Genomic DNA, 230,686 nt, shown 5'->3' with positions numbered 1-230,686 from the left:
CAGCACGCTATATCTTGCGGCTTTGCCTAAAAATATAAGAACTAAACACGGCAGAAACTTCATCCTTAACCATCCTGCCGCTAAACATAGTGGGTCGCCAATAACAGGCAACCAACTAAAGAATAATCCCCAGTAACCGTATTTTGACAGCCACTTCAATGCGGTGTGACCGTGCTTTTCATCTTGAGTTTTATTAGGAATCCACAACCCAAGCCAATAGTTAGTCAAACCACCAAGCGTATTACCGATCGTGGCGACAATAATAATGGAAGAAACGGAGTACTGGTTTAACGATAAAGTGGCTATCAACCCCGCTTCAGAGCCACCCGGTAACAAAGTGGCACTGAGAAAACCGGTAATGAATAGCACCCACAATGCAGAGTCAGAAAACCACAGAGCTAGGTTTTCGAAAGCCGCATTAAAGGCTTCTAACATGACATATCAAGCAAGATCTTGCCTCGCGTCCGTCCGGATTCGACTTGTTTGTGTGCTTCCACAACCTCATTCATCAGATAGACGTGTTGTATTTCTGTTTTCAACAATCCAACCCCAACCATGTAAAGTAAGGTGTCGAGTTGTTCGCGATCGGGTTCCACCAACATACCGCTCGCCTCAAAGCCAAGCAGCTTCGCCTTTTCGCAGATCAGTTCGGCGGTAATGGTTGGAACGGTGATGACTCGAGCATCATCAGTCAGGCATTTGAGAGCATCAAGTGCAGCATCGCCACCAACAAGATCAATCAAAACATCCACATCTTCAACACGTTCTGACACTGGCGCAAATTGATAGTTCACTGCATGCGCCCCCAATGTGGCGAGGTAGTCTAAATTTCGTTCACTGCAGGTGGTAAAGACTTCGGCTTTGGTTGCCACGGCGATTTGTACCGCTATGTGGCCAACACCACCAGCACCAGCAAGAATCAATACTCGGTCGCCTTCGGTAACATTGGCCTTGCTTAATGCTTGAGCCGCCGTTTGACCCGCAAGAGGTAGCACCGCAGCCGCTTCTAAAGTGACAGTATTTGGAACATGGCTGAGTTCAGATTCGGGAACACAAACGTATTGGCTGTAACCACCGCCTCGGATAGGGAAGCCGATAAACCCTGCTACCTCGTCGCCTTCATTAAAACGCGACGTTCCCTCTCCACAGGAAACAACTTTTCCTGAGATGTCATACCCCGGAACCCAAGGTAAGTTATCTTTATTTTGTGCGGCAGCCCATCCAAGCCCTGCTCGAGTTTTAACATCAATTGGATTTATGCCTGAGTAGGCAACTTTAATGAGGATTTCACCCGCTTGTGGTGCCGGTGTTGTGGTCGTTTGCAGTGCAAGAACGTCTGCGTCGCCAAATTCGGTAATCGCTATCTGTTTGTGTTCCATAACCCATTCCCTGCGAGAAAACAAAAAGGGATGCAAGAGCATCCCTTTGACTATAAACCATTTTGTTTGTCGAAGTTAATCGCCAATTTGTAAATTGATAGCTAATTCCATTTCATAGAATATCCACCAACTTTCAAGCTCTACTTACGGTGACACACTAGCCTACAAGTGCGAGCAAAATACCAGCCGCTACCGCTGAACCGAGTACCCCAGCAACGTTTGGTCCCATTGCATGCATCAACAAGAAGTTTTGTGGGTTTGCTTCTAGGCCAACCTTATTCACAACACGTGCCGCCATTGGTACTGCAGAAACGCCTGCAGCGCCAATAAGTGGGTTGATGTCTTCTTTCGAGAACTTGTTAAGCAGTTTCGCCATCAGAACACCGGCGCCAGTACCAATACTGAATGCTACCGCGCCAAGTCCCAAGATACCTAGCGTTTCTAGGTTCAGGAACTGCTCAGCTTGCAACTTAGAACCAACACCAAGCCCCAAGAAAATGGTCACAATGTTGATCAGTTCGTTTTGAGCGGTTTTCGATAAACGATCCACCACACCAGCTTCACGCATCAAGTTACCCAAACAGAACATACCAACTAGCGGCGTTGCCGAAGGTAAGAACAGAATCGTCATCAATAGTACAGCAAGTGGGAAGATCACTTTCTCCCACTTACCAACATGACGAAGCTGAGCCATCTTGATCTGGCGCTCTTCTTTGGTTGTCAGAGCTTTCATGATTGGTGGCTGAATGATCGGTACTAAAGCCATGTAGCTGTATGCTGCCACGGCAATCGCACCTAACAGATCTGGAGAGAGTTTACTCGCCAAGAAAATAGCCGTTGGGCCATCCGCACCACCGATGATCGCGATAGACGATGCATCTGCCATGGAGAACTCCATACCCGGAACGTAGTTAAGCAGAATCGCACCAAATAATGTTGCGAAGATACCAAACTGCGCCGCAGCACCTAACCACAAGGTTTTCGGATTCGCAATCAAAGCACCAAAGTCGGTCATCGCACCTACGCCCATGAAAATCAGCAGTGGGAACACGCCCGACTCGATCCCAATGTAGTAGACGTAGTACAACAAGCCGCCCGGCTCGGTAAAGCCAGCATTTGGAATGTTCGCTAAGATAGCGCCAAAACCAATTGGCAATAACAGTAAGGGCTCAAAGCCTTTTTTGATCGCCAAAAACAGCAAGGTACAACCAACCAACATCATACAGATTTGGCCGAACTCAAAATTCGCGATCCCTGTTTCTGACCATAAGGTCATCAATCCGTCCATGATACTCCCTTACGCCAAGCTAAGAAGAGGTGAGCCAACGGTAACAGCATCCCCTTCTTTCACGTTCAACTCTTGAACCACACCACCACGTGCAGCGCGTACTTCTGTTTCCATCTTCATCGCTTCAAGAATCAAAAGTACATCACCTTCTGCCACTTCAACACCCGGCTGAACATTGACTTTAAAGATGTTGCCCGCAAGTGGTGCTGGAACTGCTTCCGCTGCACTATTAGCAGCAACTGGCGCTGCAGGTTGAGCAGGTACTGCTGCCGCATTTGGCGTCACAGAAGTTAATTGACCTTGCGGCCCCACTTCTACTTCATACACTTGACCATCAACACGCACGCTGTAGGTCTCTACACCGCCAGCAGCAGGTTGCACTACAGGTGCAGCAGCTGGTTTCGCAGCTTCTAAGGCTGGTGCTGGTTCAAAGGCATCTGGATTGCCACGGTTTTTCAGGAATTTCAGACCGACTTGAGGGAACAACGCGTAAGTTAGGACATCGTCGACACGTTCGCTTGCTAGCTTAATGCCTTCAGATTGCGCTTTCTCCATCAAATCAACGGTTAGGGTTTCCATTTCTGCTTCAAGTAAATCGGCAGGACGACAAGTAATGGCTTCTTTGCCATCCAGCACTTTTGCTTGTAGCTCGGCGTTTACTGCTGCTGGAGCTGCACCGTATTCGCCTTTTAGAACACCCGCTGTTTCTTTGGTGATGCTCTTGTAGCGCTCGCCTGTTAGTACGTTGATCACCGCTTGAGTGCCGACGATCTGAGACGTCGGTGTTACTAGTGGGATAAAGCCAAGATCTTCACGTACACGTGGGATCTCTTCCAATACTTCATCGATACGATCTGCAGCGCCTTGTTCTTTAAGCTGACCTTCCATGTTGGTCAACATGCCACCTGGTACTTGAGCGATCAAAATGCGCGAATCCACACCTTTCAATTGACCTTCCCATTTTGCGTATTTCTTACGTACTTCACGGAAGTAAGCCGCAATAGGCTCAATTTGGTCTAGTTTTAGATTCGTGTCGCGCTCTGTACCTTGCAGCATCGCAACCACTGTCTCTGTAGGCGTGTGACCGTATGTGCAGCTCATCGAAGAAATCGCGGTATCAAGAATATCAATGCCTGCTTCTACCGCTTTCACAGCAGTCGCAGTAGATAAACCGGTTGTTGCGTGACAATGAAGCGCTAATGGCACATCACAAGACGCTTTGATGCGAGTGATCAGCTCTTCGGCTTCATATGGCTTGAGTAGGCCGGACATGTCCTTGATACATAGAGAGTGACAGCCTAAGTCTTCAAGACGTTTAGCCAAATCCACCCAAGTATCTGCGTTATGTACAGGGCTGGTAGTGTAAGACAAGGTCCCTTGAGCGTGTGCACCAACATCTACCGTTGCTTTCACTGCTTTTTGGAAGTTACGTACATCGTTCATTGCATCAAAGATACGGAACACATCCATACCATTTGCGTGCGCGCGTTCAACAAACTTCTCTACTACGTCATCGGCATAGTGGCGGTATCCTAAAAGGTTTTGACCACGCAGTAGCATTTGCATTGGTGTATTTGGCATGGCCTTTTTCAGTTCGCGTAATCGCTCCCATGGGTCTTCACCCAAGAAGCGGATACACGCATCAAAGGTTGCGCCACCCCAAGTCTCTAGCGACCAGTAACCAACTTTATCTAACTCAGCTGCGATAGGCAGCATATCTTCGATACGCATACGCGTTGCGAATAGAGACTGATGGGCGTCACGAAGGACCACATCTGTAATAGCGAGTGGTTTAGACATGTTCTTAAACTCCTTTTTAATCCTATCTTTCGGCTACTTCGCGACAGAGGCGCGATGTTTATGAATCGCAGCCGAGATCGCCGCCACTACTTGTGGACTAACAGCTGAAGAGGTTGATTGAACGTTGGTATTTGTTTTCGGTGCTGCGATCGGCGCTGGTACTTCTTCCGGTACCAATTTGGACATCAGCCGAACGAGATAAACTAGAATGGTGAGGAAAATAAATACGACCGCCATCCCTGTTAACATCAGGGTGGCCGCATCTACTAGCAGGCTTCCTATATTCGTCATGTTGCTTCCTTTCTTTGTCATCCTGACAATGTGCAGGACTTTAATAGCGTCAAATCCCGACCAATGGATTATCTCGATTGGTTAAATTTTGTCAATTTTGTTTAAGGAAGCTTTTAAATAATCCTTAATATTGATTATTTATTCACTACCCAGATCACAAATTATACGAAAATCCACTTTTCTCATGAGATTGTTTAATCTATAACCACACTAAATGAAAGTGATTGTAAAAACTGCGATTGGGATTTCAAAACGAAAACAGCATATGGAATGAAAACTAAAATAAAAACATAAACCTAGCTTAAATTAACTAAATTTAAACATTTCATTTACACAAAACTAATGTGGTAGTGGAGTGACAAGAAATAAGTAGGACAATGATTCTAGGAATTGCAGGCAAAGGTTTGCCCCTCGGGTATTTTAACTAGCCGTTCTTAGAAGAACTTATGATTATTTAAGCACTTATTGATTTTTCTCATTCTTTATTTTACAGGCCATCACTGTGCCGTTAACCCTCCATTCATTCGAACCATTTTTATCGCGTCATGACGGCAATGCACATCGAGTTTCTTGTACAACTTGTAGATATGACTTTTCACCGTGCTCTCAGATAAGAACAATTGAGAGGCAATTTGCTGATTCGATATCCCATAGGCGAGCAGCTCAAGTATCTGCCTCTCCCGGCTGGTTAATGAGTCATGCTGACAATCCATGGAAAGATTTGAGTGGCGATAATTGCTGATCAGTTTCTCTAAGTACACTCTTGGCAGCCATAGTCCTCCTTGAAATATGTATTCCACACTTTCACTGATGTGTGTGACCGAAGCGTTTCGCAATAAAATACCTTTGAGCAATTTCCATCGAAGCAACTCATTATCCACCCTTTCATTAGGCACATTGTGAATCATAAGAGACCAACCAAATAGGTCGAAATCGGGCAACAATGCTCTCGCTTCAAGTAGCCTCATGAAGTCATAGTCAATAAACACCAGATCAACGTGCATGGTATGACTGCGAAACACTGCTTCTTCTGGTAAACATGTTTTGACGTAGATGTCAGGTAAAGTTGATAGTTGTCCTTCTATTAAACTGGTTTGAAGATTGTTCTCCGCTAGCAGGAGAAGATGCTTGGTTCCCATAGTATCCACCACTGTTTGCTGGCACTTATACCACTTACCTCCGTGTGCCAGAGTTTTCTCACGACAAATTCAAAGTCGATAAATTTATCAATAGAAAAAATATAGCAGTTCAGGCTGACTTTACCGTCGCGACAAAGAGACAGAAATAATGAAAAGGTTTGAGCGGTAATAAACAATTTCGCACTACCTCTTCAGCCTATCAAAGCTAAGTCACTGTTCTTACGACACCCTTTTAAAACAAAGGCTCCCAATCAATTTGTCGTTTTTATTTTAGGGTGACTCGTCGGAGGAGAAAAAGCCTACTTTTTAAGCCTATTTCTGTGTGGAATTTCATACTTGAAGCACCCTAATGAGATCCACTCTCACTAAATAAATGATTCAACTCCGATTTTGTAATCGCTCAATAAACAACCGAGAGATTCACTTATCTGCTACTGGTAATTTTCTCAATAGTAAGAAACTCGTCCTAAAACCCTTACCTATACTTCCTTCGCTTCCGCAACAATGGAGCCAGCAAGAAGTAAACATGCAGTCATTTTTAATCAGGAAAATCAGGAAATGGAGTAATCAACATGACTCTTAACAAAACAGGGCTTGCTATCGCTATGTCGGCGATTCTATTTAGTGGTTCAGTGTTAGCTTTCCCTTCAGTTAATGAAGTGGATGACGGGAATGGAAATAGCCAGTGGTCTGAAAGCGCGAACACAAACAATAGTTCAAATGATGCAACTGCGAATAACAGTTTCAATCATGCTGATAGTTCGAATTCGAGCACTAACAACGCTAACGACAGTTCAGATTCAAGCATGAACACTACGCGTAGTAACAACGACAACAGTGATCATAACGCAAGTACTAACGGTAGCTACAACAACAGCAGTACCAATAACGCGAATGACAACTCAGATTCAAGCATGAACACCACGCGTAGTAATAACGACAATAGTGATCACAACGCGAGTACCAATAACAGCAACAATGACAACAGCAGTAGCTATGCGAACGATAACTCCAACTCAAGCACCAATGGCAGTTACAACGACAATAGCGACAACCGTGATCAAGCTGACTACCGAAATCAATCAGACAATCGTGACCAAAGTGACAGCAGTGACAACAGCAGTAGCTATGCAAACGACAACTCTGATTCAAGCATGAATACGACACGTAGCAATAACGACAACAGTGACTCAAGTACCACCACTCGTCGTAGTAACAACGATAACAGTAACTCAAGCACCAACGATAGCTACAACGACAACAGTGACAACCGTAGTTATGCCGATAACAACTCTGATAACCGAGATCAAAGCGACAATCGTGATCAAAGTGACAACCGTAGTTTCGCTAATGACAACAGCGACAACAGCACTAAAGACAGCTACAACGACAACAGCGACTCAAGCTCTACCAATACTGACAGCTTCAACCAAGTCAATATGGATGTCGATATGGTGGTGGCTGATTCCAAAGTGATGGGTGGTGTTCACTCCGCGTCTGTGACTTACAAAGCGGATGCAAAAGATGCCAAAGTGAAAGTTGAAAACGTGAATAACCTAGGTGGTCTAGGTGGTGCGGCAGGTATTACTACCGTGGCACAAAACGCCGGCTCTAACTCACTTATTCAACAATCTGTTGCTACCAATGCGAGTGTATTTACAGGTGGCGAGTAACTAGGAACCTAGGAGAAAGCGATGCGTTTGGCACTGTGTACCTTGGGTATGGTAGTGGCCGTTTCTGTAAACGCAGAGGACATAGCGTTATCTGATGAAACCGTCAGCTTAGAAGCAATGAATGAAGCCAGAGGTGGGCAAAACGTTGAGTTAGACCTCTTCTATGCGGAATCAGATGTGGACGGCATTTCGTCAGATAACGTTGCGACCAATACGGTAAGCGGAAACAACATACTATCACCAGGTGCGTTCGCAGACAGTTCAGGGATATCGAGCGTGATTCAAAATACAGGGAATAACGTGCTTATCCAGAACTCAACCGTCGTTAACCTGACACTCAAGTAACTATCAATATGAAAGTTTGGCATAACTTAACTTGGCTGTTGCTGGCAATGTCAGCTTCAGCCAACTCGTTGGAGTTTCTTCCCCATCGAGGGCATTTTTCTGTGCCGGTAAAAAGCTACAAGGAAATCGTGTTTGGTGATGTCTTCCGTCAGCAATACGATTTTAGTTGTGGCTCTGCCGCACTAGCTTCATTACTCACCTATCACTATGGCACGCCTTCGACGGAACAAGACATCTTCAAAATCATGTACGACAAGGGGGATAAGGCGCAGATAAAAGAGAAAGGGTTTTCTTTGCTGGACATGAAGCTCTACCTTGATTCTATCGGACTAAATTCCGACGGCTTTCAAGTCGGGTTAGAAAAGATACGAAAAGTTGGAGTGCCGGGGATAACATTAGTGAATTTCGATGGATACATGCACTTTGTCGTGATCAGAGGTATGAATACCGATTCGGTGATCTTAGGCGATCCCTCCCGAGGCACCATGATCATGAAATATGAAGAGTTTGAGAAATATTATCAGGGGATCGTACTGCTAATTCGAAACGAAGCTGAGATGGGACGCTCGGGATTTATTACCGATGACAAATTTGCTATCTATCACGCTTCGCCTGTTGAGAGTGGCGTACCAAGAGACTCACTCGGAGTATTCAGTATTACCTTGCCCGTTGCTGGTGAGAACTAATGGAGGCGTGGTTATGAGAAGATCAAAAGTATTGCTCGCGCTTTGTCTTAGCATGCCTTCTGTCGCGCTGGCAAATGTGATTGAACTAGGTGCTTTAAAACCAGTCCCAGATGAATCCCTTGCCGAGATGCGAGGTGGGTTTCAAGTGACTGATGATTACGTGATAAACATTGGTCTGAGCATTACTACGACAATTAATGGGCAAGATATCCTCAACACGACGATAGCAAACCTCGTAATCGAAAACGGCTCTCTTACCAATATCAGTGGCAGTAATAACCCTAACGGTGGTGGCGCTCTCGATCAGGGTATCGTCAACATCATTCAATTTGGTGAAGGGAACTTTATTGGTGACAATACGGCCAATACACCTGATATGCCCAGCTCTAACCAACCTAACATCATCAGTTCTGATTTCATTAACTCCAGTATCATCAATATCATTCAGAACACGACTGACAACAGCGTGATTGGCTTGAGTACATTAGTCGATATCGATGCGCAAGTCAGTGGTGTCATGCAGCAGATACGCGCAAACCAGCAACTTGAGGATGCACTCCTTAATCACCTTCAGTGAAATTCCTTAATAGAGCATCAAAAAAGGATTACCGTTTTAGTAATCCTTTGAGCATGTCTTTGGTGCATTGAGTAAATGGAGTTGCGCTATAAATTAAACGGCACTCGAATCGTCAATTGGAAATCCGGAGTATCTTCCGTTAAGCCAGCTTGCGCGCTGACATTGATCGACGCTCGTGGGCTAAACGCATAATTGACCCCAAGTGTTAACGCGTCGAGTTGAAGTAGCTTCGCATCATCGGCCGAGCTGCCATTAACTTTACTTTTCATGATCGTTTTATGACTGAGTCCGAGCGAGAAAGACAGATCCGGGTTCACCGCAAAGCCCATACCACCCGCTAAGGAAATGGTGTCGCCAAGGTCAACATCGGCTTTGGTATCCCCTACTGTGACATTGTCTTCCAAGTTGTAGATATAGCTGAGGTTGGCATACAAGACCGCAGGGTCAGTTGGATAAATCATCGAGATACTCGGTTCAAAACTCCAAAAACCTGAGCCTGTTGGTACATCACTAAAAGAGTTGCTACCTTCGTCGATCGATACATCATAAGGAGAGCGGCCAGTGTCTGATTTTACCCGTAGGCCACCAACCCAATAAGGCGCACTGTCAAAATTAAACTGGTGACGAATAGCGAGTTCCACATCTCCCATCCCACCACCATCGATTGTGGTATTCACCACGTCAGCATTCGAGCCGTCCTGGATAGGTCGAGTTGCAATCTGGTCATTGCGATAAACGTAGGGTAGCCGAACTTCCAATTCCGTTGCATTGGTTAAGCCATATCGAGCCGTTAAGCCAACCGTTACTGTAGTTCGATCTGCATCACTGACTTCAATTCGACCGACAATCAGTGTCGGTAACACGGTATAACCGACGACAGAGACCTTATTTGAAGAGTTTTGTGTGTAGCTAAGTGATGTATCGAATGACCACTGTCCTCGTGGCGTGAGCACGCCAGGGCGGTCTATGACATCACTTACCGTTTGTGCCCGTTGAGGAATCTCATCTCCTTCAGCACCGTAAGCAGTTTGAGCTACACATACCAACCCAAGAGTGCAGCCAATCAGTGTCTTCCCTAACATCGAATTATCCTTTCTTGTAGCGGTTATAAACGATTAGGTTAGATTTTGAGGTTTCGCAATTTGTTGATAGCAAGAAGTTGCGCAGTCTTAAAACAGAAACGCTTGGATGGCTTATGGGAGTTTAGCTTAAGGAAGAGGTCAGATCTCAGATACAAAAAAGCCCCGCATAAGCGAGGCTTTTTCTAAAGAGTGGCGCGTCCTGGAGGATTCGAACCTCCGACCGCCTGGTTCGTAGCCAGGTACTCTATCCAGCTGAGCTAAGGACGCACGGTTTTCGATATCAGTATTACCAATATCAGGAGTTCACAAGGAAACCCTAAAGAGTGGCGCGTCCTGGAGGATTCGAACCTCCGACCGCCTGGTTCGTAGCCAGGTACTCTATCCAGCTGAGCTAAGGACGCGCAGTTTTCGATATCGGTATTACCAATATCAGGAATTCACAAGGAAACCCTAAAGAGTGGCGCGTCCTGGAGGATTCGAACCTCCGACCGCCTGGTTCGTAGCCAGGTACTCTATCCAGCTGAGCTAAGGACGCGCAGTTTTCGATATCAGTGTTACCAATATCAGGAGTTCACTAAGAAACCCTAAAGAGTGGCGCGTCCTGGAGGATTCGAACCTCCGACCGCCTGGTTCGTAGCCAGGTACTCTATCCAGCTGAGCTAAGGACGCGCAGTTTTCGATATCAGTATTACCAATATCAGGAGTTCACTAGGAAACCCTAAAGAGTGGCGCGTCCTGGAGGATTCGAACCTCCGACCGCCTGGTTCGTAGCCAGGTACTCTATCCAGCTGAGCTAAGGACGCGCAGTTTTCGATATCGGTATTACCAATATCAGGAGTTCACTAGGAAACCCTAAAGAGTGGCGCGTCCTGGAGGATTCGAACCTCCGACCGCCTGGTTCGTAGCCAGGTACTCTATCCAGCTGAGCTAAGGACGCGCAATAATCTTTATTTTACTTTGTATAACCCGTTTATCAAACGAATTATTAAATAGTGGCGCGTCCTGGAGGATTCGAACCTCCGACCGCCTGGTTCGTAGCCAGGTACTCTATCCAGCTGAGCTAAGGACGCGCAGATCTTCTTGCTAGGAAGTTGTGAAGTAAATCACATTCATTTCTTACGAAACAAAAAAAAGGCCGTCGGGCCAGTCAATGAATGGCGGTGAAGGAGGGATTCGAACCCTCGATACGGGATAAACCGTATACTCCCTTAGCAGGGGAGCGCCTTCAGCCTCTCGGCCACCTCACCGTCTTCATTGTTATATCTCAGAAGAGATATGGCGCGTCCTGGAGGATTCGAACCTCCGACCGCCTGGTTCGTAGCCAGGTACTCTATCCAGCTGAGCTAAGGACGCACTTTTTGTTGATAAATCAACGTTGCAAGAATGGCGGTGAAGGAGGGATTCGAACCCTCGATACGGGATAAACCGTATACTCCCTTAGCAGGGGAGCGCCTTCAGCCTCTCGGCCACCTCACCGTCTTGCGGAGGCACATATTACGTTTTACCGAAAATATGTCAAACACTTTCTTTGAAAAAAAACGCAAAAATCGCTTAACCGATGCGGATTTAATCAAAGTGATTATTAAACAAACTTTATCACTCTATTATGATGAAAAAAAGAGAGTCTTCCCTTAAAAAATGACATTTTTTCGAAACTAAAAAGGCTAGCCATTCGGCTAGCCTTTTTCATTCAAACTAAGCTCTGTAAACAGGAGCGGCTTAGTAGTTACCTGAAGCAACGTTACCGTTGCCTTTTTCAGCTTGAATGCGCATGTAGATTTCTTCACGGTGAACAGAAACCTCTTTCGGAGCGTTAACGCCGATACGTACTTGGTTACCTTTAACACCTAGTACAGTTACAGTCACTTCATCACCAATCATAAGTGTTTCGCCTACGCGGCGAGTCAAAATTAGCATTCTTTGCTCCTTGAGTAATCTCTAAATTTTCTTGCTACAAAGCTATTATCCAACAAAAGTTATATTTTCGTAAACTACCTTGTTACCGAAAATTAGCCCAAAAAGGCATGTTTTTGCTGAATGTTTAATACTTCACTAGATGTAACGTAAGCATTATGAAGAATGTTTGCTGCTGCATCCACACTCTCAGGTGGTAAGACTAGCATCATAGTGAGTGCATTCGTTGAGCAGAAATTGATCGCAATATCTTGCTGTGCCAACAATTCACAGGCATGGTCAACCATTCCATTGGCTTCTAGCCCCACAGCGGTCAACAGGCTTACTACTTCACTATTACGGATTTTATCGCTGAACACCAGATCCAACTTGGCACATGCATCTTGTTTTATCATGATACCTGTTCGTTCTGTTTCCTCGATCACATTCCAAATGTCGATACCTAACATCTGACATTGCTTTGTAACGCTAGGCAAATGTTCGCCGTCAACTTCAATAATGGCAAGGTCACGTTGAATGGCTAGACCAGAGACGGCTTTTGAGCCTGCCTCCCCTTTCACTAAACTGCCTTCATTCAGTTCAAATGTCGAAAGCACGCGCAGTGGAACATTATTCTTCCATGCATACTGCACAGAAGGGAGATGTAACACTTTCGCTCCACGGCTCGCCATCGCTTCCATTGAAGGAAAATCGATAACCGCCATCTTTTGAGCGTTTTTCACTACACGTGGATCACAAGTATATATACCATCAACGTCGGTAAAGATTTGACACTCATCCGCGCATAATGCGCCAGCCAGTGTCACTGCGCTCGTATCTGAGCCACCTCGACCTAATGTGGTGATATCCCCATTTTCATTCACACCTTGGAAGCCAGCTACGATGACGATTTGGTCTTGTTCAAGCAAATCCATAATCGTAGAAGTATCAATGTGTTTAATCGTCGCGTCATTGTGTTGATTGTCCGTCACAATGTTCGCTTGTGCTCCGGTAAGTGAGCGCGCTGCATAACCCAATTTATTCAGAGTCATCGCCAGCAGTGCCATCGACACTTGCTCACCAGCAGAGAGCAAAACATCAAGTTCTCGAGCCGTTGGAACGCTATCTACCTGCTTAGCGAGATCCATTAGTCGATTTGTTTCGCCTGACATTGCAGACACAACAACGACAACTTGATTACCATCATTTTTCGCCTTAATGATGTGTTCAGCTACCTGGTGGATTCTTTCAATTGAACCCACTGAGGTTCCGCCAAACTTTTGCACGATAAGGGGCTTTTTCACCAGTCTTCACCTTCCCAAGACCAAAGTCTCATTAGGACCACTCATACTCCATTGAGATAAATTATATAAGCGGTAGTTACAACAAAAACCAAGCAGCGTAAATGACCTGGTTAAAATACGGTCAATTAAACCACTTGGTTACCATAAAAAAATTACGCTCAATCAAAGAAGCTTGATTGAGCGTAATTCATTATTTTAAAAGCTTATAGGCGTTCTTCTAGCCAAGGCTGTACTGACTGAATCGCCGCAGGCAGCGCGGCAACATCAGTACCACCCGCTTGCGCCATGTCAGGACGACCACCGCCTTTACCGCCAACTTGCTCAGCAACCATCTTAACTAGGTCACCTGCTTTCACTTTACCGATAAGGTCTTTGGTTACGCCTGCAATCAGACCGATCTTGTCATCGTTCACGTTAGCAAGAAGGATTACACCGCTACCTACTTGGTTCTTGATGTCATCAACCATAGTACGTAGGTTCTTGTTATCTGCGCCTTCTAGAGCAGCGATCAGTACTTTAGTACCGTTGATGTCCTGAACTTTACCCATGATGTTTGCGCTTTCTGCCGCAGCCATCTTGTCTTTCAGTTTCTGGATTTCTTTCTCTAGAGATTTTGCTTTCTGCGCTGATTCAGCCAGTTTCTCTTCGTACTTAGCCGCTTGAGCTTCGATTGCGTCTAGCGCACCTTCACCCGTTACCGCTTCGATACGACGGATACCTGCTGCGATACCACCTTCAGATGTGATCTTGAATAGACCGATGTCACCTGTGTTTGAAGCGTGGATACCACCACAAAGCTCAGTAGAGAAGTCGCCCATAGACAGTACGCGTACTTCGTCGTCGTACTTCTCGCCAAATAGAGCCATTGCGCCTTTCTTCTTAGCAGACTCAATGTCCATCACGTTGGTTTCAATCGTATGGTTACGACGAATTTGCGCGTTAACTAGACGCTCAACTTCTTTCAGTTCAGCTGCAGTTACTGCTTCTAGGTGTGAGAAGTCGAAACGTAGGCTGTCAGCTTTCACTAGAGAGCCTTTCTGCGTTACGTGCTCACCAAGAACTTGGCGAAGAGCTGCGTGTAGTAAGTGCGTTGCTGAGTGGTTTAGAGAGATAGCAGCGCGACGCTCTGCGTCAACGATAGTTGCTACTTCGTCGCCTTTCGCTAGAACGCCTTCTGCCATTACACCGTGGTGTGCGATTGCGTTACCTAGCTTTTGAGTATCTTCAACACGGAATACACCAGCTTCAGTACGGATTTCACCAGCGTCACCACATTGACCACCTGACTCTGCGTAGAATGGTGTCTCACCAAGCACGATGATTGCTTTGTCGCCTGCAGATAGAGATTCTACTTCGTTGCCTTCAACGAACATCGCCGCTACAGAGCTAGAACCTTTAGTACCTGTGTAACCACAGAATTCTGTTTGCGTATCAACTTTGATTGCTGCGTTGTAGTCAGTACCGAAGTTACCAGCTTCACGCGCACGTTGACGCTGCTCTTCCATCGCTTTCTCGAAACCTTCTTCGTCGATTGCGAACTCACGCTCACGTGCAACGTCGTTAGTTAAGTCAGCTGGGAAACCGTAAGTATCGTAAAGTTTAAATACGGTTTCGCCGTCTAGTACTTTACCGTCTAGGTTATCTAGTGCTTCGTTTAGAATCGCCATACCGCGCTCAAGTGTACGACCGAAGTTTTCTTCTTCGATACGCAGTACTTTTTCAACCACAGCTTGTTGACGCTTCAGCTCTTCACCAGCCGTACCCATGATTTCCGCTAGTACACCAACCAGTTTGTGGAAGAATGCACCTTGTGCGCCCAGCTTGTTACCGTGACGAACTGCACGACGGATGATACGACGTAGAACGTAACCACGACCTTCGTTTGAAGGCATAACGCCATCAACGATCAGGAATGAACATGAACGGATGTGGTCAGCGATAACGCGTAGCGATTGGTTTGATAGATCTTCGTAGCCGATCACTTCAGCAGCAGCTTTGATAAGAGCTTGGAATACATCGATTTCGTAGTTTGAGTGAACGCCTTGCATGATTGCAGAGATACGCTCAATACCCATACCAGTATCTACCGATGGCTTTGGTAGCGGTTCCATAGTGCCGTCTGCGTGACGGTTGAACTGCATGAATACGTTGTTCCAGATCTCGATGAAACGGTCACCATCTTCTTCAGGTGTGCCAGGACGGCCACCCCAGATGTGCTCACCGTGATCGTAGAAGATTTCAGTACATGGACCACAAGGACCGGTGTCACCCATTTGCCAGAAGTTATCTGACTCGTATGGTTTACCACCTTTCTTGTCGCCGATGCGAATAATGCGGTCTGCTGGAACACCTACTTTTTGGTTCCAGATATCGAATGCTTCGTCGTCTGTCTCGTAAACTGTAACAAGTAGACGGTCTGCTGGCAGCTTAAGGGTTACTGTTAGGAATTCCCAAGCGAATGCGATAGCGTCTTCTTTGAAGTAATCGCCAAAGCTGAAGTTACCTAGCATTTCAAAGAATGTGTGGTGACGAGCAGTGAAGCCAACGTTTTCCAGGTCGTTGTGTTTACCACCAGCACGTACACAACGTTGAGCCGTAGTCGCTCGAGTGTAGGCTCGTTTTTCTAAGCCTAAGAAACAATCTTTAAATTGGTTCATACCCGCGTTTGTGAACAGCAGGGTTGGGTCGTTATGTGGAACTAACGATGAACTTTCTACGATTTGGTGTCCTTTGCTCTCAAAGAACTTGAGGAACGCGTTACGAACCTCATCAGTGCTCATGTACATGCAGCTCTTCCTGAAAATAGTCGAGTTAGAATTTTGCCGTATTGTAGATCATGCAATCAGCTACGACTAGTTTTCTTGCGGAAAAGAGGCATTAGAAGAAAAAATTTGAAGCAAAACAAAAAACAGTGCGAACAACTGACCGTTAATCTTCGTCCTCAAAGCTCAGCGCATAGCTAATTTGGTCAAAACTGTAGCCACGATATTGTAGAAATCGCACCTGTTTAGCGTACTCTTTCTGGTCTTTGGCTTTTATTCCTTTGAATTTCTTCTCAGCAGCCATTCTTGCCAGTTCAAACCAATCTTGGGGCTCTTCTGCCATCGCCATATCAATGATGGATTCTGCGACACGTTTTTGGTTCAGTTCTTGACGAATGCGGCGCTCACCATGACCTTTGTAAACATGCTGGCGCACTTGGCTTTTGGCATAACGCAGGTCATCCAAATAGTTGTGGTCGAGACAAAAATTAATGGCCGCTTCGATGTCTGCCTCTTCATACCCTTTTAGAGCCAGCTTTTGGTATAACTCGTATTGCCCATGGTCTCGACGGCTCAATAATTGGATAGCCGCTTCTTTGCTAGATAGAGTCGGTGCTTGACGCTTTTGGTACATGATGATCCTAAAACTGTTTTTGCTGTACAGGCTTTATAACAATCGCAGTAAATAACCGCTCACTCTAGCTTACCAATGCGCTAGTTCTGATCGCTTGCCTACCCTAATTGATATTAACCTAGCCTTTGTTTTTTGATTTTGATTTCAGCAGATACAACAAAGCCCCGCATAGCAGGGCTTTGTTCAATATGATTCAATCAGAAGCTTAAAACTCTTCTTCTTGCTCTGATTTTTCACCTGATTCTGGTGCTTCAGGTAGTGCTGGTGAAAGTAGCATTTCACGCAGTTTAGTATCGATAGTTTTACCGATTTCTGGGTTTTCGCGTAGGTAGTTACAAGCGTTTGCTTTACCTTGGCCAATCTTGTCGCCTTGGTAGCTGTACCATGCACCCGCTTTTTCAACTAGCTTGTGCTTCACGCCTAGGTCAATCAGTTCACCTTCACGGTTAAAGCCTTGACCGTACATGATTTGCGTATTTGCTTCTTTAAACGGTGCAGCAATCTTGTTCTTAACAACTTTGATGCGCGTTTCGTTACCTACTACTTCGTCACCTTCTTTGATTGCGCCAGTACGACGAATATCTAGACGAACAGAAGCGTAAAACTTAAGTGCGTTACCACCTGTTGTTGTTTCTGGGTTACCGAACATCACACCAATCTTCATACGGATTTGGTTGATGAAAATACACATACAGTTAGATTGCTTTAGGTTACCCGTTAGCTTACGCATCGCTTGAGAAAGCATACGTGCTTGAAGACCCATGTGGCTGTCGCCCATTTCGCCTTCGATTTCTGCTTTTGGTGTTAGTGCTGCAACTGAGTCGACAACCATAACGTCAATCGCACCAGAGCGTGCAAGTGCGTCACAGATTTCTAGCGCTTGCTCACCAGTGTCTGGCTGAGAAACCAATAGTGCATCGATATCAACGCCAAGTTTCTTTGCGTATACAGGATCTAGAGCGTGCTCTGCATCGATAAACGCACAAGTTTTGCCTTCGCGTTGCGCTGCAGCAATAAGTTCAAGAGTTAGCGTTGTTTTACCTGAAGATTCTGGACCGTAGATTTCTACGATACGACCCATTGGTAGACCACCAGCACCCAAAGCGATATCAAGAGAAAGAGAACCCGTTGAGATGGTTTCTACGTCCATTGCGCGGTTATCACCAAGGCGCATGATAGAGCCTTTACCGAATTGCTTTTCAATTTGACCTAGCGCAGCGGCGAGCGCTTTCTGTTTGTTCTCGTCCATTACTTTCTCCGATTTATTCATCTTCTTTGGGCGACGAATAGTAATTCATTTTTCTTAAGCAGAAGAACTGCTCAGCAATGAAAGCTATTATACTGTTGATTCATACAGTGTCTATACCTGTATGAAAAAAATTTGGCTGACCTAAAGCTGTGATTTGCTCTAGCCCTTATCAACGCTGGGCTAAGACAATTTCACAAATTCTAAATCAGATGTTGATGCAATTGAGTCAGTGCATGCTCGACCGCTTTTTTGCGAACTTCTGCACGGTCACCAGTGAAATGCATGGTTTCGACTTGCTGCCAATTTTGATTATCAGCAAAAGCAAAACAGACCGTTCCGACAGGTTTCTCTTCACTGCCTCCTCCCGGACCAGCGATACCACTGATAGATACGCCGATGGTGGCATTGGAGTTTTTAATTGCACCTTGCACCATTTCAATCACAACAGGCTCACTCACTGCACCGTGCGCTTCTAACGTTGAAGCTTGTACACCAAGCATCTCCATTTTGGCTTCATTACTATAAGTAACGAACGCGCGATCAAGCCACGCAGAACTACCAGCAATGTCAGTAATAGCGGTTGCGACACCGCCACCCGTGCATGATTCTGCGGTGGTTAAAACATGTCCATGCTTAGCCAATAATGCGCCTAGATCGGCACTCAATTTTGTTGCTCTTTCCATAGCCAAAAATGCCCTTTGTCTCTTTTTACTTGATAGGGATTCACGTATCCTAAGCCGCTACGGAAATAAACAAAAGTACTTACCTGTGAAAGCTGAACAAAAACATACTCCGATGATGCAGCAATATCTCAAGCTAAAGGCTGAGAACCCAGAAATCTTGCTGTTCTATCGCATGGGCGACTTCTACGAACTCTTCTACGACGATGCAAAACGTGCATCTCAATTGTTAGATATCTCGTTGACCAAACGCGGCGCATCGGCAGGTGAACCAATTCCTATGGCTGGCGTCCCATTCCACGCTGTTGAAGGTTATCTGGCTAAACTTGTTCAACTAGGTGAGTCTGTTGCGATCTGTGAACAGATTGGCGACCCAGCGACAAGCAAAGGTCCGGTTGAGCGTAAAGTAGTGCGTATCGTTACGCCAGGTACGGTGACCGACGAAGCACTGTTGTCTGAGCGTATCGACAACCTGATTGCAGCGATTTACCAACACAATGGTAAGTTCGGTTACGCGACATTGGATGTGACTTCGGGTCGTTTCCAGTTGGTTGAGCCTGAAACCGAAGAAGCAATGGCTGCTGAGTTGCAGCGCACGGCACCCCGCGAATTACTCTTCCCTGAAGATTTTGAAGCAGTTCATCTCATGTCTAGTCGCAACGGCAACCGTCGTCGCCCAGTCTGGGAATTTGAACTAGATACCGCTAAGCAGCAGTTGAACCAACAATTTGGTACGCGCGATTTAGTTGGCTTTGGTGTTGAGCACGCTTCATTGGGCCTGTGTGCTGCGGGTTGTTTGATCCAGTACGTAAAAGATACGCAGCGTACTGCCCTACCGCACATTCGCTCATTGACGTTTGATCGCCAAGATCACTCAGTCATTCTTGATGCCGCTACACGTCGCAACTTAGAGCTGACGCAAAACCTGTCAGGCGGCACTGATAACACGCTAGTTGAAGTGCTCGATCACTGTGCGACCCCAATGGGCAGCCGTATGCTGAAACGTTGGTTGCATCAGCCGATGCGCTGTGTCGATACTCTCAACAACCGTCTTGATGCGATTGGTGAAATCAAAGACCAAAGCTTGTTTACCGACATTCAACCGATCTTCAAACAGATTGGTGATATTGAACGTATCCTTGCCCGTTTGGCGCTTCGCTCGGCACGTCCGCGCGATATGGCTCGTCTACGCCATGCAATGCAGCAGTTGCCAGAGTTGGAAGCCGTCACTTCTTCTCTAGCTCACCCATACCTTAAAAAGCTGGCTCAATTTGCGGCACCAATGGACGAGGTATGTGACTTACTTGAGCGCGCAATCAAAGAAAACCCACCAGTGGTGATTCGCGAGGGCGGCGTGATTGCAGAGGGCTACAATGCTGAGCTGGACGAATGGCGAAAGCTTGCAGACGGCGCAACCGAGTATCTTGAAAAGCTCGAAGCAGACGAACGTGAACGCCATGGTATCGACACTCTAAAAGTTGGCTACAACGCTGTACACGGTTTCTTCATTCAGGTTAGTCGTGGTCAAAGCCATTTGGTTCCACCACACTATGTACGCCGCCAAACGCTGAAAAACGCAGAACGCTACATCATTCCTGAGTTGAAAGAGCACGAAGACAAGGTACTAAACTCTAAGTCAAAAGCGCTAGCAGTTGAGAAAAAACTGTGGGAAGAGCTGTTTGATTTGTTGATGCCAAACCTTGAGAAGATGCAAAACCTTGCTTCGGCGATTTCTCAGTTAGACGTACTACAAAACCTAGCCGAGCGTGCAGATTCACTTGATTACTGTCGTCCAACGTTGGACAAAGAAGCGGGCATTAGCATTCAAGCTGGTCGTCACCCTGTCGTTGAACAAGTGACGAGCGAACCGTTTATTGCCAACCCAATTGAACTCAGCTCAGCTCGTAAGATGCTGATCATCACTGGTCCAAACATGGGTGGTAAATCGACCTACATGCGCCAAACTGCATTGATTGCTTTGATGGCTCACATTGGTTCATACGTACCTGCAGAATCAGCTCATATTGGCTCTCTAGACCGTATCTTTACTCGTATCGGAGCATCTGATGATTTGGCATCTGGCCGTTCAACCTTCATGGTAGAAATGACTGAAACAGCCAACATTCTTCACAACGCTACCAAGAACAGTTTGGTACTAATGGATGAGATCGGTCGCGGTACCAGTACTTACGATGGCCTGTCTTTGGCATGGGCAAGTGCAGAATGGCTTGCAACTCAGATTGGAGCAATGACGCTGTTCGCAACGCACTACTTCGAACTGACTGAACTGCCAAACTTACTGCCAAATCTAGCCAATGTTCACCTTGATGCGGTAGAGCACGGTGACAGCATTGCCTTTATGCACGCGGTACAAGAAGGCGCGGCAAGCAAGTCTTATGGTTTAGCGGTTGCTGGTTTAGCGGGCGTTCCAAAACCAGTCATCAAGAATGCGCGTCACAAACTGTCGCAGCTTGAACAATTAGGTCAAGGAACTGACTCACCTCGTCCGAGTACCGTTGATGTGGCAAACCAACTTAGCCTGATCCCTGAACCTAGTGATGTTGAACAAGCATTGTCGAATATCGATCCTGATGATCTAACACCGCGTCAGGCACTGGAAGAGCTATATCGCTTGAAGAAGATGCTCTAGTTTCTGTACTGACACAGTAAAAAGCAAAAAGGCTATGGTCACCCATAGCCTTTTGTTTATTCTGAACTTGCTTCTGCAACAGACTTGTTTAGTCGTCTTCAACGTTAAACAGGTTTTCCATGTTTAAACCTTGCTTAATCAAGATCTCGCGTAGTCGACGTAAACCTTCAACTTGGATCTGACGAACACGTTCACGCGTTAGTCCGATTTCACGTCCCACTTCTTCAAGCGTCGATGGCTCATAACCAAGCAGACCAAAACGACGTGCCAGCACTTCTTTCTGTTTTGGATTCAGCTCTTCTAGCCAATGGATCAATGAAGATTTGATGTCATCGTCCTGAGTGGAAACTTCAGGATCCGAGTTGTTTGCATCAGGAATGATATCCAATAGCGCTTTCTCGCCGTCACCACCGATTGGTGTGTCAACAGAACTGATGCGCTCGTTGAGGCGAAGCATTTTACTTACGTCTTCTACTGGGATATCTAACTGTGCAGCGATCTCTTCCGCTGTTGGTTCATGGTCGAGCTTCTGAGAAAGTTCACGCGCTGTACGCAGATAAATGTTCAGCTCTTTAACCACATGAATTGGCAGACGGATCGTACGAGTTTGGTTCATCAACGCACGTTCGATCGTTTGGCGAATCCACCACGTCGCGTAAGTTGAAAAACGGAAACCGCGTTCTGGATCGAACTTCTCGACCGCACGGATCAAACCTAGGTTACCTTCTTCGATGAGATCAAGAAGTGCAAGACCACGGTTACTGTATCGACGAGAGATCTTCACTACAAGACGCAAGTTACTTTCGATCATACGTTTGCGAGCAGCTTCATCGCCACGCAGCGCACGTCGAGCATAAAGTACTTCTTCTTCTGCAGTGAGTAGTGGTGAGAAACCAATTTCGCCCAAGTAGAGCTGTGTTGCATCTAAGCTCTTACTGCTCGCGTCAAATTCTTCGCGCGCCGCTGATTTGGTTCCAGTAGATGTTTTTGCAGGTTCGTTTGAAATGCCTTCCGATTGTGCATTATCGTAGTCGAACTCTTCAACTTTGGTTACTGTGTTGCTGATACTCATAACGCCTCCCCCTGGCGAGTTAGCAAGACATGACAACTCAATATGCCGCTAAATGATGTCGCAAGTTGTTATTCAAAGTTTTACGGTAAATAGCGCTTTGGATTCACTGATTTACCTTGATAACGAATTTCAAAATGTAGTTTGACGGATTTAGCACCTGAACTACCCATGGTTGCTATTTTTTGTCCGCTCTTAACACTTTGTCCTTCTGATACCAGCAGTCTGTCGTTGTGTGCGTATGCGCTTAAATAATTGTCGTTATGCTTCACTATAATTAGGTTGCCATAACCTCGTAGCGCATTACCCGAATAAACGACGGTGCCAGCTGCGGTTGAAACGATAGGTTGACCACGCTGTCCTGCGATGTCGATCCCTTTATTTCCTTGTTCTCCCGCTGAGAAGTTACTGATTACTCTCCCTTTTGTCGGCCATAACCACTTCGAGACTTTTTCATTTTTCGCGGTGGTTGTTGGCGGTTTCGGTTTAACATTCTGATTACCTTTTGACCCAACATACTCCTTTGGTTTGGATTGTTCAACCTTCTTTGGCGGCTGTTTTTGTGCAACCTGAGTCGTAGTTGTCTTAGGTTTCTGAGTAGAGCTTTTACTTGAATTTGACGCCTTTGACGTTGTTGATGTTTTAGTCACCGGAGCAGGTTTTGCTGCAACAACAGGAGCGACAACGGGTTCCACTTTGTGGCCATATTTAGGGGCCACATATTTCGGAGCCCAAAGTTTCAACCTCTGGCCCGGAAAAATCGTGTAAGGAGCAGACAATTCATTGTAACGAACTAGATCATTTACATTCTTATCTGTGACGTAGGCTATAAAATAAAGGGTATCACCTTTCTTTACTTCGTAATAACTCCCTCTATAACTGCCACGCTCAACCGTCGAGTAATCTTTATTTAGGCTTGAAACAGGTGCAGGTGAATGAGCCGCGCAACCAACAAGTCCCGCAGCTAACAAACAGCTAATAACAAAACGATGTAATAACTTCTTCACCTAGTCTTTAACCTTTAAGCTAAATCACCTGCAACTAATGGCACAAATCTTACCATTTCTACCACGGTTGACAGATATTGTTCACCCTGACGTTCAATTTTTAATAGTTGTTGCTCATCGTCACCCACTGGAATGACCATCTTACCGCCTTCTTTTAGCTGCGATAAAAGTGCTTGGGGAACACTCTCCGCGGCGGCAGTGACGATAATCGCATCGAAAGGACCTTTGCCTTCCCAACCAAGCCAACCATCACCATGTTTAGTCGATACATTATAAATATCGAGTTGCTTCAGACGGCGCTTCGCATCCCATTGCAAGGATTTGATGCGTTCAACGGAATAAACATGATCGACAATTTGAGCGAGGACAGCGGTTTGGTAACCTGAGCCGGTACCAATTTCTAATACATTGCTGTTCGACTTTAGATCCAACAGTTCTGTCATTTTCGCGACGATGTAAGGTTGAGAAATAGTTTGTCCCTGACCAATCGGCAACGCATTGTTGTCGTATGCTTGGTGCATCATCGCTTGTGAGACAAAACTCTCACGTGGCAAACGATAAATTGCATCCAACACGCGTTGATCACTGATGCCACTGGAGATAAGAAACGCTATCAACCTGTCAGCATGTGGGTTACTCATTAATTCTCTTCCTTTAACCAACTATCCATTGCACGTAATGACTCATGAGCTGTTAAGTCGACTTGTAGCGGCGTGATTGAAACAAAGCCATGTTCAATCGCATAAAAGTCCGTACCAATACCAGCATCTTGCTCTTTACCCGGAGGGCCGAGCCAATAAATATCATGTCCGCGCGGATCTTTCTGCTTGATCATATTCTCAGCGTGATGACGAGCACCTAAGCGAGTCACTTCAATCTCACCAAGCTCTTCAAATGGAAGATCGGGCACGTTTACATTCAATAAACGGTTAGTTGGGATCGGACGAACCAAGTGTTGCTCAACCAGCTGACGCGCAACTTTCGCAGCAGATTCAAAATGCTGTTTGCCGACGAGGGAGAAAGCAATGGCCTGCACACCAAGGAAGTGCCCTTCCATCGCCGCAGCGACTGTACCAGAGTACAGCACGTCGTCACCTAAGTTGGCACCATGATTGATGCCTGACAGCACGAGGTCTGGCAGGTCATCTTTCATCAACTCATTCAGCGCGAAGTGGACACAGTCAGTTGGCGTCCCCTGCACAGAGAAGGTTTTCGGCGCAATCTCAGTAACGCGTAGTGGCTGCTCCAACGTGAGAGAGTTAGAAGCACCTGAGCGGTTTCTGTCTGGTGCTACGATTGTCACTTCAGCAATGCTTCTTAGCTCATCAGCAAGCGCGTGAATTCCCTGAGCATGAACACCGTCATCATTACTGAGCAGTATTCTTAATGGCTTCGCGTTGTGTGAATCCATTTCCATTAATATTCTCTTTCTACCTTTTCTTCGATAACCAATTCGCGCACGATCGAAGTCGCAAAGGAGCCCGCATCCAGCGAGAACGTCATTGTGATGTTGTTACCATCGACAGTCCAAGCTAAGTCTTGTGGCTTGAGTGCGATGTCACGACGGTCATGACGCATACGATTACCACGAATCAATGCCATCAAATCTGGTTCTTCATCTAAGAACGGTTGCTCTAAGGTTAGCGCATCCGCTTGAGTCGGTAGTGCGTTATCGCCCGCCAGTGCAGCAGTGATCGCCACTTCACCTTGAGCAAACTGTGCTTGCAGATCTGCCATGTTACTTGCATCAACCAACTGAGTGCCAGAAGCTGTCTGCGCCACATCACCGTCGATAAACTTATCAAACACACCATTCTCTAGGCGAGCTGAAACAATACGGTTGAAAATCCATGAACGAGCCGCTGACAAGTACATGCTGCGCTTGTTTTGGTTGCGGGTACGAACGTTCTCGCGTCCCCATCGACGTGCTTCTTCAAGGTTGTTGCCATCGTTACCAAAACGCTGACTACCAAAGTAGTTTGGCACACCTACTTGTTTCACTTTTTCAAGACGTTGCTCAACATCCGCTACATCTGTCACTTCAGACAAAGTAACCACGAACTCGTTCCCTACTAAGTCACCAGGACGCAGTTTTTTGTTGTGACGATCCGTTGCAAGGATTTCGATGCTCGGGTATTGCGCCAAAAATGCTGAAAAGTCTGGTGCTTCACCTTTTGGTAAATGCACGCTTAGCCATTGTTCAGTCACAGCATGACGGTCTTTAAGACCTGCCCAGCTGACGTCTTTCGACTTAACACCACAGGCTTTAGCTAACTCGTTAGCAACAAAGCTGGTGTTCTCACCGGTTTTACGGATACGAACCATTAAGTGCTCGCCTTCACCCGTAAAGGCAAAACCTAAATCTTCGCGAACCTGAAAGTGCTCTGGTTGCGCTTTGATTTTTGCAGATGCAACTGGCTTACCTGTTAGGTAAGCCAATGAAGATAAAATGTCTGACATGATGTGTTTCCGCTGATATCACAGCTTAGAGGAGCAAATTGCTAGTTATTGCTTAAACAGAAGTACAACTGCTTCCGTTGCAATGCCTTCTTTGCGTCCAGTAAAACCAAGACGTTCTGTCGTCGTCGCTTTTACGTTAATGTTGTTAATGTCGGTTTCCAAGTCTTCGGCAATCGCTGCGCACATAGCTTCAATGTACGGAGCCATCTTAGGTGCTTGTGCAATGATAGTGATGTCAGCATTACCAAGTCGGTAGCCTTGTTCTTTGACCCGACGGTATACGTCTTTCAATAATTCACGGCTATTCGCGCCTTTCCATTTATCGTCGGTATCAGGGAAGTGGCGACCAATGTCACCCGCTGCGATCGCTCCTAACAAAGCATCGCTCAACGCATGCAGTGCGACATCACCATCAGAATGTGCGATCAAACCTTGTTCGTAAGGAATCGCTACACCACCGATGATTACCGGACCTTCACCGCCGAATTTATGTACGTCGAAACCATGACCAATTCGAATCATTTTCTATCCTTTCTTTATTCGCCGCGCTCACGGCTTAGATAAAACTCGGCTAACGCAAGATCTTCTGGCTGAGTAATTTTTATATTATTCGCATTCCCTTGAACAAGTGCCGGCTTTTCGCCTAACCATTCCAAAGCCGAGGCTTCATCAGTGATGGTTGCACCTTGCTCTAATGCGTCAGCCAGTGCTTGAGTAAGCTGCTGAGTTTTAAACATTTGTGGAGTTAATGCATGCCACAATGCTTCTCTATCTACCGTATGATCGATATCTTGTGCTGCGTTTGCTCGCTTCATTGTGTCTCTCACTGGAGAGGCAAGGATTCCACCAGTTGGGTGTGCGCTACAAACGTCGATCAAATGGTCAATGTCGGATGTTAATACACACGGTCTTGCAGCGTCGTGGACTAATACCCACTCGCTCTCAAGATGTGTTCTTACATAGTTTAGCCCTGATAACACAGAGTCTGCCCTTTCTTTACCACCAGCCACACGAATCACATCAGGATGCTGAGCAATGGAGAGTTCAGGGTAGTATGGGTCACCGTCGGTAATAGCCACGACAACCTTAGAAATTTTTGGGTGAGAAAGCAGTTTTTCCACGGTATGTTCCAATACCGCTTTGCCGTCAATCAACAGGTACTGTTTTGGACGGTCTGCCTTCATTCGACTACCAACGCCAGCAGCTGGCACGATAGCAATATGAGATGGTGAAGTATCCAACATCTTATTGTTCATCCTCACCTACGATTCGGTAGAAGGTTTCGCCATCTTTGACCAAACCAAGTTCGTGACGCGCACGTTCTTCGATCGCATCAAGACCTTGTCGTAAGTCATCAATCTCAGCGAACATCTCGTTATTACGAGCTTGCAGCTTGCTGTTTACTTGCTGCTGCACTTCAATTTCATCTTCTACTGTGTAGTAGTCAGACACCCCGTTTTTGCCAAACCAGAGGGTATATTGAAGCCAGCCAAACAGTAACGTAAGGGCTATAACAAAGATTCGCATATCGTTGCTAACATTCTGTACCGGAAGGGATTAGATAAGGTGACATATATAGCATAAATGCGTGGTTGGCTCTAGGGCAGAAAAAGAGACTCACACGCTCCTTACAGGAAAAAAGCAGCAAAATGAAACAAAGAGACTTCCCTACTCTCTTATTCCTCGTTCTATGGAATCACAAATGAACGTGAGCAAAAGACATCAAAAAGCAAAGTCAGTCCTCATATCGCCAAGTGAAGTGCTCTCGAAGAGCCAAGCCCGCTCCTACCTTTCGAAGAGAAGCGCTCCCGAAGGGCGAAGTCCGTTCCTGTCTCTCGAAGCATAGCGTTCCCATATGTCAGATACAAAAACGCCCCACAAGTGCGAGGCGTTCTTAAAAGCTTTAAGATAAGCCGTTAACTCAGTTAAGAATTAAGCTTGACCTTTAACTTCTTTGAGACCGCTTCCTTGAAACATGGAGGAGCGCGCTCACTTAGAGCTTCCGTCATATAAAAAAACGCCCCGCAGTGCGAGGCGTTTTCAAAAGCTTTAAGTTAAGCGGTTAATTAAATTAAGAATTAAGCTTGACCTTTAACTTCTTTAAGGCCGCTTCCTTGAAACATGGAGGAGCGCGCTCACCTAGAGCTTCCGTCGTATAAAAAAACGCCCCGCAAGTGCGAGGCGTTTTCAAAAGCTTTAAGTTAAGCGGTTAATTCAATTAAGAATTAAGCTTGACCTTTAACTTCTTTAAGACCGTTGAAAGGAGCGCGCTCACCTAGAGCTTCCTCGATACGGATTAGTTGGTTGTACTTAGCAACACGGTCAGAACGGCTCATAGAACCAGTTTTGATTTGACCTGCAGCTGTACCTACCGCTAGGTCAGCGATAGTTGCATCTTCAGTTTCGCCAGAACGGTGAGAGATTACTGCTGTGTAACCTGCGTCTTTAGCCATCTTGATTGCAGCTAGAGTCTCAGTTAGAGAACCGATTTGGTTGAACTTGATAAGGATAGAGTTAGCTACGCCTTTCTCGATACCTTCAGCAAGGATCTTAGTGTTAGTAACGAATAGGTCGTCACCTACTAGTTGAAGCTTGTCACCTAGTAGTTCAGTTTGGTGCTTGAAGCCAGTCCAATCAGACTCGTCTAGACCGTCTTCGATAGAAACGATTGGGAATTGGTTAGCTAGCTCAGCTAGGTAGTGGTTGAACTCTTCAGAAGTGAAAGTTTTACCTTCGCCTTTCATGTTGTAGATGCCAGCTTCTTTGTCGAAGAACTCAGATGCAGCACAGTCCATAGCTAGAGTAACGTCTTTACCTAGTTCGTAACCAGCAGCTGCAACAGCTTCTGCGATAACTTCTAGAGCTTCAGCGTTAGACTTAAGGTTAGGAGCGAAACCACCTTCGTCACCAACTGCAGTGCTGTAGCCTTTAGACTTAAGAACTTTAGCTAGGTTGTGGAATACTTCAGCACCGATACGTAGACCTTCTTTAAGAGTCTTAGCACCAACTGGTTGGATCATGAACTCTTGGATGTCAACGTTGTTGTCTGCGTGCTCACCACCGTTGATGATGTTCATCATTGGTAGAGGCATAGAGAACTGACCAGCTGTGCCGTTTAGCTCAGCGATGTGCTCGTATAGAGGCATGCCTTTAGCTGCTGCTGCAGCCTTAGCGTTTGCTAGAGAAACAGCTAGGATAGCGTTCGCACCGAACTTAGATTTGTTTTCAGTGCCGTCTAGTTCGATCATTACTGCGTCGATTGCAGCTTGGTCTTTAGCGTCTTTGCCAACTAGAGCTTCAGCGATTGCGCCGTTTACAGCTTCAACAGCTTTAAGAACACCTTTACCTAGGAAACGTGCTTTGTCACCGTCACGTAGCTCAAGAGCTTCGCGAGAACCAGTAGATGCGCCAGATGGAGCTGCTGCCATACCTACGAAACCGCCTTCTAGGTGTACTTCAGCTTCTACAGTTGGGTTACCACGTGAGTCGATGATTTCACGACCTAGAACTTTAACGATCTTAGACATTAATGTTTCCTCTCGTTTCAAATATAAATGTCAATTTTAAAGGGCAGCAGTACAACCTTTGCCGCTGCCCGTATCCTTTTACTTCTCGAATTCGCCGCGAGCGTTTTGGCCAGCAGCTTTAACGAAACCTGCGAATAGTGGGTGACCATCGCGAGGCGTCGAGGTGAATTCTGGGTGGAATTGAGCCGCTACAAACCATGGGTGAGCTGGGTTCTCAATCATTTCCACTAGTTTCTTGTCCGCTGATAGGCCAGATACTTTCAGACCCGCTTTTTCGATTTGCGGACGAAGATTGTTGTTTACTTCGTAACGGTGACGGTGACGCTCATGAATTGTCGCGTTGCCGTATAGTTCACGAGCTTTCGTACCTTTCTCTAGGTGACATAGCTGTGAACCAAGACGCATCGTACCACCTAGGTCAGACGTTTCAGTACGTTCTTCAACTTTACCTTCGCCGTCTACCCATTCAGTGATCAAACCTACCACAGGGTACTTAGTGTCTTTGTTAAATTCTGTTGAATGTGCACCTTCCATACCCGCTACGTTACGCGCGTATTCGATAAGTGCTACTTGCATGCCTAGACAGATACCTAGGTAAGGTACTTTGTTTTCACGAGCGTATTGTGCTGCGCGAATCTTACCTTCGATACCACGGTCACCGAAGCCACCAGGTACTAGAATTGCATCTAGACCTTCAAGCACTTCTACGCCTTTCGTCTCAACATCTTGAGAGTCTACGTATTTAATTGTGACGTTTAGACGGTTTTTCAAGCCTGCGTGTTTAAGTGCTTCGTTTACTGACTTGTAAGCATCTGGTAGTTCGATGTATTTACCGACCATACCGATAGTTACTTCGCCAGTTGGGTTCGCTTCTTCATAGATAACCTGTTCCCATTCAGACAGGTCAGCTTCTGGTGCGTTGATACCAAAGCGAGCACAAACTAGGTCATCTAGACCTTGAGACTTAACAAGTTGAGGGATCTTGTAGATTGAATCTACGTCCTTCATTGAGATTACCGCTTTCTCAGGAACGTTACAGAATAGCGCAATTTTCTTACGCTCGTTCGCTGGGATCATACGATCTGAGCGGCAAACAAGAATATCTGGTTGGATACCGATAGATAGCAGCTCTTTAACAGAGTGCTGAGTTGGCTTAGTTTTCACTTCACCTGCAGCTGCTAGGTAAGGAACTAGCGTTAGGTGCATGAACATTGCGCGTTCACGGCCTAGTTCTACAGCAAGCTGACGGATAGCTTCCATAAATGGTAGTGATTCGATATCACCTACCGTACCACCGACTTCAACGATAGCAACATCATGGCCTTCAGAACCTGCAATTACGCGGTCTTTAATAGCGTTAGTGATGTGAGGGATAACCTGAATGGTTGCACCTAGGTAATCGCCGCGACGTTCTTTACGTAGTACGTCTGCATAAACACGACCAGCAGTGAAGTTGTTACGCTTAGTCATCTTGGTGCGGATGAAACGCTCGTAGTGACCAAGGTCAAGGTCAGTCTCTGCGCCATCTTCCGTAACGAACACTTCACCGTGTTGAGTTGGGCTCATTGTGCCTGGATCAACGTTGATGTAAGGGTCAAGCTTCATCATAGTCACTTTTAGACCACGAGCTTCTAGAATAGCTGCAAGAGATGCTGCTGCAATACCTTTACCTAGAGAGGATACAACCCCGCCAGTAACAAAAATGTAATTTGTCGTCATGTTTAACCTGAAATTGGTTGAATGAGGGAAATGGAGTGCTTCTGGACGGGACGTAAATATACCAGAAGCTCCTAACCGCCACAACGTGAAATCTATCACACCGTAATTTTTTATTTTTTGCTTCAAATCAAAGTCGAGTATTCATGCAATTTCAGCTTTGCTCTTCTCGTTTCACTTCATCCCACATTGAATCGAGTTCATCTAGAGTAAAGTCTGTGAGCTGCTTACCGTGCGTTGCAACTTTAGTTTCCACGCCTTTAAAGCGTTTCGAGAACTTTAAGTTGGCTTTTGCCAGTGCCACTTCAGGGTCTTTCCCTAGGTGACGAGACAGGTTCACAGTAGCAAATAAAAGATCGCCTAATTCAAGTTCGACTTTTTCCTCATCCGGAGTAATTTGAAGCGCTTCTTCCATCACCTCTTCAATTTCTTCCTGCACTTTTCCGACGACAGGGCCAAGCGAGTCCCAATCGAAACCAAATTTCGCGCACTTTTTCTGGATCTTTGTAGCACGCGAAAGCGCAGGTAGAGAGTTTGGTATTGAGTCTAGAATACTTTCTTCAGCTTTGCCTACTTGCGCTTTCTCTTTGGCTTTTTCTGCTTCCCAGTTTGCGTTAATCGCTTCTTCAGAATCGAATTCTACTTCTGAAAAAACATGCGGGTGGCGACGCGTCAGTTTCTCATTAACGGTTTCCACCACATCAGAAAAGTCGAATAGTCCCTGCTCTTTCGCCATTTGGCTGTAGAAAATAACTTGGAACAATAAGTCACCCAACTCTTCTTGCAAGTTCGGCCAATCGCGGTTTTGAATTGCATCCACCACTTCGTAGGTTTCTTCGATAGTGTGCGGAACAATGGTGTCGAAGGTCTGCTTTAAATCCCAAGGGCAACCGCTTTCTGGGTCACGCAACTTCGCCATGATTTGTTCTAACTGTTCAATTGGATGACTCATTTTCTGTTCCTTTAAACCTTTCTATCTAAAGAAAAAGGTGAGCAGCCAAAACCACTCACCTTTAATTTGTTTTCTAACTGTTTTTACTAAGTAGTTGGTTCTTCTGGCAAGGCAGCAAACTTATGAGACCCATGAGCATAGCTTGTCTATGAGATGGGGCTGGGCCGGCATTCCGGATATAAGTGCAGCTAACGCCGCTAGAAAGCCAAATACGACGTAAAAATTAGCCTAAGCGTTTCACCGACATTACATCCTTAATCTGCTCAACACGTTTCGAGACGCGTGAGAACACTTCAAGGTTGGTCACTTCAAGGTCAAAGTCCATGATCGACATTTGCGTGCGGTAATCGACGCGGCTCTTCATACTGGTGACTTTGATTTTCTCGTTCGCAAATAGCGTTGTGATGTCTTTAAGTAGACCGCCACGCTCCATTGCTTCAACACGAACCGTCAAGATGTAAGAACCGACAAAGCCGCTGCCCCAGACGGTATCGATGATACGTTCTGGTGCGTGATGACGAAGCTCTTCAAGTTGCTCACAGTCACTGCGGTGGACCGAAATACCACGACCTTGGGTGATGTAACCTGCGATTTCATCACCTGGGATAGGCTGACAACAGCGCGCTAGATGCGTCATTAAGTTATCAACGCCTTCCACTACGACCGCATCTTTCTTCGGACGACTCTGTGCTGGCGCGCGACTTTCTGCTTCTTGCAGTTTTTCTAGCGCTTGCTGGTCTTCTTCTTCCGCGGTTGGCTTATTCACTAACGCGTTGATGTGGTTGATGATCTGGTTGATACGTAAGTCACCACTACCAATACCAACATACAACTCATCGGCACTATTAACGTTAAAGCGTTTCAGTGCGTAGTTATCAGCGTCTTTCAGTGTGGCGCCGATTTTCGCCAGTTCGTGTTCTAGAATTTCACGACCCGCTTCTAGGTTCTTCTCACGGCTTTGCTTGCGGAACCATGCGTTGATCTTCGCACGCGCTCGGCTTGAAGTCACAAAGCCTAGCGACGGGTTTAACCAGTCTCGCGAAGGGTTTGGTTCTTTCTGGGTGATGATTTCAACCTGATCGCCCATTTGCAGTTTATGAGTGAACGGTACGATACGACCCGCTACTTTGGCACCGATACAACGATGCCCCACTTCTGAGTGAATGTGGTAAGCGAAGTCTAATGGGGTTGCGCCCATCGGTAGGTCGACAACATCACCACGTGGGGTAAAGGCATACACGCGGTCATCAAATACCTGACTACGCAGTTCATCCAACATCTCGCCAGAGTCGGACATCTCTTCTTGCCAATCCAGAAGCTTACGTAGCCACGTGATCTTCTCATCGTAACCGCTGCGGCTGCTTGCGCCTTCTTTGTACTTCCAGTGCGCTGCAACACCTAGCTCCGAGTCTTCGTGCATCTCTTTAGTACGAATCTGGATCTCGATGGTCTTGCCTTCAGGGCCAAGAATCACGGTATGGATGGACTGGTAACCGTTTGGTTTTGGGTTCGCAACGTAATCGTCGAACTCACTTGGTAAGTGTTTGTATTTGGTGTGAACCACACCTAGAGCGGCATAACAGTCTTGAAGTTTGTCAGCGATGATACGTACCGCACGTACGTCAAACAATTCATCAAACGCCAGACTCTTCTTCTGCATTTTGCGCCAGATACTGTAGATGTGCTTTGGACGACCACTGACTTCTGCATTGATGCCGCATACGGTCATTTCTTGAGTAAGGTCATCGACAAAGTCTTTGATGTACTGTTCACGGACAATGCGACGCTCAGCCAATTGCTTCGCGATTTGCTTGTAGGTTTCTGGTTGTTGGTAGCGGAAGGCGTAATCTTCGATTTCCCACTTCAACTGACCAATACCAAGGCGGTTTGCCAGAGGCGCATAGATGTTTGCACACTCTTTTGCCGCTGCACGACGAACTTCGTCCGGCGCTTTTTTTACTTCAATCAGGTTACAGATACGTTCTGCCAGCTTGATGACCACGCAGCGGAAATCATCCACCATGGCCAACAACATACGACGAACGTTATCTACTTGAGACGAGGCAGCACCACCATCCATTGTTACATTCAACTGGCCGATTGCCGCCATTTCGTCGACGCCATCGATCAGCTTAATGATTTCTTTGCTGTATTTTTCCTCAAGGAGTTCTCTATCAAAAGCACCGCTTGAGACCAAAGGGAACAGTTGCGCAGCGACGAGTGTCGCTTTATCCATCGACAAGGTGATCAAGATTTCGATCATCTCTCGTCCACGCCACAACAAAAGCTCCGCCTGCTCGTGCTTCGCCAAAATCGATTGGCAATCACGATACACTTCGGTTAAGCGTTTCGCTGTGTTCTTCTCTTGACCTAGGCTAGCCACCCAGTTTTCAAGTTCAAACTGTTCATCTTGGTTTAAATGCGCGCTTCTTACCGCAACCATCTCATCATCCTAATTATTATATTTGTGTGGTTTGACTAACACCATCCAGGTTAGTTCTTGTGCCAAGCTTTAAGCGTTGGCTTATTGACCACCCACCACGTGTAAGTGATCAACAAAGTCCCAATTATCAGGACTTTTCAAACAGTGCCATCGATTCTAGATGGCTGGTATGAGGGAACATGTCCAGCATACCTAATTTGGTTAATTGGTAGCCTTGCTCCAGCAAGCTCTGACTATCCCTTGCAAGGGTAGCAGGATTACACGAAACATAAACTACACGCTGTGCGCCAAGCGCAGAAACTTGATCGATGATCCCACTCGCGCCAGCGCGTGCAGGATCAAGCAGCACTTTGTCGAATTGTTCAGCCGCCCAAACTTGCCCTTCAAAATCCTGCTCAAGGTTAGCGTGATAAAATTGCGCGTTATTGATTTGGTTCAAAGATGCATTATTTGCCGCCTTTTCCACCATTTCTGCCACGCCTTCTACGCCCACTACGTGTTTTGCACGTTTCGCGATAGGCAAACTAAAGTTACCCAAGCCACAGAACAAATCTAACACTCGTTCATCACTTTGTGGGTCTAACCACTCCACAGCCTGAGCGACCATTTTCTGGTTTACTGCTTGGTTCACTTGAATAAAGTTATTTGGCGTAAATGGCACGGTGACACCCGCTTCTTGATAGAAAGGCACTTCACCTTCAATCAAATCAAGCTGATCCGTTTCTGGCATTAAGTAGAGCGATGCATTGTGACGCTTCGCCAATTCCACCAACGAGTTAGTTTCTTTTTCCGTCAGCTTGCTTAGATGACGCAATGTGATGCATGGACCATTATCGCCTAGCACCAACTCTACGTGACCAAGTTGCTCTGGCTTCTTAAACGCTTTTAACGTCGAGTAGATTTCTGGCAATAGCACATTCAACTCAGGTGCGAGCACTGGACAATCCGTCACTTGCGCGATTTGCTTACTCTGTTTCTTGCGGAAACCAAAGTGCAACTGACGAGTCTTTTTATCTACGAACAAGCTCACTCGAGCACGGCGACGGTAGCCAAAAGACTCACCCAATACAGGCGCATCCAACTCGATATCACTGCCGGCAAATTTTCTCATCAACTGGCGAAGCGTTTGCTGCTTGTGCGTCAATTGTTGGTCATAGTTCAGATGCTGCAGGTCACAGCCACCGCATTCATGGTAGTGCGGACAAAATGGCTCCACGCGAGCGTCACTCGGTTTAAGGATTTTAATCAACTTACCGCGAGCGAATTTGCTCTTTTCTTCCACCAATTGGGTTACCACTTCCTCACCCGGTAGCGCACCATCAATAAACAATGGTTTCTTCTTAAGGTAAGCAATGCCTGCGCCGTGGTGATCCAAACGCTCCACTTGTACCGCTTGGTGGCGGGTATTCAGTTGCGTTTTCTTTTTAGGTTGAAAGATACGTGCCATGCTCTGTGCCTGATTTGTGTCTAATTGCTCTACTGCTTCACTATTCTTGATTGCAGCCGTTGTGTGATTCGAGTGACTTGATTATGCTTACCGTTTATCCGGTGACGTCACTTCTTTGCTCAAGGCTTTATCGTGCGCTTGAGAAATAATGCGTTATTTTCCCATATCCAGACTCCGATGTAATTAGATAACATGACCAGATATGGCTTAAGAGCACGTGTAATTACACTAACTCTCGCTCCCACTCTCATTATTGGTTTATTACTGAGCGGCTTTTTCTCATTTAACCGCTACCAAGACCTCGAGAAACAAGTTATCACCACAGGCAATAGCATCATCGAACCGCTTGCCATTGCCAGTGAAACTCACCTACTTTCCGAAAGTCGCGAAGCCGTTCGTCGCCTTATCAGTTACGCCCACCGCAAAAACTCGAAGCTGGTTCGTAGTATCGCGGTGTTCGACGAAAATCATGAGCTTTTCGTCACTTCTAACTTCCATCCCAATTTTGAAGCTCTGATGTTCCCGAAGGATAAGCCTATCCCTCAATTAGGCAATTCGGAAATCTTCGATAACTCGCTTATTCTGCGCGTGCCGATTCTATCTGAAGGTCACTATCTTTCGGAGCTCTCAAATGAGAATCAGGGCACAAAAGCCATCGGCTACATCGCAGTAGAAATGGACCTTTCGTCACTTCGATTGCAGCAATACCAAGAAGTGTTCTCTGCGTTCTTAGTATTGATCCTCGGTCTTGGTCTCGCGAGTGTGTTCGCCTCTCGCCTCATGCATGACGTTACTCAGCCGATCACGCACATGAAGAACGTTGTTGACCGTATTCGTCGTGGTCACCTTGATGTGCGTATCGAAGGCAAAATGCACGGTGAATTAGACCAACTGAAAAACGGTATCAACGCCATGGCGGTTTCGCTGTCGGAATATCACGTTGAGATGCAGCACAGTATAGACCAAGCGACATCAGACTTACGTGAGACTCTGGAACAGCTAGAGATTCAGAACGTGGAGTTAGACATCGCGAAGAAGCGTGCCCAAGAAGCTGCACGTGTGAAGTCAGAATTCTTAGCGAATATGTCTCACGAACTTCGTACTCCATTGAATGGCGTGATTGGCTTTACCCGCCAAATGCTGAAAACACAGCTTTCAAACAGCCAAACGGATTACTTGCAGACTATTGAGAAGTCCGCAAACAACCTACTGAACATCATCAACGACATCCTCGACTTCTCGAAACTGGAAGCCGGTAAGCTAGCACTGGAAAACATTCCGTTTGAATTCAGAGAAAGCTTAGAAGAAGTAATCAACCTACAAGCCACCAGCGCGCACGAAAAAGGATTGGAAATCACCTTGAAAGTGGATCCGAAGATCCCGCAAGGCTTGGTGGGTGACCCACTTCGTATCCAACAAATCCTCACCAACTTAGTCGGCAACTCCATCAAGTTTACTGAGCGCGGTAATATCGACATCAGCGTTGAGATGCGCTCACAATCCGGTGATTCGGTCGAACTGCAATTCATGGTGCGCGATACTGGTATTGGTATCTCCGAACGTCAGCAAGCGCAGTTGTTCCAAGCGTTTAGCCAAGCGGATGCGAGTATTTCACGTCGCTATGGTGGTACTGGTCTGGGTCTGGTTATCACTCAGAAACTGGTAAGCCAGATGGGCGGCGAAATCAGCCTAACCAGTCGCCTACACCAAGGTTCCACCTTCTGGTTTACGGTTCGCTTGCACTCAACTGAAATGCCAATGAGCGATCTGATTGAAGTAGAGCTATTGACCGGTAAGCAATTGTTGTTGGTTGAACCAAACATGCAAGCGGCGTCAGTGACACAGCAGATCCTAAGCCAAGAAGGCATTCTGGTGACCTACCGCTCTTCGTTGCCAGAAAACGACGAGAACTACGATTACGTCTTGTTGAACTTGGCTGCCAACCAAACCTACGACGAACAGTCGGTAGCAGCTTGGATTGAACAAGCCAAACGCATGGCGCCGAGTGTGATCATGGGTACACCAAGTACCGAATTGGCCCTGGCAGATCAAGTGATGAACGATCATCAGATCCAATGTCTGACCAAGCCATTATCACGCCGTAAGCTTTTACAAAGCCTGATCACAGATCATGTTGAAACACCACAAGCGGTAATTGCACCAATTGAGCCAGTGATGAATGAGCGCTTACCACTTACGGTGCTTGCGGTTGATGATAACCCTGCAAACTTGAAACTGATCTCTGCGCTACTAAAAGAGCGTGTAGAAACGGTAACGGCGTGCAGCAATGGTCAGCAAGCAGTGAATCTCGCGACTGAGAAGAAATACGACCTGATCTTCATGGACATTCAAATGCCATTGATGGACGGAGTGACCGCTTGTCAGCACATTAAAGAGCTAGAGCTGAACAAAGACACCCCAGTGATTGCGGTAACCGCACATGCCATGGCGGGCGAACGTGACCGACTACTGGCAGCGGGTATGGATGACTACCTAACCAAGCCAATTGAAGAACATGTACTGCAACAGGTTTTGGTTCATTGGAACCCAAATACTTGTACTGAAAGTGTCGACAAAATCGCGCCTTCTTATGTCGAGCCTGTTGTGGAGACTGCGCCACCAGCACCAGAAAAACCACAGCAAGATGTCATCATCGACTGGCAAGCAGCGTTAAAGCAGAGTGCCAACAAAGAAGACCTAGCCAAAGACATGCTGCGCATGCTGATTGATTTTATCCCTGAGGTGGAAGAGGTGGTCGATCAAGCATTAGAGCAAGAAGACTTCTCGCGTGATGACCTTATCCATGTAGTGCATAAACTTCACGGCAGCAGCTCTTACTGCGGTGTGCCGAGATTGAAGTCATTGTGTGCAACCTTGGAACAAGCGCTGCGCTCAGGGGCTAGTATTGAAGACATCGAGCCAGAAATGTTTGAACTGCAAGATGAGATGATAAAGGTCACTAGCACCGCGAAACTCTATCTTGAGCAGTAGAGAATGACGGCATAAATCAGAGCAATAAAAAAAGCCAGAGCATCGACTCTGGCTTTTTCGTGTTCGGTTGTTAATCCGTAATCAGGCTAAGTTAGGATTCAAAAATCACCGTCGCAACGGCGTAATGACGCTCATCCGAAATGGACAGATGAACATGATTGACACCCATCGACTCGGCGATTTGCTTCGCCACACCGGATAAGGACAATACTGGTTTACCAAACTCATCATTCGAAACTGTAAAATCATGAAAGGTCACGCCTTTCGCGATGCCGGTTCCTAACGCTTTTGAGGCAGCCTCTTTTGCAGCGAAACGCTTCGCAAGGTAGCGTCCTTGTTGCTTCAATTCGGCAAACTTTATCATTTCATCTTGCGACAAAATGCGCTTTGCGAATGGTTCACCCGTACGACCGAGCGCTTTTTCAATGCGTTCAATCTCTGCGATGTCAGTGCCTAATCCTAAAATTGCCATGCTTAAATCTGATTACTTACGAGCCGCAACCATGATGGCTTTCATTTCTGCCACAGATTTTTCTAGACCATCGAAAACGGCACGGCCAATGATCGAGTGACCGATGTTTAGCTCGTAGATTTCTGGCAGTGCTGCGATTGGTGCAACGTTGTGGTAAGTCAGACCGTGACCTGCGTTTACAATGATACCTAGGTCATCAGCGTAGCTAGCGCCAGCTGCGATCTTCTTCAGTTCATCTTGCTGATCTTCTTCTGTTGTCGCGTCTGCGTAGTGACCAGTGTGAAGCTCAATGTAAGGTGCGCCACAAGCTTTTGCCGCATCGATCTGTTGACGGTCAGCATCGATGAATAGAGAGACTTTGATGCCTGCTTCGGTTAGCTTTTGCGTTGCCGCTTTCACTTTCTCAAGTTGACCGACAACATCCAGACCACCTTCTGTTGTCAACTCTTCACGTTTTTCAGGAACCAGACAAACGAACTCAGGCTTAGTTTGTAGCGCAATCTCAACCATCTCGTCCGTTACTGCCATTTCAAGGTTCATACGAGTTTGAATGGTTTCACGTAGGATGCGAACGTCACGATCTAGAATGTGGCGACGGTCTTCACGTAGGTGGATGGTAATACCGTCAGCACCTGCACGCTCTGCGATCTCAGCAGCATGAACTGGATCTGGGTATTTAGTACCACGTGCATTACGTAGAGTGGCAATATGATCGATATTAACGCCTAAGTAGATTGAGCTCATTTTCCGTTACTCCGTGCTCGATATGTCTGAATGAATAATTCGCGACTTTTTAAAGGTTTGCCGCCAAGATACGGCTTTAATGCCATACGTGTAAAGCGTTTCGCCGCTTTTAATTGCTCTTTAGTGACGAATCGCCGTTCGCTAATCGCAATCAATTCATTCCCTAAAAATGTCAGGTTGTCGCGCCTTACTGAAGCTATGAATCCCTTTTGCTCCCGATAACGGTAAGTCATCTCAGGATCGACTGGCTCGCCTGTCCCGGCGCAATGTAAGAAATCGACGCCATAGCCCATTGAAGACAGCAGGGCCAATTCAAAACGACGCAACCCCGGTTCAGGGTTGTCACTCTGAGCCAATTCCGTTAGTGCATGCAGGTAATCATGAAACAGCGCAGGCATCGGCACTTCCGCCATTAACACGCGTCCGACTAATTCATTTACGTACATCGCGGAATAAAGGTTTATCCCGAACAACGGTAAGCCCAAACTGATTGGCTCAGCCTGACGTAAGGTTTTCATCGAACCTTTTCCGGACCATTTCAGCAATAGCGGTGTGAAGGGCTGCAATGCCCCTTTTAGATTGGAGCGTTTGCTGCGCGCACCTTTCGCCATCAACGTGATACGACCATACTCCTCGCTGAATACATCAAGGATTAAGCTCGATTCACTGTAAGGGCGTCGGTGCAATACAAAGCAGCGCTGGAAGCCTTCTGAAGACTGGTTGCTCATTTCAATCAGTGTGCCTAAGTCGGTAATAAAAAATAAGGAGCCAAGTGGCTCCTTATTTTAATCGATATTATATTTTAGTCGATGTTGGAACGAAGTGTCTTCGTTACCAAACGTACAAGCAACCAAACTTATAGGTCGTCGATGTAACCTAGTGAGCGCAGCGCACGTTCGTCGTCTGCCCAACCAGATTTCACTTTTACCCAAGTCTCTAGGTAAACCTTACGACCGAATAGCTCTTCCATATCTAGGCGCGCTTCACGACCAATTGTCTTGATCTTCTCGCCGCCTTTACCAATCACCATTTTCTTCTGACCATTGCGTTCAACAAGAATCAGGGCGTTGATATGGAAACCGTCAGTTTCTGGGTTGTAATCGAAACGCTCAATCTCAACCGTTACCGAGTATGGCAGCTCTTCACCAGTAAAACGCATCAGCTTTTCACGCACGATTTCAGACGCCATGAAACGCTGAGAACGGTCGGTTACGTATTCTTCTGGGAAGTGGTGCGTTGCTTCTGGCAAGTGATCGCGAACGTGCTTGCGCAGTACGTCGATGTTCTTACCTTGCTTTGCAGAGATTGGCACAACGTCAACGAAGTCCATCTTCTTAGACATGTCGGCCATGTGCATCATCACTTCGTTACGATCTTGCACGTTGTCTACTTTGTTCACACAAAGTACAACTGGGAAGTTCGACTTTTGAAGCTTAGTCAGCACCATCTCGTCGTCTTTTGTCCAATGTGTACCGTCGACCAAGAAGAATACTAGGTTCACATCACTTAGAGATGAGTTTGCTGCACGGTTCATCAAGCGGTTAATCGCGCGCTTTTCTTCAATGTGAAGTCCTGGCGTATCTACGTAGATCGCTTGGTAATCGCCGTCTGTGTCCACACCCATGATGCGGTGACGAGTCGTTTGCGGCTTACGAGATGTAATCGAAATCTTCTGACCAAGAATTTTGTTTAGAAGCGTCGATTTACCAACGTTTGGGCGACCAACAATCGCAATAAAGCCACAGTGCTGGTTTTCTGGTGAACTTACTTCACCATTGGATGCAAAAAATGCATCGATATCGAATTCGTTATCAGCCATTTGTTAATTGCTCAAGTGCTGTTTCAGCAGCCGCTTGTTCTGCCTTGCGGCGGCTGGTGCCTTTACCAATGACAGGCTTATCCACACCTGCTACGTCACACTCAACCGTGAACTCTTGGTTGTGCGCTTCACCTTTAATATTAGTCACTGTGTAGACAGGCAGTGGTTTTCTTCTGCCTTGCAGGAACTCTTGTAGGCGAGTTTTTGGATCTTTTTGTGATACGCCAGGCTTGATGGCTTCAAGACGCGAGTTGTACCAGCTCAGTACAATACCGCGCACGGCTTCAATATCACTATCAAGGTAAATCGCACCAATAATGGCTTCTACCGCATCGGCTAGAATAGAGTCTCGGCGGAATCCGCCACTCTTCAATTCACCTGGACCTAATTTTAAATAATCTCCTAGATCGAATTCACGACCCAGTTCCGCCAATGTGTGCCCACGTACCAAAGTAGCGCGCATACGGCTCATGTCACCTTCGTTCACTTTCGGGAAACGATGGTACAGATCATCAGCGATGACAAAACTTAAAATTGAATCGCCCAGAAACTCAAGACGTTCATTATGCTTGCTGTTGGCGCTGCGGTGAGTCAGCGCCAAGTTGATAAGCCCAGCATCCTTAAATTGGTAGCCGAGCTTTCTCTCTAGTTTATCAATTGGAGAATTCATACTCTCTCGATATGTAATGGTTAGTGAATACCACCGACGCGGTTAAAACGCACACCAGTTGGAATCCATGAAGGTAGAACGCTGTCCGCGCCACGATCAAACTCGAAGCTGATCCAGATCGCGACAGCTTTACCGACTAAGTTTGCTTCTGGAACAAAGCCCCAGTAACGGCTATCAGCACTATTATCACGGTTATCACCCATAACAAAGTACTGACCTTGTGGTACAACCCATTCGTTAACTCCTGGACGTGGCTGGTAGTTCTGCACACGGTCACGAGCGAGCGGGTTCACCAAAACTTGGTGTTCCACTTCACCCAATTTTTCATTCATCTGAATCAGAGGAATGCCATTTTGGATGAATTGGCTCTCTTCAACATTGCTCAATTTGACTGGCTTACAAGATGATTCACCTTTCGATTGAATGCATACTTGTTTATCCGCAGAGTAACGCACGGTATCACCAGGCAAACCAACCACACGTTTAATGTAGTCAATGTTTGGCTGTGGTGGGTATTTGAATACCACGATGTCGCCACGCTCAGGCTTGCCAGTTTCCACTAGCTGCGTGCGCCATACTGGGTCTTTCAAGCCGTATGCGTATTTCTCAACCAAAATGAAGTCACCCACTAGTAGGGTTGGCATCATTGAGCCTGAAGGGATTTGGAACGGTTCATAGATAAAAGAACGTAATACCAGTACGAATGCAATCACTGGAAAGATAGAGACGCTGTTCTCTACCCACCAAGGTTGGCTTTCTACTTTTTGTAGCGTCACCGCATCCAGACCATTTGCTGTTTGCGCTTGGATCTCCGCTACCTTTGCTTGACGTTTTTTTGCAAACACCAGCTTTTCTAGTAGCCAAACTACGCCAGTTACCAAAGTCACGATAACTAGAATCAGTGAGAATGTATTCGCCATTAAATTCCCTTATCTAAAAATACGAAAGTGAAAGAGCCGAAACCCTTTCACTTATTTTACTATCTAACGTCTTATGACAGACAAGAATACGAGATAGTTCAACTCTAGTCTTTACCAACGTGAAGAATTGCTAGGAACGCTTCTTGAGGCAGTTCTACGTTACCGATCTGCTTCATACGTTTCTTACCTTCTTTCTGTTTCTTCAGAAGTTTCTTCTTACGGCTTACGTCACCACCGTAACATTTCGCGATTACGTTCTTACGTAGCTGTTTCACGGTAGAACGCGCGATGATGTGGTTACCGATAGCCGCTTGGATCGCAATGTCGAACATCTGACGAGGGATGAATTCTTTCATCTTCTCTACAAGCTGACGACCACGAGTCTGAGACTGATCTTTGTGCGTAATCAACGCTAGTGCATCCACTTTGTCGCCGTTCAATAGTACGTCTACGCGTACCATGTTCGATGCTTCAAAGCGTTGGAAGTTGTAATCCAGAGACGCATAACCACGTGATGTAGACTTCAGACGGTCAAAGAAATCCAGTACTACTTCTGCCATTGGAATATCGTAAGTAACGGCTACTTGGTTACCGTGGTAAACCATATCTACCTGAGTACCACGTTTCTCAACACAAAGTGTGATTACGTTACCTAGGTAATCCGCAGGTACTAGGATGTTACAACGCGCGATAGGCTCACGGATCTCTTCAATGTCGTTAACCGCTGGCAGTTTTGCCGGGCTATCAACATACAAAGTCTCGCCGTTTGTTTGCTCAACTTCGTAAACTACGGTTGGTGCCGTTGTAATCAGGTCTAGGTCGTATTCACGTTCTAGACGCTCTTGGATGATTTCCATGTGCAACATGCCAAGGAAACCACAACGGAAACCAAAGCCTAGTGCTGCTGAGTTTTCTGGCTCGTAGAATAGCGATGCGTCGTTAAGGCTCAGTTTACCTAGTGCGTCACGGAAGTTTTCGTAATCATCAGAAGATACTGGGAACAGACCCGCGTATACCTGAGGTTTTACTTTCTTAAAGCCTGGTAGTGGCTTCTCGCTACCGTTTTTCGCTAGTGTTAGCGTATCACCTACTGGCGCGCCTAGGATGTCTTTGATACCACAAACTACCCAACCTACTTCGCCAGTACGCAGAACATCAGTATCCACTTGCTTAGGTGTGAAGATACCTAGACGGTCTACACCCCAAGTTTGGCCTGTGCTCATTACTTTGATCTTGTCGTTTTTCTTCAGTGAGCCGTTTTTAATACGGACCAAAGAAACAACGCCAAGGTAGTTATCGAACCATGAGTCGATGATCAGCGCTTGAAGTGGCGCGTCTGGATCACCTTCTGGTGCTGGAATTGCTGATACGATGTTTTCTAGAACGTCATCTACACCGATACCTGTCTTTGCAGAACAGCGAGTAGCTTCCATTGCATCAATACCAACGATTTCTTCAATTTCTTCCGCTACACGCTCAGGATCGGCTGCTGGTAGGTCAATCTTGTTCAGGATTGGCACAACCTCTAGATCCATTTCGATCGCGGTGTAACAGTTAGCTAGCGTTTGAGCCTCTACACCCTGACCTGCGTCAACCACCAGTAGCGCACCTTCACAAGCGGCTAGAGAACGTGATACTTCGTACGCAAAGTCAACGTGTCCCGGAGTATCGATGAAGTTCAACTGGTACGTTTCGCCGTCTTTAGCGGTGTAGTTCAGCGTCACACTCTGAGATTTGATGGTGATACCACGCTCACGTTCAAGATCCATAGAATCCAGAACCTGTGCGGCCATTTCACGATCGCTTAATCCACCACAAACTTGGATTAGACGGTCAGATAGGGTCGACTTACCATGGTCGATGTGGGCGATAATCGAAAAGTTACGAATGTGCTTCATAGATTTAGGGTGACTAACTCTTTACAAATAGGGACAGTAAGAAAGCCGTCAGTTGACGGCATTTCAATCAAGTTGGCAGATTCTACCCAATTTCGTTAACGGGCGCACCTTATTTAAAGTTTAGAACTTATTGAATAGGTTCACCGAGAACTCGAATGAGGGTGACTTGACGTTTGGACTCATCTTCTAGCGGGCGTGACACACGTTTTGCGAGCCACATACCACCAGCGGCAAACAATACCGAAGCGAGGATGGTAATACCCTCACCGCCAGCGGTTAAAGGCGCAAGCAGGAAGCTGCCAATCACGGCACCGAGAATCAAACCAAATAGAGGAAGAAGGTAGACCGCCATGGCTGATTTGATCAGGCTTGCTTCAGGGAAGCCAATTTCCACCACCTGGCCAACTTTGACGGATTTTGGGGTACGCAAATGCCACGACAGCGTTTTGTTACCGATGGCTTTGGTAACCACGCCAGTGCCGCAGCTTTTTTGCGATGAACAGCTGCTGCAACTGGTCTGTTGCTCGCAGCTGAGATCGACATCATATTGCTGACCGTGACGGTGAACGCCCGTCACGGTAGCCAATGCAGTCATCATTGCACTTCACTCTTTGTTACATTAAAAGTGACCGATTGTGCGATGCGCTGAGCCGTTGTTGGTGGGATATCACCTACAACAGAGATTTCGTGGTTGCCGTTAATAAAGCTATGTAGAGTGCGACGACCTTGACGAACAAGCTGACCTTTCAGCGAATGCTCATCTTTGTTCGCCACATACACAGAGAAACTAAACAGCCCATCTGAGTACAATTGGCTTTCTACCATTTGGTCGGTCACCGCCATACGGTAGCGATTCAGTTCATTTGGTTGGAAACCTTCTGGTATCCAACCCACAGTCCAATCGCTGGTGCCGATATCGCCTTTCGGCATAGTCAAAACACCAGGTAACTGAACCTCTTCCAAACCACTCATCAGCTCGCCAATTTTAGGGTTCACTGAGTAAGAGATAGTTCGGTACTGTTCAAGCATTTCACCATCGCGATCGACAAGATCAGCACGCAGTGGCAACTTACTCTTCTCATCAATCCACAACACATAAGAATAACGCAAGCCATCTTTTGGCACGATACGTAGCACTTGTGTTGGTACGCCGGCTTCACGGGCACGACCTACTTTTACATAGTCATAGTACAAGTTTAGCTCGTCGATGTTCGCGTTCAGCATCGGCATGATTGGAGCAACCATTTTACCCGATTCGATGGTAAATGGTTCCGCGCCGGTTTCGATGTAGCTTACTTCAGTGCCGCGACGAATAACCTCACGCACAGGACCGCTTAGATACACAAGATGTGCGTACTGGTCTTTGTCGTGAGTCGCATGACGATACAGCAAAGGTTCAATGCTGTTCTTTTTGATAAGGATATAAGAGAGTTCGTAGCTTAAATTCTTGCTCGCCTCGCTCATTTGATGTAATAAAGCCTCCGCTGGCTTATCACCAGCAAAGGCTTGCGAAGACATCAGACTGAACAGAGCGCAAGCGCTGATCAGAAATTTTTTCATTCAATATCCGGAGTCAGATGTGCATCTTGCTGAGACGCATCACTGTTAATTCTTAGCTGCAGTTCGTAGTCACGAAGCATAGCATGAACGCGTTTGCGTTGCTCTTGCATATTTGCTTCACCAACCGAACGCTCTACGGATTCACGCGTCAAGCTTACTGGTTCAGCGCTGCCAGCGAATGGCACGGTTTGAAGCACAGGAAGTTGATCGGCTTGTGGCGACATTGGGTCACTACCACCGTATTGTTGCACACCTAAAATCACAACGAGTGACACACACGCAGCGACCGCAACTTGACCAAACTGGGTCAACCAAGCTGGCAATTGGCGTTTCGCTTTTTGTGGCTCTGGTTGCGACTCTTTTGGCGCGTCGTTAATTGAAATCACGTTTGCACTGCGCGAATCGATAGCACGATGCACAGGCTCGTCTTCTAACGCTAACGCTACGCTTTCAGCAATATTCCACTCAGGCTTTGCTGGCGCTTCGCCTCGCATCACATCACCAATCAGGTGATAGTTCTGCCAAGCATCACGGCTCTCTTGGTCTTGCTCTAATTCTTGAATTAAAGCCTTATCGACCAATTCTCCATCCATGAGAGCTGAAAGTTTTTCTTTGTCAGCCATTGTTTTCACCATAGTTATCACTTGTACTAGCGCTGCAAAAGAGGTTTGATTTTCTTTTCCACCGCCTCACGAGCACGGAAGATACGTGATCGTACCGTTCCCACCGGGCAATCCATTACTTCAGCAATTTCCTCATAGCTTAAGCCGTCAAGCTCACGCAGAGTCATTGCCGTTTTCAAATCTTCAGGTAAGGCTTCGATTGCGCTGAACACTACCCGTTGCAATTCTTTGGACAACGTTAAGTTCTCAGGGTTCGAAATTTCTTTCAGTGCATTACCTGTTTCGTAAAATTCAGCATCTTCAGCATCAACATCCGTCGCAGGCGGTCTACGACCCTGAGCAACGATATGATTCTTCGCAGTATTCACCGCAATGCGATACAGCCAAGTGTAAAACGCACTCTCCCCGCGAAAGCTAGGGATAGCTCGGTAAGCCTTGATAAACGCTTCTTGTGCTACATCTGGAACATCGCCAGGATTACTTACGTATCTGGAAATAAGATTACATACCTTGTTCTGATACTTTGTTACCAGCAGGTTGAATGCTTGCTTATCTCCATTCTGAACTCGCTCAATCAATACTTGATCGGTCAGCTGCTCGTTCATTCGAGCGGATACTCCTATTTGTTATGCCCCTACTCTTCTCAGATATGGGTACTAATTATGCAAAACGTAGTATTGACACCACTGCTTACTTGAGCACTATTGTGACTCCGACGTGAATGAGAAAGTTCCATAGTTTCTCAAATTTTTTGTCATTGTTTTTTCACAGTGTGATGTCACTAGCCAAATCCCTCGCCACGTCTGAATTACGTCTCGTTTTGACAAGCGAGCATAGTGTTGGGGAAATGGGTATAATGGATGATCTCTGTCCCAGATTGTGCTGGGTAGAGCCTAGAAAAGCAATGGCATTGACAAACTATTACTTTTTGTTGGCACGGCTAATGGCTATCTGAACAACGCGTTTAAAATAAAACTCAGGAAGCATTCGCATGTCATCGACATGCAAAAATAAGAGTGGCACAAGTCACCAGAGTTGCGGTGATTTAGATACCTCCCAACTTAGCCCTTAGCGACGGATGTCGCGTTAATGGATGCACATGGTGTGCAAAATATACACAAGGTAGCCTTGTTACCTTAGCTTGGGATTGTAAAAGTAATATGAACACAAATCGTGAACATGAATGTGATGTGTTAGTGGTAGGGAGTGGCGCCGCGGGCTTGTCGTTGGCTTTGCGTGTCGCAAACCACTGTAAGGTGATGGTTCTAAGTAAAGGGCCACGTAGCGAAGGCGCGACGTTTTACGCGCAAGGTGGTATCGCTGCGGTATTTGATGAGTCGGACACCATTGAGTCTCACGTTGAAGATACACAAATTGCTGGAGATGGTATCTGTGACGAAGAGACGGTTAAATTCATCGCGGAAAACTCAAAAGAGTGCGTACAGTGGTTGATTGATGGTGGTGTGCCATTTGACCGTGAAGACGATGATTCTGACGAAGAACCACGTTATCACCTAACTCGCGAAGGCGGACACAGTCGTCGCCGTATTTTGCACGCAGCCGATGCCACTGGTATGGCAATGCAAACTTCTCTGCAAGACAACGCACACAGCCACCCAAACATTCATGTTCTTGAACGTCACAATGCTCTGGATTTGATCACCGAAGATAAAATTGGCGGCGACAAAAACAAGATCATTGGTGCTTATATTTGGAACCGCAACGAAGAGCAAGTTGAAACTGTTCGCGCAAAATTTGTTGTTCTCGCAACGGGCGGCGCTTCCAAAGTTTACCAATACACGTCTAACCCAGACGTCTCATCTGGTGATGGTATTGCAATCGCGTGGCGCGCAGGTTGTCGCGTTGCGAACATGGAATTCAACCAATTCCACCCGACCTGTCTGTTCCACCCAGAAGCGCGCAACTTCTTACTAACAGAAGCATTGCGTGGTGAAGGCGCGTATTTACGTCGTCCTGATGGCTCACGATTTATGCCGGATTTTGATGAGCGTAAAGAGCTTGCTCCGCGTGATGTCGTGGCTCGCGCTATCGACTTCGAAATGAAGCGCTTAGGTGCTGACTGCATGTATCTCGACATCAGCCATAAGCCAGCGGATTTCATTACTAAGCATTTCCCAACCATCTACTCTCGTTTGATGGATTTGGGTATCGACATGACTAAAGAGCCAATCCCAATCGTACCTGCGGCGCACTACACGTGCGGTGGCGTCATGGTCGATCAAAACGGCCATACCGATCTGAAGAACCTCTACGCGATTGGTGAAGTGAGCTACACGGGCTTACACGGCGCGAACCGTATGGCATCGAACTCACTACTTGAGTGTGTGGTTTACGCATGGTCGGCAGCCAAAGACATTCTTAAACATCACAACGAAGTAGAACTCGCACCGCAGGTTCCATGTTGGGATGAAAGCCAAGTGACCAACAGTGATGAAGAAGTGATCATCCAACACAACTGGCATGAGCTGCGCCTATTTATGTGGGATTACATGGGCATCGTTCGTACCGATAAACGTCTTGAACGCGCACTGCGCCGTATCCAGATGCTGCAACAAGAAACGCACGAGTACTACAGTCACTTCCGCGTATCAAACAACTTGCTAGAGCTACGTAACCTGCTGCAAGTCGCAGAGCTGATGGTACGTTGTGCGATGCAGCGTAAAGAGAGCCGTGGTCTGCACTACACCTTGGATTATCCAAACCAGCTAGAAAACAGCGGCCCAACGATTCTTACGCCAAACAAATAGCTCTGACACTAAAAAGTAACCGTCAGATACAAGATCAAATGGGAGCTTCGGCTCCCATTTTCCATTGTCGTAATATCAAACACAGTTGACGATATTCCACGTCTTCACAACTGTCTCGCCAAATCGTGACTTTCTCACCCGACGCTAATTCAAACGTGACTTTGAACGCTGCCGCCGACACATCAACACTCGATATTGTCGAAGTTTGTTTGTCATTGCGTACTGTGCCATCACGATGCAAATACCAACCACCACAGGCTGAAGGTACGACAAAGCCACCTTGCATTTGGCAACGAATAATCAGTAGTAACAGATAAGTTGATAAGACGAGTGGGATATCAGAACAGATAACCGCCCAAACGCAACCTAGGAGAAGAAGTTGGTTGGCAATTTGGGCGTATAGAGAAGTGTTAACCTTGAGATTAACGAACCTTGCTGAGGTTGTGTGCGACAATTTTATCGACCATCGATGCATGACCTAGATTTTCGCTACGACCGTGGCCCATCACCCAAGTAAACAGATCGGGATCATCGCATTCTAGTAGTGAGACGAAATCACGCTGCTCTTGCTCATTTAGTGCATCAAAGCACTCTTCAAAAAACGGCATAATCACCACGTCAAGCTCAAGCATGCCACGACGACAAGCCCATTTAATACGCGCCTTTTCTTCCGCAGTGTACATTCAGTATTCCTTCATAGATGTCTTGTTCTTAGTGCGGAGTGTAACAAGGGATGTGCAACGTCACTAGTGTGCGGGTCACAATATGTAGCCAAGTCGCTGCAAATCCTGAACGCATTTAATAAACAAACGTTCAGCAAAGCCAAACACCTTAAAATTGAGTGGATATATTGAGTGCTGACAAATGCCGATTCTGCATTTAACATAGCTGAAAAATATCTTCAAAAGGCATTGTAATCATGGAATGGCAAACTCGCTTTTCACCGCTGAACCTATCGACACAAGACGCACTACCTGAGCTGTCTATCTCGCTATTGGATAACCTGGGCATGATCACCATGGTTGGAGACGACAAAAAGTCGTACCTACACGGTCAAGTTACCTGCGATGTGGTTTCTCTTGAGAAAGACCAATCAATGTTGGGTGCCCATTGTGATGCGAAAGGTAAAGTGTGGAGTGTCTTCCGCCTATTCCACCATAACGATGGCTATGCAATGGTTCAGCCGAAATCTGCGATTGAAGTGGAACTAAACGAAATCAAAAAGTACGCGGTGTTCTCGAAAGTGACCATCGAAGAGTCTAGCGACGTTGTGCTGGGTGTCGCTGGTGAGAATGCAGATGCGTTCATCTCAACACTAAATGCTGATTCTGGCGACGTGCGTACAGTTGAAGGAGGCACTGCAGTCAAAGTGGCTTCAAACCGCTGGTTACTTGCGCTTACAGCAGAAGCAGCACAATCGTTAGTGGAAGATAGCCAAGCAACACTGACAACCCATGAGCTTTGGACCCGTTTCGATATTGAAGCAGCACTACCATACGTGGCAGCAGACGCGCAAAACGAGCACATTCCACAAGCACTAAACGTACAAGCGCTTGGGGGCATCAGCTTTACGAAAGGCTGCTACACAGGTCAAGAAACCGTAGCGCGCGCGAAATACCGCGGCACCAACAAACGTGCAATGTACATTGTTAAAGGTGCAACTGCAGAAGCCTTAGGTGAGAGTGCGATTGAATTGGAGCGTAGCGTTGGTGAAAACTGGCGTTCAGTAGGCGCGTTGCTCACGCATTACCAATTCAGCGACAACCAAGCGATGGGACTCATTGTACTGCCAAACAACCTAGACGATGACACTCTTTTGCGCTTGGTTGCTCAACCTGAGTGTGAATGGGAAATCGCAGCATTGCCGTACAACCTTGACGATGAGTAATACCATTCATACCCCTTTGATGCAGTTTTTGGCGGACCAAAACATCGAGTACCGCCTTCTTCCTCATCAAAGGCCAGCAACAACCATTGAAGATGCCGCGCAACAACGCGGCATTCGCCCCTCTCAAATGGTCAAAGCGATTCTTTTGCGTGATATGGGAAATCAATATGCGCTTGCTTGTGCACCAGGTGATCGTAGCGTTGATCCAAAGAAGGTGCGCGCATTACTGCAGTGCCGTCGCATGACCTGTGTTGATCAAGCGGACGTAGAAGCGATTACCGGATACAAGATTGGTACCGTCACACCACTCCTCCTAAAGCGCTACATGCCGATCGTATTTGACCCAAGTTTGCTTGAAGAAAAAGAAATCACCATTAGCAGCGGAGATCGTATGGCTGGCTTAGCGCTATCCATCGATGATCTAATCCAATTATGCCAACCGACCATGGCTGATATCTGTCGCTAACATGTAATCAAACGCAGGATTCTCACTCCTGCGTGATCTCACTCATATCTATCCTATTAGACCTAAGAATTTTTAATCATTTTTAAAACATAAATAGTCACACACAAAAAACTCGTATATGCTGAATTCGTTGGTTAAGTTTTCAACAACGACTTAGCCAACGTAAAGTGAATCTGCTGACTTGTATGACAGCGTTCATTAAGTCAGTCGTCCACTTTTGTGTAATGCATCTGTGACTATTCGCCCGCCGAAGCGGGCTTTTTTTTGCGTGGAACTTTTTCCCTTTTCCTTCCTCTAACTCAATGAAAGCAATGCATTTGAGGTTTCAACCTCGTCAAAACGAACAAAATGCAACCCATTGAGTAAAAACATTTAGCAAACAATCATTTTCCTTCTATTCTTATTTCTGTAACAAAACTGTTGCTTAATGCACCACGTAAGAACAGGAGGACTCAAGGACTGGTTCCTTCGATAATGATTTTTTGAGGTAATCCTCACGCTATTTGAGATATGACTCTGTCAATTTGTCTAAGGCAGCACAAATCTCTAAAGCCAAGTACCTCAACTGCACTTAATACTATTGCTGTCACAATAATTTTTACGCGAAAAACGTAGAATAACTGGGCTAGGTAAGAGATAAGGAAGAGTAAATATGAGACTGTTTAAGCGCTATACACCAGGTATGATTGCTAAACACATAAGTCGTCTTTTTAAAGGAAGAATTTATATTTACGGAGTCGGTAAGTTCGAGTTTGATAACGGAAAATTGATGTTGCCAGAGAAAGCTGAGAAACGTCACTTTCAGGCAGTAAAAGAGATTAACCAAGAGATTATGAAGCTCAGATGCGCATACGCTTAGCTTAAACATCGATGTAATAAGAAAGGCTGGATTAACCAGCCTTTTTTGTGTCTTCTATTCGTGAATCGAGAAACGCATTTATTGACGCGCTAGTTCCGGCAAATTGCCTTTCAAACCTAGTGCGCGCTTCATGATTTCATCTTTCGCACCCGGCAGTTGTCCTGCTAGGCTCAAACCAATACCACGAACCAACTTCTTGGCAGGGTTCTCACCGGAGAACAGATCACGGAAACCTTGCATTGCCGCTATCATCTTCGCCGCCTCAGTTTTGCGCCAACGTTCATAACCACGTAGGTTACGTTTGGTGCCAATGTCTTGCCCTTGTTTCCACAGCGCCAACACTTCTTGCGCTAAGCTCGCAGCATCCAATAACCCAAGGTTCACACCCTGCCCTGCTAGTGGATGAATTGTGTGTGCTGCATCGCCAACTAACGCCACGCGTTCAACCACAAAGTCACGCGCATAACGCATCTTAAGTGGGAATGCTGCACGTTCACCAACCACTTCACACAAACCTAAACGCGCATCAAATTCGCTAGTCAGTGCTTTATTGAACTCTTGCTCATTCATCGCCAGTAATTGCTCAGCACGGTTTGGCTCGGTAGACCACACAATCGAACACATGTGCGGTTCAGACATTGGAAGGAACGCCAGCGGACCTTGCGGTGTAAAGATCTGACGCGCAACACTGTTGTGTGGATCAGCGGTTTTTACATTCGCGACAAGCGCACTATGACCGTAATCCCAATGCGTTAGTGGGATATCCATTTGGTTACGCAGCCAAGAGTTTGCACCATCTGCGCCAACAACCAACTTAGCAGTCATAGCCTGACCGTTGTCGAGCGTTAGCCAGCTTTCTTGCTCACCCACTGCAAGCGTTGCACAACGAGCAGGCATAAACAGGGTTACGTTATCCAGCTTTTGAACTTGTTCTAGCAGCGCCAATTGAATCACGCGGTTTTCAACGATATGACCAAGGTCTGGTTGAGCCATGCTTTGTGCATCAAATGCGATGTTAGCGAAACTGTCTTGCTCCCAGACCTCCATCGCATGGTACGGAGAAGCACGACGCTGCTCGATACCCTGCCAAGCACCAAGGTTACGAAGGATAGTTTCACTTGAACGACTCAACGCCGATACGCGTACATCTGGCAGTTCATTTAGGGTGTCGTTTGGTACTGCGCCTTCGATAACGGCTACTCGCAGGTCACTGTCCTTAAAAGCGGCAGCTAATGCCAAACCTACCATTCCACCGCCGATGATGGCGATATCTACACTTTGCATCATTGCTTTTGTTACCTAATTCGTTGCCGTTTATCGTTTCACTAGACCAAGCGTATGGCGTAGCAGCGGCTGCTTAAAAGTAGAAAGGTTATCCATCGTTGCGAGAGCGAGGTTACGCCCAATTCGCATCGCCGGTAAATCATTTGAAAAAATATGCACGAGAGAGCTAGTTAGCCAAATTGTTTCGCTGCGATCATCTTCACGGCGCTGGCTAAATCGCATTAAGCCTTGGTAACGACCCGCGTCTTCAGTTTGCTTAACAACCTCTTCCGCTAACGATGCCACATCACGAATACCAAGGTTGAAGCCTTGCCCTGCAATCGGGTGAAGCGTTTGTGCAGCATTGCCGACAATAGCAAAGCGGTGCGAAATGTTCTGCTTACGGTGACGCAGAAGAAGCGGATAGCTCGCGCGTTGTCCGACTTTCTGCATCGCACCTAGCCGCCAACCAAAATCATTCTGCAAGCGCTCAAGGAACTCCGCGTCAGATAAGCTCACTACGGTTTGCGCTTCTTCAGGACGCAGACACCACACTAACGACATGCGGTTATCACTCATCGGCAGCAGTGCGACTGGGCCATTCTCGGTAAAGCGTTCAAAAGCGCGACCTTGATGAGGCTCTTGCGTCACGATATTCGCAATCACTGCCACTTGGTCAAAATCATGTTCAGACAACTCTAAGCCGATTTGCTGACAACATTGCGATACTGCCCCATCGGCAGCCACCAGTAGCTTAGCTTCCAGCTTCTCACCACTGCTCAACTCAATGTGTGCTTTGTCTTGCTCACGTTCGATATTCGCAACCGAATCAGGGCAAAACAGAGTGATCGCCTCACTCTTATCCAAGAGATCTTGGTAGACGCGGCCAACATCGGCGAGTTCCACTACGTAGCCAAGCGCTTCAACGCCAACTTCGTGCTTGGTAATCTCAGTCATGCCCGCATGAGAGCGGTCAGAAACATGAATATGTTCAATTGGGGTTGCACAAGGCTCGATAGCAGACCACAACTGCAAGTGACGCAGGATGTTGACCGTACCATAGGACAGAGCAATCGAGCGCGAATCAAACCCCGGATGTTGATCCGATTGGGCTTTAAAAGGCTCAACAACCGCAATTTTCAGCGCGCCTTTAGATAAACGGTCGATTGCTAACGCAAGTGTGGCACCAGCCATGGCACCACCAGCAATTACAACGTCATATTGCCTCATGCTAACCTCTAGAAACTATTCGATAATGGGGAACGAGTGATTAATGAATCGTTGGTTTGTTTTCGTTGCTTTCAGGACGAGCACCAAACTCTGCATGAATAGTTAATACGCAGGCTTTAACGTGTTCGATTACTTGCTCTAGTAATAGTGCTTGCTCGCCTAGGTCATCGTCTTCATCAATACCAAGCTTGGCGATTTCTTCTAGATCAGCCAAAGCTTCTTTTGCATCGTCTGATGCCTTATCAATCGCAATGCCCGCTAAGCCCATACCTGAGATAAAGTGGTTAACAAAGTCAGACACACCGTCTGCTAGCGCAAACAAACCTTCTTCGCCCGCTTCATCTGGAAGCAGCAGAGACACCTCCATCGAAGTGCCCGTTAGCTCGTTAACAGTTACTTGGAACACGCTTTGTGCCAATGCTAATGCGCTTGATGGCCAGCCCATGCCTTCGTTGGTGTAATCAAACAGAATCGGTTGCCAGGTTTGGTCGTTAATCGCCAATCCACCACTTAGCATGCCAACAAGTAGACCGTGCAATTCTGCTGGGGTCACAGCAAGGCTTGCAGATTTCAGTTCAGCAGCAATAGATTGGTATTCAGGAAGGGTGATTTCACTCATAATCTTGGCTCATTCTTGCGTAATAATGTATCGACATATCCTACCATCAAGCCTAGTCGGCTGAAACGGCTATCAAATTCAATTTTGGACAGCATTTAATCAATTTGCCCAATTCCTGTGTGATCACTTCACCATTTTTCTTTCTGTGATGGGAAATGCTTGAATCTTAATAGCGGTTTTCCTATAGTTTCCTCCTCGGTAGTTGTATAACGCAACGCCTTAGATAGCGCGAATATAGAGTTTATTCATCATGAGCAATCAAGCGATCGACGTTGAAATCCTTGGCAAAATGACACGAGTCAATTGTCCTGCGGGGCAAGAAGAGTCACTAATTACAGCGGCTAAAGATCTTGATCGTCGATTGAAAGAGATGAGTGAGCGTACTAAGGTAACCAATGAAATTCAGCTACTGACCTTTGCTGCGTTGAACATTTGTTATGAATTGCATACAAAATCATACGAATCTAACGGTCAGCAACAAGAAATTACTGAGCGAATGGAAAAGCTCACCGCGTCTTTAGAAAGTGTGCTTAGTAAGGTAAAGCAAGGACAGCAGTAGATACAAAATTTACCCTGGGGTGTGCGTCAGTTGGATTTAAGTCCCTGAGCCGATAAGCAATACCAAAGGGTTAGTACTTGATAGCTATTGAGCAAGCTTGGCATGCACCGAGAAGCCTACGGTTATCATTGCTGATCCGCCTTGAACCAGCTGGTTCAAGGGCCACAATCCTCAACGGCACCCTGGGGTATCCTCTCTATGTCAGACCTATCTCGACAAGAATTCCGCAAACTCATCCGTGAAAAGCGCAACGCCCTTTGTAGCGATACTCAGTTCCAAGCTGGGCTCGATCTCGTTCAGCAGTTTTCACAGTTAGCAGAAATCAAAACCGCGCAGCACATTGCCATCTATTTGTCTGCCGATGGTGAGTTAGACACCAAACCTCTGATTGAATCACTATGGCAGCAAGGTAAGTCGATTTACCTGCCCGTCATTCATCCTTTCTCTAAAGGTCAATTACTGTTCTTGCACTACGTCAATGATGAACAGTTGGTTTATAACAAATACGGAATCTTAGAACCTGCGCTTGATATCCGTTTCCTGAAACCGGTTCGTGAACTTGATGTCATTTGTACGCCGTTAGTCGGGTTTGACAGTGTCGGCCATCGCTTAGGTATGGGCGGAGGCTACTACGACCGGACTCTCTCACGCTGGTTTAGCACTGGCGAAGGTGCCAAACCGATCGGTATCGCCCACGACTGCCAGCATGTAGAGCGCCTACCCGTTGAAAGTTGGGATATTCCATTACCTAAGATCGTGACTCCAAGCCAAATCTGGCAATGGGAAAAGTAACACTTACCCGCTATAATCACGCCGCAAACGTTAACGAACATCTATTCAGGAGATTGGCATGACTCAAGATGAAATGAAGAAAGCGGCTGGTTGGGCAGCACTTAAGTATGTTGAGAAAGGCAGCATTGTCGGTGTTGGTACTGGCTCTACCGTGAATCACTTCATCGATGCCCTAGGCAGTATCAAAGATGATATCAAAGGCGCAGTGTCTAGCTCTGTTGCTTCTACTGAGCGTCTAAAAGAGCTTGGTATTGAAGTTTACGAGTGTAACGACGTAGCAATGCTGGATATCTACGTTGATGGTGCAGATGAAATCAACGCAGCGCGTGAAATGATCAAAGGCGGCGGTGCTGCTCTGACTCGTGAAAAGATCGTTGCGGCTATTTCAGAAAAATTCGTATGTATCGTTGACGGCACAAAAGCAGTTGACGTACTTGGTCAGTTCCCACTTCCTGTCGAAGTTATCCCAATGGCGCGCTCATACGTTGCTCGTGAATTGGTAAAACTAGGTGGTGACCCTGCATACCGTGAAGGTGTGACGACGGACAACGGCAACGTAATCCTAGACGTGCACAACATGCAAATCACTAACCCGAAAGAGCTTGAAGACAAGATCAACGGCATCGCAGGTGTGGTAACGGTAGGTCTATTCGCTCACCGTGGTGCAGACGTGGTTATCACTGGCACACCAGAAGGTGCGAAAATAGAAGAATAAATCATTAGATGATTTAAATTTTCTGTTATTTCATTACAGACGGCGCCCTAGGGCGCCGTTTTTTCTTCCTTTTTCTAAGAAAAGCATGCCTTATTCCGTAATTTTCTTACCCAAAGCAAAAATTTTTTGTTACTTTATTGAACAGAAGACGCACAGGGAAACGTTTGTCTTCCGACAAAACTGTTAATTATCCCCTTTTTAATGGTTTTGCTTTATGTGCGCCACATTAGCCCACCTTTCCATTTTAAGGACGAGAAAAATGGCCAAAGTTTCACTGGAAAAAGAAAAGATTAAGATCCTCTTGCTAGAGGGACTCCACCCTTCTTCAGTTGAAGTTCTTCAAGCAGCTGGCTACAGCAACATTGAATATCACAAAGGTTCCCTTTCAGAAGAAGAGCTGATTGAAGCAGTAAAAGACGTGCACTTCATCGGTATCCGTTCCCGAACAAACCTATCGGAAGAAGTGATCAATGCGGCGAACAAGCTAGTTGCGATTGGCTGTTTTTGTATCGGTACCAACCAAGTTGACCTAAGTGCTGCCGCTCGACGCGGTGTCCCTGTATTTAATGCGCCATTCTCAAACACGCGCAGTGTTGCCGAGTTGGTGTTAGGCCAAGTACTACTGCTTCTTCGTGGTATCCCTGAGAAAAATGCACTCGCACACCGTGGTATTTGGAAGAAGAGTGCAGACAGCTCTTACGAAGCTCGTGGTAAGCGTCTGGGTATCATCGGTTACGGCCACATCGGTACTCAGCTAGGTATCATCGCAGAAAACTTAGGCATGCGCGTTTACTACTACGACATTGAAAACAAACTGTCGCTAGGCAACGCAACGCAAGTGTTCACCATGAGCGAACTACTGAACAAGTGTGACGTCATTTCTTTGCACGTTCCTGAAACGCCAGAGACCAAGAACATGATGGGTGCGGAAGAGTTCGCACGCATGAAGCCAGGCGCAATCTTTATCAACGCTGCGCGTGGTACCGTCGTAGATATCCCTGCTCTATGCCACAGTCTAGAGTCTGGTCATATCTCGGGCGCTGCGGTTGACGTATTCCCAGTAGAACCAAAAACCAATGCTGATGCATTTGAGTCTCCACTGCAGAAGTTCGACAACGTCATCCTAACGCCACACGTTGGTGGTTCAACGCAAGAAGCGCAAGAAAACATTGGTGTTGAAGTTGCTGGTAAACTGGCGAAATACTCTGACAACGGTTCAACGCTATCAAGTGTGAACTTCCCAGAGGTATCACTGCCTGAGCATCGTGAATGTTCACGTTTGTTGCACATCCACAAAAACCGCCCTGGTATCCTAACGCAAATCAACACCATCTTTGCGGAAGACGGCATCAACATCGCAGGTCAGTACCTACAAACGGCAGCTGAGATCGGTTACGTAGTTATCGACGTAGAGACTTCTCGCGCAGAAGAAGCACTAGTGAAACTAAAAGGCATCGAAGGTACAATCCGTGCTCGTATCCTTCATTAATCGCTGATTACTCGACAAAAAAAAGGCAGGGACTCCCCTGCCTTTTCTGTTTCTATTCGTCGTAATATTCTTATTACTATTTCAGCTTGTAAACCACATCCACTTGGTCACGAATCACAAGCGTAGAGTCTTGGTAGCTATTCGAACTCTCTCTTGCATCCATAGCCATTGAACGTAAAAGCACTGGACGAGCGTGCATTTGGTTGTAATTAATCTGCCAAACATCACCCAACTTTTTGTCAAAACCCGTCGCTAAAGATGCCGCCTTGCTTTGCGCATCTTTGATTGCTTCCATACGCGCTTTTTGCTGATACTCAGACTGATTACTCACTTTAAGCTGAATATTATCGACTTGATTAATGCCGGCTTTTAACGCCATGTCCAAGTATTCATTCAAGTTAGCAAGATCGTTTACCGTCACATCAATACTACGTGATGCGCGATAGCCAACTAGCTCTGCTTTGCCCGATTTCGGATAGTGATACTGCGGTGCTAAGTATAAGTTTGAACTGGTGATGTTATCTTTTGACAACCCTGCATCCGCTAAGCTTTTTAGAAACGCATCAACGGTATTATCGACCGATTGCTTCGCTTGCTCCGCAGTCATTGTCGTATCAACTACCTTCACAGAGAAAGTGGCCATATCTGGAGTTGCAACAACTTCACCGTATCCAGTCGTACTCACATGAGCAAAATCAGGTGCCTCATTCGCAAGTACAGAAACGCTAGTAAGGCTTAGTGCCGAAGCCAGAAAAATTGAAGACAGTTTCATTCGATAAATCCATCCGTATTGAAATAGAAAAGTCACTCCAAATGCCGGAGTTCAAGACGAGATACTCGATGAATGCCATGGCGGATTAAGTTGATGCCTCATCAAAACCAGAAAGATAAGAGGCACCAATGAACTGGAGTGTATATAGCTTCATCATAGAAACTTCTGCCAATTATCCAAGCGCCCTAAGCGACTTCTAACACAACTTTGACTGTGTTACTTCGCCGTGATTTCAGCTTAAAACGCGAGGCAAGCGGGAACTTATTGTGGCAAATGCTGTTGCGCGTAGCCAACAATCGCTTGTGAGATCTCTTGAAGCACACCCGTTTCTAACTGCCAGTGATGCCAGTAAATTCGATAGGACATCAAAAAGCCCGGCGTAATATCAATCAACTCACCTTTCTCCAGTTCGTCAGTGATCTGCAATCGGGGAATCAAACAATAAGCCACGCCTGCTAACGCCATCTTAAGGAAAGCTTCTGAGCTACTGATGTTGTGATGAATCACGCTATCTGGCCTCACGTTGAAGTGTTCCGTTAAGAACTTCTTATGCAGATCATCATATTGGTCATAAGACACCGCCGGCGCTTTGGCCAAAGTCTGGTTGTTGACTCCTTCCGAGAAGTAACGTTGATAAAACTCTGGGTTGGCGACGCAAACATAATCGATGCGACCAAGATAGTCTGCTCGACAGCCCGGGATGGCTTGAGACTCTAAACTGATCGCCCCTGCAACCTCACCGCTTCTTAGCTTCTCAATCGAGCGCGACTCGCCATAAATGGTCAGTTTTAGTTCCACTTGGCGATGCTTCATTACGTCTTGCAACGCAGGTAAGAGCCAGGTCGCGAGGCTGTCTGCATTGGTTGCCAATGAAAGCTGTACAGGACGTGTTGTCGTATCATTTTTTAGTTCAGGGAGGATTTCATGCTCAAGCAATCTTACTCGGCGATAAAGCCCAAGTAACTTCTTACCAATCGGGGTTGGCTTGGGTGGTTGCTCGCGAATAAGAACCGGTTGGGCAAGGTACTTCTCTAGCTGCTTGATACGCTGGGAAATAGCGGATTGTGAGACAAAAAGGTGTTCAGCAGCCCGGTCAAAGCTGCCTTGATGCACTACCGCATCTAACGCTTCAATCCATTTATAGTCCAATCCTCGCACGTGTTTTTCCTCCTTAATAAACGCCCAAAACACCAGATAAGTGTTACTAATAATATATTAAAATCATTAATTATACTTATTTCAATAAAAGCTTTATCTTCCATTCCTCTGTTGTTCTATTGCTAATTTTTTGAGGTGTGTTGTGAGCTTTTGGGTGTTATTACAAGGATTCGGTTTAGGTGCGACGATGATCATTCCAATCGGTGCGCAGAATGCGTACGTCCTTAACCAAGGTATTAAGCGCCAACATCACCTGACGACCGCGACTATCTGTAGCATCCTAGATATGATCTTCATATCGCTTGGTATTTTTGGTGGTGGTGCGATCCTATCGCAAAATGAAATCCTGCTGACCTCAGTCACTTTAGGTGGCATTGCCTTCTTAAGTGTTTACGGTTTACTGTCGCTAAAAAGCGCATTCAAGCCAGCAAACGCCTCTGAATCGAAAGGTGAAGTCGTCGCTCGAGGCCGTCGTACCGTGATTCTTGGCGCACTTGCCGTCACAGTGTTGAACCCACATCTTTACCTAGATACCGTGGTAATCTTGGGTTCAATTGGTGGTCAATTCGAAGGCAACGATCGCATCGCATTTGCTATGGGCACCATCATGGCTTCATTTGTGTGGTTCTACACACTCTCATTAGGTGCTGCGAAATTAGGTCCGACGCTCTCAAAACCGAAAGTGAAGAAAGGCATTGATATTGCGGTTGCCGCTATGATGTTTACTATCGCTTTTGTACTTGCGAATGAGTTAGTCACCAAATACTGGTAAAGACAAATAGGAAAGAAACACGACATGGAGTCACTGGAAAAAATCCATCAAATCAACCGAGAGCGATTCAATGCGCTCTCCATCCCCTTTAGAGAATGGCAACACGAAGCCATTCTCGACTTCGAAACCGACGTCAAAGTCGCCGCACAACTCGGTTGGACAGGCACGCATACTAAGAGTCTTTTTCTCAAGCTGAAAGGGCAAGGTTATGCAGTATACCTAACCGACAAGGACTCGCGTCTAGACTCCAAGCAAATCAAAGCCATCACTGGTAAACGACCTTCAATTTGCAGTGACGATGAAATGATTGAGCAGCTAGGCTGTGTGCCCGGCGCAGTTTGTCCTATTGGCTTACCTGAGCATGTCACCATTATCGTTGATACAGCACTCTACCAACATGATGAGTTGCTCTATACACCAGGTTTACCCGAGTTAACCTTTGGCTTTGCAGGTAGCGAGCTTAAACGCCTGCTCCTTGCTGGCAGTAACACTCTGTTAGAACTTTAGAACATTGGAATATAAAAAAAGCGAGGCCATTGCCTCGCTTTTTCATGTTCTCAATCGAAGGGATTAAGCTTCTACTTTGTTCAAGTGAACGTCCATTTGTGGGAATGGAATTTCGATGCCTGCTTCATCCAACGCTTCTTTGATTGCTTGAGTAGAATCGAAGTAAACGTCCCAGTAATCAGCAGTTTTACACCATGGACGAACCACGAAGTTTACTGAAGAATCTGCTAGAGCCAGTACACCAATTTGGATTGCTGGATCTTTAAGGATACGCTCATCTTTTTCTAGCACGTCACGGATAACTTGCTTAGTTTGTTTAAGGTCAGCGCTGTAAGAAACACCGATAACTAGGTCTACACGACGCGTAGCGTGGCGAGAGTAGTTCGTGATTGCACCGCCGATAACTGATGAGTTCGGTACAACAACCATTTTGTTGTCAGGTGTTTTTAGTACAGTTTGGAAGATTTGAATTGCTTCAACACTACCTGCTACACCGCCGATTTCTACGTAGTCACCAGACTTGAATGGACGGAATGCAACAATTAGTACGCCCGCTGCAAAGTTAGAAAGTGAGCCTTGCAGAGCAAGACCAACAGCAAGACCTGCCGCACCGATTACCGCAACTACAGATGCAGTTTGAACACCTACACGACCTAGTGCCGCGATAAGTACGATAACAAATAGAAGGTAACGAACTAAACCATTGACGAATTCAACAACAGCTTTGTCCATCTTTTTCTTTTCAAGCACTTTTGAAACGCTGTTTGCTACCGCTTTAACGATAATGTTACCGATAAATAGGATCAGCAGTGCAGAAATGATGTTCACACCGTACTGAATAAGAAGATCTGAGTTGTTATTTAGCCATGTTTCAGCTTTGCTCAAACCATCCGTTAAAGAGGTATCGATACCCATCGATTCACCTGCCATAATTCGTATCCTCAAAATAAAGATATTAAATCTAATTGCCGTTAATTTATGAACCTTGTTTTTTATAGGTTCTTATTCACAACAACATCCCTATTGTTTTCCTGAACAGTGTCAGATTTTTGGCACAATATCTCAAAACTGAAATTTTGCAAAGTCAGAGTTTAGCAAAGACCTACAAAACAAAGCTTTATCAGATTTTTCTGATACTGGCATGTTACAGAGTACGCAATGGATTTACATTTCGCCACACTTTTTACTTGGTTTTATGCCACTTGGTGCGGAAATGCGCTGAGTTTCGAAATTTGCGCCAAAAACAGAAGGGATATGAAGTGCGGTGATCATATAGCAGTTGATTTAGTTATCAATTGCTACAGGAAGGAGAATCTAGGCTGTCTCATTGTTTAGACATAAAAAAACCCGCTCTAAGAGCGGGTTTTTAGAAACTCAGTTGAGACGAATTATAGTACGTCTACTGCGTTTAGGTCAGCAAATGCTTTCTCTAGGCGAGCTACCATTGAAGCTTGACCAGCACGTAGCCATACGCGTGGATCGTAGTACTTCTTGTTTGGAGCGTCTTCGCCAGTTGGGTTACCGATTTGACCTTGTAGGTAATCGCGGTTTTCCGCTTCGTATGCACGGATACCGTCCCATGTAGCCCACTGTGTATCAGTATCGATGTTCATTTTGATAACACCGTAGCCGATAGACTCTTGGATTTCTGCTTCAGTAGAACCAGAACCACCGTGGAATACGAAGTTTAGAGCGTTTGGTGCGATACCGAACTTCTCTGCACAGTATGCTTGAGAGTCACGTAGGATAGTTGGAGTTAGAACAACGTTACCTGGCTTGTATACACCGTGTACGTTACCGAAAGATGCTGCGATAGTGAAACGTGGGCTAACAGCGCTTAGTTTCTCGTATGCGTATGCAACGTCTTCTGGAGAAGTGTAAAGCTCAGATGCGTCCATATCAGAGTTATCAACGCCGTCTTCTTCACCACCAGTACAACCAAGTTCGATCTCGATTGTCATGTTCATTTTAGCCATGCGCTCTAGGTACTTAGCACATGTTTCGATGTTCTCTTCTAGAGACTCTTCAGAAAGGTCTAGCATGTGAGAAGAGAATAGAGGCTTACCAGTTTGAGCGAAGAACTCTTCACCAGCGTCTAGTAGACCGTCGATCCATGGTAGAAGTTTCTTAGCAGCGTGGTCAGTGTGTAGGATTACTGGCACACCGTAAGCTTCAGCTACAGCGTGAACGTATTTAGCACCAGCTACTGCGCCAAGGATTTGTGCACCTTGACCTTCAAGTTTAACGCCTTTACCAGCGAAGAAAGCTGCGCCGCCGTTAGAGAACTGAACAACAACTGGAGCTTTAACTTTTGCAGCTGCTTCAAGTACTGCGTTTACAGAATCAGTACCAACAACGTTTACTGCTGGAAGTGCAAAGTTGTTCTCTTTTGCTACTTCAAATACTTTCTGAACGTCATCGCCAGAGATAACACCTGGTTTTACGAAGTCGAAGATCTTAGACATGGATGTAATCCTATTTATCTGTCGTTTTATAAACAAAACTTGTTAAATTGAAAATCTTGCAAACGTTTGCTCACAACTGAGGCTATTTTAGCAGAGTTCCACTCTCGTTGCAGCAAACAAGAAAGCGGGAGAGGACTCCCGCTTTACTAATATTACTTAGCGCGTGCTTCTAGCATTTCAACTGCTGGAAGTACTTTACCTTCTACGAACTCAAGGAAAGCGCCGCCGCCAGTAGAGATGTAAGATACGTCAGCTTTGATACCGAACTTGTCGATAGCTGCTAGCGTGTCACCACCACCTGCAACAGAGAAACCTTCAGAAGCTGCGATAGCTTCAGAGATACCTTTAGTACCTGCTTCGAAGTTCTTGAATTCGAATACGCCTACTGGACCGTTCCATAGGATAGTCTTAGCGTTCTTAAGGATTTCTGCTAGTTCAGCAGTTGAATCTGGACCAAGGTCGAAGATCATGTCGTCGTCTTGTACTTCAGAAACGTGCTTGATTTCAGCTTCTGCGTTCTCGTCGAATGCTTTCGCACATGCAACGTCAGTTGCTACTGGAATTGCACACTCGTCCATTAGCTTTTTAGCTGTTTCAACTAGGTCTGCTTCGTATAGAGACTTACCAACGTTGTGGCCAGCAGCTGCGATGAATGTGTTAGCAATACCACCACCAACAACTAGTTGGTCAGCGATTTTAGATAGAGACTCAAGAACAGTTAGCTTAGTAGAAACTTTTGAACCACCTACGATAGCAACCATTGGACGAGCAGGCTTGTCCATTGCTTTACCTAGAGCTTCTAGTTCGTTCGCTAGTAGAGGACCAGCACATGCTACGTCTGCGTGCATACCAACACCGTGAGTAGATGCTTGTGCACGGTGAGCTGTACCGAATGCGTCCATTACGAAGATGTCACATAGAGAAGCGTACTGCTTAGACAGTTCTTCTTCGTTTTTCTTCTCGCCTTTGTTGAAGCGAACGTTTTCTAGAACAACTAGTTCACCAGCGTTTAGTTCTAGACCGTTTAGGTAGTCTTTCGCTAGTTTAACTTCGCAGTCTAGTGCGTCGTTTAGGTAGTTAACTACTGGTTGTAGAGAGAACTCTTCAGCGTATTCACCTTCAGTTGGGCGACCTAGGTGAGAAGTAACCATAACTTTAGCGCCTGCTTCTAGACAGTGCTTGATAGTTGGAAGAGATGCGATGATACGTGCATCTGAAGTTACTTTACCGTCTTTTACTGGCACGTTTAGGTCAGCACGGATAAATACACGTTTACCTGCAAGATCCAGGTCAGTCATCTTGATTACAGACATGATGTGTCCTCTCAAATATTAAATAATTAAAGTTTTTAAAAACTCGGCAATCCTGCCAAGCCCGTTAATTCTTCAAACTGGTTACTGATATGGAGATACGTCAGATTTATTTCAAGGCTTAAAATAAAAAATTTCTCCATCGCCTCTTCACCATTATTGCTCCACTTGTGAAGAAGCTTGCATTGCTAAGGCGGTATCCAGCATCCGGTTAGCAAAGCCCCATTCGTTATCGCACCAAACAAGCATTTTAACGAGTTGCCCGTTACTCACTCTTGTCTGAGTTCCATCCACAATTGCACTATGGGGATCGTGGTTAAAGTCGATGGAAACGAGCGGCGATTCAGTATAGTCAACAATGTCACGTAATGTACACTGAGATGCGTTAACAATGGTTTGATTTACGTCATTAACTTTCACATTTGTACTAATTGTGACACTTAAATCCATCGCAGTGACGTTAACTGTCGGAACTCGAACCGAAATTGCTTCGAATTTGTTGGAAAATTTCGGGAAGATTCTTTCAATCCCCTTATGCAACTTAGTATCGACTGGAATGATGGATTGACTGGCCGCACGCGTACGGCGTAAATCATTGTGGTAAGCGTCGATAACTTGCTGATCGTTCATTGAAGAGTGAATCGTGGTGATAGTGCCAGACTCAATGCCAAAGGCCTCATCTAATACTTTGATGATAGGAACGATACAGTTGGTGGTACATGAACCATTGGACACCACGCGGTGCTCATCTTTGAGGGTTTCGTGGTTCACACCGTAGATAATGGTGTTATCGAGATCGCTTGCACCAGGGTGTGAAAACAGAACTTTTTGCGCACCCGCTTCAATATGAGCTTGGCCATCGGCTTGTGAGCCGAAAGCACCAGTACAATCGAGCACGATGTCGACTTCTAAGTCACGCCATGGCAAGAGTTCAATTTCAGCAAGGTGAAGGATTCTAATGGGATCGAATTCGCCACTGTCGTGGTGAACATAGAGGTGTTCTTGGTCGTGCGAGATTTTCTTTCCGAAGCGGCCATGACTGGTGTCATATTGAAGAAGATGTGCCATCGCTTCGGGTTGCGCGAGTTCATTAACCGCCACAACTTTTATCTGCTGATGCTTACCGCTCTCATATACTGCTCGCAGTACATTACGACCGATACGTCCAAATCCATTGATCGCAACTTTTAGCATTTATCCTTCGCCTCACCAAAAATTCGTGTCACAGATAGTACCTGATACGGAGGCTGAGCGCATTAAGTAAGTGATCTCACTCGCGGTAAACTATCTTTTCACTTCCCGGAATATTCATATCACCAATATATTGAGTTCTGACGTTACGTGTTTCGCTTGGCACTTTAGCTCCTTGTTTGACCACCAAAGGAAATGCGTATGTCAGGTTTTCCCGCTGCTCACTTTTGCAAGCGATGCAATAGAGAAACACCACACTCTGAAGTGCTGGTCCGTAAACCAAGTCGTTATGATACGGATAAATCAATTCTTGGAACGTTAAAGCTTTGGGCTCATACCCTGCTGAACGGCGGTCACTATTACGATATGGATCGCTATGTCACCTGTAAGGAATGTGGACACAAAGAGAAGGACAACTGGGGAAAAGAATTTGAGTAGGCACAAAAAAACCGAGCATTAACGCTCGGTTTTTCTTTTATCTTCGTAAGCTTACGCTAGCAGTTCTTTTGCTGTGTTCACTACGTTTTCTACAGTGAAACCAAACATCTCGAACAGTTGGTCAGCTGGCGCAGATTCACCGAATGTTGTCATACCGATGATGCGACCGTCGAAGCCAACGTACTTGTACCAGAAGTCAGCAATGCCCGCTTCTACAGCGATACGTGCAGTTACGTCTGATGGCAGTACTGATTCACGGTAAGCCGCGTCTTGCTTGTCGAATGCATCTGTTGATGGCATTGAAACAACGCGTACTTTCTTACCTTCAGCCGTTAGTTGCTCAGCTGCTTTCACTGCTAGTTCAACTTCAGAACCTGTCGCGATTAGGATTAGCTCAGGCTTACCATCGCTGTCTTTCAAGATGTAAGCACCTTTCGCGATGTCCGCTACTTGCTCAGCAGTACGTTCTTGTTGCGCTAGGTTTTGACGAGAGAAGATCAGTGCCGATGGGCCATCTTTACGTTCAATCGCTAGTTTCCATGCTACTGCAGACTCAACTTGGTCACATGGACGCCATGTGCTCATGTTTGGAGTCAGGCGTAGAGATGCCATTTGCTCAACTGGTTGGTGAGTTGGGCCATCTTCGCCAAGACCGATAGAGTCGTGCGTGTAAACTTGGATGTTCTGAACTTTCATCAGAGCAGCCATACGCATCGCGTTACGTGCGTATTCCATGAACATTAGGAATGTTGCACCGTAAGGAACGAAACCGCCGTGTAGTGCGATACCGTTCATGATCGCAGTCATACCGAATTCACGAACACCGTAGTGGATGTAGTTACCAGAGAAGTCGTTCGCTTCTAGAGACTTAGAACCAGACCACATAGTTAGGTTAGAAGGCGCTAGGTCAGCAGAGCCGCCCATGAATTCTGGAAGCATTTGACCAAACGCTTCTAGTGCGTTTTGAGATGCTTTACGTGATGCGATGTTTGCTGGGTTAGCTTGAAGGTCAGCAATGATCTGGCTTGTCTTCTCTTCCCATTGTGCAGGAAGTTCGCCGTTTAGACGACGCTTAAGCTCTGCTGCTTCTGCTGGGTAAGCTGCTGCGTACGCTTCGAACTTCGCGTTCCAAGCCGCTTCTTTCTCAGTGCCTGCCGCTTTCGCATCCCACTCAGCGTATACGTCTGCAGGGATTTCAAATGCTGGGTGTTCCCAACCTAGGAATTCACGTGCTGCTGCGATTTCTTCCGCACCTAGTGGCGCACCGTGACAGTCGTGAGAACCTGATTTGTTTGGAGAACCAAAACCGATGATGGTTTTAGTACAGATAAGTGTTGGACGAGGGTCTGCTTTTGCCGCTTCGATTGCTGCGTTGATAGCTTCAGAATCGTGGCCATCTACAGCAGGGATTACGTGCCAGCCGTAAGATTCAAAACGCTTAGGCGTGTCATCAGAGAACCAACCTTCAACGTGACCATCGATAGAGATGCCGTTGTCATCCCAGAATGCGATCAGTTTGCCAAGGCCTAGTGTACCTGCAAGAGAACATGCCTCGTGCGAAATACCTTCCATTAGACAGCCGTCACCCATGAACACGTAAGTGAAGTGGTCAACGATGTCGTGGCCTTCTTTGTTGAACTGAGCCGCCAACGCTTTCTCAGCCATTGCCATACCAACAGCGTTAGTGATGCCTTGACCTAGAGGACCTGTTGTTGTCTCGATACCAGGTGCGTAGCCGTACTCTGGGTGACCAGGAGTCTTAGAGTGAAGCTGACGGAAGTTCTTAAGATCGTCGATAGACAGCTCGTAACCGCTCAGGTGCAGTAGAGAGTAAATCAGCATAGAGCCGTGGCCGTTAGACAGTACGAAACGGTCGCGGTCAGCCCACTCTGGGTTAGCTGGGTTGTGGTTTAGGTGAGAACGCCAAAGAACTTCAGCGATATCAGCCATACCCATAGGTGCGCCTGGGTGGCCAGAGTTAGCTTGTTGAACACCATCCATGCTAAGAGCGCGGATTGCATTTGCCAGATGTTTACGAGAAGACATGTCTGCTCCTGAGTGCATTAAGCGAATTGATAAAGGAATGTGGGCACTTTCACTGGGTGAGCCAAGTACAAAAGTGCGGGCAATATTCTCTCAGAGCCAAAATCTGACTGCAAACGTTTTACTCACCATTTTTGAGGTTTTAACTCAATCTTTTCGCAGTTAATAGGCAATTTATGAAAAATTCACCCCATCAAAAGCAAACGATTGGGTAATAAGCTAGACGAATTCAAATCGAAAAAGAGCTTGTAATTCGACTGTGGGAAATTAAAATAGACGTCTAGATGTAGAAACACCTACAAACTGTATTGTATTTTTCGTGGCAAGCTTGCGTTAGTTAGCCATGAGTAAACCTTAAGATTGGAGCTATCATGGCTAAGCACCTGTTCACTTCTGAGTCGGTATCAGAAGGTCATCCAGATAAAATCGCAGACCAAATCTCTGACGCAGTTCTTGATGCAATTCTTGAGCAAGACCCAAAAGCACGCGTGGCTTGTGAAACTTACGTTAAAACCGGCATGGTTATGGTTGGCGGTGAAGTAACGACTTCTGCATGGGTTGATATCGAAGAAATCACTCGTGAAACAGTTCGTGAAATCGGCTACGTTCACTCTGACATGGGCTTTGATGCGAACTCGTGTGCGGTTCTAAACACCATCGGTAAGCAGTCTCCAGACATCAACCAAGGTGTTGATAAAGCGGACCCTAAAGAGCAAGGCGCAGGCGACCAAGGCATCATGTTTGGTTACGCAACGAACGAAACTGACATTCTAATGCCAGCTCCAATTACTTACTCTCACCTACTTGTTAAAAAACAAGCTGAAGTTCGTAAGAGCGGTAAACTAGACTTCCTTCGCCCAGATGCGAAATCTCAAGTAACGTTCCAATACGACCAAGGTAAGATTGTTGGTATCGATGCTGTTGTTCTTTCAACTCAGCACTGTGATTCAGTAACAACACCTGACCTACGTGAAGCAGTAATGGAAGAGATCATCAAGCCAGTACTACCTTCAGAGTGGATCACTAAAGACACTAACTTCTTCATCAACCCAACCGGTCGTTTCGTTATCGGTGGTCCAATGGGTGACTGTGGTCTAACTGGTCGTAAAATCATCGTAGATACATACGGCGGCGCAGCTCGTCACGGTGGTGGTGCATTCTCTGGTAAAGATCCATCGAAAGTAGACCGCAGCGCGGCTTACGCAGCACGTTACGTAGCGAAGAACATCGTAGCAGCTGGCATGGCTGACCGTTGTGAAATCCAACTTTCATACGCTATCGGTGTTGCTGATCCAACGTCTATCATGGTTGAAACGTTCGGTACTGAGAAAGTATCACACGAAATCATCATTGAAGCGGTTCGTCAAAACTTCGACCTACGTCCATACGGCCTACAAGAAATGCTTAACCTGCTTCAACCTATCTACAAGCAGACAGCAGCCTACGGTCACTTCGGTCGCGAAGAGTTCCCATGGGAAGCTACGGATAAAGCAGCTATCCTACGCGATTTCGCTGGCATCAAGTAATCGAGCCACACAAGAATCGATAAAGCCCTCGCCTCTGGCGGGGGCTTTTTGTTTCTGCCCCCTTCTCTGCCTTCTCACTCTTTCCTTGAACAAAAATTCAGCAATTATTTGTAAATTGCCCCATCTCCGCCAATAGTTAACATAATGTTAAATGCACTTTTCGATGTATATAACGTAAAGAACTATGATGCAGGCTCACGTGGCTAAAAGAGTCATGAAAAACGTCAGCCAAACATCTTTATATGGCCTAGGTGCCACCGTGGGAATAAATCAAGGAGGAGTTATGCCTCGTACCGTAAACCCATCTGACTTCCAAGGAAAACGAAAGGAAGTGCCAGATAATGAATACGCCAGAACCATTCCATGCAATACCGTTAGCTTATCGGCACCATTCCATTGGCTCGCGTTGGGCCTGCATGACTTTGTACGCATGCCGCTCATCAGTGCCTTTTACGGCATCTGCTTTATGGCTGCTGCGATTGGTATCGTGCTTCTGGTTCAGTGGCAAGGCACGCATCTCGTCGTAATGCCTAGTCTTATTGTTTACATGTTAATCGGTCCGTTCTTAGCGCTCGGCTTATATGATGCGAGTTGGGAGAGAGAACGCGGACACAAACCAAGTTTGTTCCATTCAATGAAAGCCATCGGGCGAAACTCCAGCTCTCAATGGGCATTTGCTGTGATGCTCGCGGTATGTATGATTTTCTGGATGCGAATTGCTGCCCTGCTCCATGCGCTATACCCTTCTGTACAAGGCGCGCCGCTGACTGAGTTCTTGCCTTTCTTGGTTATAGGCTCAATTGTTGGTTTTGTCTTAGCTTGCGTAGTATTCAGCATTTCTGCTTTCTCAATACCGCTGATGATGGAGCGTCGTGTCGATATGATGACCGCAGTGTTCACCAGCTTTAACGCAGTGAAATCCAACATCCCAGCAATGATTGTTTGGGCTGCGATTATTTGTGGCGGTATCTTAATCGGCTTTGCGACGTACGGTATTGGTATGCTCTTCACCATGCCAATCCTCGGGTACGGTACATGGCATGCTTACCATGCAACGATTAAGAAAAAACACACGCCTTAGAAAACAGATGGTATGATCCGGCCCTCGCAAACGCGGGGGCTTTTTTATTGAGTAAATGGGGTGAGTTGTGGATATAGAACTGAGCTACAGAGCCAAGCAAGTGATGGCAGATTGCATCGCGATGGCAGAGCAAGCTTTCAAGCGTTCTTTTCCTATTCCTTCTCTGACTTTCAATGTACGTGGCAAAGCGGCGGGTAAAGCGTATTTGCAATTGAACGAAGTCCGTTTGAATCCAAAACTGTTCAGCGAAAATCCACAAGCGTTTATCCAAGAGGTTATTCCTCACGAAGTCGCCCACTTGATTACCTACCAAGTTTACGGTCGCGTTCGCCCACATGGGAAAGAGTGGCAAGGTGTTATGGAGGCGGTATTCAAAGTACCAGCTAAAACCACTCACAGCTTTGACGTGGCCTCTGTTCAAGGTAAAACCTTTGAATACCGATGTGGTTGCATGACCTACCCACTTTCAATTCGTCGTCACAACAAAGTGCAGCGTAAAGAAGCGGTATACTCATGCCAAAAATGCCGCCAACCGCTGAACTTCACGGGAACTCAGCTCTCCTAACAGCACAAATTTCCTACTTTTCTATTCCAGAAAGAGAGACATTCGCTCTCAAAGTGTCCCTTTTTGCCTGTTATTGTTTGTTTGCTCATCACTAAAGCTAATTTGTGCGTGTTAGAATAAATAAAGTCATACTTTATAAAGACTTTAATCATGAAATATCTTTTCTCTTTATTACTGCTTGCACTTTCTAGTGCAGCGATTGCTGCACCTCCAAGCTCTTTTTCCGCGGCCAAGCGCGAAGCGGTAAAAATCTACGCCGATCACCCAACCAGCTTCTACTGTGGCTGTGATATAAAATGGCAAGGCAAAAAGGGCGTGCCGGATCTCTCTTCTTGTGGCTATCAAGTTCGCAAGCAAGAAAAACGCGCATCACGCATCGAGTGGGAGCACGTGGTTCCTGCATGGCAGTTCGGCCACCAGCGTCAGTGTTGGCAAAATGGTGGACGCAAAAACTGCACAAGAAACGACAAAGTCTTCAAATCTATGGAAGCCGATCTCCACAACCTGACTCCAGCTATCGGAGAGGTAAACGGTGACCGCTCTAACTACAACTTCAGTCAGTGGAATGGCATGGATGGCGTCAGCTACGGCCGATGTGAAATGCAAGTGAACTTTAAGCAACGTAAAGTAATGCCGCCCGATCGTGCACGTGGTTCGATTGCCCGCACTTACTTGTACATGAGCAAAGAGTACGGGTTTAAACTTTCGAAGCAGCAAACTCAATTGATGAGTGCTTGGAACAAAACCTACCCTGTAGACAAGTGGGAATGTGAGCGCGATGAACGCATTGCTAAGATTCAAGGCAACCACAACCCATTCGTTCAAGAGGCTTGTCGCGCGCTGTAATTCTTCCCGCAATTACCGCAGTACACCTCCGCTATTCGAGGCGTTGTCATTTACTGTAATGGAAACGCCTCTTGCCCCTTGTTTTTTCGGTGGAAAGCATCCATGTTAGTGTCTAAACACTCGCGTATGCAGGAAATCGAAACACAATGCGTATCCCTCGAATTTATCATCCAGAAACCATTCAACAACTTGGCGCTATTGCTCTTAGCGACGATGCAGCTGGCCATATTGGTCGCGTACTTCGCATGAAAGAAGGTCAAGAAGTCCTGCTCTTTGACGGCAGCGGCGCAGAATTCCCAGCGGTCATCAGCGAAGTCAGCAAAAAGAATGTGATGGTTGAGATCTCTGAACGCGTAGAAAGCAGCATTGAATCACCCCTTGATCTTCACCTTGGTCAGGTGATTTCGCGTGGCGACAAGATGGAATTCACCATCCAAAAATCCGTAGAGCTTGGCGTAAATACGATTACACCGCTTATCTCTGAGCGTTGCGGCGTAAAACTGGATCAAAAACGTTTCGAGAAGAAACTCGCTCAGTGGCAAAAAATCGCGGTCAGTGCCTGTGAGCAATGTGGCCGTAATGTAGTACCAGAAATTCGCCCTATCATGAGCTTAGAAGAGTGGTGTCAGGAAGAATACGATGGCTTGAAGCTTAACCTACATCCACGAGCGAAATACTCGATCAACACCCTGCCAACACCGGTTGAAAAAGTTCGTCTATTGATTGGCCCTGAAGGCGGCCTATCTTCTGACGAAATCAACATGACTCGCGAATACCAATTTGAAGAGACGCTACTCGGCCCTCGCGTTCTGCGCACCGAAACTGCGGCTCTGACAGCAATTACAGCCTTACAAGTTCGTTTCGGCGATCTTGGTTAAAACGGAGAAAAATAATGATCAAACTCGGTATTGTAATGGACCCAATCTCGTCCATTAACATTAAGAAAGACTCTAGCTTTGCCATGATGCTTGAAGCGCAACGCCGCGGCTACGAAATCCACTACATGGAAATGAACGATCTGCACCTAGACCAAGGTAAAGCAATCGCAGACACCAAAGTAGTTGAGCTTAAAGAAGATCCAAACGGCTGGTATGAATTCAAATCAGAGCAGACTATCGAACTGTCTGAGCTTGATGCTGTGCTAATGCGTAAAGATCCTCCGTTCGACACAGAGTACATCTACGCAACTTACATCCTTGAGCGCGCTGAAGAGCAAGGCGCACTGATCGTGAACAAGCCACAAAGCCTACGTGACTGTAACGAAAAACTGTTCACCGCTTGGTTCCCAGAGCTAACGCCAACCACCATCGTGACGCGTAAAGCAGAGAAGATTAAAGCTTTCCGTGAAGAACACGGTGATGTGATCCTTAAACCACTTGATGGGATGGGCGGCGCATCTATCTTCCGCGTGAAAGAGAACGATCCAAACGTATCGGTAATCATCGAGACACTAACAAACCACGGCCAGAACTACGCAATGGCGCAAACCTTCGTGCCAGACATCAGCAACGGTGATAAGCGTATCCTAGTGGTTGACGGTGAGCCAATGCCTTACTGCCTTGCTCGTATCCCTGCAAAAGGCGAAACGCGCGGTAACCTAGCGGCAGGCGGTACAGGTGAAGCTCGCCCACTGAGCGAAACTGATATGAAGATAGCTCAAGCAGTCGCACCAACACTGAAAGAAAAAGGGCTTATCTTTGTTGGTCTTGACGTGATTGGCGACAAGCTAACAGAAATCAACGTAACTAGCCCAACTTGTATTCGCGAAATCGAAGCAGCTTTTGATATTTCCATCACTGGCAAGCTAATGGACGCAATTGAGCGCCGCGTAAAAGGCGAATAACTCAAACTGTATTACAGTTAATAGAGAGCGTTGTGCATTAACTTAAGCAAACTCATGCACATACCCTAGGGTTGCAAGCATGGTGTTTGCTTAAGTGTTTCTAATAGCCTTATAAGGTCGAGATGAGAATGAACCTCACAAACCATTTCTTAGTTGCGATGCCGGGAATGAAAGATCCCTACTTCCAGAATAGCGTTATCTACGTCTGTGAACACAACGAAGAGGGCGCGATGGGGTTAATGATCAATGCACCCGTCGATATCACGGTTGGTAACATGCTCAAGCAAGTCGAAGTGCAACCAGTGCACCCTAGATTGTTCGAAGCAAGTTTAGATAGACCCGTCTACAATGGTGGTCCTGTCTCTGAAGATCGCGGGTTCATCCTGCACAAGCCAAAAGACTACTACGAATCAAGCATTCAAATGACTGATGAGCTCACGGTTACCACGTCTAAAGACATCTTGTCGGTACTTGGTACTGAAGCGGAACCAAGTGACTATCTCGTAGCGCTGGGTTACTCCGGTTGGAGTGCAGGACAATTAGAAGCCGAGTTAGTAGAGAATTCTTGGTTAACCATTGAAGCGACACCAGAGATCATCTTTGAGACACCTATCATCGACCGTTGGAAAAAAGCCGTTGAGAAATTGGGTATCGATCCAAGCCAGTTATCTTCCGATGCTGGACACGCGTAGCGCGCTCTCCCGCGACAACTTATTTTTATTGATTTAGATTCGAGACACCTTATGTCACGCACTATTATGGCTTTCGATTTCGGTACCAAGAGCATTGGTAGCGCCATCGGACAAGAAATCACGGGAACCGCTTCCCCGCTCAAAGCGTTCAAAGCGAATGACGGCATTCCAAACTGGGATGATATAGAGAAGCAAATTAAAGAGTGGCAACCGGATTTATTGGTCGTTGGTTTACCTACCGATTTGCACGGTAAAGCTCTAGAAACCATCACACCAAGAGCGAAAAAGTTCGCTAATCGCCTACAAGGTCGCTACGGCTTACCCGTTGAATTGCATGATGAGCGCCTATCGACAGCCGAAGCACGCTCAGAGCTATTCAGTATGGGGGGCTACAAAGCGCTATCGAAAGGCAATATCGACTGCCAATCAGCGGTCGTGATTCTTGAGAGCTGGTTTGAAAGCCTTTGGGGTGAGTAAACACTTCAAGCACAATGAAAAAAGGTTGGCTTCTGCCAACCTTTTTCGTTTCTGGAATGGATTAATCCATATCGATCTTAACGTTCGCCAGCGTGCCCGTAGAGAAGCCTTCACCGCGCTGCGTCTTCAACATCAAACGCAGATCGTTAGCGGAATCAGCACTGTGCAATGCATCCTCTTCACTGATCTTACCTTGCATCACTAGCTTGTAGAGTGACTGGTCAAAGGTCAGCATCCCAAATTCATTCGAGCGTGCCATGGTCGTTTTCAACTCATGCAGATCACCACGGCGGATCAGATCCGAAACGCGCGGACTGTTTAACAAGATCTCAAACACACCATGACGACCTTGACCGTTCTTATCACGGATCAACTGCTGACCTACCACACCTTTTAAGTTCATCGATAGATCAAACAGGAACTGATCTTTCTGGTCTTTCGGCACCAAGTGCAGAATACGCTCAAGAGCTTGGTTTGCATTGTTGGCGTGCAGTGTCGCCATACACAAGTGACCCGTCTCAGCAAAGGTCATTGCGTATTCCATCGTTTCTCGGCTACGAATCTCACCAATCAAAATCATGTCTGGCGCTTGACGCAGTGAGTTCTTCAACGCCACTTCATAGCTGTCGGTATCCAAGCCCACTTCACGCTGGGTCACGATACAACGCTTATGCTCGTGCACAAACTCAATTGGATCTTCTACCGTAAGAATATGCCCCGTTTTATTACTGTTACGGTAGCCTGTCATCGCGGCCATAGTCGTTGATTTACCAGAACCTGTTGCACCAACCACCAGCACCAAACCACGCTTTGCAATCGCAAGGTCTTGCAGAACCAAAGGAAGTTTAAGTTCTTCAAAAGTAGGAATATTGGTCTCGATACGACGAATCACTGCGCCAGGCAATTCACGTTGGAAGAAGGCACTGACACGGAAACGACCGCAATCACGGACAATGGCAAAGTTCGACTCACGGCTTTTACGAAACTCCTGACGTCGCTCCGGATCCATCGCACTATCGAGTAACACAGCCACATCATTTTCAGTCAGCTTATCGCCTTGCGGGCGCAGTTCGCCATCGACACGAAACAAGATCGGCGCACCAACAGTGATGTAGAGATCCGACGCTTTTAACGCCAACATGCCTTCGAGAAATTTATTCAGATCCATCGTCCGTATTCGCTATTACCTGTGTGATTCGTTACGAGAATTGCTGCGCTTCAATTTCAACTTTCTTATCCACTTCTTCACGCGAGACCATCCCTTGCGCCATCAATTGACGAGCATTTTGTTCCATGGTCTGCATGCCGTGCGCCGCACCGGTCTGAATGATCGAGTACATCTGCGCGACTTTATCTTCACGAATAAGGTTTCGGATCGCCGGTGTTGCCATCATGATTTCATGACACGCAATACGACCACCGCCGTTACGTTTCAAAAGTTTTTGCGCGATAACCGAACGCAGCGATTCCGACAACATCGAGCGCACCATGTCTTTATCGCTCCCCGGGAAAACATCGATAATACGGTCGATGGTTTTCGCCGCAGAGCTCGTGTGTAGTGTACCAAAAACAAGGTGACCGGTTTCAGCCGCTGTTAGCGCTAGACTGATGGTTTCTTTGTCACGCATCTCACCGACTAGAATCACATCCGGGTCTTCACGCAATGCGCTACGCAGCGCGTTTTGGAAGCTGTGTGTATCACGGTGTACTTCACGTTGGTTGATCAGACACTTATTGTTGTTGTGAACAAATTCAATTGGATCTTCAATTGTTAGGATGTGCTTATTGTGATTACGGTTAATGTAGTCAACAATGGCTGCCAAGGTCGTCGATTTACCAGAACCCGTTGGGCCAGTAACCAGTACCAGACCTTTCTCGGCGTTAGCGATTTTTCTGAAGATCTCAGGAGCTTCTAGCTCTTCCAGTGTTGGAATGCTGCTTGGGATGGTACGGAACACAGCCGCACAACCGCGAGATTGGTTGAAAGCGTTGACACGAAAACGGCCAACGTTATGCAATTCAAATGAGAAATCGACTTCGAGTTTTTCTTCGAACTCACTGCGCTGCGCATCGTTCATGATTTCAAAAACCAAACGGTGCACTTCTTGGTGTGTAAACGCTGGAATGCCCAGCTTTCTCACATCACCATCAATACGAACCATTGGTGGTACACCTGCAGAAAGATGTAGATCCGAAGCATTATGTTTTACACTAAAATCCAGTAACTCAGTGATATCCATTTAAAATCCTTAAGTCTAAAGTACAGCTATGAGTAGTATTCAACAAAACATTGAACATATCACCTCTCAAATTCGACACGACGAACAAAAATGCGGTCGTTCTCCAGAGTCCGTGCAACTTCTAGCAGTAAGCAAAACTAAACCTGTCGAGGCAATTCTCGAAGCTTACCAAGGTGGCCAGCTGGCATTTGGTGAGAACTACGTCCAAGAGGGCGTCAGTAAAGTTCAGCACTTTGCCGAGCATTATCCAGATAATCGAATCGAATGGCACTTCATTGGTCCTATTCAATCCAATAAATCACGTCCTGTTGCTGAACATTTCGATTGGGTTCACACCGTTGATCGCGCTAAGATCGCTCAACGCCTCAATGACCAACGTCCTAGCGAACTAAAACCGCTGCAAGTTCTGATTCAAGTAAACACCAGTGGTGAAGAATCAAAATCAGGCGTCAGCGATGCAGAAATATTCGAGCTGGCTGAGTTGATTTCTCGCCTTCCAAACCTCACGTTAAGAGGGTTGATGTCGATTCCTGCCAACGTGCCAGATTACGAATCACAACTTCGTGCATTTAAGCAACTGGAATCGCTAAAGCAAAAGCTAGCTCAGCAATACCCTGATGTCGATACGCTATCTATGGGGATGAGCGGCGACATGGATGCAGCAATCGAAGCAGGTAGCACCATGGTGCGCATCGGCACAGCGATTTTTGGCGCGCGCGACTACAGCAAACAGCAATAAAGCGAATCGTTGTTAGACACTGTGAATTTGAGTCTGACTGCCGTCTCTTTCGGTAGCCAGAATAAAGTGACGCAATTATACACCTGAGCGCACAACAAATTGTAAGAATTTATATTTGGAAATCAGACATATGGAACATAAAAAGATTGCCTTTATCGGCGCAGGAAACATGGTGCGAGCGATTGTTTCTGGCCTTGTAGCAAATGGCTACCCTGCACAGAGCATTATTGCGACTGCCCCATCTGAGACGCGTCGCCAACCTCTTGAGCAAGACTTTGGTATCCGTACCACCAGCGATAACATCGCAGCCGCGACAGAAGCGGATGTTGTGGTATTGTCTGTGAAGCCACAAATGATGGAAGAAGTGTGTAAACCACTGCGATCTATCGACTTCAGCAATAAACTGGTTATCTCTATTGCGGCTGGTATCAACTGTTCACGTTTGGATGACATGCTAGCGACTAAGCTCAACTTGGTTCGCGTGATGCCAAATACACCATCGCAACTTGGTTTGGGCATGAGCGGGCTTTACGCGCCTGAATATGTGCAAGAACAAGATAAAGCTTTCGCGGCAGAGCTAATGCAAGCCTGCGGTAAGGTATGTTGGGTTGAGCAAGAATCTGGCATCAATAACGTAATTGCAGCGGCAGGCAGCGCACCGGCTTACTTCTTCCTGTTTATGGAAGCGATGCAAGCAGAAGCGATTGCTCAAGGCTTCGATAAAGACACGGCTCGCACGTTGGTTCAGCAAGCAGCACTTGGCGCAGCAAGCATGGTAGTGGAAAATCCAGAAACTGAGCTTTCAACGCTACGCGAGAACGTGACATCAAAAGGTGGCACAACGGCAGAAGCGCTACGTACGTTCAACGAGCACCAACTGTCTGATATTGTGGCAAAAGCAATGCAAGCTGCGGTTGCTCGTGCTGAAGAAATGGAAAAACTGTTTTAATGACTTGAGTGGCACCCACTCTGTGTCACTCACTTACTTGTTAAGGGTACCTTATGAATTCAATGAGTTTTCTCATCTCAACCCTATTTGACCTGTACATCATGGTCGTGATTTTGCGTATTTGGTTGCAAGCTGCTCGTGCAGATTTCTACAACCCATTCTCGCAGTTCATCGTCAAAGCAACCCAACCGGTTGTAGGACCGCTGCGCCGCGTGATCCCATCTATCGGCAGCATCGACCTAGCAACGGTACTGTTCGCTTACGTACTTTGTGTGCTTAAGTTTGTTGCGCTGATCCTGATCGCTTCTAGTGGTTCGGTTTCATTCAGCATGGATTTCCTATTCCTAGGCTTATTGTCTCTGATTAAAGCTGCTGGCGGCTTGTTGTTCTGGGTACTACTGATCCGCGCAATCCTAAGCTGGGTTAGCCAAGGTCGCAGCCCTATCGAGTACGTATTCCATCAACTAACTGAACCAATGCTAGCGCCAATCCGTCGCATCATCCCAGCAATGGGTGGCTTCGACTTGAGCGTGCTTGTGCTGTTCATTGGTCTGCAATTTGCTAACTTCCTGATGGGCGACATGATTGGTCCTATCTGGTACCAACTATAATGTCAGAAGCAGTTTGGCATGACGGCGAAGATGTGGTGCTTCGGCTCTACATCCAACCAAAAGCAAGCCGCGACAAGATCGTCGGCTTGCATGGTGAAGAGCTCAAAATTGCCATCACCGCACCGCCTGTCGATGGTAAAGCGAATGCGCACCTTACCAAGTTTTTAGCCAAACAATTTAAAGTTGCTAAAGGTTTGGTTCACATAGAAAAAGGTGAACTGGGACGTCATAAACAAATTCGGATAGAATCCCCAGTACAAATACCAACAGAAATTAAAGCCATCATTTGATGGCTTTTTATTTACGAAATTCGTACCAATAATAAAACGCCCGATTCGAGGAAGTGATAATGAGCAAATGGATTACCGCCCTACTGATCAGCCTGTTGTCTTTACCAAGCATGGCAGGTCAGTTCAAAACCATGAAAGACATCGAGGTCCACTACATCGCGTTCAACTCGACCTTTTTAACCCCAAAGATCGCCCGTAGCTACGACATCAAGCGTAATGGCTACAATGCAGTGCTGAACATCAGTGTGCTCGACAGTGCCTCTTTAGGTAAACCTGCCGTTGAAGCTAAAATCAGTGGTCAGGCGAAGAACCTTATCGGTCAAACGCAAAAGCTCACCTTCCGTGAAGTGAAAGAAGGTGATGCGATTTACTACCTAGCTGAGCTCGGTATTACTAACGAAGAAACTTTTACCTTCGATATTGACGTTAAAGCTGGAAACAAAGGCTCAGGTAAGCTTAAATTCACCCAGAAATTTTATGTCGAAGAGTAATTGGGTTGTGATGATCTAAAAGCTTTTAGAACATCATAACCCCGGAACCAATTTAATCAGGGAGAACACTGCGTTCTCCCTTTATCGCTACAGAAAGAGACGACCATGAAAAAGATAGTGCTAGCAACAGGCAACCAAGGCAAAGTTCGCGAGATGGCAGATTTGCTGTCCGACTTCGGTTTTGAAGTATTGGCGCAAAGTGAATTCAACGTATCTGAAGTAGCAGAAACTGGCACGACTTTCATCGAAAACGCGATCATCAAAGCTCGCCATGCAGCACAAGAAACAGGTCTTCCTGCGATTGCGGACGACTCTGGCTTAGAAGTCGATTTCTTGAGAGGTGCTCCGGGCATTTACTCTGCACGTTACGCAGGTGAAAAAGCCTCTGACCAAGAGAACCTAGAGAAGCTGCTTAAAGCAATGGAAGGCGTACCAGAAGCAGAGCGCACCGCTCGTTTCCACTGCGTATTGGTTTTGATGCGTCACGAGAACGATCCAACCCCTATCGTTTGTCACGGTAAGTGGGAAGGTCGCATTCTAACTGAAGCACACGGTGAAAATGGCTTTGGCTACGACCCAATCTTCTTCGTACCTGAAGGCAACTGCGCGTCTGCCGAACTTGAGCCAGCACGTAAAAAACAACTGTCTCACCGCGGTAAAGCACTCAAATCGTTGTTTGCTCAACTGTCTGAGCAAGTGTCTCAGTAATCTCGAGCGAATTAGACCATGTTAACGCCCCCAGCACTGAGCTTGTATGTACACATCCCGTGGTGTGTACAAAAGTGCCCATATTGCGACTTTAACTCTCACGCGCTTAAAGCCGAGATCCCAGAAGAAGAGTACATCAATGCTCTTCTTGAAGATTTGGATACCGACATTGAGAAATACCGTCTTAACGAAGCGCCACGTCCACTGCATTCAATCTTCATTGGTGGTGGTACGCCGAGTTTGATTTCGGCAGAAGGTATCGAGCGCCTACTTAAGGGCATTGAAGCGCGTATTCCGTTCAAGCCTGAAATCGAAATCACCATGGAAGCTAACCCAGGCACCATTGAAGCTGAGCGTTTTGTTGGCTACCGCAAGGCTGGTGTAACGCGCATCTCTATCGGTGTGCAAAGCTTTGAGCAACAGAAGCTTGAGCGTTTGGGGCGCATTCACGGTCAAGACGAAGCCGTCAATGCCGCTAAGCTGGCGCACCAAATCGGCTTGAATAGCTTTAACCTCGATCTCATGCACGGCTTACCAGATCAAAGCATCGAACAAGCCTTAGCTGATTTGGACAAAGCGATTGAGTTGGCGCCACCGCACCTGTCTTGGTATCAGCTGACCATCGAACCAAATACCATGTTCTACTACAAGCCACCGACTCTGCCAGATGACGATGACTTGTGGGATATCTTCGAACAAGGACATGAGAAACTCGCAGCGGCAGGCTACGTTCAATACGAGATTTCTGGTTACAGCAAGCCGGGCTATCAGTGCCAGCATAACCTGAACTACTGGCGCTTTGGTGACTACCTTGGCATTGGCTGTGGCTCACACGGTAAACTGAGCTTTGCTGATGGCCGCATCGTTCGCACCACTAAGGTCAAGCACCCGCGTGGCTATCTGATGGCATACCAAAACATGGTAAAGCCATATCTGGATAGTGAACAGCTTGTGGCTGATGAAGATCGTCCGTTTGAGTTCTTTATGAACCGTTTCCGCTTAATGGAAGCCTGCCCGAAACAAGACTACATCGATACAACCGGTCTGCCGTTGAGCTCAATTCAAGAGCCTATCGATTGGGCGCTAGAGATGGGTTACCTGAGTGAAACAGAAACTCACTGGCAAATTACCGAGAAAGGTAAGCTGTTCCTCAATGACTTGCTTGAAGCCTTTATGGCGGAAGAGGAATAAGAAAGGGAATCGAGATTCGAGATTCGAGATTCGAGATTCGAGATTCGAGATTCGAGATTCGAGATTCGAGATTCGAGATTCGAGAAAAATGATGGAAGGGTTGGCTTTAGGGTCAACCCTTTTTATTGTAAGAACCTTTCTCGAAGCGAAGCGCTCTACAGGACGAAGTCCGTGCTCGCATCTCGCATCTTTCTTCTAAAAAATCGAACGACCAATACGCTCAGCAAGTAGCTCCAGTGCTTTGGTACCAGCGAGTGAGTTACCAGATGCATCAAGCTCTGGAGACCAAACAGCAATCGTCATTTCACCCGGTACGACAGCGATGATGCCACCACCAACACCTGATTTACCCGGCATACCAACGCGGTAAGCAAATTCACCAGCACCATCGTACAAGCCACAAGTTGCGAGCAATGCATTCAACTGCTTGGTTTGCGTTGGTGATACGACAGGCTTACCCGTTTGCACCGACGTGCCTTTATTGGCTAAGTAGCTAAAGGTCTTCGCCAGATCGACACAGCTCATCTTCAATGCACACGCATGGAAGTAGTTTTGCAGAACGGGGATAACCTCGTTCTCGAAGTTACCAAATGAACGCATCAAGTACGCGATCGCAGCGTTGCGGTCGCCATGCATCATTTCAGAAGCTGCAACTACTTTGTCATAAACGATATGAGTATCACCAGATAGCTGACGAGCAAATTCCAATAGACGCTGACGCGGCGCAGAGAGACGGCTTTGCAGCAAATCAGCAACCACAATAGCTCCAGCGTTAATGAACGGGTTACGTGGAATGCCCTGCTCCATCTCTAGCTGGATCATCGAGTTAAACGCTTGACCTGAAGGCTCTTTACCTACACGACACCAGATCTCTTCTTGCTTGTACAAGCACATTGCCAGAGTCAGGCTCAACGCTTTTGAGATAGACTGAATCGAAAATGACTCTTCTGCATCGCCCGCTTTAATCACTTCACCTTCATTGGTGTATACCGCGATACCCAGTTTGGTGCTGGGTACTTTTGCCAATGCGGGAATGTAGTCGGCGACTTTGCCTTGACCAATTAAAGGGCGAACTTCCGCTAGAATGTCTGTCAAAATTTGCGCTGTAGGTTTCATCTTCTACCTTCTTGTCACAAGAACTCAAATAGCTGAGTTCAGAGGTAAAAAAAGCCAACGCGGACGTTGGCTTTTCCATGGAATTTGTTCGACTCAAGTCGATTATGGTTTTATTGCCACAATGATGTTGCGGTTGATGGATTGATCAACACGGTGAAGATAACCGATGTAAGGCTCTTCTGAAAGTACCTTCCACCCTTGCTCTTCAAATAATGCTGCCACGTCTTTCCACTTCAGGGTGAATTCGTTGAAAGACAGCACCACAGAACCTTGTTTCTTCAACACCACTTTCCATGCAGGCAGAGCCTCTTTTAGAAGCTCCAGTGGGCTGCGGTTCAGCTTGCTGTCTTTGGCATTTTTGCTGCCGTGTTGCACGCCGTAAGGCAAGTCAGACACCATCACATCTACCGAGTTCTTCTTCACAACTTGGTCTGCAATACGCGTATCTGCTGAGTACAGCTTCATCGTTTGAAGATTACCTTTGTTGTAATCGTCTTTGTCTGCTGCTGCCTCGACCACGAAGCCATCTGCCACTTTTTTACCACCAGAAGTGCGCTTTTCTTTGCTCACTTTGTGCTTAAAGCGACCGTTCTTCATGAACTTAACGATGAAGGTTTGGATCTCTTGAACCCATTTCTGGTTGATCTCAACACCCACAACATTCAAGCCGTGGATCAAACCTTCAAACAGTGTTGTACCTTTACCACACATAGGATCCATCAGCGTCAATTGCGCACTGCCCGTGTTGGCAGCACTGACGCCTAGGTTCACCATCAAACGCGTAAACTGCTCGTTTGTTTTACCTGTGTAACGCAGGATCTGACTCATGCTCTCAGGGAAAGTATTGAATGCAGGCGCCTGAATTGGACGTAATAAGCCATCTTCACGCACTTCAAATAGCGCGTAGTAGATAGATGACGCAGCAATCTTGCCAGCCTGTGCTTCACTCAGTTCAGTTTCGCAAGAGAACACAAGTGCAGCAGGCAGACCCACGTCTTTGTTGCCAATTTCAGTTACTTCAACACCTTCCGACGCCAAAATCGCTTTCAGCTCAGAACATGCAATCGTCATTGCGCTATCAAAGTAAATACGGTTATGACCCGGATTCGCTAATATCGCGTAGTGGTACATCTACTGGCTCCTTAAGCAGTACGCTTGAATTTGATATCCCACACACCGTGACCTAGACGGTGACCGCGAGCTTCAAATTTAGTCAGTGGACGTTCTTCTGGACGAGGAATGAAGTCGCCCTCTTCAGCGATGTTTTCGAAACCAGGTGCTTGGTTCATGATTTCAATCATGTGCTCAGCGTAGTTTTCCCAGTCTGTCGCCATGTGGAAGATACCTTCATTAAGGATAAGCTTCTGACGAACCATTTCAGCGAACTCAAGCTGTACGATACGACGCTTGTGGTGACGCTTTTTGTGCCATGGGTCTGGGAAGAACAGTTGTAGCGTTGCTAGGCTGCCATTTGGGATCATGTGTTCGAATACTTCTACCGCATCGTGACACATTACACGTAGGTTCGTGATACCTGCTTCGCGAGCATCTGCAAGACAAGCACCAACGCCTGGACTATGCACTTCGATACCGATGAAGTTTTTCTCTGGCGCGTTCTTTGCCATTTCAACCAATGAAGCACCCATACCAAAACCGATCTCAAGCACTACTGGGTTATCGTTGCCAAACACTTCTTTCCAATCAAGAAGTTCAGCTTTGTAGTCGATACCCATTGTTGGCCAGCACTCGTTCATCGCATTCTCTTGGCCCTTAGTTAGACGACCTTCGCGACGCACGAAACTGCGGATTTTACGGATCATTTTACCGTCTTCGTTGTATTCGTTAGTGGTTACTTCACTCATTGATTTTGCCTGCACATTGATTAATCAAAGCGGGGATTATCCAAAGAATTCACTTAGGTGCAAGTATTTGTTGAGCTATCGGACTATGGCAGCCCAAAAGCAAACAAACCAGACACAATATCCCCACAGTTTATCTGTTGTACTTACACCACAATCTGTGGTGCAATTTTGCTCCTAACCAATAATAGAATACAGAGCAAGTCGTGACACCTTTCGCCAGTGCCATCTTAGAATGGTATGACGCATATGGAAGAAAAGATCTTCCGTGGCAACAAAACAAGACCGCTTATAGTGTCTGGTTGTCTGAAATCATGCTTCAGCAAACTCAGGTCACTACGGTTATCCCTTATTACCAACGCTTTTTGGAGCGCTTCCCGACCGTGGTCGATCTTGCCAATGCTGAGCAAGATGAAGTGCTGCACCTTTGGACCGGCTTGGGTTATTACGCACGTGCTCGTAACCTTCATAAAGCCGCAAAAGAGGTCGCCCATAAATACAATGGTGAGTTTCCTCTAGACCTAGAGCAGATGAATGCCCTACCGGGAATTGGTCGCTCCACCGCCGCTGCGGTTCTGTCGTCTGTCTATAAACAGCCACATGCGATATTAGATGGCAACGTAAAGCGCACACTTTCACGCTGCTTTGCCGTAGATGGATGGCCTGGACAAAAGAAAGTCGAAAACCAATTGTGGGAAATCGCAGAAACGCACACGCCACAAACAGACGTCGACAAGTACAATCAAGCCATGATGGATATGGGTGCCATGATGTGTACCCGCAGCAAGCCTAAATGCACATTGTGTCCAGTCAGCGATCTTTGTGTGGCAAAAAAACAAGGTAATGTGCTTGATTATCCGGGTAAGAAGCCGAAAAAAGACAAACCGGTTAAGCAAACACGTTTCGTTATGCTGCATCACAAAAATGGTGATAGTCACGAAGTGTGGCTAGAACAAAGACCGCAGACAGGTATTTGGGGCGGGCTATTTTGCTTTCCACAAACTGAGCATATTGATGTAGAGAGCGATATTGAATTACTACTGGAACAACGTGGTATTCAAGCCAACGATATTAGACATAAAGAAACTCTGATTACGTTTCGTCATACATTCAGCCATTACCATCTCGATATCACACCGATTTTGATTGACCTGTCAAAGCAACCCAATGTGGTGATGGAAGGTAACAAAGGTCTTTGGTATAACTTATCTAAACCTGAAGAAGTCGGTTTAGCTGCACCAGTAAAACTGCTACTGGAAGCGCTACCCCACGAACTTCGTTAATTAATTGCAAGGAGTCATTATGAGCCGCACTGTTTTTTGTGCTCGACTAAAGAAAGAAGGCGAAGGTCTAGACTTTCAACTTTACCCAGGTGAACTAGGTAAACGCATTTTCGATAACATCTCGAAAGAAGCTTGGGCTCAATGGCAACAGAAACAAACCATGTTGATCAACGAGAAGAAGCTCAACATGATGGATCCAGAGCATCGTAAACAGCTTGAAACAGAAATGGTGAACTTCCTTTTCGAAGGTAAAGAGGTTCACATTGAGGGCTACACGCCACCAAGCGAATAAAGCAAACTTGTTTTAAAACAATGACATCACAACCAAACTTGTGGTGTCATTTTTATATTAGAGACCACAAAGCCATCTCAATAGTTATGAAAAAAATCGCCTTTATCGCTACTGCCCTTTTAATGGCAGGTTGTAGCCGTGAGTTCGTAGAAAAGATTTATGACGTCGATTACGAACCGACCAACCGTTTTGCCAACAATCTAGCAGAACTGCCAGGACAGTTTGAAAAAGACACCGATGCCTTAGATTCACTGATCAGTAGCTTCTCTGGCAACATCAAAAAGCGATGGGGTCAACGCGAAGTTAAAGTCGCGGGTAAAAGCAATTACGTCAAATATATCGATAACTATTTGAGCCGTGCCGAAGTCGATTTCCAAAAAGGTGTGATTACTATCGAGACGGTTTCTCCAACCGAACCACAAAAACACCTCAAGAACGCTATCATCACAACCCTTTTGACACCGGACGATCCAGCCAGTGTCGACCTATTCTCGTCTAAAGAGATCAAACTGGAAGGCCAACCCTTTCTTTACAATCAAGTCGTTGATCAAGACAAAAAGCCCATTCAATGGTCATGGCGCGCAAATCGTTTTGCCGATTACTTGATTGCTAACCAAGTCAAAGCCAAGGATGTCGATTTCAAGAAAGCTTACTACGTTGAAATCCCTATGGTAGAAGACCACTTCTCACAGCGTAGTTACCAATACGCAGACATCGTGCGCCGCGCCTCGAAGAAATACGATATTCCTGAAGATCTGATTTACGCCATCATCAAAACCGAAAGTAGCTTTAACCCATATGCGGTAAGTTGGGCAAATGCGTATGGATTGATGCAGGTTGTACCAAAAACCGCGGGTCGTGATGTATTTAAGCTAGTGAAGAATCGTTCAGGGCAACCAAGTCCCGAGTATTTGTTTAACCCAGAAAACAACATTGATACCGGAACGGCTTACTTTTACATCCTTAAAAACCGTTATTTGAAAGATGTGCAACACCCAACTTCGTTGGAATACAGCATGATTTCTGCTTACAACGGCGGAACTGGTGGTGTTTTGAACACTTTCCACCGCACAGATCGCAAACGTGCGATGCAAGATTTGAATTCTTTGCAACCAAACCAAGTTTATTGGGCGCTAACCAAGAAACATCCGAATGCAGAAGCACGCCGTTACCTAGAAAAAGTTACAAATTTCAAAAAGGAATTTAACGCAGGATAAACTTTTTACCGACAGTTGAATAAAAAGCGTTCGAACAACCACTTTTTTGAAATTATTTAAAAAAAGTGGTTGACGAAAAGCGGGAAAATCCGTTTAATAGCGCTCCGTTGCCCGGATAGCTCAGTCGGTAGAGCAGAGGATTGAAAATCCTCGTGTCGGTGGTTCGATTCCGCCTCCGGGCACCACGATTTAAAATTGTTGGTGCTTAGCACGAACAGTTAAAAAGAAAACGGTACGCCGACTTAGCTCAGTAGGTAGAGCAACTGACTTGTAATCAGTAGGTCACCAGTTCGATTCCGGTAGTCGGCACCATTCTTCTTTTGCCTCGATAGCTCAGTCGGTAGAGCAGAGGATTGAAAATCCTCGTGTCGGTGGTTCGATTCCGCCTCGAGGCACCATATTTGGTGCGCTTGCTTAAAGTAAGACACAAACAGAATAGTTCCTCCTTAGCTCAGTTGGTAGAGCGACGGACTGTTAATCCGCAGGTCACTGGTTCAAGTCCAGTAGGAGGAGCCAAATTCTAGAGTTTCATGTAAATGAGATTCTAAAAAATGAAGAGTTTACTCTTCAAAAAAGAAAACGGTACGCCGACTTAGCTCAGTAGGTAGAGCAACTGACTTGTAATCAGTAGGTCACCAGTTCGATTCCGGTAGTCGGCACCATTCTTCTTTTGCCTCGATAGCTCAGTCGGTAGAGCAGAGGATTGAAAATCCTCGTGTCGGTGGTTCGATTCCGCCTCGAGGCACCATATTTGGTGCACTTGCTTAAAGCAAGACACAAACAGAATAGTTCCTCCTTAGCTCAGTTGGTAGAGCGACGGACTGTTAATCCGCAGGTCACTGGTTCAAGTCCAGTAGGAGGAGCCAAATTAGAAAGCCAAGTCTTCGGACTTGGCTTTTTTCTTATCTGCAATACCAAAACTCTCTCCCCTACTTTCTAATTCCGTCGAATCTTCTCCTTCGACTCCACCGAAAAACATCCCTGTTAACTCTTGGTTGATTTGATAAAAAACACTTATTTCACGCTAAAAATTTAATCCAACTCATAGTTTCAACACGACCGCATAGGCGCTTGTATACAAGTTCAATATGATGAATTTATTATTGCGCCCCCTTATAAGCTATGCATTGCATAGTATGAAATACGTCTCGTGAGCTAACTATGAAATTAAAAACTCAAGCCTATTTATTATCTGCAATCATATTGGTTGCCCTACTTGCTCTTACAGCAACCGGTCTATGGACATTGCGTGTAGCAAGTAACCTTGATAACAAAGCTCGAGTTACTGAGCTATTTAAGAGTGCCTACAGCATTCTGACTGAAGTTGAGCAAATGGCAGTGGAAGGCAAAATGCCCGAAGCTGAAGCCAAAGCGCTGGCTACTCGCCTACTTCGCAACAATATCTACAAAGACAACGAATACGTTTATGTTGCCGATGAGAACATGATGTTCGTTGCTGCCCCACTTGACCCTCAACTGCATGGAACAAGTTTCCACGATTTCCGCGATGGTGATGGCAACAGTGTCGGTCAATTAATTTTAGATGTGCTGGGCCGTAAAACAGGTCAGATCGTTGAATACACTTGGACACAAAAGTTGCCTGACGGCACGATCGAAGAAAAGCACTCTATCGCCGAGAAAACACCGCATTGGAACTGGGTGGTCGGTACTGGTATCGGCTTTAATGAAGTCAATGCACGCTTCTGGTCAACAGCACAATGGCAGCTAGCGCTGTGTCTGGCGATTGCTGGCGCGATTCTAGGTGGCTTGATCATCTCTATCCGTAAGATGCTTAATCTGCTTGGTGGTGAGCCAAATGACGTTAGACAAGCCGTTCAGGCCGTCGCTCAGGGTAATATCCAAACCGGCTTTGAATACACAGCCCCTAAAGACAGCATCTATGGCGCCGTACAAGAGATGAGTCAATCTCTGGCTAAGATGGTAACTAACTTGGATGAATCAATGCATGCATTGCGTTCAGAGCTATCAGCCGTAGAATCTCGCTCTAATTCAATCGTTGATCTAACTATGTCTCAGCAGCAATCGACGGCGATGATCGCAACAGCGATGACAGAAATGGCTTCTTCAGCCAACCATGTTGCAAGTTCGGCAAGTGACACTGCACATAACACCGATGAAGCAGACAAACAGAGCCAACACACGCAATCATTGATCCACAGTACGGTAGATAATATTCAAGGCTTAGCAACTCAGCTAAACACAGCAAGTAAAGCGGTTGCGGATCTTGACCAAGATGTAAACAGCATCGTGAAAGTTCTCGACGTAATCGGCGATATTGCGGAGCAAACTAACCTATTGGCTTTGAATGCCGCCATCGAAGCAGCACGTGCAGGTGAACAAGGCCGAGGCTTTGCGGTAGTAGCAGATGAGGTGCGCAACCTAGCAGGACGCACACAAGACAGCACAAAAGAGATTCAACAGATGATCTCTAACCTTCAAGAAGGTTCGCGCAATGCTATCCATACAATGGAGATCTGTGCCGAAACCAGTGAAAGCACGGTAACTGAGTCTATGAACGCTTCTGAAGCGCTACAACAGATAGTGACAGCACTAGAGTCAATCACAGCGATGAGCCAACAGATCGCAACTGCAGCGGCAGAACAAACTCAAGTGAGTGATGACATCGCACACCGCATCAACCTAATTGAAGAAAGCGGAAGCCAGCTAAATACGGTGGTAACAGAAAGCCAATCAAGCACACAAACATTGGCATCTTTAGCGGATGAACTTGAAGGTTGGGTGAACAAGTTCTCAGTAAAGCACTAGTTTAAAGTCAATTGTTCAATAAAAAGCACGTTTTCAGACGTGCTTTTTTGTTTTTATCGCCTTTATTTTGCGACAGAGCGCCCTACTTTTCTTAAAACAGCGCTTAAAGCATGGTGCATTGCTGCTCAAAATGCATAAAAACAGCCCACTCCGAGCACAAATTCATCAAACGATATTTTATTTTAATTTTATTGTTGACCTGAAAGCCGAAAAGCCTTTTAATACACCTCGTCGCCCGGATAGCTCAGTCGGTAGAGCAGAGGATTGAAAATCCTCGTGTCGGTGGTTCGATTCCGCCTCCGGGCACCACAATTTAAAATTGTTGGTGTCTAACACGAACAATAGAAAGAATAACGGTACGCCGACTTAGCTCAGTAGGTAGAGCAACTGACTTGTAATCAGTAGGTCACCAGTTCGATTCCGGTAGTCGGCACCATTTATTCTTAAACAAGATAATTCCTCCTTAGCTCAGTTGGTAGAGCGACGGACTGTTAATCCGCAGGTCACTGGTTCAAGTCCAGTAGGAGGAGCCATCTTTCAGTTAGTAAGTCGATTACTTATTAACGAAAATGTGCCGACTTAGCTCAGTAGGTAGAGCAACTGACTTGTAATCAGTAGGTCACCAGTTCGATTCCGGTAGTCGGCACCACTTATTAAAATTTGTTCCTCCTTAGCTCAGTTGGTAGAGCGACGGACTGTTAATCCGCAGGTCACTGGTTCAAGTCCAGTAGGAGGAGCCATATTAGAAGAAGCCGCATCACTTGATGCGGCTTTTTTGCATCTGAAGAAAACTCACCGCTCCCCTCTTCATCCAACTTTATCTCAATAAAAAAGCCAGGTGATATACCCAGCTTTCTCTTTTTGTATCGTATCAATGAGTGCCTAAACGGAAGGCTAGCTCAAACCTCCAAGGCAGATGTACTTCGTCTCTAGATACTCATCCATGCCTTGCTTAGCCCCTTCACGACCAATGCCTGATTCTTTGATCCCACCAAACGGTGCCACTTCCGTAGAGATAATTCCTTCATTTACCCCCACCATGCCATATTCCAAACCTTCACTAAATTTGATGATGCGCTTCAAGCTGTCAGTGTAGAAGTAACAAGCTAAACCATATTCTGTGTCGTTCGCCATCGAGAGCACTTGTTCATCATCATCAAAACTGATGACTGGCAAAACCGGGCCAAACAGCTCTTGTTGCACGATCGCCATATTCTGTTCCACATTATCTAAGATAACAGGCCCCATAAAGCGCCCAGAGCGTTTTTGAGGCTGGTTAAGTATAGTTGCCCCTTCTTGTACTGCCTGATCGATCACCGCCTCTAGACGATGCTTAGAAGCCATTGTAATCACAGGACCAAGAGTTGTATTTTCATCAAGGCCATTACCGACCGTTAGGCCCGCTGCTTTATCCAGAAGCTTAGCTAAGAATGCCTCTTTTACGCTCTGATGCACATACAAGCGGTTGGTACACACACAAGTTTGTCCGGCATTACGGAACTTAGAGGCAATTAAGCCATTCGCTGCTGCATCTAAATCTGCATCGTCAAAAACAATAAAAGGTGCGTTACCACCCAATTCCATAGAAGCGGCTTTAACCGTATCACTTGCCTGCTTCATCAAGATCTTGCCGACACGTGTCGAACCCGTGAAAGAGATCTTTTTAATACGCGGATCGGTACTTAATACCAAACCAAACTCTGCCGCTTGCTCAGAAACAACGGTAGACAATAGAGCTTTAGGGATGCCAGCCTGATGAGCAAGCTCCACCACAGCCAGAGCAGTTAAAGGCGTTAATTCAGAAGGTTTAATGATCATCCCACATCCTGCAGCCAGCGCAGGAGCCGCTTTTCGAGTGATCATTGCAATAGGGAAATTCCATGGTGTAATCGCAGCACACACACCAACAGGCTGTTTGATGGTAGAGAGGCGTCTATCTACCGCCGGTGCAGGAATTACCTCACCATAAGCACGTTTAGCCTCTTCTGCGAACCATTCAACAAACGATGCGCCGTATGCGACTTCTCCACGGCTTTCAGCAAGAGGTTTACCTTGTTCTAAGGTAATGATGTTCGCGATGTCTTCCTTATGCTCTACAAGCAATTGGAACCACTTTTTTAGGGAAGAGGAGCGTGCTTTAGCACTGAGTTTTGCCCACTCGACTTGAGCCGATTTACACGCTTCTATTTGCGCATCTAACTCATCCAAAGAGCTAGCCTTTAAGCGAATCAGTTCTTGCTCAGTCGCAGGGTTAATAACGGCAATCCCATCTTGAGAAGACAGGCTTTCGAATAAGACTCTTAGCGTTTCACTTTCTATCTGCTGCATCATTAGGTTGTACTCCCATAAGAACCGTTACTAGGTTAATCCTTCTGACAAATAAGAGTAAAGCAAACAAAGTTTTCTTCAGCGTAAATATGAGAAGTGATTACCCTGTAGGGTTAACCGGTGATACAGAGGAGAGAACACCAACAGAGATAGCTATGATTGAAGAAGGTAACCATTTAATGGGTCATAAGTTTGGTGTCATTGAATGTCCCCATTCTTTGATAGACAAAGCATTAGAGGTCATCTCGAACGTAACCAAATGACAGAGTAGATGTCCAATAAGCGTGGATAAACTGGGGGCGTATATCTGAATAAATAGTTCGGCTTGTAGACTGAGGGCAAAACCTTGAGAGCCTTACTTTCCTATAAACGAAAATCATGTTCCCTAAAACGGTAAAAGCTAGCACGAAGGCTGAATTTCTAAATAAGTGCTGGAGCGGCTGAGCTTAGGCTCAATTGGACTCGCACACGAGCGGGACTCGTTGGTCGCAGACCAAAATAATATCGTAAATACGAAAAAACCCCAGCATTTCTGCTGAGGTCTGGAATAAGTGGCGAGTCGGCGGGGACGCCTAGTTCGGGGTTGCGGGCAACCGGGACTCATTCCCTGAAAGGGAACATTTTTGAGCTTTAAAATGACAAAACCCAGTCCGAAGACTGGGTTTTTAAATAAGTGGCGGAGCGGACGGGACTCGAACCCGCGACCCCCGGCGTGACAGGCCGGTATTCTAACCAACTGAACTACCGCTCCGCACTGGTTAGACATTTAAGTCTAAATTTAAAGCCTGGTGATGTCCTACTCTCACATGGGGAAGCCCCACACTACCATCGGCGCTACTTCGTTTCACTTCTGAGTTCGGAATGGAAGTCAGGTGGGTCCAAAGCGCTATGGTCGCCAAGCAAAATTCTTTACGTTTTGTTTTAAGCTTTAGCATAAAGCGTAAAACAAACAGTAAATGGTGCTGATACCCAGAATCGAACTGGGGACCTCATCCTTACCAAGGATGCGCTCTACCGACTGAGCCATATCAGCACATTATCTGTGTCCATAAGGACTAAAAAAGCCCGCTTTTTCAAACGGGCTCTCTTAACTTTTGTTTTCACCTTCTTAAAAAGGCAAAAACTAAATTTAAAGCCTGGCGATGTCCTACTCTCACATGGGGAAGCCCCACACTACCATCGGCGCTAATTCGTTTCACTTCTGAGTTCGGAATGGAAGTCAGGTGGGTCCAAATCGCTATGGTCGCCAAGCAAATTCTTTAATCTGGAAAACTGATGTTAAGTTCTATTTATACACATTCAATGTTCTTACATTGAGTCCATCAAAACCCCTTGGGTGTTGTATGGTTAAGCCTCACGGGCAATTAGTACAGGTTAGCTCAACGCCTCACAACGCTTACACACCCTGCCTATCAACGTTCTAGTCTCGAACAACCCTTTAGGATACTTAAAGTATCAGGGAAGACTCATCTCAGGGCTCGCTTCCCGCTTAGATGCTTTCAGCGGTTATCGATTCCGAACTTAGCTACCGGGCAATGCGTCTGGCGACACAACCCGAACACCAGAGGTTCGTCCACTCCGGTCCTCTCGTACTAGGAGCAGCCCCCTTCAATCTTCCAACGCCCACGGCAGATAGGGACCGAACTGTCTCACGACGTTCTAAACCCAGCTCGCGTACCACTTTAAATGGCGAACAGCCATACCCTTGGGACCGACTTCAGCCCCAGGATGTGATGAGCCGACATCGAGGTGCCAAACACCGCCGTCGATATGAACTCTTGGGCGGTATCAGCCTGTTATCCCCGGAGTACCTTTTATCCGTTGAGCGATGGCCCTTCCATACAGAACCACCGGATCACTATGACCTGCTTTCGCACCTGCTCGAATTGTCATTCTCGCAGTCAAGCGGGCTTATGCCATTGCACTAACCTCACGATGTCCAACCGTGATTAGCCCACCTTCGTGCTCCTCCGTTACTCTTTGGGAGGAGACCGCCCCAGTCAAACTACCCACCAGGCACTGTCCGCAACCCCGATTAGGGGTCGACGTTAGAACATCAACACTACAAGGGTGGTATTTCAAGGACGGCTCCACAAATACTGGCGTACTTGCTTCAAAGCCTCCCACCTATCCTACACATGTAGGGTCAATGTTCAGTGCCAAGCTGTAGTAAAGGTTCACGGGGTCTTTCCGTCTAGCCGCGGGTACACTGCATCTTCACAGCGATTTCAATTTCACTGAGTCTCGGGTGGAGACAGCGTGGCCATCATTACGCCATTCGTGCAGGTCGGAACTTACCCGACAAGGAATTTCGCTACCTTAGGACCGTTATAGTTACGGCCGCCGTTTACCGGGGCTTCGATCAAGAGCTTCGACCGAAGTCTAACCCCATCAATTAACCTTCCGGCACCGGGCAGGCGTCACACCGTATACGTCATCTTACGATTTTGCACAGTGCTGTGTTTTTAATAAACAGTTGCAGCCACCTGGTATCTGCGACTCTCGTCAGCTCCATCCGCGAGGGACTTCACCATCAAGAGCGTACCTTCTCCCGAAGTTACGGTACCATTTTGCCTAGTTCCTTCACCCGAGTTCTCTCAAGCGCCTTGGTATTCTCTACCCGACCACCTGTGTCGGTTTGGGGTACGATTCCTTACAATCTGAAGCTTAGAGGCTTTTCCTGGAAGCATGGCATCAATGACTTCACTACCGTAGTAGCTCGACGTCGTGTCTCAGCCTTAAGAAGAGCCGGATTTACCTAACTCTTCAGCCTACGCACTTGAACCTGGACAACCGTCGCCAGGCCCACCTAGCCTTCTCCGTCCCCCCATCGCAATTGTAAGAAGTACGGGAATATTAACCCGTTTCCCATCGACTACGCCTTTCGGCCTCGCCTTAGGGGTCGACTTACCCTGCCCCGATTAACGTTGGACAGGAACCCTTGGTCTTCCGGCGAGGAGGTTTTTCACCCCCTTTATCGTTACTCATGTCAGCATTCGCACTTCTGATACGTCCAGCATGCGTTACCACACACCTTCAACCGCTTACAGAACGCTCCCCTACCCAATGCACTAAAGTGCATTGCCGCAGCTTCGGTTTACTACTTAGCCCCGTTACATCTTCCGCGCAGGCCGACTCGACCAGTGAGCTATTACGCTTTCTTTAAATGATGGCTGCTTCTAAGCCAACATCCTGGCTGTCTGAGCCTTCCCACATCGTTTCCCACTTAGTAGTAATTTGGGACCTTAGCTGGCGGTCTGGGTTGTTTCCCTCTCCACGACGGACGTTAGCACCCGCCGTGTGTCTCCCGGATAGTACTTACTGGTATTCGGAGTTTGCAAAGGGTTGGTAAGTCGGGATGACCCCCTAGCCTTAACAGTGCTCTACCCCCAGTAGTATTCGTCCGAGGCGCTACCTAAATAGCTTTCGGGGAGAACCAGCTATCTCCAGGTTTGATTGGCCTTTCACCCCTAGCCACAAGTCATCCGCTAATTTTTCAACATTAGTCGGTTCGGTCCTCCAATTGATGTTACTCAATCTTCAACCTGCCCATGGCTAGATCACCTGGTTTCGGGTCTATATCCAGCGACTGAGTCGCGCAGTTAACACTCGCTTTCGCTACGGCTCCCCTAGATGGTTAACCTTGCCACTGAATATAAGTCGCTGACCCATTATACAAAAGGTACGCAGTCACACCACGAAGGTGCTCCTACTGCTTGTACGTACACGGTTTCAGGTTCTATTTCACTCCCCTCACAGGGGTTCTTTTCGCCTTTCCCTCACGGTACTGGTTCACTATCGGTCAGTCAGTAGTATTTAGCCTTGGAGGATGGTCCCCCCATATTCAGACAGGATATCACGTGTCCCGCCCTACTCGATTTCACTTTATATGCGTTGCCGGTTACGGGGCTATCACCCTGTATCGCACAACTTTCCAGAAGTTTCACCTGACGCATAAAAAGCTTAAGGGCTAGTCCAATTTCGCTCGCCGCTACTTTCGGAATCTCGGTTGATTTCTTTTCCTCGGGGTACTTAGATGTTTCAGTTCCCCCGGTTCGCCTCGCTGCGCTATGTATTCACGCAGCGATACTTGCTTATGCAAGTGGGTTTCCCCATTCGGAAATCCCAGACTCAAATGGTTTTTACTACCTAATCTGGGCTTATCGCAAGTTAATACGTCCTTCATCGCCTCTGACTGCCAAGGCATCCACCGTGTACGCTTAGTCACTTAACCATACAACCCGAAGGAGTTTCGAGTTGATGTCAAATCACCAAAGTTGTCTCTCATTATTTGAATGAGCGAGAGACATTTCGATTTTGCCGGACTCAATTTCGAATAATCACTTAAAAGTGATATTCCCAAGAACACTTGAATGTGTTTTTTGGTGTTTGTCTTAAAGACAAACATTGAGAACTTTACAAACAATCTTAAAGATTGTTTTGTCAGCTTTCCAAATTGTTAAAGAGCTAATCACTTCTTATGAAGTAACCATTTTTAAAGATTCTTTTTCAAGAACACTTAAAGATGGTGGAGCTATGCGGGATCGAACCGCAGACCTCCTGCGTGCAAGGCAGGCGCTCTCCCAGCTGAGCTATAGCCCCATCAAGGTGTCGATACTGTAGCCAATTCCTTGGGAAGGGAATTGGTGGGTCTGAGTGGACTCGAACCACCGACCTCTCGCTTATCAGGCGAACGCTCTAACCACCTGAGCTACAGACCCAGTATCGTCTCTTTTACTTATAAACCGTATCAATCTGTGTGGACACTCATCGTGAATAATCATCGTTTAAGGAGGTGATCCAGCGCCAGGTTCCCCTAGCGCTACCTTGTTACGACTTCACCCCAGTCATGAACCACAAAGTGGTAAGCGTCCTCCCGAAGGTTAAACTACCTACTTCTTTTGCAGCCCACTCCCATGGTGTGACGGGCGGTGTGTACAAGGCCCGGGAACGTATTCACCGTGGCATTCTGATCCACGATTACTAGCGATTCCGACTTCATGGAGTCGAGTTGCAGACTCCAATCCGGACTACGACGCACTTTTTGGGATTCGCTCACTATCGCTAGCTTGCTGCCCTCTGTATGCGCCATTGTAGCACGTGTGTAGCCCTACTCGTAAGGGCCATGATGACTTGACGTCGTCCCCACCTTCCTCCGGTTTATCACCGGCAGTCTCCCTGGAGTTCCCGACATTACTCGCTGGCAAACAAGGATAAGGGTTGCGCTCGTTGCGGGACTTAACCCAACATTTCACAACACGAGCTGACGACAGCCATGCAGCACCTGTCTCAGAGTTCCCGAAGGCACCAATCCATCTCTGGAAAGTTCTCTGGATGTCAAGAGTAGGTAAGGTTCTTCGCGTTGCATCGAATTAAACCACATGCTCCACCGCTTGTGCGGGCCCCCGTCAATTCATTTGAGTTTTAATCTTGCGACCGTACTCCCCAGGCGGTCTACTTAACGCGTTAGCTCCGAAAGCCACGGCTCAAGGCCACAACCTCCAAGTAGACATCGTTTACGGCGTGGACTACCAGGGTATCTAATCCTGTTTGCTCCCCACGCTTTCGCATCTGAGTGTCAGTATCTGTCCAGGGGGCCGCCTTCGCCACCGGTATTCCTTCAGATCTCTACGCATTTCACCGCTACACCTGAAATTCTACCCCCTCTACAGTACTCTAGTCTGCCAGTTTCAAATGCTATTCCGAGGTTGAGCCCCGGGCTTTCACATCTGACTTAACAAACCACCTGCATGCGCTTTACGCCCAGTAATTCCGATTAACGCTCGCACCCTCCGTATTACCGCGGCTGCTGGCACGGAGTTAGCCGGTGCTTCTTCTGTCGCTAACGTCAAATGATAGTGCTATTAACACTACCACCTTCCTCACGACTGAAAGTGCTTTACAACCCGAAGGCCTTCTTCACACACGCGGCATGGCTGCATCAGGCTTGCGCCCATTGTGCAATATTCCCCACTGCTGCCTCCCGTAGGAGTCTGGACCGTGTCTCAGTTCCAGTGTGGCTGATCATCCTCTCAGACCAGCTAGGGATCGTCGCCTTGGTGAGCCATTACCTCACCAACTAGCTAATCCCACCTAGGCATATCCTGACGCGAGAGGCCCGAAGGTCCCCCTCTTTGGCCCGTAGGCATTATGCGGTATTAGCCATCGTTTCCAATGGTTATCCCCCACATCAGGGCAATTTCCTAGGCATTACTCACCCGTCCGCCGCTCGACGCCGTTATCGTCCCCCGAAGGTTCAGATAACTCGTTTCCGCTCGACTTGCATGTGTTAGGCCTGCCGCCAGCGTTCAATCTGAGCCATGATCAAACTCTTCAATTTAAGATTTTGTTCGGCTCAATGAATACTGAACATTACATAAGTAATGTTTGAATTGACTGTGCTGAGTCTTTCGACTCAATGGTCACTTCGTTTCATTGAAACCTAATTTGATACCGAGGTATCTAATTGGATTATCATCAACGAGTGCCCACACAGATTGATAGGTCTATATTGTTAAAGAGCTTGCTTATCAAGAAGTTTTTCTCTCAAAGCGGAGGTGCATTCTAGCGAGATAATTGAGAGTGTCAAACACTTTTTTCAACTAATTTTCGTAGAAGCTTTTCACCTCTTCGACCCTGCTGAAGCCTTGTGGCGTCTGCCGTGTCGATGGATGCGCATTATAGGGAGAAGATTTTCTTTGGCAAGACTAAAAATGCATTTTTTCTAAAAAAACATGCCAAGCGAACACTTTCCATCCAACCTTAAAATTACCCAGAAATAACACTCAGGATCTCTACAATTTACCCACAAAAAGCTGTGGATAACTATTCGTCGCTATCAAAGAAGTAGGAAATGCGTGAGCGCGGATTAAGATACTCTTTGATTTTTTCCGGCAATTTAGACGGGTGAATCGCATTAACTATCTTTATATCCTTAGATGCAAGGTCAATGATTGGCGCTTGCGTTCTTGGAACAGCAGGATCATAGACCAGTACATTCGGGAACAATAGGTGAGATGCGTTCACTGAGATAACCAAGCCCACCATATTGTTAGAAAGCTGAACTACCGTCCCTGGAGGGAATACGCCCATAAACTTAATTAAGATATTAAGGTTCTCTTCTTTATATAGGTGCTTGCAGTTCTTATATAAGTGGGAAAGTGCTGTATATGGAATTTTCTGTTCAGAAGCGATTGGGGTATGACACAGATTGTCAAAAGCATTAGCAACAATAATCACCTGTGCGAGCTCATCAATCTCATCCCCCTTCAAACCCTCAGGGTAGCCAGAGCCGTCGCGTAGTTCATGATGTTGAGCGATCACGGTTTTTGCGCTTTCAGGAAAATCTTCAATCTGGTTAGCCATATCTAGGCCGTACTTGGTGTGCAGCTTTAGATAGTTGCTTTCGGGCTCACTCAGTGGCGTTTGCTTCCTTAATATAGCGGTTGGGATTTTGATCTTGCCCATGTCATGAAACAAAGCAGCAAACGAAAGTGCTTTAAGTTGCTCGGCAGAATAACCTTTCGCTCGCCCAATCATCATCGCAATAACGGCAACGTTAAGAGAGTGGAAGTAGATATCTTCGAACTCGTTCTTACCGTTCATTAAGTGCAAAGTAACATTGTCATCGCACATTAACTTCTCAACGATGTCGTCGATCAGTTGCTTCGCTTCCCCTACCGCATCTGCGGGACGGTTACGAATTTTCGTCATCACAGAACGCATTCGAGCGAGTGATCGTTCAAATTCTTTTTCACATTGAATAACGCGACGACGATAAGCGCTCAGCTTTTCAATTCGTTTTTGCTTCTCTTGCCATAATTTTTGAGCCTCAAGATCTAAGGCATCGTCTTTCTTTACTTCGGCTTGAGGCTGATTAGCAGGAAGGGGAGATGCATCGCTTTGTTCCGGATTAAAGTACACAAACTTCACGCCAAGGTGGCGAATCATCTCCACTTGTTCTTGGTCTTTAATCTTGAAGCTATTGAGTAGGAATGGGTGATCGTTCCACTTTAGCGGAAGACGGATATGTAACCCGGGCTGAATACGATCCACTGTAAGTTTAATTGCTGCCACTGTTCCACTGCTGATAAGACTTTATTGATAAGCCTCTAATACTAGTAGATTTTGTAAATGAATTCATCAATAAGGGGGATGAATGAAGCTTCTCTGTGCATGTCATCAACAAACTCGCACAGAGAGTAATAAAGAAGGGTTAGAAAAGAGTTCGATCCGCTTTGCGTAGTTTTAACTCCGCTTCAAATACCGGCTTGGTGTGTGATTGCTGATCTTTGATTAACCCCATTAACGTTTGAACTGCCACTCTAGCCATCTCGCTGATTGGGAAGTGTACTGCAGACACCGTTGGATATAAGCTTTCACACAAATCCACACTATCAAAACTCACCAATGAAATTTGTTCCGGCACAGGGATACGCTTTTCATGCAAAAACTGCATCGCTCCGACCGTCATCTCTTCACTACATGAAAACACAGCCGTCACTTCAGGATGGCGATGATAAATAGCGGCCATTGCATCATAACCACTTTGGCGTCCGTAATTGCCTTCTTCACACCAGCTTTCGTCTACATTAATGCCAGCCGTTTTCATTGCATCCACATAGCCGAGTTTTCGCAATAAACTGTTATGACGTTGAGAAGGACCGCTGATACAAGCGATATGTCTATGACCACCAGCAATTAAATGTTCAACGGCAATTCGACTGGCGTGATGATGGTTGAAGGTGACGCAACGTTCTTCTATGCCTTCGACATAACGATCAAGTAACACAAACGGCGTTGGCAACTTGGCAAGTTCTCGTAAATCATCATCAGATAGATAGCGGCTATGAAGCACGTAACCATCACACCGCAGATCATTAAAACGCTGAATGGCTTCCTTTTCCCCTTCTGCCGAATGGTGCCCTTGCGCTGTAATTAGGAACTTCTTATGCATGTCCAATTCGGTCTGCACTTGCTCCATCATCTCACCAAAGAATCCACCGGTATAGTACGTCACCAACAAACCAACCATGTTGCTAGATGAAGTTGCAAGCGAACGGGCAATAGCACTAGGGCGGTAGTTAAGTTCAGCCATCGCAGCTTCAACTTTTTTCTTTGTTTCTTCTCTGAACTTTCCCTCTCCATTAATAATGCGAGAAACGGTAGAGCGGTTTACTCCCGCAAGTTCAGCGACATCTTTAATCCTTGCCATCGTGCTTATTCAATCCAACTGCTTTTTGTTAATGGAGACAATACCAGAAAGTGACTGCCAGCAAATCGTAAGGTGTGTAGGGGGGGCGATGCTGGCAGCCTTAATCATACACTGGCAAATTTACGAGTAGAAATGAGAGTCGAATAATCCGTGATGCTCATACCGTGCTCAGCCAGCTCTTGCTTTAATATTGGAGAGGTCAGCACCTGAAGTTCTAACTCTCGCTGCAGAGCGTAGCCGCTAATAGACAATAAGTGTTGATCGACATCAGCAGGGTGACACATCACTTCAACCACATCATATTGAGACTTGAGACTTTTTAGATGCGCCATAACACCATCTAAACTCACCCCCTGATCATAGAACTCATCGGTAAAATGATACGTGGTATCACAGTCGATATGACACAAACCGCTACCACGCAACGGTACTCGATACAGCTCAGCCACTCTTCGAATCACTGGCAATAATTGAGGGTGAGTATGAGCATGATGATGACTATCTATATGGCTAAGCGGTAATCCCAACGAAAGAAAGCGCTCAACTTGAGCAACGGCTTCTTGGTAAACCGCCTCTTCTTGGAAATCACGCTTCTTCCACAACTCATTAAAACGAACAAACTGCTCCCCACCACTAGTAAGATTTGGATGGCCAGTTAAAGGAACCCCAGCGGTAAAACGAAGGTGGACGCCAATTTTTAAGTTCGGATTCTGATTCGCTAACTCAACAGCGTGTTGCTCTGCGTCCATACCCATCATCATGGTTGTCGATAGAACAACACCCTGTTGATGCGCTTTGATAATGCCGTTGTTTACACCTTGAGTTAAACCAAAATCATCTGCGTTAAAAATCACTTTCATTCGCGATGTTCCTCGAGTTACAAAGTCGTCAGTTTAAACTGCGGCAGGTATGGCGCATTCACTTCCAATATTTCATCTAAGATGGATTTCGCACGACCAATGTCTGGAACCAACGGGTTGTTAGTTAATGCCATTAAGGCTTTGTCATAACTCCCCTCAACCGCCGCTTCTATTGCGAGTTGTTCATAGGCTTTTACTTGATGAAGCAATCCACTGATATTGGTAGATAAATTACCAACAGCCAGAGGTTTTGCCCCCCAACTTCCGATAACGGCACTGCATTCAATAACGGCATCATCAGCTAAGCCATTGATTGCACCATTATTTAGCACATTAACAACGTGAATACTGTTACGATTGTTGTAAATCGAATCCACAAGATTTAAAGAAGCATCAGAGTAATAAGCGCCACCTCTCTCTTCTAATTCCTTAGGTTTGTGGTCTAAATTTGGATCTTGGTAAAGTTTGAAGAGTGCACTTTCTGTTTCCATCACCTGTTCAGCACGTGTCCCCTGCTCCCCTGCACTTTGCTTTTCTTCTGCTAACATCGCGTCGGTTTGATAGAAGTAACGATGATAAGGACATGGTATTGCGCCTAACGCTTTTAGAAATGCAGGATCCCATGGTTCTTCCCAAATGTTCTTCATACTGAAATTGGCACCGTCACCGACTTTCTCTAGTACCGTTTGAGTAATGTCTTCGCCTTTCAGCCAAGCTTTTAGCACCCAAACAAGATGGTTCAAGCCTGCAAACTCGAGTTGAAGCTCCTTCGGCTCACACTCCATCATTTCAGCTATCATCATCTCCATCGAGACAGGGACATTGCACAAACCAATACTCTTAACCTTAGAATACTTGCTCACCGCTTCAGAGACTAAACCTGCTGGATTGGTAAAATTCAGCATCCAAGCATTTGGCGCAAGCTCCTCAATATCTTTACAAATATCCAGAATCACGGGAATAGTTCGTAATGCTTTTGCAAATCCACCAGGGCCTGTTGTTTCTTGACCGATGACATCGTACTTAATTGGAATACGCTCATCGTTAGCTCGTGCAGCTAAACCACCGACTCGGAATTGAGTCATAACAAAATCAGCACCTTTGATCCCCTCACGTCGGTCAAATCCAGCTTTGATTTCAATATCTGCACCAGCTTTATCCACCATACGCTGAGCTAAGCCCTTGATGATCTCTAGCTTCTCAGCGCCTGCTTCAATATCCACAAAGTGCATCTGTTTGACTGGCAAAAACTCCAAGCGTTTGATCACCCCTTCTACCAGTTCCGGTGTATAGCTGCTGCCGCCACCAATAATGGCAAGCTTGATTGCATCTCTTGGCATAATGGTTTCCTTACTTCTCAGCGAGTTGCTTATTCAGCGCGACGATTTCAACGGCCATTTCTTGCGCCAATATTGTGGTCATCAAATGGTCTTGAGCATGTACCATCACTAACGTCATTGGTACTTTGCCTTCTCCTTGGTCTTCTTCGATCAATTGAGTTTGAATCAAGTGTGCTTTGTTAATGCACTCTCTCGCTTGAGAAAGCTTTTCCTCCGCTGCAACGAAATCTTTCTCTCTCGATAGACGTAACGCTTCGTAACTTAGACTTCTAGCCTCACCAGCATTGCAGATGATTTCCATCACAACTAATTCTTGTTCCATGTCTTCTCTCCGAAAAGAAGGGCTGCCAAGTCACAGCCCAATTAATAGTTAAGCCGTCACGCCTTCACCCGAAGGCTGCTCTGCTTCTTTGGATTCTTTATTGGTCGGTAATTCTTGCTCAAGTACCTGTTTCTCGAACATCTTGAAGAACGGCAGGTAAATAAAGAGGTCAAGAATAAGCAGGCCAATCACCAACAAAACAGGTGAGAATGTCCAACCACTTCCCCATGACGCACCAATAATCGCTGGCGTTGTCCAAGGCGTGGTCGCGACACCCATACCAACAAAACCAAGATGCACAGCAAAATATGCGATGGTTGCGTTCAAAATTGGAGCAAATACGAATGGAATAAATAGAATTGGGTTCATCACTACAGGGCTACCAAAAATGACTGGTTCATTGATTTGGAAGAACCCCGGAACAGCACTCATGCGACCAATACTTTTGAGGTGCGCTGAACGACTGAAAGACATCAGCAGGACTAGCGCCAGTGTTGCACCCGAACCACCAATGAAGATATAGAAATCCCAGAAAGGTTGAGTGAATACGTTTGGAATAGGCTGACCAGCAACAAACGCATCAATATTCGCACTGATATTAGTTAAGAAGATTGGGGATAACAGACCAACAACGATTGCAGCCCCGTGGATACCTGCAAACCACAACAACTGACACACAAGCAGCGCACCAATAATCGCTGGTAAAGTATTAGAAGCGCTGATCAATGGTTTGAACATTGCCATCACGGCATCAGGGATCAACATGTCATATTGAGTTTGAACAAAAATACTCAACGGATAGAGCGTAATGAAAATTGCCAAGACTGGCAGTAAAACTTCAAAAGAACGAGCGATAGCTGGCGGTACCTGCTCTGGCATACGAATGGTGATGTTATGCTTCTTCATAAATCGGTACAGTTCAACTGAGAAGAAAGCACACATAACCGCTGTAAAGATCCCTGTTCCTCCCATGTGATTCATCGCTAAAGCACCATCTTTGGCAGGAGCAGCAACCAATAAAAAGCTCATGAGTGACAAAACTGCACTAGTAATGCCGTCCATCTTGTACGCCTTCGCCAAACTGTAGGCGACCCCAAGCGAGACAAATATGGTCATGATCCCCATAGACATATTAAAGGGCATCATTATGGTATCGAAATGCGTTGTCGCGAAATCCAACCATATTTGCCCTAAAGTAAACGTGGTACCTTCAGCAAATGGGGGAAACGCAAAAATTAAGATAAAACTGCCGACAATAATAAACGGCATTGCCACAATAAATCCGTCTCTCATTGCTCTAACATGAGGTTGATTACCCACTTTAGCCGCAATTGGGGCTATATGCTTTTCGACGATTCCGATAATCGCATCATAAAGCTTCATAGATTCCATCCTTATTTCAGACAAAAGAATTCCGCACCGAATATTTATATTCAGTTAAAATTCCTACTTTTATTTAAATTATTGAATTAGTTAATAAGTTCTAATGCTTGTTGTAGTACTTCTTCCCCTTTCATCATTCCGTAAGCTTGAGGGGAAATCGCTTCAATATTTTTGCCGTGTTCATTTGCTGTTTTACGAAGCTCTTCTAGTTGGAATCGCACTTGCGGACCCAACAAGCAGACGTCGTATTCTTTAATTGCTTCATCAAAAGCATTCACTGACAGCGCATCTATCTTGCAGTCAATGCCTTGTTTTTCAGCTGCTTGCTCCATTTTCTTAACCAACATACTGGTCGACATCCCAGCACTACAGCACAAAAGAATTTTTTTCATAGCCTTACTCCCGTTGTGTAAATTTCAATCTACAAAAACTGTAGCAAAAATAACCAACGCAAAAAAGCGCAACCGGTTGCATTGTTCGTGAACCAAATCTCATTTTAGAAAATACAGCCTATTTTTTATTAATTATTTAGGTCTAGGATAAAAGCCAACAAAATAACAAAATGCATTAATTTATATTTATAACTATCAATATATTACTACTGACAACGTCATAATTAATTTCTAAAAAGGAATAGAAAATGAAATTAAATAAACTGGCTATGGTTACACTTTTAGGTACTGCGCTATCTCAATTTTCATTTGCCCAAACTGCACCAAAAGGCACGATATATTTAACCTTTGATGACGGTCCTATTAACGCTTCTATTGATGTGATTAATGTGCTTAATGAACAAGGCGTTAAAGGCACTTTCTACTTTAATGCTTGGCACTTGGATGGCATTGGCGATGAGAACGAAGATCGTGCATTGGAAGCTTTGAAACTGGCGCTTGATACAGGGCATGTCGTCGCGAACCACAGCTATGCTCATATGGTGCACAACTGTGTTGATGAATTTGGCCCAACGAGTGGTGCAGAATGTAATGCAACCGGCGATCACCAAATCAATGCTTACCAAGATCCTGTTTACGATGCTTCGACATTTGCAGATAACTTAGTCGTGTTTGAGAGATACCTGCCTAACATCAACAGTTACCCGAACTACTTTGGCGAAGAACTGGCTCGCTTGCCTTATACCAACGGCTGGCGTATCACAAAAGATTTTAAAGCCGACGGATTATGTGCAACCTCTGATGATTTAAAGCCTTGGGAACCCGGCTATGTCTGCGATCTTGATAATCCATCAAACAGTGTAAAAGCTTCTATTGAAGTACAAAACATCTTGGCGAATAAAGGATATCAAACGCATGGTTGGGATGTAGATTGGGCACCAGAAAACTGGGGAATTCCAATGCCTGCTAACAGTTTAACAGAAGCAGAAGCATTTCTTGGCTACGTTGATGCCGCATTAAACAGCTGCGCACCAACCACGATCAATCCGATCAACTCAAAAGCCCATGGCTTCCCTTGTGGCACGCCCTTGCATGCTGACAAAGTCGTGGTCTTAACACACGAATTCCTATACGAAGATGGCAAGCGTGGTATGGGGGCGACTCAAAACCTTCCTAAATTAGCAAAATTCCTTCGAATCGCTAAAGAAGCAGGTTACGTATTCGATACCATTGATAACTACACGCCTATTTGGCAGGTCGGCAACGCGTATGCTGCCGGTGATTACGTAACGCATTCTGGCACTGTTTACAAAGCAGTGACAGCACACATCGCGCAACAAGACTGGGCACCATCTTCTACTTCTAGCCTTTGGACCAATGCAGATCCTGCTACCAACTGGACACTTAACGTTTCTTATGAAGCAGGCGATGTCGTGACTTACCAAGGCCTACGCTATCTAGTCAACGTACCGCACGTATCACAAGCAGACTGGACTCCGAATACACAGAACACCTTGTTCACAGCTCTATAGGCTGTTCCTACTATCACCATGTAGTAGTTTGCGCGAGGCATACCCCTCGCGCTTTTTTTGTTTCGAGGATTCAGAAACTTCGAGGCACCGCCTTGAGCTACCGTATCGGCGCACCGACCTAACTGGGCAGGCACTCCTGACGCCACGCTGGATTTGAATTCACAAACCCTAGATACAACAAAGCCCCGACTTTCGTCGAGGCTCTGTCTTGGAATATGGTACCGGTGGGCGGACTTGATTGGACAGGCACTCCTGACGCCACGCTGGATTTGAACTCACAAACCCTAGATATAACAAAGCCCCGACTTTCGTCGAGGCTCTGTCTTAGAATATGGTACCGTTGGGCGGAGTTGATTGGACAGGCATTCCTGCCGCCACCGCGAAGGCAACGCTAACTTTCTTCCGCCATTTTCAAACACCCAAAACGACGAAAGGCCGCTTTAATAGCGACCTTTCTATATATGGTACCGGTGGGCGGACTTGAACCGCCACGCCCGAAGGCAACGGATTTTGAATCCGTCGTGTATACCAATTTCACCACACCGGCATCTCTGGGCTATTGCCCTTTGATGGTTGGCATTATACGTAAGCTTTTGACCTGCGCAAGCAGAAAAACCTTAAATAACTATCGTTTGCTGATAATTTCGCCACAAAGTGTGACAAAGGAGATCTCATCTTAGCTCAGTCTGCCGTTTCGCTTTGTTGTAATACTACCATTCAGCCCTATAAACGATTAACGGTAACATCCGAAACGTAACCATTACCTATATTAGATAGCGCACCATGAATCATCGTCGCTGCATCACCTGCACTCATAAAGCTACTGGTGTCTAATGACTTACCGCTCGTCTCCCAAAATTCCGTTGCCATACCTCCAGGATACACAGCGATAATTTTCATTGGTTTGCCTTTTAATTCCATACGAACGGATTCAATCAAACCTTTGACAGCCCACTTCACCGCGCAGTAGGTCGATTCTTGTGCCTTAGGCTGCAGTGCTGCTGTCGACATCACCATCACAACGTTTACTGGCTGATCTTGATAACGTTTGACCAACTCTCGAAGGATATTAATCGCCGAAGTGAGGTTATTTTCAATCAGCTTTTGAATCTCTTGCGGGTCTTGCTCAGCTAATAAACCAAAATACCCACTTCCCGCACAGTGAATCAGCTTAGAAGGCACTTTAGGCAGCTCATCAAACAAATTCTCGACTTGGGATGTATCCACCAAATCACAACTACGTGTTTGCGCTTTATTGGAGAGATGCTGAGCAAGAGTCGCCAACTTCTCTTCACTGCGTCCGGTTAACAGTGTTTCTTCGCCTTGAGCATCATACAACTTAGCTAGCTGCGCACCTAAGCCACTACTCGCGCCAGTAATTACGATCATCTTGTACCTCTATCACGTCATTCGTAATTTTGTTAACTCAGCAAGGTACCGTATGTTTGATGATTTCACAGGCTGAGTAGCGCGAAGTTTGAACTGGATAGCTTTGTTAAGTGGAAGGATGGATATAAAGTGTCTTCTGCTACGGTGATTTCTTCGTAATTAGAGACTCTGTGCGTTAGCTCTCTTTTCACCAACAAGCGGAATCTATATCCTGACGCACAATTTTAAAGGTAAGTGATGGAACTATGACGACTTCTACAACTCTTCCACCAGCAGGCTTCTTTCGTCGATTAGCGGCGTTGTTCTACGACACGCTGATTATCTTGGCGATTGAAATGATGGCTGCAGGTGTTGTAATGGCAATCGTCTTTGCGCTGAATGCAGCAGGATTGCTGAGCTACGGGGAATATGCGGATGCAGCTGACATGCTAGGAAAACATCCTGTATTAAGCCCACTATTTACATTCTATCTGGCGGCAGTCTGGGTATATTTCTTTGTATTCTTCTGGACTCGAGCAGGACAAACCTTAGGGATGCGAGCTTGGAAAATGCAAATTCGTAACAGTAAGGATGGTGCACCAATTACGGTCACTCAAGCGTTAATTCGTTTAGGTACGTCGGGCTTTGGTTTGGCTAACTTAACTGTGCCAATCGACCCACAAAAACGTGGCTTCCACGACATCTGGGCAAAAACTGAAGTCGTTGTCTTGCCGAAAGCAAAATAACAAAACAGCGTAAACAGAATAGAAAAAAGGAAGGCACTGTACCTTCCTTTTTTATGTTTATCGCTTTGGAAAACCTACAGTTTTCTTCTTAGCAAGGATACCGCGATTGCTAGGAACACTAAGCTAGGGGCCAATGCACCGAACACTGGTGGAATGCCGTATACCAAGGTAAGAGGTCCAAAGAACTCACTGGATATGTAGAAGGTAAAGCCCGCGACCACACCCGAAAGGACTCTTGCGCCCATGGTGACACTACGCAATGGACCGAAAACAAACGACAACGCCATCAGCATCATTACCGCGATAGAGAGCGGTTGAGATAGCTTGCGCCAAAATGCCAGTTCATAACGTGAGGCATCTTGTTCCGACGCTTTCAAATAGGTCACATAGTCATACAGGCCACTTAAAGAAAGCTCTTCTGGTTTCACCGTTACCACCGCCAGCTTATCTGGCGCTAATGAGGTGTGCCATTCCATCTGCTCTAAATCGCGCTTGGTAATGACGTTTTCATTTTCCATATCGGTGATTTGCACATAACGCATCAACCAGTTGTTATCTTGTTGGTAGTCGACTTCTTCTGCGAAGATAACTTTGTCTAAGTTCTTCTCTTCATCGAAACGCCACATGTTCAAGCCGTAGAGTTTGTCGTCTTCTACTTTACCGATAAAAATGAAGTCATTGGCATCACGAGCCCACACCCCAGCCCGAACGGAGACAATACTACCGCCAGACAAAGCAAACGCACGTAAATCACGAGCCATCTTTTGCGCTTCTGGTGCGCCCCACTGACCCAACGTCATAACGATAAGCATCAATGGTACGGCCGTTTTAAGCACAGATAAGCCGATGTCCAACTTAGAGAAACCCGCGGCTTGCATTACCACAAGCTCAGAGCTTGATGCCAGCATGCCCAAGCCAATCAAAGCACCCAGTAGCGCTGCCATTGGGAAGAACATTTCGATGTCGCGAGGAATACTCAAAAGTACGAAGTAAAGCGCATGCATTAAGTCATAAGCACCACGGCCGACTTTACGCAGCTGCTCTACGTATTTGATGATGCCCGACAAGCCAACGAAGGTCGCCAGAACCAACGCAGTGGTAGAGATGATCGTTCTACCGATGTAAAGGTCTAAGAGTTTAAACACAGCTTACGCGAGCCTCTTCTTGCGGAATTTGTCTTTCATTCGTCGAACAGGAACGCTGTCCATCATGTTTGCCAAAATAGCCACTATCAACAACATTGCATTGATTGGCCACATACCAATGGCCGCAGGAATCGCACCATCCTCTAACGCAGATTTCGTTGCACTGATGGCAAGGAAGTACGCAAGGTAAATCAAGATGGCCGGTCCCATTTTAGCGAAACGCCCCTGACGTGGGTTCACTGCGGATAAAGGAATAACCAGCATCGTTAATAGTGGAATACATACGAACAATGAGATACGCCATTGCAGCTCTGCTTGCGCTTCAGGATCTGGATGGCCAATCAAGTCCGCCGTTGGGTATGCCTCCCAGTCGCGACCTTTTTGCTTCACCTCACGTTGGCCAATCACACCTTCGTACTGATCAAACTTAGTCACCATGTACTCAACACGAGTCGGCACACCTTCATAACGCGTCCCCTCATGCATGGTGATGATCTGACGGCCATCCGACAATTCTTTCACTTCACCAGAAGAAGAGAACATGACGCTAGGCAAAATAGAATCACGTGGGCGCATCTGTGCTACAAACACGTTACTTAACGTGCTGTCTTTAATGTCATCAATGAAAACAACCGAAGAACCATCTGGCGTGCCTTGGAACTGACCTTTCTTAAGTAGATCAACGCTGTTTTCGGCAGCGACTTGTTCATAAAGCTGCTCTACGCGGTCTTGCGACCAAGGTGATAGCCATAATGCGTTAAACGCCGCAACACCAGAAGTAATGATCGCCAAGTACAACGCCGCTTGTACTAGGAATTTATTCCCAATACCTGTTGCGTTCATCACCACGATTTCACTTTCTGCATATAAACGACCAAACGTGATCAATATGCCGATGTACAAACTCAATGGCAGCATTAATAGCCCCATTGCTGGCATGTTTAAACCAACAATTGAGAAAATTAATCCAGCAGGAATATCCCCGTCCGAAGCGTCAGCAAGAACACTGATAAACTTCTGACTCAAAAACACCAAAAAAAGCACGAAGAAAATCGCAAATTGGCTCTTGAGTGTTTCGCGGATCAAATATCTAACAATAATCACGCTGAAATTACCTATACAAAACTTGTTTTTTTGGTCGAATCACTATAGTTTCCCGTTGAACCATTTATTTTTTTAAAAATTATAAACTAGATGTTAGCGCTTAAATCAGCTCTGTTGGTAAGACCTGAGCTTAAATTCAACAAGTAAGCGATCATTATCTAACATTTAGAGCAATTTGTCTTCAGGATGTAGGAGTACGCATGGAGTTCAGTGTTAAAAGTGGCAGTCCAGAGAAACAACGTAGCGCATGTATCGTTGTTGGTGTGTTTGAACCACGTCGCCTTTCTCCAGTAGCCGAGCAACTTGATAAAATCAGTGACGGTTACATCAGTTCACTACTTCGCCGTGGTGATCTAGAGGGTAAACCTGGTCAGATGCTGCTACTGCATCAAGTACCAGGTGTTTTGTCAGAGCGCGTTCTACTTGTAGGTTGTGGTAAAGAACGTGAGCTAGGCGAGCGCCAGTACAAGGAAATCATTCAAAAGACGATCAGCACACTTAACGAAACAGGTTCTATGGAAGCAGTATGTTTCCTAACTGAACTTCACGTTAAGGGTCGTGACACTTACTGGAAAGTTCGCCAGGCAGTAGAAGCGACTAAAGATGGTCTTTACACATTCGATCAGTTCAAGAGCGTTAAGCCAGAAACTCGTCGTCCACTGCGTAAGCTAGTATTCAACGTACCAACGCGTCGTGAACTAAACCTAGGTGAGAAAGCAATCACTCACGGTCTAGCTATCGCATCTGGTGTGAAAGCATCAAAAGATCTTGGCAACATGCCACCAAACATCGCAAACCCAGCGTACCTTGCTTCTCAAGCACGTCGCCTTGCTGACGATTACGAAACCGTAACCACCAAGATCATTGGTGAGCAAGAGATGGAAAAACTGGGCATGACATCTTACCTAGCAGTAGGTCGTGGTTCGAAGAACGAATCAATGATGTCTATTATCGAATACAAAGGTAACCCAGAGTCAGAAGCAAAACCTATCGTACTTGTCGGTAAAGGTCTGACGTTCGATTCAGGCGGTATCTCTCTAAAACCTGGTGAAGGTATGGATGAGATGAAGTACGACATGTGTGGTGCTGCGTCTGTATTCGGTACAATGAAAGCGCTAGCGAAGCTAAACCTACCAATCAACGTTATTGGTGTTCTAGCAGGCTGTGAAAACATGCCAGGCAGCAACGCTTACCGTCCAGGTGACATCCTAACAACCATGTCTGGTCAAACTGTAGAAGTTCTGAACACGGATGCGGAAGGTCGTCTTGTTCTTTGTGATGCACTGACTTACGTAGAGCGTTTCGAACCAGACTGCGTAGTTGACGTTGCAACGCTAACTGGTGCTTGTGTTATCGCACTAGGCCACCATATCAGCGGCGTAATCTCTAACCACAACCCACTTTCTCATGAGCTAGTAAACGCTTCTGAGCAAGCGAGTGACCGTGCATGGCGTCTACCAATGGCAGACGAGTACCACGAGCAGTTGAAGAGCCCATTTGCTGATATGGCAAACATCGGTGGTCGTCCTGCTGGTACTATCACTGCGGGTTGCTTCCTGTCTAAGTTTGCTAAAAAGTACAACTGGGCACACGTCGATATCGCAGGTACTGCGTGGAAATCAGGCGCAGCGAAAGGCTCAACGGGCCGTCCTGTCTCAATGCTTGTCCAATTCCTTTTGAACCGCAGCGGCCAAGAGACAGAAGAGTAATTTCTGAACAACATCTAAAAGGGCCGCAAGGCCCTTTTTTATTACCTCGATTTTCTAAAATGAAAATCGGATTTAATATGGTTTCAGGAAGAGACCAACGGCAAGTGAGAGAATGATGCAAACTGCAACCTTCTACATCATTAACGAAGAGAGCCCGCAAGCAACGGTGGCTGGCTTTGAAGAATACATCGTGTTTTTGGCTCAGCACTTTGCTCGCCAAGGCGCAAAAGTATATCTGAACTGCCAAGACAAACCGCACGCCGAGCAGCTCGCTGAAGCCTTTTGGCAAATTGATGCAGACAAGTTCATGGCACATAATCTTGTAGGTGAAGGACCGAAATACGCCACCAATATTGAAATCGGCCATGAAGGTGTAAAACCTAATTGGAACCGTCAGCTGGTAATTAATTTGGCGGAAAATGAGACAACCTTTGCGAACAAGTTTGCTCAAGTGGTAGACTTCGTGCCTTGCGAAGAAAAAGCTAAACAGCTAGCAAGAGAAAGGTATAAAATTTACCGTCAGGCAGGTTATCAACTGCAAACGATCGAAATTCAATATCCTTAACGGTCAATCCTTATAGTTAAGCTCTCCACTCAGAGAGTTCACTTATAAAGATTGACTTAGATTCAACCATCAACGTATCCATTAAAAGAGCGCTATGGAAAAGACATACAACCCAACTTCAATCGAACAAGCTCTGTATCAGACTTGGGAAGAGAAAGGCTACTTTAAGCCACACGGTGACACTACTAAAGAATCATACAGCATCATGATCCCGCCACCGAACGTCACTGGTAGCCTACACATGGGCCACGCGTTCCAAGATACGATCATGGATACGCTTATCCGTTGTGAGCGCATGAAGGGTAAAAACACTCTTTGGCAAGTAGGTACGGACCACGCAGGTATCGCAACTCAGATGGTTGTTGAGCGTAAGATCGCTGCAGAAGAAAGCAAAACAAAACACGATTACGGTCGTGAAGCTTTCATCGACAAAATCTGGGAATGGAAAGGCGAATCTGGCGGCACTATCACTAAGCAGCTTCGTCGTCTTGGCGCATCTGTAGACTGGGATCGTGAGCGCTTTACGATGGACGATGGTCTATCTAACGCCGTTCAAGAAGTGTTCGTACGTCTATACGAAGACGATCTAATCTACCGCGGTAAGCGTCTAGTTAACTGGGATCCAAAGCTACACACAGCGATTTCAGATCTAGAAGTAGAGAACAAAGACACTAAAGGCAACATGTGGCACTTCCGCTACCCACTAGCAGATGGCGTTAAAACAGCAGATGGCAAAGACTACATCGTTGTTGCAACGACTCGTCCAGAGACCATGCTAGGCGATACTGGTGTTGCAGTTAACCCAGAAGATCCACGTTACAAAGATCTTATCGGTAAAGAAATCATCCTTCCTATCGTTGATCGTCGCATCCCAATCGTGGGCGATGAGCACGCAGATATGGAAAAAGGTACTGGCTGTGTGAAAATCACACCTGCGCACGACTTCAACGACTACGAAGTTGGTAAGCGCCACCAGCTACCAATGATCAACATTTTGACTTTCGACGCGAACATCCGTGACGCTTCTGAAGTATTCAACACCAACGGCGAAGCAAGCGACGCTTACAGCACTGAGCTACCAGCTAAGTACCACGGTATGGAGCGTTTTGCTGCTCGTAAAGCTATCGTTGCTGAATTCGACGAGCTAGGTCTACTTGAAGAAGTGAAAGATCACGATCTACAAGTTCCTTACGGCGACCGTGGTGGCGTGGTTATCGAACCAATGCTAACTGACCAATGGTACGTACGTACTGCGCCTCTAGCGAAAACAGCAGTTGAAGCAGTAGAAAACGGCGACATCCAATTCGTTCCTAAGCAATACGAAAACATGTACTTCTCTTGGATGCGTGACGTTCAAGACTGGTGTATTTCTCGTCAGCTATGGTGGGGTCACCGCATCCCTGCTTGGTACGACAACCAAGGTAATGTTTACGTAGGTCGCGACGAAGAAGAAGTTCGTAAGAACAACAACCTAGAGTCAGTCATTGAACTTCACCAAGACGAAGACGTACTGGATACATGGTTCTCTTCTGCACTATGGACGTTCGGTACTCAAGGTTGGCCAGAGCAAACTGACGATCTGAAAGTATTCCACCCTTCAGACGTACTAGTAACTGGTTTCGACATCATCTTCTTCTGGGTTGCGCGCATGATCATGATGACCATGCACTTCGTGAAAGACGAAAACGGCAAACCACAAGTACCATTTAAGACGGTTTACGTTACAGGTCTAATCCGTGACGAAAACGGCGACAAGATGTCTAAGTCGAAAGGTAACGTACTTGACCCAATCGACATGATCGATGGTATCGACCTAGAGTCTCTAGTAGAGAAGCGTTGTGGCAACATGATGCAGCCTCAGCTAGCGAAGAAGATCGAGAAGAACACTCGTAAGACGTTTGAAAACGGTATCGAAGCATACGGTACAGACGCACTACGTTTCACTCTTGCAGCAATGGCATCAACAGGTCGCGATATCAACTGGGATATGAAGCGTCTTGAGGGTTACCGTAACTTCTGTAACAAGCTATGGAACGCGAGCCGTTACGTAATGATGAATACAGAAGAGCAAGATTGTGGCTTCAACGGTGGTGAGATTGAATACTCACTAGCGGACAAGTGGATCGAGTCTCAGTTTGAACTTGCAGCGAAAGCGTTCAACAACCATATCGACAACTTCCGTTTAGATATGGCGTCTAACACGCTTTACGAATTCATCTGGAACCAATTCTGTGACTGGTACCTAGAGCTAACTAAACCAGTTCTATGGAAAGGTACTGAAGCGCAACAGCGTGGTACTCGCCGCACACTAATCACGGTTCTTGAGAAGACTCTACGCCTAGCTCACCCAGTGATTCCTTACATCACTGAAACTATCTGGCAAAGCATCAAGCCACTCGTTGAAGGTGTAGAAGGTGAGACAATCATGCTGCAAGCACTGCCTCAATTCGACGAAGCAAACTTCAACCAAGAAGCGCTAGACGATATTGAATGGGTGAAAGCGTTCATTACCAGCATCCGTAACCTACGTGCTGAATACGACATCAACCCAGGTAAGCCGCTTGACGTTATGCTGAAAGCTGCAAACGCAGAAGACGCAGCGCGTCTAGAAGCAAACAAACAAGTACTGATGTCTCTAGCGAAACTAGAATCTGTACGCGTACTTGCTGCTGATGAAGAAACGCCAGCGTGTGCAACAGCATTGGTTGCTAAGTCTGAGCTGATGATCCCAATGGCGGGTCTGATCGACAAAGACGCTGAGCTTGCTCGTCTAGATGGCGAAATCAAGAAGACTCACGGCGAAATCAAGCGTATCGAAGGCAAACTAGGTAACGAAGGCTTCGTAGCGAAAGCACCTGAAGCGGTTGTTGCTAAAGAGCGTGAGAAGCTTGAAGGCTACAAAGAGACACTAGCTAAGCTAGAAGAGCAGAAGACAACGATCGCTGCACTTTAATCGCTAAAGGCTAGAGTAAAAGAATCAAAGGGTTGATGTGAAAGCATCAACCCTTTTTGCATTTTATCGCTCGGAAAGCTTTCAAAGATATTCGCTCTTCTCTCCTACTTTCCCTCCTTTTTAATAGTTTTTACCTATCAAACTAATCTTAACTGCCCATTAGATTTAATGATAATAATTCTCAATAATAGACCTATCGAAACAACACAACGATTGAGTAATTATCATGAAAAAGACACTAACCTTTGCAGCACTCCATTTTACTATCGCGTTTAGTGTCGCTTACGTGCTTACTGGCGACATTCTAATTGGTAGTTTAATTGCCATGATTGAGCCTTCAGTGAACACCGTCGCTTTCTACTTTCATGAAAAGGCATGGGCAAAAGTCCCAGCGCTTAAAGCTCGTCAGTGGATGACCAAATTAAAAACCGCAAGCTTTGCCACTATCCACTTCAGTGTTGCCTTTAGCGTGGTTTACTTACTAACAGGTGATGCGTTTGTCGGCGGTATCATGGCGATGCTAGAGCCAAGCTTGAACACAGTGGCTTACTACTTCCACGAGAAAGTATGGATGCGTAAATCAGATAGCCAAACCCCACAGTTCTGCCTACACCAACACGCTTAAATATGGAGGCTCAATACGCCTCCTAACGAGCAAAATGACATTTACCATTGACAAAGTTGCGCACCGCAATTAATTTAATTGCGGTGCGCAACTTTATTTTTAGAGGTAAGTGATAATGAATGCTCGTCAACTCCGACACTACTCCCGTCAAGCCGTCCGATTGCTTGGTATGCTCGATAAACAATGCGGCGATGTCGCTCTCACTCCAGTACAAGCGCACGCCTTAGGTGAAATCCAGCTGCAGCCGTTAACCATCAATCAATTGGCACAGCAGCTTAATGTCGACAAGTCCAATGCGAGCCGAACCGTTACTGGTCTGATTAAATTAGGCTTGGTTGAGAGCATCGAAAACCCAAAAGACAAACGTAGCCAACTTGTAGCGCTTACAGAGCGAGGGCAACTGGCGTTATCGCAACTAGACCAGCAGCAAAACAGCTTCTTTGAACAACTGCTTACCCAACTGGATGACAGCGAGCGAGAGCAACTCAAACTTGGTCTGGAGACTTACCTAAAAGGGCTAACAAAAGTGTGTCAGGCTGAGGAATACGTTCTTCGACCTCTTACCAAAGCAGATAACTCGCAAGTTGCAGACGTGATTCGTAAAGTCTCTGCAGAATACGGTTTAACCGCAGACAAAGGTTATGGTGTGGCCGATCCAACGCTTGATGACATGTACTCGGTTTACGACCAGCAAAGCGCAGCCTACTGGGTAGTCGAATACCAAGGCGAGATTGTGGGCGGCGGCGGCTTTGCACCTTTAGCTGGTGAGCCAAATGTGTGTGAGTTGCAAAAGATGTACTTCTTACCTCAAACAAGAGGGCACGGTTTAGCCAAACGCATCGTCGCATTGAGCTTACAACTGGCGAAACAGTTTGGGTATCAGCAGTGCTATTTAGAAACGACAGAATGTCTAAGAGAAGCGGTAGGCTTGTATGAAAAACTAGGCTTTGAGCATCTCGATGCCCCGCTAGGACAAACGGGGCATGATGCATGTGAAGTCGTGATGCTTAAAACTTTATAGCGCTTTATCCCAAAACTTAAAGTACAAGGTGGGTAACACAGAGCTCTTGGCTAAGCGCCACTGTAAATGCTTGACGTTGCCCATCCAACTCCACCACGAGTTCGTAGAGATCATTTGGATCGGGATCATTAAGATCGGCATACTTTGGCGCTTCGATCTGGAATAAAGCACTCGCATGATCCGCTCGGACATCAATAGGAATATGGTAAGTCATGCCATTAAACTTAACCGATGCTGATACTAAACCCGGAGCAAAAGTTTGGTAGTACAAATCCACCTTAAACTCACAACCACCACCGTGGTGCCAAATCTGCTCGGTAGCCACGCGGTCTAAACGCACATTGCGAATAAACTGCAGATACGGTTCTTGCCATACCCCTAAGCGCTCATCACTCTTTTGGTATTCATGATCCGCAAGTGAACACAACTCTGGTTTATCCTCATCCAACAGAAGATCTTCTTCTTCCTCAAGGAACAGGATCTCAAAACGGTTACGCCCCATCTGCATGAACGGGCGAATGTCTTTTTTGTACACGCTTTGTGAGCCATCACAGTCGAACAATGCTACCCCGTTCAAACGCACTTCTGCATGGTAATCCACACCACCCAACACCATTTCTACCGCAGGGAATACCATCATGGATTCGTCCACTTCAATGTCGTGCATCAGGTGCCACTCTTGCTGACGAATCGCTTCTTCAGTCAGTTCAGCAGGCAATACCTGACTCAAAGGAGCAGGGAAAGTAATGTCATCCTGTGGGATAGAAAGGTCCGTCAGTGGAGAGACTTGCCATAAACCGGCGAGTGAGAGTTGCATATACACCTTGAGCTAGATCAATTTTCACGCATTATATACACAACTAACTTAGGGTTACAGGCTATAAGCAGACAAACTCAATGAGAATTATTTATCGTTATCTTCGGTTATCATTTTCAAGGCACAAAAAAGCCAGCGATAAACGCTGGCTTCTTAGATTGAATAAGAGGATTACTCTTCGTCTTCATCATCTTCTTCAGGGTAAAGCGCATCTTCGCCTTCGTAGTAAGTACCCCAACCGTCGTAAATGATGTCGTATTTTTCTGCAAGATGAACCAGTTTCTCAACCTGTGCATCAATTGCTTCTGCGTTTAGTGCAGATTCCATTGTTGCATCACAGCAAAGCAGTTTGTTGCCGTCTTCATCTTCTGTTTCTTCAGCTTCAAGAACTTCAAAGCCCATCTTGAACGCTTCAACAACCGCTTTTTCTAGCGTATCGAAGTCTTCAGCAAATAGGTGGTGCTCGATTTCGTATAGTGAATCTGGATCGCTGCCGTCTTCTAGCAGCGCTGCAATGATATCGCGAGTCTCTTCCTTTTGAATCTCAATTAATTCTTCTACTGATAGATATTCATCTTCGTGAGACATGTTTTGGCTCCAGATTAGTTACTTGATGGAAACACTATACTCTAAACTGAGTACGTTAATGCGGTGAAATATGGCACGGATTGCGATGAAAAGCCACAAACAAACACCAAACTGCGGTGATTCTTGATGATAATTTTTACTCGTAAATCTAAACCCCGCTCACAGAAACAAAAAATTAACAAAAACGGCTAATCTTTAATATTCAGAAGATCCTAATCGAACCTAAGACGAGTAATTTTAGGCTTGTTTGCGTGTTTATGATCTTGGAGTGAATACAGCAACGGCTCGGTAATTCTGACCTAACGAATAAAAGAAAGCTAAAAACTGCATATTTCAGAATGGTTATGCACGTTTTATGCACTTTTGATGTATGAGTTCTTTCTCAAACGAAAAAGAATAAAAACGCACTTTTTAAAACTCATGAACAAACAACAAAATATAGAATTAAAATACACCAAGGAACTATTTACAAAATATAACGCCAAAAAACGATATTTTTGCAATATATAAGCAAAGTTCTAGGACTTGCATCTTTGCACCAAGCTTGTCATAACTAACGGCTGGAATATTTGTAAGGATGCAAAATGAGTAAGCTGTACGTTGGATCAGAAGTTGGTCAACTAAGACGAGTTCTATTAAACCGCCCAGAGCGCGCCCTCACCCACCTAACGCCATCGAACTGCCACGAGCTACTGTTTGATGACGTATTAGCGGTAGAAGCGGCAGGTGAAGAACACGACGCGTTTGCGCGCACACTGCGTGAACAAGATGTCGAAGTACTACTGCTTCATGATCTGCTGGTTGAAACCCTTGCGGTTCCAGAAGCAAAACAATGGTTGTTGAATACTCAGATCTCTGACTTCCGTTACGGTCCGACTTTCGCTCGTGATTTACGTCAGTACTTCGCAGAGATGGACGATGAGCACCTAGCAAGCATTCTTCTTGGCGGCTTGGCATACTCCGAACTGCCAATCAAATCTTCATCAATGTTGCCGAAGATGAAGCGCCCACTGGATTTCGTGATCGAACCTCTGCCTAACCACCTCTTTACCCGTGACACGTCATGCTGGGTATACGGCGGCGTTTCTCTTAACCCAATGATGATGCCTGCACGTCAACGCGAAACCAACCATCTGCGCGCGATTTATCGCTGGCACCCAACCTTTGCGGGTCAGGACTTCATTAACTACTTTGGTGATGAAGACCAACACTACGACAATGCTAACGTTGAAGGTGGCGATGTACTGGTTATCGGTAAAGGTGCCGTTCTAATTGGTATGTCTGAGCGCACAACCCCGCAAGGTGTCGAAAACTTAGCGGCAAGCCTGTTTAAATCTGGTCAGGCGAAAGAAGTGATTGCTATCGACCTACCAAAACACCGCTCGTGCATGCACCTTGATACGGTCATGACGCACATGGATGTAGACACTTTCTCGGTATACCCAGAGATCATGCGTAAAGATTTAGACACTTGGCGCCTAACACCTAAAGGCAACGGTGAAATGCATGTCGAAGCATCACACAACTATCTGCATGCCATTGAATCGGCACTTGGCTTAGACCAATTGAAGATCATCACAACCGGTGGTGACAGCTACGAAGCTGAGCGAGAGCAATGGAACGATGCCAACAACGTACTGACGGTGAAACCTGGTGTTGTGATTGGTTACGAACGTAACGTCTACACTAACGAGAAGTACGACAAAGCTGGCATTGAAGTCCTGACTATTCCGGGTAACGAGCTTGGTCGCGGTCGTGGTGGTGCACGTTGTATGAGCTGCCCTATCGAACGTGACGATATTTGAGAAACCTCTCCCACCAAATAAAACCAATTGAGACTAAGGTTGATGTGAATGCATCAACCTTTTTTTGCTTTCAATTAAAATAATTATTCACAATAAAATCATTTATATGTTTTAATGCTTTTATTCTTTATCAACCAAACGACCTAAGGGACGAGCTATGGCTTTCAATCTACGTAATCGCAACTTTTTGAAGCTATTGGACTTCTCAACTAAAGAGATCCAGTTTTTGCTCGAACTGTCTGCAGAGCTGAAAAAAGCTAAATATGCAGGAACAGAGCAGAAGAAACTTCAAGGTAAAAACATCGCACTAATCTTTGAGAAATCTTCTACTCGTACCCGATGTGCGTTTGAAGTCGCGGCCTTTGACCAAGGCGCTCAAGTCTCTTACATCGGTCCTTCTGGCTCACAGATCGGTCATAAAGAATCGATGAAAGATACCGCTCGTGTTCTTGGTCGTATGTACGATGGCATCGAATACCGTGGCTTTGGTCAATCCATTGTTGAAGAGCTTGGTACTTATGCTGGTGTACCTGTCTGGAATGGTTTAACGGATGAGTTTCACCCTACCCAAATCCTTGCAGACTTCCTGACCATGCAAGAGCACGGACGTGGGAAACAACTGCATGAGATGACGTTTGCTTACCTTGGTGATGCTCGCAATAACATGGGTAATTCACTCATGGTTGGCGCAGCAAAAATGGGCATGGACATCCGCCTTGTAGCGCCAAAAGCGTTCTGGCCAGAGGAAGCATTAGTGGCAACTTGCCAAGAAATTGCCCAACAAACCGGTGCGAAAATCACGCTGACGGAAAACGTTGAAGAAGGCGTTAAAAGCTGTGACTTCCTATACACTGACGTTTGGGTCTCGATGGGTGAGTCGGCTGAGGCTTGGGATGAGCGTGTTGCGCTGATGACACCTTACCAAATCAATATGGATGTGATTAAGCAAACGGGCAACCCTCATGTGAAGTTCATGCACTGCCTGCCAGCCTTCCACAACGATGAAACGACTGTGGGTAAAGAGGTAGCAGAGAAATACGGAATGAAAGGGCTTGAAGTCACCGAAGAGGTGTTTGAGTCTGAATACTCTATCGTATTCGACGAAGCCGAAAACCGCATGCACACGATTAAAGCCGTGATGGTGGCAACCTTAGGCAGCTAAACCAAAGCATTAAAAATGGTAACAAAAACCATGATGTAATCGCTTGCGCTCACGAAAGTTAAGCGTATAATGCTCGGCAATTTGTCTGAGGATTACGAAATGACCACGCCGATTGCTGACGTAAAAACGCGATTTGCTCTAGCTAAGCGACTACGCTTACGTGCTGTTATTTTCGTTAATTCTATTGAATTTTAAAACCTCCCCAATTGGGGAGGTTTTTTTATGTCCGAAATTCCATCAGGGTAATTTTGGGGATAGTCACCACTGTTATAGGGAAGAAGATCATGGCGAACTCGCTTTACCAGAAGCACATCATCTCTATTCCAGAGCTTTCACGTGAAGAACTGGAACTGATTGTAGAAACTGCAGGTCAGCTAAAAAAAGAACCTCGTCCAGAACTGATTAAAAACAAGGTTGTAGCGAGCTGTTTCTTTGAGCCATCCACACGTACTCGTCTGTCATTCGAAACAGCGATTCAACGTATCGGTGGCGATGTAATTGGTTTTGATAACGGTGGTAACACCTCTCTGGCGAAAAAAGGCGAGACGCTGTCTGACTCAGTTCAAGTGATCTCTTCTTACGTCGATGCGTTCGTGATGCGCCACCCTCAAGAAGGCGCAGCGCGCTTGGCGTCTGAGTTCTCTAACGGCGTACCAGTTATCAACGCTGGTGATGGCGCAAACCAACACCCAACGCAAACGCTACTCGACCTATACACCATCGCGGAAACACAAGGTCGTCTAGACAACCTGAACGTTGCGTTCGTTGGTGACCTAAAGTACGGCCGCACCGTACACTCATTGACGCAAGCATTGGCGAAGTTCAATAACATTCGTTTCTTCTTCGTTGCACCAGAAGCACTTGCGATGCCAGATTACCTATGCGAAGAGCTAGATGAAGCAGGTATCCAGTACAGCCTGCACACAGACATGGAAAGCGTGATTCCTGAGCTAGACATTCTGTACATGACTCGCGTACAAAAAGAGCGCTTCGATGAATCAGAATACGCACACATCAAGTCAGCTTACATCCTAACAGCGGCACTACTAGAAGGTGCGCGTGAGAACTTGAAAGTACTGCACCCACTACCACGTGTGGATGAGATCACCACAGACGTCGACGTCACACCACACGCTTACTACTTCCAACAAGCAGAAAATGGCGTTTACGCGCGCCAAGCATTGTTGGCACTGGTTCTTAACGAAACACTGTAATCGAGGGAGAGAATAACATGGCTAAAGAAACTCAATTGCAGGTTGAAGCAATCAAAAACGGCACAGTAATCGACCACATTCCAGCACAAATTGGTATTAAGGTGCTGAAGCTGTTCGATATGCACAACTCTTCTCAACGCGTCACCATCGGTCTGAATCTGCCTTCATCTGCACTCGGTCACAAAGACTTACTCAAGATTGAGAACGTGTTCATCAACGAAGAGCAGGCAAGCAAACTGGCACTTTACGCACCACATGCGACCGTAAACCAAATCGAAAACTACGAAGTTGTGAAGAAGCTAGCGCTGGAGTTACCAGAGCAAGTTAAAAACGTGTTTGAATGCCCAAACACTAACTGCATTACCCACAACGAGCCGGTTGCAAGCAGCTTCCAAGTGTTCGAGAAGAAGGAAGAAATCCGTCTGAAGTGTAAATACTGTGAGAAAGTATTCGCACGTGAGATCGTGACTGAGCGTTAATTTCTCGCTTCGATTCTTGCTAACGATAAATTGACTAATACCCCGCTAGTGCGGGGTATTTTGCTCTTTACGTGCTTCATGTTTAAAGGCAAACTGATTCTTCTTAAGAACGCTCAAGATACTTGAGCAAACTCTTTATTCCCCCTAAACAGATGGAACAATTCAAATGACGAAAGTACTTCACACTGAGTCTGCACCAGCAGCAATCGGTCCTTACGTTCAAGGCGTAGATCTAGGCAACATGGTTCTAACTTCTGGCCAAATCCCAGTAAACCCAGCGACAGGTGAAGTGTCTGCAGACATCGCAGAGCAAGCTCGTCAATCTCTAGAGAACGTAAAAGCTGTTGTTGAAGCATCAGGCCTTAAAGTGACTGACATCGTTAAAATGACAGTATTCGTGAAAGACCTAAACGACTTCGGTACAGTGAACGAAGTTTACGGCAAGTTCTTCGATGAGCATGAAGTAGCAAACTACCCTGCTCGTTCTTGCGTAGAAGTAGCTCGTCTACCTAAAGATGTAGGCATCGAGATTGAAGCAATTGCAGTTCGCAAATAATTGCACTTGCTGACAAGCATAAAAAAACGGGTAGCTCAGGCTACCCGTTTTTATTGTCTTTTTGTAATGATATCGCAGTAAAACTCAAGCAGCGTTGCGCTGTTTCACTTCTTCATCCAACTCAGCCAACTTCTCTTTCATTTGCTCGCGGCAAATATTCGCTAGCTCACGTACGCCTTCTTTACCGTAACCTTCAGAGCTAACTGGTGGTAGCATCTCAATGATCACATGACCGTTATTCCAGCGGTTCAATTTGATGTGATCGGTAGAGCTACACACGATTGGAATGATTGGTACTTCTGCACCGATAGCCGCATGGAATGCACCGGTTTTAAATGGCAGTAAACCACGGCCGCGTGAACGTGTACCTTCTGGGAACATCCATACTGAAACATCGCTGTTTTTGATGCTGTCCACGACTTGGTCGATAGTGCCTTTTGCTTTAGAGCGGTTTGCACGGTCAATCAAGATGTTACCTGTTAGCCAATAAAGCTGACCAAACAACGGCATCCACGCGAGGCTCTTTTTACCTACTGTTACCACTTTTGGTGTTACTGCAGAAGAGACAGTGAAAAGGTCCCAGTTGTTTTGGTGGTTAGCAATGTAAACATGCTGACCGCGAGAGTACGCATCTTCCGGAAGACGCAGCTCAAGCTTGATACCAAATACGCGCGACATCTTGCCGAATAGACGACCAAAGGTGAACACGTGCTTAGGGTTTCGAGGGCTTAGTAGGCAGTAACCACAACCACCAATAAACATCACAATTGCGAAAATTGCGACAGCAAATACACGTAACAGTGCAATCATTGTTGTTCTCCGGGAACCGGCTTTGCGCCAGCTACAGCTATTATTGTCTCTTTGAACATAGTCATGAACTATGACAGAAAGCGCGATATAAAAAAGCCGAAACCTGAGTTTCGGCTCTCTTCATATCTAGGTCAACTGCGATGCAGTTTAACCTGCCTCACTCACGCGCTCAATATTTGCGCCAAGTGCAGACAGTTTATTTTCGATTTTGTCGTAACCGCGGTCGATGTGGTAGATGCGATCAACGATGGTTTCGCCTTTTGCGATACAACCTGCAATCACCAAACTTGCCGAAGCTCGTAGGTCAGTTGCCATCACTTGTGCGCCACTTAGAGAGTCTACGTCGCCACAGATAACCGTATTACCTTCGATATCTGCTTTCGCGCCCATACGCATCAATTCAGGTACGTGCATGAAACGGTTTTCAAAGATAGTTTCAGTGATCACGCCGCCGCCTTTCGCCATCATGTTCAATAGCGTGAATTGCGCCTGCATGTCAGTAGGGAAACCTGGGTGCGGAGCCGTGCGAATGCTTACTGCTTTCAGCTCACGGCCAGTCATATCAACAGAAATCCAGTCTTCACCAGTTTCTACTAATGCGCCCGCTTCCTCTAGCTTAGCCAGTACCGCTTCTAGCAGATGTGCATTGGTGTTGCGACATACAACTTTGCCGCCAGAAACCGCTGCTGCAACTAGGAAGGTGCCGGTTTCGATACGGTCAGCCACAACGCTGTGCTTACCACCACCTAGACGCTCAACGCCTTCGATAGTGATGGTATCAGTACCCGCACCAGAGATTTTTGCGCCAAGTGTGTTTAGGAAATCCGCTGTATCAACGATTTCAGGCTCACGCGCTGCGTTGTCTAGCGTTGTTGTGCCATCAGCAAGCGCTGCTGCACACATGATGGTGATCGTTGCACCAACACTCACTTTGTCCATCACGATGTGCGCACCTTTAAGGCGACCATCGACTTCCGCTTTCACGTAACCATCTTCTAGTGTGATGGTTGCGCCAAGCTGTTCTAGACCAGTAATGTGTAAATCAACAGGACGAGCACCGATAGCACAACCGCCAGGTAGAGAAACCTGACCTTGGCCAAATCGAGCTACAAGAGGACCAAGCGCCCAAATAGATGCACGCATGGTTTTTACTAAATCGTAAGGAGCACAGTATTCGTTGATACTGCTTGGATCGACATGAACGGAACCATTACGACTTACTTTTGCGCCAAGACGCTTAAGCAGTTCCATGGTTGTGTCGATATCACGAAGGTGTGGCACGTTCGCCACTTCTACAGGCTCTTCCGCCAAGATAGACGCAAATAAAATCGGCAGTGCTGCGTTTTTTGCACCTGAAATGGTCACTTCACCAACCAGTGGTTTATCTGACCCAATAACTCGAAACTTTTCCATCAATAAACCTTAAAGCGACATTAGCTTCTTATCACGAGCCCACTCTTCTGGAGTGAACGCTTTGATCGATAGCGCGTGAATGTCGTTACGCTGGATGTAATCCATCAGAGGACCGTAAATTAACTGCTGCTTCTTAACGCGGCTCATTCCATCGAAACAAGCATCAACAGCAACCACCTCATAGTGGCTACCTTCACCTTTTACATGCACTTCTTGAAGGTTTAGTGCTTCTTCTAGTAACTGTTGTACTTTTGCGCTATCCACAATTTACCCCTGATAATTCTGTATATGTTTGGCCACTAAAGATTCAACGTTGCTCAGCTGAAACAAAGTGCGCAATTGCGCCGGCACGAAACTGAGCATTATATGACAGTTTTGCTTTTTTGCATGCTCTAATAAGTGGATTAACATCACCATTCCCGCAGAGTCAATGCGTTCAATCTCTTGGAGCGAGCATTCTAGCTCGGTTTGAGAAGGCTGCCATTGCTGTGCCACCGCCCACAATGCGGGCACTGTATCGCGATCCAGCGCCCCTGTAAGCTTAAGAATGTCTGTTTGTAAATGCCACTGAGAATGAGACTGCGCCATTACTTTGCTGCCTCGAAGCGAATTGGCTGTGCTGCCAGTTTCTCTAAATCTTTTGCGACCGCAAGAATACCGTCTTGGCGAATCTGAGTATTCCACTCTGATTGCTTGCTCGATAGTAAGCTAATACCTTCTGCAACCATGTCGAATGCTAACCATTCACCGGTTTTCTTATCTTTACGCAGTTTGAACTCAAGTTTAATATTTGGACGCGGCGCGTCAATGATATCAACTTTGATGCTCGTAATGCGCTTAGAAGGGTCCAGTTTTGGCTCAGGGCCAAATTCAATTTGTTGATCCGTGTACTGTGTTAACACTTGCGCATATGAAGTCACCAAGTAAGCGCGGAATGCTGTGATGAATTCACCCACATCTTCACGCTTCGCCCCTTTTAGGTTTGGACCAAGCAGTTTCAATGCTGCATAGCGATCGTTGACGTAAGGCATCAGCTCTTCTTCAACAATGGTTTTGAGCAAGTTTGGATCTTGTTTGATTTGCGGCTGCTCGTTTTTCAGACGCTCGAACGTCACTTCAGCAACCTGCTTCATCATTGAATATGGCTGAGTTTTATCTACTTCAGCTGCCACTGCGCCAAAAGCAGTAAACGTCGCTACGAATGAAAGTAATAGTCTAGAAAACATGGGTTATTCCTTACTCGTGTCACCAGAATCGCCTGAGCCACCAATGCTGTACAGTACCTGACCAATCAGGTCTTCTAATACTAATGCAGATTTGGTGTCTTCGATGGTATCACCATCAACAAGCATTTCTTCATCGTCAAAAACAAAGCCCGGAACCAAGCCAATGTACTGCTCACCAATCAATCCTGATGTCAAAATTTGCACACTAGAAGTTTCAGGGAACTGGTTATACTGGCTGTTAATCGACAAGCTCACGACTGGTAATAGGCTATCAGGGTTAAGTGAAATGTTACTTACACGACCGATAACAACGCCACCAACTTTCACTGGAGAGCGTACTTTCAAACTACCAATATTATCGAACTCGGCTTTCAGGGTGTAAGTATTGCCAGAGCCAATGCTTTTTACGTCAGCAACCTGAAAAATCATCACAAGAATCGCGCAAATTCCTGCTAATACAAAGCTGCCAACCCATAATTCTGTTTTACGTGTTTGTTGCATGATTAATTCCCAAACATCAATGCGGTCAGTACAAAGTCTAGTCCCAGTACTGCTAAAGAAGAATGCACAACAGTGCGCGTCGTTGCTCGGCTGATCCCTTCCGAAGTTGGAATAGCGTCATAGCCATTAAATAGAGCGATCCAAGTAACGGTAATCGCGAACACGATACATTTGATCATGCTGTTACCGATATCTTGACCTAGTTCAACCGAAGATTGCATCGCAGCCCAAAAGCTGCCGTGGTCTACGCCTTTCCAATCCACACCGACAATCTGAGCTCCCCAAATGCCAACCGCCATAAAGATCATAGCCAATAGAGGCATTGAGATGACACCAGCCCAAAAACGCGGTGCGATAACACGTTTTAGTGGATCGACGGCCATCATTTCCATACTAGAAAGCTGCTCCGTTGCTTTCATGAGTCCGATTTCTGCTGTCAGAGCAGAGCCAGCACGGCCAGCAAACAAAAGCGCCGTAACAACAGGGCCAAGTTCACGTAGCAACGATAGAGCCACCATCTGACCAAGGCTACCTTCTGCACCATAGTCCACCAGCACAACATAACCTTGCAGACTAAGCACCATACCGATAAACAAACCCGAAACGACGATAATCGCCAATGACTGTACGCCAACCGAGTAAAGCTGTTTAATCAGTAACGGAAAGTTTTTTATTGGCTGAGGTCGAGTCACCAAGGCGCCAATGAGCATTAAAGTCGCGCGACCAAACGCTTCACAGATGGCGAGCGTGCGTCTTCCTAAAGAAGCGACAAATTGAATAAAGCTATCGGCCATCAAATAAGTCCTTTTCGATACTTTGAGCACGGAAGCGGAATGGTACTGGCCCATCAGCTTCACCTTTTAAGAATTGCTGCACGCGAGGATCAGGGTTATCTCTCAGTTCTTGCGGCGTACCAAAGGCTATGATTTTGCCATCGGCCATCAAGTAAACCCAATCGGCAATACTCATCACTTCAGGAACGTCGTGAGAAACAACAATTGAAGTCAGGCCTAGTGCTCGATTCAAATTACTGATTAATTCAACCAGCACACCCATGGTGATTGGGTCCTGCCCTACAAACGGCTCATCGTACATGATGAGGTCTGGATCAAGTGCAATTGCACGCGCTAACGCAGCACGTCGAGCCATACCGCCAGATAATTCGCTAGGCATCAGCTTTGCCGCACCACGTAAGCCAACGGCTTCAAGCTTTAGCAGCACCATGGTACGGATGAATTCTTCAGAAAGTTCAGTGTGTTCACGTAAAGGAAACGCCACGTTGTCGAACACGTTCAAGTCAGTAAACAAAGCGCCCGACTGAAATAACATGCTCATTTTCTTTCGAGCGTGATAAAGCTTTTTACGAGATAGTGATGGGATATTATCGCCATCAAACCAGATCTCTCCTTGCTCAGGATAAAGCTGCCCGCCGATCAGGCGCAGCAGTGTCGTTTTACCAATCCCTGACGGCCCCATAATGGCGGTCACTTTTCCTTTTGGCACATGCAAATCAACACCATCGAAGATCTTGCGTTCGCCGCGTGAAAAAGTGAGATTGTTAACGGTAACTAAATCGTTGTTCGACATACTATCTCTTCTACTGTTTGTGAGCGGTTCTCACAGAGTTGCAATCCAACTCAACCCCGATTGTTTTCAAGATATTACGTCGAGAATATCCTAAAGTGACTTCGGTACACTTATTAGGCTGCAATCATAAGCACATTGAACGTTAATTAAAAGCACTGTTCAATTAAATAAAGCCCGCGAAATTCAAGCAATTCTTCATAAATTATGACGAAATGACAGGAAGGTGTTTATATCCCATGCCAGATTAACCGTATTCTGAACGAAGAGTATATGAGCAACAATTAAACACAATTTCGTTACTAACCTTTAATTTATTTGTTGTTTATCTTCCATTTTTGGCCGCAAAAGGTCAAAATTAGCGGTTACTCATTTCACTTATTTTATTACTTAGGAATCATCATGCTCGAAGCCGTAGCGTTGCTTATCGTCGGTCTTGTTTTACTTGTTTGGAGTGCAGATAAACTTGTTTTTGGTTCTGCCGCTCTGGCCCGCAACGTCGGTATTTCACCTCTAGTGATCGGTATGACCATTCTAGCAATGGGCTCTTCGGCACCAGAAATGATGGTTTCTGCGACTGCAGCATGGGATGGCAAAACCGACACTGCTGTAGGTAACGTTCTGGGTTCGAACATTGCCAACATCGCTCTGATCCTAGGTATTACAGCCCTAATTAAACCGCTTTCTATCAGTTCTGCCGTTATTCGTCGTGAACTGCCTTTGATGATAGCAGTGACGGTTCTAGCGGGTATTTTACTTTGGGATAGTCATCTAGGTTTCTACGAAGGTGTACTGCTGTTTGTTTTGTTTGGTGGCTTCTTATTTGCCATGCTGCAAATCAGCCGCAAAGAACAAAAAGCGGGCGATGCTTTCGTTGATGAGCAAGAGTCTGAAGTTCCAGACGGTGTGAGCAACTCAAAAGCCGTTATGTGGGTAGTGATTGGCTTGATACTGCTTCCTTTGGCAGCAAGCATGCTGGTTGATAACGCCGTGGTTATTGCTAAGTACTTCGGCATGAGTGATCTCGTTATCGGCCTAACCATCATTGCCATTGGTACTAGTCTTCCTGAGCTTGCCGCTTCTCTTGCTGGCGTTCTAAAAGGCGAAGACGACATGGCTGTGGGTAACATCATCGGTTCAAACGTATTCAATATTCTTGCGGTAATGGGCCTACCAGGCATCATTAACCCTTCAACCTTGAGCGAGTACGCAATGGGTCGTGACTTCTGGGTGATGCTAGGTGTATCTCTACTCTTGGTAGCGATGTGTCTTGGTAAATCACGCAGCATTAACCGCCTTGAAGGTGGCATCCTGTTTGTGTGTTTCTTGGCTTACCAAGTGTACCTATTCGCAAACATGGCCGCTTAATAACATAATAAGTAAAGACAAATTGGAGCACTGATATGTCCACTCAATTTGATTTTCGCGCTGCTGCTAAACAAGTTCTCGATATCGAAGTAACGGCCTTACAACAACTTGACCAATACTTTGACACGCAGTTTGAACAAGCTTGCGAATTGATTCTTTCCAATAACGGCAAAGTTGTCGTAATGGGCATGGGCAAATCAGGTCATATCGGCAATAAAATTGCTGCGACCCTTGCGAGCACTGGCACTTCGGCATTTTTCGTTCACCCTGGCGAAGCTGCGCATGGTGACCTAGGCATGATCAGCGCTGGTGATATTGTTATTGCGATTTCAAACTCAGGGGAGTCTCATGAGATTTTGTCTCTATTCCCAGTTTTGAAACGCCTGAACATCAAAATCATCAGCATGACAGGCAAGCCAGAATCAAATATGGCGAAACTGTCCGATCTGCATTTGCAAATTACAGTCCCTAAAGAAGCTTGTCCGCTGGGCCTTGCTCCAACAAGCAGCACAACAGCGACATTAGTAATGGGTGATGCCCTTGCAGTTGCACTATTGCAAGCTCGTGGTTTTTCAGCAGAAGACTTTGCCTTGTCACATCCCGGCGGTGCACTGGGAAGAAAATTGCTGCTTAAGCTGTCTGATATAATGCACTTCGGTAATGCACTACCAAAAGTATCACCGGATGCTCTGATTCGTGACGCCTTACTCGAGATTTCGGAAAAAGGCTTGGGTATGACCGCTATTGTCGATGTGCACGATGCTATGCTTGGTATATTCACCGATGGTGATTTGCGCCGTACTCTGGACAAACGCATTGATATCCATACCACAGCGATCGGTGACGTAATGACGAAGAACCCTACCACCGCGCACCCAGAAATGCTGGCAGTGGAAGGGCTAAACTTAATGCAAGACAAGAACATCAATGCTCTGATCTTGTGCGATGACAATAAAATTGTTGGCGCACTGAATATGCATGATTTACTTAAAGCAGGCGTGATGTAAGATCACGCCCCCAAAAGACTTAACGAATTGATTTAACAGATTAAGGCAATGGTCAGGGAAGTACTGAGCTAAGATAAAGGCCTTTATTTTATGAGTTTTACTCGCCTTATTTATTTGCTCTTGGTTTTTGTTGTCGCTTGGTGTGGTTATTACCTACTCACGCCAAAAGGTAATGAAGATATCCAAGTAGCACCAAATTTAGAACTGCCTATGTTCAGTGGTACTGGACTAGAAAACATCACCTATGGTGAAAATGGTGTCCGCAGTTACATCATCCGTTCTACTAACTTGGATCATTATGCCAAGAGTGGAGACACGATTTTTAAAAGCCCAACGCTTATGGTTTACCGCGAAGGTAGCGTTGTGGAGTGGAAAGTTACTGCAACAAGAGCAGTACTAGATGAAGACCAAATTCTGACCCTGTACGACAAAGTACTGATGCAGAATCTATTGCCTGATGCGAGTTTCGACACCATGGCAACAGACAAACTGGTCATCAATCTAAGCAATCGTGATTTTAAAGCCGATCAACAAGTGATGTTGGTTGGACCGCAATTTGAAACTACCGGAGGCGCAATGCAGGGCAACTTAAAAGCTCACACTGCGACTCTGACTGATGAAGTTCAAGGTCGATATGAAACCGTTACACCTTAGCCTATTGGCATTGGTTTTAGCAGCGCCACAAGCGTTAGCACTTAAGTCGGATACTCAACAGCCGGTTTACATCAATTCAGACACCCAACAGGTGGATATGAAGAGTAACCAGGTGATCTTTAAAGGTGATGTGTCGCTTAAGCAAGGTAGCATCAATATCGATGCTGACAGAATCGTTGTGACTCGCGATCCTAAGACCGAGTCTATTAAGCAGATCCAAGCTTTTGGCAAACCTGCTAAGTTTTCTCAGTTGATGGACGATGGTAAAACACTCAGTGGTCAAGCAACTGAGCTAGACTACCGAATCTCTACTGATGAACTGACCATGAAAGGTCAAGCGCAACTAGCACAAGACGGTAATACCATTAAAGGTTCGTCGATCCGTTACCAAATTGGTCAACAGAAGCTCGTCGCTGACAGCTCGAAGGATGAGCGCGTAACCACCATCCTACAACCGAACCAAATCGAGAACTAATATGGCAGTACTGAGCGCAAAGAACCTTGCGAAGAGCTACAAAAAGCGCAAGGTCGTTACCGATGTAAGTCTCGAAGTAGAGTCTGGCCAAATTGTTGGTCTTTTGGGTCCAAACGGTGCGGGTAAAACCACATCGTTTTACATGATTGTGGGGTTGGTGCCACGTGATGAAGGCACCATTACTATCGACAATCAAGATATCAGTATCCTTCCGATGCACAGCCGCTCTCGTTTGGGTATTGGCTACCTACCACAAGAAGCGTCGATCTTCCGTAAGCTATCGGTGGAAGACAACATCATGGCTGTTTTAGAGACTCGCCAAGAGCTTACTCGAGAAGAACGCCAAGATAAGCTTGAAGATTTGTTGGAAGAATTCCACATACAGCACATACGCACCAGTGCGGGTATGGCACTATCAGGTGGTGAGCGCCGCCGTGTAGAAATTGCGCGAGCACTGGCCGCTAACCCTCAGTTCATTTTGTTGGATGAACCGTTCGCGGGTGTTGACCCAATTTCGGTTAACGACATCAAAAAAATCATTGAACACTTGCGTGATCGCGGCCTTGGCGTGTTAATCACTGACCATAACGTTCGCGAAACCTTGGACGTTTGTGAAAAAGCCTATATCGTAAGCCAAGGACACCTAATTGCATCGGGAACTCCGGATGAAGTTCTCAATAACGAGCAGGTGAAACAAGTTTATCTCGGCGAACAATTCCGTCTATGATTACATTAGGAACGGTAAGATTCTGAGCATTACAAGGTAAGTAACACTGAATGAAACCTTCATTACAACTCAAGCTAGGTCAACAGTTAGCCATGACGCCGCAGCTGCAGCAAGCGATTCGTTTGTTGCAATTGTCGACGCTCGATCTTCAACAAGAAATCCAAGAAGCGTTGGACTCCAACCCGCTACTGGAAGTTGAAGAAGGCCACGAAGAACCTCAAGCAAACGGTGAAGACAAATCAGCGTCTGAATCTGCTGATAACAGTGCGAACGAAGCCTCCGAACCCGATCTGCCAGACAGTTCAGATGTAATTGAGAAATCAGAGATCAGCTCTGAGCTAGAAATCGATACCACTTGGGATGATGTTTACAGCGCAAACACAGGCAGTACAGGCCTAGCGCTTGATGACGACATGCCTGTCTACCAAGGTGAAACTACCGAATCGCTGCATGATTACCTTATGTGGCAGTTAGATTTAACGCCTTTCAGTGAAACCGACCGCACCATTGCCCTCGCGATCATCGACGCCATCGACGACTACGGGTACCTAACCCTTTCTCCTGAAGAAATTCACGAGAGCTTCGACAACGAAGAAGTGGAATTGGATGAAGTAGAAGCAGTACGTAAGCGTATTCAGCAGTTTGACCCACTTGGCGTTGCTTCTCGCAACCTACAAGAGTGCCTACTGCTGCAACTTGCGACTTTCCCTGAAGACACGCCGTGGCTTGCTGAAGCAAAGATGATTCTTAGCGATCATATCGATCACCTTGGCAATCGCGACTACAAGCTTGTTATCAAAGAGACTAAGCTTAAAGAAGCTGACCTGCGTGAAGTACTGAAGTTGATTCAACAACTTGACCCTCGCCCAGGTAGCCGTATCACACCCGATGACACTGAATACGTCATTCCGGATGTGTCCGTATTTAAAGATCATGGTAAGTGGACCGTATCCATTAACCCTGACAGCATTCCGAAACTAAAAGTAAATCAACAATATGCACAACTAGGCAAAGGCAACAGTGCGGATAGCCAGTACATTCGCAGCAATTTGCAAGAGGCAAAATGGCTGATTAAGAGCCTAGAAAGCAGAAACGAGACGCTTCTCAAAGTTGCAAGATGTATTGTTGAACATCAACAAGATTTCTTCGAGTATGGTGAAGAAGCCATGAAACCAATGGTACTAAACGATGTAGCATTGGATGTGGACATGCATGAATCGACAATCTCTCGTGTAACAACACAGAAGTTTATGCATACCCCACGTGGCATTTTTGAATTGAAGTACTTCTTCTCTAGCCATGTTAGTACAGACAATGGTGGAGAATGTTCGTCCACAGCAATTCGTGCTCTTATCAAGAAACTGGTCGCAGCGGAGAATACCGCTAAACCACTGAGTGATAGCAAGATTGCTGCTCTTCTGGCTGACCAAGGGATTCAAGTCGCGAGACGAACGATAGCGAAATATCGCGAATCCTTGGGTATCGCCCCTTCAAGTCAGCGTAAACGCCTACTTTAAGGCACCAACTGAAAAGGAAAGTCTATGCAAATCAATATTCAAGGCCATCACGTTGATCTTACCGATTCAATGCAAGACTATGTTCAATCTAAGTTTCAGAAGCTCGAAAGGTTCTTCGACCACATTAACCAAGTCCAAGTCGTACTAAAAGTTGAAAAACTCAACCAAATAGCGGAAGCTACGCTCCACATTAATCAGGGCGAAATCCACGCGTCATCGAACGACGAAAGTATGTATGCAGCAATTGATTCGCTGGTGGATAAATTAGTTCGTCAACTTAACAAGCACAAAGAAAAACTAAACAGTCATTAATCATGCAATTGAGCGAGATACTGTCACTGGACTGCACCAAAAGTGCAGTCCATTGTACAAGTAAGAAACGTGCCCTAGAGATGATCAGCCAAATTGTTGCTGAGAACACGGGCCAAGATTCTACAGAACTGTTTGAGTGTATGCTCAGCAGAGAAAAAATGGGTAGTACGGGTATCGGCAACGGTATTGCTATCCCTCACGCAAGAATGCAATCTAGCGACAAAGCCATCGCCGTCTTACTGCAATGTGACGAGGCGATTGAGTTTGATGCTATCGACAACCGACCTGTCGACCTTCTTTTTGCTCTTCTTGTTCCAGAAGAACAGTGCAAAGAGCACCTCAAAACACTATCCTCTATGGCAGAACGCCTGAGCAACAAGCAAGTGCTAAAGAGCCTGCGTAACGCTCAGAGTGATGAAGAACTCTACGACATTATGATTCATCAGTAATCAGGACGATCACCATGCGATTAATCGTTGTTAGCGGGCATTCCGGTGCCGGGAAGAGTGTTGCCCTGCGCGTACTAGAAGACTTGGGGTATTACTGTGTAGACAATCTACCAGTAAACTTGCTTGACGCGTTTGTTCAATCTGTATCAGAGAGCAAGCAGAACGTTGCAGTGAGCATTGATATTCGAAACATTCCTAAGAAACTCAGAGAACTGAACACCACCCTAGAGAAGCTGAAAGCTGAACTGGACGTAACAGTGCTGTTCTTAGACGCGAATAAAGAGACGCTCCTTACACGCTACAGTGAAACACGACGGATTCACCCGTTATCGCTTGGTAGTCAGTCATTGTCGCTTGATCAGGCCATTGAGCTTGAACAAGAGATCTTAATGCCACTCAAAGCGCACGCTGATTTAGTGCTGAACAGCAGCGGTCAATCTTTGCATGATCTCAGCGAAACGATCCGTATGCGCGTTCAAGGTCGTGATCGTAAAGACTTAGTCATGGTGTTTGAATCATTCGGTTTCAAATACGGCCTTCCTTCTGATGCCGATTACGTGTTCGATGTACGCTTCTTGCCAAACCCACATTGGGAACCGGCATTGCGCCCGCTGACTGGCTTAGATGCGCCCATCGGTGCTTTCCTAGAGCAACACCAGTCTGTACTTGATCTTAAATACCAAATTGAGAGTTTCATTGAGACTTGGTTACCACTGCTAGAGAAAAACAACCGCAGCTACCTAACAGTTGCGATTGGTTGTACTGGTGGTAAACATCGCTCAGTGTACTTAACTCAAAAAATCGGTGAGTTCTTTGCTGATAAAGGCCATCAAGTACAAATTCGCCACACTTCATTGGAAAAGAACGTTAAGGAATAACGGTGGAAATAAGTCGTAAAGTATTGATCCAAAACCGCTTAGGCTTGCACGCCCGTGCTGCGGTTAAACTGGTAGAACTGGCGCAAAGCTTCGATGCGGTAATCACCATCGACAACGAAGAAGACAAAACCGCGACCGCAGACAGCGTCATGGGGTTGTTGATGCTGGAATCCGCCCAAGGACAATACGTGACTATCCACGCGACTGGCGATCAATCTGAGCAAGCCCTTGATGCGGTTTGTCATTTGATTGAAGATAAGTTTGATGAAGGCGAGTGATTCACTCGCTTTTTTATTATCTCTAGCCAGATATCCCACATAAGTTTCACCTCCTACTTAAATTCCGATAAATAATTTTGTCGACTTTCATAAGTTGTTATTAAAAGGTGCCTAGAATTAAGTTATTATTCAAAGCATTGTAAATATCAGGAATTGGGAGGAATGAATGGCAGAGCAAATAGAATTCGACCAAGCTCACCAAGCCCTCCAAGAAGTCACTGAAGCGCTGGAAAACGGCCGCTTCGTCCATGTTCGTCGCCAACTTCAGGACATGGAGCCTGAGGATATTGCCCACCTTTTAGAAGCCTCTCCGCGTAAAAGTCGTGAGGTTCTTTGGCAACTTACCGACCCAGAAGATTACGGTGAGATTCTTGACGAGCTAAACGAAGACGTTAAAGACAGTCTTGTGTCCAAAATGGCTCCTGAAGCGCTTGCAGAAGCGACGGAAGGCATGGACACCGATGACGTGGCTTACGTACTGCGTAGCTTGCCTGACGACGTCTCACGTGAAGTTCTTTCCCAGATGGACTCTGCCGATCGTCTGCGCGTGGAAACCGCCCTATCCTACCCTGAGGATACCGCGGGTGGACTAATGAACACCGACGTAATTACCATTCGTGGTGACGTTGATGTCGACGTAGTCCTGCGTTACCTGCGCATGAAAGGCGAACTACCCGAAGCGACTGATGCACTGTACGTGATAGATGATGACAGCAAACTGATTGGTGAACTGCCTATCACAACGCTGATCACGACGCAGCCTGATGTCAAAGTCAGTGAAGTCATGGAAGACGCCGACGATGCAATTACAGTAGATACCAGTGACTCCGACGTAGCAAGCCTGTTTGAACGTCGTAACTGGGTATCCGCTCCTGTTGTCGATGAGAACCAGCATCTTGTCGGTCGTATCACCATCGATGACGTGGTCGACGTTATCCGTGAAGATGCCGAACACTCAATGATGAGTATGGCGGGTATGGACGACGACGAAGACACCTTCGCTCCGGTAGTTAAATCGGCGCGTAAACGTAGTATCTGGTTAGGTGCCAACGTACTTGCTGCACTAGCCGCGGCTTCTGTCTCCAACATGTTTGAAGCCACGCTTGATCAAATGGCCGCGATTGCCGTTTTGATGACCATCGTACCTTCAATGGGTGGTGTGGCCGGTAACCAAACCGTAGCGCTTGTTATCCGTGGCTTAGCACTCGGTCACATCGGTGACTCGAACAAACGCGAACTCTTGATGAAAGAAGCCGCCATCGGCTTGCTGAACGGCATCATGTGGGCGCTGATCATTGGTGGTATTGTGGTTGCTTGGAAAGGTAACTGGATGCTTGGTGGGATTATCTCCGCCGCCATGCTGACCAACCTATTAGTTGCGGGTGTTGCCGGTGTTACCATCCCAATCCTACTGAAGAAAATGAACATCGACCCAGCCCTCGCTGGTGGTATGGCGCTGACCACAGTGACCGATGTGATTGGTCTGTCGGTCTTCCTCGGTCTCGCAACCTTGATGATTTAGCCTTTCTAGTGAGCCGCTATAACGAGCAATAAAAAAGCCTGATGAACACATCAGGCTTTTTCGTATCTAGCGGTTAGCAAGCTTATTCACCAGCAACCTTCATAGTATCCAGCAAGATAGAACCGGTTTGGATTTGCGAGCGTGTTTCTACATCGCTGCCCACTGCAACAATCTGGTTGAACATGTCTTTCAGGTTACCCGCGATGGTAATTTCAGACACTGGGTATTGGATTTCCCCGTTCTCAACCCAGAAACCAGCTGCACCACGAGAGTAATCGCCAGTCACAACGTTCACACCTTGCCCCATGGTTTCTGTTACCAGTAGACCTGTGCCTAGCTCATTCAGCATTTGCTCGAAGTTCTGACCGGTAGAATTTACGTACCAGTTGTGGATACCACCAGCGTGACCCGTTGGATCCATCTTCATCTTGCGAGCCGCATAGCTGGTTAACAAGTAAGTCGCCAATACACCATCGGTGATGATTTCGCGATCTTGTGTGTATACACCTTCACTATCGAATGGGCTTGAAGCCAGACCACGTAGTACGTGTGGACGCTCAGAAATGTTGAACCACTCAGGCAATACTTGCTTACCAAGGTGATCCAATAGGAAAGAAGATTTGCGGTACAAGTTACCACCGCTGATAGCCATCACTAGGTGGCCAATCAAGCCTGTTGCTACGTCCGCAGCAAACATTACAGGGTATTTGCCTGTCTTAAGCTTTTGCGCATCAAGGCGGCTGATGGTTTTCTCTGCCGCTTTGCGACCGACCATTTCTGGTGACCAAAGATCGTCACGATGGCGAGCAACGGTGTAGCTGTAATCGCGTTCCATCTCACCGTTTTGACCCACACCAATCACACAACAGCTGGTGCTATGACGGCTCGATGCGTAGCTTGCTAGCATGCCGTGGCTGTTACCGTAAACTTTCACACCGTAGTGACTGTCGTAGCTCGCACCATCGCTTTGCTTAATCGCATCGCTGTAGTTCAGCGCTTCTTTTTCAGCAGCAATCGCCACTTGTGCAGCGTAATCTGGATCGGGTGCGTCTGGGTGGAAAAGGTCTAAGTCTGGTACCTCTTTCACCATATATTCTTTTGGAGCGGGACCTGCGAATGGGTCTTCTGATGTGTATTGAGCAATGTCTAGCGCCGCTAATACCGTTTGCTCAATAGCGGCTTCGCTCAAGTCAGATGTGGAAGCGCTGCCTTTGCGTTGACCACGGTAGACAGTAATGCCTAGTGCGCCATCGCTGTTGAATTCAACGTTTTCCACGTCACCCATGCGAGTGGAAACACTCAAACCCGTGCTCTTGGTAATTGCGACTTCAGCGGCATCAGACTTCGCCGCAGCGATTTCTAGTGCACGTGAAACGGCTTGTTCTAGCTCGGTACGTTGCTCAGCAACCTGCTGTTTAATATCCATTGTCTTTCACATCATGTATTCAATGTACAATAGAATAACAAGAATTTCGCTTTCTCCCCACGATTCTTGTTAAAATAGTCATAATATTAATCAAAACACAGGCAACTGAAATGGCACGTAAGAATCAAAAAGCGCCATGGGAACCAGAAGAAGAGATCATCTGGGTAAGTAAATCCGAGATGAAGCGAGACATGGAAGAGCTGCAAAAGCTTGGCGAAGAGCTTGTCGGCCTTAAGCCAGCAGTTCTCGAAAAGTTTCCATTGAGCGAAGACCTACGCGAAGCAATTGCTGATGCGCAGCGCTTTAAAAACGAAGCACGCCGTCGTCAACTGCAACGCATCGGTAAGTTAATGCGTTACGAAGATCCAGAGCCAATTCAAGCGGCACTGGACAAAATCCGCAACAAGCACTCACAAGCGACAGCCGCTCTGCACAAGCTAGAAGCGTTGCGTGATCGTGTTGTAGAAGAAGGCGATAAAGCGATTGATGACGTGATGGAACTGTACCCAGAAGCGGATCGTCAGCGTCTACGCCAACTTGCTCGCCAAGCAGCGAAAGAGAAGAAAGCCGGTAAACCTGCAAAATCTTACCGCGAAATCTTCCAAATTCTAAAAGCGCACGAAGAAGAAGAAATTTAATTCGGCGTTTAAGAACGTAAAAAGCAGACCTTCGTGTCTGCTTTTTTCATGCCTATTATCTGGCATTACGCCAAACGATTAAGGCTTTCACCACGTTCAAAGGCGTTAATATTCTCAATCAAGATCTCAGCTAAACGCTGTATCGATGAGTCACTGCCCCAGGCGACGTGTGGCGTCAGCAATAGATTCGGCAAGTGCATATTGGCAATCAACGGATTACTCTCATCGGCTGGCTCTTGGGTAAAGACATCAAACCCTGCCCCTACAATCTCACCTCGTTTCAAGCTATCCACTAACGCTTGTTCATCCACCAAGCCGCCACGTCCGGTATTAATCAAAATTGATGTAGGCTTCATCAGCTTGAGTTCCACTTCACCAATCAAATTACGTGTTTCATCATTCAGCGGACAATGCAGAGTGATGGCGTCCGCTTGCTTCAACATCTCGGTAAAAGAAACATAGCCTTCTCGGCACTCTGTTGCGCCTTTACGCTCAGCAAACAACACATTCATGCCCAATGCTTTTGCCAATTGTGCCGTCGCCTGACCTAATGCACCGCTGCCAACCACACCTAAAGTGCTACCTGCAACGTCCCCTATTGGATGCGTAAAGAAACAGAACTGCTTGTTGCGTTGCCACTCACCTGCGGCAATATCTTGGTGATAACCAAACAAGTTACGACGCAAGGCAAACAGCATTGCGATAACGTGCTCTGGTACAGACCGAGTCGCATAGCCACGCACGTTAGCAACTGCGATATTGTGCTCGGCGCAATAGTTGATATCGACGTTATTAAAGCCCGTTGCCGCGACGGCAATCATCTTGAGGTTAGGAAGTTGAATGAGAACAGATTGGTCGAGCACCACCTTGTTGCTGATCACGATATCCGCATCAGCGAGACGCTCAACAACTTGCTCAGAAGAAGTCAGATCGTATTCCACCCAATCATGGGCAAAGCTTGGACGAGGTATTTGAATTTGAGTGGGGATGGTCGCGCGGTCGAGGAAGACCACTTTAGGCAGTGACATAACAACTCCTTGTTCACTGCCTAAAGATGAATTTATGGGCGAGGCAGTGTTTTGTAATCTGGTAATTTACGCGCTGGGTCGAAATAGTCAAAGATCATAGCTTCCGCTTCCGGGTAAAAATCACAAGGAACAAAGATGCTGCGCAGCCAATGGCATTTCGGATGGTAAAAGCTCAACTCAGCGGCATGCAGTTCTAGGCGCTCAGAGAAGGCTTTCGCTTCTTCAGTTGCGTAAAACTCATCGCCTACAATCGGGTGACCTAATGCTTGCATGTGAACACGCAACTGGTGTGATCGACCAGTGATCGGCAACAAACGTACAATCGTCGTCTTTGAGCCATCAGGATGATCTTCTCGCTTCGCTACTTGGAACAGCGTTTTAGATGGTTTGCCATCCTCAAAACACACTTTCTGCAGGGGACGATTCGGCCAATCACAAATCAATGGCAGGTCGATTTCACCCTCTTCTTGCTCTAAATGTCCCCAAACTCGCGCGTAGTAAATCTTATGCGTCAATCGATATTGAAACTGCTTTTTTAACGCACTTTCTGCACGTTTGTTTTTAGCGAGTACCATCAAGCCAGAAGTGCACATATCTAAACGATGCACAACTTGAATGTCTGGGTATTGCTCGGTTAAGCGACTCCACATACTGTCGTGATGCTCAGCAAGACGCCCCGGCACAGAAAGCAAACCAGATGGCTTGTTTACCGCCAAAATTTGCTCATCTTCAAAAACGACATCAATCCAAGGATCGGTTGGTGGATTGTACTCAAGCATTGCCATGGGCTGGATCTCTACAGAATAAAAACGCGCTGATTATACCCAAGAGATGCAAAGATGCATGCAGAAAAATCGCTTAAATTCTGCCTCTTTTTACCATCGATATAACTTTTAGAAATAACAAAAACAACCAAGTCAATAACGAAGGGAAAAATTAAAAAAATCACTTCGTAAATATAAATTGACAAGCTGAGCGGTAATGTTATTTATAAGCACTAGTTGACACAAAAAGGACAATAATAAATGGAATCCGCAGTATCCGATCAACCCCAATCCAAAGTCTCGCAATTCTTCCGCTCCCTTGGTCCTGGCATTCTTATGGCCTCTGCCGCCGTAGGTGGCTCTCACCTTGTTGCATCCACCAAAGCTGGGGCGATCTATGGCTGGCAACTCGCGGCGCTCATCCTGCTGGTAAACCTTTTTAAATACCCATTCTTCCGAGCAGGCGTGCAGTACACCATGGGCACTGGTAAAACGTTGGTTGAAGGCTATGCAAAGCTTGGTCGCCCATACTTGTGGTTGTTCTTGTTTCTTAGTGCTGTTTCAGCGGTAATCAATACAGCAGCCCTGTTGATGTTCAGTGCTAGCTTGTTGGGCTACTTCATTCCATTTTCATTGTCGATGGCATCACTCAGCATCATCGTATTGGTCACGTGCTTGGTGATCCTATTTGCTGGTCATTACAAAGCCCTAGATACGCTCTCTAAAGCCATCATGACAGTACTGACCATTGCGACTTTGCTGGCGGTGGCGATTGCATTTGGTAATCCGGTAGAGCCTGTTGCGAACTTTGAATCCCCTTCTCCGTGGTCAATTGCAGCAATCGGCTTTATCGTTGTGACCATGGGCTGGATGCCTGCTCCAATCGAGATCTCTTGTTTAACGTCTGCGTGGTTAAAGCGCCAAACTAGCCAACAAGAAGTCACCGCAAAATCTGCGTTGTTTGATTTTAACGTCGGCTACATTGGTACGGCAGTATTGGCTTTAGTGTTCGTATCGCTAGGTGCGTTGATGCTACACGGCTCAGGCATTGAACTTAAGAGCTCCGGTGTTGGCTTCTCCCACCAGCTTGTTGGCTTGTACGCTTCGACCATTGGTGAGTGGTCACGTTACCTAATTGCAGTGATTGCATTCTTCTGTATCTTCGGCAGTACGATTACAGTGATTGATGGCTACTCACGTGTCATTTCAGACTCTCAGCGTCTGCTGCGCTCACAGCCAGAAACCGATCCGAAAGCGACGTCTGCGATCATGCTGATCGTATCGTTATTGGCTTTGGGTATTGTGGTGTTCTGGGCTTCGGCACTGCTGCCAATGTTGGACTTTGCCATGGTGCTGGCATTTATGACGACACCGTTTTTCGCGCTATTGAACTACATTCTAGTGAGTAAAACGAACTTACCTAAGCCATTGGCATTGGGTCGTAAATTGAAGTGGCTGTCGATTGCTGGTTTGATTTACTTATTCGGCTTCTTAGCACTGTTTATTTGGTGGAAGTGGTTGATGTAATTACCTGTTAGCGACTAACTTAGCTCGTCGGTAAACAAAGCTTAGATAAAGAAAAAGGTCTTCAATTGAAGACCTTTTTTCGTTTGTATGAACGCTGATTAGTTGTGGCTGACCACAATCAGACGTAGCGAGTCTAGCTGAACCTGAGCTTGGTTGATGTAACCTGTTAGCTCTTTGATTTGCTCTTCAATCGCTTCGATTTCTTCATCACGGATGTTCGGGTTAACCGCTTTCAGTGCTTGTAGACGCTCAAGCTCTGCATTCAAGCTTTGTTGCATGTCTTGATGCGCTTGCTTGCGAACTTCTTCCACTTTCTGCTCAACCAATGCGTCACCCGCTTCGATTAGGCTGTGAATGTCTTTCTGTACTGATGTCACTAGCTTGCTGCCTAGGTGACGGTTTACCGGGCTAAGCTGACGGTTAAAACCTTCAAACTCAACCTGAGAAGACAGATCGTTACCACGAGCATCCATCATCATGCGAATTGGCGTCTTCGGTAGGAAACGAGCAATGCCGCTGCGTTTCGGTGCTTGTGCATCCACCGCGTATACCAGTTCAAGTAGGATAGTGCCCACAGGTAGCGCTTTGTTCTTCAGTAGAGAAACCGCAGAGGTACCCACGCCTTCGCTCATCAGCAAATCGATACCGCCTTGAATCATTGGGTGCTCCCAACTGATGAAGTGCATGTCTTCACGAGACAGCGCAGTATCACGGTCAAACGTGATTGTCGCGCCTTCGTAAGGCAAGCCTGGGTAGCTTGGTACCATCATGTGTTCAGATGGCGTTACCACAAGCGCGTTTTCGCCTTTGTCGTCTTGGTTCAAACCAATAGTGTCGAACAGAGACAACGCGAATGTCACTAGGTTTGTGTCGCCATCTGTCGATGCAATTTTCTCAACGATTTGCTGCGCTTTGTCGCCGCCATTTGAGTGCATCTCTAGCAGGCGGTCACGACCTTGCTCAAGTTGTGATTTCAGCTCTTTGTTCATCTTCGCTGATTCTTCAATCACTTCATCAAGGTTTGAAACATCGCCAGACGCCAGCATTTCAATCAGCGCATCCGAGTACTTATCGTAAACCGCGCGACCTGTTGGACAGGTTTCAGCAAACGCATTTAGACCTTCATCGAACCAACGCGCAAGGATGGCTTGTGATGTGCCTTTTAGGTATGGGACGTGAATGTCGATATCACGCTTCTGACCGATACGGTCCAGACGACCAATACGTTGCTCTAGCAAGTCTGGGTTGAACGGCAAATCGAACATCACAAGTTGGTTAGCAAACTGGAAGTTACGACCTTCTGAGCCGATTTCGCTACAGATAAGAACCTGCGCGCCGCCCTCTTCTTGTGCAAAGTAAGCAGCCGCTTTGTCACGCTCAAGGATCGACATGCCTTCGTGGAATACAGTTGCACGAATACCTTCACGCTCACGCAGTGCCTGCTCAAGTTGCAGCGCAGTGCTTGCACGAGAAGCGATAACCAACACTTTGTCGCTGCGCTTCTCTTTTACTTTTTCAAGTAGCCAGTTCACACGTGAGTCGAACTGCCACCAGCTTGAATCTTCACCTTCAAACTCTTGGAAGATTTCTTCTGGGTAAAGGTTCTTCACCGCACGAGCTTCTGGCGTCATCTTGCCACCGATCATGCCTGATACACGCATTGACGTGGTGTACTGCTGCGGAATATCCATTGGCATTAGATGTACGTTACGCTTCGGGAAGCCTTTGATAGCTGCACGCGTGTTACGGAACAGAACGCGGCCAGTACCGTGACGGTCCATTAGGTTGTCGATCAGTTCTTGGCGCGCTGACGCTTTCGCTTCTTCATCACTGTCGCTTTCGATAATGCGGAATAGCGGCTCAACGTCTTGTTCAGAAAGCAGTTCAGTAATTTGGTTTTTCGCTTCATCAGGCAGTTTCTCACCAGAGAATAGCGACGTGATCGCATCCGCAACAGGTGCGTATTGCTCTTCTTCTTCAACGAATGCGTCGTAATCGTAGAAACGATCTGGATCTAGCAGACGTAGACGAGCGAAGTGGCTCTCACGACCAAGTTGTTCTGGTGTTGCTGTCAGTAGAAGTACACCCGCAGTGCGTTCTGCCAAGCCTTCTACCACTTGGTATTCGCGGCTTGGTTTGTCTTGGCTCCACTCTAGGTGATGCGCTTCATCGACAACCAATAGATCCCATTCGCCTTCTAGCGCTTGCTCAAAACGCTTACGGCTCTTACGTAGGAAATCCAGCGAACACAGTACATATTGCTGCGTATCAAATGGGTTTTCTGCTTCTGCAAAAGCTTCAATACAGCGCTCTTCATCGAAGATAGAGAAGTGCAGGTTGAAACGACGCATCATCTCAACGAGCCACTGGTGTTGCAGTGTCTCAGGAACCACGATAAGAATACGCTCGGCACGACCCGCCAGTACTTGCTGGTGGATGATCATGCCCGCTTCGATGGTTTTACCAAGACCTACTTCATCCGCTAGCAATACGCGAGGCGCGTGACGGCGACCGACTTCGTGCGCGATGTAAAGCTGGTGAGGGATCAAACCTGCGCGCATACCACACAGGCCACGCATTGGGCTCTTGTGCTGTTCAAATTGGTTTTGTAGCGCACGGTAGCGAAGTACGAAGTTGTCCATGCGGTCGATTTGACCTGCGTACAACTTGTCTTGCGGTTTGTTAAAACGAATGTGGTTGCTTAGGAAGATTTCACGCAGCACGATCGCCGTTTCTTGCGTGTCTTCACGAGTACCGAAATAGGTGTATAGACCTTCGTCTTCCAGTACTTCTTCAACTTTTAATGACCAACCTTCTTGGCAATCGATGACATCACCGACGTTGAACGTTACTCGGGTAACTGGTGCATCGTTACGTGCGTAAACTCGGTTTTCCTCTGATGCTGCAAACATCAATGTCACAGTACGAGCATCCATTGCTACTACGGTACCTAAACCTAAATCGCTTTCCGTATCGCTAATCCAGCGCTGCCCCAAAGCAAATGTCATGAATTGACTACCTCGTTGTTGTTTCTTGTTGGTCTCTACCCATCCCGATGGGCATGGATATTAGTTTAGATCTGATTCTGGCTTCTGCTATGCCAATCGTGCTTGTCATGCCACTTTGTGCTGTGCATTTTTAAGCCAGCTGAACATGATAAATCGGGCGTAGCCTATACGCAGAAAAAGGTCGCTAATCTTACTTGAAGCTGTGATTTAGGTCACGCCGAAACCGCCCAGAGGGCAAACTTTTTTTCCTGAATTAGGAATGCAATCAAATTGTAAAAAACTCATGACAATTATTAAGTTGTAAGAAGTAAATATTACGTATACTTCTATTGAGGGGCGCTTAGAGTCATCGTGCATGATTTGAGCGCATTAAGTACACGATTAGGATCAACACGGGTTTGCAGTAAGTTGTCTTGCTACTCGGTTGCGCACTAACCGACATTGCCCGACAACCTCTATTGCAAGCAATCAGAGTTAGGAAGTCTGTTCCTTCTTAACTACTAGCCAGCAAAGCCGCGCTGCGGCAAGGAGACGCTATGGGCGATACCGATCGGAAACTGTTTGTACTCGATACCAACATTCTTCTTCATGAACCCTTCGCCATCTTCTCTTTCCAAGAACACGATGTCGTCATCCCAATGACTGTGTTGGAAGAACTCGACCGAATCAAAGACAGCAAACGCGATGTTGCACGAGATGCACGCGTTGCGATTCGCGCTTTGGAGGATTTATTTAGAGAAGCCACGCCAGATGAAATCTCAGAAGGCATTCCCGTTTCTAAAGACAACCCAAGCCAAGGCACCATCTCTATTTTGGCGGACTTCGAATTGCAGGAAACCGTCAAAGCCTTCGCCGACAAAGCCGGTGACAACCGCATACTCAATGCGGTGCTTTATCTGCAAAACAAACGCGCACCACGCGAAGTCGTGCTCGTAACCAAAGACATCAACATGCGTTTGCGAGCCAAAGGCGCTGGCGTGCGTTTCGTTGAAGACTATCGTACGGATCAGCTGATTGATGATATCCAATACCTCACCAAGGGCTTCCAACAACGTGAAGGCGATTTTTGGAGTGGCGTGGATGAAGTTGAGAGCTATGCGCTGGGTGGAAAAACGTTCCATAAACTTAGCCGCGAACCGTTCGACCCGACCTTTATTAATCAATACGTGATTGATGAAGAGAGTGATTTTGTAGGCCGAGTAGAAACCATCAATGAGGATAAGCTCACCTTACTCGACCTCAGCCGCGAGCGCATGATGCATCGCCGCGCTTGGGACATTACACCAAAGAATATCTATCAAGGCATGGCGATGGATGCCCTGCTCGATCCAGATATTGATTTGGTGATTCTGACCGGCGCTGCAGGTAGTGGTAAAACGCTCCTTGCTATGGCAGCGGCATTGGAACAAACCATTGAAAAGGGCATGTTCGATAAGATCATCGTGACGCGTAACACGCCAGACATTGGTGAGTCGATTGGCTTCTTGCCGGGCTCGGAAGAAGAGAAAATGATGCCTTGGTTAGCAGCGGTAACCGATACCTTGGAAGCACTGCACAAGAACGACCATTGCACCGAAGGTTCGATGAAGTACATCTGTGATAAAGCCAACATTCAGTTTAAGTCGATTAACTTTATGCGTGGCCGCTCGATCCAGAATGCATTTGTTCTGCTCGATGAGTGTCAGAACTTAACCGCTTCACAAATCAAAACCATCATCACCCGTTGTGGTGAAGGCACTAAGATTGTGTGTTCGGGTAACTTGGCACAGATTGACTCTCACTACCTAACCCCAGTGACGTCTGGTTTGACGTATATGGTAGAACGCTTCAAGAACTTTGAGGGCAGCGCCAATATTCACCTCAATGGTGTCGTGCGCAGTCGCTTAGCTGAGTTTGCGGAAGAGAACCTATAGCGAATCCTCTCCCCCTAAAACAAAAGAGCGCTCAATGAGCGCTCTTTTTAATTCTGCTTCAGATGAAGTTTATTCAGTACCACCAACAGTGATGGAATCGAGTTTCAATGTAGGCTGACCAACGCCAACCGGCACACTTTGACCCGCCTTACCACACACGCCAACGCCTCTGTCGATGCTTAGGTCGTTACCCACCATAGAAACTTGCTGCATCGCTTCAATGCCAGAGCCGATAAGCGTTGCGCCTTTCACTGGACGAGTGATTTTGCCATCTTCAATCAAGTAAGCTTCCGATGCTGAGAATACGAACTTACCAGAAGTGATGTCCACCTGACCGCCACCGAAGTTTGGTGCGTACAGACCTTTCTTCACCGTAGAGATGATCTCTTCTGGCGTGTGCTCACCCGGTAGCATGTAAGTATTGGTCATACGTGGCATTGGTAGATGTGCATAAGACTCACGACGGCCGTTACCTGTAGGGTTCACACCCATTAGGCGTGCGTTTAGCTTGTCTTGCATGTAGCCTTTTAGAACGCCATTTTCGATAAGCGTGTTGTACTGACCGCTCACACCTTCATCATCGACGTTCAATGAACCGCGTAGGTCTTTTAGCGTGCCATCATCCACGATAGTACAAAGTGGAGACGTCACTTGCTCACCCATCTTGCCAGAGAACACTGACGACTCTTTGCGGTTGAAGTCACCTTCTAAACCGTGACCTACTGCTTCGTGCAGCAATACGCCCGGCCAGCCAGAACCAAGTACCACTGGCATCATGCCTGCAGGTGCCGCTTCTGCTTCTAGATTCACTAGCGCCATACGAATCGCTTCATCAGCGAATTGGAAGGCTTGTTTCACGCCGTCCGTTTCAGACAGGAAGAAGTCGTAACCGAAACGGCCACCGCCACCAGCGCTGCCGCGTTCACGGCGATCACCTTTTTCAGCAAGAACACTGATTGAAAGACGAACAAGCGGGCGAATGTCACCAGCGTAAGTGCCGTCAGTTGCAGCAACCAACATTTGCTCATGCACACCACTGATGCTGATCGATACTTCTTTGATCATTGGCTCTTTGGTACGAATGTACGCATCTAGAGACAACAACAGTTCGGTTTTTTGTTGCTTTTCCCAGCTTGCTAGTGGGTTTACCGCATCGTAGTAAGCTTGGTTGTCAGAACGTTTGAATGCGTGCACTTTGCCGTTTTGACCTTGCTGCGCAATACCACGCGCGGCAATCGCACTTTGCTTCAAACCGTCCAGTTGAATTTGGTCTGAATAGGCGAAACCGGTTTTTTCGCCTGTGACTGCTCGTACACCGACACCACAGTCAATATTGAAAGAGCCATCTTTAATGATGCTGTCTTCTAGAACCAGAGACTCGTGCCAGCTGGACTGAAAGTAAATGTCCGCATAATCGATCTGGCGCGTCGCAATGCTCGCTAGTGTGTCAGCGATATCTTGCTCTGTCAGACCGTTTGGGGCAAGAAGTGCCTGTTCTATTTGGTTTATGCTCATAGTTAGCTCTTTTATTTCCGTTTCAATTCATTTTGAAAGCGACTGTGTTGAGTCAGCGGCATATTCTGCCTTACTTGCTGGTTGTGTGACAAATCTATCTCGGCCACCAGCAATCCTACTTGGTCATTCAATTGTTGGTGAATGCGCCCCCAAGGGTCAATCACCATGGAGTGTCCCCAAGTTTGGCGACCACATGGATGCGTCCCCGTTTGCCCGCAGGCTAGAATCCAGCACTGGGTTTCAATCGCACGCGCTCGTAGTAAGACTTCCCAATGCGCTTGCCCCGTCACCGCGGTAAACGCAGCAGGCACCACAATAATTTGTGCTCCTGCTAAGCGTAGCGCTTTAAACAATTCAGGAAAGCGTACGTCGTAGCAAATACTTAACCCTACCGTACCAATATTGGTCTCTGCCGTCACGATGCGATTGCCAGCGGTAAAAGTATCCGACTCGCGATAACTGCCGTGCCCGTCAGCGACATCCACATCAAACATATGCAGCTTATCGTAGTGAGCAATACACTCGCCTTGCGGTGAGAAAACCAATGTCGTGGTAGTCACACCTTGTTCAGTACGAATCGGCATGCTGCCCACGATTAAAGTCAGTTGGTTGTGCTGTGCGATCTCAGATAAGCGCTGTTGAGTCGAACCATCACCCAAAGTTTCTGCGTTCTGGTGATACGCCTCTCGGTTAGCAAATTGCGTCGCGTTTTCTGGTGTCACAACCAGCTTCACACCTTGCTCAGCTGCCAATGCACATTGCTTGGCAATGAAGTCCAGATTCTGCTCGATATCTGGACCCGATGTCATTTGAATGATGCCAACACGTTCCATGTATTCAATTCCTTGTTCGTCAGAAGGCTGACCGCGTAATTACTTTGCTTGCTCACGCAGTTTTTCTGGCAACTTGTATTCACCTTTGCTTCGTGAAATCTCTTTTACGGTAGGTGAATCTAGCGGGCCTTTCACCTCGTAGTTTACCTGTGTAAAGACTTCCACTACGGGAGAGATAACCGTCGAAATCGCCAGTACATACAATGCCGTTTGAGGCGCTACCGCAAAGGCCGTCAACATAGGCAAACCCGAAGTAATATCCGGAGTGAAGTTCACTTCTGCATCCACCAAACGTGTGTTCATATTGGCAATGCCGCGGATCTTCATCTCACCGGCTAACGCATCCATCACAATATCGTTGGTGATAAACACACCATCTTGGATTTTGCCTGTACCCGTAATTGAGTTGAATGCCATCCCTTTGTCGAACACGTCAGTAAAATCGAGCTGCATCTTACGAATGATCGAATCAAGACTAAACAGACCCAGTAATCGCGCCGCGCCGCTCACTTCAGTGATCACGCCTTTACCAAACTCGGTAGAGACATCCCCTTGCAAGCTTTGCGTTTTCATCGACCAAGGCGCACCATCCCAATCAAGGTTGGCATTGATTTCAAACGGTGCTTGCTGGATACCTGAAGTGATACCAAATCGCTCCATTAAATCACTATTGTTTTCACCCTTCACTTTCATGGTCAGGTTTGAATGACTGCGTTCTTTCGTCAGCTCCCACCAACCACTCATATCAACGCGGTTTTGGCCACTGCTAAAGTTCACATTCTTCCATTCAAGTCGGTTGTTGCCACGTTCAACATCCACGTTCACCTTACCGACCTTGTAGCCTTGCAACCAAAAATCATCGATGCTCAAGGTTAAGTTTGGCATCTCTGCATGGAACTTGCGGTCAAAGTTTGAGATAAGTGGCGCAGTTTGATCTTCGCTAGCAAACAAAGAACTACGCTCCTTGGTCATCTCATCGAAGCCCGGAATGTACAAGTGCAGGTGATCCAATGAAACAGACAGATCATACGGTTTGAGGTAATTGGCTTTACCTTTCACCTCTTGGCTATCGACTTCAAGCTGCCAACTTAGGTTCTTCTTACGCGCATTTAAGTCGACGTCGTGGAACTCAATACCACCGAGCTCTAGGTTTTGCACATCCATACTGACGCGCGTTGGCAACGGAATCGTCGGCGTTTTCATACTCGACAATACTGATTGCGTCGTACTTTGTGGAACGTGCATTAAGTCCGCCCACTTATCGAGGCTCAAATCATCTAAACGAATCGAAGCATCGTGCCCCACAACAGGGCTGATCTTGAAGCCACCATTGCCAATAACCAGATTAGTCGCGGTTAGCTGAGGTACATCGCCAGAGATATCGATTTCCGTCTGGTACTTCGCATTAGGGATTTGTAATCGTGCCGAAATGCTTTCTTGGTTGCCAGAAGCTTGCAGTTTCGCTTGCCCTTTCTCACCGCGTTTTTTCGCCAATGGATATGGGTATTCGCTCGCAAGCTGACTAAGCTGAGCTAGCACATCAACTTGGTAGGTAAAGCCGACATCATTAAGTTGTAAGTCGATGTCCATTTGCCAAGGCGCATGACCAGAAACCAAACTTAACCAACGCTCGCCAAGGTAAGGTTTGAGCGGGTCTACTTCCCAATCACCAAGAGTATTGATGGTCACGTTATAGCCTTGTTCAGCGTTCTCACCTCGGAAATCCAGTGAGATTGGTTGCTTCAACAGTTCCGCTGACAAGCCAGATGTGGTCACTACATCGTTATCGAATTTAATACGCCCAGTTGCATTTTCTAACGTCATCGGCGGCGCATCGATATCTACGCGGTTGTTCTTAAGATCGGCATACCCCCAAGCTCTCGCATCTCGCTCTGAATCAAATGGGATATTGAGTTGGAACTCAGAATATACCGGACCACTGACTTGCAGCGCGGTCAACGCAGCACCAACAGAGTCAACCAGTGGAGTTGCCATCATGTAGTCACGAACTTCATTACCCGGAGCGCTGGCCTTGGCTTCGATTTCAATATGGCCACCTTCTGCAAGCTCCGGAATACGACCAGTGATTCGTTTCGCTTTCACACCATTTAACGTGGCAGACTTCGAATCTAGGTACATGGCGTCGTTTTCAAACAACAAATCGAGCTGCAAATCTGTGATGGTCGGCCAAGCTGTGTCGAAGCTGAACTTCGCGTTCTTCAATCCAACCCATGCTTGGAACATGCCGTTATGCTCTTTGTATGGGAAGTCAGCCAAATCGCCATACCAAAGCAGTTTTGCGGTATTGACCTTACCACCTTGAATCGCGGTAGATAGGTAGTCCGTGAGATCTTGCCCAAGCGCTAAAGTCGGAAGGTAGCGCCATGTTTCACCTGCGTTGTAGAGATCAGCTTCGGCATAAAACGACAGAAATGGGCTTTGCTCTTTCGGGAAATCGAGGCGGAATGCGCCCAGCACTTGTAAGTCAGGTGTCGCCGCCGTCACTTTATCGGACCACAAACGCCAGCCATCTTCATCTTGCTGCCAAATGATGTCGACTTCACCTTGCTTAATGTTCAATGGCGCTTGGAATACATCTCCATATGGGAAGACATCATCGATAACCGTAACTTTCGCTTTTGCCTGTTCTAGGTTACCCGATACTTTACCTTGCACATGACTAAAGCCAGGAAGCAGTTCCCATTGCGTTAAGCCCAATTCATCTAACTCAGCAGAATAACGCAAGGTATCTAAGCCGCCATTCATTGATAGACGAATGTCTTCCACTCGTCCTTTTGGTGCCAGCTTATTGAGTAAATCGGTAGTGGGCTCAGACTTTGGCGCCAACTTAACCAGTGGTGTTAACGCTTCAATATCTAATTGGGAAAGGTTGAGTAACCAACCATCCGGTTGCCAATCAAAGGCAACATCCAACTCTGGCCATGGTCTGTCATCCGTGCGAATTTGCAGTGAGTGACCATTTACTTTCCAGCCTTCTTTATCAGGAGATAGCTTAAAAATACCAGATTCTAATAGCAGGTCATGACGACCATTTTCGTCCCATACTAGCTCGGAAGGTTGTAAGTCAACATAGGCATAACTTGGTTGGCTGCGTTCAAGCGTCAGCCAAGTGTTTAAGCTGACTTTACCTGACTCAACGCCAGACTCATCTTGCATGTAAGTGGTTAGCCAAGGCGTTACCGAGACGTCTTTCGCACTGACGTAAAACTCACCCGACACATCACGCAGCGAACCGTAATCTTTGAAGTTAGCACGTACTAACAATGAGTTGAGACTGGCGTCCGCAATGCTTACCGTGCCCTCTGCTAAATGGTGCTTACCTTGGTTACTCCAACGTAATTGCTCGATGTCCAAACGGCGTGTTTCGCCTGAAACGGATTTATACCAAATGCGAGAATCTGTGATGGTGAAGTCTTCAAACTGACGCAGCAACAAGGAGTCTAATTGGTCTATCAGCTTGGTTTCATTTTTGCTGACATTCGCTTGCGGCTCTTTGCCTTCTGATTTCGACAGAAGGTCGACGGTACGGATGTCTAACGCTAAATCGTCGATCGTTAAATCAGCGACAACCGGTTTAAAACTCAGAAGAGATTGAATCAAATCGAATTCAATATGGATTTCATCCACTGCAAAGCGAGCGTCTTGGTTATTAGGCAGATTCGCTTCTAAACCCTGCAGGGCGATAGAGGGATGGCTGTTACGCCAAGAACCAGCAACGCTGGTAATAGAAAAGTCAAAACCTGTGCCTTGCTTGACCCAGGTTTTGATCTCATCTTGGAAGTGGTTAAGTTGTGGCAATGCTACGCGCAGTGTGGTTACTAGGATGGCCAGAAGCACCAACAGAGTAACTAAAGTCCACGCGCAGAAACGCCCGAAACGGTTAAAACCAGAATTCACAAATTTTCCAATTACATCATGACGACGTCAAACTGCTCCTGAATGTACAGGGGTTCAGCTTGAATACGAACTTGCTTACCAATAAATACTTCGAGTTCAGCCAGTGCGTGAGATTCATCACCCAGTAGTGTCTCCGCAACGTACGGTGACGCGTACACAACAAAGTTGTCTGCATCGTAAGCACGGTTAACACGGGTAATTTCACGCAAGATCTCGTAACACACAGTTTCGACAGTCTTCACGCTGCCGCGACCTTCACAAGTAGGACAGCTTGAACACAGGATATGTTCAATACTTTCGCGCGTGCGCTTACGAGTCATCTCCACTAAGCCTAGTTGAGTAAAGCCATTAATGTTGGTTTTCACTCGGTCTTTTGACAGTGCCGCTTCAAGAGAGCTTAGAACGCGCTTACGGTGTTCATCCGATGCCATATCGATAAAGTCGATAATGATGATGCCACCAAGGTTACGCAGACGAAGTTGACGTGCGATTGCTTGCGTCGCTTCAACGTTGGTATTGAAGATGGTTTCTTCTAGATTGCGACGGCCAACAAACGCGCCGGTATTGATGTCGACCGTAGTCATGGCTTCCGTTTGATCGATGATCAGGTATCCACCGGACTTAAGCTCGACTTTGCGTTCCAAAGAGCGTTGAATTTCGTTCTCTGTGTCGTACATATCGAAGATTGGCTTATCACCTTCGTACAGTTCAAGCTTCTCAGTCAACTCTGGCACATATTCAGAGGTAAACTCTTTCAGGTTTTCGTATTCAAGGCGAGAGTCGACCATGATTTTGTCAAGCTCAGTGCCTACAAAATCACGTAGAATGCGTTGTGCTAAACCTAGCTCACCGTATAACGTGGAACGGGTTTTGTACTTCGAGCGACGCTCCATGACTTTCAGCCATAAGCGCTTCAAAAATGCCGCATCTTGAGAAAGCTCTTTTTCGTCTGCACCTTCTGCGGCAGTACGAATGATGAAGCCACCATGCTCATCACAGTAGTGGTTGACAACTTTCTTTAAACGCTCGCGCTCTGTTTCACTTTCAATACGTTGAGAGACACCAACGTGGCTAGCACCCGGCATAAAGACAAGATAACGTGATGGCAAGGTGATGTCGGTTGTCAGACGTGCGCCTTTAGTGCCCAGAGGATCTTTAACCACTTGTACAACGATGTCCTGACCTTGGCGAACCAATTCAGAAATATCACGAACTTGGAATTGTTGCTTTTCGTTTTCTGCCACACATTCGGTGTGTGGAACAATATCTGACGCGTGTAAGAACGCCGCTTTATCAAGACCAATATCAACAAACGCCGCTTGCATGCCTGGCAATACTCGGCTCACTTTGCCTTTGTAGATATTGCCAACAATGCCACGGCGCGATTCTCGTTCTATATGAACTTCTTGTAGTACTCCACCTTCAATCATGGCCACACGAGTTTCACTCGGGGTCACGTTTAGCAGCAATTCTGCACTCATGTGCACACCTCAAAACAATTATAAAAATTCTTGAATTAGCTGATCGGTTTCGAACAAAGGTAAGCCTACTACGGCGTGATAACTGCCTTCGATTCGGGTGACGAAACGCCCACCGAGTCCTTGAATACCATAACTTCCAGCTTTATCGCATGGTTCGCCTGACTGCCAGTATCGTTCTATTTCTTCTTCAGTCAGTATTTTGAACCACACGTCAGTGATAACGACCACTGAGTGTTGTTGTTCTTTTGATACGACGCTCACCGCTGTCATCACTTGATGCTGACGACCGGACAGATTGCTGAGCATGCGTTTTGAATCTTCGAAATTTTTAGGTTTCTCTAATACGTGGTTATCGCATACCACCACGGTATCTGAGCCCAATACAACGGAATCAGGCTTAGCCATCGCTAAGCCTGCTTGAGCTTTTTCCAGAGAGAGACGCAAAACATAGTCTTTTGCTTGCTCGTGGTCTTGTTTGGCTTCCTCTATATCAGGAAGCACAATATCAAAGTCATAACCTAATTGAGCAAGCAACTCTTTTCTTCTCGGAGAACCCGATGCGAGAACGAGGGATAAGCCCTTTTTCACAACGCTACCTTACGTGCCATGCGCGACGGACGCGTCGCATAAGTAAAAACATCCATGGCCAAAGTATACAGTTTATTGCCGCAGTCCACAGAGATAATGGATTAAATACTACGTCTTGGTTCAAATATTCCCCACAGAATATAAGAAGTTCCAGTAACACGGTAAAAAAGGCAATCAAGATAGATTGTTGCCAAAGCGCCATGTTACGGATCACCAAGAAATTCAAGGCCACTAAGTAGATAATGATCGACATCATCATCCCTCGGATACCGAGCGTCGAGCCAATCAATATGTCCCACAGCAAACCTAAGATCAAAGCGGTACCGACGTTAACACGGTGAGGCAATGCCAACACCCAGTAACAGGCCACTAGAAACAGCCACGACGGACGCAGCAAATCGAGCACGCCTGGCCATGGAATAGTTTGTAAGACTAGCGCGACAAAGAAGCTGACGCCGATGACCATTCGGCTTCTAAATACACTATTGGCCATCGGTTACCTCTTGCTCTGAACCTTCTTCGACATTGGATTGCAGTACTTTGTGTTGACGGTCTTCATTCGGCCAAATCAACAACAAGTAGCGCAGACGATCAAACTCAACCACAGGCTCCGCTTTGATCGATGCAAACTCTTGACGAGTGTCATGATCGACATTCGTGACGGTTGCGACTGGGTAGCCTTCAGGGTAAATACCACCGAGACCCGACGTCACTAGCAAATCGCCCACTTGAATATCAGTACTGGTTGGGATGTGTTCCAGCTGGATTTCATCCACTTCACCGTTACCGGAAGCGATCACGCGAATATCGTTACGAATCACTTGAACAGGAATCGCGTTTTTCGCGTCTGTTAGCAACAATACGCGTGCGTTGTGCGCTGCAACAAACGTTACCTGACCAACGATACCTTTCTCGTTAATAACAGGCTGACCAACGTAAACACCATCAATACGACCTTTATCAATCACCACTTGGTGACGATACGGAGAGGTATCTACAGCCATCACTTCAGTGACGACTTTCTTTTCGTCACGGACGAATGAAGAGCCGAGCAGTTTACGCAGGCGTTGGTTTTCTTCTTTATATTGGTCGAGCAAGATCAGCTCGCTCTTCAGGCGAAGCACTTCTCGCTTCAAACTGCGATTGCCTTCAATCAGTGCCTGACGAGTGTTTAAACTCTCGAACATTCCATCGAACATGCTACGAGGCAAATTAGCTGCGTATTGAATTGGCGCAACCATACTGTTCAATAGATATCGGACGTTGGAAAACGTATCTAGACGGTTATCAGCCAGCATCAAGCTCGCCGACACGATGACAGCAAAAAACAGACGCAATTGCAGAGATGGGCCTCTGCCAAAAATCGGTTTCATCTTGCTTTTAACCTGATTGCTACCATGATTATTGAGCCTTACTTGGCAACCAGAGAATCTGACATGAAGAGATTCTAGGTATGGAGCAGATTGAAATTACAGAGAGCGGAAATGAAGGTGAAGCCCATGTGGACTCCACCCCACATTTTATTCTTCAGAGAATAGATCGCCACCGTGCATGTCGATCATTTCTAGAGCTTTACCGCCGCCACGAGCCACACACGTTAGTGGGTCTTCAGCGATAACAACTGGAATGCCAGTTTCTTCCATTAGTAGACGGTCTAGGTCTTTAAGTAGTGCACCACCACCTGTTAGTACCATACCGTTTTCAGAGATATCAGACGCTAGCTCTGGTGGACATTGCTCAAGAGCAACCATCACTGCAGATACGATGCCTGAAAGTGGCTCTTGCAGTGCTTCTAGGATTTCGTTTGAGTTCAGGCTAAAGCTGCGTGGCACACCTTCTGCAAGGTTACGACCGCGAACTTCGATCTCTTGAACTTCATCACCAGGGTAAGCAGAACCGATTTCGTGTTTGATCTTTTCAGCTGTTGCTTCACCGATCAAGCTGCCGTAGTTACGACGTACGTAGTTGATCACAGCTTCATCAAAGCGGTCACCACCGATACGTACAGAAGAAGAGTAAACCACACCGTTTAGTGAGATAACCGCAACTTCCGTTGTACCACCACCGATATCGACCACCATTGAACCTGTTGGCTCAGATACGCGAAGGCCAGCACCGATTGCCGCCGCCATTGGCTCGTCAATTAGGTAAACTTCACGCGCGCCAGCACCTAGTGCAGATTCACGAATCGCACGACGCTCAACTTGAGTAGAACCACAAGGAACACAAACTAGTACGCGAGGGCTTGGCTTAAGGATGCTGTTGTCGTGCACTTGCTTAATGAAGTGCTGAAGCATTTTTTCTGTTACGTAGAAGTCAGCGATAACGCCGTCTTTCATTGGACGGATTGCTGAGATGTTGCCCGGCGTACGACCAAGCATCTGTTTTGCCGCATGGCCTACAGCAGCAACGCTTTTTGCAGAACCTACACGATCTTGGCGAATAGCAACTACAGAAGGTTCATCAAGGACGATGCCCTGTCCTTTTACGTAAATTAGAGTGTTGGCAGTACCTAAATCGATAGATAGGTCGTTAGAAAACATGCCACGAAGTTTTTTAAACATATTCTTCGCTCATCCTGCAAAAATTTAGAAGACAAAAATTGTCCTAAATGTACCAATGCCTCGCTGTCACAGCAAGGCATTGGTACACAAACATGAGCAGAAAGCCTCAATTTCTTGCAGTTTCCTTACTTAACGCAAGAAACCGAAGTTTGTTATTGTCCGGTTAACCCCGGTTCACCCCGATAAATCACGCGGTCATTACCGCGGTGAATACCAAACGTGACGACTGATGATGGGTTTTCTTCTGAGCCATCTTTATCCCAGTCGTATTTGAGCCAAGGGAGCGAATTGCCACCACCTTCAAGATTAAGCCATACGCGAGTTTGCTGGCGATACGGCTCTGCTTCTTTTGCTGTTACAGAACGAGAATGACCAGAAGCGACCTCTCCACCAGCTCCTAACGTGACTGCTTTTGGATTAGCACCTTCACCGGTTGGCCAAATATGCGCTTCAGCAGCCGTCACACCTTTAACATTTGTTTGGCTATCATCGGAGTTTGTAATAAAGCGACTTCCATCCCAGTACTCCACTCGGAGTGGTACGCGCAATTCCTTGCCTTGATTACCCCCGACATCGTCTAGGTCAACACGACCGAAACGAATGTCTGGTTGTTTCCGTAGCTGCTTCACACCAATACTCACACCAGCTTTGTCTAATGATGATGAAGATAAATCAATAGAAATAGAGGTATCTGATGAATTCTCTAAGTAGTTTAATGGGCCGTCAGGTTCAGTAACTACTTTATTCCACACCAGTCCGCTCGCGCTATACTTCCCTACGCTTTGCCCTGAAACATAAGGCCCTTTACTTTCGTTCAACCAGTTACCTTTGTATGAGGACGACGCATTAAATCTACTAACAGTGGCAGAATTATTCTCGTACAAGTTGAATTTCGCGTGATGAACTTCATCAAAATACGCATAGTTACGTAACGCACCGCCTCCTTTGGACAATGCTTCTACGTAAAACTGTTTTAACCCAAAAGGCTGCCCCATATACGTAAATGTTTGGCTATTTGGATAATCCCATATGTTGTTGTACGAAGTTGTTTGATCGCTACTGTAAACATTGAATTTGCCAGGGTAGAAGCGCCCAACATTGAGCGTTGCATCTGTAATTTTGAATGCATCACTGCCTAGATACGACGAATACGAATCAACATTACCCGCAGACGGAGCAGATACGACAAACTTAAATACTCCAACATCACTCACTGATTGCTTGAATGACACACTCCCTTCGCTCCATTCGGCATCATCAGGCAGCATATCAACTAGTAGGGTTGCATCAACGACACTTCCTTTATCTAGTTTATCTGGTTCAGGATAAACTAGCGTATTGGTAATTTTGACGTCAGGTTCTCGATAATTCTTAGCCTCAGCACCGCCATCCTGATAAGCCTTAACAAACATGGTGAACTCTTCCCCTGCGGGGATATAACCATCACAACCAGAAGAGCAATCACCTCCACCACTGACACTCAAGCCCAACTTAGCAGGAAAACTAACAAATGTTCGATAACTCTCAGCTTGCGTTTTGTTGGTTTCAGCTAGGACTCGAGCAGAAACTTTTAGCCGTCCTACTTCAGGGTATTCAACATTAAATACAGCTTTGCCAGTTGTGCTAAAAAACACGTTAGGAATTGTTACCCAATAATTAGGTTTAGTCATAGAGATCGCCTGTTCAAACTGACTATTTTTTCCTTTAAAGCTTACCTTAAGAGCAGGTGTGTAACTCGGTTTACTTGGCTCATCATAATCGAACTTCATTTGAATATTTCTAAATAAACCTTGTGATGGAATTTGCGATGAACTTGACTCACAAAGCATTAGATTTGGATGATAATTTGCACTTGGACTCTTTAATTTGTACTGAGCTTGTAAATCGCCAGAGTTATTAAAGAAAGGTAGTCCAGATATTTTATCTGGGATCGACAACGTGATTGAGCTTGCAAAACTGATCAAACAGCTAGGGTCAAAATCATCTTCACCAAATAATTTACATTTAACTGGTTCTATATTAGGGGAGATAATTGATGTACGAGCAATGCCAAGCTTGGCTTGTTCCGCTCCCTCTGAGCGCACTTGTAAATTAGCACTATGTGTAAATATCAACGTATTGTTTAGAAGTGGCTCACCTTGAGAGTTTAACCACTGAGCGTCATGCATATCAGATAAGGTAACCTCTAACTCCTTAGGATTTGTCATCCCTTTAGGAGGATACGTCTCATCACATTCAGAGGTCATGCAAGCTGTAAGAGTTACACTTTGAGCATCGCAAACATTTCCGCTTCCATCGTAAGTGAAGCGAAAATGATCGATCTGAGGCTCTTTATTGAATCGATCTGCACATATATTAACATTGTCAACTTCATGAATGTTGGTGCTAGCCCCAGTCCCCGAAGTAATTGAAACCAAGAAGTCTTTCGGTAATTGTGGCTGACCAAACCCATCCGCGATATTGAATGGCTCTATCAAGCTTTCCCAAGCAGAACCATTAATACTGCGCTCGATGGAAACCCAAACTCCACTGTTTCTTCCCACAATATCTTTCCGAGTATCTACAGTGACTCTAAATTTGTGCTTATCATTCGGAGATCTTCCGCCTCTTTCATCCAGCGGACCGACCTCTGTATTATTCTTAATGAACTTATAGCCACCAAACCACTCTTTGGTATCTGAGCCATTCATTATTTTTTGATAACCAGCCCCACGAATGGTAACAGAATGCGGCTTTCTGCCTGGACGCGTTGCAGAGTCATCAAAACTACCTTCGTTAGAAAAGTTACCGTACTCATCAATACCAAACGCAACCCACCCGCCAGCAAAGCCCTCCATTCCTGGTTTGACACCATAGCCCAGAGGCCCACCTAGAGCACCTGGAGAAGGAGGAACATTTGCGTCAGACAGAACAATAGCGATACCATCACCACCGGTTCGCGTGCTGCTATGTCGTGCATAGTGGTCGAATGTCACTTGAACAACATTATCCTCAGATGGAATAGTTACTTTGAATGCTGAAGCCGTAGATTGATCGTTTTGGTTTGTGGATACGATAAAGCGACCAGAATCGACATAGGGAACCGTGCTCTTTCCCCGCCCCATAACAGTCCAATTGCTCAGTGGTTTTTCAGCCTCGAAGTTCTCAACCAAACACTCGACTGGCTCTGGAATAATAATTTCTGGAACCATATCAGGACAAACATCTTCTAGGACGTCTAACGGGCAATTACCTATGGCTTGCGAGTTATCACAGTTAGGTTCATCTGCACCACAATAGATTTTTGCATTATGAAAATCATATGAATGACCAATTACAGAACCACATACACTTGAGTTCTTTACCGTTGCTTTTTGAAATGCTTGAATTGCATTTTTGTAGGTATAAATACCTAACTTTTGATTTTCCTTGGAATTGTCGAGTTTAACTTCTGAACCTATGGAAGTAACTTGACCGCATACCAAGGACTTTTTGATTTCAACTTGATGTTGCGCAATAAGGTTCCCGTAAACGGAGTTGCCGGCTCCCGCCTCTTCAAGCTTTATTTCTTCGCCGAGGCTTTGGATGTTTCCAACAACCTTAGTGCCCTTTAAAACCACTTCGTGCAATGCTTCAATGTCACCGTAAACTTGATTATTCGAGTTTTCTGTTTTTACGGCTCCGCCTTTACTTGTTACATCACCACGGACGACAGTATGCTTCAATACAACGTCCTCATGAGCAACGACATCACCTTCGATAATATTACTGTTTACCTCTGTCTTTACCTGTCCAGCGACACTACTAACCCCACCTTTTACAGTAACTTTTGAGAGAACAATATCCTTCGCTCCCCAAATATTACCTTCAATAATATTAGTATTACCTTTAATCTCTACACTATCAGTAAGGCTAGTAACATTTCCGGTCACATTTGTACTTTCAAGGTATATTTTGCCGTGAGACGAGTAGATGAAACCATTTATATCGTTTCTGTCTTTTAGCTCAACACTTCCATAAGCTTCAATATTGCCAAATAATCGAACTTGATTATTACCTTTCACATCACTGTTTTTGGCAAGAATGTTAATAGGACGGAGAGAACTACCAATTACATTTTTTCCTTTGAATTCGACATCACCATAAACTAGGATATTTATTGGTCGATCGGAAGAAATTGACTGCCATTTACGAAGGTATAACCCGTTCGAGCAAACATAATCATTATAACTCTCATAATGACCACCACACAGGTTCCCTCTCGATTTCATCGCTCCCTTACTAATTGACCAATATGGTGTCATATCAAAAGTTTCAGCAGAAAAGCTCTTGAGAGAAAACAAACCAAAAAATAAAGCAGAAATTATTTTTCTTTTCATTATTCTAATCCTTAATCCATATCTCTTGTCTGCGTTCAACCAAGCTCAATCCAGAACCACACTGGACTGCAGCTTCGATTCGATAAAATGTTTGACTATCCAACTTTTTATCGCCCCCGTCACACACAAGCGAAACTAATCGACAGCTTCCGTAATCAATGCTCTCTGAGCTTGGCGCTTTACCATTGACTTTATTACTGCAATTACTTCCCACATCTGGGTTTTCATTGTTAAGTGGGTATATTTCAGTGAGAGCCCACTCTGTTGAAGATTGAGCGTAAAACCATGCTTGTGTCCCTAAAAACTCACGAGTCATTGAGTTTTGATTGGACCAGTTAGTCTTTGTAAGCGTCGCTCCTAGATACCCCATCACAATAATCACGAACAAGCATACAATGAGCACATTTCCGCTGTTTTTCTGTTTATGGGACATTTAACACCTGCACATCTTGTTGGTAGGTACTAACTTCACTATTTTGTTCAAAAGCAAATTTGAGATAGACAATCCCACCTGTCTGTAAACTCACATTCGTGTAATCAAATTGACTTTCATCTGCCACGATATTTTCAACAACAGTGCCATTGCGAGTTAAGCGGTTACTACGCACACCTGTTTTGACAATGCAGTATTCAACTTTGGTTGCTAACTGGTATAGATAAATACGATGAGCGATCGAGTCACTAGGTAAAGGCGTCGTTAAGCTATAACGATAAAAGTCGGCATTACCATTGCCATCATTACCATTTAAAGAAAGGTCACTATTAATTAAGTGATTACTCACCGCGCCTGATATCAAATCGTCATAGCGTGTAGGGTTAATGACAAAGCGTATCTCCTCGGAAGCTTTTAATGTATTTCCTGGAACGTTTTCCCCAGTGATAAAAAGCAGATCGTTGCTGGTTGGTTCTTGAAAGTAATAACCGGAATTTAAAGTTGGAACAAACGACAGGCAGGATTCGTCAACCGTGTTTGTCATTGCAAAACTATTGGGAACGGCGTGTCTAATTTCACGCGCCATTTTTTCTAGCACAAATTGAGCTTGGGTCTGAATTCTTTGTCTTGAACTCGCATCAACATACCCTTTCATCCCAACTTGAACATAACCTGCAATCCCCAGCATGATGATGCTACCAATAACAATGGTCAGCACGAGCTCTATGAGAGTGAAGCCTCTTTGACTCATTAATAATTACCTCTGTAACCAACCAATGAAATCGCTAACGCGGAACCAGCAAATATATCTAGCTTCACTTGCTTCATTTTAGGGACACTTCCTTCGAGCTCTGTCGTTTTTACCGCAACCTCTACACGAAAATTGATATAACTACTGTCTGCACTATTACCGACAACATCTGAGAGTTGGTATTTTTCGCTACTTGACGGACAACTATTCTGAGTATTTTCGGTGTACCAACAACCAATATAATCATCAACGTCATTAAAAGCAGAGGGCGAAGTCTCTCCATCTCTTCCAAGAGGCAAGCAAGCGTCTGCCCCGCTTTCGCCGCAGCGGAGCATGCCACCATTGTCATCATAATAATGGTCAAAATTGCGGGCCAAAATTTGCGACATCATACTATGCCCTAAAGCAATGGCTCGACTTTGATAATGGGAGGTGGAAGCATCTTTAATTTGTGGTATCAATGCTGTCGAAAACATCACCATTGCGATTCCCATCAAGACGATCGCAATAATCATCTCAATAAGCGTCATTCCTCGAAGCGTTTTTTTGCCTTTCATCGTCATGAGCAGCCACCTTTACTTACGTAGCCTTGCTCATTAATTGTGACCGTACAGGTTTGAGAGCTATTGTTTTCGCTAATAGAGATAGTGACCGAAGGAGGGGTCGGGTTTCCTAGCAGATCAAACTGAACCTCTCGGACAGGAGAAAAAGTAACACTGCTGTCTTCGACCCAATCACTACGACTACTAGACTGAGATGAGCAAGAGGCTTTTGAGCCGATACAATTGGTTGCTATGGATAGAATAAAATCGTTATTTCCTACCGCACTACTGACATTAGATTGCATGCGATTCACCTGGACTTGGCGAACAACAGAAATGACTTGATCTTGAATTGCGACAGCAGAAATTCCAGTGCGCATAAATCGACTGGACGCGTAAAGCGATAATATTGAAAGGATGACGATGACCATGATCAGCTCAATGAGAGTAAACCCTGATATCGTTGAGCGCGACTTCATACTGAGGAACCTTCGGCTTACAACAAGCGATTAAATTATAAGCAAAAAAGCATGGTAATTTTGGATTAAAATCACACTTCTTTTACGTAGCAAACAAGATTGCTCTAGGTTAGTTTTTCGATCTATCGATTTCTTCTTCAATCCGATCGTAAGTTTCTTTGTTGCTTAGCGTTTCAGAAACGTGCTCAGCGGTTTGCTTAGTTTGCTCCCACTTCGCTTCGTAAGTTTCTGGCTCAAAGCTGATAAATCTTGGTAATACCACATAACCGATCACCCCCAAGATAATCAGCACAACTACAAACTCAATTGCACTAAGACCCGATGATTTGTGCATATGAACTATTCCAAGATTAATCAAAATAAAGAGATAAAGGCCAGACTAGCTGGCCTTTCAAAACTCAAGAATTAACAGTCATCATTTGCAATAACTGTTTTAGCTGCTGAAGCTGCTGTTTTACCTGTAGCTTGGATGTAACCAACGTAACAACCTTTATTTGTAGCTGTGCCCGTTGGATCGAAAACCCAATCATCTCCTGCCTCTTTGCCTTTAAAGGTATATACTTTTTTGTCGCTGCTTACAGTAATTTCATCCCAGTCATCAGCAAGTCCCATTACAGCATTTTCCAAGCCATCCTGAGTAGGGTAACCGTACGCTAGGTCAATACCTTCAACTGACTTACCACTAGCTTCACCTTCAACACCTTCAACAGCTGCTTTACCATATGTAATACCTGCAGCACCATCAATTGCACCTTTCAAGCCTTGTAGTGAAGCTAATCGAGCATCATCTTGCAGGTTAAGGAAACGTGGTGCTGCAGTTACCGCTAGAATACCTAGGATTACAATTACCACTACCAATTCGATAAGGGTGAAACCACCTTGTCTTTTCATTGTTTACTCTCTCTATGTAAGCATGCAGAGTGACTGCAAAGTTTATCGGTCATGCGACCATTTTGGATAATGTCAAAACGGTGTGGCATCTCAGCGATAAACCAATGTTTATCCATTGAGCCCTTTTTCTACCGCTTGAGCAGAATGACGATTCGCCATTATTAAGTTAAAGCCGTGCAAAAAAGATGTCCCATGTTTGGTTTACTTTTTATTACAACCTTTTGCTTATGGTAATGTTTGCATTATACCGACTTTCATTCCCATTTATAGTACTTAAGTGTCAAAAAATTCACTCCGTCGACATTTCGACGTCTATTTTCAGGTAATTAGCGTCTGATATAACAACAACTCTCTGTCCATTTTCATAAGTATAGTTACATGTATAACTATTACTTTTAATTGCTCCACGAATTTCTAACAACTCGCTCGCCATAATTTTACGTTGCGGGTAGTGGACTGTCAGCCAATAGTCACAATCGAGTGCACCGCTTGTTTTGAAAGGTGACACCAAGCCCCCTTCCGTCATATTGAGCTCAAAACCATCCATTAACAGCAACTTAGGCTCCCCATGAACGAGCCATGCTTGGTGGTATCGTTGCACGCTATCTTGCATCCAAACCTTGGCAAGTTTCGCACCTGTTTCTTGCGCTTCTTGCTCTATCGGTTTCAACTTTTGCATAAATGCTGCCAACACAATAATACCGACGACACCTGCTAGAATCAGTGTCGCTCGACTTTGATTTTCGACCACGCCGTTAGCCGCCTTTGATGATGTCCAGCATCCCCCACATTGGCAGGAAGATACCAAGAGCCAACACCATAACCATGCCAGCTACAATGACCAAAAGTAACGGTTCTATTCGCGCAGTTAGGGTTTTCAAATCGTAATCGACTTCACGGTCATAGAAGTCCGAAACTTCCAATAACAATTCATCGATACGACCCGTTTCTTCACCAACCGCAATCATCTGAATAACCAGAGGCGTAAAAATCTTACTGTTGATTGCCGTAACTGAAATGGTACTCCCCGCCTCAATGGCCGCTTTCATTTCTAGAATTCGGTTCTCTAAGAACTTATTACCTAACGCTTCACCAGATAAAGCTAATGATTGGTTGAGCGGCACACCGGACTTCAACATCAATGAAAATGTTCGTGAGAATCGTGATAGCTGTGCTCGGTTAACAATGTCACCAACAATAGGCAGCCTTAAACGCAGTTTGTCGAACTTCTCTCGACCATCAGCGGTTGCGACCCAAGATCTAAAAATAACAAACGCACCAATGATCGCGGCGATCAGTAAGCCCCAATAATTCACAAAGAAGTTCGACGTCGCGATCAGGATTCTGGTAGGCAGCGGTAACTCAACACCAAAGCGCGTAAACATGGACGCAAACTCAGGGATTACCAAAATGTTCAAAATAAACATCGCGATGGTGATAAATACAATCACAAAAGTTGGGTAGCGCATTGCGGCTTTGATGCGCTTGCGGGTCTCTAACTCTTGTTCGTAGTAGTTTGCTAGCTGTAGCAAGGCCTGGTCTAGACGCCCCGTGTTTTCACCCACGTTAATCATCGAAACGAACAACGGGCTAAACACTTTGGTATGCGGTTGCATCGCGGAGGAAAGGCCGCGACCGTTACTCAACTCAGCTACCACATCTTCTAAAGCTTCTTTGAGCTGTTTGTTCTCACAGTTTTGCAGCAGACCACGCATGGAGCGCAACAATGGCACGCCCGCTTTGGTCAAACTAAATAGCTGACGTGAGAACAAGATAATCACTTCAAGCGGAATCGCAGGCACAAGTAACTTGGATAAGCTGACTTTGCTTTTAACCGCTTCTTTTTCTAATCGCAGGTTTAGAGGAATGATCCCCTTATTCATCAATGCTTCCGCTGCCGCTTCGGAATTCACCGCATCGACTTTACCACTAGTTGATGAGCCGTCTAAGCTGCGGCCTTGATAACGAAAAGTTGGCATTCACTTACCTACATGAAAATTGGGTCGGTTTTACCAGAAGCATCCCCTTCGCCCAGGGTCATGACTTCGTCCAAACTCACAGTGCCTTGCAGCGCAAGTTCCATCGCAGAAGCCAATAGCGGCTTGTAGTTTTCTGAGCGGCGTGCTGCTTGAGCAAAGCCCACGGCATCATTCGCGCGTAGCTTGTCCATCATTTCATGTTCAAGCTCAAGCATCTCAAACACACCAACTCGGCCGCGATAACCTGTCAGGTTACAGTTTTGGCAACCAGCACCTTTATGGAAAGTTTGCCCTACTTGATTAGGGAAGCGCCCAGCAAGCCACTGCTGACGAGCCTCATCGAGCACGTCGGTGGTTTTACAATCTGGGCAGACACGACGAACAAGACGCTGAGCCACAACCGCACGAACAGCACTTGCTACCAAATAGCCAGGAGCCCCCATATCAATCATTCGCAGCGCGCTGTCTACGGCATCGTTGGTGTGTAAGGTACTTAATACCAAGTGACCAGTCAGTGCAGCACGAAGGCCAATTTCAACCGTTTCTTGGTCACGCATCTCACCAATAAGGATGATGTCTGGGTCTTGACGTAGGAAGGTACGTAGCACGCGAGAAAACGTTAGATCAATCTTGCTGTTGATCTGAACCTGTGTAATACGCGGTAAGCGGTACTCCACCGGATCTTCTGCGGTGATGATCTTTTTACCCGGTTCGTTTAATTCACTCAACGCACCGTAAAGCGTGGTGGTTTTACCGGAGCCTGTTGGACCAGTAACTAAGATCATTCCGTGTGGGCGAGAAAGCTGACGACGAAGACGAGCGAGTAGCTCAGGTGGCAAACCGGAATCTTCAAGTTTACGCAAACCAGAAGATTGGTTTAGCAAACGCATTACTACTGATTCACCGTATTGCGTCGGCAGCGTCGACATACGAATATCGATCGATTGACCACGAACTTTGATATTAAATCGACCATCTTGAGGTAAGCGCTTTTCAGAGATATCGAGATGCGCCATCAGCTTCAAACGCAATACTAGCGCAGAGGCAATGTTCACCTCGTTTAGAAGCGTCTCATGAAGTACGCCATCGACACGTTGACGCAAACGCAGCACTTTATCATCGGGCTCGATATGAATATCCGACGCGCCAACTTGCACCGCATCTTCAAACATGGAGTTAACCAGTTTAACAACGGTAACTTCTTCGCTATCACCTTCATCAATGCCGTAATCGAAACCTTCAACGTCTTGGTGCTCTGCTTGAAGCTGTTCTGCAAACGAAGCTATTTCTTTGGTTCTACGGTAATAACGGTCAAAACTATCTACTAACTGGCGTTCTGGTGCAATGATGAACTCTAAGTCGTATTGACCAAGAAGGTTCATCAACGACTCTTGAATAAACAAGTCCGCCGGATCACTCATCGCAACACGTAATGTGTCACCATTACGAGCCACAACCATGGCACGTAAACGGCGTGCGTGCACTTCTGGAAGAATTTGCACCGCATCGGCATCAACAGGAGCGCGACTCAAATCAATTAAGGGCAAGCTCAACTGTTGGGACAAGAACTCAAGCATCTGCTTTTCACTGATAAAACCAAGATCAATCAGCGCATCACCCAGCTTTTGACCAGTACTGTGCTGAGCATTCAGCGCCTGTTGAACTTGATCTTCAGAAACAATACCTTCTTCAATTAACAGATCGCCTAAGCGTTTTCTCAACTGAATTTTCATTGCGCACTCTCCAGTCGTTTTAGGATATTCAAGCGATCACGAATAAATGCCTGAGATTGATTTGAAATACCGACTTTGCCAAGTGCTTGCTTATAAGAAGCGATCGCCGGAGTGAAAGCTAATGCTCGCTCTTGTTGAATGGCTAAACCAAGCCACCAGCGCGCATTTTCAGGCTCACGCTGAGTCAATAACTGGTAGCTTTCCAGTGCAATTTCATTTTGCTTTTGCTTTTGGGCCAACGCGGCACGCATGGCTAAATATTCGCGACTCGGGGCTGGCGGTAAATGCACGAGTGGGCTCAACGCCGCTTCAGCTTGATCCGCTTTCATCAACAGTTTTGATAGCGCAAGACGTAGGCTTTGGTTATTGGTGTCTAGAGTGATACCCGACTGCAAGATCTCATAAGCTTTGCGCGTATCCCCTTTTCCAAAGTACAGCGCCGCTAACTTCTGACGAGCCTCTAAATTCGTTGGCTGATAGCGAAGTGCTTCATCGAATGCAGACAAAGCCGTCTTCATATCATTTGCATCCATGGCTTTATCTGCACGTGCTAATGCTTTTTCTGCTAACTGCTGGTGCGTAAGTTCAACTTGCTCAATGCGCATTGAGCTATCTTGTGACACATTCGACGAGGTATTTACATTCTGATTCACGCTCGCCAACAACATCGGTTGTTCTACTGATTGGTTCACTTCTGCTTTAGCAGTGAACTGGTCTACTTGCGGAGTGGACTTCGCCACAGGCAACTCAACCGTCACCTTTGGTTTCTCAATTCTTTGCGTGTACACCACATTATCTAACTGAGGCGTCACTTTGCTGGTCGGTGAGTGATTCACTGCCATGATTGGTGAGTTATCAACACTGACGGTATTCATTGAAATGTTCGATGAAGATGTAATGTCTTCCATCGGTGCCGGACCTTGAGAGACTGCCCAACCTCCAACAGCAAGGCTCAATGAGAAGCCACCCACTAGCCACAGCCACGGTTTGCTTCGTGTGATACTTGGAATCTCTGCTTTCGTTAGTGCAGAAGGTGATTCTTTTTCAGCAAGTTCTGATAATGCTTTATTGATGGCACTCAAGGCTGGCTCCATCCCCAAAATTTGGGAGTTTTAAACTTAGGCTTACGCGCATCAAAGGTGTCATGCATTGCAACGTAAACGTGTTGATTCTTTAATAAGGTGCAACGGTCATTAAACGCCGTAAGCAAGGCTTTATGACTGATTTGGTTGATCAATCTCGGGATACCCATCGCCGAACGCCAAATGGCTTTTTTCTGCTCAATCGAGAAGATATGCGCACCATTTCCTGCTTTGTCTAAACGGTTGTTGATATAGGCGACGCCCTCTTCAATCGAGAGAGGACGAAGCTGGCAACTAAACGTAATTCGCTGACGGAACTGTCTTAACTCATGAGTGCCAAGTCGCTCATCCAATTCAGGCTGACCAAACAAGACCAGTTGAATCAGCTTGTCTTGTTCCGTTTCCAAATTGCCGAATAAGCGCAGCGTTTCGAGAGCTTCAGATGACAGTGCTTGTGCTTCATCGACAATCAGTACGGTCTTTTTACCTAGCGCATGAATTTGAATTAAACGTTCTTGAATCAAAGAAACGACTTTAAGCGGATCGCTATCTTCAATACCTAACTCACGAGCGACTGCAAACTGTAACTGCTCGCCATTTAGAGCGGGGTTAGGTAAGTAAACAAGCTCAACTTCAGATTCGATTTGCTCGATTAACTTACGACAAACCATGGTTTTGCCCGTGCCAACCTCTCCGGTAACCTTAATCACCCCTTCACCCATTTTGACCGCAGCCATAATGGTTTGAATGGCCTCGTAGTGAGGCACTAACCCCAGAAACATTTCTGTATTAGGGGTCAGTGAGAAAGGTTGAACTCGAAATCCAAAATGCGACAAGTACATAGTCGAATCACAAAACCACGTTTAACGACAGTTCTAACGCCGATTACTCAGCGTCAGGGAACCACTCTTGCAACAAGTCACGTGAACGCTCTAGCTCTTTCTGCCATGTGTTCACGCCTACAACTGTTGGCTTAAGCAGAATAACCAGTTCTGTCTTTTGCGATATGTTATTGATGTTACGGAATAAGTTACCAAGTCCTGGTACATCACCGAGGAAAGGCACCTTTGAGACTTGCTCTAGGTTTTGTTGCTTCATCAAGCCACCAATCACCACTACGTCACCATCTTTAGCACGGATCACAGAGTCAGACTCACGAATTGAGCTTTTCGCCAGCGGTAATTGAATATTTTGGAATTCACCGCCAAGGTTTAAATTCTTGACCTCTTCTTCGACTTCAATGACGGCAGGGTGAACGTGTAGAAACACATTGCCTTTATTGTCGATTTGCGGAGTAACATCTAGGGAGATACCAGAGAAGAAAGGTGTCAACTCAACTTCAGGAACGGCATTGGAGTTCTCACCGTTACCTGCGTTGCTTGAAAGCTCAGTGACAAAGTACTCATCAGTACCCACTTTGATCACTGACTTTTGGTTGTTTGCTGCGGTAATACGTGGGCTAGAAAGCACGTTCAAATCGCCTTGCGTTGCCATAAAACTCAACACAGCATCAAAATTGCCATCAGAGATAGTCACATTCGTTTGCCCACCAAGTAGTGAACCGATCGTATCTAGTCCTGGTAATAATGGGATATCAGAGCCATCACCAGGAGAGCCGCCACCAGGGTATGGACGACCGATAGAGATGCTTCCCGAATTACCGATAGAGGCAGATAGATTCGACCAGTTGATACCTTGTTGGTAACCATCACTCAATGTCACTTCCAAGATTTTTGCTTCTAGAATAACTTGGCGCTGCATACGCTCTTGCGATACACCAAGGAACTCACGAACTTCGCGGATTTCATCAGGGAAAGCACGTACTGTGATAACACCAGCTTGTGGGGTCACAACAACGCTTTGGCCTTTACCTGAGCCAATTAGGTTAGCCACCGCTTGCTGTAGCATTGGCCAGAAATCGCTTTCAGTGATGGTTTCAATACGAGTGCCGCCCGTTGAGGTTGTTGAGCTATCACCGTTGTTGTTATTTGAATCTGAAGAATCAGAATCGTCAGAGCTACCGCCAGAACTTGATGTACCCGCCGAGGTCACAGAGCCGGTTACGATACTTGTTAGTGAGCGACCAGAACGTTTGAACTGAAGGTAATCCACAGGAATCGTAACGGTACGCATACCAGCTGGGTAGATTTGAATTACCTTACCCGACTTCACGACGTCATAGCCGTACATGTTTTGCACAACATTCAACACTTCATCCAGCGTCACATCAGAAAGGTTTACGGTAATATTCCCTTGTACCGCAGGGTGGATCGCCACGCTGTATTCGGTGCCTTTAACCAAAGAAGCAAAAAAGCTACGCGCCTCAACCGCGTTGGCTTGGATTCTAAAACGCTTCAATGTTCCTTGTTGAGACGACATGTTGGCGTCTAGGTTTGGCATTAGATCGGCTTCCACTGAAGAAGGAATGTCTTCTAGGGCACGACTGTTTGCTTCATTGATAGATTCATTCAGTGCTTGCTTCACTTCTACTGGATCGCGGTGACCCATAGAACAACCCATTAAGGAAGCAATCACAATTCCTACAACTAATTTGCGCATATCTGATCAGGCTCTGATTATTATTTTTTTACGTTTAAACCAAAAAGCTCTAGTTTCCACTGACGGTTACCACGCTTTAAAGTTACAAATTCACTGTTGATGCTAGCTACTCGGTAGCCATTAAGTTTTGCCCCAGGCTCAACAATACGGTCGTTCAAAATCGCAACACAGGGCGTGTTTGGCTTGCAAACAATGCTATTAAGGGTTGGCAGACGATATTGTTTCGCTTTTGGCTTTGCTTGCTCGGTAGCTGGTTTCGTCCAGCCCAGCGGCGCAGTTGGATCTTGGTTCGCCCAACAGCTACCTGCAATAGAAACAAGTGCCAATGAGATAATGAGTTTCTTAACCACCAATAAACTCCTCTCGTGAACCTAGGGTGTAGACTTCCAATACAAGTTTTGCTTTTGGATAATCTTCGACTTTGTAGCTGAAGCTTCGCCAGTAATAACTTGCAGGCAAGCTTTCAAGTTTTGTTAGGTAATTAGCAATTGCAAAGTAGTCACCGGTAAGTTCCATACGAACTGGGTGCACGTAGTAACCTGAGTATTGCGACGCTTCTTTATCTTCTGTTATCGGCTCCGCAGGCAATGTCTGAAGTGACAATAGGTGAATACCGCTTTGCTGCTCCAATACACTTTCTAACAAGCTCGCCATTTGAGAAGGCGTAATCAAGTGTTCAATAATTTCAGAAAGCTGCATCGATAGGTGCTGACTTTCGGTTAGCAATTGAGAAATAGCCTGATCAATCTCAGCGTTCGGATCTTTCTTTAATTGCGCTTGGATGCGTAAGATCTCGATTTCAGTCTGTTGATTGGTCTGTTTTAAGTTACGTAGCTGTTTATCATTGCTGGTAACTTCATTCAGTTTCGGTTCTAACACCAAGGTAAACAGCAGCATCACGACAGTGACAAGACCACACAAGGCGATCAATACCTTTTCTCGTGCGCTCATCTCATCGAAGCGCTCTTCTAACGAGGACCAGAATTCGTTCATTTCTCTTTGTCTCCACGCGTCTTCAATTCAAAGGTCACAATGTTGTCTTCGTTACGACCAATCTTTACATCATCAAAAGTACGCCCAACAAGGCTTATTTCATTCTTAAATTGACTCACCCAGTTTGGAACTGCGCTTGGCGAACGAGCCAAGCCTTTGAGATCTAAAGTCGTATTGTCGATACGAATTTCAGACAAAGAAATGTTATTGCTGCCAAGTTTGGCAAGAGATTGCATCACGCCGGAGTAACCAGTGCGTTGGGAATCGTCATATTTGCCGACCGCTTTCAGTGAGTCACGTTTTGCTTTCACCTCACGCTCTAAACGTGCTTTCGCCGCCAACTTGTTGGTATCCGGCTGGTGTTTACGCAACTTAGCTTGCTGGCGTGTCAGCTCTGATTTCATGATATCGCCACGACTTTTAACAATCGCGATTTCATCCTCAACGCCTTGGCTCTGCCAAGTGACATAACCGTAAGACAAGAAAATCAGCGCGGCAGCGACACCCCAAGAGATAGCGACGTTTTTTAACGTAAGTAGGTTCTTCTTCGGCTTTAGAAAATCAGGGTAAAGATTGACACGTCGAGCACTTGATGTTGCTAATGCAGTATCCGCCAATACATGACCTGATAGCTCGTGCTCTTCTGCAAGCAATGGCGAAACTTTGGTACTTAAACGGTAGTTAAGCGACTCCACCAACTCTTTTTCATCTTCATCATCACAACAGACCTTAAGCTGATGCAATTGAACATGGCGCAGTTGAGAAGAGAGGTAATCTATCGAACGCTGCAGTTCCAGTGACAAACTGTCCATTTGTAAGTCACTTGAAGGTACGCCTGTTAATGGTGGCGTCACACTGCGAATGGAACGATGAAATGCAATGGTGTGCTCAACGAATGCGCTAATACGGAAGTGACCGCGCGCACTGCGTTGTAGAAGTAGGAAGTTGCCTAGCTCACCAGAGGTATCCCCCCAGATATCATCCTCAGGAATAATTGCTTCAAGCGTTAATTGAACTCTGTTTGCAAGCAGTACGATCTTGTCGAGGATTTTGCGCGAAAGCACATAAGCTTGAACTTTATTTGAGTTAGGTAACTCTGCGGCATCGGCAATAATGTCGATAGCACGTTCAGAAATAAGTTCTTTTAACAGAAACGGCAACGCCGACGGCCACTCATTGCGCGGCATCGCAGGCTTGTCGATCTGATACATCTGGTAATAGTTGTGAGAAAGCACAACTGCCAACGAGTCGTAGGAACTGGCAGCAACACTGAGTGCTTGCTCACAAGCTCGTTCCCAATTTGATTCTGTGATCTCAAATTTAGATGGTCGACTGCTTTTCGTTGGTGATGATAAATAAACTGCGTCTGGCTGAATGACCAAAAAGCACGTGCGGCCACCAACCGATGACCGCTTGAGCTTATCGAGTACTGCTTTAAAATCCATGATTATTATCTTTATTTTTTTCGCCAGCGATTTCTGCGTCCCAATTTTACTTGAGATTCAGATTGAGAAATGACCGTTGGTTTGGATCTAGGTAGATACTGCTCTGCTGGAGAGAAATAACGTCCCTGCCCGCCATGAACCCCTAATTCATTCAGGGTGTTCAATTCGTGCTTATTCTCAATTCCCACTGCTATTATTTTTGTTTTACTGTTTGCGGCCGCACCCAACATACTGCGAACAAACAGCTGGTTCTCATGTCTCTGATCGATTTTTGTTACCAAGCTGCGATGAAGCTTAAGGTAACGAATGTCTACTTCTTTTAAATAATGGGTGCTAACGATCGTGCGTCCCGCTTGCCCAATCATGACGTGACATTCTAAACCGGCCAGCATTTTAGCGACTGGTCGCATAAAGTCTAAGTGTCTTACAAATTGTGCTTCCACAAACTCAAAAATGAGACACTTTCTTTGCTCACGTGACAACTGTAAGAGTTCATCACGGAACCATTTGAAGTATTCTCGATGGCCAAAAGGCACAACATGCAGATTAACGACATAACACTTGGAACTATCAAAGCTATGTTTAAAATCTTTTAAGAATTTATGAACAACAGCACGATCCATTTGTGCTTCATAGCCAACTTGTCGAACAGCAGAAATAAAGCGAGACGCTTTAACAATGCCATTTTCCGGATCGCGAATCCGACATGTTAACTCTTCATGTAATGGTTTTTTATGCGCCACATCACTTATTGAATAGGCCGATTGTGCGTAGAGTATCACATTTTCAGATGTGAGTGCTGAGTCAAATAGCGTACGCCATCTCACACTACCGCGAGCTTCTTCGTCGTGGTTCCACTTCTTAAAACGACTCCAGTTGTTATTATTCTGTAACTGAGCACTACGCAATGCGGTTTCAGCTTCATCAATGATTTGGCTATGACGTTCGCCCTCTTTGTACATGGTGATACCGATATGACACCAGTTGTCAGAATCGAGAGGGTAAGGCGGATGAAGCTTTTCTAATTGGCGAATACATTGAGACGCCAAGTTTGCGACATCTTTTGCCGCTTGATGAGGTAAGAACAGGGCAAAATCAGCATTGTAGTAGCGTGAGAACACAACATCGGGATAACGCTGAACCAAGTTTGAAAGCAAACTGCCCACTTCAACAATAAACTCATCACAAGTTTGTTTATCTTGCTCTTCTTCAACAGACTTCCAATCTTGGATACGAATCAGCATCACTGAACCACGAGCACCACTTTCCAACAAAGCAGATTCAAGCTTGCTATCAAACAGCACACGATTTGCAGTACCAGTGAGCTTATCAAGAAAGGTTTGAGTACGAATAAAGGTATCAAAGCGGCTACGCTCTTGGCGCGCATCTTGAAGCTCTTCGATCAATACATCTAGCGCTTCACTGGCTGTATATGGCCATTCTCGCTCATCACCTTTGGCGTACTGTTCGACTCGCCCAGCGAGGATCATGCGTCCACGTTCTTCAAGCATTTCCGATCCCGCGAGTTGCTCTTTGAGCCATTTAACACCACGCATTAAACAGAAAATGATCAAAATGACCGCTAGCGTGATCGACCAAAGTGCTTGCATCGAATAGCCGTAGCCTAAATACGGAGGAATGGCTTTGAAGTAGATGGTGTAATCTTGGTTATGATTGAGCTGATACTCGTGCTCAAACAAAACGGAATTATCCATCTTATGGGAAGTATCTTTGAAGCGATAAACCACAGCATTGTTGGTTGAGAGCGTCATTTCAACAATGTTGCTTGCTTGCAGCATCTTTGGCATCCAACGTTGCATCGAATACGCTGCGTCAGGATCCTCCATCTCTTTATCAACAACTTCTACGATCCCTTCCAAATAATGGTTGAGATACTCTTGTCCTAGTCGTTTGAAAGAGAGGGTGCCACCGACAAACAAGATAAACATTGCGCAAATAACGATCATGGTGACAAAGGCCACCAGCCGCGTGCTTAGCTTAAGAGTTGGGGTATACCTCATGAATACCAAATTCCTTTTCTATTCATCATATACCTTGTTGAAATATTTATACTTGATAAGCGTTCAGTAAACAATCGCATTCGTGTGAATGTGAGAAGCTGAGGCGGAAAGAAACAAAACATCATTCGATATTTGAGCGTTACTGTCTTTTAATTACAAATTGAAATGATTGAGCCGACGATATAGGCGCGAAGATAATAAAAAAGCCGCGAAATTCGCGGCCTTTTAAACTCAATACTGAATCGACTCAGAACGGGATATCGTCGTCGAAGTCCATTGGTGGCTCGTTGTATTGCTGCTGTGGTTGCTGCGGAGCCTGTTGCTGTTGCTGCTGCTGAGGAGCATTGTATTGCTGCTGCTGAGCTGGCTGTTGAGGCTGACCCCAACCACCTTGTTGTTGCTGTTGTGGCTGACCACCGCCCATAGGTGCGCCACCTTGAGCACGACCACCAAGCATTTGCATTACGCCATTGAAGCCTTGAACAACAACTTCTGTTGAGTAACGGTCTTGACCACTTTGGTCTTGCCATTTACGAGTTTGAAGCTGGCCTTCAACGTAAACTTGAGAACCTTTACGTAGGTACTCACCTGCTACTTCAGCAAGTTTGCCGAATAACACAACACGGTGCCATTCTGTTTTCTCACGCTGTTCGCCAGTCCCTTTGTCACGCCATGACTCAGAAGTTGCAATTGTGATGTTTGCTACTGCACCGCCATTAGGCATGTAACGAATTTCAGGGTCGTTACCTAGATTCCCCACCAAAATAACTTTGTTAATTCCACGGCTGGCCATGATGTGCTCCGTTTCACTCTGGATCTATATAAAATTTTAGCGCATAAGAATACACGCTTTGATGTTTTGATTAAAGCCTAATCCCCATTGTCTTCTGTGACAACAGTTGGTGGAATCGAAATCTCACTTCAACCTCTAGGCGTAGCATTTTTGATTCGTTTTGCAGACATCGTTTCGCGAACCTTTGAATCTCAACGCATTTCTCCTCCCTTCCTATAGCTCTGAGTGATGATTGATGCCAACGTATCCGCGTTTTCGAACTCAAGAAACTTTACTCAAGGAGATTAGGGCGCGTGAAAAAATCGGCTTATGCGAGAAAACTTTTTCTGATCAGCATGGAAGATGGTGCAGCGAAAAAGGTCGAAGCTCTGGAAAAATACACTGACATCAACATCCCTGTCATTTCGACTCAAGCTTTGATGGAAGCCAACCCGAAACACCGCAATAAAATCTTGTTGATCGACTTTAGTGAACACAAAGAACTGGTTCAATCGATCAAAAATCTGCCGTTGATCTGGAAAAATTTTGAAACCGTGGTGTTCAATGTGCCAAAGCGTTTGACTACGGATGAATTACTGACATTTGGGCAATTGAAAGGCATTTTCTACCAAGATAGTTCTTTAGAACAAATTGGGGAGGGTTTAAAAGAGATCGTAAACGGTCAGAACTGGTTACCTCGCAATGTGACTAGCCAACTCCTGCATTATTATCGCAATGTCATCAGTACCCACACAGCGCCAGCCACCGTCGATTTGACCATTCGTGAGCTGCAAGTCTTACGCTGCCTTCAAGCGGGGGCATCGAACAATCAAATGGCGGAAGAGTTGTTCGTTAGTGAGTTCACCATCAAGTCACACCTGTATCAAATTTTTAAGAAGCTCTCAGTAAAAAACCGCGTACAAGCCATTGCTTGGGCTGACCAAAATCTGATGTCATAAAACTAGATGCGCGGCACATTTTCACAAAGACATTAGTTGCTCATGCTTCTTTAAGCTCCGATTCTCAGATTTTTTCCTACTTAATTCATGATTCATCTGCATCTCTCGTGTTAAAGTGATGCCCAGATTCTTGATTAAAAAATAAGAAAGGATATTCCCCCGATGATTAAAAAATGTCTGTTCCCTGCAGCGGGCTATGGTACGCGCTTCCTCCCTGCGACCAAGTCTATGCCTAAAGAGATGATGCCTGTAGTGAACAAGCCACTGATTGAATACGGTGTAGAAGAGGCGATCCAAGCTGGCATGAACGGCATGTGTATCGTTACTGGTCGTGGTAAGCACTCAATCATGGACCACTTCGATAAAAACTACGAATTGGAACACCAAATCAGCGGTACAAACAAAGAAGAACTGTTGGTTGATATCCGTGAAATCATTGACTCTGCAAACTTCACCTACATCCGCCAACGCGAAATGAAAGGTCTAGGTCACGCAATCCTAACTGGTCGTGAACTTGTAGGCGACGAACCATTCGCTGTGGTACTGGCTGATGACCTTTGTGTGAATGAGCAAGAAGGCGTACTGGCTCAAATGGTAGCGCTCTTCAAACAGTTCCGTTGTTCAATCGTTGCTGTTCAAGAGGTTCCAGAAGAAGAAACCCACAAATACGGCGTAATCTCTGGTGAGATGATCAAAGATGACATCTACCGTGTAGACGACATGGTCGAGAAGCCAGAGCAAGGCACGGCGCCAAGCAACCTAGCGATCATCGGTCGTTACATCCTGACTCCAGATATTTTCGAGCTGATCGAAAACACAGAACCAGGTAAAGGCGGCGAAATCCAAATCACTGACGCACTGCTTAAGCAAGCAAAAGCAGGCTGTGTATTGGCGTACAAATTCAAAGGCCAACGCTTCGACTGTGGTAGCGTAGAAGGCTACATCGAAGCAACAAACTACTGCTTTGAAAACCTATACCTAAAAGACGAAAAGAAGTCTGAGTTAGGCAAACACGCAACTAAAAAAGAAGCGTAACCAACTCAAACTGATTAATGAGAAAGCCCAGCTTAATGCTGGGCTTTTTGTTTACTGTTTTTTTGTCCAGTATTTTCTTTGCACATTTCTCACACTATGTAATACTTGCGTCACTTGGTTATACATAGAGCAAAAACGATGGATAAAATAGAAGTTCGTGGTGCCCGCACCCATAACCTCAAAGACATCAACCTCACTATCCCCCGCGATAAACTGATTGTCATTACTGGTTTGAGTGGTTCTGGTAAATCCTCTCTCGCATTCGATACTTTGTACGCTGAAGGTCAAAGACGTTACGTCGAATCCTTATCAGCTTACGCACGCCAGTTTTTGTCTCTTATGGAAAAACCAGATGTTGACCACATCGAAGGTTTATCTCCTGCGATCTCGATCGAGCAGAAATCAACATCACACAACCCGCGTTCTACCGTTGGTACTATTACTGAGGTGTACGACTACCTACGTCTGCTTTATGCACGCGTTGGTGAGCCTCGCTGTCCTACGCACCATACTCCTCTTGCAGCACAGACTGTCAGCCAGATGGTCGATAAAGTATTAGAGTTGCCAGAGGGCAGCAAAATGATGCTGCTTGCTCCTATAGTGAAAGAACGTAAAGGTGAGCACGTTAAAACGCTAGAGAACCTAGCAGCTCAAGGTTTCATCCGCGCACGCATCGATGGTGAAACTTGCGATCTTTCTGATCCACCGCCGTTAGAGCTACACAAGAAACACACTATTGAAGTGGTTGTGGACCGCTTTAAAGTTCGCCCAGATTTGCAGCAACGTTTGGCTGAATCGTTCGAAACCACGCTAGAGCTTTCTGGTGGTATTGCGGTTGTTGCACCAATGGATGGCGACGGCGAAGAAGTGATCTTCTCTGCTAACTTTGCTTGCCCTATTTGTGGCTACAGCATGCAAGAACTTGAGCCTCGTTTGTTCTCGTTCAACAACCCAGCAGGTGCTTGCGGCACTTGTGATGGCTTAGGTGTGCAGCAATATTTCGACCCAAGCCGAGTTATTCAAGATGAAACGCTAAGCTTGGCACAAGGTGCGATTCGCGGTTGGGATCAAAAGAACTATTACTACTTCCAGATGCTGACAGCACTGGCGGATCATTACGGCTTCGATCTTCACGCACCATTTAACTCTCTACCAAAGAAAACCCAAGACATCATTCTTAAAGGATCGGGGCGTACTGAAGTTGAGTTCAAATATATAAACGATCGTGGCGACATTCGTGTAAAACGCCATCCTTTTGAAGGGATCCTGAATACACTTGAGCGCCGTTACCGCGATACCGAATCTAACTCGGTACGTGAAGAACTTGCGAAATACATCTCGACCAAGTCTTGTTCAAGCTGTGGCGGTACTCGTCTGCGCCTAGAAGCTCGTAACGTCTTTATTGCCGATACGACACTACCGGAGATTGTAGAACTCAGCATCGCCGACGCATTGGAATTCTTCCATTCTTTGAAGCTAGAAGGTCAACGTGCCCAAATCGCTGAAAAAGTGATGAAAGAAATCAACGATCGCCTGCAATTCTTGGTTAACGTAGGATTGAACTACCTCAACTTATCACGCAGCGCGGAAACCTTATCAGGTGGTGAAGCTCAACGCATTCGTTTAGCGAGCCAAATTGGTGCCGGTTTGGTAGGTGTTATGTACGTACTGGATGAGCCATCGATTGGTCTCCACCAGCGTGATAACGAACGCCTATTGAAAACCCTGACCCACCTAAGAGATTTGGGTAACACAGTGTTAGTGGTTGAGCACGATGAAGATGCGATTCGTTGTGCTGATCACGTGATCGATATCGGTCCAGGTGCAGGTGTACATGGTGGTAACGTGGTCGCTGAAGGTACGATGGACGAGATCATCGCCAATCCAAACTCACTGACTGGTCAGTACCTCAGTGGCGCGAAAGAGATTGCGGTACCAAAAGGGCGTACGCCACGCGATCCAAAGAAAACCGTTGAACTACTTGGCGCGACAGGTAACAACTTAAAGAATGTTGACCTTTCCGTTCCTGTTGGCTTGTTCAGCTGTATTACTGGTGTATCCGGCTCAGGTAAATCAACGCTGATTAACGATACCTTCTTTAAGATTGCTCATACCCAGTTGAATGGTGCAACAACGGCTCATCCTTCACCATATAAAGCAATCAAAGGGTTAGAGCACTTCGATAAAGTTATCGACATTGACCAAAGCCCTATCGGTCGTACACCACGTTCAAACCCAGCCACTTACACTGGAATCTTTACTCCGATTCGTGAACTGTTTGCGGGCACGCAAGAGTCCCGCTCTCGTGGTTACAAACCGGGGCGCTTTAGCTTTAACGTACGCGGTGGTCGCTGTGAAGCCTGTCAGGGCGATGGCGTAATCAAAGTGGAAATGCACTTCTTACCAGATGTCTACGTACCTTGTGATGTGTGTAAAGGTAAACGCTACAACCGCGAAACACTTGAAGTACGTTACAAAGGCAAGACCATCGATGAAGTATTGGAAATGACGGTAGAAGATGCACGTACTTTCTTCGATCCAGTACCAGCGATTGCTCGTAAGCTGCAAACTCTGATGGATGTAGGCCTGTCTTACATTCGCTTAGGTCAAGCAGCAACGACGCTGTCAGGCGGTGAAGCTCAGCGTGTGAAGCTGGCTAGAGAGCTGTCTAAGCGTGATACAGGCAAAACCTTATACATTTTGGATGAACCGACAACAGGTCTGCACTTCCACGATATCCAGCAGCTACTAACTGTACTTCACCGTCTGCGAGACCACGGAAATACTGTTGTCGTCATTGAGCACAACCTCGATGTGATTAAGACGGCAGACTGGATTATCGACTTAGGTCCTGAAGGTGGGCAAGGCGGCGGTGAGATCATCGCACAAGGAACGCCTGAAGATGTGTCTCAGATCGAAGGTTCGCACACAGCTCGCTTCCTTAAGCCTATGTTGAAGTAGAAAAAACAGGTAAAGTACAAAGACCAGCCAATGCTGGTCTTTTTTCATTCAAAACAACACAATAACTATGGCTACTATACACGTCAGTGGAACTAAGCTTTCTCCAGGTAAAGTGCAAGTTCCTCTTAACCGCAAGTTTCTCATCGCGTTAGCAGCACTCTTTCTGCTGGCGATGCACTTCTTCATGCCTAATCCAGGTGGCTCTGGACTAGCACTATCTTTTAATGCGACCACGTGGATTGCGTTCAGCTTTGCACTTGGTATTGGCTGCTACCAACTTGCGACCAATCGTGTATTACGCTATTCCAAATTAACAATTGGTCTGTTGATCAGCTGTATCATCATGACGCTGCCTATCTTCTACCCCAATGCGGATAGTGCGCTTGCAGCAAATAAGCTGATTGGCCTGTGGTGCGGCATGTTGTTCTTCATCGTGCTGCAGCAATTCCATTTCAGTAACAAGCACCGTCAGCGGTTATTGTGGTTTATTGTGCTTGCCGTCGTTATCGAAGCGATTTTCGGTTTAACGCAATATCTTTACCTTAAGCCAGGAAACGTATTTGGATACGACACGGTAGCTAACCGCCCTTATGGCATCTTCCAGCAACCCAATGTCATGGCGAGCTTCCTTGCAACTGGTTTAGTTATCGCAAGTTACCTGCTTGTCCGTCAACCTTATAAATACTCGCGTAAACTTAGCGATATCTATCTGCTTTATGCCGTGCCAGTACTGACTCTACCGTTAATTGTCGCCTTGGCATCTCGAACGGGGTGGCTCGCTTCTATCATCGCAATTCTACTAGTCATTCCGTATATGTACCGCTTCGCAACCAAAGCAAGGTTTGTGCGTTGGGCACTCGCAATGGCAACAGGATTGGCCTTATCTATTGTGATCATGCAAATCGCCTTTCCCGATGGAAGCGGATTAGCCAGCGAAAAAGTGAACATGGAGTCACCACGTGCTTACACCTTCCCTCAAACCTTGGACATGGTGATTGAAAAGCCATTCACTGGTTATGGTTACGGTAAGTTTGAGTCAGAATACATGCTATATACGGCACGCCAGCATGCACTTAATGAAAGCTATCCTGCGGGCTTGCCATCAATGGATCACCCGCACAATGAGTTGTTGTACTGGGCGGTAGAAGGCGGATTGTTGCCAATTCTGGGTATATTTTTGGCAATGGCGCTAGTGCTATATCGCATCTACCAAGCCAAACGCGGTACTCGCTTGGCACTGCTGGCTCTGTTTATTCCAATCGTGCTGCACTCACAATTAGAATACCCCTTCTATCATTCATTGGTGCATTGGCTGATCTTTGTGATTCTTCTTTATTGGGTCGACCAACGTGTTTCTCGTTACCGCCAAGCACCGTTTAGCAAAGTGACCAAGAGCTTACTGCGAGTATGTAGCCTAGTCATTCCTGCTGTGTTTACTTTCTACATGGTTAGCGCATTACACACCAACTATGTCTTAACCAAGTTTGAAACTACGCGCCCAACTAACCCGGATATTTTGAATCAAGTGACGAACCCTGTGGTTTGGAAAGATCGTTTCGACTGGGATGTATACAGTACTTTCTTAAACATCGGTTTATACAAGCAAGATCCAACTTTGATTCAGCCTTACATTGATTGGTCTTTGGAAATCATTAAAGACAAGCCACGCCCAGCGTTTTACAACAACTTGATACTGGCATATCAAGGGTTGGAGGACACAAGCAAGGCAGAACAAATTCGTGCAGAGGCACAGTTCCTGTTCCCTAAAATTGATTTCAGTGGCGTCAACTATCAGCCACCTTCTCAAGCCATATCTGCTTCACCAACACCGACTTCAGGTGCTGAGCAATAAATACAAAAAAGCGAAGGAATAACCTTCGCTTTTCTTTACCTCATTACCGAGTCGATTTATTCAGTCAGTGACTCTTCTAAAGCTCGCAAACACAAAGCTACATTTTCAGGTCGAGCACCATAGCCCATCAAACCAATTCGCCATGCTTTACCAGCCAATGCACCAAGACCTGCACCAATCTCTAGATTGTAGGTTTCGAGTAAGTGATTACGCACTTTTGCTTCATCAATTCCTTCAGGAACATAAATCGCATTCAATTGCGGTAGTCGATACTCTTCTTCTACCACAAATTCAAAGCCTAGTTTTTGCAGACCTGCTTTGAGCTTCTCGTGCATTAACTGGTGACGTGCCCACGCATTTTCTAAACCTTCATTCTTAAGAATAAGTAGAGCTTCATGCAGTGCATACAAGCTGTTCACGGGCGCAGTGTGGTGATAGCTGCGTTTGCCTTCTCCACTCCAATAACCTAATACTAAACTTTGATCCAAGAACCAGCTTTGAACCGGTGTCGTTCTTGATTGAATCTTCTCAATAGCAGCCGGAGAAAGCGTCACAGGCGATAAACCTGGAACACACGAAAGACATTTTTGGCTGCCCGAATACACTGCGTCTAACTGCCACTCGTCAACTTTAAGAGGTACACCACCAAGCGAGGTCACAGCATCAACAATCGATAACAGACCGTATTGCTTCGCGAGTAGACCCAGAGCTTGAGCATCACTTACCGCACCCGTCGATGTTTCAGCATGAACAAAAGCAAGAATCTTAGCATCAGGGTGCTGCTTTAAGGCTTCTTCAACTTTATCGACCGATACAGGGTTTCCCCACTCATCATCGACGACAACCGCTTCACCACCAGCACGAACCACGTTTTCACGCATACGCTCACCGAAAACACCATTGCGGCAGACGATGACCTTGTCGCCCTTTTCTATCAGGTTAACGAAGCACGTTTCCATGCCCGCACTGCCCGGAGCAGAAACTGCGATAGTAAATTCATTTTCCGTTTGGAAAGCGTATTTAAGCAGCTGTTTTAGCTCATCCATCATGGCAATGAAAAGTGGGTCTAGGTGACCAACTGTTGGACGACTTAGTGCTTGTAAAACCTGAGGTGAAATATCAGATGGACCAGGCCCCATCAAAATACGGTGTGGGGGAATAAAGCTTTGGATCGGCATGTCGGCTCCTTGATTGCAGTCATTCATCCTGAGCGTTATAAAAGTTCTATTCAAAAGGTTGGCTCAGGTATCGAAGTTTTCACCCTAATAGATTTTTCCTCTATCGGCAATTAGCCCTAAGTATAGAGGTCAAACCACTGTCACAAATTCGTTAATAAAAACTTTCATTCTGGTTGAGATATTGGTTGACAATGTGACAGCAAAACCGTTCAATGTTTAAGCTTTATGCAGAAGAGGAGCACTGCCCAGGCAGGTGATTTGTGGAGCCGCAATTCCAATACCAATCACTCAGGGGGAGTAGTGCCGAGGTAAGTCAAAGTTGCAGGATTTGACTTGTCGGTTGACTTGGGTTGAATCCCATCAACTGTCATCAGCGCCGTATGATGAAGAGCTTCTGAGGGTAAATTTTCAAATTATATTCTAACTACCTCTCTATTTGCTCTGTTCCTTTCCTCACCAAACATTGGATGTATTAGGCAACCTATTAATTGTTGTTATTTTTTCAGGAAGTCGTGGGAGAACGCAGTGAGCGCATTTAACGTAGCAAAATTCGGTGGAACCAGTGTTGCCAACTTTGAGGCAATGAGTCGTTGCTCCACTATTATAGAAAACAACCCAAATACTCGCCTTGTGGTTAGCAGCGCTTGCTCAGGTGTCACTAACCTATTGGTTGAACTGGCAAATGGTGTTCAAGACCAAGAACATCGTGCGGAAGTACTTCAGAAACTAGCAGGCATCCACGAATCGATTCTGTCTCAACTTGAGGACGCAACCGAAGCTGCGGCAGAGGTTTATTCGATTCTTGATACCGTCACAAGTTTGGCAGAGGCCGCTTCAATCCAAGCAAGCACCAAACTGACCGATCATTTAGTCGCTTGTGGTGAATTAATGTCGACTCATATCCTTGCTCAATTAATGCGAGAGCGTGGTGTGAATGCGATTCGTTTTGATATTCGCGACGTGCTAAAAACCGATGGAAACTTTGGTCGAGCTGAACCTAATGTCGAGACCATTGCACAACTAGCACAAGAAAAGTTAGTCCCACTTTGCCAAGAATACGTGGTTATCACCCAAGGTTTTATTGGTTCAGATGAAGAAGGTAATACCACTACGCTTGGCCGTGGCGGCAGTGACTACAGTGCAGCACTCATTGCAGAAGGCGTGAAAGCTGCAGGTCTAGAGATTTGGACCGATGTTCCGGGCATCTACACCACTGATCCACGTATCGCCTCAAAAGCAGCGCCAATCCCAGAGATCAGCTTTAGCGAAGCATCAGAGATGGCAAACTTTGGTGCCAAGATTCTACACCCTTCAACGCTAGTTCCGGCACTTCGTCACGACATTCCGGTATTTGTTGGATCATCTAAAGAGCCAGAAAAAGGCGGTACATGGATTCGCCACCAAGTAGAAAGCTCACCTTTATTCCGAGCGCTTGCTCTGCGCTGCAACCAAACCATGGTGACATTACGCAGTGCGAACATGTTCCACGCGTACGGCTTCTTAGCCAAAGTATTTGAGATCCTAGCGAAGCACAAAATCTCTGTTGACCTGATCACCACATCTGAAATCAGTGTGTCACTCACTCTTGATCAAACAGACACGTCTGGCGGCGCTCCTCAATTGCCACAAGCTGCGCGTGAAGAGCTTGAAGAGCTATGTAAGGTAGAGGTGGAACACGACCTATGTCTCGTTGCTCTGATTGGTAACAATATGAGTGAAAGCAAAGGCTACGCGAAGCAAGTATTTGGCACGCTAGAAGACTTCAACCTACGTATGATCTGTTACGGAGCAAGCCCGCATAACCTGTGCTTCCTTGTTCACGAGTCCGTATCTCGCCAAGCGATCCAAAAACTGCACACCGAGTTGTTTGAGCAATAAGACACTTTGATTCACTAACAAACAAGGGCTGCACATAGCAGCCCTTTTTAGTTTCGATATGGTTTGGTTAACCGTTAATGTTGGGACCTAACCATTTTTCCGCTTCGATCCTATCCCAGCCTTTACGATCAGCATAGCTTTGCAGCTGATCTTCTTGGATCTGAGCGATCGCAAAGTAACGAGAGTCAGGGTGCGAGAAGTACCAACCCGAAACGGATGCACCCGGGTACATCGCATAGCTCGATGTCAGTGACATGCCAATGTTTTCTTCAACATTCATCAGCTCCCAAAGCGGTCCTTTCTCAGTATGCTCTGGACATGCTGGGTAGCCAGGAGCAGGACGAATACCTTGGTATTTCTCACGAATCAGTTCTTCATTCGACAGAGCTTCATCCGCAGCGTAACCCCAAATCTCTTTACGCACACGCTCATGTAGATACTCAGCAAATGCTTCCGCCAGACGGTCCGCTACCGCTTGAATCATGATGGCATTGTAATCATCACCCTGCGCTTTATATTCGTCGGCAAGTTCACGCTCACCGATACCCCCAGTTACTGCAAAAGCACCAACCCAATCGCGCTTACCAGACTCTTTCGGTGCAACATAATCAGACAGACAGTAGTTGAAGCCTTTTGGTTTCTCCGTCTGCTGGCGTAAGTTATGCAGCACTTTCGCCACTTCTGTACGCGATTCATCGGTGTAGACTTCGATATCATCACCCACGCTTGCAGCAGGGAACAGCCCACACATACCGCGCGCTTTGAGTAACCCTTCACGCTCAACACGATCTAATAGTTCGTTAGCATCTTTGTACAGGCGCTGCGCCTCTTCGCCCACTTCTTCATGGTCAAAGATTGTTGGGTACTTACCGACTAACGACCAAGTCATAAAGAAAGGCGTCCAGTCGATATACTTACGCAAAGTAGACACGTCAAAGTCATCAAAGATATGGATGCCCGGCTTCACAGGAGCAGGAGGCGTGTACTTATCCCAATCAATCGCGACTTTGTTCGCTCGTGCTTCTTCTAAAGTAACAGGCTTAGTGCGCGGCTTCTTGCGGTTATGCTGATCACGCACGCGCTCATAGTCCGCACTAAGTTTTTCAACAAAGCCAGGACGAAGCTCGTCTGATAACAGTGATGTACATACACCAACTGCACGAGAAGCGTTATTGACGTATACCACTGGATGCTTGTAGTTCTGCTCAATCTTCACCGCCGTATGCGCTTTGGATGTTGTCGCACCACCAATCAGAAGCGGAAGATCGAAATCAAGACGCTCCATTTCTTTGGCTACATGCACCATTTCATCGAGAGACGGAGTAATCAAACCAGAAAGACCAATGATGTCGACGTTTTCTTCTTTGGCTACCTTGAGGATCTTCTCACATGGCACCATTACGCCAAGATCGATGATCTCGTAGTTGTTACATTGCAGAACCACGCCAACAATGTTCTTACCGATATCGTGAACGTCGCCTTTTACCGTAGCCAGTAAGATCTTACCGTTGGAAGAACCGGCTTGCTTCTCTTTATTAATGAAGGGCTCTAAGTGCGCTACCGCCTGCTTCATAACACGCGCTGATTTCACTACCTGCGGAAGGAACATCTTACCTTCACCAAATAAGTCACCAACCACGTTCATGCCGTCCATCAACGGACCTTCGATTACTTCCAGTGGTTTGGATGCATTAAGGCGAGCTTCTTCGGTATCTTCAACGATGAATTCAGTAATGCCTTTAACCAGCGCATGCTCTAGACGTTTTTCTACCGCCCAAGTACGCCACTCTAATGCAGAAGCATCTTCTTCTTTGCCAACACCTTTACCTGCGTATTCTGCTGCAATATCTAGTAGCCGCTCAGTCGAGTCATCACGACGGTTAAGAACCACATCTTCTACCGCTTCACGCAGTTTGTCTGGAACGTTATCGTAGATCTCTAATTGACCCGCGTTCACGATGCCCATGTCCATACCGTTTTTAAAACAGTGGTATAGGAACACCGCATGAATCGCTTCACGAACGTAGTTATTACCGCGGAATGAGAAGGAAACGTTAGACACACCACCGGAGATCATCGCGTGAGGTAAGTCGCGCTTGATGTCTGCAACCGCTTCGATAAAATCCACGGCGTAGTTGTTGTGCTCTTCGATACCCGTCGCAACTGCAAAGATGTTCGGGTCAAAGATGATGTCTTCTGGTGGGAAGCCGACTTCATCAACCAAGATACGGTAAGCGTTAGTACAGATTTCTAACTTACGTTCACGTGTTTCTGCCTGACCAACTTCGTCAAACGCCATAACGATAACTGCGGCACCGTATCGACGAATCAACTTTGCTTGCTCAACAAACTTCTCTTTACCTTCTTTCAAAGAGATGGAGTTTACGATGCCCTTGCCCTGAATACACTTCAGACCCGCCTCGATCACCTCCCATTTAGAAGAGTCGACCATGATAGGCACTTTGGAGATCTCAGGCTCAGATGCGCATAGGTTTAGGAAGCGAACCATACAAGCTTCTGCATCCAACATGCCTTCATCCATGTTGATGTCGATGATCTGAGCGCCATTCTCAACTTGTTGTCGGGCAACCTCTAGTGCTTCATCATAGAGTTCTTCTTTGATCAGACGTTTAAATCGAGCAGAACCAGTAACGTTAGTACGCTCACCTACGTTAATAAACAGCGTCTCTTTTTCAATAGTTAGAGGCTCAAGACCGGATAAACGACAAGCAACCGTAAGCTCAGGCAAATCACGAGGTTTCACACCTTCAACTGCCATTGCCATATGATGAATATGCTCTGGCGTGGTACCACAACAACCACCAATTAGGTTGAGGAAACCACTCTCCGCCCACTCTTTAACGTGTTCCGCCATATCTTCTGGCGAAAGGTCATATTCACCAAATGCATTCGGTAGACCCGCATTTGGATGAGTAGAAACAAAAGATTCCGAAATACGAGAAAGTTCTTCTACGTACGGGCGCAGTTCGTCAGGACCAAGCGCACAGTTCAAACCAAATGAAATCGGGTTAACATGACGAAGAGAGTTATAGAAGGCTTCCGTTGTTTGACCAGAAAGCGTACGTCCAGAAGCATCGGTAATGGTACCGGAGATCATAACTGGCAACTCGATACCTAATTCTTCGAAGGCGCTATCAACTGCGAAAGCACAAGCTTTGGCATTAAGTGTATCGAAGATAGTCTCGATCAGAATAAGATCAGAGCCACCTTTGATCAGCGCTCGAGTTGATTCTGAATAAGCTTCAACAAGCTCATCGAAGCTGACGTTACGATAGCCCGGATCGTTTACATCAGGGGATATAGAACAAGTACGGTTTGTTGGACCAAGCACACCCGCGACATAACGTGGGCGCTCTGGCGTTTTTGCCGTCCACTCATCAGCGGCTTCACGCGCAAGCTTTGCAGCGGCAAAGTTGATTTCCTCACTCAGGCTTTCCATTTCATAGTCAGCCATCGCAATCGTCGTCGCGTTAAAGGTGTTGGTTTCAAGAATATCAGCGCCAGCTTCTAAGTAAGCGCTGTGAATTTCCTTAATCAATTGAGGCTGAGTGAGCACCAACAAATCGTTGTTGCCTTTTAGATCACAATGCCAATCCGCAAAGCGCTCTCCTCGATAGTCTTGCTCTTCAAGTTTGTATCCCTGAATCATGGTGCCCATACCACCATCGATCAGCAAGATACGTTGCTTTAATTGAGCTTCAATCTGTTGTCTTACATTACTTCCCACAGTACAGCCTCATTCCTTTAGTTATTTCTCCATCCTATCACACAAATTAAAGGAGTCTAGACGTCTAAAATACGAATTACTGATTATTTTGTCTCCGTCGAGTTACAAAATAATCTCGAAAAAATGTTTGCTATTTAGTCAACATCGTCCGAGAATTCCATTCATAAAATGTTACAAATAGAGAGCTCTATGTCGGTCTATCATACTTTATGTTTTCTATCTGCAGCGGCAATGGTTATTGCCTTTGTAAACAGTAAGATAGGAAAGATGCAAACCACCATCGCAATCACTGCCGGTTCGATGATTCTTTCACTCCTCATTCTAATCGCAGGTCAAAATGATTGGTTTCATCTCACCGAGATAGCGACCGAAACTGTTACCAGCATTAACTTCGAGGATTTTCTTCTTAAAGGTATCCTCGGATTCCTACTTTTTGCCGGTGGTTTGGGTATCAAACTCCCTAACCTCAAAGATCAAAAATGGGAAATCACTGTACTCGCTTTAGGTGCAACACTCTTCTCAACCTTCTTTATCGGTTTTGTACTTTACGGCTTCTGCCAAGTTATCGGCATTCAATTTGACCTCGTCTATTGCCTACTCTTCGGTGCGCTTATCTCCCCAACCGACCCGATTGCAGTACTCGCCATTGTTAAAAAGCTTAATGCACCAAAACGAATCTCTACACAGATTGAAGGTGAGTCTCTGTTTAACGACGGCTTTGGTCTGGTAATTTTCGTGACACTATTCACCATCGCCTTCGGTACTGAAGCACCTACAGTTGGCAGTGTGACACTTCTATTTGTTCAAGAAGCGATTGGTGGCATCGTTTATGGCTTCGTACTAGGTCTTATTTTCCACTACTTAATCAGCGCCACTGATGACCACTCAATGGAGCTATTACTTACTATTGGTGTGCCAACTGCTGGTTACGCATTTGCTGAATACCTTCATGTTTCGGGCCCGCTTGCAATGGTGGTATCGGGCATCATGATCGGTAACTGGACACGCTTTATTGGCTTCTCTAAAGAAAGTGAAGATCATCTAGACCACTTTTGGGAGTTGGTCGATGAGTTCTTGAATGGCGTGCTATTCCTTCTGATTGGTATGTCGATGCTGCTGTTCGAATTCCACAAAGAAGACTGGATTATGATGGCAATTTCAGTACCACTAGTACTTGCTGCTCGTTATCTAAGTGTGTTCATTTCTTACATTGGGTTTAAGCGCTATAGAAAATATAATCCTTGGTCTATCAAGATCTTAACTTGGGGTGGCTTGCGCGGCGGCCTGGCTCTAGCTATGGCACTATCAATCCCATCGGGTATCTTGGTTATTCCAGAGAAATTGATTGATGTGAAAGAAATCATAATGGTGATGACCTACTCTGTGGTTGTGTTCTCAATCCTAATTCAAGGCTCTACCATTACGCCAATGATCGAGAAAGCGAAACAAGCCGAGAAAGAAATGGAAGCAGAAGGCTCAGTTGAACCACAAGAAGCAAAAGCTTCTCAAGAGTAAGTACTTTTACAATTATCAAACTAGGCAGCCATTTGGTTGCCTTTTTTATACCTAAAATCTAGGGAATCTAAAGCCAAAACAAGAAACTAAAACCTATTTCCCTTCCTCCCTCTAGTAACTTCATGCAGCGCTTCTTAATCCATAATCATGTACATAGCCAATGTAACACTAAGAGAAGAGTCGACAGTAGCTCGCCAAATTGAAAAGAATAAGTTCTCCCTCCCCGTACTATAAAACAACGCCAAGGCAGTGCTGTTAATGAGTGATGGAATATAGAGTTCTTCTGATTAAGGCCTGCTTTACAGGAACAAATGAAGACAAGACTAGCGAGAGCTATGGAGCTTATCGACTCAAACATCAAAATCATTACTAGATTAAGATAGGGCATTCTAAATGAGTTGATAAGTCCGAAACGTAGATTACTTGCTAACTAAGCTTTATTTGAGAATTAACAAGCCCATAGATACGAAAAGTCCAAGGTGCTCTTTCACATCGTTATTTAGTGTTTTTCTGAGTAAGAAAAATTAAATCGGAAACGCTTGAAGGAGCACTCGACTAAGAGAACGTCTTTTGGGGATATGCTTCCTATAAGGCAATGTCATTATACTCTAGAAAGAACAAAAGCCAGTCCAAAGGCTGGGTTTCTAAATAATCTAAATAAGTAGCAGAGCGACTGAACTTGCACTCAATTAATGCTCACTACTCGTAGACCATTATAATATCGCAAATACGGAAAGACCCCAGCACTTCTGCTGGGGTCTGGAATAAATAGGAGAGTCGGCGAGGAAGTCTAGTTCGGAGGTGTGGCTATGGGACTAGTTTCCTGAAAGGGAAAATGTCTTTACTCTTAAACGACAAAACCCAGTCCGAAGACTGGGTTTCTAAATAAGTGGCGGAGTGGCTAGGCTTGCACTCAATTGGACTCGTTGGTCGCAGACCAAAATAATAGCGCAAACGAAAAAGCCCTAGCATTTCTGCTAGGGCTTTATCTGAGTAAGTGGCGGAGCGGACGGGACTCGAACCCGCGACCCCCGGCGTGACAGGCCGGTATTCTAACCAACTGAACTACCGCTCCGCACTGGTTAGACATTTAAGTCTAAATTTAAAGCCTGGCGATGTCCTACTCTCACATGGGGAAGCCCCACACTACCATCGGCGCTAATTCGTTTCACTTCTGAGTTCGGAATGGAAGTCAGGTGGGTCCAAATCGCTATGGTCGCCAAGCAAATTCTTTAATTCGGAAAACTGATGTTAAGTTCTATTTATACACATTCAATGTTCTTACATCGAGTCCATCAAAACCCCTTGGGTGTTGTATGGTTAAGCCTCACGGGCAATTAGTACAGGTTAGCTCAACGCCTCACAACGCTTACACACCCTGCCTATCAACGTTCTAGTCTCGAACAACCCTTTAGGATACTTAAAGTATCAGGGAAGACTCATCTCAGGGCTCGCTTCCCGCTTAGATGCTTTCAGCGGTTATCGATTCCGAACTTAGCTACCGGGCAATGCGTCTGGCGACACAACCCGAACACCAGAGGTTCGTCCACTCCGGTCCTCTCGTACTAGGAGCAGCCCCCTTCAATCTTCCAACGCCCACGGCAGATAGGGACCGAACTGTCTCACGACGTTCTAAACCCAGCTCGCGTACCACTTTAAATGGCGAACAGCCATACCCTTGGGACCGACTTCAGCCCCAGGATGTGATGAGCCGACATCGAGGTGCCAAACACCGCCGTCGATATGAACTCTTGGGCGGTATCAGCCTGTTATCCCCGGAGTACCTTTTATCCGTTGAGCGATGGCCCTTCCATTCAGAACCACCGGATCACTATGACCTGCTTTCGCACCTGCTCGAATTGTCATTCTCGCAGTCAAGCGGGCTTATGCCATTGCACTAACCTCACGATGTCCAACCGTGATTAGCCCACCTTCGTGCTCCTCCGTTACTCTTTGGGAGGAGACCGCCCCAGTCAAACTACCCACCAGGCACTGTCCGCAACCCCGATCAGGGGTCAACGTTAGAACATCAACACTACAAGGGTGGTATTTCAAGGACGGCTCCACAAATACTGGCGTACTTGCTTCAAAGCCTCCCACCTATCCTACACATGTAGGGTCAATGTTCAGTGCCAAGCTGTAGTAAAGGTTCACGGGGTCTTTCCGTCTAGCCGCGGGTACACTGCATCTTCACAGCGATTTCAATTTCACTGAGTCTCGGGTGGAGACAGCGTGGCCATCATTACGCCATTCGTGCAGGTCGGAACTTACCCGACAAGGAATTTCGCTACCTTAGGACCGTTATAGTTACGGCCGCCGTTTACCGGGGCTTCGATCAAGAGCTTCGACCGAAGTCTAACCCCATCAATTAACCTTCCGGCACCGGGCAGGCGTCACACCGTATACGTCATCTTACGATTTTGCACAGTGCTGTGTTTTTAATAAACAGTTGCAGCCACCTGGTATCTGCGACTCTCGTCAGCTCCATCCGCGAGGGACTTCACCATCAAGAGCGTACCTTCTCCCGAAGTTACGGTACCATTTTGCCTAGTTCCTTCACCCGAGTTCTCTCAAGCGCCTTGGTATTCTCTACCCGACCACCTGTGTCGGTTTGGGGTACGATTCCTTACAATCTGAAGCTTAGAGGCTTTTCCTGGAAGCATGGCATCAATGACTTCACTACCGTAGTAGCTCGACGTCGTGTCTCAGCCTTAAGAAGAGCCGGATTTACCTAACTCTTCAGCCTACGCACTTGAACCTGGACAACCGTCGCCAGGCCCACCTAGCCTTCTCCGTCCCCCCATCGCAATTGTAAGAAGTACGGGAATATTAACCCGTTTCCCATCGACTACGCCTTTCGGCCTCGCCTTAGGGGTCGACTTACCCTGCCCCGATTAACGTTGGACAGGAACCCTTGGTCTTCCGGCGAGGAGGTTTTTCACCCCCTTTATCGTTACTCATGTCAGCATTCGCACTTCTGATACGTCCAGCATGCGTTACCACACACCTTCAACCGCTTACAGAACGCTCCCCTACCCAATGCACAAAGTGCATTGCCGCAGCTTCGGTTTACTACTTAGCCCCGTTACATCTTCCGCGCAGGCCGACTCGACCAGTGAGCTATTACGCTTTCTTTAAATGATGGCTGCTTCTAAGCCAACATCCTGGCTGTCTGAGCCTTCCCACATCGTTTCCCACTTAGTAGTAATTTGGGACCTTAGCTGGCGGTCTGGGTTGTTTCCCTCTCCACGACGGACGTTAGCACCCGCCGTGTGTCTCCCGGATAGTACTTACTGGTATTCGGAGTTTGCAAAGGGTTGGTAAGTCGGGATGACCCCCTAGCCTTAACAGTGCTCTACCCCCAGTAGTATTCGTCCGAGGCGCTACCTAAATAGCTTTCGGGGAGAACCAGCTATCTCCAGGTTTGATTGGCCTTTCACCCCTAGCCACAAGTCATCCGCTAATTTTTCAACATTAGTCGGTTCGGTCCTCCAATTGATGTTACTCAATCTTCAACCTGCCCATGGCTAGATCACCTGGTTTCGGGTCTATATCCAGCGACTGAGTCGCGCAGTTAACACTCGCTTTCGCTACGGCTCCCCTAGATGGTTAACCTTGCCACTGAATATAAGTCGCTGACCCATTATACAAAAGGTACGCAGTCACACCACGAAGGTGCTCCTACTGCTTGTACGTACACGGTTTCAGGTTCTATTTCACTCCCCTCACAGGGGTTCTTTTCGCCTTTCCCTCACGGTACTGGTTCACTATCGGTCAGTCAGTAGTATTTAGCCTTGGAGGATGGTCCCCCCATATTCAGACAGGATATCACGTGTCCCGCCCTACTCGATTTCACTTTATATGCGTTGCCGGTTACGGGGCTATCACCCTGTATCGCACAACTTTCCAGAAGTTTCACCTGACGCATAAAAAGCTTAAGGGCTAGTCCAATTTCGCTCGCCGCTACTTTCGGAATCTCGGTTGATTTCTTTTCCTCGGGGTACTTAGATGTTTCAGTTCCCCCGGTTCGCCTCGCTGCGCTATGTATTCACGCAGCGATACTTACTTATGTAAGTGGGTTTCCCCATTCGGAAATCCCAGACTCAAATGGTTTTTACTACCTAATCTGGGCTTATCGCAAGTTAATACGTCCTTCATCGCCTCTGACTGCCAAGGCATCCACCGTGTACGCTTAGTCACTTAACCATACAACCCGAAGGAGTTTCGAGTTGATAATCAAATCACCAAAGTTGTCTCTCATTATTTGAATGAGCGAGAGACATTTCGATTTTGCCGGACTCAATTTCGAATAATCACTGTAAAAGTGATATTCCCAAGAACACTTGAATGTGTTTTTTGGTGTTTGTCATAAAGACAAACATTGAGAACTTTACAAACAAACTTAAAAGTTTGTTTTGTCAGCTTTCCAAATTGTTAAAGAGCTAGATTTTCTGATGAAAACCATTTTTAAAGATTCTTTTTCAAGAACACTTAAAGATGGTGGAGCTATGCGGGATCGAACCGCAGACCTCCTGCGTGCAAGGCAGGCGCTCTCCCAGCTGAGCTATAGCCCCATCAAGGTGTCGATACTGCATACCAATTTCAAAAGAAATTGGTGGGTCTGAGTGGACTCGAACCACCGACCTCTCGCTTATCAGGCGAACGCTCTAACCACCTGAGCTACAGACCCAGTATCGTCTCTTTTACTTATAAACCGTATCAATCTGTGTGGACACTCATCGTGAGTAATCATCGTTTAAGGAGGTGATCCAGCGCCAGGTTCCCCTAGCGCTACCTTGTTACGACTTCACCCCAGTCATGAACCACAAAGTGGTAAGCGTCCTCCCGAAGGTTAAACTACCTACTTCTTTTGCAGCCCACTCCCATGGTGTGACGGGCGGTGTGTACAAGGCCCGGGAACGTATTCACCGTGGCATTCTGATCCACGATTACTAGCGATTCCGACTTCATGGAGTCGAGTTGCAGACTCCAATCCGGACTACGACGCACTTTTTGGGATTCGCTCACTATCGCTAGCTTGCTGCCCTCTGTATGCGCCATTGTAGCACGTGTGTAGCCCTACTCGTAAGGGCCATGATGACTTGACGTCGTCCCCACCTTCCTCCGGTTTATCACCGGCAGTCTCCCTGGAGTTCCCGACATTACTCGCTGGCAAACAAGGATAAGGGTTGCGCTCGTTGCGGGACTTAACCCAACATTTCACAACACGAGCTGACGACAGCCATGCAGCACCTGTCTCAGAGTTCCCGAAGGCACCAATCCATCTCTGGAAAGTTCTCTGGATGTCAAGAGTAGGTAAGGTTCTTCGCGTTGCATCGAATTAAACCACATGCTCCACCGCTTGTGCGGGCCCCCGTCAATTCATTTGAGTTTTAATCTTGCGACCGTACTCCCCAGGCGGTCTACTTAACGCGTTAGCTCCGAAAGCCACGGCTCAAGGCCACAACCTCCAAGTAGACATCGTTTACGGCGTGGACTACCAGGGTATCTAATCCTGTTTGCTCCCCACGCTTTCGCATCTGAGTGTCAGTATCTGTCCAGGGGGCCGCCTTCGCCACCGGTATTCCTTCAGATCTCTACGCATTTCACCGCTACACCTGAAATTCTACCCCCCTCTACAGTACTCTAGTCTGCCAGTTTCAAATGCTATTCCGAGGTTGAGCCCCGGGCTTTCACATCTGACTTAACAAACCACCTGCATGCGCTTTACGCCCAGTAATTCCGATTAACGCTCGCACCCTCCGTATTACCGCGGCTGCTGGCACGGAGTTAGCCGGTGCTTCTTCTGTCGCTAACGTCAAATGATAGTGCTATTAACACTACCACCTTCCTCACGACTGAAAGTGCTTTACAACCCGAAGGCCTTCTTCACACACGCGGCATGGCTGCATCAGGCTTGCGCCCATTGTGCAATATTCCCCACTGCTGCCTCCCGTAGGAGTCTGGACCGTGTCTCAGTTCCAGTGTGGCTGATCATCCTCTCAGACCAGCTAGGGATCGTCGCCTTGGTGAGCCATTACCTCACCAACTAGCTAATCCCACCTAGGCATATCCTGACGCGAGAGGCCCGAAGGTCCCCCTCTTTGGCCCGTAGGCATTATGCGGTATTAGCCATCGTTTCCAATGGTTATCCCCCACATCAGGGCAATTTCCTAGGCATTACTCACCCGTCCGCCGCTCGACGCCGTTATCGTCCCCCGAAGGTTCAGATAACTCGTTTCCGCTCGACTTGCATGTGTTAGGCCTGCCGCCAGCGTTCAATCTGAGCCATGATCAAACTCTTCAATTTAAGATTTTGTTCGGCTCAATGAATACTGAACATTACATAAGTAATGTTTGAATTGACTGTGCTGAATCTTTCGATTCAATGGTCACTTCGTATCATTGAAACCTAATTTGATACCGAGGTATCTAATTGGATTATCATCAACGAGTGCCCACACAGATTGATAGGTCTATATTGTTAAAGAGCTTGGCTTTCAGTGCCTTAGCACTTAAGCGAGGTGCGTATAATACGCTTTCCACTTTGAAAGTCAACATAAAACTCTAAATTTATTTAGAACTTTATGGTGACTTGCTTATTAAATAAGCAAGTGCAAAATAAAGCCTGGCGATGTCCTACTCTCACATGGGGAAGCCCCACACTACCATCGGCGCTAATTCGTTTCACTTCTGAGTTCGGAATGGAAGTCAGGTGGGTCCAAATCGCTATGGTCGCCAAGCAAATTCTTGCTTTTACTTTCAGCTTTTTCTAAAAACTGAAGGCAAAAAACTTGGAAAACTGTTTTAAGTTCTATTTACACATTCAATGTTCTTACATTGAGTCCATCAAAACCCCTTGGGTGTTGTATGGTTAAGCCTCACGGGCAATTAGTACAGGTTAGCTCAACGCCTCACAACGCTTACACACCCTGCCTATCAACGTTCTAGTCTCGAACAACCCTTTAGGATACTTAAAGTATCAGGGAAGACTCATCTCAGGGCTCGCTTCCCGCTTAGATGCTTTCAGCGGTTATCGATTCCGAACTTAGCTACCGGGCAATGCGTCTGGCGACACAACCCGAACACCAGAGGTTCGTCCACTCCGGTCCTCTCGTACTAGGAGCAGCCCCCTTCAATCTTCCAACGCCCACGGCAGATAGGGACCGAACTGTCTCACGACGTTCTAAACCCAGCTCGCGTACCACTTTAAATGGCGAACAGCCATACCCTTGGGACCGACTTCAGCCCCAGGATGTGATGAGCCGACATCGAGGTGCCAAACACCGCCGTCGATATGAACTCTTGGGCGGTATCAGCCTGTTATCCCCGGAGTACCTTTTATCCGTTGAGCGATGGCCCTTCCATTCAGAACCACCGGATCACTATGACCTGCTTTCGCACCTGCTCGAATTGTCATTCTCGCAGTCAAGCGGGCTTATGCCATTGCACTAACCTCACGATGTCCAACCGTGATTAGCCCACCTTCGTGCTCCTCCGTTACTCTTTGGGAGGAGACCGCCCCAGTCAAACTACCCACCAGGCACTGTCCGCAACCCCGATCAGGGGTCAACGTTAGAACATCAACACTACAAGGGTGGTATTTCAAGGACGGCTCCACAAATACTGGCGTACTTGCTTCAAAGCCTCCCACCTATCCTACACATGTAGGGTCAATGTTCAGTGCCAAGCTGTAGTAAAGGTTCACGGGGTCTTTCCGTCTAGCCGCGGGTACACTGCATCTTCACAGCGATTTCAATTTCACTGAGTCTCGGGTGGAGACAGCGTGGCCATCATTACGCCATTCGTGCAGGTCGGAACTTACCCGACAAGGAATTTCGCTACCTTAGGACCGTTATAGTTACGGCCGCCGTTTACCGGGGCTTCGATCAAGAGCTTCGACCGAAGTCTAACCCCATCAATTAACCTTCCGGCACCGGGCAGGCGTCACACCGTATACGTCATCTTACGATTTTGCACAGTGCTGTGTTTTTAATAAACAGTTGCAGCCACCTGGTATCTGCGACTCTCGTCAGCTCCATCCGCGAGGGACTTCACCATCAAGAGCGTACCTTCTCCCGAAGTTACGGTACCATTTTGCCTAGTTCCTTCACCCGAGTTCTCTCAAGCGCCTTGGTATTCTCTACCCGACCACCTGTGTCGGTTTGGGGTACGATTCCTTACAATCTGAAGCTTAGAGGCTTTTCCTGGAAGCATGGCATCAATGACTTCACTACCGTAGTAGCTCGACGTCGTGTCTCAGCCTTAAGAAGAGCCGGATTTACCTAACTCTTCAGCCTACGCACTTGAACCTGGACAACCGTCGCCAGGCCCACCTAGCCTTCTCCGTCCCCCCATCGCAATTGTAAGAAGTACGGGAATATTAACCCGTTTCCCATCGACTACGCCTTTCGGCCTCGCCTTAGGGGTCGACTTACCCTGCCCCGATTAACGTTGGACAGGAACCCTTGGTCTTCCGGCGAGGAGGTTTTTCACCCCCTTTATCGTTACTCATGTCAGCATTCGCACTTCTGATACGTCCAGCATGCGTTACCACACACCTTCAACCGCTTACAGAACGCTCCCCTACCCAATGCACAAAGTGCATTGCCGCAGCTTCGGTTTACTACTTAGCCCCGTTACATCTTCCGCGCAGGCCGACTCGACCAGTGAGCTATTACGCTTTCTTTAAATGATGGCTGCTTCTAAGCCAACATCCTGGCTGTCTGAGCCTTCCCACATCGTTTCCCACTTAGTAGTAATTTGGGACCTTAGCTGGCGGTCTGGGTTGTTTCCCTCTCCACGACGGACGTTAGCACCCGCCGTGTGTCTCCCGGATAGTACTTACTGGTATTCGGAGTTTGCAAAGGGTTGGTAAGTCGGGATGACCCCCTAGCCTTAACAGTGCTCTACCCCCAGTAGTATTCGTCCGAGGCGCTACCTAAATAGCTTTCGGGGAGAACCAGCTATCTCCAGGTTTGATTGGCCTTTCACCCCTAGCCACAAGTCATCCGCTAATTTTTCAACATTAGTCGGTTCGGTCCTCCAATTGATGTTACTCAATCTTCAACCTGCCCATGGCTAGATCACCTGGTTTCGGGTCTATATCCAGCGACTGAGTCGCGCAGTTAACACTCGCTTTCGCTACGGCTCCCCTAGATGGTTAACCTTGCCACTGAATATAAGTCGCTGACCCATTATACAAAAGGTACGCAGTCACACCACGAAGGTGCTCCTACTGCTTGTACGTACACGGTTTCAGGTTCTATTTCACTCCCCTCACAGGGGTTCTTTTCGCCTTTCCCTCACGGTACTGGTTCACTATCGGTCAGTCAGTAGTATTTAGCCTTGGAGGATGGTCCCCCCATATTCAGACAGGATATCACGTGTCCCGCCCTACTCGATTTCACTTTATATGCGTTGCCGGTTACGGGGCTATCACCCTGTATCGCACAACTTTCCAGAAGTTTCACCTGACGCATAAAAAGCTTAAGGGCTAGTCCAATTTCGCTCGCCGCTACTTTCGGAATCTCGGTTGATTTCTTTTCCTCGGGGTACTTAGATGTTTCAGTTCCCCCGGTTCGCCTCGCTGCGCTATGTATTCACGCAGCGATACTTACTTATGTAAGTGGGTTTCCCCATTCGGAAATCCCAGACTCAAATGGTTTTTACTACCTAATCTGGGCTTATCGCAAGTTAATACGTCCTTCATCGCCTCTGACTGCCAAGGCATCCACCGTGTACGCTTAGTCACTTAACCATACAACCCGAAGGAGTTTCGAGTTGATGTTCAAATCACCAAAGTTGTCTATCATTATTTGAATGAGCGAGAGACATTTCGATTTTGCCGGACTCAATTTCGAATAATCACTGTAAAAGTGATATTCCCAAGAACACTTGAATGTGTTTTTTGGTGTTTGTCATAAAGACAAACATTGAGAACTTTACAAACAATCTTAAAGATTGTTTTGTCAGCTTTCCAAATTGTTAAAGAGCTATGTTAGCTACAAGCTTTCGCTTGTGAACTATCAATCTGTGTGGACACTCATCGTGTATAATCATCGTTTAAGGAGGTGATCCAGCGCCAGGTTCCCCTAGCGCTACCTTGTTACGACTTCACCCCAGTCATGAACCACAAAGTGGTAAGCGTCCTCCCGAAGGTTAAACTACCTACTTCTTTTGCAGCCCACTCCCATGGTGTGACGGGCGGTGTGTACAAGGCCCGGGAACGTATTCACCGTGGCATTCTGATCCACGATTACTAGCGATTCCGACTTCATGGAGTCGAGTTGCAGACTCCAATCCGGACTACGACGCACTTTTTGGGATTCGCTCACTATCGCTAGCTTGCTGCCCTCTGTATGCGCCATTGTAGCACGTGTGTAGCCCTACTCGTAAGGGCCATGATGACTTGACGTCGTCCCCACCTTCCTCCGGTTTATCACCGGCAGTCTCCCTGGAGTTCCCGACATTACTCGCTGGCAAACAAGGATAAGGGTTGCGCTCGTTGCGGGACTTAACCCAACATTTCACAACACGAGCTGACGACAGCCATGCAGCACCTGTCTCAGAGTTCCCGAAGGCACCAATCCATCTCTGGAAAGTTCTCTGGATGTCAAGAGTAGGTAAGGTTCTTCGCGTTGCATCGAATTAAACCACATGCTCCACCGCTTGTGCGGGCCCCCGTCAATTCATTTGAGTTTTAATCTTGCGACCGTACTCCCCAGGCGGTCTACTTAACGCGTTAGCTCCGAAAGCCACGGCTCAAGGCCACAACCTCCAAGTAGACATCGTTTACGGCGTGGACTACCAGGGTATCTAATCCTGTTTGCTCCCCACGCTTTCGCATCTGAGTGTCAGTATCTGTCCAGGGGGCCGCCTTCGCCACCGGTATTCCTTCAGATCTCTACGCATTTCACCGCTACACCTGAAATTCTACCCCCTCTACAGTACTCTAGTCTGCCAGTTTCAAATGCTATTCCGAGGTTGAGCCCCGGGCTTTCACATCTGACTTAACAAACCACCTGCATGCGCTTTACGCCCAGTAATTCCGATTAACGCTCGCACCCTCCGTATTACCGCGGCTGCTGGCACGGAGTTAGCCGGTGCTTCTTCTGTCGCTAACGTCAAATAATGCAGCTATTAACTACACTACCTTCCTCACGACTGAAAGTGCTTTACAACCCGAAGGCCTTCTTCACACACGCGGCATGGCTGCATCAGGCTTGCGCCCATTGTGCAATATTCCCCACTGCTGCCTCCCGTAGGAGTCTGGACCGTGTCTCAGTTCCAGTGTGGCTGATCATCCTCTCAGACCAGCTAGGGATCGTCGCCTTGGTGAGCCATTACCTCACCAACTAGCTAATCCCACCTAGGCATATCCTGACGCGAGAGGCCCGAAGGTCCCCCTCTTTGGCCCGTAGGCGTTATGCGGTATTAGCCATCGTTTCCAATGGTTATCCCCCACATCAGGGCAATTTCCTAGGCATTACTCACCCGTCCGCCGCTCGACGCCGTTATCGTTCCCCGAAGGTTCAGATAACTCGTTTCCGCTCGACTTGCATGTGTTAGGCCTGCCGCCAGCGTTCAATCTGAGCCATGATCAAACTCTTCAATTTAAGATTTTGTTCGGCTCAATGAATACTGAACATTACATAAGTAATGTTTGAATTGACTGTGCTGAATCTTTCGATTCAATGGCCACTTCGTTTCATTGAAACCTAATTTGATACCGCTTTCCGTTAAGAAAGAAACATCTAATTGGATTATCATCAACGAGTGCCCACACAGATTGATAGGTTCTTATTTTTAAAGAGCTACTCTTCTTTGTGACTCACATCACTTCGGAAGAGGCGGCCATTCTAGCGAGATAATTTTCTGTGTCAAACACTTTTTCAAATTATTTCGTTTTTCTTTCTGACCTTGTCGACTTCGCTTTGAAGCCTTGTGAGCTCTGCCCTGTCGACAAGGAGGCATTATAGAGATCGCGCTCACATTGGCAAGCGTTATTTTGCAAAAATTGCAAAAACAATGGTTAAGCGACGAGTTTTCGATCAAAGCCTTATTTATCTAACTTTACCCATAGATAGCAAACAACTTATCCACAGAGTTATCCTTTCTGCCCTTATTTTTAGCCTCCATAAACAAAGAAAGCTGCTTTGCAGCAGCTTTCTTTGTTAGACCTGAACACGGCTTTTACGGGCTTAACAACTAAATGCCAGAACCATCTTGTTCATTATCGTCATCTTCATGTAATCCACATTCACGTTTTAAGCCGAAGAAGCGCGTTTCTTCTTCTGACATGCCCGGTTCCCACTTTCTCGTGGTGTGCGTATCGCCTACAGAGAGGTAACCTTGCTCCCACAACGGGTGATAACTCAAGCCATGTTCTTCTAAGTAGTAGTGGACATCTTTATTCGTCCAGTCGATCACTGGTAAGAATTTAAATACGCCATTTTGGATTGATAAGATTGGTAGACCAGCACGAGACTGACTTTGCTCTCGACGCAGCCCTGAGAACCAAGTTCCAATGTTTTGCTCTCGCAGAGCTCGTCGCATTGGTTCAACCTTATTTATCTTGTTGTACTTTTCAATTCCCTCGACGCCTTGTTCCCAAAGTTTTCCGTAACGCGCTTCTTGCCAATGGGCACTTTCTTTTGCTCGGTACACTTTAAGGTTGAGGTTCAGTTGCGCTTTCAGCTGGTCGATAAATTGATATGTCTCTGCAAATAGATATCCGGTGTCCGTTAGGATGATAGGGATATCCGGTTTTTGTTGTGTCACAAGATGGAGCATCACGGCGGCCTGGATACCGAAACTGGATGAGACAGCGAACTCCCCTTCCAAATTATCCAATGCCCACTTTACTCTCTCTTGTGCCGAAAGCTGTTCGAGCTCGACATTGATTTGAGCAAGACGGAGGATTTGCTCCGTCTTAGTTAATGTCAGTAACTCTGCTAGCTCCGGTTTGGACGCTACAGAATCAAGCATGGAAGTCCCTCTTTGATACGAACACTTCTTGGATAATGCCAGCTCGAATCGTGAAGTCGCCAAATGCTTCACCTTCTTCACGTTCAGCAGCCCAACGAGCCACCAGCTGATCAATCTCTTCTAAGATTTGCTTATCCGTAATGTTCTCTTTATACATCTTCGGTACTCGAGTACCACCGCGATTACCACCTAGGTGTAAGTTGTATCGACCTGGTGCTTTACCAACTAAGCCGATTTCTGCCAACATTGCTCGACCACAACCATTTGGACACCCTGTTACTCGTAGGATGATATTGTCTTCTTCAGGGATACCATGCTTTTCTAGAATACCTTCGATATCGGTTACGAACTGAGGAAGGAAGCGCTCTGCTTCTGCCATTGCTAATGGACATGTTGGGAACGCCACACACGCCATCGAGTTCTTACGCTGTTCACTTACGCCTTCATCCATCAAACCATGTTCACGAGCAATCTTCTCGATCTTCGCTTTTTGGCTTTTTGGTACACCAGCAACAATCAGGTTCTGGTTTGCTGTCATACGGAAATCGCCTTTATGGATTTTGGCAATTTCAGCAACACCCGTCTTAAGTGGTTTACCTGGGAAATCTAATAGACGGCCGTTTTCGATGAAGAGTGCTAGGTGATGCTTACCATCGATACCTTCAACCCAACCGATACGGTCACCACGTTCCGTGAATTCGTAAGGGCGGCTTTGCTCAAATTTAACACCGGCACGTTTTTCTACTTCCGCTTTAAACACATCACTACCGACACGATCTAATGTGTATTTGGTTTTTGCATTCTTACGGTTAGAACGATTACCCCAATCACGTTGAGTTGTTACTACAGCAGCTGCAACATCAAGTGTTTTCTCTAATGGAATAAAACCAAAGTCATCCGCTCTACGTGGATAGGTTGACGTATCGCCATGCGTCATCGCTAGACCGCCACCCACAAGCACGTTAAAACCAACCAGCTTGCCCTTATCTGCAATCGCTACGAAGTTAAGATCGTTAGCGTGTACGTCTACGTCATTTTGCGGTGGAATAACCACTGTGGTTTTAAACTTACGTGGTAGATAGTTCTTACCCAGAATCGGTTCGTCTTCTTCCGTGCTTTCTACTTTTTCACCGTCCAACCAAATCTCTGCATAAGCACGTGTCTTCGGTAGTAGATGCTCGCTGATCTTCTTCGCCCATTCGTAAGCTTCTTGGTGTAGCTCCGACTCCACTGGGTTAGTGGTACACAACACGTTACGGTTAACGTCACCCGCAGTTGCAATCGAGTCAATACCAATGCTGTTTAACGTTTGGTGCATCAACTTGATATTTGGTTTTAGCACGCCATGGAACTGGAACGTTTGACGAGTAGTAAGACGAATACTTCCATATAAAGAGTGCTCGGTTGCAAACTTGTCTATCGCTAGCCATTGCTTTGGTGTAATGATGCCACCCGGCATACGTGCACGAAGCATGACGTTATGTAGCGGCTCCAACTTTTGTTTAGCACGCTCGTTACGGATATCGCGGTCATCTTGCTGGTACATTCCGTGAAAACGAATCAATTGGAAGTTGTCTGCAGTAAAGCCACCAGTAATGCGGTCTTGCAGATCTTGTTCAATCGTTCCACGCAGTAAATTACTTTCTCTTTTAAGGCGCTCGTTATCCGAGAGTGGACCAAGCACCTCACCTAATACTTCTTGGCTGTTTGATTGTTGATTCGCGCTCATTAGTACACATCCCTTTGGTAACGTTTCGCTTTACGTAGATCGTTGATAAATGCTTCGGCTTCTTCACGAGATAGCTTGCCTTGTTGCTCGGCTACAAATACCAGCGCATCGTGAACATCTTTTGCCATACGAGTGGCATCACCACATACATAGATGTAGGCACCATCTTGAATCCATTGCCACACTTGTTCAGCGTTTTCTAGGATGCGATGTTGAACATAAACCTTCTCTGCTTGGTCGCGACTAAACGCAACATCAAGGCGAGTCAGCAAACCTGACTTGAGGTACTTCTGCCATTCAACTTGGTAAAGGAAATCTTGAGTAAAGGTACGGTCACCAAAGAACAACCAGTTCTTACCTTCCGCGTCACGGTTATCACGCTCTTGAATAAAGCTACGGAAAGGCGCAATACCGGTACCAGGACCAACCATGATGATTGGTGTGTTGTCATCTTGTGGCAATTTGAAGTTATTGTTGTGCTCAACAAACACTTTCACTTCACCACCTTCTTCTAGACGTTGAGCGAGGAAACTCGATGCTCCTCCATAGCGCTTTTCATCACCTTTGTCGTATTCAACCAAGCCTACGGTTAGGTGAACCTCTTCATCGACTTCCGTTTGACTCGAAGCGATAGAATATAGACGAGGTGTCAATCGACGAAGCAAACCAACCAACTCTTCTGCACTTAGCTTGGTCTTCTTCTCTGCAAGCACATCGACAACTTGGGTATTTGCTGCGTACTCACGAAGTTTGTCTTTATCCTCCACTAGCTTTTGCAGTTTCTTGCTACCAGATAACTCTGCGAATTTAGTGACAAGTTGAGGGTTTGATGCAGTGATTTCGTACTTGCTAACCAATGCACTATGAATAGAAAGGCTTTCGCCATCCACTTCAACACTTTCTACACCGGATAGCCCAGCCTTAGCTAAGATAGCATTGGCTAATTCTGAACTATTATCGAACCACACACCTAAAGCATCGCCGGCTTGATAAGTTAAACCTGATTCTTCAAGGTCAATCTCTACATGGCGAACATCTTTGCCCGAATCGCGACCTGTGATTTTTTGGCTTGTCAGTAACGTTGCAGTATATGGATTTTGCTTGTTATAAGCAGAATGTCCCGGAGCGGCTTGCCCAACAGGTAGTTGAACAACTTCTGCTTCATTGCCTGAAGAAAGGGCTTCTTTTACTTGTTCAAGCGCTTGCTTACGCCATTCAGCGGCCGGCGCTTCATAATCCACATCACAATCAATGCGATCAATGAAGGCAGTTGCGCCTAACTTAGACAAGTAAGTATCGAAGTCTTTGCCCGTTTGGCAGAAGAACTCGTAACTAGAATCACCAAGCGCAATCACGGCGTATTGTAGATTGGGTAACTTGGGTGCTTTTTTAGATTGAAGGAACTCATGCAGTTCAATGGCATTGTCTGGCGCTTCGCCTTCACCATTGGTCGACGCCACGATGATCACGTGAGTCTCTTTTGCTAAGTTCTTGCCTTTGTAATCGCTAGCATCAAACAGCTCTACAGCAATGCCTTCTGCTTTGGCTTCTTGCTCTAGCGCTTCAGCAACGCCTTTCGCATTACCAGTTTGAGAAGCAAAAATGATGCTTAGCTTGCCTGCTGGTTTTGCAGCAACAGAAGCAGCCGCCTGTGCGATTGGCGTTGCCGCCGCTGCACTTGGTTGGTTTTGAGCGAGTCCCCAGAAGTAACCGCTGACCCATGCAAGTTGCTGTGAAGACAACTCTGAGACAGTTTGCTGGAGTGAGTTAAATTGCTGGTCATTAAGCGGGCTTGCGATTGGCGGATTACCACCTTGCCCATTATTATCTTCCGACACTTTCTTGTGAGAATATTCATTCTGTTGAAAAGACATTGTCACGACATCCCTATTCATTGCGTGACGATAGATTAACCACTCTCTCTAATAACAAGAAAGAATAGAAGAGAATGTTTTATAACTTTTTGGAAGTAAGCAAGTCGCGCTAAGACTCACCGATCTTCAATACGAACCTGCTGAAAGCCGACGGCCATTGCCGATTTGGATGCCGTATCGAGATCATCATAATGGCACTCTTCCCCGTGACTGTCCGTTAGACAGACAAACCCACCGCGTGCGTGGCGAAACTCAACAACCCATCCACCTTCTTGAATTGAAGGTTCGATGATGGCTTCTACTAGCTGGTTGTCACGAAATAGATGTCGTAATTCATTTATTGTCATCGCAATCCCTGCTCCAACTTTTATACATTGCTCCTAGATAAGCATGGTCGAAGTCTGATACTTGGGCGAGAAATTCGATTTAATATAATGAAGTGATATAAAAAAACGCCGCTTATAAAGCGACGTTTTAAGAGATTCAGAGAAATGTGTTTAGAAGGAGTATTGAGCACCAACGAAGAAGCCGTCTGCAAAGATAAACTCTTTACCTAGGCTCGATAAAAACTCCTCTGACTCTAAATCAATCACACGGTAACCACCACGGAAAGTGAGTTGAGACTCTTGAAAAGGAATTCGGTACTGAACACCAGCCATTAGATCAGTACTCTTAATACCTTTGTTATCACCAAAGTTCATCTCACCAATTACATCAAAGTTTGTATTTGGCACAGTGATTTCTGCGTAGCCATACCAAGCCCAAATCAGCTCATCAAAATCTTCTGTACGAGCATTGGTACCTGCGTCTACGTATTTTGTGTCACTCAAATTACTAAAGGTCAGACCCGCATCAAAGTGCATTAAGTCGTGTTCAAGAATTTGGTAGTAAAGAGTGAGGTCTAGTTTGTCGAAACCCATGTAATCGGCATCAACGCTTGAGTAACGAAGACGCGCGTTTGGTACGTATTTTACGTCATGTTCAATCGCTGCGTAGAAAGTACCCGTTGTATCGCTATCTCTTCTTACTTCATTCACTTTGGTATCCGCAACCCAAACTTCTGCACCAACCGTGGTTGTGAAAGAAGACTCTTGTTCTGCAAAACAAGGGTAAGATGCTGCCAACGATAGTGTCGCTAAAGCGATGGTCGCTTTATATGTCATGTAATTTTTACTCCGAGATAGCTGATTTCAACATTAAGGGGCATGTGAGAAATACTAACATACTCTCACAGCCCACCATCAACTAAATCTCTACAATCCGTTACTTATAACGAGGCTGAGCGACGAAGTTTTTAAAAAACCATATGCCTAATGCAATCACTATTAGCCAAGGCAATAGTTTTAGCACAGCTCCAACCATTCCCAATAAGAACATCACCACCAATGCAATGCCAGTCGCAGCAAATACAGTCACCATCGTAATACCAGTCACGAGCAGAGTTGCCGCAAATACTAAAATAAAGATCAGCTCCAACATAATCACTTCTCCTTTGTTTTAGTTTTACTAGAGCAGGTTCTGTACCAACTTATTAAAACAAGAATAAAACCATGATCTATAAGTAAAAATAAAGCCAGAGACATTTCTGCACTCTGGCTTTTCTATTTTTAAGTTGGTAATTTTCACCAACCACTGGTGAAATTTACACGTTCAATTCTTTTGGAATCTTCGCCAGTGCATCTTGCAGCACTTCTAGACCAGAACCCGGTTTGTGCGCGTTTTCACTGATGTGACGACGCCATTGACGAGCACCCGGCATGTTTTGGAACAGACCCAGCATATGACGTGAGATATGGCCAAGGTAAGCACCTTTTGCCAATTGCGCTTCAATGTACGGGTACATCTCTTCAACGATTTCACTACGCTTTTTCACTGCAGCATTTGAGCCAAACAACTCTTGGTCCACAGATGCTAGCAAGTAAGGGCTTTGATACGCTTCACGACCGATCATCACGCCATCTAGGTGTTGTAGATGCTCTTTCGCTTCTTCCAGTGATTTCACACCACCGTTAATCGCAATCGTTAAGTGTGAGAAATCTTTCTTCAGTTGGTAAGCGCGTGGATAATCCAATGGTGGGATCTCACGGTTCTCTTTCGGGCTTAAACCACTTAACCATGCTTTACGTGCGTGGATAGTGAACTGCTCACAACCACCTTTCTCAGAGACGATAGATACGAAATCCGTTAGGAACTCGTAAGAATCTTGGTCATCAATACCGATACGAGTTTTTACCGTAACAGGAATATCAACCACGTCTTTCATCGCCGCAACGCAGTCCGCAACCAATTGAGGCTCTGCCATTAGGCATGCACCAAAGCGACCGTTTTGAACACGGTCCGATGGACAACCTACGTTTAGGTTGATTTCATCATAGCCACGCTCTTGAGCGAGTTTGGCACACGTAGCCAAATCCGCTGCATTTGAACCGCCAAGCTGAAGGGCTAACGGATGCTCTTCTTCGTTATAAGCAAGAAAATCCCCTTTTCCATGAATGATCGCACCTGTGGTCACCATTTCGGTGTACAGCAGGGTTTCTTTGGTCATTAAGCGATGGAAGTAGCGACAATGACGATCTGTCCAATCCAACATTGGTGCTACAGAGAGCCTGCAAGAATGAGTCATGATATAAACACCCGTTTTTACGTTGCCAAGGTAGAGCGCGAAGGTGCGCTCAAAAAATTAAGTCGGGTATTGTATACCCACTGTGCAGTGGATGCGAGCCTTGTGAATTCAATCACTGATAAGCACATTTCGGCATTGGTGTCTCGTTCTGTGATATCTGTTGCGCGCTCTAAGGGGCACTGGCTTGCTTTAATTCATGATTTTCGGTCTGATAGTGGGTAAAATGGAGTCTTTCTAAACGAACTTCGTATAGAAATGGTTTATCATAAAGCACGTCCGATAGTTATGGTGAAAGATTTGGACCCAACAATCCTTGAACAAATTGAACAAATCTGCGCTGAGCGCGGAGTAAGATTGACGCCGCAACGCCGACGCGTTTTTGAGCTTATTTGTTCTAATCGCCGCGCCTCAAGTGCGTATGAGCTATTGGAGCAATTGAAAGAGAGTGAGCCTCAGGCTAAACCACCGACGGTATACCGAGCATTAGATTTTCTTCTAGAACAAGGCTTTATTCATCGAGTGGAATCAAACAACAGCTTTATCACTTGCTGTTCCTTCAACACTCAACAGCACTTTTTCCAACTGCTAATTTGCGATAAATGTGGCGATGTCGTTGAACTTGAAGACGAGACGCTGATATCCTTATTAGCCAATAACGCCGAGAAACATGGATTCAAACTGACGAATCAAGTTATCGAAACCCATGGCGAGTGCCAGGCATGTTCCTCGGAGACGAAAGAAGAAAGATAGAAGAACGTTATGCGCGCTGAATTTGTAAACCCGTTTTTAGCTTCGTTAATGAATGTGCTAAAAACCATGGCTTCGCTTGAATTGAAGCCACAAAAACCGCGAATCAAGAAAGATGAGATCGCACGAGGTGACGTTTCTGGCCTTATCGGTATGGTTGGTCCACAAACTCGTGGTTCAATGTCGATTACCTTTGATGAAGCGTTAGCACTAGAAATCATGCAGAACATGCTTGGTGAACGTCCAAATGGACTGAACGAAGAAGTGACGGACATGGTTGGTGAGATCACGAATATGGTGACAGGCGGTGCGAAGCGCATTCTAGCGGAAAGTGGATTTGATTTTGATATGGCAACACCGGTTGTGGTATCAGGTCGAGGTCACACCATTCGCCACAAGTGTGAAGGCTCAATCATCATCATGCCTTTCTCTTCACAGTGGGGAAATGCCTTCATCGAGATTTGCTTCGAATAATAGAGAAGAAATAGGTTGGTCAATGCCAACCTATTTTGTTTCTGCTTCAGGCAATAAAAAAGGTCAGCGCTTGCTGACCTTTTCTTTTTCTATTCAAACATTAAGCTTTGAATGCTTTAAATGCATTGATTAGACCATTTGTCGAGCTGTCGTGAGAGCTGATTTCTGACTCATCTGCTAGCTCAGGTAGGATTTGGTTTGCTAGTTGTTTACCTAGCTCAACACCCCATTGGTCGAAGCTGAAGATGTTCCAGATAACGCCTTGAACGAAGATTTTGTGCTCGTACATTGCGATCAAGTTACCTAGCGTGCGAGGTGTGATTTGTTTAACTAGGATAGAGTTCGTTGGGCGGTTACCTTCAAATACTTTGAACGGTACTAGAGACGCCATTTCTTCTTCGCTCTTACCTGCTTTCGCAAATTCTGCCTTCACAGTTTCTGCTGACTTACCAAATGCCAATGCTTCTGTTTGCGCAAAGAAGTTAGACATCAGTTTTTGGTGGTGGTCGCTTGCTGGGTTGTGGCTGATTGCAGGAGCAATGAAGTCACATGGGATCAGCTTAGTGCCTTGGTGAATCAGCTGGTAGAACGCGTGCTGACCGTTAGTACCAGGTTCACCCCAGATGATAGGACCAGTTTGGTAAGTCACTGCGTTACCTTCACGGTCTACGTACTTACCGTTAGATTCCATGTTACCTTGCTGGAAGTACGCCGCGAAACGGTGCATGTACTGGTCGTAAGGTAGGATTGCCTCAGACTCAGCGCCGTGGAAGTTGTTGTACCAAATACCGATCAAAGCAAGAATTACAGGGATGTTGCTTTCTAGATCTGTCGATACGAAGTGGTTATCCATCTCGTGAGCACCGTCTAGAAGCTCGATGAAGTTGTCGTAACCTACAGACAATGCAATTGAAAGGCCGATTGCTGACCATAGTGAGTAACGACCACCAACCCAGTCCCAGAACTCAAACATGTTGTCGGTGTCGATACCAAACTCAGATACTGCAGGAGCGTTAGTAGAAAGTGCTGCGAAGTGCTTAGCAACGTGTGCTTGGTCGCCAGCAGTTTCTAGGAACCAATCACGAGCAGAGTGCGCGTTTGTCATGGTTTCTTGAGTCGTGAACGTCTTAGACGCGATCAAGAATAGTGTTGTCTCTGGATCTACTTTCTTCAGCGTCTCAACGATGTGAGTACCATCAACGTTAGAAACGAAGTGCAGGTTTAGGTGGTTTTTGTATGGTGCTAGTGCTTCAGTCACCATGTAAGGACCAAGGTCAGAACCGCCGATACCGATGTTTACGATGTCTGTGATTGCTTTACCTGTGTAACCTTTCCACTCACCGCCAATTACGCGATCTGTGAATGATTTGATTTTCTCAAGAACTGCGTTTACCGCAGGCATTACGTCTTCGCCGCTAACCAGTACTGGCTTGTTAGAACGGTTACGCAGTGCAGTGTGAAGAACAGCGCGATCTTCTGTTTTGTTGATCGCTTCACCACTGAACATCGCTTCAATTGCTGACTTAAGCTCAGTCTCGTTAGCAAGAGCGAAAAGGTGCTTCAGAGTGTCCTCGTTGATTAGGTTCTTTGAGTAATCGACTAGGATGTCTGAGCCGAAGCGTGCTGAGTATTTGTCGAAACGCGCTGCGTCTTGAGCAAATAGCTCTTTCAGATCCATATCTTGTGCAGATTCGAAATGCGCAGTTAGCGCTTTCCAAGCTTGTGTTTGCGTTGGATTGATATTTTTCAACATGGTCTTTATCCCGATGTTACAGTAGGTTCCATTCCTTACAGTCTAGCGAAAACTGCGGAATCCCCGATTTAGCAAATAGAATATAAATAAGATGTTAGGGCGAATTGCCACAAAACAAGTCTTTGTAATTTTTTTTCAGCCATCAATTATGACGGAGTGCCTTTACACTCACATTGAGTTAGGTCACGTTCCCTGTTTCGAATTTAAACAATTCATTTATGATGCTGAGAATCATATCATTTCGTAATGACAGGCTCTAATTGGATTAGGATAGACGCCAAATCAAATTTTTCCAAAGGAACGCATATGTGGGCACAAAAAACACTGCAATTAAAAGCGCGTCAGCGTGGTTTCCATCTGGTCACTGATGAAATTGAACAACAATTACCACAAATCCAATCGCTTTCAGTAGGTTTGTTACATTTGTTTATTCAACATACGTCCGCTAGCCTGACCTTAAATGAAAACGCAGACCCAACAGTACGTATGGACATGGAAGCCCACTTTAATAAGTTTGTGCCTGAACGAGCGCCTTACTACCAGCACACTTATGAAGGCGATGATGATATGCCAGCCCATATTAAAGCGTCTTTACTTGGCAGTAGTGTGACGATTCCTATCCAAAACGGTCAGTTAGCTTTAGGTACATGGCAGGGTATTTACTTAGGTGAACACCGAGATTACGGTGGAAGTCGACGCATCATCGCCACCATCAACGGCGAATAGATCGGATAAAACAAAGGCTAACTCACAAGGTTAGCCTTTGTTTTTATATCGATTTAGAACGGTTGGTTGATCATGACTCGGAAGGTGCCTTCATCTGCACCTTTGGCCATTTCAGCACGAACTACAATCCCTTCAACTTGGAAGCGCACTGCGCCACCCACGTTCCACTTCATGTCTTCATGCAGAGTTTTTAAGTCGTAGTCGTCTGCTACTCGCCCTACTTCAACAAACGCGACCCATTGCCACCACGGCAGATCGTAGTAGTTGATAAGAGGAATATCATCGAGCGGCTGCCAGTCTGGTAATACCCGGTATTCTGCAGAATAGTGAATCGCACTGCGCCCGTGGTAACGACCCGCGGTATAACCACGTAGACGATACAAACCACCTAAGCGAACTTGCTCCTGCTCTGGTGGACGAGCGCACATTAAACCATCGCATTTGTTCCATGTCGGTGTATCCGCCGTGTAGAAATCAAACGCGAGCACTTGCTGATCGAACCAATCACCAAGTGGACCCAACGAGTAGTACTGACTGTTTTGGAATTCCCACTTCAGCCATAAGTCTTCCGACTGCAAACTTTCTGCACCCGTGGTTAAATCAAACGAGGTGTGGGAGCCTCGCGTGGAATTACGCACACTGTCGCGGTTGTCCCAATCAAATGTCAGGCTAAACCCGGTCGCCTCTTCTTTCTTATCGTTGTAGATATCCAACTCACGAGAAGAATAGAAGGGGGTGAAGATAATTGAACTGACACCAGAATCGACTGGAGAAGCAAAACTCACATCTCTCACGGGTTGGAATGCACCAAGCAGTCCGTGTTCACGAACATTACCCCAAGGAAGCAGGTACTTGAACTCCAGTTTGTAGTTCTCTTCGTCGCCATTGGTTACGGTTTTATCTTCCGTTGAAGAGTTATTCGAACCTTGGTCGCCTAAGTAATAAGGGTTGTCGTTAAAGCGCGCTTGATACATCTGCGTGCTAAACAAAAGGTTTGGCGACAAAGCGTAGTTAAAAGCAGAAAGGAAACCGACGTAACTGTCTTTTTCAGAATACAAGCCCATACCAAACAGAGCTGCTTGGGGTTGGCCAACACCTTTAGCAACGCCCGCTAAACCTATGGTGCTGCCCATGGTCTCAGTACTGAAATAGAAAGGGACGAACGCTGAATCTTTCTCTTTGGCAATCAACTGCGGAGGAAAAAAAAGGCTGGCAGAAAATGCCAGCACAGAGAATAGTCTTGTCTTCATGAGTTACTTCGAATATTCCATTTCGACACGAGAAGTTAATTTGGTCACCAGTTCATAAGCAATGGTACCTATGTGGCTAGCTACCTCTTCTACTGGTAAATCTTTACCCCATAGAATGGCTTCATCGCTTACTTTATCCGTTGCATCAGGACCTAAATCAACCGTCAGCATATCCATAGAAACGCGACCCGCGATTGGTACTTTGCGCCCATTAACAAACACTGGCGTACCGTTTGGCGCTGTACGTGGATAACCATCGCCGTAACCAACAGCAATCACGCCCACTTTAGTGTCGCGTTCACTTGTCCACATACCGCCATAGCCAACACTTTCGCCCTTCTTCACTTCACGAACAGCGATCAAGTGTGACTTCAGTGTCATCACTGGTTTGTAACCCATGTCTTGCGCAGTTTTATCATCAAATGGTGATACGCCATACATGATGATGCCTGGACGAACCCAATCTAACTGACTTTGCGGCCAAGCAAGCAAGCCTGCTGAAGCCGCTAGAGAGCGCTCACCCTGACAACCAGCCGTTAGCGACATAAACAAATCTATTTGCTCAGTGGTGATGCTGTTATCCAGTTCATCAGCGCAACCAAAGTGGCTCATGTAACGCAGGGGTTTCGCCACATTCGGACACTCTTTAAGACGTGTGATGAATTCATCGTACTGCTCTGGACGCACGCCAAGTCGATGCATACCGCTGTCGATTTTAAGCCAAACCACAACTGGCGTTTCGAGATCCGCTTGTTCTAATGCCGCGAGTTGCTCTTCACAATGAACAACGGTTTGAATGTTATTGGTCACTAATACTGGCAAATCGCCAGGTGAGTAAAAACCTTCTAGTAAAAGAATCGGCTTTACCACGCCACAAGCGCGTAGCTGAAGTGCTTCCTCAATGCGAGCAACGCCAAAGGCATCAGCATGCGTAGCGTGTTTAGCCACATGACGAAGACCATGACCGTAGCCATTTGCCTTCACCACCGCCATCACTTTGCTTTCTGGCGCCTGTTCTTTTACGCGTTGTAAATTGTGCTGCAGTGCTGACAAGTCAATACATGCCATCGCAGCTTTCATGTAGCTCATTGCATTACTCATCATCGATATCAAATGCAGGACCCGCGTAGTTATCGAAACGCGAGTGTTGGCCTTGGAATGTTAAGCGAACCGAACCGATAGGACCGTTACGTTGCTTACCAATAATGATTTCTGCCGTGCCTTTGTATGGGCTGTCAGGATGGTAAACCTCGTCACGGTAAATGAACATGATCAAGTCGGCATCCTGCTCGATAGAGCCCGATTCACGCAAGTCCGAGTTAACTGGGCGTTTGTCGGCACGTTGCTCTAGGGAACGGTTTAGCTGCGATAGTGCTACCACAGGAACGTTCAATTCTTTCGCCAGAGCTTTCAGAGAGCGCGAAATTTCCGCAATCTCCAAGGTACGGTTATCAGAGAGAGCAGGAACACGCATTAGCTGAAGGTAGTCGACCATGATCATCGACAGACCACCATGTTCACGCGCCACACGACGAGCACGGGAACGTACTTCGGTTGGCGTTAGGCCTGAACTATCATCGATGTACATGTTTTTCTTCTGCATTAGGATACCCATAGTAGAAGAAATACGAGCCCAATCTTCATCATCAAGCTGACCAGTACGGATCTTGGTTTGGTCAACACGAGATAGGGACGCAAGCATACGCATCATCAACTGTTCGGCCGGCATCTCTAGCGAGAAGATCAGTACCGGTTTGTCTTGGTCCATCGCCGCGTTTTCACACAAGTTCATCGCAAAAGTGGTTTTACCCATCGATGGACGTGCCGCAACGATAACCAAATCAGAACCTTGTAGACCCGCCGTTTTTTTATTGAGGTCGTTGAAGCCAGTGTTCACACCTGTCACACCATCTTGAGGTGTTTTGTATAGCATCTCGATACGCTCTAGCGTTTTCTCGAGAATGTTATCGACGTTTTGTGGGCCTTCGTTTTCGCTAGTACGAGATTCTGCAATGGCGAAAACTTTACTCTCCGCCATATCAATTAAGTCTTCTGAGCTTCGACCTTGTGGATCATAACCAGCGTCCGCAATTTCATTTGCAACACCGATCAGGCCGCGCACGATTGCACGCTCCGCTACGATGTCCGCGTAAGCGTTGATGTTCGCTGCACTTGGTGTGTTTTTCGCAAGATCCGCAAGGTACGCAAAGCCACCCACGTCTTCCAATTGTTCGTGACGCTCTAGGTGCTCAGACAAGGTGATCAAGTCGAGAGGCTTACCCTGTTCAAGAATGGTTTTAACGCCTTCGAAAATGAGACGATGAGGACGGCTATAGAAATCACTGCTCACAACACGCTCAGCGACCGTGTCCCAACGTTCATTGTCCAGTAAGAGACCACCAATTACTGATTGCTCGGCTTCTAGCGAGTGAGGTGGCACTTTGATTGCGTCGACCTGACTGTCTGAAGGTTTGCGATTTCTGTTTTCCGCCATGACTTTGCTCGATAACTACTAATGACCCGAGATTATAACCTTAAACTTAGCCAAGATGCTTCCCTGAAGCGACAATTACTTGTTAAGAATTCAACAAGTGAATGGCTAAGAATTCGCTTTTTATGGTGCGAAATTACTCGATTGCGGTAGAATCTCCCCAATTCATGCTGAAACAGACAGTTAATTAAGTTTGATGCGCAAATGAGAACGCCCACCACGCTTCTCCGGCTTAGGTCTAATAAAAATTAACCTATCATTGACCCAATAAAACATCTGTATCAGTATCATGCCCCTCCTTTTTAATTACGTTCGAGGTATTTGTGTCCCGATACTGGTTACTTGGCTTTAGCTTACTTTGCACGGGAGCATCGTACGCTGAAGAATCAGTACAGCCAGAGCAAGAAATTAAAGTGCCCGACCCTCTACAAACTGAGGTCGAGTTCGGCTATCAAGCTCACACAGGTAACACGGACTCTCGTTCCCTGAATGCTCGTCTGAGTGCTGAATACACTTCTGGTCGTCACCGTTCTTACGGCGAATGGAAGTACTACAACCTATATAAAGATGGGGAAGAAGATAAACGCTCTTCTACCTATACTGCGCAAAGCGACTACAAGTTAGGTCCAAAAACTTACTTGTACGGGAGCTTTAAAGGGGTTGATTCACGCTACAGTGCTTACTTTAAAGATTACACATTTTCTGGCGGTTTGGGTTACCAGTTCGCTTATACAGAAAAGTTTACTTTGGAAGCGGAGATCGGCCCTGGTTTTCGTTACCAAGAACCAAACTTAGATGAGATTGATGACGACGACATTGTCTTTCCAGACATCGTTCAGGAAGGGATCTTGCGTAGTAACATCAATACTACTTGGCAAGCTTTAGATAACTTAAGTCTCTCTGCCGATATCACTTTAGTAGCAGGTAAAAGCAACACTCGTGTTGATAGTGACCTGAGTGTGACCAACGACATTACCGAAGACATTGCTCTTAAATTAGCGCACTCTCGCCAATATCACGATAAAGTGCCAGAGGGCTTGAGCAAGGCGGATAGTGTGTTTTCCGTCAACCTTTTGTTTGCCTTCTAAGTCCAGCTTTTCATATTATTCAGACATAAAAAAAGCACCTCCTAAGAGGTGCTTTTTACTATTTCGCTTGGTACTGAATTACTCAGCAGCAACAACTTGTACGTTCACAGTAGCGAAAACTTCTGAGTGAAGTTGAACGCTGATCTCGAACTCACCAGTGTTACGTAGAGCACCTTCAGGAAGGCGAACTTCGCTCTTAGCAACTTCAACGCCTGCAGCTGTGATAGCGTCAGCGATGTCACGAGTACCGATAGAACCGAATAGTTTACCTTCGTCACCAGCTTTAGAAGCGATAACAACTGCTTCTAGAGCGTTAACTTTCTCAGCACGTGCTTCAGCAGCTGTTAGTTGCTCAGCAACTTTAGCTTCTAGTTCAGCGCGACGAGCTTCGAACATTTCAACGTTGCCTTTAGTTGCCATAACTGCTTTACCTTGAGGGATAAGGAAGTTACGAGCGTAGCCAGACTTAACGTTTACTGTATCGCCAAGACCACCTAGGTTACCGATTTTATCAAGTAGAATAACTTGCATTGTTTAATCCTCTTTCTTAATAAAACGAACCGATTACTGATGCTTGTCAGTGTACGGTAGTAGAGCTAGGTAGCGAGAACGCTTGATAGCGCGAGCTAGTTGACGCTGGTACTTAGCGCTTGTACCAGTGATACGGCTAGGTACGATTTTACCAGCTTCAGTGATGTAGTTTTTAAGAGTTGCTACGTCTTTGTAATCAATCTCTTGTACGCCTTCTGCAGTGAAACGGCAGAATTTACGACGACGGAAGAAACGAGCCATGGGCTATCTCCTGATCTTAAATTTGAGTAATGTTGTCGGCGTGTAACACTAATTTACCAACGCCATTTCGGCCGGTCTGATAAGCGACAAAACCGCCTACCTTAATGTTACTGCCTTGTACTAAATTCTGAGTTAATGCTTGTGACCCAAGCCCACTAACTACTACCGGCATTCGACAATAAACTTGTCGTGGTAGATTAGCTTCGATAACAGTAGAGCGATGCTCTAGCCAAAATCGACAGTGTTCAATGCCACCAGGGCTTTTACTACGAATGGGCGGTTTGGCAATGGTGCCACTCAGCTCCATTCGATTGGTCATAAGAAATATTACTCAGCAGCTGCTTCTGGCTTAGCTTCAGCACGCTCTTCGCGACGAGGAGCACGCTCTGCACGCTCTTCTTTCTGCTTAAGCATGATAGATTGCTCAGTGATAGCCGCTTTAGTACGCATGATCATGTTACGTAGAACTGCATCGTTGAAACGGAAAGCAGTTTCTAGTTCGTCGATCACTTCTTGGCCAGCTTCAACGTTCATTAGAACGTAGTGAGCTTTGTGAAGCTTGTTGATTGGGTAAGCCAGTTGACGACGGCCCCAGTCTTCTAGACGGTGGATTTTACCGCCAGCTTCAGTGATTGAACCAGTGTAACGCTCGATCATGCCAGCAACTTGCTCGCTTTGATCAGGGTGCACCATGAATACGATTTCGTAATGACGCATTGGTTGCTCCTTACGGATTATTAGCTTCCACGATTGGCTCGGTCGTCCAGAGGAAGCAAGGAACTAAAGAAAAATGACCGAGAATTAAGGAAGACGGATAGTACAGAAAGGAAGCAAAATAGGCAAGTGATTATTTACGTCGCGCTGGCGATATTTTCTTCGCTCTGGTCCTAGCTACGACAAAGGCTGCCAACAAGGTGGCAGCCTTTTAAGATTAGGGCTTCAATGCTTATTTTGCTTTTGCTAGCTCGTCACGCATTTGGTCGATCACTTGCTTGTAATCTGGGTGACCGAAAATCGCCGAACCCGCAACAAACATGTCTGCACCCGCTTCTGCGATTTCACGAATATTATCCACTTTCACACCACCATCAATCTCTAGGCGGATGTCACGGCCAGACTCGTCGATCATCTTACGTACTGCGCGCAGTTTATCTAGCGTGTGAGGGATAAATGATTGACCACCAAAGCCAGGGTTAACTGACATTAGAAGAATTAGGTCAACTTTATCCATGATGAATTCAAGGTGCGACAACGGCGTTGCTGGGTTAAGCACCACACCTGCCTTACAGCCGTGCTCTTTAATCAACTGTAGTGTACGGTCAACGTGTTCTGATGCTTCCACATGGAAAGTAATCATCGATGCACCCGCTTTCGCGAAGTCAGGGATGATGCGGTCTACAGGTTTCACCATTAGGTGAACATCGATTGGAGCGGTAATGCCGTAGTCACGAAGCGCTTTACAGATTGGCGCACCAAAAGTCAGGTTTGGTACGTAGTGGTTATCCATCACATCGAAATGCACCACATCCGCACCCGCTGCGAGTACTTTTTCTACGTCTTCACCTAGACGAGCAAAATCAGCCGATAAAATGGATGGAGCAATAAGAAAATCTTTCATACCTGACCTCAATAGTGGCGAGCAAACAACAAACAATGTTGCGCGCAATTCTACCGAAGCCAGTCAGGATATCCACTATTTAGACACAATAGTGTGAGAATTATGAGTCTGAATTATCCGTGTCGGAAGCACGGAAGAGAGCAAGCAGTTCATCGACTTTATTGCGTCCGCTTCCATTGCGACTGATGGTTCGCTTCACTTTGACCACATTCAATTCTGCACCGTGATATAGACGACGCGTCAATGTGGTGTCGTGATTTGAAATCAGAACGGGAATGCCGCGTTCGGTCGCTGCTTTCTCCGCGATGTCAGCCAGTGCCGCTTGGTCATCAAGCGTGAAGCCGTTACCTGCGTAAGA

General features: G+C 46.2%; 197 protein-coding genes, 30 tRNA genes, 10 rRNA genes, 1 other RNA gene and 1 riboswitch (2 of these 239 running past the window's edge). Of the genes, 86 read left to right on the top strand and 152 right to left on the bottom strand.

Annotation, left to right across the window (positions count from 1 at the left end; all coding sequences use genetic code 11):
* The 6 genes from A9237_RS11215 to A9237_RS11190 form a co-directional block, all read right to left on the bottom strand.
* Positions 1-435, bottom strand: partial view of a YqaA family protein gene (locus tag A9237_RS11215; protein WP_005438056.1) — the 5' portion only. 27 nt of this gene lie to the left of the window's left edge; 435 of the gene's 462 nt are visible here — the first part of the coding sequence; its start codon is at positions 433-435; its stop codon lies beyond the left edge, outside the window.
* Entirely contained in the window at positions 429-1,379 is a 951-nt protein-coding gene (locus A9237_RS11210) for an NADP-dependent oxidoreductase (RefSeq protein ID WP_078608188.1), read from the bottom strand. Before A9237_RS11210 ends, A9237_RS11215 begins: the two co-directional genes overlap by 7 nt.
* Positions 1,380-1,536: 157 nt before the next feature.
* Positions 1,537-2,667, bottom strand: a complete 1,131-nt coding sequence (locus A9237_RS11205) for a sodium ion-translocating decarboxylase subunit beta (protein ID WP_005448436.1) — start codon at positions 2,665-2,667, stop codon at positions 1,537-1,539.
* 9 nt (positions 2,668-2,676) lie between these two features.
* Positions 2,677-4,467 (bottom strand): sodium-extruding oxaloacetate decarboxylase subunit alpha, encoded by a 1,791-nt coding sequence (oadA, locus tag A9237_RS11200; RefSeq protein ID WP_078608187.1) that lies wholly within the window; start codon positions 4,465-4,467, stop codon positions 2,677-2,679.
* Between the two features lie 33 nt (positions 4,468-4,500).
* A complete protein-coding gene (locus A9237_RS11195) occupies positions 4,501-4,758 on the bottom strand; it encodes an oxaloacetate decarboxylase subunit gamma (RefSeq protein ID WP_005448441.1) in 258 nt (85 codons plus the stop codon).
* A 497-nt stretch (positions 4,759-5,255) separates the two neighbouring features.
* Positions 5,256-5,897, bottom strand: a complete 642-nt coding sequence (locus A9237_RS11190) for a helix-turn-helix transcriptional regulator (protein ID WP_020196754.1) — start codon at positions 5,895-5,897, stop codon at positions 5,256-5,258.
* A gap of 572 nt (positions 5,898-6,469) precedes the next feature.
* Between A9237_RS11190 and A9237_RS11185 the strand changes: the two genes are divergently transcribed.
* From A9237_RS11185 to A9237_RS11170, 4 genes are read left to right on the top strand one after another with little or no spacing between them, the layout of a single operon-like run.
* Entirely contained in the window at positions 6,470-7,570 is a 1,101-nt protein-coding gene (locus A9237_RS11185; protein ID WP_078608186.1) for a dentin sialophosphoprotein, read from the top strand.
* A gap of 21 nt (positions 7,571-7,591) precedes the next feature.
* Positions 7,592-7,915, top strand: a complete 324-nt coding sequence (locus tag A9237_RS11180; RefSeq protein WP_020196756.1) for a hypothetical protein — start codon at positions 7,592-7,594, stop codon at positions 7,913-7,915.
* A gap of 8 nt (positions 7,916-7,923) precedes the next feature.
* A complete protein-coding gene (locus A9237_RS11175; RefSeq protein WP_174574992.1) occupies positions 7,924-8,601 on the top strand; it encodes a C39 family peptidase in 678 nt (225 codons plus the stop codon).
* Between the two features lie 13 nt (positions 8,602-8,614).
* A complete protein-coding gene (locus A9237_RS11170; RefSeq protein ID WP_078608185.1) occupies positions 8,615-9,178 on the top strand; it encodes a hypothetical protein in 564 nt (187 codons plus the stop codon).
* 86 nt (positions 9,179-9,264) lie between these two features.
* On the opposite strand, the gene A9237_RS11165 is transcribed toward A9237_RS11170, so the two are convergent.
* The 17 genes from A9237_RS11165 to pncC form a co-directional block, all read right to left on the bottom strand.
* Complete coding sequence (locus A9237_RS11165) at positions 9,265-10,260, bottom strand: transporter (protein ID WP_038896771.1); 996 nt, start codon at positions 10,258-10,260, stop codon at positions 9,265-9,267.
* A gap of 190 nt (positions 10,261-10,450) precedes the next feature.
* A tRNA-Arg gene (locus tag A9237_RS11160) sits at positions 10,451-10,527 on the bottom strand.
* A gap of 57 nt (positions 10,528-10,584) precedes the next feature.
* A tRNA-Arg gene (locus A9237_RS11155) sits at positions 10,585-10,661 on the bottom strand.
* Positions 10,662-10,718: 57 nt separating this feature from the next.
* Positions 10,719-10,795: transfer RNA gene (locus tag A9237_RS11150), tRNA-Arg, on the bottom strand.
* Between the two features lie 57 nt (positions 10,796-10,852).
* Positions 10,853-10,929: transfer RNA gene (locus tag A9237_RS11145), tRNA-Arg, on the bottom strand.
* A 57-nt stretch (positions 10,930-10,986) separates the two neighbouring features.
* Positions 10,987-11,063: transfer RNA gene (locus A9237_RS11140), tRNA-Arg, on the bottom strand.
* Positions 11,064-11,120: 57 nt separating this feature from the next.
* Positions 11,121-11,197 (bottom strand) — tRNA-Arg (locus A9237_RS11135).
* A 56-nt stretch (positions 11,198-11,253) separates the two neighbouring features.
* Positions 11,254-11,330, bottom strand: a tRNA-Arg gene (locus A9237_RS11130).
* An 85-nt stretch (positions 11,331-11,415) separates the two neighbouring features.
* Positions 11,416-11,507: transfer RNA gene (locus tag A9237_RS11125), tRNA-Ser, on the bottom strand.
* A 29-nt stretch (positions 11,508-11,536) separates the two neighbouring features.
* Positions 11,537-11,613: transfer RNA gene (locus A9237_RS11120), tRNA-Arg, on the bottom strand.
* A 31-nt stretch (positions 11,614-11,644) separates the two neighbouring features.
* Positions 11,645-11,736: transfer RNA gene (locus tag A9237_RS11115), tRNA-Ser, on the bottom strand.
* Positions 11,737-11,979: 243 nt separating this feature from the next.
* Positions 11,980-12,177, bottom strand: a complete 198-nt coding sequence (csrA, locus tag A9237_RS11110) for a carbon storage regulator CsrA (protein ID WP_004415691.1) — start codon at positions 12,175-12,177, stop codon at positions 11,980-11,982.
* Between the two features lie 92 nt (positions 12,178-12,269).
* A complete protein-coding gene (locus A9237_RS11105) occupies positions 12,270-13,457 on the bottom strand; it encodes an aspartate kinase (RefSeq protein WP_078608184.1) in 1,188 nt (395 codons plus the stop codon).
* 203 nt (positions 13,458-13,660) lie between these two features.
* A complete protein-coding gene (alaS, locus tag A9237_RS11100) occupies positions 13,661-16,243 on the bottom strand; it encodes an alanine--tRNA ligase (RefSeq protein WP_005436411.1) in 2,583 nt (860 codons plus the stop codon).
* Between the two features lie 142 nt (positions 16,244-16,385).
* Positions 16,386-16,853, bottom strand: coding sequence for a recombination regulator RecX (gene recX / locus A9237_RS11095; protein ID WP_005425358.1), 468 nt, complete (start codon positions 16,851-16,853; stop codon positions 16,386-16,388).
* 205 nt (positions 16,854-17,058) lie between these two features.
* Positions 17,059-18,102 carry a recombinase RecA gene (gene recA / locus A9237_RS11090; RefSeq protein WP_005436413.1) on the bottom strand — a complete coding sequence of 348 codons (1,044 nt, stop codon included), beginning with the start codon at positions 18,100-18,102 and terminating at the stop codon, positions 17,059-17,061.
* A 200-nt stretch (positions 18,103-18,302) separates the two neighbouring features.
* Entirely contained in the window at positions 18,303-18,785 is a 483-nt protein-coding gene (pncC, locus tag A9237_RS11085) for a nicotinamide-nucleotide amidase (protein ID WP_009707585.1), read from the bottom strand.
* Between the two features lie 85 nt (positions 18,786-18,870).
* On the opposite strand from pncC, the gene mutS reads away from it, so the two are divergent.
* Entirely contained in the window at positions 18,871-21,432 is a 2,562-nt protein-coding gene (gene mutS / locus A9237_RS11080) for a DNA mismatch repair protein MutS (protein ID WP_078608183.1), read from the top strand.
* 88 nt (positions 21,433-21,520) lie between these two features.
* Here mutS and rpoS read toward each other — a convergent pair whose 3' ends face one another.
* The 13 genes from rpoS to rlmD form a co-directional block, all read right to left on the bottom strand.
* Positions 21,521-22,504: an RNA polymerase sigma factor RpoS gene (rpoS, locus tag A9237_RS11075; protein WP_009707587.1), complete on the bottom strand. Its 984-nt coding sequence runs from the start codon at positions 22,502-22,504 to the stop codon at positions 21,521-21,523.
* An 80-nt stretch (positions 22,505-22,584) separates the two neighbouring features.
* Positions 22,585-23,508 carry a peptidoglycan DD-metalloendopeptidase family protein gene (locus tag A9237_RS11070; RefSeq protein ID WP_005436421.1) on the bottom strand — a complete coding sequence of 308 codons (924 nt, stop codon included), beginning with the start codon at positions 23,506-23,508 and terminating at the stop codon, positions 22,585-22,587.
* A gap of 14 nt (positions 23,509-23,522) precedes the next feature.
* Positions 23,523-24,149 carry a protein-L-isoaspartate(D-aspartate) O-methyltransferase gene (locus A9237_RS11065; protein WP_005436423.1) on the bottom strand — a complete coding sequence of 209 codons (627 nt, stop codon included), beginning with the start codon at positions 24,147-24,149 and terminating at the stop codon, positions 23,523-23,525.
* A complete protein-coding gene (gene surE / locus A9237_RS11060; RefSeq protein ID WP_005436425.1) occupies positions 24,149-24,925 on the bottom strand; it encodes a 5'/3'-nucleotidase SurE in 777 nt (258 codons plus the stop codon). The genes A9237_RS11065 and surE overlap by 1 nt, the downstream gene beginning before the upstream one ends.
* Positions 24,925-25,968, bottom strand: coding sequence for a tRNA pseudouridine(13) synthase TruD (gene truD / locus A9237_RS11055; RefSeq protein ID WP_078608182.1), 1,044 nt, complete (start codon positions 25,966-25,968; stop codon positions 24,925-24,927). Before truD ends, surE begins: the two co-directional genes overlap by 1 nt.
* Positions 25,969-26,013: 45 nt before the next feature.
* Entirely contained in the window at positions 26,014-26,490 is a 477-nt protein-coding gene (ispF, locus tag A9237_RS11050) for a 2-C-methyl-D-erythritol 2,4-cyclodiphosphate synthase (protein ID WP_005436430.1), read from the bottom strand.
* Between the two features lie 14 nt (positions 26,491-26,504).
* Positions 26,505-27,212 (bottom strand): 2-C-methyl-D-erythritol 4-phosphate cytidylyltransferase, encoded by a 708-nt coding sequence (gene ispD / locus A9237_RS11045; protein ID WP_078608715.1) that lies wholly within the window; start codon positions 27,210-27,212, stop codon positions 26,505-26,507.
* Between the two features lies 1 nt (position 27,213).
* Positions 27,214-27,495 carry a cell division protein FtsB gene (ftsB, locus tag A9237_RS11040; RefSeq protein WP_005436434.1) on the bottom strand — a complete coding sequence of 94 codons (282 nt, stop codon included), beginning with the start codon at positions 27,493-27,495 and terminating at the stop codon, positions 27,214-27,216.
* Between the two features lie 698 nt (positions 27,496-28,193).
* Positions 28,194-29,495, bottom strand: a complete 1,302-nt coding sequence (gene eno, locus A9237_RS11035; protein WP_009707595.1) for a phosphopyruvate hydratase — start codon at positions 29,493-29,495, stop codon at positions 28,194-28,196.
* A 78-nt stretch (positions 29,496-29,573) separates the two neighbouring features.
* Complete coding sequence (locus tag A9237_RS11030; RefSeq protein ID WP_009707596.1) at positions 29,574-31,214, bottom strand: CTP synthase; 1,641 nt, start codon at positions 31,212-31,214, stop codon at positions 29,574-29,576.
* A 151-nt stretch (positions 31,215-31,365) separates the two neighbouring features.
* Positions 31,366-32,163 carry a nucleoside triphosphate pyrophosphohydrolase gene (gene mazG, locus A9237_RS11025; protein ID WP_078608181.1) on the bottom strand — a complete coding sequence of 266 codons (798 nt, stop codon included), beginning with the start codon at positions 32,161-32,163 and terminating at the stop codon, positions 31,366-31,368.
* Between the two features lie 223 nt (positions 32,164-32,386).
* Complete coding sequence (gene relA, locus A9237_RS11020; RefSeq protein WP_078608180.1) at positions 32,387-34,606, bottom strand: GTP diphosphokinase; 2,220 nt, start codon at positions 34,604-34,606, stop codon at positions 32,387-32,389.
* A gap of 127 nt (positions 34,607-34,733) precedes the next feature.
* Positions 34,734-36,053: a 23S rRNA (uracil(1939)-C(5))-methyltransferase RlmD gene (gene rlmD, locus A9237_RS11015; protein WP_078608179.1), complete on the bottom strand. Its 1,320-nt coding sequence runs from the start codon at positions 36,051-36,053 to the stop codon at positions 34,734-34,736.
* 192 nt (positions 36,054-36,245) lie between these two features.
* Here rlmD and barA point away from each other — a divergent pair, with 192 nt between their 5' ends.
* A complete protein-coding gene (barA, locus tag A9237_RS11005; RefSeq protein ID WP_041058528.1) occupies positions 36,246-39,044 on the top strand; it encodes a two-component sensor histidine kinase BarA in 2,799 nt (932 codons plus the stop codon).
* 91 nt (positions 39,045-39,135) lie between these two features.
* Here barA and acpS read toward each other — a convergent pair whose 3' ends face one another.
* The 11 genes from acpS to rpoE all read right to left on the bottom strand — a co-directional run bounded on the left by acpS (position 39,136) and on the right by rpoE (position 48,355).
* Complete coding sequence (gene acpS / locus A9237_RS11000; RefSeq protein WP_078608178.1) at positions 39,136-39,516, bottom strand: holo-ACP synthase; 381 nt, start codon at positions 39,514-39,516, stop codon at positions 39,136-39,138.
* A 12-nt stretch (positions 39,517-39,528) separates the two neighbouring features.
* The gene (pdxJ, locus tag A9237_RS10995) at positions 39,529-40,260 is read right to left on the bottom strand and encodes a pyridoxine 5'-phosphate synthase (RefSeq protein WP_005426507.1); all 732 of its coding nucleotides are present in this window, start codon (positions 40,258-40,260) and stop codon (positions 39,529-39,531) included.
* Positions 40,257-40,988, bottom strand: coding sequence for a DNA repair protein RecO (gene recO, locus A9237_RS10990; RefSeq protein WP_005426504.1), 732 nt, complete (start codon positions 40,986-40,988; stop codon positions 40,257-40,259). The genes pdxJ and recO overlap by 4 nt, the downstream gene beginning before the upstream one ends.
* A 128-nt stretch (positions 40,989-41,116) precedes the next feature.
* The gene (gene era / locus A9237_RS10985; protein ID WP_005436447.1) at positions 41,117-42,079 is read right to left on the bottom strand and encodes a GTPase Era; all 963 of its coding nucleotides are present in this window, start codon (positions 42,077-42,079) and stop codon (positions 41,117-41,119) included.
* Positions 42,072-42,749, bottom strand: a complete 678-nt coding sequence (gene rnc, locus A9237_RS10980; protein ID WP_005436448.1) for a ribonuclease III — start codon at positions 42,747-42,749, stop codon at positions 42,072-42,074. Before rnc ends, era begins: the two co-directional genes overlap by 8 nt.
* Positions 42,750-42,769: 20 nt before the next feature.
* The gene (lepB, locus tag A9237_RS10975; RefSeq protein ID WP_005436449.1) at positions 42,770-43,669 is read right to left on the bottom strand and encodes a signal peptidase I; all 900 of its coding nucleotides are present in this window, start codon (positions 43,667-43,669) and stop codon (positions 42,770-42,772) included.
* Between the two features lie 104 nt (positions 43,670-43,773).
* On the bottom strand, positions 43,774-45,567 hold the full coding sequence (gene lepA, locus A9237_RS10970; RefSeq protein ID WP_005436452.1) for a translation elongation factor 4: 1,794 nt from the start codon (positions 45,565-45,567) through the stop codon (positions 43,774-43,776).
* Between the two features lie 127 nt (positions 45,568-45,694).
* Complete coding sequence (locus tag A9237_RS10965) at positions 45,695-46,165, bottom strand: SoxR reducing system RseC family protein (RefSeq protein ID WP_078608177.1); 471 nt, start codon at positions 46,163-46,165, stop codon at positions 45,695-45,697.
* A complete protein-coding gene (rseB, locus tag A9237_RS10960; RefSeq protein WP_009707602.1) occupies positions 46,162-47,127 on the bottom strand; it encodes a sigma-E factor regulatory protein RseB in 966 nt (321 codons plus the stop codon). The genes A9237_RS10965 and rseB overlap by 4 nt, the downstream gene beginning before the upstream one ends.
* On the bottom strand, positions 47,124-47,750 hold the full coding sequence (locus tag A9237_RS10955; protein WP_005449785.1) for a sigma-E factor negative regulatory protein: 627 nt from the start codon (positions 47,748-47,750) through the stop codon (positions 47,124-47,126). Before A9237_RS10955 ends, rseB begins: the two co-directional genes overlap by 4 nt.
* Positions 47,751-47,776: 26 nt before the next feature.
* The gene (gene rpoE, locus A9237_RS10950) at positions 47,777-48,355 is read right to left on the bottom strand and encodes an RNA polymerase sigma factor RpoE (protein ID WP_005436461.1); all 579 of its coding nucleotides are present in this window, start codon (positions 48,353-48,355) and stop codon (positions 47,777-47,779) included.
* A 555-nt stretch (positions 48,356-48,910) separates the two neighbouring features.
* Here rpoE and nadB point away from each other — a divergent pair.
* Positions 48,911-50,518 carry an L-aspartate oxidase gene (gene nadB / locus A9237_RS10945; protein WP_005436463.1) on the top strand — a complete coding sequence of 536 codons (1,608 nt, stop codon included), beginning with the start codon at positions 48,911-48,913 and terminating at the stop codon, positions 50,516-50,518.
* Positions 50,519-50,552: 34 nt separating this feature from the next.
* Here nadB and A9237_RS27480 read toward each other — a convergent pair whose 3' ends face one another.
* On the bottom strand, positions 50,553-50,993 hold the full coding sequence (locus tag A9237_RS27480) for a protein YgfX (protein WP_335726412.1): 441 nt from the start codon (positions 50,991-50,993) through the stop codon (positions 50,553-50,555).
* Positions 50,941-51,201, bottom strand: coding sequence for an FAD assembly factor SdhE (locus tag A9237_RS10935; RefSeq protein ID WP_005429937.1), 261 nt, complete (start codon positions 51,199-51,201; stop codon positions 50,941-50,943). The genes A9237_RS27480 and A9237_RS10935 overlap by 53 nt, the downstream gene beginning before the upstream one ends.
* A 236-nt stretch (positions 51,202-51,437) precedes the next feature.
* On the opposite strand from A9237_RS10935, the gene ygfZ reads away from it, so the two are divergent.
* The 3 genes from ygfZ (at position 51,438) to A9237_RS10920 (ending at position 53,731) form a co-directional block, all read left to right on the top strand.
* Entirely contained in the window at positions 51,438-52,406 is a 969-nt protein-coding gene (gene ygfZ / locus A9237_RS10930) for a tRNA-modifying protein YgfZ (RefSeq protein WP_078608175.1), read from the top strand.
* On the top strand, positions 52,399-52,872 hold the full coding sequence (locus tag A9237_RS10925) for an aminoacyl-tRNA deacylase (RefSeq protein WP_009707606.1): 474 nt from the start codon (positions 52,399-52,401) through the stop codon (positions 52,870-52,872). The genes ygfZ and A9237_RS10925 overlap by 8 nt, the downstream gene beginning before the upstream one ends.
* 652 nt (positions 52,873-53,524) lie before the next feature.
* Positions 53,525-53,731 (top strand): DUF1107 domain-containing protein, encoded by a 207-nt coding sequence (locus A9237_RS10920; protein WP_005449772.1) that lies wholly within the window; start codon positions 53,525-53,527, stop codon positions 53,729-53,731.
* Positions 53,732-53,809: 78 nt separating this feature from the next.
* Here A9237_RS10920 and A9237_RS10915 read toward each other — a convergent pair whose 3' ends face one another.
* From A9237_RS10915 to A9237_RS10905, 3 genes are read right to left on the bottom strand one after another with little or no spacing between them, the layout of a single operon-like run.
* Positions 53,810-55,018, bottom strand: a complete 1,209-nt coding sequence (locus A9237_RS10915) for an FAD-dependent 2-octaprenylphenol hydroxylase (RefSeq protein WP_078608174.1) — start codon at positions 55,016-55,018, stop codon at positions 53,810-53,812.
* A gap of 27 nt (positions 55,019-55,045) precedes the next feature.
* A complete protein-coding gene (gene ubiH, locus A9237_RS10910) occupies positions 55,046-56,224 on the bottom strand; it encodes a 2-octaprenyl-6-methoxyphenyl hydroxylase (RefSeq protein WP_078608173.1) in 1,179 nt (392 codons plus the stop codon).
* A 40-nt stretch (positions 56,225-56,264) separates the two neighbouring features.
* Entirely contained in the window at positions 56,265-56,843 is a 579-nt protein-coding gene (locus A9237_RS10905) for a YecA/YgfB family protein (RefSeq protein WP_039987183.1), read from the bottom strand.
* Between the two features lie 250 nt (positions 56,844-57,093).
* Here A9237_RS10905 and A9237_RS10900 point away from each other — a divergent pair, with 250 nt between their 5' ends.
* The 5 genes from A9237_RS10900 to serA all read left to right on the top strand — a co-directional run bounded on the left by A9237_RS10900 (position 57,094) and on the right by serA (position 60,398).
* A complete protein-coding gene (locus tag A9237_RS10900) occupies positions 57,094-57,402 on the top strand; it encodes a cell division protein ZapA (RefSeq protein ID WP_078608172.1) in 309 nt (102 codons plus the stop codon).
* A gap of 8 nt (positions 57,403-57,410) precedes the next feature.
* Positions 57,411-57,595, top strand: a non-coding RNA gene (gene ssrS / locus A9237_RS10895) — 6S RNA.
* Between the two features lie 5 nt (positions 57,596-57,600).
* Positions 57,601-58,194, top strand: coding sequence for a 5-formyltetrahydrofolate cyclo-ligase (locus A9237_RS10890; protein WP_078608171.1), 594 nt, complete (start codon positions 57,601-57,603; stop codon positions 58,192-58,194).
* 58 nt (positions 58,195-58,252) lie between these two features.
* Complete coding sequence (rpiA, locus tag A9237_RS10885; RefSeq protein ID WP_005436473.1) at positions 58,253-58,909, top strand: ribose-5-phosphate isomerase RpiA; 657 nt, start codon at positions 58,253-58,255, stop codon at positions 58,907-58,909.
* A gap of 259 nt (positions 58,910-59,168) precedes the next feature.
* Positions 59,169-60,398 (top strand): phosphoglycerate dehydrogenase, encoded by a 1,230-nt coding sequence (gene serA / locus A9237_RS10880; protein ID WP_009707610.1) that lies wholly within the window; start codon positions 59,169-59,171, stop codon positions 60,396-60,398.
* Between the two features lie 76 nt (positions 60,399-60,474).
* Here serA and A9237_RS10875 read toward each other — a convergent pair whose 3' ends face one another.
* Together A9237_RS10875 and A9237_RS10870 are read right to left on the bottom strand one after the other, a co-directional pair.
* Complete coding sequence (locus A9237_RS10875) at positions 60,475-61,170, bottom strand: oxidative stress defense protein (protein WP_039987186.1); 696 nt, start codon at positions 61,168-61,170, stop codon at positions 60,475-60,477.
* A 261-nt stretch (positions 61,171-61,431) separates the two neighbouring features.
* Positions 61,432-62,328, bottom strand: coding sequence for a LysR family transcriptional regulator ArgP (locus tag A9237_RS10870; RefSeq protein WP_009707613.1), 897 nt, complete (start codon positions 62,326-62,328; stop codon positions 61,432-61,434).
* 142 nt (positions 62,329-62,470) lie between these two features.
* On the opposite strand from A9237_RS10870, the gene A9237_RS10865 reads away from it, so the two are divergent.
* Both A9237_RS10865 and A9237_RS10860 read left to right on the top strand, forming a co-directional pair.
* The gene (locus A9237_RS10865; protein ID WP_005436477.1) at positions 62,471-63,100 is read left to right on the top strand and encodes a LysE/ArgO family amino acid transporter; all 630 of its coding nucleotides are present in this window, start codon (positions 62,471-62,473) and stop codon (positions 63,098-63,100) included.
* A gap of 24 nt (positions 63,101-63,124) precedes the next feature.
* The gene (locus A9237_RS10860) at positions 63,125-63,607 is read left to right on the top strand and encodes a YbaK/EbsC family protein (RefSeq protein ID WP_020196162.1); all 483 of its coding nucleotides are present in this window, start codon (positions 63,125-63,127) and stop codon (positions 63,605-63,607) included.
* A gap of 63 nt (positions 63,608-63,670) precedes the next feature.
* Here A9237_RS10860 and mscS read toward each other — a convergent pair whose 3' ends face one another.
* The 4 genes from mscS to epd all read right to left on the bottom strand — a co-directional run bounded on the left by mscS (position 63,671) and on the right by epd (position 68,576).
* A complete protein-coding gene (mscS, locus tag A9237_RS10855; RefSeq protein ID WP_005436480.1) occupies positions 63,671-64,537 on the bottom strand; it encodes a small-conductance mechanosensitive channel MscS in 867 nt (288 codons plus the stop codon).
* 458 nt (positions 64,538-64,995) lie between these two features.
* The gene (gene fbaA, locus A9237_RS10850; RefSeq protein ID WP_005436482.1) at positions 64,996-66,072 is read right to left on the bottom strand and encodes a class II fructose-bisphosphate aldolase; all 1,077 of its coding nucleotides are present in this window, start codon (positions 66,070-66,072) and stop codon (positions 64,996-64,998) included.
* 152 nt (positions 66,073-66,224) lie between these two features.
* On the bottom strand, positions 66,225-67,385 hold the full coding sequence (locus A9237_RS10845) for a phosphoglycerate kinase (protein ID WP_005436484.1): 1,161 nt from the start codon (positions 67,383-67,385) through the stop codon (positions 66,225-66,227).
* 153 nt (positions 67,386-67,538) lie between these two features.
* On the bottom strand, positions 67,539-68,576 hold the full coding sequence (gene epd, locus A9237_RS10840; RefSeq protein WP_078608170.1) for an erythrose-4-phosphate dehydrogenase: 1,038 nt from the start codon (positions 68,574-68,576) through the stop codon (positions 67,539-67,541).
* A gap of 198 nt (positions 68,577-68,774) precedes the next feature.
* On the opposite strand from epd, the gene A9237_RS10835 reads away from it, so the two are divergent.
* Complete coding sequence (locus A9237_RS10835) at positions 68,775-69,011, top strand: hypothetical protein (RefSeq protein WP_005534899.1); 237 nt, start codon at positions 68,775-68,777, stop codon at positions 69,009-69,011.
* Between the two features lie 51 nt (positions 69,012-69,062).
* Here A9237_RS10835 and tkt read toward each other — a convergent pair whose 3' ends face one another.
* Positions 69,063-71,057: a transketolase gene (gene tkt, locus A9237_RS10830; RefSeq protein ID WP_045480184.1), complete on the bottom strand. Its 1,995-nt coding sequence runs from the start codon at positions 71,055-71,057 to the stop codon at positions 69,063-69,065.
* Between the two features lie 368 nt (positions 71,058-71,425).
* On the opposite strand from tkt, the gene metK reads away from it, so the two are divergent.
* From metK to ruvX, 8 genes are all read left to right on the top strand, one after another.
* Positions 71,426-72,580: a methionine adenosyltransferase gene (metK, locus tag A9237_RS10825; protein ID WP_078608169.1), complete on the top strand. Its 1,155-nt coding sequence runs from the start codon at positions 71,426-71,428 to the stop codon at positions 72,578-72,580.
* Between the two features lie 283 nt (positions 72,581-72,863).
* On the top strand, positions 72,864-73,661 hold the full coding sequence (locus tag A9237_RS10820) for a DUF2189 domain-containing protein (RefSeq protein WP_009705547.1): 798 nt from the start codon (positions 72,864-72,866) through the stop codon (positions 73,659-73,661).
* A gap of 67 nt (positions 73,662-73,728) precedes the next feature.
* Positions 73,729-74,226, top strand: coding sequence for a SprT family zinc-dependent metalloprotease (locus A9237_RS10815; RefSeq protein WP_078608168.1), 498 nt, complete (start codon positions 73,729-73,731; stop codon positions 74,224-74,226).
* Between the two features lie 150 nt (positions 74,227-74,376).
* The gene (gene endA, locus A9237_RS10810) at positions 74,377-75,072 is read left to right on the top strand and encodes a deoxyribonuclease I (RefSeq protein WP_050919060.1); all 696 of its coding nucleotides are present in this window, start codon (positions 74,377-74,379) and stop codon (positions 75,070-75,072) included.
* Between the two features lie 146 nt (positions 75,073-75,218).
* On the top strand, positions 75,219-75,950 hold the full coding sequence (gene rsmE, locus A9237_RS10805; protein ID WP_078608167.1) for a 16S rRNA (uracil(1498)-N(3))-methyltransferase: 732 nt from the start codon (positions 75,219-75,221) through the stop codon (positions 75,948-75,950).
* A 14-nt stretch (positions 75,951-75,964) separates the two neighbouring features.
* A complete protein-coding gene (gene gshB, locus A9237_RS10800) occupies positions 75,965-76,915 on the top strand; it encodes a glutathione synthase (RefSeq protein ID WP_005425823.1) in 951 nt (316 codons plus the stop codon).
* 128 nt (positions 76,916-77,043) lie between these two features.
* Positions 77,044-77,607, top strand: a complete 564-nt coding sequence (locus tag A9237_RS10795; protein WP_005436504.1) for a YqgE/AlgH family protein — start codon at positions 77,044-77,046, stop codon at positions 77,605-77,607.
* 51 nt (positions 77,608-77,658) lie between these two features.
* The gene (gene ruvX / locus A9237_RS10790) at positions 77,659-78,084 is read left to right on the top strand and encodes a Holliday junction resolvase RuvX (RefSeq protein WP_005436506.1); all 426 of its coding nucleotides are present in this window, start codon (positions 77,659-77,661) and stop codon (positions 78,082-78,084) included.
* Positions 78,085-78,145: 61 nt separating this feature from the next.
* Here the strand turns inward: ruvX and A9237_RS10785 are convergent, their stop codons facing one another.
* Complete coding sequence (locus tag A9237_RS10785) at positions 78,146-79,252, bottom strand: PilT/PilU family type 4a pilus ATPase (protein ID WP_005436509.1); 1,107 nt, start codon at positions 79,250-79,252, stop codon at positions 78,146-78,148.
* A gap of 31 nt (positions 79,253-79,283) precedes the next feature.
* Positions 79,284-80,324, bottom strand: a complete 1,041-nt coding sequence (locus tag A9237_RS10780; protein ID WP_005436511.1) for a type IV pilus twitching motility protein PilT — start codon at positions 80,322-80,324, stop codon at positions 79,284-79,286.
* Positions 80,325-80,352: 28 nt separating this feature from the next.
* Between A9237_RS10780 and A9237_RS10775 the strand changes: the two genes are divergently transcribed.
* The 7 genes from A9237_RS10775 (at position 80,353) to hemW (ending at position 85,303) form a co-directional block, all read left to right on the top strand.
* Entirely contained in the window at positions 80,353-81,063 is a 711-nt protein-coding gene (locus tag A9237_RS10775; protein WP_078608166.1) for a YggS family pyridoxal phosphate-dependent enzyme, read from the top strand.
* Positions 81,064-81,193: 130 nt separating this feature from the next.
* Positions 81,194-82,012, top strand: a complete 819-nt coding sequence (proC, locus tag A9237_RS10770; RefSeq protein WP_078608165.1) for a pyrroline-5-carboxylate reductase — start codon at positions 81,194-81,196, stop codon at positions 82,010-82,012.
* Between the two features lie 53 nt (positions 82,013-82,065).
* On the top strand, positions 82,066-82,623 hold the full coding sequence (locus A9237_RS10765) for a YggT family protein (RefSeq protein ID WP_005425806.1): 558 nt from the start codon (positions 82,066-82,068) through the stop codon (positions 82,621-82,623).
* Positions 82,623-82,913: a DUF167 family protein YggU gene (yggU, locus tag A9237_RS10760; RefSeq protein WP_005425805.1), complete on the top strand. Its 291-nt coding sequence runs from the start codon at positions 82,623-82,625 to the stop codon at positions 82,911-82,913. The genes A9237_RS10765 and yggU overlap by 1 nt, the downstream gene beginning before the upstream one ends.
* A gap of 59 nt (positions 82,914-82,972) precedes the next feature.
* Positions 82,973-83,404, top strand: coding sequence for a DUF4426 domain-containing protein (locus A9237_RS10755; RefSeq protein ID WP_005425804.1), 432 nt, complete (start codon positions 82,973-82,975; stop codon positions 83,402-83,404).
* A 105-nt stretch (positions 83,405-83,509) separates the two neighbouring features.
* On the top strand, positions 83,510-84,112 hold the full coding sequence (locus A9237_RS10750) for an XTP/dITP diphosphatase (protein ID WP_078608164.1): 603 nt from the start codon (positions 83,510-83,512) through the stop codon (positions 84,110-84,112).
* Positions 84,113-84,130: 18 nt separating this feature from the next.
* Entirely contained in the window at positions 84,131-85,303 is a 1,173-nt protein-coding gene (gene hemW, locus A9237_RS10745; protein WP_078608163.1) for a radical SAM family heme chaperone HemW, read from the top strand.
* A gap of 195 nt (positions 85,304-85,498) precedes the next feature.
* On the opposite strand, the gene glsB is transcribed toward hemW, so the two are convergent.
* The 3 genes from glsB to trmB all read right to left on the bottom strand — a co-directional run bounded on the left by glsB (position 85,499) and on the right by trmB (position 88,281).
* Positions 85,499-86,419 (bottom strand): glutaminase B, encoded by a 921-nt coding sequence (glsB, locus tag A9237_RS10740; protein ID WP_078608162.1) that lies wholly within the window; start codon positions 86,417-86,419, stop codon positions 85,499-85,501.
* Positions 86,420-86,521: 102 nt separating this feature from the next.
* Positions 86,522-87,550 (bottom strand): TRM11 family SAM-dependent methyltransferase, encoded by a 1,029-nt coding sequence (locus A9237_RS10735; protein WP_005425798.1) that lies wholly within the window; start codon positions 87,548-87,550, stop codon positions 86,522-86,524.
* Positions 87,551-87,561: 11 nt separating this feature from the next.
* Positions 87,562-88,281, bottom strand: a complete 720-nt coding sequence (gene trmB / locus A9237_RS10730; RefSeq protein WP_005449665.1) for a tRNA (guanosine(46)-N7)-methyltransferase TrmB — start codon at positions 88,279-88,281, stop codon at positions 87,562-87,564.
* Positions 88,282-88,484: 203 nt separating this feature from the next.
* Here trmB and mutY point away from each other — a divergent pair, with 203 nt between their 5' ends.
* From mutY to A9237_RS10650, 16 genes are all read left to right on the top strand, one after another.
* Positions 88,485-89,561 carry an A/G-specific adenine glycosylase gene (mutY, locus tag A9237_RS10725; protein WP_078608161.1) on the top strand — a complete coding sequence of 359 codons (1,077 nt, stop codon included), beginning with the start codon at positions 88,485-88,487 and terminating at the stop codon, positions 89,559-89,561.
* 19 nt (positions 89,562-89,580) lie between these two features.
* Positions 89,581-89,853 carry an oxidative damage protection protein gene (locus A9237_RS10720; protein ID WP_005436530.1) on the top strand — a complete coding sequence of 91 codons (273 nt, stop codon included), beginning with the start codon at positions 89,581-89,583 and terminating at the stop codon, positions 89,851-89,853.
* Between the two features lie 86 nt (positions 89,854-89,939).
* Positions 89,940-91,070 (top strand): membrane-bound lytic murein transglycosylase MltC, encoded by a 1,131-nt coding sequence (mltC, locus tag A9237_RS10715; RefSeq protein WP_078608160.1) that lies wholly within the window; start codon positions 89,940-89,942, stop codon positions 91,068-91,070.
* Between the two features lie 109 nt (positions 91,071-91,179).
* A tRNA-Phe gene (locus A9237_RS10710) sits at positions 91,180-91,255 on the top strand.
* Positions 91,256-91,306: 51 nt separating this feature from the next.
* A tRNA-Thr gene (locus tag A9237_RS10705) sits at positions 91,307-91,382 on the top strand.
* A gap of 10 nt (positions 91,383-91,392) precedes the next feature.
* Positions 91,393-91,468: transfer RNA gene (locus tag A9237_RS10700), tRNA-Phe, on the top strand.
* Between the two features lie 42 nt (positions 91,469-91,510).
* Positions 91,511-91,586 (top strand) — tRNA-Asn (locus A9237_RS10695).
* A gap of 70 nt (positions 91,587-91,656) precedes the next feature.
* Positions 91,657-91,732 (top strand) — tRNA-Thr (locus A9237_RS10690).
* Between the two features lie 10 nt (positions 91,733-91,742).
* Positions 91,743-91,818: transfer RNA gene (locus A9237_RS10685), tRNA-Phe, on the top strand.
* Between the two features lie 42 nt (positions 91,819-91,860).
* Positions 91,861-91,936, top strand: a tRNA-Asn gene (locus tag A9237_RS10680).
* Positions 91,937-92,231: 295 nt separating this feature from the next.
* On the top strand, positions 92,232-93,857 hold the full coding sequence (locus A9237_RS10675) for a methyl-accepting chemotaxis protein (RefSeq protein ID WP_078608159.1): 1,626 nt from the start codon (positions 92,232-92,234) through the stop codon (positions 93,855-93,857).
* Between the two features lie 233 nt (positions 93,858-94,090).
* Positions 94,091-94,166, top strand: a tRNA-Phe gene (locus A9237_RS10670).
* 51 nt (positions 94,167-94,217) lie between these two features.
* A tRNA-Thr gene (locus tag A9237_RS10665) sits at positions 94,218-94,293 on the top strand.
* A 21-nt stretch (positions 94,294-94,314) separates the two neighbouring features.
* A tRNA-Asn gene (locus A9237_RS10660) sits at positions 94,315-94,390 on the top strand.
* Positions 94,391-94,430: 40 nt separating this feature from the next.
* Positions 94,431-94,506, top strand: a tRNA-Thr gene (locus A9237_RS10655).
* 15 nt (positions 94,507-94,521) lie between these two features.
* Positions 94,522-94,597, top strand: a tRNA-Asn gene (locus tag A9237_RS10650).
* A gap of 154 nt (positions 94,598-94,751) precedes the next feature.
* Here A9237_RS10650 and A9237_RS10645 read toward each other — a convergent pair.
* The 16 genes from A9237_RS10645 to A9237_RS10565 all read right to left on the bottom strand — a co-directional run bounded on the left by A9237_RS10645 (position 94,752) and on the right by A9237_RS10565 (position 109,696).
* A complete protein-coding gene (locus tag A9237_RS10645; RefSeq protein WP_078608158.1) occupies positions 94,752-96,188 on the bottom strand; it encodes an NAD-dependent succinate-semialdehyde dehydrogenase in 1,437 nt (478 codons plus the stop codon).
* 671 nt (positions 96,189-96,859) lie between these two features.
* Positions 96,860-96,936: transfer RNA gene (locus tag A9237_RS10640), tRNA-Asp, on the bottom strand.
* A gap of 32 nt (positions 96,937-96,968) precedes the next feature.
* Positions 96,969-97,085 (bottom strand): 5S ribosomal RNA (gene rrf / locus A9237_RS10635).
* A 57-nt stretch (positions 97,086-97,142) separates the two neighbouring features.
* A tRNA-Thr gene (locus A9237_RS10630) sits at positions 97,143-97,218 on the bottom strand.
* A gap of 101 nt (positions 97,219-97,319) precedes the next feature.
* A 5S ribosomal RNA gene (gene rrf / locus A9237_RS10625) occupies positions 97,320-97,436 on the bottom strand.
* 92 nt (positions 97,437-97,528) lie between these two features.
* A 23S ribosomal RNA gene (locus tag A9237_RS10620) occupies positions 97,529-100,419 on the bottom strand.
* Between the two features lie 292 nt (positions 100,420-100,711).
* Positions 100,712-100,787 (bottom strand) — tRNA-Ala (locus A9237_RS10615).
* A 42-nt stretch (positions 100,788-100,829) separates the two neighbouring features.
* A tRNA-Ile gene (locus A9237_RS10610) sits at positions 100,830-100,906 on the bottom strand.
* Positions 100,907-100,973: 67 nt separating this feature from the next.
* Positions 100,974-102,525: ribosomal RNA gene (locus A9237_RS10605) — 16S ribosomal RNA — on the bottom strand.
* The 16S, 23S and 5S rRNA genes sit together here with 4 tRNA genes alongside, the layout of an rRNA operon.
* A 485-nt stretch (positions 102,526-103,010) precedes the next feature.
* On the bottom strand, positions 103,011-104,261 hold the full coding sequence (locus A9237_RS10595) for an HD-GYP domain-containing protein (RefSeq protein ID WP_005441964.1): 1,251 nt from the start codon (positions 104,259-104,261) through the stop codon (positions 103,011-103,013).
* A 139-nt stretch (positions 104,262-104,400) separates the two neighbouring features.
* The gene (locus A9237_RS10590; RefSeq protein WP_078608157.1) at positions 104,401-105,399 is read right to left on the bottom strand and encodes a LacI family DNA-binding transcriptional regulator; all 999 of its coding nucleotides are present in this window, start codon (positions 105,397-105,399) and stop codon (positions 104,401-104,403) included.
* Between the two features lie 104 nt (positions 105,400-105,503).
* Positions 105,504-106,259, bottom strand: a complete 756-nt coding sequence (gene chbG / locus A9237_RS10585) for a chitin disaccharide deacetylase (protein WP_078608156.1) — start codon at positions 106,257-106,259, stop codon at positions 105,504-105,506.
* A gap of 17 nt (positions 106,260-106,276) precedes the next feature.
* Positions 106,277-107,599, bottom strand: a complete 1,323-nt coding sequence (locus A9237_RS10580; protein WP_078608155.1) for a 6-phospho-beta-glucosidase — start codon at positions 107,597-107,599, stop codon at positions 106,277-106,279.
* A 10-nt stretch (positions 107,600-107,609) separates the two neighbouring features.
* Entirely contained in the window at positions 107,610-107,921 is a 312-nt protein-coding gene (locus tag A9237_RS10575) for a PTS lactose/cellobiose transporter subunit IIA (RefSeq protein ID WP_005441971.1), read from the bottom strand.
* A gap of 48 nt (positions 107,922-107,969) precedes the next feature.
* Complete coding sequence (locus A9237_RS10570; protein ID WP_009707622.1) at positions 107,970-109,304, bottom strand: PTS sugar transporter subunit IIC; 1,335 nt, start codon at positions 109,302-109,304, stop codon at positions 107,970-107,972.
* Positions 109,305-109,390: 86 nt separating this feature from the next.
* Complete coding sequence (locus tag A9237_RS10565) at positions 109,391-109,696, bottom strand: PTS sugar transporter subunit IIB (protein ID WP_020197390.1); 306 nt, start codon at positions 109,694-109,696, stop codon at positions 109,391-109,393.
* A 248-nt stretch (positions 109,697-109,944) separates the two neighbouring features.
* Here A9237_RS10565 and A9237_RS10560 point away from each other — a divergent pair, with 248 nt between their 5' ends.
* Positions 109,945-111,228 carry a polysaccharide deacetylase family protein gene (locus A9237_RS10560; protein ID WP_078608154.1) on the top strand — a complete coding sequence of 428 codons (1,284 nt, stop codon included), beginning with the start codon at positions 109,945-109,947 and terminating at the stop codon, positions 111,226-111,228.
* Positions 111,229-111,690: 462 nt separating this feature from the next.
* Here A9237_RS10560 and A9237_RS10555 read toward each other — a convergent pair.
* Both A9237_RS10555 and A9237_RS10550 read right to left on the bottom strand, forming a co-directional pair.
* Positions 111,691-111,775 (bottom strand) — tRNA-Leu (locus tag A9237_RS10555).
* A 176-nt stretch (positions 111,776-111,951) separates the two neighbouring features.
* The gene (locus A9237_RS10550; RefSeq protein WP_078608153.1) at positions 111,952-112,617 is read right to left on the bottom strand and encodes an SDR family NAD(P)-dependent oxidoreductase; all 666 of its coding nucleotides are present in this window, start codon (positions 112,615-112,617) and stop codon (positions 111,952-111,954) included.
* A 245-nt stretch (positions 112,618-112,862) separates the two neighbouring features.
* Between A9237_RS10550 and A9237_RS10545 the strand changes: the two genes are divergently transcribed.
* Complete coding sequence (locus A9237_RS10545) at positions 112,863-113,342, top strand: RDD family protein (protein ID WP_005441982.1); 480 nt, start codon at positions 112,863-112,865, stop codon at positions 113,340-113,342.
* A 74-nt stretch (positions 113,343-113,416) separates the two neighbouring features.
* Here the strand turns inward: A9237_RS10545 and lptG are convergent, their stop codons facing one another.
* Both lptG and lptF read right to left on the bottom strand, forming a co-directional pair.
* Complete coding sequence (gene lptG / locus A9237_RS10540) at positions 113,417-114,487, bottom strand: LPS export ABC transporter permease LptG (RefSeq protein ID WP_078608152.1); 1,071 nt, start codon at positions 114,485-114,487, stop codon at positions 113,417-113,419.
* Positions 114,488-114,490: 3 nt separating this feature from the next.
* Positions 114,491-115,591 carry an LPS export ABC transporter permease LptF gene (gene lptF, locus A9237_RS10535; protein ID WP_009707625.1) on the bottom strand — a complete coding sequence of 367 codons (1,101 nt, stop codon included), beginning with the start codon at positions 115,589-115,591 and terminating at the stop codon, positions 114,491-114,493.
* A 200-nt stretch (positions 115,592-115,791) separates the two neighbouring features.
* Between lptF and pepA the strand changes: the two genes are divergently transcribed.
* The 5 genes from pepA to A9237_RS10510 all read left to right on the top strand — a co-directional run bounded on the left by pepA (position 115,792) and on the right by A9237_RS10510 (position 122,464).
* Positions 115,792-117,300 (top strand): leucyl aminopeptidase, encoded by a 1,509-nt coding sequence (gene pepA / locus A9237_RS10530; protein WP_005432840.1) that lies wholly within the window; start codon positions 115,792-115,794, stop codon positions 117,298-117,300.
* Between the two features lie 115 nt (positions 117,301-117,415).
* A complete protein-coding gene (locus A9237_RS10525; RefSeq protein WP_005432852.1) occupies positions 117,416-117,865 on the top strand; it encodes a DNA polymerase III subunit chi in 450 nt (149 codons plus the stop codon).
* Positions 117,866-117,959: 94 nt separating this feature from the next.
* Positions 117,960-120,818 carry a valine--tRNA ligase gene (locus A9237_RS10520; RefSeq protein WP_078608151.1) on the top strand — a complete coding sequence of 953 codons (2,859 nt, stop codon included), beginning with the start codon at positions 117,960-117,962 and terminating at the stop codon, positions 120,816-120,818.
* A gap of 226 nt (positions 120,819-121,044) precedes the next feature.
* Entirely contained in the window at positions 121,045-121,443 is a 399-nt protein-coding gene (locus A9237_RS10515) for a DUF2061 domain-containing protein (protein ID WP_078608150.1), read from the top strand.
* A 115-nt stretch (positions 121,444-121,558) separates the two neighbouring features.
* Entirely contained in the window at positions 121,559-122,464 is a 906-nt protein-coding gene (locus tag A9237_RS10510; RefSeq protein WP_078608149.1) for a bifunctional helix-turn-helix transcriptional regulator/GNAT family N-acetyltransferase, read from the top strand.
* 16 nt (positions 122,465-122,480) lie between these two features.
* Here A9237_RS10510 and A9237_RS10505 read toward each other — a convergent pair whose 3' ends face one another.
* Both A9237_RS10505 and rraB read right to left on the bottom strand, forming a co-directional pair.
* Positions 122,481-123,281: a glycosyl hydrolase 2 galactose-binding domain-containing protein gene (locus A9237_RS10505; protein WP_078608148.1), complete on the bottom strand. Its 801-nt coding sequence runs from the start codon at positions 123,279-123,281 to the stop codon at positions 122,481-122,483.
* A 171-nt stretch (positions 123,282-123,452) separates the two neighbouring features.
* Positions 123,453-123,869, bottom strand: a complete 417-nt coding sequence (rraB, locus tag A9237_RS10500; protein ID WP_005432867.1) for a ribonuclease E inhibitor RraB — start codon at positions 123,867-123,869, stop codon at positions 123,453-123,455.
* Between the two features lie 584 nt (positions 123,870-124,453).
* On the opposite strand from rraB, the gene arcA reads away from it, so the two are divergent.
* From arcA to A9237_RS10470, 6 genes are all read left to right on the top strand, one after another.
* Positions 124,454-125,674 (top strand): arginine deiminase, encoded by a 1,221-nt coding sequence (gene arcA, locus A9237_RS10495; protein WP_005432859.1) that lies wholly within the window; start codon positions 124,454-124,456, stop codon positions 125,672-125,674.
* A 157-nt stretch (positions 125,675-125,831) separates the two neighbouring features.
* The gene (locus A9237_RS10490) at positions 125,832-126,836 is read left to right on the top strand and encodes an ornithine carbamoyltransferase (RefSeq protein WP_050902889.1); all 1,005 of its coding nucleotides are present in this window, start codon (positions 125,832-125,834) and stop codon (positions 126,834-126,836) included.
* Between the two features lie 69 nt (positions 126,837-126,905).
* Positions 126,906-127,031 carry a hypothetical protein gene (locus A9237_RS27630; RefSeq protein ID WP_005432831.1) on the top strand — a complete coding sequence of 42 codons (126 nt, stop codon included), beginning with the start codon at positions 126,906-126,908 and terminating at the stop codon, positions 127,029-127,031.
* A gap of 89 nt (positions 127,032-127,120) precedes the next feature.
* Entirely contained in the window at positions 127,121-128,050 is a 930-nt protein-coding gene (gene pyrB / locus A9237_RS10480) for an aspartate carbamoyltransferase (protein ID WP_005441998.1), read from the top strand.
* 17 nt (positions 128,051-128,067) lie between these two features.
* Positions 128,068-128,529 (top strand): aspartate carbamoyltransferase regulatory subunit, encoded by a 462-nt coding sequence (pyrI, locus tag A9237_RS10475; protein WP_020195884.1) that lies wholly within the window; start codon positions 128,068-128,070, stop codon positions 128,527-128,529.
* A 166-nt stretch (positions 128,530-128,695) separates the two neighbouring features.
* Complete coding sequence (locus A9237_RS10470) at positions 128,696-129,085, top strand: RidA family protein (RefSeq protein WP_005432832.1); 390 nt, start codon at positions 128,696-128,698, stop codon at positions 129,083-129,085.
* 84 nt (positions 129,086-129,169) lie between these two features.
* Here the strand turns inward: A9237_RS10470 and A9237_RS10465 are convergent, their stop codons facing one another.
* The 8 genes from A9237_RS10465 to mlaF all read right to left on the bottom strand — a co-directional run bounded on the left by A9237_RS10465 (position 129,170) and on the right by mlaF (position 134,622).
* Positions 129,170-129,895 carry a 1-acylglycerol-3-phosphate O-acyltransferase gene (locus tag A9237_RS10465; RefSeq protein WP_041061029.1) on the bottom strand — a complete coding sequence of 242 codons (726 nt, stop codon included), beginning with the start codon at positions 129,893-129,895 and terminating at the stop codon, positions 129,170-129,172.
* Positions 129,896-130,042: 147 nt separating this feature from the next.
* Positions 130,043-131,308, bottom strand: coding sequence for a UDP-N-acetylglucosamine 1-carboxyvinyltransferase (murA, locus tag A9237_RS10460; RefSeq protein WP_078608147.1), 1,266 nt, complete (start codon positions 131,306-131,308; stop codon positions 130,043-130,045).
* A gap of 9 nt (positions 131,309-131,317) precedes the next feature.
* Positions 131,318-131,572, bottom strand: a complete 255-nt coding sequence (gene ibaG / locus A9237_RS10455) for a BolA family iron metabolism protein IbaG (RefSeq protein WP_005432865.1) — start codon at positions 131,570-131,572, stop codon at positions 131,318-131,320.
* Between the two features lie 3 nt (positions 131,573-131,575).
* The gene (locus A9237_RS10450) at positions 131,576-131,896 is read right to left on the bottom strand and encodes an STAS domain-containing protein (protein WP_005436388.1); all 321 of its coding nucleotides are present in this window, start codon (positions 131,894-131,896) and stop codon (positions 131,576-131,578) included.
* Positions 131,896-132,534 (bottom strand): phospholipid-binding protein MlaC, encoded by a 639-nt coding sequence (gene mlaC, locus A9237_RS10445; RefSeq protein ID WP_078608146.1) that lies wholly within the window; start codon positions 132,532-132,534, stop codon positions 131,896-131,898. Before mlaC ends, A9237_RS10450 begins: the two co-directional genes overlap by 1 nt.
* A 3-nt stretch (positions 132,535-132,537) precedes the next feature.
* On the bottom strand, positions 132,538-133,035 hold the full coding sequence (gene mlaD / locus A9237_RS10440; protein ID WP_078608145.1) for an outer membrane lipid asymmetry maintenance protein MlaD: 498 nt from the start codon (positions 133,033-133,035) through the stop codon (positions 132,538-132,540).
* 2 nt (positions 133,036-133,037) lie between these two features.
* Positions 133,038-133,829, bottom strand: coding sequence for a lipid asymmetry maintenance ABC transporter permease subunit MlaE (mlaE, locus tag A9237_RS10435; RefSeq protein ID WP_005436385.1), 792 nt, complete (start codon positions 133,827-133,829; stop codon positions 133,038-133,040).
* Entirely contained in the window at positions 133,819-134,622 is an 804-nt protein-coding gene (mlaF, locus tag A9237_RS10430) for a phospholipid ABC transporter ATP-binding protein MlaF (RefSeq protein ID WP_078608144.1), read from the bottom strand. The genes mlaE and mlaF overlap by 11 nt, the downstream gene beginning before the upstream one ends.
* Before the next feature lie 399 nt (positions 134,623-135,021).
* Here mlaF and A9237_RS10425 point away from each other — a divergent pair, with 399 nt between their 5' ends.
* The 11 genes from A9237_RS10425 to mgtE all read left to right on the top strand — a co-directional run bounded on the left by A9237_RS10425 (position 135,022) and on the right by mgtE (position 143,806).
* The gene (locus A9237_RS10425; protein WP_009707637.1) at positions 135,022-135,987 is read left to right on the top strand and encodes a calcium/sodium antiporter; all 966 of its coding nucleotides are present in this window, start codon (positions 135,022-135,024) and stop codon (positions 135,985-135,987) included.
* Between the two features lie 35 nt (positions 135,988-136,022).
* The gene (kdsD, locus tag A9237_RS10420) at positions 136,023-136,994 is read left to right on the top strand and encodes an arabinose-5-phosphate isomerase KdsD (protein ID WP_078608143.1); all 972 of its coding nucleotides are present in this window, start codon (positions 136,023-136,025) and stop codon (positions 136,992-136,994) included.
* A 90-nt stretch (positions 136,995-137,084) separates the two neighbouring features.
* Positions 137,085-137,648, top strand: a complete 564-nt coding sequence (lptC, locus tag A9237_RS10415) for an LPS export ABC transporter periplasmic protein LptC (RefSeq protein WP_009707639.1) — start codon at positions 137,085-137,087, stop codon at positions 137,646-137,648.
* Complete coding sequence (gene lptA, locus A9237_RS10410) at positions 137,629-138,123, top strand: lipopolysaccharide transport periplasmic protein LptA (RefSeq protein WP_005436379.1); 495 nt, start codon at positions 137,629-137,631, stop codon at positions 138,121-138,123. The genes lptC and lptA overlap by 20 nt, the downstream gene beginning before the upstream one ends.
* 1 nt (position 138,124) lies before the next feature.
* Entirely contained in the window at positions 138,125-138,850 is a 726-nt protein-coding gene (lptB, locus tag A9237_RS10405; protein WP_005432855.1) for an LPS export ABC transporter ATP-binding protein, read from the top strand.
* Between the two features lie 50 nt (positions 138,851-138,900).
* A complete protein-coding gene (locus A9237_RS10400) occupies positions 138,901-140,367 on the top strand; it encodes an RNA polymerase factor sigma-54 (RefSeq protein WP_078608142.1) in 1,467 nt (488 codons plus the stop codon).
* A gap of 24 nt (positions 140,368-140,391) precedes the next feature.
* A complete protein-coding gene (gene hpf, locus A9237_RS10395; protein ID WP_005432838.1) occupies positions 140,392-140,679 on the top strand; it encodes a ribosome hibernation promoting factor in 288 nt (95 codons plus the stop codon).
* 2 nt (positions 140,680-140,681) lie between these two features.
* Positions 140,682-141,128: a PTS IIA-like nitrogen regulatory protein PtsN gene (gene ptsN, locus A9237_RS10390; protein ID WP_020195889.1), complete on the top strand. Its 447-nt coding sequence runs from the start codon at positions 140,682-140,684 to the stop codon at positions 141,126-141,128.
* 14 nt (positions 141,129-141,142) lie between these two features.
* Positions 141,143-142,006 (top strand): RNase adapter RapZ, encoded by an 864-nt coding sequence (gene rapZ / locus A9237_RS10385; protein ID WP_078608141.1) that lies wholly within the window; start codon positions 141,143-141,145, stop codon positions 142,004-142,006.
* A 2-nt stretch (positions 142,007-142,008) separates the two neighbouring features.
* Positions 142,009-142,284 (top strand): HPr family phosphocarrier protein, encoded by a 276-nt coding sequence (locus A9237_RS10380; RefSeq protein ID WP_005442213.1) that lies wholly within the window; start codon positions 142,009-142,011, stop codon positions 142,282-142,284.
* Between the two features lie 166 nt (positions 142,285-142,450).
* Positions 142,451-143,806 (top strand): magnesium transporter, encoded by a 1,356-nt coding sequence (gene mgtE, locus A9237_RS10375; RefSeq protein ID WP_005432861.1) that lies wholly within the window; start codon positions 142,451-142,453, stop codon positions 143,804-143,806.
* Between the two features lie 82 nt (positions 143,807-143,888).
* Here mgtE and pmbA read toward each other — a convergent pair whose 3' ends face one another.
* On the bottom strand, positions 143,889-145,232 hold the full coding sequence (gene pmbA, locus A9237_RS10370) for a metalloprotease PmbA (RefSeq protein ID WP_078608140.1): 1,344 nt from the start codon (positions 145,230-145,232) through the stop codon (positions 143,889-143,891).
* Positions 145,233-145,342: 110 nt separating this feature from the next.
* On the opposite strand from pmbA, the gene yjgA reads away from it, so the two are divergent.
* Entirely contained in the window at positions 145,343-145,870 is a 528-nt protein-coding gene (gene yjgA / locus A9237_RS10365) for a ribosome biogenesis factor YjgA (protein ID WP_078608139.1), read from the top strand.
* 65 nt (positions 145,871-145,935) lie between these two features.
* Here the strand turns inward: yjgA and A9237_RS10360 are convergent, their stop codons facing one another.
* Entirely contained in the window at positions 145,936-146,898 is a 963-nt protein-coding gene (locus A9237_RS10360; protein ID WP_078608138.1) for a D-2-hydroxyacid dehydrogenase, read from the bottom strand.
* 32 nt (positions 146,899-146,930) lie between these two features.
* Positions 146,931-147,683, bottom strand: coding sequence for a bifunctional tRNA pseudouridine(32) synthase/23S rRNA pseudouridine(746) synthase RluA (gene rluA / locus A9237_RS10355; protein ID WP_020195891.1), 753 nt, complete (start codon positions 147,681-147,683; stop codon positions 146,931-146,933).
* Positions 147,684-147,923: 240 nt separating this feature from the next.
* On the opposite strand from rluA, the gene A9237_RS10350 reads away from it, so the two are divergent.
* A complete protein-coding gene (locus tag A9237_RS10350) occupies positions 147,924-149,189 on the top strand; it encodes an NRAMP family divalent metal transporter (protein WP_078608137.1) in 1,266 nt (421 codons plus the stop codon).
* Positions 149,190-149,287: 98 nt separating this feature from the next.
* On the opposite strand, the gene rapA is transcribed toward A9237_RS10350, so the two are convergent.
* On the bottom strand, positions 149,288-152,197 hold the full coding sequence (gene rapA, locus A9237_RS10345; protein WP_039842652.1) for an RNA polymerase-associated protein RapA: 2,910 nt from the start codon (positions 152,195-152,197) through the stop codon (positions 149,288-149,290).
* A gap of 536 nt (positions 152,198-152,733) precedes the next feature.
* Between rapA and A9237_RS10340 the strand changes: the two genes are divergently transcribed.
* Positions 152,734-154,110: a PhoH family protein gene (locus A9237_RS10340; RefSeq protein ID WP_005438161.1), complete on the top strand. Its 1,377-nt coding sequence runs from the start codon at positions 152,734-152,736 to the stop codon at positions 154,108-154,110.
* Between the two features lie 69 nt (positions 154,111-154,179).
* On the opposite strand, the gene tldD is transcribed toward A9237_RS10340, so the two are convergent.
* From tldD to A9237_RS10210, 26 genes are all read right to left on the bottom strand, one after another.
* Positions 154,180-155,625 carry a metalloprotease TldD gene (gene tldD / locus A9237_RS10335; RefSeq protein WP_078608136.1) on the bottom strand — a complete coding sequence of 482 codons (1,446 nt, stop codon included), beginning with the start codon at positions 155,623-155,625 and terminating at the stop codon, positions 154,180-154,182.
* An 11-nt stretch (positions 155,626-155,636) separates the two neighbouring features.
* A complete protein-coding gene (locus tag A9237_RS10330) occupies positions 155,637-156,458 on the bottom strand; it encodes a carbon-nitrogen hydrolase family protein (RefSeq protein WP_078608135.1) in 822 nt (273 codons plus the stop codon).
* A gap of 39 nt (positions 156,459-156,497) precedes the next feature.
* The gene (locus A9237_RS10325; protein ID WP_078608134.1) at positions 156,498-160,376 is read right to left on the bottom strand and encodes a YhdP family protein; all 3,879 of its coding nucleotides are present in this window, start codon (positions 160,374-160,376) and stop codon (positions 156,498-156,500) included.
* 11 nt (positions 160,377-160,387) lie between these two features.
* Entirely contained in the window at positions 160,388-161,857 is a 1,470-nt protein-coding gene (rng, locus tag A9237_RS10320) for a ribonuclease G (protein WP_005438152.1), read from the bottom strand.
* A gap of 18 nt (positions 161,858-161,875) precedes the next feature.
* Positions 161,876-162,445, bottom strand: coding sequence for a Maf family protein (locus A9237_RS10315; protein ID WP_041061005.1), 570 nt, complete (start codon positions 162,443-162,445; stop codon positions 161,876-161,878).
* 4 nt (positions 162,446-162,449) lie between these two features.
* On the bottom strand, positions 162,450-162,938 hold the full coding sequence (gene mreD / locus A9237_RS10310; RefSeq protein ID WP_020195896.1) for a rod shape-determining protein MreD: 489 nt from the start codon (positions 162,936-162,938) through the stop codon (positions 162,450-162,452).
* Positions 162,928-163,818 (bottom strand): rod shape-determining protein MreC, encoded by an 891-nt coding sequence (gene mreC, locus A9237_RS10305; protein WP_009707647.1) that lies wholly within the window; start codon positions 163,816-163,818, stop codon positions 162,928-162,930. Before mreC ends, mreD begins: the two co-directional genes overlap by 11 nt.
* Before the next feature lie 147 nt (positions 163,819-163,965).
* Positions 163,966-165,009 (bottom strand): rod shape-determining protein, encoded by a 1,044-nt coding sequence (locus A9237_RS10300; RefSeq protein WP_005381144.1) that lies wholly within the window; start codon positions 165,007-165,009, stop codon positions 163,966-163,968.
* Between the two features lie 152 nt (positions 165,010-165,161).
* A complete protein-coding gene (locus tag A9237_RS10295) occupies positions 165,162-169,367 on the bottom strand; it encodes a DUF6701 domain-containing protein (RefSeq protein ID WP_237358390.1) in 4,206 nt (1,401 codons plus the stop codon).
* Positions 169,368-169,371: 4 nt separating this feature from the next.
* Entirely contained in the window at positions 169,372-169,800 is a 429-nt protein-coding gene (locus tag A9237_RS10290) for an MSHA biogenesis protein MshP (protein WP_025501889.1), read from the bottom strand.
* Positions 169,790-170,551, bottom strand: coding sequence for a PilW family protein (locus A9237_RS10285; protein WP_078608133.1), 762 nt, complete (start codon positions 170,549-170,551; stop codon positions 169,790-169,792). Before A9237_RS10285 ends, A9237_RS10290 begins: the two co-directional genes overlap by 11 nt.
* The gene (locus A9237_RS10280; protein WP_078608132.1) at positions 170,551-171,114 is read right to left on the bottom strand and encodes a type IV pilus modification PilV family protein; all 564 of its coding nucleotides are present in this window, start codon (positions 171,112-171,114) and stop codon (positions 170,551-170,553) included. The genes A9237_RS10285 and A9237_RS10280 overlap by 1 nt, the downstream gene beginning before the upstream one ends.
* The gene (locus A9237_RS10275) at positions 171,111-171,572 is read right to left on the bottom strand and encodes a type II secretion system protein (RefSeq protein WP_078608131.1); all 462 of its coding nucleotides are present in this window, start codon (positions 171,570-171,572) and stop codon (positions 171,111-171,113) included. Before A9237_RS10275 ends, A9237_RS10280 begins: the two co-directional genes overlap by 4 nt.
* A 109-nt stretch (positions 171,573-171,681) precedes the next feature.
* Complete coding sequence (locus A9237_RS10270) at positions 171,682-171,906, bottom strand: type II secretion system protein (RefSeq protein WP_078608130.1); 225 nt, start codon at positions 171,904-171,906, stop codon at positions 171,682-171,684.
* A 71-nt stretch (positions 171,907-171,977) separates the two neighbouring features.
* On the bottom strand, positions 171,978-172,463 hold the full coding sequence (locus A9237_RS10265; RefSeq protein ID WP_078608129.1) for a type II secretion system protein: 486 nt from the start codon (positions 172,461-172,463) through the stop codon (positions 171,978-171,980).
* A gap of 289 nt (positions 172,464-172,752) precedes the next feature.
* Positions 172,753-173,214, bottom strand: coding sequence for an MSHA biogenesis protein MshF (locus A9237_RS10260; protein WP_078608128.1), 462 nt, complete (start codon positions 173,212-173,214; stop codon positions 172,753-172,755).
* Positions 173,215-173,218: 4 nt separating this feature from the next.
* Complete coding sequence (locus tag A9237_RS10255) at positions 173,219-174,442, bottom strand: type II secretion system F family protein (RefSeq protein WP_078608127.1); 1,224 nt, start codon at positions 174,440-174,442, stop codon at positions 173,219-173,221.
* Between the two features lie 8 nt (positions 174,443-174,450).
* The gene (locus tag A9237_RS10250) at positions 174,451-176,175 is read right to left on the bottom strand and encodes a GspE/PulE family protein (RefSeq protein ID WP_045482398.1); all 1,725 of its coding nucleotides are present in this window, start codon (positions 176,173-176,175) and stop codon (positions 174,451-174,453) included.
* Positions 176,172-177,269, bottom strand: a complete 1,098-nt coding sequence (locus A9237_RS10245) for a tetratricopeptide repeat protein (RefSeq protein ID WP_078608126.1) — start codon at positions 177,267-177,269, stop codon at positions 176,172-176,174. Before A9237_RS10245 ends, A9237_RS10250 begins: the two co-directional genes overlap by 4 nt.
* Positions 177,254-178,099 (bottom strand): ExeA family protein, encoded by an 846-nt coding sequence (locus A9237_RS10240; RefSeq protein ID WP_078608125.1) that lies wholly within the window; start codon positions 178,097-178,099, stop codon positions 177,254-177,256. The genes A9237_RS10245 and A9237_RS10240 overlap by 16 nt, the downstream gene beginning before the upstream one ends.
* Positions 178,100-178,142: 43 nt before the next feature.
* A complete protein-coding gene (gene mshL, locus A9237_RS10235) occupies positions 178,143-179,816 on the bottom strand; it encodes a pilus (MSHA type) biogenesis protein MshL (RefSeq protein WP_078608124.1) in 1,674 nt (557 codons plus the stop codon).
* A 20-nt stretch (positions 179,817-179,836) separates the two neighbouring features.
* Positions 179,837-180,166, bottom strand: coding sequence for a hypothetical protein (locus tag A9237_RS10230; protein WP_009707662.1), 330 nt, complete (start codon positions 180,164-180,166; stop codon positions 179,837-179,839).
* Positions 180,159-180,809, bottom strand: a complete 651-nt coding sequence (gene gspM / locus A9237_RS10225; protein WP_009707663.1) for a type II secretion system protein GspM — start codon at positions 180,807-180,809, stop codon at positions 180,159-180,161. The genes A9237_RS10230 and gspM overlap by 8 nt, the downstream gene beginning before the upstream one ends.
* On the bottom strand, positions 180,806-182,254 hold the full coding sequence (locus A9237_RS10220) for an MSHA biogenesis protein MshI (protein ID WP_041060962.1): 1,449 nt from the start codon (positions 182,252-182,254) through the stop codon (positions 180,806-180,808). The genes gspM and A9237_RS10220 overlap by 4 nt, the downstream gene beginning before the upstream one ends.
* Before the next feature lie 11 nt (positions 182,255-182,265).
* Positions 182,266-184,275 carry an RNase E specificity factor CsrD gene (csrD, locus tag A9237_RS10215; RefSeq protein WP_078608123.1) on the bottom strand — a complete coding sequence of 670 codons (2,010 nt, stop codon included), beginning with the start codon at positions 184,273-184,275 and terminating at the stop codon, positions 182,266-182,268.
* Between the two features lie 247 nt (positions 184,276-184,522).
* Positions 184,523-185,068: a single-stranded DNA-binding protein gene (locus A9237_RS10210; protein ID WP_078608122.1), complete on the bottom strand. Its 546-nt coding sequence runs from the start codon at positions 185,066-185,068 to the stop codon at positions 184,523-184,525.
* Between the two features lie 293 nt (positions 185,069-185,361).
* Between A9237_RS10210 and A9237_RS10205 the strand changes: the two genes are divergently transcribed.
* From A9237_RS10205 to A9237_RS10190, 4 genes are all read left to right on the top strand, one after another.
* Positions 185,362-186,006: a LuxR C-terminal-related transcriptional regulator gene (locus A9237_RS10205; RefSeq protein ID WP_009707667.1), complete on the top strand. Its 645-nt coding sequence runs from the start codon at positions 185,362-185,364 to the stop codon at positions 186,004-186,006.
* Positions 186,007-186,168: 162 nt separating this feature from the next.
* Positions 186,169-187,041: a UTP--glucose-1-phosphate uridylyltransferase GalU gene (galU, locus tag A9237_RS10200; protein WP_009707668.1), complete on the top strand. Its 873-nt coding sequence runs from the start codon at positions 186,169-186,171 to the stop codon at positions 187,039-187,041.
* Between the two features lie 138 nt (positions 187,042-187,179).
* Positions 187,180-190,002 carry an excinuclease ABC subunit UvrA gene (gene uvrA, locus A9237_RS10195; protein ID WP_078608121.1) on the top strand — a complete coding sequence of 941 codons (2,823 nt, stop codon included), beginning with the start codon at positions 187,180-187,182 and terminating at the stop codon, positions 190,000-190,002.
* 67 nt (positions 190,003-190,069) lie between these two features.
* Positions 190,070-191,854 (top strand): PglL family O-oligosaccharyltransferase, encoded by a 1,785-nt coding sequence (locus tag A9237_RS10190; protein WP_078608120.1) that lies wholly within the window; start codon positions 190,070-190,072, stop codon positions 191,852-191,854.
* Positions 191,855-191,910: 56 nt separating this feature from the next.
* On the opposite strand, the gene A9237_RS10185 is transcribed toward A9237_RS10190, so the two are convergent.
* On the bottom strand, positions 191,911-193,032 hold the full coding sequence (locus A9237_RS10185) for a pyridoxal-phosphate-dependent aminotransferase family protein (protein WP_078608119.1): 1,122 nt from the start codon (positions 193,030-193,032) through the stop codon (positions 191,911-191,913).
* A 223-nt stretch (positions 193,033-193,255) separates the two neighbouring features.
* Positions 193,256-193,434, top strand: a riboswitch (Lysine riboswitch).
* Between the two features lie 123 nt (positions 193,435-193,557).
* Here A9237_RS10185 and lysC point away from each other — a divergent pair.
* On the top strand, positions 193,558-194,910 hold the full coding sequence (gene lysC, locus A9237_RS10170) for a lysine-sensitive aspartokinase 3 (protein WP_038896949.1): 1,353 nt from the start codon (positions 193,558-193,560) through the stop codon (positions 194,908-194,910).
* Positions 194,911-194,977: 67 nt separating this feature from the next.
* On the opposite strand, the gene metH is transcribed toward lysC, so the two are convergent.
* The gene (metH, locus tag A9237_RS10165) at positions 194,978-198,658 is read right to left on the bottom strand and encodes a methionine synthase (protein ID WP_078608118.1); all 3,681 of its coding nucleotides are present in this window, start codon (positions 198,656-198,658) and stop codon (positions 194,978-194,980) included.
* A 189-nt stretch (positions 198,659-198,847) separates the two neighbouring features.
* On the opposite strand from metH, the gene A9237_RS10160 reads away from it, so the two are divergent.
* Positions 198,848-200,173 (top strand): cation:proton antiporter, encoded by a 1,326-nt coding sequence (locus A9237_RS10160; protein WP_009707674.1) that lies wholly within the window; start codon positions 198,848-198,850, stop codon positions 200,171-200,173.
* A gap of 998 nt (positions 200,174-201,171) precedes the next feature.
* Here A9237_RS10160 and A9237_RS10155 read toward each other — a convergent pair.
* The 16 genes from A9237_RS10155 to dusA all read right to left on the bottom strand — a co-directional run bounded on the left by A9237_RS10155 (position 201,172) and on the right by dusA (position 219,389).
* A tRNA-Asp gene (locus A9237_RS10155) sits at positions 201,172-201,248 on the bottom strand.
* A gap of 32 nt (positions 201,249-201,280) precedes the next feature.
* Positions 201,281-201,397 (bottom strand): 5S ribosomal RNA (gene rrf, locus A9237_RS10150).
* 92 nt (positions 201,398-201,489) lie between these two features.
* Positions 201,490-204,379, bottom strand: a 23S ribosomal RNA gene (locus A9237_RS10145).
* Positions 204,380-204,671: 292 nt separating this feature from the next.
* Positions 204,672-204,747 (bottom strand) — tRNA-Ala (locus A9237_RS10140).
* Positions 204,748-204,786: 39 nt separating this feature from the next.
* Positions 204,787-204,863, bottom strand: a tRNA-Ile gene (locus A9237_RS10135).
* Positions 204,864-204,930: 67 nt separating this feature from the next.
* Positions 204,931-206,483 (bottom strand): 16S ribosomal RNA (locus tag A9237_RS10130).
* 316 nt (positions 206,484-206,799) lie between these two features.
* Positions 206,800-206,916: ribosomal RNA gene (gene rrf, locus A9237_RS10125) — 5S ribosomal RNA — on the bottom strand.
* A gap of 127 nt (positions 206,917-207,043) precedes the next feature.
* Positions 207,044-209,933, bottom strand: a 23S ribosomal RNA gene (locus A9237_RS10120).
* Positions 209,934-210,239: 306 nt separating this feature from the next.
* A 16S ribosomal RNA gene (locus tag A9237_RS10115) occupies positions 210,240-211,791 on the bottom strand.
* Between the two features lie 592 nt (positions 211,792-212,383).
* A complete protein-coding gene (locus tag A9237_RS10105; RefSeq protein ID WP_045411987.1) occupies positions 212,384-213,163 on the bottom strand; it encodes a phosphoadenylyl-sulfate reductase in 780 nt (259 codons plus the stop codon).
* Positions 213,156-214,892 (bottom strand): assimilatory sulfite reductase (NADPH) hemoprotein subunit, encoded by a 1,737-nt coding sequence (gene cysI, locus A9237_RS10100; RefSeq protein ID WP_078608117.1) that lies wholly within the window; start codon positions 214,890-214,892, stop codon positions 213,156-213,158. Before cysI ends, A9237_RS10105 begins: the two co-directional genes overlap by 8 nt.
* The gene (locus A9237_RS10095) at positions 214,892-216,766 is read right to left on the bottom strand and encodes an assimilatory sulfite reductase (NADPH) flavoprotein subunit (RefSeq protein ID WP_122020081.1); all 1,875 of its coding nucleotides are present in this window, start codon (positions 216,764-216,766) and stop codon (positions 214,892-214,894) included. Before A9237_RS10095 ends, cysI begins: the two co-directional genes overlap by 1 nt.
* 116 nt (positions 216,767-216,882) lie before the next feature.
* A complete protein-coding gene (locus A9237_RS10090; protein WP_005438465.1) occupies positions 216,883-217,113 on the bottom strand; it encodes a hypothetical protein in 231 nt (76 codons plus the stop codon).
* Positions 217,114-217,263: 150 nt separating this feature from the next.
* Positions 217,264-217,929 (bottom strand): TIGR04219 family outer membrane beta-barrel protein, encoded by a 666-nt coding sequence (locus tag A9237_RS10085; RefSeq protein ID WP_078608116.1) that lies wholly within the window; start codon positions 217,927-217,929, stop codon positions 217,264-217,266.
* A gap of 100 nt (positions 217,930-218,029) precedes the next feature.
* Positions 218,030-218,245 (bottom strand): envelope stress response protein PspG, encoded by a 216-nt coding sequence (gene pspG, locus A9237_RS10080; protein WP_005438463.1) that lies wholly within the window; start codon positions 218,243-218,245, stop codon positions 218,030-218,032.
* Positions 218,246-218,408: 163 nt separating this feature from the next.
* Positions 218,409-219,389 (bottom strand): tRNA dihydrouridine(20/20a) synthase DusA, encoded by a 981-nt coding sequence (gene dusA / locus A9237_RS10075; protein WP_078608115.1) that lies wholly within the window; start codon positions 219,387-219,389, stop codon positions 218,409-218,411.
* A 285-nt stretch (positions 219,390-219,674) separates the two neighbouring features.
* Between dusA and zur the strand changes: the two genes are divergently transcribed.
* Both zur and A9237_RS10060 read left to right on the top strand, forming a co-directional pair.
* Positions 219,675-220,139 (top strand): zinc uptake transcriptional repressor Zur, encoded by a 465-nt coding sequence (gene zur, locus A9237_RS10065; RefSeq protein WP_005438461.1) that lies wholly within the window; start codon positions 219,675-219,677, stop codon positions 220,137-220,139.
* 9 nt (positions 220,140-220,148) lie between these two features.
* Positions 220,149-220,610: a chemotaxis protein CheX gene (locus A9237_RS10060; protein WP_005381269.1), complete on the top strand. Its 462-nt coding sequence runs from the start codon at positions 220,149-220,151 to the stop codon at positions 220,608-220,610.
* Between the two features lie 100 nt (positions 220,611-220,710).
* Here A9237_RS10060 and pgi read toward each other — a convergent pair whose 3' ends face one another.
* Positions 220,711-222,363, bottom strand: a complete 1,653-nt coding sequence (pgi, locus tag A9237_RS10055; protein WP_078608113.1) for a glucose-6-phosphate isomerase — start codon at positions 222,361-222,363, stop codon at positions 220,711-220,713.
* Between the two features lie 306 nt (positions 222,364-222,669).
* Between pgi and A9237_RS10050 the strand changes: the two genes are divergently transcribed.
* Positions 222,670-223,089 carry a secondary thiamine-phosphate synthase enzyme YjbQ gene (locus A9237_RS10050; RefSeq protein ID WP_005438458.1) on the top strand — a complete coding sequence of 140 codons (420 nt, stop codon included), beginning with the start codon at positions 222,670-222,672 and terminating at the stop codon, positions 223,087-223,089.
* 53 nt (positions 223,090-223,142) lie between these two features.
* On the opposite strand, the gene A9237_RS10045 is transcribed toward A9237_RS10050, so the two are convergent.
* The 3 genes from A9237_RS10045 to A9237_RS10035 are packed head-to-tail and all read right to left on the bottom strand — an operon-like array spanning position 223,143 to position 226,833.
* Entirely contained in the window at positions 223,143-224,339 is a 1,197-nt protein-coding gene (locus tag A9237_RS10045; RefSeq protein WP_078608112.1) for a BamA/TamA family outer membrane protein, read from the bottom strand.
* 3 nt (positions 224,340-224,342) lie between these two features.
* The gene (gene alr, locus A9237_RS10040; RefSeq protein WP_086027735.1) at positions 224,343-225,419 is read right to left on the bottom strand and encodes an alanine racemase; all 1,077 of its coding nucleotides are present in this window, start codon (positions 225,417-225,419) and stop codon (positions 224,343-224,345) included.
* A gap of 13 nt (positions 225,420-225,432) precedes the next feature.
* Complete coding sequence (locus A9237_RS10035; protein ID WP_009705526.1) at positions 225,433-226,833, bottom strand: replicative DNA helicase; 1,401 nt, start codon at positions 226,831-226,833, stop codon at positions 225,433-225,435.
* A gap of 320 nt (positions 226,834-227,153) precedes the next feature.
* On the opposite strand from A9237_RS10035, the gene A9237_RS10030 reads away from it, so the two are divergent.
* Complete coding sequence (locus A9237_RS10030; RefSeq protein ID WP_078608111.1) at positions 227,154-227,918, top strand: DUF481 domain-containing protein; 765 nt, start codon at positions 227,154-227,156, stop codon at positions 227,916-227,918.
* Positions 227,919-227,996: 78 nt separating this feature from the next.
* Here the strand turns inward: A9237_RS10030 and rplI are convergent, their stop codons facing one another.
* From rplI to A9237_RS10000, 6 genes are all read right to left on the bottom strand, one after another.
* On the bottom strand, positions 227,997-228,449 hold the full coding sequence (gene rplI / locus A9237_RS10025; protein WP_005438451.1) for a 50S ribosomal protein L9: 453 nt from the start codon (positions 228,447-228,449) through the stop codon (positions 227,997-227,999).
* A gap of 33 nt (positions 228,450-228,482) precedes the next feature.
* Positions 228,483-228,710, bottom strand: a complete 228-nt coding sequence (gene rpsR / locus A9237_RS10020; RefSeq protein WP_000090472.1) for a 30S ribosomal protein S18 — start codon at positions 228,708-228,710, stop codon at positions 228,483-228,485.
* Between the two features lie 16 nt (positions 228,711-228,726).
* Positions 228,727-229,029: a primosomal replication protein N gene (priB, locus tag A9237_RS10015; RefSeq protein ID WP_005438449.1), complete on the bottom strand. Its 303-nt coding sequence runs from the start codon at positions 229,027-229,029 to the stop codon at positions 228,727-228,729.
* 8 nt (positions 229,030-229,037) lie between these two features.
* Positions 229,038-229,427 carry a 30S ribosomal protein S6 gene (gene rpsF, locus A9237_RS10010; protein WP_005438446.1) on the bottom strand — a complete coding sequence of 130 codons (390 nt, stop codon included), beginning with the start codon at positions 229,425-229,427 and terminating at the stop codon, positions 229,038-229,040.
* A gap of 229 nt (positions 229,428-229,656) precedes the next feature.
* Positions 229,657-230,328, bottom strand: coding sequence for a ribulose-phosphate 3-epimerase (rpe, locus tag A9237_RS10005; RefSeq protein WP_005438444.1), 672 nt, complete (start codon positions 230,326-230,328; stop codon positions 229,657-229,659).
* A 100-nt stretch (positions 230,329-230,428) separates the two neighbouring features.
* Positions 230,429-230,686 carry the end of a Dam family site-specific DNA-(adenine-N6)-methyltransferase gene (locus tag A9237_RS10000; RefSeq protein ID WP_020196767.1) on the bottom strand. 582 nt of this gene lie beyond the right edge of the window, so 258 of the gene's 840 nt are visible here — the last part of the coding sequence; the start codon falls outside the window, past its right edge; the stop codon is at positions 230,429-230,431.

Origin of the sequence: Vibrio owensii, from assembly GCF_002021755.1 — a bacterium.
Taxonomy (GTDB): Bacteria; Pseudomonadota; Gammaproteobacteria; order Enterobacterales; family Vibrionaceae; genus Vibrio; species Vibrio owensii.
The sequence above is the reverse complement of the archived record's forward strand: the minus strand, read 5'-3'. Positions and strand labels throughout refer to the sequence as shown.

Coding starts and splice junctions, on each gene's coding strand:
- A9237_RS10755 (WP_005425804.1), top strand. CDS start 82,973: ATGAGCAAATGGATTACCGCCCTACTGATCAGCCTGTTGTCTTTACCA.
- A9237_RS10185 (WP_078608119.1), bottom strand. CDS start 193,032: ATGCCGATCCAAAGCTTTATTCCCCCACACCGTATTTTGATGGGGCCT.
- A9237_RS10955 (WP_005449785.1), bottom strand. CDS start 47,750: ATGGCTGACAAAGAAAAACTTTCAGCTCTCATGGATGGAGAATTGGTC.
- A9237_RS10250 (WP_045482398.1), bottom strand. CDS start 176,175: ATGAAAATTCAGTTGAGAAAACGCTTAGGCGATCTGTTAATTGAAGAA.
- A9237_RS10280 (WP_078608132.1), bottom strand. CDS start 171,114: ATGACGATGAAAGGCAAAAAAACGCTTCGAGGAATGACGCTTATTGAG.
- A9237_RS10515 (WP_078608150.1), top strand. CDS start 121,045: ATGAAAAAGACACTAACCTTTGCAGCACTCCATTTTACTATCGCGTTT.
- oadA (WP_078608187.1), bottom strand. CDS start 4,467: ATGTCTAAACCACTCGCTATTACAGATGTGGTCCTTCGTGACGCCCAT.
- A9237_RS10490 (WP_050902889.1), top strand. CDS start 125,832: ATGGCTTTCAATCTACGTAATCGCAACTTTTTGAAGCTATTGGACTTC.
- A9237_RS10550 (WP_078608153.1), bottom strand. CDS start 112,617: ATGATCGTAATTACTGGCGCGAGTAGTGGCTTAGGTGCGCAGCTAGCT.
- A9237_RS11065 (WP_005436423.1), bottom strand. CDS start 24,149: ATGAGTAACCCACATGCTGACAGGTTGATAGCGTTTCTTATCTCCAGT.
- lepB (WP_005436449.1), bottom strand. CDS start 43,669: ATGGCGAATACATTCTCACTGATTCTAGTTATCGTGACTTTGGTAACT.
- A9237_RS10915 (WP_078608174.1), bottom strand. CDS start 55,018: ATGATGCAAAGTGTAGATATCGCCATCATCGGCGGTGGAATGGTAGGT.
- endA (WP_050919060.1), top strand. CDS start 74,377: ATGAAATATCTTTTCTCTTTATTACTGCTTGCACTTTCTAGTGCAGCG.
- A9237_RS10270 (WP_078608130.1), bottom strand. CDS start 171,906: ATGCACAAATCATCGGGTCTTAGTGCAATTGAGTTTGTAGTTGTGCTG.
- A9237_RS10060 (WP_005381269.1), top strand. CDS start 220,149: ATGCGCGCTGAATTTGTAAACCCGTTTTTAGCTTCGTTAATGAATGTG.
- mlaF (WP_078608144.1), bottom strand. CDS start 134,622: ATGTCGAACAACGATTTAGTTACCGTTAACAATCTCACTTTTTCACGC.
- A9237_RS10920 (WP_005449772.1), top strand. CDS start 53,525: ATGAGACTGTTTAAGCGCTATACACCAGGTATGATTGCTAAACACATA.
- pepA (WP_005432840.1), top strand. CDS start 115,792: ATGGAGTTCAGTGTTAAAAGTGGCAGTCCAGAGAAACAACGTAGCGCA.
- A9237_RS10570 (WP_009707622.1), bottom strand. CDS start 109,304: ATGAAGCTTTATGATGCGATTATCGGAATCGTCGAAAAGCATATAGCC.
- mazG (WP_078608181.1), bottom strand. CDS start 32,163: ATGAGTCATCCAATTGAACAGTTAGAACAAATCATGGCGAAGTTGCGT.
- rpoE (WP_005436461.1), bottom strand. CDS start 48,355: ATGAACGAGCAGCTGACCGATCAAGTATTGATTGAGCGAGTTCAGAAT.
- A9237_RS10925 (WP_009707606.1), top strand. CDS start 52,399: ATGAGTAATACCATTCATACCCCTTTGATGCAGTTTTTGGCGGACCAA.
- lptB (WP_005432855.1), top strand. CDS start 138,125: ATGGCAGTACTGAGCGCAAAGAACCTTGCGAAGAGCTACAAAAAGCGC.
- A9237_RS10935 (WP_005429937.1), bottom strand. CDS start 51,201: ATGTACACTGCGGAAGAAAAGGCGCGTATTAAATGGGCTTGTCGTCGT.
- A9237_RS10265 (WP_078608129.1), bottom strand. CDS start 172,463: ATGAAAAGACAAGGTGGTTTCACCCTTATCGAATTGGTAGTGGTAATT.
- A9237_RS10470 (WP_005432832.1), top strand. CDS start 128,696: ATGACGAAAGTACTTCACACTGAGTCTGCACCAGCAGCAATCGGTCCT.
- A9237_RS10085 (WP_078608116.1), bottom strand. CDS start 217,929: ATGACATATAAAGCGACCATCGCTTTAGCGACACTATCGTTGGCAGCA.
- A9237_RS10340 (WP_005438161.1), top strand. CDS start 152,734: ATGGGCGATACCGATCGGAAACTGTTTGTACTCGATACCAACATTCTT.
- pncC (WP_009707585.1), bottom strand. CDS start 18,785: ATGGAAAGAGCAACAAAATTGAGTGCCGATCTAGGCGCATTATTGGCT.
- lepA (WP_005436452.1), bottom strand. CDS start 45,567: ATGAAGCACATTCGTAACTTTTCGATTATCGCCCACATCGACCATGGT.
- A9237_RS10105 (WP_045411987.1), bottom strand. CDS start 213,163: ATGCTTGATTCTGTAGCGTCCAAACCGGAGCTAGCAGAGTTACTGACA.
- A9237_RS10780 (WP_005436511.1), bottom strand. CDS start 80,324: ATGGATATCACTGAGTTACTGGATTTTAGTGTAAAACATAATGCTTCG.
- rapA (WP_039842652.1), bottom strand. CDS start 152,197: ATGACATTTGCTTTGGGGCAGCGCTGGATTAGCGATACGGAAAGCGAT.
- A9237_RS10210 (WP_078608122.1), bottom strand. CDS start 185,068: ATGGCCAGCCGTGGAATTAACAAAGTTATTTTGGTGGGGAATCTAGGT.
- A9237_RS10580 (WP_078608155.1), bottom strand. CDS start 107,599: ATGCCAAGAGATGCAATCAAGCTTGCCATTATTGGTGGCGGCAGCAGC.
- rseB (WP_009707602.1), bottom strand. CDS start 47,127: ATGAAAAAATTTCTGATCAGCGCTTGCGCTCTGTTCAGTCTGATGTCT.
- proC (WP_078608165.1), top strand. CDS start 81,194: ATGGAACATAAAAAGATTGCCTTTATCGGCGCAGGAAACATGGTGCGA.
- glsB (WP_078608162.1), bottom strand. CDS start 86,419: ATGAAACCTACAGCGCAAATTTTGACAGACATTCTAGCGGAAGTTCGC.
- ptsN (WP_020195889.1), top strand. CDS start 140,682: ATGCAATTGAGCGAGATACTGTCACTGGACTGCACCAAAAGTGCAGTC.
- A9237_RS10750 (WP_078608164.1), top strand. CDS start 83,510: ATGAAAAAGATAGTGCTAGCAACAGGCAACCAAGGCAAAGTTCGCGAG.
- lptA (WP_005436379.1), top strand. CDS start 137,629: ATGAAACCGTTACACCTTAGCCTATTGGCATTGGTTTTAGCAGCGCCA.
- A9237_RS11185 (WP_078608186.1), top strand. CDS start 6,470: ATGACTCTTAACAAAACAGGGCTTGCTATCGCTATGTCGGCGATTCTA.
- ruvX (WP_005436506.1), top strand. CDS start 77,659: ATGTCACGCACTATTATGGCTTTCGATTTCGGTACCAAGAGCATTGGT.
- csrD (WP_078608123.1), bottom strand. CDS start 184,275: ATGAGGTATACCCCAACTCTTAAGCTAAGCACGCGGCTGGTGGCCTTT.
- mgtE (WP_005432861.1), top strand. CDS start 142,451: ATGGCAGAGCAAATAGAATTCGACCAAGCTCACCAAGCCCTCCAAGAA.
- yggU (WP_005425805.1), top strand. CDS start 82,623: ATGTCAGAAGCAGTTTGGCATGACGGCGAAGATGTGGTGCTTCGGCTC.
- mltC (WP_078608160.1), top strand. CDS start 89,940: ATGAAAAAAATCGCCTTTATCGCTACTGCCCTTTTAATGGCAGGTTGT.
- recX (WP_005425358.1), bottom strand. CDS start 16,853: ATGTACCAAAAGCGTCAAGCACCGACTCTATCTAGCAAAGAAGCGGCT.
- barA (WP_041058528.1), top strand. CDS start 36,246: ATGACCAGATATGGCTTAAGAGCACGTGTAATTACACTAACTCTCGCT.
- A9237_RS10590 (WP_078608157.1), bottom strand. CDS start 105,399: ATGGCAAGGATTAAAGATGTCGCTGAACTTGCGGGAGTAAACCGCTCT.
- A9237_RS10835 (WP_005534899.1), top strand. CDS start 68,775: ATGTCAGGTTTTCCCGCTGCTCACTTTTGCAAGCGATGCAATAGAGAA.
- A9237_RS10295 (WP_237358390.1), bottom strand. CDS start 169,367: ATGAAAAGAAAAATAATTTCTGCTTTATTTTTTGGTTTGTTTTCTCTC.
- csrA (WP_004415691.1), bottom strand. CDS start 12,177: ATGCTAATTTTGACTCGCCGCGTAGGCGAAACACTTATGATTGGTGAT.
- chbG (WP_078608156.1), bottom strand. CDS start 106,259: ATGAAAGTGATTTTTAACGCAGATGATTTTGGTTTAACTCAAGGTGTA.
- ispF (WP_005436430.1), bottom strand. CDS start 26,490: ATGATTCGAATTGGTCATGGTTTCGACGTACATAAATTCGGCGGTGAA.
- A9237_RS10220 (WP_041060962.1), bottom strand. CDS start 182,254: ATGGATTTTAAAGCAGTACTCGATAAGCTCAAGCGGTCATCGGTTGGT.
- A9237_RS10505 (WP_078608148.1), bottom strand. CDS start 123,281: ATGCAACTCTCACTCGCCGGTTTATGGCAAGTCTCTCCACTGACGGAC.
- A9237_RS10465 (WP_041061029.1), bottom strand. CDS start 129,895: ATGATTGCACTGTTACGTGTATTTGCTGTCGCAATTTTCGCAATTGTG.
- recA (WP_005436413.1), bottom strand. CDS start 18,102: ATGGACGAGAACAAACAGAAAGCGCTCGCCGCTGCGCTAGGTCAAATT.
- kdsD (WP_078608143.1), top strand. CDS start 136,023: ATGTCCACTCAATTTGATTTTCGCGCTGCTGCTAAACAAGTTCTCGAT.
- A9237_RS10360 (WP_078608138.1), bottom strand. CDS start 146,898: ATGTCACTGCCTAAAGTGGTCTTCCTCGACCGCGCGACCATCCCCACT.
- hemW (WP_078608163.1), top strand. CDS start 84,131: ATGTTAACGCCCCCAGCACTGAGCTTGTATGTACACATCCCGTGGTGT.
- truD (WP_078608182.1), bottom strand. CDS start 25,968: ATGTCAGACATTTTATCTTCATTGGCTTACCTAACAGGTAAGCCAGTT.
- A9237_RS11190 (WP_020196754.1), bottom strand. CDS start 5,897: ATGGGAACCAAGCATCTTCTCCTGCTAGCGGAGAACAATCTTCAAACC.
- A9237_RS11030 (WP_009707596.1), bottom strand. CDS start 31,214: ATGACGACAAATTACATTTTTGTTACTGGCGGGGTTGTATCCTCTCTA.
- A9237_RS10240 (WP_078608125.1), bottom strand. CDS start 178,099: ATGTACTTGTCGCATTTTGGATTTCGAGTTCAACCTTTCTCACTGACC.
- priB (WP_005438449.1), bottom strand. CDS start 229,029: ATGACCAATCGAATGGAGCTGAGTGGCACCATTGCCAAACCGCCCATT.
- A9237_RS10795 (WP_005436504.1), top strand. CDS start 77,044: ATGAACCTCACAAACCATTTCTTAGTTGCGATGCCGGGAATGAAAGAT.
- rnc (WP_005436448.1), bottom strand. CDS start 42,749: ATGAATTCTCCAATTGATAAACTAGAGAGAAAGCTCGGCTACCAATTT.
- A9237_RS10735 (WP_005425798.1), bottom strand. CDS start 87,550: ATGTACCACTACGCGATATTAGCGAATCCGGGTCATAACCGTATTTAC.
- A9237_RS10720 (WP_005436530.1), top strand. CDS start 89,581: ATGAGCCGCACTGTTTTTTGTGCTCGACTAAAGAAAGAAGGCGAAGGT.
- rng (WP_005438152.1), bottom strand. CDS start 161,857: ATGAGTGCAGAATTGCTGCTAAACGTGACCCCGAGTGAAACTCGTGTG.
- A9237_RS10350 (WP_078608137.1), top strand. CDS start 147,924: ATGGAATCCGCAGTATCCGATCAACCCCAATCCAAAGTCTCGCAATTC.
- A9237_RS10190 (WP_078608120.1), top strand. CDS start 190,070: ATGGCTACTATACACGTCAGTGGAACTAAGCTTTCTCCAGGTAAAGTG.
- rpsR (WP_000090472.1), bottom strand. CDS start 228,710: ATGGCTCGTTTCTTCCGTCGTCGTAAATTCTGCCGTTTCACTGCAGAA.
- A9237_RS10525 (WP_005432852.1), top strand. CDS start 117,416: ATGCAAACTGCAACCTTCTACATCATTAACGAAGAGAGCCCGCAAGCA.
- A9237_RS27480 (WP_335726412.1), bottom strand. CDS start 50,993: ATGCATCGATGGTCGATAAAATTGTCGCACACAACCTCAGCAAGGTTC.
- rlmD (WP_078608179.1), bottom strand. CDS start 36,053: ATGGCACGTATCTTTCAACCTAAAAAGAAAACGCAACTGAATACCCGC.
- A9237_RS10450 (WP_005436388.1), bottom strand. CDS start 131,896: ATGGCGCAGTCTCATTCTCAGTGGCATTTACAAACAGACATTCTTAAG.
- pyrB (WP_005441998.1), top strand. CDS start 127,121: ATGGCGAACTCGCTTTACCAGAAGCACATCATCTCTATTCCAGAGCTT.
- metK (WP_078608169.1), top strand. CDS start 71,426: ATGGCTAAGCACCTGTTCACTTCTGAGTCGGTATCAGAAGGTCATCCA.
- A9237_RS10245 (WP_078608126.1), bottom strand. CDS start 177,269: ATGGAGCCAGCCTTGAGTGCCATCAATAAAGCATTATCAGAACTTGCT.
- rraB (WP_005432867.1), bottom strand. CDS start 123,869: ATGTCTCACGAAGATGAATATCTATCAGTAGAAGAATTAATTGAGATT.
- A9237_RS10845 (WP_005436484.1), bottom strand. CDS start 67,385: ATGTCTGTAATCAAGATGACTGACCTGGATCTTGCAGGTAAACGTGTA.
- yjgA (WP_078608139.1), top strand. CDS start 145,343: ATGGCACGTAAGAATCAAAAAGCGCCATGGGAACCAGAAGAAGAGATC.
- A9237_RS10290 (WP_025501889.1), bottom strand. CDS start 169,800: ATGTCCCATAAACAGAAAAACAGCGGAAATGTGCTCATTGTATGCTTG.
- rsmE (WP_078608167.1), top strand. CDS start 75,219: ATGCGTATCCCTCGAATTTATCATCCAGAAACCATTCAACAACTTGGC.
- galU (WP_009707668.1), top strand. CDS start 186,169: ATGATTAAAAAATGTCTGTTCCCTGCAGCGGGCTATGGTACGCGCTTC.
- fbaA (WP_005436482.1), bottom strand. CDS start 66,072: ATGTCTAAGATCTTCGACTTCGTAAAACCAGGTGTTATCTCTGGCGAT.
- A9237_RS10285 (WP_078608133.1), bottom strand. CDS start 170,551: ATGAGTCAAAGAGGCTTCACTCTCATAGAGCTCGTGCTGACCATTGTT.
- murA (WP_078608147.1), bottom strand. CDS start 131,308: ATGGAAAAGTTTCGAGTTATTGGGTCAGATAAACCACTGGTTGGTGAA.
- tldD (WP_078608136.1), bottom strand. CDS start 155,625: ATGAGCATAAACCAAATAGAACAGGCACTTCTTGCCCCAAACGGTCTG.
- A9237_RS10300 (WP_005381144.1), bottom strand. CDS start 165,009: ATGTTTAAAAAACTTCGTGGCATGTTTTCTAACGACCTATCTATCGAT.
- ubiH (WP_078608173.1), bottom strand. CDS start 56,224: ATGAGGCAATATGACGTTGTAATTGCTGGTGGTGCCATGGCTGGTGCC.
- rplI (WP_005438451.1), bottom strand. CDS start 228,449: ATGCAAGTTATTCTACTTGATAAAATCGGTAACCTAGGTGGTCTTGGC.
- pyrI (WP_020195884.1), top strand. CDS start 128,068: ATGGCTAAAGAAACTCAATTGCAGGTTGAAGCAATCAAAAACGGCACA.
- zur (WP_005438461.1), top strand. CDS start 219,675: ATGGTGAAAGATTTGGACCCAACAATCCTTGAACAAATTGAACAAATC.
- ygfZ (WP_078608175.1), top strand. CDS start 51,438: ATGGAATGGCAAACTCGCTTTTCACCGCTGAACCTATCGACACAAGAC.
- serA (WP_009707610.1), top strand. CDS start 59,169: ATGGCCAAAGTTTCACTGGAAAAAGAAAAGATTAAGATCCTCTTGCTA.
- A9237_RS10425 (WP_009707637.1), top strand. CDS start 135,022: ATGCTCGAAGCCGTAGCGTTGCTTATCGTCGGTCTTGTTTTACTTGTT.
- nadB (WP_005436463.1), top strand. CDS start 48,911: ATGAACACAAATCGTGAACATGAATGTGATGTGTTAGTGGTAGGGAGT.
- alaS (WP_005436411.1), bottom strand. CDS start 16,243: ATGTACATGAGCACTGATGAGGTTCGTAACGCGTTCCTCAAGTTCTTT.
- A9237_RS11210 (WP_078608188.1), bottom strand. CDS start 1,379: ATGGAACACAAACAGATAGCGATTACCGAATTTGGCGACGCAGACGTT.
- arcA (WP_005432859.1), top strand. CDS start 124,454: ATGAGTAAGCTGTACGTTGGATCAGAAGTTGGTCAACTAAGACGAGTT.
- A9237_RS10860 (WP_020196162.1), top strand. CDS start 63,125: ATGGAGTCACTGGAAAAAATCCATCAAATCAACCGAGAGCGATTCAAT.
- pspG (WP_005438463.1), bottom strand. CDS start 218,245: ATGTTGGAGCTGATCTTTATTTTAGTATTTGCGGCAACTCTGCTCGTG.
- epd (WP_078608170.1), bottom strand. CDS start 68,576: ATGCTAAAAGTTGCGATCAATGGATTTGGACGTATCGGTCGTAATGTA.
- A9237_RS10765 (WP_005425806.1), top strand. CDS start 82,066: ATGAATTCAATGAGTTTTCTCATCTCAACCCTATTTGACCTGTACATC.
- rpe (WP_005438444.1), bottom strand. CDS start 230,328: ATGAAAGATTTTCTTATTGCTCCATCCATTTTATCGGCTGATTTTGCT.
- eno (WP_009707595.1), bottom strand. CDS start 29,495: ATGTCTAAGATCGTTAAAGTTCTAGGTCGTGAAATCATCGACTCACGT.
- pdxJ (WP_005426507.1), bottom strand. CDS start 40,260: ATGAGCTCAATCTACTTAGGCGTTAATATCGATCATATTGCCACTCTA.
- A9237_RS10645 (WP_078608158.1), bottom strand. CDS start 96,188: ATGATGCAGCAGATAGAAAGTGAAACGCTAAGAGTCTTATTCGAAAGC.
- ftsB (WP_005436434.1), bottom strand. CDS start 27,495: ATGCGAATCTTTGTTATAGCCCTTACGTTACTGTTTGGCTGGCTTCAA.
- A9237_RS10090 (WP_005438465.1), bottom strand. CDS start 217,113: ATGACAATAAATGAATTACGACATCTATTTCGTGACAACCAGCTAGTA.
- alr (WP_086027735.1), bottom strand. CDS start 225,419: ATGAAAGCTGCGATGGCATGTATTGACTTGTCAGCACTGCAGCACAAT.
- rapZ (WP_078608141.1), top strand. CDS start 141,143: ATGCGATTAATCGTTGTTAGCGGGCATTCCGGTGCCGGGAAGAGTGTT.
- hpf (WP_005432838.1), top strand. CDS start 140,392: ATGCAAATCAATATTCAAGGCCATCACGTTGATCTTACCGATTCAATG.
- mlaD (WP_078608145.1), bottom strand. CDS start 133,035: ATGCAACAAACACGTAAAACAGAATTATGGGTTGGCAGCTTTGTATTA.
- A9237_RS10400 (WP_078608142.1), top strand. CDS start 138,901: ATGAAACCTTCATTACAACTCAAGCTAGGTCAACAGTTAGCCATGACG.
- A9237_RS10900 (WP_078608172.1), top strand. CDS start 57,094: ATGAGCAATCAAGCGATCGACGTTGAAATCCTTGGCAAAATGACACGA.
- A9237_RS10560 (WP_078608154.1), top strand. CDS start 109,945: ATGAAATTAAATAAACTGGCTATGGTTACACTTTTAGGTACTGCGCTA.
- A9237_RS27630 (WP_005432831.1), top strand. CDS start 126,906: ATGCTCGGCAATTTGTCTGAGGATTACGAAATGACCACGCCGATTGCT.
- A9237_RS10510 (WP_078608149.1), top strand. CDS start 121,559: ATGAATGCTCGTCAACTCCGACACTACTCCCGTCAAGCCGTCCGATTG.
- A9237_RS10575 (WP_005441971.1), bottom strand. CDS start 107,921: ATGGAACAAGAATTAGTTGTGATGGAAATCATCTGCAATGCTGGTGAG.
- A9237_RS10275 (WP_078608131.1), bottom strand. CDS start 171,572: ATGAAGTCGCGCTCAACGATATCAGGGTTTACTCTCATTGAGCTGATC.
- ispD (WP_078608715.1), bottom strand. CDS start 27,212: ATGTTGGATACTTCACCATCTCATATTGCTATCGTGCCAGCTGCTGGC.
- rpiA (WP_005436473.1), top strand. CDS start 58,253: ATGACTCAAGATGAAATGAAGAAAGCGGCTGGTTGGGCAGCACTTAAG.
- A9237_RS10050 (WP_005438458.1), top strand. CDS start 222,670: ATGTGGGCACAAAAAACACTGCAATTAAAAGCGCGTCAGCGTGGTTTC.
- A9237_RS10820 (WP_009705547.1), top strand. CDS start 72,864: ATGCCTCGTACCGTAAACCCATCTGACTTCCAAGGAAAACGAAAGGAA.
- A9237_RS10160 (WP_009707674.1), top strand. CDS start 198,848: ATGTCGGTCTATCATACTTTATGTTTTCTATCTGCAGCGGCAATGGTT.
- A9237_RS11170 (WP_078608185.1), top strand. CDS start 8,615: ATGAGAAGATCAAAAGTATTGCTCGCGCTTTGTCTTAGCATGCCTTCT.
- rpoS (WP_009707587.1), bottom strand. CDS start 22,504: ATGAGTATCAGCAACACAGTAACCAAAGTTGAAGAGTTCGACTACGAT.
- A9237_RS11180 (WP_020196756.1), top strand. CDS start 7,592: ATGCGTTTGGCACTGTGTACCTTGGGTATGGTAGTGGCCGTTTCTGTA.
- A9237_RS10330 (WP_078608135.1), bottom strand. CDS start 156,458: ATGGAACGTGTTGGCATCATTCAAATGACATCGGGTCCAGATATCGAG.
- A9237_RS10965 (WP_078608177.1), bottom strand. CDS start 46,165: ATGATGACTGCATTGGCTACCGTGACGGGCGTTCACCGTCACGGTCAG.
- acpS (WP_078608178.1), bottom strand. CDS start 39,516: ATGGCAATTTTAGGATTAGGCACTGACATCGCAGAGATTGAACGCATT.
- A9237_RS10905 (WP_039987183.1), bottom strand. CDS start 56,843: ATGAGTGAAATCACCCTTCCTGAATACCAATCTATTGCTGCTGAACTG.
- pgi (WP_078608113.1), bottom strand. CDS start 222,363: ATGTTGAAAAATATCAATCCAACGCAAACACAAGCTTGGAAAGCGCTA.
- cysI (WP_078608117.1), bottom strand. CDS start 214,892: ATGAGCGCGAATCAACAATCAAACAGCCAAGAAGTATTAGGTGAGGTG.
- A9237_RS10045 (WP_078608112.1), bottom strand. CDS start 224,339: ATGAAGACAAGACTATTCTCTGTGCTGGCATTTTCTGCCAGCCTTTTT.
- A9237_RS10565 (WP_020197390.1), bottom strand. CDS start 109,696: ATGAAAAAAATTCTTTTGTGCTGTAGTGCTGGGATGTCGACCAGTATG.
- surE (WP_005436425.1), bottom strand. CDS start 24,925: ATGGAAATGGATTCACACAACGCGAAGCCATTAAGAATACTGCTCAGT.
- A9237_RS10675 (WP_078608159.1), top strand. CDS start 92,232: ATGAAATTAAAAACTCAAGCCTATTTATTATCTGCAATCATATTGGTT.
- gspM (WP_009707663.1), bottom strand. CDS start 180,809: ATGAACGAATTCTGGTCCTCGTTAGAAGAGCGCTTCGATGAGATGAGC.
- lptC (WP_009707639.1), top strand. CDS start 137,085: ATGAGTTTTACTCGCCTTATTTATTTGCTCTTGGTTTTTGTTGTCGCT.
- mlaC (WP_078608146.1), bottom strand. CDS start 132,534: ATGTTTTCTAGACTATTACTTTCATTCGTAGCGACGTTTACTGCTTTT.
- A9237_RS10095 (WP_122020081.1), bottom strand. CDS start 216,766: ATGTCTTTTCAACAGAATGAATATTCTCACAAGAAAGTGTCGGAAGAT.
- recO (WP_005426504.1), bottom strand. CDS start 40,988: ATGAGCAACCAGTCTTCAGAAGGCTTCCAGCGCTGCTTTGTATTGCAC.
- A9237_RS10775 (WP_078608166.1), top strand. CDS start 80,353: ATGAGTAGTATTCAACAAAACATTGAACATATCACCTCTCAAATTCGA.
- relA (WP_078608180.1), bottom strand. CDS start 34,606: ATGGTTGCGGTAAGAAGCGCGCATTTAAACCAAGATGAACAGTTTGAA.
- mshL (WP_078608124.1), bottom strand. CDS start 179,816: ATGCGCAAATTAGTTGTAGGAATTGTGATTGCTTCCTTAATGGGTTGT.
- pmbA (WP_078608140.1), bottom strand. CDS start 145,232: ATGGATATTAAACAGCAGGTTGCTGAGCAACGTACCGAGCTAGAACAA.
- A9237_RS11175 (WP_174574992.1), top strand. CDS start 7,924: ATGAAAGTTTGGCATAACTTAACTTGGCTGTTGCTGGCAATGTCAGCT.
- rluA (WP_020195891.1), bottom strand. CDS start 147,683: ATGGCAATGCTTGAGTACAATCCACCAACCGATCCTTGGATTGATGTC.
- dusA (WP_078608115.1), bottom strand. CDS start 219,389: ATGACTCATTCTTGCAGGCTCTCTGTAGCACCAATGTTGGATTGGACA.
- rpsF (WP_005438446.1), bottom strand. CDS start 229,427: ATGCGTCATTACGAAATCGTATTCATGGTGCACCCTGATCAAAGCGAG.
- A9237_RS10785 (WP_005436509.1), bottom strand. CDS start 79,252: ATGGATCTGAATAAATTTCTCGAAGGCATGTTGGCGTTAAAAGCGTCG.
- A9237_RS11165 (WP_038896771.1), bottom strand. CDS start 10,260: ATGTTAGGGAAGACACTGATTGGCTGCACTCTTGGGTTGGTATGTGTA.
- mscS (WP_005436480.1), bottom strand. CDS start 64,537: ATGGCAGGTGAATCGATGGGTATCGATACCTCTTTAACGGATGGTTTG.
- gshB (WP_005425823.1), top strand. CDS start 75,965: ATGATCAAACTCGGTATTGTAATGGACCCAATCTCGTCCATTAACATT.
- uvrA (WP_078608121.1), top strand. CDS start 187,180: ATGGATAAAATAGAAGTTCGTGGTGCCCGCACCCATAACCTCAAAGAC.
- trmB (WP_005449665.1), bottom strand. CDS start 88,281: ATGAGTGAAGTAACCACTAACGAATACAACGAAGACGGTAAAATGATC.
- A9237_RS11205 (WP_005448436.1), bottom strand. CDS start 2,667: ATGGACGGATTGATGACCTTATGGTCAGAAACAGGGATCGCGAATTTT.
- A9237_RS10035 (WP_009705526.1), bottom strand. CDS start 226,833: ATGGCGGAAAACAGAAATCGCAAACCTTCAGACAGTCAGGTCGACGCA.
- mreD (WP_020195896.1), bottom strand. CDS start 162,938: ATGGCCAATAGTGTATTTAGAAGCCGAATGGTCATCGGCGTCAGCTTC.
- mlaE (WP_005436385.1), bottom strand. CDS start 133,829: ATGGCCGATAGCTTTATTCAATTTGTCGCTTCTTTAGGAAGACGCACG.
- A9237_RS11195 (WP_005448441.1), bottom strand. CDS start 4,758: ATGACGAATATAGGAAGCCTGCTAGTAGATGCGGCCACCCTGATGTTA.
- A9237_RS10255 (WP_078608127.1), bottom strand. CDS start 174,442: ATGCCAACTTTTCGTTATCAAGGCCGCAGCTTAGACGGCTCATCAACT.
- A9237_RS10520 (WP_078608151.1), top strand. CDS start 117,960: ATGGAAAAGACATACAACCCAACTTCAATCGAACAAGCTCTGTATCAG.
- era (WP_005436447.1), bottom strand. CDS start 42,079: ATGGCTGATAACGAATTCGATATCGATGCATTTTTTGCATCCAATGGT.
- A9237_RS10890 (WP_078608171.1), top strand. CDS start 57,601: ATGTCAGACCTATCTCGACAAGAATTCCGCAAACTCATCCGTGAAAAG.
- mreC (WP_009707647.1), bottom strand. CDS start 163,818: ATGAAACCGATTTTTGGCAGAGGCCCATCTCTGCAATTGCGTCTGTTT.
- A9237_RS10545 (WP_005441982.1), top strand. CDS start 112,863: ATGACGACTTCTACAACTCTTCCACCAGCAGGCTTCTTTCGTCGATTA.
- A9237_RS10875 (WP_039987186.1), bottom strand. CDS start 61,170: ATGAAACTGTCTTCAATTTTTCTGGCTTCGGCACTAAGCCTTACTAGC.
- tkt (WP_045480184.1), bottom strand. CDS start 71,057: ATGTCTTCTCGTAAACATCTGGCAAATGCAATCCGCGCTCTTAGCATG.